This is a genomic window from Cupriavidus gilardii, assembly GCF_008801915.1.
GTDB lineage: Bacteria > Pseudomonadota > Gammaproteobacteria > Burkholderiales > Burkholderiaceae > Cupriavidus > Cupriavidus gilardii.
In genome coordinates this window covers 1-230,686 of sequence record NZ_VZOV01000001.1, presented here as the reverse complement: position 1 = coordinate 230,686, position 230,686 = coordinate 1, and the positions used below count along the sequence as shown (strand labels likewise).

At 68.5% G+C, this 230,686-nt stretch carries 189 protein-coding genes and 1 pseudogene (1 of these 190 cut by a window edge); 101 read left to right on the top strand and 89 right to left on the bottom strand.

The window, feature by feature from the left end:
- The 3 genes in view from F7Q96_RS00930 to F7Q96_RS00920 are tightly spaced (each overlapping or abutting the next) and all read left to right on the top strand, a layout consistent with a single transcriptional unit that may run on beyond the window.
- A protein-coding gene (locus F7Q96_RS00930; protein WP_053824670.1) for a beta-ketoacyl-[acyl-carrier-protein] synthase family protein crosses the window boundary here: on the top strand, window positions 1-13 show its final stretch. The gene continues 1,235 nt to the left of window position 1, outside the view; the window shows 13 of its 1,248 coding nt (coding positions 1,236-1,248); its start codon lies beyond the left edge, outside the window; it ends in the stop codon at window positions 11-13.
- Window positions 10-813 (top strand): beta-ketoacyl synthase chain length factor, encoded by an 804-nt coding sequence (locus F7Q96_RS00925; protein ID WP_053824154.1) that lies wholly within the window; start codon window positions 10-12, stop codon window positions 811-813. The genes F7Q96_RS00930 and F7Q96_RS00925 overlap by 4 nt, the downstream gene beginning before the upstream one ends.
- Window positions 804-1,295, top strand: a complete 492-nt coding sequence (locus F7Q96_RS00920; RefSeq protein WP_390885710.1) for a hotdog family protein — start codon at window positions 804-806, stop codon at window positions 1,293-1,295. Before F7Q96_RS00925 ends, F7Q96_RS00920 begins: the two co-directional genes overlap by 10 nt.
- Before the next feature lie 163 nt (window positions 1,296-1,458).
- Here F7Q96_RS00920 and fahA read toward each other — a convergent pair whose 3' ends face one another.
- The 5 genes from fahA to F7Q96_RS00895 all read right to left on the bottom strand — a co-directional run bounded on the left by fahA (window position 1,459) and on the right by F7Q96_RS00895 (window position 8,103).
- A complete protein-coding gene (gene fahA, locus F7Q96_RS00915) occupies window positions 1,459-2,739 on the bottom strand; it encodes a fumarylacetoacetase (protein WP_053824155.1) in 1,281 nt (426 codons plus the stop codon).
- Window positions 2,740-2,843: 104 nt separating this feature from the next.
- The gene (gene hmgA, locus F7Q96_RS00910; protein WP_053824156.1) at window positions 2,844-4,172 is read right to left on the bottom strand and encodes a homogentisate 1,2-dioxygenase; all 1,329 of its coding nucleotides are present in this window, start codon (window positions 4,170-4,172) and stop codon (window positions 2,844-2,846) included.
- Between the two features lie 61 nt (window positions 4,173-4,233).
- Entirely contained in the window at window positions 4,234-6,258 is a 2,025-nt protein-coding gene (locus tag F7Q96_RS00905) for an FAD-dependent monooxygenase (RefSeq protein WP_082371786.1), read from the bottom strand.
- Between the two features lie 64 nt (window positions 6,259-6,322).
- Window positions 6,323-7,282 carry an MBL fold metallo-hydrolase gene (locus tag F7Q96_RS00900; RefSeq protein ID WP_053824157.1) on the bottom strand — a complete coding sequence of 320 codons (960 nt, stop codon included), beginning with the start codon at window positions 7,280-7,282 and terminating at the stop codon, window positions 6,323-6,325.
- A 419-nt stretch (window positions 7,283-7,701) separates the two neighbouring features.
- The gene (locus F7Q96_RS00895; protein ID WP_023264128.1) at window positions 7,702-8,103 is read right to left on the bottom strand and encodes a helix-turn-helix domain-containing protein; all 402 of its coding nucleotides are present in this window, start codon (window positions 8,101-8,103) and stop codon (window positions 7,702-7,704) included.
- Between the two features lie 264 nt (window positions 8,104-8,367).
- On the opposite strand from F7Q96_RS00895, the gene F7Q96_RS00890 reads away from it, so the two are divergent.
- A complete protein-coding gene (locus F7Q96_RS00890) occupies window positions 8,368-8,949 on the top strand; it encodes a TetR/AcrR family transcriptional regulator (RefSeq protein ID WP_315904127.1) in 582 nt (193 codons plus the stop codon).
- A gap of 183 nt (window positions 8,950-9,132) precedes the next feature.
- Window positions 9,133-10,158, top strand: coding sequence for an alpha/beta fold hydrolase (locus F7Q96_RS00885; protein WP_053824672.1), 1,026 nt, complete (start codon window positions 9,133-9,135; stop codon window positions 10,156-10,158).
- Between the two features lie 48 nt (window positions 10,159-10,206).
- On the opposite strand, the gene fdhF is transcribed toward F7Q96_RS00885, so the two are convergent.
- From fdhF to F7Q96_RS00865, 4 genes are all read right to left on the bottom strand, one after another.
- Complete coding sequence (gene fdhF, locus F7Q96_RS00880; RefSeq protein WP_053824159.1) at window positions 10,207-13,029, bottom strand: formate dehydrogenase subunit alpha; 2,823 nt, start codon at window positions 13,027-13,029, stop codon at window positions 10,207-10,209.
- A gap of 67 nt (window positions 13,030-13,096) precedes the next feature.
- Window positions 13,097-14,806 carry an NADH-ubiquinone oxidoreductase-F iron-sulfur binding region domain-containing protein gene (locus tag F7Q96_RS00875; protein ID WP_053824673.1) on the bottom strand — a complete coding sequence of 570 codons (1,710 nt, stop codon included), beginning with the start codon at window positions 14,804-14,806 and terminating at the stop codon, window positions 13,097-13,099.
- A gap of 454 nt (window positions 14,807-15,260) precedes the next feature.
- Window positions 15,261-15,473: a hypothetical protein gene (locus F7Q96_RS00870; protein ID WP_053824160.1), complete on the bottom strand. Its 213-nt coding sequence runs from the start codon at window positions 15,471-15,473 to the stop codon at window positions 15,261-15,263.
- Between the two features lie 129 nt (window positions 15,474-15,602).
- Complete coding sequence (locus tag F7Q96_RS00865; RefSeq protein ID WP_053824161.1) at window positions 15,603-16,511, bottom strand: LysR family transcriptional regulator; 909 nt, start codon at window positions 16,509-16,511, stop codon at window positions 15,603-15,605.
- Between the two features lie 306 nt (window positions 16,512-16,817).
- Here F7Q96_RS00865 and F7Q96_RS00860 point away from each other — a divergent pair, with 306 nt between their 5' ends.
- A complete protein-coding gene (locus F7Q96_RS00860; RefSeq protein ID WP_053824162.1) occupies window positions 16,818-17,777 on the top strand; it encodes a LysR family transcriptional regulator in 960 nt (319 codons plus the stop codon).
- Window positions 17,778-17,914: 137 nt separating this feature from the next.
- Window positions 17,915-18,223, top strand: a complete 309-nt coding sequence (locus F7Q96_RS00855) for a hypothetical protein (protein WP_053824163.1) — start codon at window positions 17,915-17,917, stop codon at window positions 18,221-18,223.
- 149 nt (window positions 18,224-18,372) lie between these two features.
- Here F7Q96_RS00855 and F7Q96_RS00850 read toward each other — a convergent pair whose 3' ends face one another.
- The 5 genes from F7Q96_RS00850 to F7Q96_RS00830 form a co-directional block, all read right to left on the bottom strand.
- On the bottom strand, window positions 18,373-18,639 hold the full coding sequence (locus F7Q96_RS00850; RefSeq protein ID WP_053824164.1) for a hypothetical protein: 267 nt from the start codon (window positions 18,637-18,639) through the stop codon (window positions 18,373-18,375).
- A gap of 63 nt (window positions 18,640-18,702) precedes the next feature.
- Window positions 18,703-19,476 carry a fumarylacetoacetate hydrolase family protein gene (locus F7Q96_RS00845; protein ID WP_053824165.1) on the bottom strand — a complete coding sequence of 258 codons (774 nt, stop codon included), beginning with the start codon at window positions 19,474-19,476 and terminating at the stop codon, window positions 18,703-18,705.
- A gap of 222 nt (window positions 19,477-19,698) precedes the next feature.
- Entirely contained in the window at window positions 19,699-21,828 is a 2,130-nt protein-coding gene (locus F7Q96_RS00840; RefSeq protein WP_151021914.1) for an acetate--CoA ligase family protein, read from the bottom strand.
- A 79-nt stretch (window positions 21,829-21,907) separates the two neighbouring features.
- Window positions 21,908-23,137: a formyl-CoA transferase gene (gene frc, locus F7Q96_RS00835; RefSeq protein ID WP_151021912.1), complete on the bottom strand. Its 1,230-nt coding sequence runs from the start codon at window positions 23,135-23,137 to the stop codon at window positions 21,908-21,910.
- A 180-nt stretch (window positions 23,138-23,317) separates the two neighbouring features.
- Window positions 23,318-25,072 carry a thiamine pyrophosphate-binding protein gene (locus F7Q96_RS00830; protein WP_053824166.1) on the bottom strand — a complete coding sequence of 585 codons (1,755 nt, stop codon included), beginning with the start codon at window positions 25,070-25,072 and terminating at the stop codon, window positions 23,318-23,320.
- Between the two features lie 426 nt (window positions 25,073-25,498).
- Between F7Q96_RS00830 and sucC the strand changes: the two genes are divergently transcribed.
- Together sucC and sucD are read left to right on the top strand one after the other, a co-directional pair.
- Window positions 25,499-26,707, top strand: a complete 1,209-nt coding sequence (gene sucC, locus F7Q96_RS00825) for an ADP-forming succinate--CoA ligase subunit beta (protein WP_053824167.1) — start codon at window positions 25,499-25,501, stop codon at window positions 26,705-26,707.
- Window position 26,708: 1 nt separating this feature from the next.
- The gene (gene sucD / locus F7Q96_RS00820; RefSeq protein WP_053824168.1) at window positions 26,709-27,584 is read left to right on the top strand and encodes a succinate--CoA ligase subunit alpha; all 876 of its coding nucleotides are present in this window, start codon (window positions 26,709-26,711) and stop codon (window positions 27,582-27,584) included.
- 53 nt (window positions 27,585-27,637) lie between these two features.
- Here the strand turns inward: sucD and F7Q96_RS26740 are convergent, their stop codons facing one another.
- The 6 genes from F7Q96_RS26740 to F7Q96_RS00795 all read right to left on the bottom strand — a co-directional run bounded on the left by F7Q96_RS26740 (window position 27,638) and on the right by F7Q96_RS00795 (window position 33,522).
- Window positions 27,638-27,790 carry a hypothetical protein gene (locus F7Q96_RS26740; RefSeq protein ID WP_158507294.1) on the bottom strand — a complete coding sequence of 51 codons (153 nt, stop codon included), beginning with the start codon at window positions 27,788-27,790 and terminating at the stop codon, window positions 27,638-27,640.
- Window positions 27,791-27,860: 70 nt separating this feature from the next.
- The gene (locus F7Q96_RS00815) at window positions 27,861-28,610 is read right to left on the bottom strand and encodes a sulfite exporter TauE/SafE family protein (protein ID WP_053824169.1); all 750 of its coding nucleotides are present in this window, start codon (window positions 28,608-28,610) and stop codon (window positions 27,861-27,863) included.
- A gap of 133 nt (window positions 28,611-28,743) precedes the next feature.
- Complete coding sequence (locus tag F7Q96_RS00810; protein ID WP_390885711.1) at window positions 28,744-29,946, bottom strand: aminotransferase-like domain-containing protein; 1,203 nt, start codon at window positions 29,944-29,946, stop codon at window positions 28,744-28,746.
- A gap of 34 nt (window positions 29,947-29,980) precedes the next feature.
- Window positions 29,981-31,408 carry an FAD-binding oxidoreductase gene (locus F7Q96_RS00805; RefSeq protein WP_053824170.1) on the bottom strand — a complete coding sequence of 476 codons (1,428 nt, stop codon included), beginning with the start codon at window positions 31,406-31,408 and terminating at the stop codon, window positions 29,981-29,983.
- Window positions 31,409-31,418: 10 nt separating this feature from the next.
- On the bottom strand, window positions 31,419-32,438 hold the full coding sequence (locus tag F7Q96_RS00800) for a DUF1338 domain-containing protein (protein WP_053824171.1): 1,020 nt from the start codon (window positions 32,436-32,438) through the stop codon (window positions 31,419-31,421).
- Window positions 32,439-32,520: 82 nt separating this feature from the next.
- Window positions 32,521-33,522 (bottom strand): Bug family tripartite tricarboxylate transporter substrate binding protein, encoded by a 1,002-nt coding sequence (locus tag F7Q96_RS00795; protein WP_053824172.1) that lies wholly within the window; start codon window positions 33,520-33,522, stop codon window positions 32,521-32,523.
- Between the two features lie 181 nt (window positions 33,523-33,703).
- Between F7Q96_RS00795 and F7Q96_RS00790 the strand changes: the two genes are divergently transcribed.
- Complete coding sequence (locus tag F7Q96_RS00790) at window positions 33,704-34,618, top strand: LysR substrate-binding domain-containing protein (RefSeq protein ID WP_053824173.1); 915 nt, start codon at window positions 33,704-33,706, stop codon at window positions 34,616-34,618.
- 120 nt (window positions 34,619-34,738) lie between these two features.
- Here the strand turns inward: F7Q96_RS00790 and F7Q96_RS00785 are convergent, their stop codons facing one another.
- The 3 genes from F7Q96_RS00785 to F7Q96_RS00780 all read right to left on the bottom strand — a co-directional run bounded on the left by F7Q96_RS00785 (window position 34,739) and on the right by F7Q96_RS00780 (window position 36,663).
- On the bottom strand, window positions 34,739-35,458 hold the full coding sequence (locus tag F7Q96_RS00785) for a GntR family transcriptional regulator (RefSeq protein ID WP_053824674.1): 720 nt from the start codon (window positions 35,456-35,458) through the stop codon (window positions 34,739-34,741).
- A gap of 66 nt (window positions 35,459-35,524) precedes the next feature.
- Window positions 35,525-35,671, bottom strand: a complete 147-nt coding sequence (locus tag F7Q96_RS26735; protein WP_158507295.1) for a hypothetical protein — start codon at window positions 35,669-35,671, stop codon at window positions 35,525-35,527.
- 17 nt (window positions 35,672-35,688) lie between these two features.
- Window positions 35,689-36,663 (bottom strand): 2-dehydropantoate 2-reductase, encoded by a 975-nt coding sequence (locus F7Q96_RS00780; protein WP_151021908.1) that lies wholly within the window; start codon window positions 36,661-36,663, stop codon window positions 35,689-35,691.
- Window positions 36,664-37,023: 360 nt separating this feature from the next.
- On the opposite strand from F7Q96_RS00780, the gene F7Q96_RS00775 reads away from it, so the two are divergent.
- On the top strand, window positions 37,024-38,640 hold the full coding sequence (locus F7Q96_RS00775; RefSeq protein WP_082371787.1) for a glucan biosynthesis protein: 1,617 nt from the start codon (window positions 37,024-37,026) through the stop codon (window positions 38,638-38,640).
- A 27-nt stretch (window positions 38,641-38,667) separates the two neighbouring features.
- Here F7Q96_RS00775 and F7Q96_RS00770 read toward each other — a convergent pair whose 3' ends face one another.
- Together F7Q96_RS00770 and F7Q96_RS00765 are read right to left on the bottom strand one after the other, a co-directional pair.
- On the bottom strand, window positions 38,668-40,737 hold the full coding sequence (locus tag F7Q96_RS00770; RefSeq protein ID WP_151021906.1) for a hypothetical protein: 2,070 nt from the start codon (window positions 40,735-40,737) through the stop codon (window positions 38,668-38,670).
- Between the two features lie 93 nt (window positions 40,738-40,830).
- Window positions 40,831-42,090 carry a hypothetical protein gene (locus F7Q96_RS00765; protein WP_144425970.1) on the bottom strand — a complete coding sequence of 420 codons (1,260 nt, stop codon included), beginning with the start codon at window positions 42,088-42,090 and terminating at the stop codon, window positions 40,831-40,833.
- Between the two features lie 201 nt (window positions 42,091-42,291).
- Here F7Q96_RS00765 and F7Q96_RS00760 point away from each other — a divergent pair, with 201 nt between their 5' ends.
- On the top strand, window positions 42,292-42,687 hold the full coding sequence (locus F7Q96_RS00760) for a hypothetical protein (protein ID WP_064576941.1): 396 nt from the start codon (window positions 42,292-42,294) through the stop codon (window positions 42,685-42,687).
- 46 nt (window positions 42,688-42,733) lie between these two features.
- Here the strand turns inward: F7Q96_RS00760 and F7Q96_RS00755 are convergent, their stop codons facing one another.
- Window positions 42,734-43,207 (bottom strand): DUF2269 family protein, encoded by a 474-nt coding sequence (locus F7Q96_RS00755; protein ID WP_053824178.1) that lies wholly within the window; start codon window positions 43,205-43,207, stop codon window positions 42,734-42,736.
- A complete protein-coding gene (locus F7Q96_RS00750; RefSeq protein ID WP_053824179.1) occupies window positions 43,195-44,529 on the bottom strand; it encodes an SDR family oxidoreductase in 1,335 nt (444 codons plus the stop codon). The genes F7Q96_RS00755 and F7Q96_RS00750 overlap by 13 nt, the downstream gene beginning before the upstream one ends.
- 51 nt (window positions 44,530-44,580) lie before the next feature.
- Between F7Q96_RS00750 and F7Q96_RS00745 the strand changes: the two genes are divergently transcribed.
- Entirely contained in the window at window positions 44,581-45,099 is a 519-nt protein-coding gene (locus F7Q96_RS00745; RefSeq protein ID WP_053824180.1) for a hypothetical protein, read from the top strand.
- Between the two features lie 156 nt (window positions 45,100-45,255).
- On the opposite strand, the gene gdhA is transcribed toward F7Q96_RS00745, so the two are convergent.
- The 5 genes from gdhA to F7Q96_RS00720 all read right to left on the bottom strand — a co-directional run bounded on the left by gdhA (window position 45,256) and on the right by F7Q96_RS00720 (window position 51,222).
- Complete coding sequence (gdhA, locus tag F7Q96_RS00740; protein ID WP_053824181.1) at window positions 45,256-46,599, bottom strand: NADP-specific glutamate dehydrogenase; 1,344 nt, start codon at window positions 46,597-46,599, stop codon at window positions 45,256-45,258.
- Between the two features lie 124 nt (window positions 46,600-46,723).
- A complete protein-coding gene (locus tag F7Q96_RS00735; RefSeq protein WP_053824182.1) occupies window positions 46,724-47,479 on the bottom strand; it encodes a DeoR/GlpR family DNA-binding transcription regulator in 756 nt (251 codons plus the stop codon).
- Window positions 47,480-47,590: 111 nt separating this feature from the next.
- Window positions 47,591-49,054: a phosphonoacetaldehyde dehydrogenase gene (phnY, locus tag F7Q96_RS00730; RefSeq protein ID WP_053824183.1), complete on the bottom strand. Its 1,464-nt coding sequence runs from the start codon at window positions 49,052-49,054 to the stop codon at window positions 47,591-47,593.
- 63 nt (window positions 49,055-49,117) lie between these two features.
- Window positions 49,118-50,407, bottom strand: coding sequence for a phosphonoacetate hydrolase (gene phnA, locus F7Q96_RS00725; protein ID WP_053824184.1), 1,290 nt, complete (start codon window positions 50,405-50,407; stop codon window positions 49,118-49,120).
- A gap of 80 nt (window positions 50,408-50,487) precedes the next feature.
- The gene (locus F7Q96_RS00720) at window positions 50,488-51,222 is read right to left on the bottom strand and encodes a phosphonate utilization associated transcriptional regulator (RefSeq protein ID WP_151021904.1); all 735 of its coding nucleotides are present in this window, start codon (window positions 51,220-51,222) and stop codon (window positions 50,488-50,490) included.
- 326 nt (window positions 51,223-51,548) lie between these two features.
- On the opposite strand from F7Q96_RS00720, the gene F7Q96_RS00715 reads away from it, so the two are divergent.
- The 6 genes from F7Q96_RS00715 (at window position 51,549) to F7Q96_RS00690 (ending at window position 58,549) form a co-directional block, all read left to right on the top strand.
- Window positions 51,549-52,568, top strand: coding sequence for a putative 2-aminoethylphosphonate ABC transporter substrate-binding protein (locus F7Q96_RS00715; protein ID WP_144425971.1), 1,020 nt, complete (start codon window positions 51,549-51,551; stop codon window positions 52,566-52,568).
- A 74-nt stretch (window positions 52,569-52,642) separates the two neighbouring features.
- Window positions 52,643-53,752, top strand: coding sequence for a putative 2-aminoethylphosphonate ABC transporter ATP-binding protein (locus tag F7Q96_RS00710; RefSeq protein WP_053824187.1), 1,110 nt, complete (start codon window positions 52,643-52,645; stop codon window positions 53,750-53,752).
- Window positions 53,749-55,506, top strand: coding sequence for a putative 2-aminoethylphosphonate ABC transporter permease subunit (locus tag F7Q96_RS00705; RefSeq protein WP_053824188.1), 1,758 nt, complete (start codon window positions 53,749-53,751; stop codon window positions 55,504-55,506). The genes F7Q96_RS00710 and F7Q96_RS00705 overlap by 4 nt, the downstream gene beginning before the upstream one ends.
- Window positions 55,507-55,572: 66 nt before the next feature.
- Window positions 55,573-56,706, top strand: a complete 1,134-nt coding sequence (locus tag F7Q96_RS00700) for a 2-aminoethylphosphonate--pyruvate transaminase (RefSeq protein ID WP_053824189.1) — start codon at window positions 55,573-55,575, stop codon at window positions 56,704-56,706.
- On the top strand, window positions 56,703-57,554 hold the full coding sequence (locus F7Q96_RS00695) for an EamA family transporter (protein WP_053824190.1): 852 nt from the start codon (window positions 56,703-56,705) through the stop codon (window positions 57,552-57,554). Before F7Q96_RS00700 ends, F7Q96_RS00695 begins: the two co-directional genes overlap by 4 nt.
- Window positions 57,555-57,763: 209 nt before the next feature.
- Complete coding sequence (locus tag F7Q96_RS00690) at window positions 57,764-58,549, top strand: IclR family transcriptional regulator (protein WP_170292912.1); 786 nt, start codon at window positions 57,764-57,766, stop codon at window positions 58,547-58,549.
- A gap of 84 nt (window positions 58,550-58,633) precedes the next feature.
- Here F7Q96_RS00690 and F7Q96_RS00685 read toward each other — a convergent pair whose 3' ends face one another.
- The 3 genes from F7Q96_RS00685 to tauA all read right to left on the bottom strand — a co-directional run bounded on the left by F7Q96_RS00685 (window position 58,634) and on the right by tauA (window position 61,426).
- Complete coding sequence (locus F7Q96_RS00685; RefSeq protein WP_053824676.1) at window positions 58,634-59,506, bottom strand: ABC transporter permease; 873 nt, start codon at window positions 59,504-59,506, stop codon at window positions 58,634-58,636.
- A gap of 70 nt (window positions 59,507-59,576) precedes the next feature.
- Window positions 59,577-60,359: a taurine ABC transporter ATP-binding protein gene (locus tag F7Q96_RS00680; RefSeq protein ID WP_053824191.1), complete on the bottom strand. Its 783-nt coding sequence runs from the start codon at window positions 60,357-60,359 to the stop codon at window positions 59,577-59,579.
- A 56-nt stretch (window positions 60,360-60,415) separates the two neighbouring features.
- A complete protein-coding gene (gene tauA, locus F7Q96_RS00675; protein WP_053824192.1) occupies window positions 60,416-61,426 on the bottom strand; it encodes a taurine ABC transporter substrate-binding protein in 1,011 nt (336 codons plus the stop codon).
- Between the two features lie 497 nt (window positions 61,427-61,923).
- Between tauA and pta the strand changes: the two genes are divergently transcribed.
- The 3 genes from pta (at window position 61,924) to F7Q96_RS00660 (ending at window position 64,173) form a co-directional block, all read left to right on the top strand.
- On the top strand, window positions 61,924-63,012 hold the full coding sequence (pta, locus tag F7Q96_RS00670; RefSeq protein WP_082371789.1) for a phosphate acetyltransferase: 1,089 nt from the start codon (window positions 61,924-61,926) through the stop codon (window positions 63,010-63,012).
- Window positions 63,009-63,782 carry a sulfite exporter TauE/SafE family protein gene (locus F7Q96_RS00665; protein WP_053824193.1) on the top strand — a complete coding sequence of 258 codons (774 nt, stop codon included), beginning with the start codon at window positions 63,009-63,011 and terminating at the stop codon, window positions 63,780-63,782. Before pta ends, F7Q96_RS00665 begins: the two co-directional genes overlap by 4 nt.
- Window positions 63,783-63,900: 118 nt before the next feature.
- Window positions 63,901-64,173, top strand: coding sequence for a helix-turn-helix domain-containing protein (locus F7Q96_RS00660; RefSeq protein ID WP_144425972.1), 273 nt, complete (start codon window positions 63,901-63,903; stop codon window positions 64,171-64,173).
- Between the two features lie 40 nt (window positions 64,174-64,213).
- Here the strand turns inward: F7Q96_RS00660 and F7Q96_RS00655 are convergent, their stop codons facing one another.
- Entirely contained in the window at window positions 64,214-66,022 is a 1,809-nt protein-coding gene (locus F7Q96_RS00655; RefSeq protein ID WP_151021901.1) for a cobaltochelatase CobT-related protein, read from the bottom strand.
- 2 nt (window positions 66,023-66,024) lie between these two features.
- A complete protein-coding gene (locus F7Q96_RS00650; RefSeq protein WP_257720537.1) occupies window positions 66,025-66,999 on the bottom strand; it encodes an AAA family ATPase in 975 nt (324 codons plus the stop codon).
- A 243-nt stretch (window positions 67,000-67,242) separates the two neighbouring features.
- Here F7Q96_RS00650 and xsc point away from each other — a divergent pair, with 243 nt between their 5' ends.
- The 6 genes from xsc to F7Q96_RS00620 all read left to right on the top strand — a co-directional run bounded on the left by xsc (window position 67,243) and on the right by F7Q96_RS00620 (window position 76,389).
- A complete protein-coding gene (gene xsc, locus F7Q96_RS00645; RefSeq protein ID WP_170265926.1) occupies window positions 67,243-69,045 on the top strand; it encodes a sulfoacetaldehyde acetyltransferase in 1,803 nt (600 codons plus the stop codon).
- Window positions 69,046-69,248: 203 nt separating this feature from the next.
- A complete protein-coding gene (locus F7Q96_RS00640) occupies window positions 69,249-70,649 on the top strand; it encodes an amino acid permease (RefSeq protein ID WP_053824678.1) in 1,401 nt (466 codons plus the stop codon).
- A gap of 278 nt (window positions 70,650-70,927) precedes the next feature.
- A complete protein-coding gene (locus F7Q96_RS00635; RefSeq protein ID WP_043437690.1) occupies window positions 70,928-71,299 on the top strand; it encodes a nuclear transport factor 2 family protein in 372 nt (123 codons plus the stop codon).
- Between the two features lie 41 nt (window positions 71,300-71,340).
- Window positions 71,341-72,822 carry an NAD(P)/FAD-dependent oxidoreductase gene (locus F7Q96_RS00630; protein ID WP_226994965.1) on the top strand — a complete coding sequence of 494 codons (1,482 nt, stop codon included), beginning with the start codon at window positions 71,341-71,343 and terminating at the stop codon, window positions 72,820-72,822.
- A 194-nt stretch (window positions 72,823-73,016) separates the two neighbouring features.
- Complete coding sequence (gene pdxR, locus F7Q96_RS00625) at window positions 73,017-74,531, top strand: MocR-like pyridoxine biosynthesis transcription factor PdxR (protein WP_151021899.1); 1,515 nt, start codon at window positions 73,017-73,019, stop codon at window positions 74,529-74,531.
- A 283-nt stretch (window positions 74,532-74,814) separates the two neighbouring features.
- Window positions 74,815-76,389: a tannase/feruloyl esterase family alpha/beta hydrolase gene (locus F7Q96_RS00620; protein ID WP_053824195.1), complete on the top strand. Its 1,575-nt coding sequence runs from the start codon at window positions 74,815-74,817 to the stop codon at window positions 76,387-76,389.
- A 205-nt stretch (window positions 76,390-76,594) separates the two neighbouring features.
- On the opposite strand, the gene F7Q96_RS00615 is transcribed toward F7Q96_RS00620, so the two are convergent.
- A complete protein-coding gene (locus tag F7Q96_RS00615) occupies window positions 76,595-77,050 on the bottom strand; it encodes a hypothetical protein (RefSeq protein WP_144425973.1) in 456 nt (151 codons plus the stop codon).
- Window positions 77,051-77,361: 311 nt separating this feature from the next.
- Here F7Q96_RS00615 and F7Q96_RS00610 point away from each other — a divergent pair, with 311 nt between their 5' ends.
- The 9 genes and pseudogenes from F7Q96_RS00610 (at window position 77,362) to fdxA (ending at window position 85,909) form a co-directional block, all read left to right on the top strand.
- The gene (locus tag F7Q96_RS00610) at window positions 77,362-78,060 is read left to right on the top strand and encodes a protein-L-isoaspartate(D-aspartate) O-methyltransferase (protein WP_082371880.1); all 699 of its coding nucleotides are present in this window, start codon (window positions 77,362-77,364) and stop codon (window positions 78,058-78,060) included.
- A 97-nt stretch (window positions 78,061-78,157) separates the two neighbouring features.
- The gene (locus tag F7Q96_RS00605; protein ID WP_226994966.1) at window positions 78,158-79,504 is read left to right on the top strand and encodes an erythromycin esterase family protein; all 1,347 of its coding nucleotides are present in this window, start codon (window positions 78,158-78,160) and stop codon (window positions 79,502-79,504) included.
- A 104-nt stretch (window positions 79,505-79,608) separates the two neighbouring features.
- Window positions 79,609-80,541 (top strand): LysR family transcriptional regulator, encoded by a 933-nt coding sequence (locus F7Q96_RS00600; RefSeq protein ID WP_053824198.1) that lies wholly within the window; start codon window positions 79,609-79,611, stop codon window positions 80,539-80,541.
- A gap of 111 nt (window positions 80,542-80,652) precedes the next feature.
- Window positions 80,653-81,816: a CaiB/BaiF CoA transferase family protein gene (locus F7Q96_RS00595; RefSeq protein ID WP_151021897.1), complete on the top strand. Its 1,164-nt coding sequence runs from the start codon at window positions 80,653-80,655 to the stop codon at window positions 81,814-81,816.
- Window positions 81,817-81,892: 76 nt separating this feature from the next.
- Window positions 81,893-82,855: a Bug family tripartite tricarboxylate transporter substrate binding protein gene (locus tag F7Q96_RS00590; protein ID WP_053824681.1), complete on the top strand. Its 963-nt coding sequence runs from the start codon at window positions 81,893-81,895 to the stop codon at window positions 82,853-82,855.
- A 7-nt stretch (window positions 82,856-82,862) separates the two neighbouring features.
- Entirely contained in the window at window positions 82,863-83,654 is a 792-nt protein-coding gene (locus tag F7Q96_RS00585; protein ID WP_151021895.1) for an enoyl-CoA hydratase, read from the top strand.
- 150 nt (window positions 83,655-83,804) lie between these two features.
- Window positions 83,805-83,951, top strand: a pseudogene (locus F7Q96_RS00580) (peptidase); the annotation flags it as partial.
- Between the two features lie 288 nt (window positions 83,952-84,239).
- Window positions 84,240-85,298: a porin gene (locus F7Q96_RS00575; protein WP_151021893.1), complete on the top strand. Its 1,059-nt coding sequence runs from the start codon at window positions 84,240-84,242 to the stop codon at window positions 85,296-85,298.
- Window positions 85,299-85,576: 278 nt separating this feature from the next.
- Complete coding sequence (fdxA, locus tag F7Q96_RS00570; RefSeq protein WP_053824200.1) at window positions 85,577-85,909, top strand: ferredoxin FdxA; 333 nt, start codon at window positions 85,577-85,579, stop codon at window positions 85,907-85,909.
- 101 nt (window positions 85,910-86,010) lie between these two features.
- Here fdxA and F7Q96_RS26730 read toward each other — a convergent pair whose 3' ends face one another.
- The 4 genes from F7Q96_RS26730 to F7Q96_RS00555 all read right to left on the bottom strand — a co-directional run bounded on the left by F7Q96_RS26730 (window position 86,011) and on the right by F7Q96_RS00555 (window position 91,016).
- Window positions 86,011-86,184, bottom strand: coding sequence for a hypothetical protein (locus F7Q96_RS26730; RefSeq protein WP_158507296.1), 174 nt, complete (start codon window positions 86,182-86,184; stop codon window positions 86,011-86,013).
- 36 nt (window positions 86,185-86,220) lie between these two features.
- Window positions 86,221-87,390 carry a DUF4382 domain-containing protein gene (locus F7Q96_RS00565; RefSeq protein ID WP_053824201.1) on the bottom strand — a complete coding sequence of 390 codons (1,170 nt, stop codon included), beginning with the start codon at window positions 87,388-87,390 and terminating at the stop codon, window positions 86,221-86,223.
- A gap of 162 nt (window positions 87,391-87,552) precedes the next feature.
- On the bottom strand, window positions 87,553-89,679 hold the full coding sequence (locus F7Q96_RS00560) for a TonB-dependent receptor family protein (RefSeq protein WP_249041633.1): 2,127 nt from the start codon (window positions 89,677-89,679) through the stop codon (window positions 87,553-87,555).
- Window positions 89,676-91,016, bottom strand: coding sequence for a PQQ-dependent sugar dehydrogenase (locus tag F7Q96_RS00555; protein ID WP_053824202.1), 1,341 nt, complete (start codon window positions 91,014-91,016; stop codon window positions 89,676-89,678). Before F7Q96_RS00555 ends, F7Q96_RS00560 begins: the two co-directional genes overlap by 4 nt.
- A gap of 314 nt (window positions 91,017-91,330) precedes the next feature.
- Here F7Q96_RS00555 and F7Q96_RS00550 point away from each other — a divergent pair, with 314 nt between their 5' ends.
- The 3 genes from F7Q96_RS00550 to F7Q96_RS00540 all read left to right on the top strand — a co-directional run bounded on the left by F7Q96_RS00550 (window position 91,331) and on the right by F7Q96_RS00540 (window position 95,172).
- A complete protein-coding gene (locus F7Q96_RS00550; protein ID WP_053824203.1) occupies window positions 91,331-91,798 on the top strand; it encodes a YybH family protein in 468 nt (155 codons plus the stop codon).
- A 75-nt stretch (window positions 91,799-91,873) separates the two neighbouring features.
- Window positions 91,874-92,578, top strand: a complete 705-nt coding sequence (locus F7Q96_RS00545; protein ID WP_212762896.1) for a TetR/AcrR family transcriptional regulator — start codon at window positions 91,874-91,876, stop codon at window positions 92,576-92,578.
- Window positions 92,575-95,172 (top strand): PEP/pyruvate-binding domain-containing protein, encoded by a 2,598-nt coding sequence (locus F7Q96_RS00540; protein WP_053824204.1) that lies wholly within the window; start codon window positions 92,575-92,577, stop codon window positions 95,170-95,172. Before F7Q96_RS00545 ends, F7Q96_RS00540 begins: the two co-directional genes overlap by 4 nt.
- A gap of 49 nt (window positions 95,173-95,221) precedes the next feature.
- On the opposite strand, the gene F7Q96_RS00535 is transcribed toward F7Q96_RS00540, so the two are convergent.
- A complete protein-coding gene (locus F7Q96_RS00535) occupies window positions 95,222-96,826 on the bottom strand; it encodes a methyl-accepting chemotaxis protein (RefSeq protein WP_053824205.1) in 1,605 nt (534 codons plus the stop codon).
- A 168-nt stretch (window positions 96,827-96,994) separates the two neighbouring features.
- Between F7Q96_RS00535 and F7Q96_RS00530 the strand changes: the two genes are divergently transcribed.
- The gene (locus F7Q96_RS00530) at window positions 96,995-97,348 is read left to right on the top strand and encodes a thioredoxin family protein (protein ID WP_006580000.1); all 354 of its coding nucleotides are present in this window, start codon (window positions 96,995-96,997) and stop codon (window positions 97,346-97,348) included.
- Window positions 97,345-97,989, top strand: coding sequence for a DinB family protein (locus F7Q96_RS00525; protein WP_390885712.1), 645 nt, complete (start codon window positions 97,345-97,347; stop codon window positions 97,987-97,989). Before F7Q96_RS00530 ends, F7Q96_RS00525 begins: the two co-directional genes overlap by 4 nt.
- A gap of 82 nt (window positions 97,990-98,071) precedes the next feature.
- Here the strand turns inward: F7Q96_RS00525 and F7Q96_RS00520 are convergent, their stop codons facing one another.
- The gene (locus F7Q96_RS00520) at window positions 98,072-99,070 is read right to left on the bottom strand and encodes a siderophore ABC transporter substrate-binding protein (protein ID WP_053824206.1); all 999 of its coding nucleotides are present in this window, start codon (window positions 99,068-99,070) and stop codon (window positions 98,072-98,074) included.
- Between the two features lie 11 nt (window positions 99,071-99,081).
- Window positions 99,082-101,034 (bottom strand): ligand-gated channel protein, encoded by a 1,953-nt coding sequence (locus F7Q96_RS00515; RefSeq protein ID WP_144426026.1) that lies wholly within the window; start codon window positions 101,032-101,034, stop codon window positions 99,082-99,084.
- Between the two features lie 343 nt (window positions 101,035-101,377).
- Here F7Q96_RS00515 and F7Q96_RS00510 point away from each other — a divergent pair, with 343 nt between their 5' ends.
- On the top strand, window positions 101,378-102,085 hold the full coding sequence (locus F7Q96_RS00510) for a response regulator transcription factor (protein ID WP_053824208.1): 708 nt from the start codon (window positions 101,378-101,380) through the stop codon (window positions 102,083-102,085).
- Window positions 102,086-102,088: 3 nt separating this feature from the next.
- The gene (locus tag F7Q96_RS00505) at window positions 102,089-103,522 is read left to right on the top strand and encodes a sensor histidine kinase (protein WP_053824209.1); all 1,434 of its coding nucleotides are present in this window, start codon (window positions 102,089-102,091) and stop codon (window positions 103,520-103,522) included.
- Between the two features lie 158 nt (window positions 103,523-103,680).
- On the opposite strand, the gene purT is transcribed toward F7Q96_RS00505, so the two are convergent.
- From purT to F7Q96_RS00470, 7 genes are all read right to left on the bottom strand, one after another.
- On the bottom strand, window positions 103,681-104,886 hold the full coding sequence (gene purT, locus F7Q96_RS00500; RefSeq protein WP_053824210.1) for a formate-dependent phosphoribosylglycinamide formyltransferase: 1,206 nt from the start codon (window positions 104,884-104,886) through the stop codon (window positions 103,681-103,683).
- A gap of 158 nt (window positions 104,887-105,044) precedes the next feature.
- Entirely contained in the window at window positions 105,045-107,075 is a 2,031-nt protein-coding gene (locus F7Q96_RS00495) for a gamma-glutamyltransferase family protein (RefSeq protein ID WP_151021892.1), read from the bottom strand.
- Between the two features lie 196 nt (window positions 107,076-107,271).
- Window positions 107,272-108,063: an SDR family NAD(P)-dependent oxidoreductase gene (locus F7Q96_RS00490; RefSeq protein WP_053824212.1), complete on the bottom strand. Its 792-nt coding sequence runs from the start codon at window positions 108,061-108,063 to the stop codon at window positions 107,272-107,274.
- Between the two features lie 175 nt (window positions 108,064-108,238).
- Complete coding sequence (locus F7Q96_RS00485; protein ID WP_053824213.1) at window positions 108,239-109,258, bottom strand: hypothetical protein; 1,020 nt, start codon at window positions 109,256-109,258, stop codon at window positions 108,239-108,241.
- 93 nt (window positions 109,259-109,351) lie between these two features.
- Window positions 109,352-110,074 carry a GntR family transcriptional regulator gene (locus F7Q96_RS00480; protein WP_053824214.1) on the bottom strand — a complete coding sequence of 241 codons (723 nt, stop codon included), beginning with the start codon at window positions 110,072-110,074 and terminating at the stop codon, window positions 109,352-109,354.
- Between the two features lie 90 nt (window positions 110,075-110,164).
- The gene (locus F7Q96_RS00475) at window positions 110,165-111,028 is read right to left on the bottom strand and encodes a nucleotidyl transferase AbiEii/AbiGii toxin family protein (protein ID WP_053824215.1); all 864 of its coding nucleotides are present in this window, start codon (window positions 111,026-111,028) and stop codon (window positions 110,165-110,167) included.
- Window positions 111,025-112,098, bottom strand: coding sequence for a type IV toxin-antitoxin system AbiEi family antitoxin (locus F7Q96_RS00470; protein ID WP_053824216.1), 1,074 nt, complete (start codon window positions 112,096-112,098; stop codon window positions 111,025-111,027). The genes F7Q96_RS00475 and F7Q96_RS00470 overlap by 4 nt, the downstream gene beginning before the upstream one ends.
- A gap of 220 nt (window positions 112,099-112,318) precedes the next feature.
- Here F7Q96_RS00470 and F7Q96_RS00465 point away from each other — a divergent pair, with 220 nt between their 5' ends.
- The 7 genes from F7Q96_RS00465 (at window position 112,319) to F7Q96_RS00435 (ending at window position 121,459) form a co-directional block, all read left to right on the top strand.
- On the top strand, window positions 112,319-113,113 hold the full coding sequence (locus F7Q96_RS00465) for an alpha/beta fold hydrolase (protein WP_226994967.1): 795 nt from the start codon (window positions 112,319-112,321) through the stop codon (window positions 113,111-113,113).
- Entirely contained in the window at window positions 113,110-114,420 is a 1,311-nt protein-coding gene (locus F7Q96_RS00460) for an iron-containing alcohol dehydrogenase (protein WP_053824217.1), read from the top strand. The genes F7Q96_RS00465 and F7Q96_RS00460 overlap by 4 nt, the downstream gene beginning before the upstream one ends.
- Window positions 114,421-114,602: 182 nt before the next feature.
- Complete coding sequence (locus tag F7Q96_RS00455) at window positions 114,603-115,982, top strand: MFS transporter (protein ID WP_053824218.1); 1,380 nt, start codon at window positions 114,603-114,605, stop codon at window positions 115,980-115,982.
- Window positions 115,983-116,164: 182 nt separating this feature from the next.
- The gene (locus F7Q96_RS00450) at window positions 116,165-116,971 is read left to right on the top strand and encodes a sterol desaturase family protein (protein WP_053824219.1); all 807 of its coding nucleotides are present in this window, start codon (window positions 116,165-116,167) and stop codon (window positions 116,969-116,971) included.
- A gap of 190 nt (window positions 116,972-117,161) precedes the next feature.
- Window positions 117,162-118,829 (top strand): MFS transporter, encoded by a 1,668-nt coding sequence (locus F7Q96_RS00445; RefSeq protein WP_053824220.1) that lies wholly within the window; start codon window positions 117,162-117,164, stop codon window positions 118,827-118,829.
- A 33-nt stretch (window positions 118,830-118,862) separates the two neighbouring features.
- The gene (locus F7Q96_RS00440) at window positions 118,863-120,053 is read left to right on the top strand and encodes an HlyD family secretion protein (protein ID WP_082371792.1); all 1,191 of its coding nucleotides are present in this window, start codon (window positions 118,863-118,865) and stop codon (window positions 120,051-120,053) included.
- Entirely contained in the window at window positions 120,050-121,459 is a 1,410-nt protein-coding gene (locus F7Q96_RS00435; protein ID WP_226994969.1) for an efflux transporter outer membrane subunit, read from the top strand. Before F7Q96_RS00440 ends, F7Q96_RS00435 begins: the two co-directional genes overlap by 4 nt.
- A gap of 36 nt (window positions 121,460-121,495) precedes the next feature.
- Here the strand turns inward: F7Q96_RS00435 and F7Q96_RS00430 are convergent, their stop codons facing one another.
- The 7 genes from F7Q96_RS00430 to F7Q96_RS00400 form a co-directional block, all read right to left on the bottom strand.
- A complete protein-coding gene (locus F7Q96_RS00430) occupies window positions 121,496-122,497 on the bottom strand; it encodes a Bug family tripartite tricarboxylate transporter substrate binding protein (protein ID WP_151021891.1) in 1,002 nt (333 codons plus the stop codon).
- 49 nt (window positions 122,498-122,546) lie between these two features.
- Window positions 122,547-123,341: an amidohydrolase family protein gene (locus F7Q96_RS00425; protein WP_170265925.1), complete on the bottom strand. Its 795-nt coding sequence runs from the start codon at window positions 123,339-123,341 to the stop codon at window positions 122,547-122,549.
- A gap of 34 nt (window positions 123,342-123,375) precedes the next feature.
- Window positions 123,376-124,311 (bottom strand): SMP-30/gluconolactonase/LRE family protein, encoded by a 936-nt coding sequence (locus F7Q96_RS00420; protein WP_053824222.1) that lies wholly within the window; start codon window positions 124,309-124,311, stop codon window positions 123,376-123,378.
- Between the two features lie 37 nt (window positions 124,312-124,348).
- Window positions 124,349-125,290: a Bug family tripartite tricarboxylate transporter substrate binding protein gene (locus F7Q96_RS00415; RefSeq protein WP_053824223.1), complete on the bottom strand. Its 942-nt coding sequence runs from the start codon at window positions 125,288-125,290 to the stop codon at window positions 124,349-124,351.
- A 135-nt stretch (window positions 125,291-125,425) separates the two neighbouring features.
- Window positions 125,426-126,355, bottom strand: a complete 930-nt coding sequence (locus tag F7Q96_RS00410; protein ID WP_053824224.1) for a hydroxyacid dehydrogenase — start codon at window positions 126,353-126,355, stop codon at window positions 125,426-125,428.
- Complete coding sequence (locus F7Q96_RS00405) at window positions 126,355-127,038, bottom strand: RraA family protein (protein WP_053824225.1); 684 nt, start codon at window positions 127,036-127,038, stop codon at window positions 126,355-126,357. Before F7Q96_RS00405 ends, F7Q96_RS00410 begins: the two co-directional genes overlap by 1 nt.
- Before the next feature lie 90 nt (window positions 127,039-127,128).
- Window positions 127,129-128,112 carry a tripartite tricarboxylate transporter substrate binding protein gene (locus F7Q96_RS00400; RefSeq protein WP_170265924.1) on the bottom strand — a complete coding sequence of 328 codons (984 nt, stop codon included), beginning with the start codon at window positions 128,110-128,112 and terminating at the stop codon, window positions 127,129-127,131.
- A gap of 99 nt (window positions 128,113-128,211) precedes the next feature.
- On the opposite strand from F7Q96_RS00400, the gene F7Q96_RS00395 reads away from it, so the two are divergent.
- Window positions 128,212-128,970 carry an IclR family transcriptional regulator gene (locus F7Q96_RS00395; protein WP_151021889.1) on the top strand — a complete coding sequence of 253 codons (759 nt, stop codon included), beginning with the start codon at window positions 128,212-128,214 and terminating at the stop codon, window positions 128,968-128,970.
- 28 nt (window positions 128,971-128,998) lie between these two features.
- Here F7Q96_RS00395 and pdeM read toward each other — a convergent pair whose 3' ends face one another.
- Genes pdeM through F7Q96_RS00375 form a run of 4 tightly spaced genes read right to left on the bottom strand, consistent with a single transcriptional unit; the run spans window position 128,999 to window position 135,268 of the window.
- The gene (gene pdeM, locus F7Q96_RS00390) at window positions 128,999-129,673 is read right to left on the bottom strand and encodes a ligase-associated DNA damage response endonuclease PdeM (RefSeq protein ID WP_249041632.1); all 675 of its coding nucleotides are present in this window, start codon (window positions 129,671-129,673) and stop codon (window positions 128,999-129,001) included.
- An 8-nt stretch (window positions 129,674-129,681) separates the two neighbouring features.
- Complete coding sequence (locus tag F7Q96_RS00385) at window positions 129,682-132,375, bottom strand: ligase-associated DNA damage response DEXH box helicase (RefSeq protein WP_151021887.1); 2,694 nt, start codon at window positions 132,373-132,375, stop codon at window positions 129,682-129,684.
- Window positions 132,372-134,069, bottom strand: a complete 1,698-nt coding sequence (locus F7Q96_RS00380; protein ID WP_053824226.1) for an ATP-dependent DNA ligase — start codon at window positions 134,067-134,069, stop codon at window positions 132,372-132,374. Before F7Q96_RS00380 ends, F7Q96_RS00385 begins: the two co-directional genes overlap by 4 nt.
- On the bottom strand, window positions 134,066-135,268 hold the full coding sequence (locus tag F7Q96_RS00375; RefSeq protein ID WP_082371793.1) for a ligase-associated DNA damage response exonuclease: 1,203 nt from the start codon (window positions 135,266-135,268) through the stop codon (window positions 134,066-134,068). The genes F7Q96_RS00380 and F7Q96_RS00375 overlap by 4 nt, the downstream gene beginning before the upstream one ends.
- A 332-nt stretch (window positions 135,269-135,600) precedes the next feature.
- Between F7Q96_RS00375 and F7Q96_RS00370 the strand changes: the two genes are divergently transcribed.
- The 8 genes from F7Q96_RS00370 to F7Q96_RS00340 all read left to right on the top strand — a co-directional run bounded on the left by F7Q96_RS00370 (window position 135,601) and on the right by F7Q96_RS00340 (window position 151,665).
- The gene (locus F7Q96_RS00370; protein ID WP_053824227.1) at window positions 135,601-136,212 is read left to right on the top strand and encodes a type 1 glutamine amidotransferase domain-containing protein; all 612 of its coding nucleotides are present in this window, start codon (window positions 135,601-135,603) and stop codon (window positions 136,210-136,212) included.
- Between the two features lie 28 nt (window positions 136,213-136,240).
- Window positions 136,241-137,440 carry an ATP-binding protein gene (locus tag F7Q96_RS27100; protein WP_053824228.1) on the top strand — a complete coding sequence of 400 codons (1,200 nt, stop codon included), beginning with the start codon at window positions 136,241-136,243 and terminating at the stop codon, window positions 137,438-137,440.
- Window positions 137,441-137,712: 272 nt separating this feature from the next.
- Entirely contained in the window at window positions 137,713-141,051 is a 3,339-nt protein-coding gene (locus F7Q96_RS00365) for an alpha-1,4-glucan--maltose-1-phosphate maltosyltransferase (protein ID WP_053824229.1), read from the top strand.
- Window positions 141,048-144,473: a maltose alpha-D-glucosyltransferase gene (gene treS, locus F7Q96_RS00360; RefSeq protein WP_151021886.1), complete on the top strand. Its 3,426-nt coding sequence runs from the start codon at window positions 141,048-141,050 to the stop codon at window positions 144,471-144,473. Before F7Q96_RS00365 ends, treS begins: the two co-directional genes overlap by 4 nt.
- Window positions 144,474-144,482: 9 nt before the next feature.
- Window positions 144,483-146,750, top strand: a complete 2,268-nt coding sequence (gene glgB, locus F7Q96_RS00355) for a 1,4-alpha-glucan branching protein GlgB (RefSeq protein WP_082371795.1) — start codon at window positions 144,483-144,485, stop codon at window positions 146,748-146,750.
- Between the two features lie 11 nt (window positions 146,751-146,761).
- Window positions 146,762-148,891: a glycogen debranching protein GlgX gene (gene glgX, locus F7Q96_RS00350; protein WP_053824230.1), complete on the top strand. Its 2,130-nt coding sequence runs from the start codon at window positions 146,762-146,764 to the stop codon at window positions 148,889-148,891.
- 75 nt (window positions 148,892-148,966) lie between these two features.
- Window positions 148,967-151,171 carry a 4-alpha-glucanotransferase gene (malQ, locus tag F7Q96_RS00345; protein ID WP_053824231.1) on the top strand — a complete coding sequence of 735 codons (2,205 nt, stop codon included), beginning with the start codon at window positions 148,967-148,969 and terminating at the stop codon, window positions 151,169-151,171.
- 128 nt (window positions 151,172-151,299) lie between these two features.
- Entirely contained in the window at window positions 151,300-151,665 is a 366-nt protein-coding gene (locus F7Q96_RS00340; RefSeq protein ID WP_144425974.1) for a response regulator, read from the top strand.
- 7 nt (window positions 151,666-151,672) lie between these two features.
- Here the strand turns inward: F7Q96_RS00340 and F7Q96_RS00335 are convergent, their stop codons facing one another.
- Complete coding sequence (locus F7Q96_RS00335) at window positions 151,673-152,692, bottom strand: DNA topoisomerase IB (protein ID WP_151022023.1); 1,020 nt, start codon at window positions 152,690-152,692, stop codon at window positions 151,673-151,675.
- Window positions 152,693-153,235: 543 nt separating this feature from the next.
- Here F7Q96_RS00335 and F7Q96_RS00330 point away from each other — a divergent pair.
- The 4 genes from F7Q96_RS00330 to treY all read left to right on the top strand — a co-directional run bounded on the left by F7Q96_RS00330 (window position 153,236) and on the right by treY (window position 162,562).
- Window positions 153,236-155,725 carry a glycogen/starch/alpha-glucan phosphorylase gene (locus F7Q96_RS00330; protein ID WP_390884822.1) on the top strand — a complete coding sequence of 830 codons (2,490 nt, stop codon included), beginning with the start codon at window positions 153,236-153,238 and terminating at the stop codon, window positions 155,723-155,725.
- A gap of 239 nt (window positions 155,726-155,964) precedes the next feature.
- Window positions 155,965-157,746: a glycogen synthase GlgA gene (gene glgA / locus F7Q96_RS00325; RefSeq protein ID WP_144425975.1), complete on the top strand. Its 1,782-nt coding sequence runs from the start codon at window positions 155,965-155,967 to the stop codon at window positions 157,744-157,746.
- 87 nt (window positions 157,747-157,833) lie between these two features.
- Window positions 157,834-159,894 (top strand): alpha-amylase family glycosyl hydrolase, encoded by a 2,061-nt coding sequence (locus tag F7Q96_RS00320; RefSeq protein WP_053824233.1) that lies wholly within the window; start codon window positions 157,834-157,836, stop codon window positions 159,892-159,894.
- 85 nt (window positions 159,895-159,979) lie between these two features.
- Entirely contained in the window at window positions 159,980-162,562 is a 2,583-nt protein-coding gene (gene treY / locus F7Q96_RS00315; protein WP_053824687.1) for a malto-oligosyltrehalose synthase, read from the top strand.
- Window positions 162,563-162,589: 27 nt separating this feature from the next.
- Here treY and F7Q96_RS00310 read toward each other — a convergent pair whose 3' ends face one another.
- A complete protein-coding gene (locus F7Q96_RS00310; protein ID WP_053824234.1) occupies window positions 162,590-164,737 on the bottom strand; it encodes an ATP-binding protein in 2,148 nt (715 codons plus the stop codon).
- A gap of 179 nt (window positions 164,738-164,916) precedes the next feature.
- Entirely contained in the window at window positions 164,917-165,774 is an 858-nt protein-coding gene (locus tag F7Q96_RS00305; protein WP_053824235.1) for an SDR family oxidoreductase, read from the bottom strand.
- Between the two features lie 428 nt (window positions 165,775-166,202).
- Between F7Q96_RS00305 and F7Q96_RS00300 the strand changes: the two genes are divergently transcribed.
- Window positions 166,203-167,636 carry a methyl-accepting chemotaxis protein gene (locus F7Q96_RS00300; protein WP_174779920.1) on the top strand — a complete coding sequence of 478 codons (1,434 nt, stop codon included), beginning with the start codon at window positions 166,203-166,205 and terminating at the stop codon, window positions 167,634-167,636.
- Between the two features lie 34 nt (window positions 167,637-167,670).
- Here the strand turns inward: F7Q96_RS00300 and F7Q96_RS00295 are convergent, their stop codons facing one another.
- Window positions 167,671-168,342 carry a MarC family protein gene (locus tag F7Q96_RS00295; protein WP_006578648.1) on the bottom strand — a complete coding sequence of 224 codons (672 nt, stop codon included), beginning with the start codon at window positions 168,340-168,342 and terminating at the stop codon, window positions 167,671-167,673.
- 66 nt (window positions 168,343-168,408) lie between these two features.
- Complete coding sequence (locus F7Q96_RS00290; protein WP_211923490.1) at window positions 168,409-171,204, bottom strand: penicillin-binding protein 1A; 2,796 nt, start codon at window positions 171,202-171,204, stop codon at window positions 168,409-168,411.
- A gap of 237 nt (window positions 171,205-171,441) precedes the next feature.
- Here F7Q96_RS00290 and F7Q96_RS00285 point away from each other — a divergent pair, with 237 nt between their 5' ends.
- Window positions 171,442-172,146, top strand: a complete 705-nt coding sequence (locus F7Q96_RS00285; RefSeq protein ID WP_053824236.1) for a glutathione binding-like protein — start codon at window positions 171,442-171,444, stop codon at window positions 172,144-172,146.
- Between the two features lie 221 nt (window positions 172,147-172,367).
- Window positions 172,368-173,804 carry an alpha/beta hydrolase family protein gene (locus tag F7Q96_RS00280; protein WP_053824237.1) on the top strand — a complete coding sequence of 479 codons (1,437 nt, stop codon included), beginning with the start codon at window positions 172,368-172,370 and terminating at the stop codon, window positions 173,802-173,804.
- Between the two features lie 36 nt (window positions 173,805-173,840).
- Here the strand turns inward: F7Q96_RS00280 and F7Q96_RS00275 are convergent, their stop codons facing one another.
- Window positions 173,841-174,785: a LysR family transcriptional regulator gene (locus F7Q96_RS00275; RefSeq protein WP_053824238.1), complete on the bottom strand. Its 945-nt coding sequence runs from the start codon at window positions 174,783-174,785 to the stop codon at window positions 173,841-173,843.
- A gap of 366 nt (window positions 174,786-175,151) precedes the next feature.
- On the opposite strand from F7Q96_RS00275, the gene F7Q96_RS00270 reads away from it, so the two are divergent.
- From F7Q96_RS00270 to F7Q96_RS00255, 4 genes are all read left to right on the top strand, one after another.
- Window positions 175,152-175,844 (top strand): 2Fe-2S iron-sulfur cluster-binding protein, encoded by a 693-nt coding sequence (locus tag F7Q96_RS00270; RefSeq protein ID WP_053824239.1) that lies wholly within the window; start codon window positions 175,152-175,154, stop codon window positions 175,842-175,844.
- Window positions 175,841-176,839 carry an FAD binding domain-containing protein gene (locus tag F7Q96_RS00265; RefSeq protein ID WP_053824240.1) on the top strand — a complete coding sequence of 333 codons (999 nt, stop codon included), beginning with the start codon at window positions 175,841-175,843 and terminating at the stop codon, window positions 176,837-176,839. Before F7Q96_RS00270 ends, F7Q96_RS00265 begins: the two co-directional genes overlap by 4 nt.
- A complete protein-coding gene (locus F7Q96_RS00260; protein ID WP_151021885.1) occupies window positions 176,832-179,111 on the top strand; it encodes a xanthine dehydrogenase family protein molybdopterin-binding subunit in 2,280 nt (759 codons plus the stop codon). The genes F7Q96_RS00265 and F7Q96_RS00260 overlap by 8 nt, the downstream gene beginning before the upstream one ends.
- A gap of 127 nt (window positions 179,112-179,238) precedes the next feature.
- On the top strand, window positions 179,239-180,150 hold the full coding sequence (locus tag F7Q96_RS00255; protein WP_053824241.1) for a DUF3626 domain-containing protein: 912 nt from the start codon (window positions 179,239-179,241) through the stop codon (window positions 180,148-180,150).
- Here the strand turns inward: F7Q96_RS00255 and F7Q96_RS00250 are convergent.
- The 6 genes from F7Q96_RS00250 to F7Q96_RS00225 form a co-directional block, all read right to left on the bottom strand.
- Window positions 180,107-181,078 carry a YihY/virulence factor BrkB family protein gene (locus F7Q96_RS00250; RefSeq protein WP_082371799.1) on the bottom strand — a complete coding sequence of 324 codons (972 nt, stop codon included), beginning with the start codon at window positions 181,076-181,078 and terminating at the stop codon, window positions 180,107-180,109. The two genes, F7Q96_RS00255 and F7Q96_RS00250, sit on opposite strands and share 44 nt — an antisense overlap.
- Window positions 181,079-181,091: 13 nt before the next feature.
- The gene (locus tag F7Q96_RS00245) at window positions 181,092-181,616 is read right to left on the bottom strand and encodes a host attachment protein (RefSeq protein ID WP_053824242.1); all 525 of its coding nucleotides are present in this window, start codon (window positions 181,614-181,616) and stop codon (window positions 181,092-181,094) included.
- An 82-nt stretch (window positions 181,617-181,698) separates the two neighbouring features.
- Window positions 181,699-182,037 carry a hypothetical protein gene (locus F7Q96_RS00240; RefSeq protein WP_144425976.1) on the bottom strand — a complete coding sequence of 113 codons (339 nt, stop codon included), beginning with the start codon at window positions 182,035-182,037 and terminating at the stop codon, window positions 181,699-181,701.
- 193 nt (window positions 182,038-182,230) lie between these two features.
- Window positions 182,231-185,386, bottom strand: coding sequence for an efflux RND transporter permease subunit (locus tag F7Q96_RS00235; protein WP_053824688.1), 3,156 nt, complete (start codon window positions 185,384-185,386; stop codon window positions 182,231-182,233).
- Between the two features lie 13 nt (window positions 185,387-185,399).
- Window positions 185,400-186,614, bottom strand: coding sequence for an efflux RND transporter periplasmic adaptor subunit (locus F7Q96_RS00230; protein WP_151021884.1), 1,215 nt, complete (start codon window positions 186,612-186,614; stop codon window positions 185,400-185,402).
- Window positions 186,615-186,696: 82 nt separating this feature from the next.
- The gene (locus F7Q96_RS00225; RefSeq protein ID WP_053824244.1) at window positions 186,697-188,373 is read right to left on the bottom strand and encodes a RecQ family ATP-dependent DNA helicase; all 1,677 of its coding nucleotides are present in this window, start codon (window positions 188,371-188,373) and stop codon (window positions 186,697-186,699) included.
- A 311-nt stretch (window positions 188,374-188,684) separates the two neighbouring features.
- Between F7Q96_RS00225 and F7Q96_RS00220 the strand changes: the two genes are divergently transcribed.
- On the top strand, window positions 188,685-189,854 hold the full coding sequence (locus F7Q96_RS00220) for an MFS transporter (RefSeq protein ID WP_226995085.1): 1,170 nt from the start codon (window positions 188,685-188,687) through the stop codon (window positions 189,852-189,854).
- 67 nt (window positions 189,855-189,921) lie between these two features.
- Here F7Q96_RS00220 and F7Q96_RS00215 read toward each other — a convergent pair whose 3' ends face one another.
- The gene (locus F7Q96_RS00215) at window positions 189,922-191,310 is read right to left on the bottom strand and encodes an FAD-binding oxidoreductase (protein WP_053824245.1); all 1,389 of its coding nucleotides are present in this window, start codon (window positions 191,308-191,310) and stop codon (window positions 189,922-189,924) included.
- Between the two features lie 513 nt (window positions 191,311-191,823).
- Here F7Q96_RS00215 and F7Q96_RS00210 point away from each other — a divergent pair.
- The 3 genes from F7Q96_RS00210 (at window position 191,824) to F7Q96_RS00200 (ending at window position 193,749) form a co-directional block, all read left to right on the top strand.
- Entirely contained in the window at window positions 191,824-192,246 is a 423-nt protein-coding gene (locus F7Q96_RS00210) for a VOC family protein (protein WP_053824690.1), read from the top strand.
- A 136-nt stretch (window positions 192,247-192,382) separates the two neighbouring features.
- Complete coding sequence (locus tag F7Q96_RS00205) at window positions 192,383-192,667, top strand: hypothetical protein (RefSeq protein ID WP_053824246.1); 285 nt, start codon at window positions 192,383-192,385, stop codon at window positions 192,665-192,667.
- A gap of 230 nt (window positions 192,668-192,897) precedes the next feature.
- Window positions 192,898-193,749: an EamA family transporter gene (locus F7Q96_RS00200; protein WP_053824247.1), complete on the top strand. Its 852-nt coding sequence runs from the start codon at window positions 192,898-192,900 to the stop codon at window positions 193,747-193,749.
- A 40-nt stretch (window positions 193,750-193,789) separates the two neighbouring features.
- On the opposite strand, the gene F7Q96_RS00195 is transcribed toward F7Q96_RS00200, so the two are convergent.
- The 3 genes from F7Q96_RS00195 to F7Q96_RS00185 all read right to left on the bottom strand — a co-directional run bounded on the left by F7Q96_RS00195 (window position 193,790) and on the right by F7Q96_RS00185 (window position 196,389).
- On the bottom strand, window positions 193,790-194,887 hold the full coding sequence (locus F7Q96_RS00195; protein WP_053824248.1) for an NADH:flavin oxidoreductase/NADH oxidase: 1,098 nt from the start codon (window positions 194,885-194,887) through the stop codon (window positions 193,790-193,792).
- Window positions 194,888-194,977: 90 nt separating this feature from the next.
- Window positions 194,978-195,667, bottom strand: a complete 690-nt coding sequence (locus F7Q96_RS00190; protein WP_053824249.1) for a type 1 glutamine amidotransferase domain-containing protein — start codon at window positions 195,665-195,667, stop codon at window positions 194,978-194,980.
- Between the two features lie 128 nt (window positions 195,668-195,795).
- Window positions 195,796-196,389: a TetR/AcrR family transcriptional regulator gene (locus F7Q96_RS00185; RefSeq protein WP_053824250.1), complete on the bottom strand. Its 594-nt coding sequence runs from the start codon at window positions 196,387-196,389 to the stop codon at window positions 195,796-195,798.
- 247 nt (window positions 196,390-196,636) lie between these two features.
- Here F7Q96_RS00185 and F7Q96_RS00180 point away from each other — a divergent pair, with 247 nt between their 5' ends.
- The 3 genes from F7Q96_RS00180 (at window position 196,637) to F7Q96_RS00170 (ending at window position 198,104) form a co-directional block, all read left to right on the top strand.
- Window positions 196,637-197,092 carry a DUF6932 family protein gene (locus F7Q96_RS00180; protein ID WP_144425977.1) on the top strand — a complete coding sequence of 152 codons (456 nt, stop codon included), beginning with the start codon at window positions 196,637-196,639 and terminating at the stop codon, window positions 197,090-197,092.
- Window positions 197,089-197,331: a hypothetical protein gene (locus tag F7Q96_RS00175; protein ID WP_144425978.1), complete on the top strand. Its 243-nt coding sequence runs from the start codon at window positions 197,089-197,091 to the stop codon at window positions 197,329-197,331. Before F7Q96_RS00180 ends, F7Q96_RS00175 begins: the two co-directional genes overlap by 4 nt.
- A gap of 113 nt (window positions 197,332-197,444) precedes the next feature.
- Window positions 197,445-198,104, top strand: coding sequence for a DsbA family oxidoreductase (locus tag F7Q96_RS00170; RefSeq protein WP_053824252.1), 660 nt, complete (start codon window positions 197,445-197,447; stop codon window positions 198,102-198,104).
- 15 nt (window positions 198,105-198,119) lie between these two features.
- Here F7Q96_RS00170 and F7Q96_RS00165 read toward each other — a convergent pair whose 3' ends face one another.
- Window positions 198,120-198,740: a GNAT family N-acetyltransferase gene (locus tag F7Q96_RS00165; RefSeq protein ID WP_053824253.1), complete on the bottom strand. Its 621-nt coding sequence runs from the start codon at window positions 198,738-198,740 to the stop codon at window positions 198,120-198,122.
- A 61-nt stretch (window positions 198,741-198,801) separates the two neighbouring features.
- Here F7Q96_RS00165 and F7Q96_RS00160 point away from each other — a divergent pair, with 61 nt between their 5' ends.
- From F7Q96_RS00160 to F7Q96_RS00090, 15 genes are all read left to right on the top strand, one after another.
- Window positions 198,802-199,368 carry a winged helix-turn-helix transcriptional regulator gene (locus F7Q96_RS00160; RefSeq protein WP_053824254.1) on the top strand — a complete coding sequence of 189 codons (567 nt, stop codon included), beginning with the start codon at window positions 198,802-198,804 and terminating at the stop codon, window positions 199,366-199,368.
- Window positions 199,369-199,663: 295 nt separating this feature from the next.
- Window positions 199,664-201,016 carry an MFS transporter gene (locus F7Q96_RS00155; RefSeq protein ID WP_053824255.1) on the top strand — a complete coding sequence of 451 codons (1,353 nt, stop codon included), beginning with the start codon at window positions 199,664-199,666 and terminating at the stop codon, window positions 201,014-201,016.
- A gap of 78 nt (window positions 201,017-201,094) precedes the next feature.
- Window positions 201,095-203,701 (top strand): nitrite reductase large subunit NirB, encoded by a 2,607-nt coding sequence (gene nirB / locus F7Q96_RS00150; protein WP_053824256.1) that lies wholly within the window; start codon window positions 201,095-201,097, stop codon window positions 203,699-203,701.
- 86 nt (window positions 203,702-203,787) lie between these two features.
- On the top strand, window positions 203,788-204,141 hold the full coding sequence (gene nirD, locus F7Q96_RS00145; protein WP_053824691.1) for a nitrite reductase small subunit NirD: 354 nt from the start codon (window positions 203,788-203,790) through the stop codon (window positions 204,139-204,141).
- Complete coding sequence (locus F7Q96_RS00140) at window positions 204,138-205,367, top strand: NAD(P)/FAD-dependent oxidoreductase (protein ID WP_144425979.1); 1,230 nt, start codon at window positions 204,138-204,140, stop codon at window positions 205,365-205,367. The genes nirD and F7Q96_RS00140 overlap by 4 nt, the downstream gene beginning before the upstream one ends.
- Window positions 205,368-205,462: 95 nt before the next feature.
- Entirely contained in the window at window positions 205,463-208,243 is a 2,781-nt protein-coding gene (locus F7Q96_RS00135; RefSeq protein ID WP_170265950.1) for a molybdopterin-dependent oxidoreductase, read from the top strand.
- A gap of 274 nt (window positions 208,244-208,517) precedes the next feature.
- Complete coding sequence (locus tag F7Q96_RS00130) at window positions 208,518-209,354, top strand: IclR family transcriptional regulator (RefSeq protein WP_053824258.1); 837 nt, start codon at window positions 208,518-208,520, stop codon at window positions 209,352-209,354.
- A 105-nt stretch (window positions 209,355-209,459) separates the two neighbouring features.
- Complete coding sequence (locus F7Q96_RS00125; protein WP_053824259.1) at window positions 209,460-210,512, top strand: cyclase family protein; 1,053 nt, start codon at window positions 209,460-209,462, stop codon at window positions 210,510-210,512.
- Between the two features lie 95 nt (window positions 210,513-210,607).
- On the top strand, window positions 210,608-211,816 hold the full coding sequence (locus F7Q96_RS00120; protein WP_053824692.1) for an ABC transporter substrate-binding protein: 1,209 nt from the start codon (window positions 210,608-210,610) through the stop codon (window positions 211,814-211,816).
- A gap of 12 nt (window positions 211,817-211,828) precedes the next feature.
- Entirely contained in the window at window positions 211,829-212,983 is a 1,155-nt protein-coding gene (locus tag F7Q96_RS00115) for a thiolase family protein (protein WP_053824260.1), read from the top strand.
- A complete protein-coding gene (locus F7Q96_RS00110) occupies window positions 212,983-213,390 on the top strand; it encodes a Zn-ribbon domain-containing OB-fold protein (RefSeq protein WP_053824261.1) in 408 nt (135 codons plus the stop codon). The genes F7Q96_RS00115 and F7Q96_RS00110 overlap by 1 nt, the downstream gene beginning before the upstream one ends.
- A 185-nt stretch (window positions 213,391-213,575) precedes the next feature.
- The gene (locus F7Q96_RS00105) at window positions 213,576-214,526 is read left to right on the top strand and encodes a tripartite tricarboxylate transporter substrate binding protein (protein WP_053824693.1); all 951 of its coding nucleotides are present in this window, start codon (window positions 213,576-213,578) and stop codon (window positions 214,524-214,526) included.
- 54 nt (window positions 214,527-214,580) lie between these two features.
- Window positions 214,581-216,677 (top strand): acetate--CoA ligase family protein, encoded by a 2,097-nt coding sequence (locus F7Q96_RS00100; protein WP_151021883.1) that lies wholly within the window; start codon window positions 214,581-214,583, stop codon window positions 216,675-216,677.
- An 85-nt stretch (window positions 216,678-216,762) separates the two neighbouring features.
- A complete protein-coding gene (locus F7Q96_RS00095) occupies window positions 216,763-217,233 on the top strand; it encodes a MarR family winged helix-turn-helix transcriptional regulator (RefSeq protein ID WP_053824263.1) in 471 nt (156 codons plus the stop codon).
- 110 nt (window positions 217,234-217,343) lie between these two features.
- Window positions 217,344-217,769, top strand: coding sequence for an organic hydroperoxide resistance protein (locus F7Q96_RS00090; protein ID WP_053824264.1), 426 nt, complete (start codon window positions 217,344-217,346; stop codon window positions 217,767-217,769).
- 47 nt (window positions 217,770-217,816) lie between these two features.
- On the opposite strand, the gene F7Q96_RS00085 is transcribed toward F7Q96_RS00090, so the two are convergent.
- On the bottom strand, window positions 217,817-218,080 hold the full coding sequence (locus F7Q96_RS00085) for a hypothetical protein (protein WP_053824265.1): 264 nt from the start codon (window positions 218,078-218,080) through the stop codon (window positions 217,817-217,819).
- A 162-nt stretch (window positions 218,081-218,242) separates the two neighbouring features.
- Here F7Q96_RS00085 and F7Q96_RS00080 point away from each other — a divergent pair, with 162 nt between their 5' ends.
- On the top strand, window positions 218,243-219,001 hold the full coding sequence (locus F7Q96_RS00080; RefSeq protein ID WP_053824266.1) for an AraC family transcriptional regulator: 759 nt from the start codon (window positions 218,243-218,245) through the stop codon (window positions 218,999-219,001).
- On the opposite strand, the gene F7Q96_RS00075 is transcribed toward F7Q96_RS00080, so the two are convergent.
- The 3 genes from F7Q96_RS00075 to F7Q96_RS00065 form a co-directional block, all read right to left on the bottom strand.
- Window positions 218,984-219,967, bottom strand: coding sequence for a DMT family transporter (locus tag F7Q96_RS00075; protein WP_053824267.1), 984 nt, complete (start codon window positions 219,965-219,967; stop codon window positions 218,984-218,986). The genes F7Q96_RS00080 and F7Q96_RS00075 overlap by 18 nt on opposite strands.
- Before the next feature lie 101 nt (window positions 219,968-220,068).
- A complete protein-coding gene (locus F7Q96_RS00070; protein WP_053824268.1) occupies window positions 220,069-220,896 on the bottom strand; it encodes an AraC family transcriptional regulator in 828 nt (275 codons plus the stop codon).
- A 13-nt stretch (window positions 220,897-220,909) separates the two neighbouring features.
- Window positions 220,910-221,905 carry a phosphotransferase enzyme family protein gene (locus F7Q96_RS00065; RefSeq protein ID WP_053824269.1) on the bottom strand — a complete coding sequence of 332 codons (996 nt, stop codon included), beginning with the start codon at window positions 221,903-221,905 and terminating at the stop codon, window positions 220,910-220,912.
- A 556-nt stretch (window positions 221,906-222,461) separates the two neighbouring features.
- Between F7Q96_RS00065 and F7Q96_RS00055 the strand changes: the two genes are divergently transcribed.
- Complete coding sequence (locus F7Q96_RS00055) at window positions 222,462-222,938, top strand: VOC family protein (protein ID WP_226994972.1); 477 nt, start codon at window positions 222,462-222,464, stop codon at window positions 222,936-222,938.
- Here the strand turns inward: F7Q96_RS00055 and F7Q96_RS00050 are convergent.
- Window positions 222,866-223,762 (bottom strand): LysR family transcriptional regulator, encoded by an 897-nt coding sequence (locus tag F7Q96_RS00050; protein ID WP_053824270.1) that lies wholly within the window; start codon window positions 223,760-223,762, stop codon window positions 222,866-222,868. The two genes, F7Q96_RS00055 and F7Q96_RS00050, sit on opposite strands and share 73 nt — an antisense overlap.
- A gap of 196 nt (window positions 223,763-223,958) precedes the next feature.
- Between F7Q96_RS00050 and F7Q96_RS00045 the strand changes: the two genes are divergently transcribed.
- Entirely contained in the window at window positions 223,959-224,576 is a 618-nt protein-coding gene (locus F7Q96_RS00045) for a nitroreductase family protein (protein WP_053824271.1), read from the top strand.
- Between the two features lie 10 nt (window positions 224,577-224,586).
- A complete protein-coding gene (locus F7Q96_RS00040) occupies window positions 224,587-225,468 on the top strand; it encodes an EamA family transporter (protein ID WP_053824272.1) in 882 nt (293 codons plus the stop codon).
- A gap of 60 nt (window positions 225,469-225,528) precedes the next feature.
- On the opposite strand, the gene F7Q96_RS26725 is transcribed toward F7Q96_RS00040, so the two are convergent.
- A complete protein-coding gene (locus F7Q96_RS26725; protein ID WP_006576660.1) occupies window positions 225,529-225,699 on the bottom strand; it encodes a hypothetical protein in 171 nt (56 codons plus the stop codon).
- Window positions 225,700-225,952: 253 nt separating this feature from the next.
- On the opposite strand from F7Q96_RS26725, the gene F7Q96_RS00035 reads away from it, so the two are divergent.
- A complete protein-coding gene (locus F7Q96_RS00035) occupies window positions 225,953-226,885 on the top strand; it encodes a DUF72 domain-containing protein (RefSeq protein ID WP_249041631.1) in 933 nt (310 codons plus the stop codon).
- Between the two features lie 250 nt (window positions 226,886-227,135).
- Here F7Q96_RS00035 and F7Q96_RS00030 read toward each other — a convergent pair whose 3' ends face one another.
- Genes F7Q96_RS00030 through F7Q96_RS00020 form a run of 3 tightly spaced genes read right to left on the bottom strand, consistent with a single transcriptional unit; the run spans window position 227,136 to window position 228,371 of the window.
- The gene (locus tag F7Q96_RS00030; RefSeq protein ID WP_053824274.1) at window positions 227,136-227,633 is read right to left on the bottom strand and encodes a DUF2514 family protein; all 498 of its coding nucleotides are present in this window, start codon (window positions 227,631-227,633) and stop codon (window positions 227,136-227,138) included.
- Window positions 227,621-228,076, bottom strand: coding sequence for a lysozyme (locus tag F7Q96_RS00025; protein WP_053824275.1), 456 nt, complete (start codon window positions 228,074-228,076; stop codon window positions 227,621-227,623). The genes F7Q96_RS00030 and F7Q96_RS00025 overlap by 13 nt, the downstream gene beginning before the upstream one ends.
- Window positions 228,066-228,371: a phage holin family protein gene (locus F7Q96_RS00020; RefSeq protein WP_226994974.1), complete on the bottom strand. Its 306-nt coding sequence runs from the start codon at window positions 228,369-228,371 to the stop codon at window positions 228,066-228,068. Before F7Q96_RS00020 ends, F7Q96_RS00025 begins: the two co-directional genes overlap by 11 nt.
- Before the next feature lie 99 nt (window positions 228,372-228,470).
- Here F7Q96_RS00020 and F7Q96_RS00015 point away from each other — a divergent pair, with 99 nt between their 5' ends.
- The 3 genes from F7Q96_RS00015 to F7Q96_RS00005 all read left to right on the top strand — a co-directional run bounded on the left by F7Q96_RS00015 (window position 228,471) and on the right by F7Q96_RS00005 (window position 230,563).
- Window positions 228,471-228,764: a hypothetical protein gene (locus tag F7Q96_RS00015; protein WP_053824277.1), complete on the top strand. Its 294-nt coding sequence runs from the start codon at window positions 228,471-228,473 to the stop codon at window positions 228,762-228,764.
- A gap of 65 nt (window positions 228,765-228,829) precedes the next feature.
- The gene (locus tag F7Q96_RS00010) at window positions 228,830-229,468 is read left to right on the top strand and encodes a hypothetical protein (RefSeq protein ID WP_151021882.1); all 639 of its coding nucleotides are present in this window, start codon (window positions 228,830-228,832) and stop codon (window positions 229,466-229,468) included.
- 126 nt (window positions 229,469-229,594) lie between these two features.
- Window positions 229,595-230,563, top strand: a complete 969-nt coding sequence (locus F7Q96_RS00005; protein WP_151021881.1) for a methyltransferase domain-containing protein — start codon at window positions 229,595-229,597, stop codon at window positions 230,561-230,563.
- The last annotated feature ends 123 nt before the right edge of the window (window positions 230,564-230,686 follow it).

Here is a 230,686-nt window from a genome sequence, read left to right as displayed (position 1 = left end):
CGAACGGTCATGACGGCGCCGGTGTTCATCGAAGGAATCGGCCTGCTCGGCCCGGGACTGTCGGACTGGCAGCAAGGCGCCGCGGTGCTGCGCGGGGAGGTCCCCTATTTGCATGCCGCGACGGCATTGCCCGCGCCGGCAGGGCTGCCGCCGGCCGAGCGCCGGCGCACCGGCCCGGCGGTCAAGCTGGCGCTGGCGGTCGGCGGGCAGGCCATCGCCGCCAGCGGGCGCGATGCCGCCACGCTGGCGACCGTGTTCAGCGCCTCGGGGGCCGACGGCCACAACTACCACGCGATCTGCGAATCGCTGGCGGGCGAGGACCCGCTGATCTCGCCGACCCGCTTCCACAACTCGGTGCACAACGCGCCGGCCGGCTACTGGAGCATCGCCACCGGCGCGATGGCGCCGTCCAACGCGATGTGCGCGCACGACGGCAGCTTCGCCGCGGGCCTGCTCGATGCCTGCAGCCAGGTGCTGGCGACCGGCGCGCCCTGCGTGCTGATCGCCTACGACACCGACTATCCCGAGCCGCTGCGCAGTGCGCGGCCGATTCCCGATGCATTCGGGCTCGCGTTGGTGCTGACGGCCGAGCCGGGTCCGGCGACGCTCGCCAGCCTGCGGCCCTCGCTGGCGATCGACGGCGATGCGCCGACGGCGATGGCCGATGGCGCGCTGGAAGGCCTGCGCGCCGCGATCCCGGCCGCACGCGCCCTGCCCTTGCTGCAAACGCTGGCGCGGGGCGACGATGCTGCCCCGGTGCTCGATTATCTGGAACCGCTGCGGTTGCGCGTCGAGGTCGCGCCATGGCGGTGAGCGACGTCGCCGCCTCGGCAACCGGCATGCCGCCCGGCGCGCCGGCGGGCCGCGACTGGATCGCCGCCCATATCCCGCATCGCGGCGCGATGTGCCTGCTCGACCGGGTGGTCGACTGGAATGCGATGCGCATCCGCTGCGAGGCGAACGACCATGCGTCGCCCGATCATCCGCTGCGTGCCGAAGGACGGCTCGCCGCGCTGTGCGGTATCGAATATGCCGCGCAGGCGATGGCCGTGCACGGCGCGCTGCTGACGTCCGGCTCCGCGGCCACGCCGCGCGTCGGCTATCTGGCCAGCGTGCGCAAGGTCGAGCTCCACGCCGGGCGGCTCGATACCGTGGCGGGACCGCTGACGATCGAGGCCGAGCGGATCGGCGGCGACGAGCGCCAGGTGCTCTATGAATTCGCGCTGCAGGGCGGCGGCGCCGTGCTGCTGACGGGCCGCGCGGCGGTGGTGCTGGACGCCACGCCGGGCGGCTGAGTCCGGCTCGAACCGCGCGGCGCCTTCCCGGCGGCTGGTGAAAGTCGCTGAGCCCCGCCAGCGCGGGGGCGACCGCAGACATCCGCCAACTTGCCCGTGCTCCCCGCGAACGCGAATGCGGGGACCACGCGGCTTTCAAGCCAACCGCTTCAGGCGCGCGCGCTCAGCCCTCGGCCTTCGGTGCAGGCAGCACCTCGCCGCTGACCTCGCCGAAGCCGATCCGATAGCCATCGCCCTGGCACCAGCCGCGCATCACCACTTCGTCGCCATCCTGCAGGAAACCGCGCTCCACGCCGCCGGCCAGCTTCAGCGGCTCGTTGCCGTTGCGAGTCAGTTCCAGCAGGCTGCCGTACGAGTCCGGCGTGGTGCCGCTGATCGTGCCCGAGCCCATCAGATCGCCAACGCGCACATTGCAGCCCGACACCGTGTGGTGGGCCAGTTGCTGCGCCATCGTCCAGTACATCGCGCGGAAGTTGGTGCGGCTGATCCGCTCGGCACGCTCGGCGCCCTGCGGCCGCAGCGCGACCTCGAGCTCGATGTCGTAGGCATTGCGCGCCGACTGGCGCAGATACGGCAGCGGCTCCGGCGACTGCTCCGGGTTGTCGCGGCGGAACGGCTCGAGCGCGTCCATCGTGACGACCCACGGCGAGATCGAGGTGCCGAAACTCTTCGAGTTGAACGGCCCCAGCGGCACGTATTCCCACTGCTGGATATCGCGCGCGCTCCAGTCGTTGAGCAGCACCATGCCGAACAGATAGTCGTCGGCCTGATCGACGCGCACCGGCTCGCCCAGCGCCGAGTCCTTGCCGACGATGAAGCCCATCTCCAGCTCGTAGTCGAGCTTGCGGCAGGTGCCGAAGATCGGGCGCGCCTCGTTCGGCAGCTTGATCTGGCCGTTGGGACGGTGGATCGGCGTGCCGCTGACCACCACCGAGCTGGCGCGGCCGTTGTAGCCGATCGGGATTTCGAGCCAGTTCGGCAGCAGCGCGTTGTCCGGATCGCGGAACATGCGGCCCACGTTGGTCGCGTGCTCCTTCGACGAATAGAAATCGGTGTAGCCGGGAATCTGCACCGGCAGGTGCAGCGTGGCGCCGGCCATCGGCACTACTGCGCGCTCGCGCAGCGCGGCATCGTCGCGCAGCGTCGGCGTGTCGGCCGCCAGCAGTTCGGCGATGCGCTGGCGCGTCTCGCGCCAGACCGGACGGCCCAGCGCGATGAAGCGGTTGAGCACCGGCGCGGCGAAGGTACCGCGCGCGGCAGCCGGCAGCAGGCCGGCCTCGTCCAGCACCGACAGGTCGACGATGCGGTCGCCGATCGCGACACCGACGCGCGGCGCCTGCGCGCCGTGCGAGAACACGCCATAGGGCAGGTTCTGCAACGGGAAATGGGTGGCGGCGTCGTTGGCCGATTCGATCCAGCTGCGGGAGGATTGGGCTTGGGTCATGGATGCTATGTGTTGGGCTGTCCGCCCGGGAGCGCTACCTTGGCTACGTTGCGCTGCCTGGCGGTACGTTGGTTATCGTCGGCGTATGTCGTCGGTGCGCGCCATCAGCGCACGTTCGGGTTGAAATGCTTCTTCAGCCCTTGCCAGCAGTGCTGGTAGTCGGACTGCAGCGCGGCCGATTCGGCGGCGAAGCGCGTGGGCCGGATCACCGTCGGCGTCTCGAACATGAACGCCATCGTGTCGGAGATGCGGTGCGGCCTGGTGGTGTCCGCCTCGCTGGCGCGCGCGAAGGTCTCGGCATCGGGGCCGTGACCGCTCATGCAGTTGTGCAGGCTGGCGCCACCCGGAGCGAAGCCTTCGGCCTTGGCGTCGTAGACGCCTTCGATCAGCCCCATGAATTCGCTGGCGATATTGCGGTGGAACCAGGGCGGGCGGAACGAGTGCTCCATCGCCAGCCAGCGCGGGCCGAAGATCACGAAGTCGATGTTGTCGACGCCCTCGGTATCGGACGGGCTGTGCAGCACCAGGAAGATCGACGGGTCCGGATGGTCGAAGCTGATCGAGCCGATCGTGTTGAAGCGGCGCAGATCGTATTTGTACGGCGCGTAGTTGCCATGCCAGGCCACCACGTCCAGCGGCGAATGGCCGATCTTCGCGCGCCACAGATTGCCCTGGAACTTGGCCACCAGCTCGAAGTCGCCCTCGACGTCCTCGTACCAGGCCACCGGCGTCTGGAAGTCGCGCGGATTGGCCAGGCCATTCGAGCCGATCACGCCGAGGTCGGGCAGCTTCAGCAGCGCGCCGTAGTTCTCGCAGATATAGCCGCGCGCCTCGCCGTCGAGCAGCTCGACGCGGAAGCGCACGCCGCGCGGCACCACCGCGATCTCCTGCGGCTCGACCTCGAGCACGCCCAGTTCGGTGGCCAGGCGCAGCCGGCCCTGCTGCGGCACGATCAGCATCTCGCCGTCGGCGTTGTAGAAGAAGCGGCCCTGCATCGAGCGGTTGGCCAGGTACAGGTGGATGCCGCAGCCGACCATCGCGTCGGGGCCGCCGTTGCCGCCCATCGTGACGATGCCGTCGATAAAGTCGGTCGGTGCGTCCGGCATCGGCAGCGGGCTCCAGCGCATCTGGTTCGGCGACGGCGCCACCTCGTCGAAGCGGCTGACGATTCGCGATTGCTCGATCTTGACGAAGGACTCGTGCACCGCCGCCGGGCGGATCCGGTACAGCCACGAGCGGCGGTTGTGCGCGCGCGGCGCGGTGAAGGCGGTGCCCGACAGCTGCTCGGCGTACAGGCCGTACGGCGCGCGCTGCGGCGAATTCTGTCCGACCGGCAGCGCGCCCGGCAGCGCTTCGGTGGCGAATTCGTTGGCGAAGCCGGACTGGTAGCGCAGCGCGCCGGTGTCGGTGTCTTGGCGTAGTGCTTGAGTCATGGTGGTCCTGACAGAGGTTCGGGAAGGGTTCTCGGAAAAAAAATCGGCTTGATGGATCGGCTTACGCCGGAACCGGAATCGGCACGGCGGCGTCCGCTTGCGGCCCCGGCACCGCGGGTGGCACCGCGGCGCGCGCCAGCGCCATCGCTTGCCGCAGTACCGCGGTGTCGCCGATATGGTTGGCCAGCAGCAGGATCAGCTGCGCGTTGGCGGCCTGGCTTTGCGCATCGCTCAGATCGCGATGCATCTCGAGCAGCGACTCGTAGACGTCGTCCGGCTGCGCGAGATTCGGTTCGGTGACGAGCCGCGCGTGCTGCGGCTGCGGCTCGGCCGGGGCCGCGCGCCACTGCACGTCGATCATGCCGAGCGCGCGGCGCAGCGCGGCCAGCAGCGCGTCGTGGTCGACCTCGCGCCAGCGTGCGCAGACATGCTGGTCCGGGCGCAGCAGATAGCAGGTGCCGGGCTGGCCGTCGTAGCGGCGCACGGCCAGGCCTTCGACGTCTTCGAGCACGACCGCGCCGCGCGGCAGCGTGGGCGTGGGCTGCGCCGATGGCGTCGGTGGCATCATGCAAACCACTTTCACCGGCACCGGCGCGGCGCTCAATTGTTCGAGCGCCGTGCGCGCCGCGGACGACAGGCCCTGCGCATCGGCGAACACCAGCGCGGTAAAGCCGTTGCCCAGATGCGGCAGCAGCCAGCTCTCGCGCTGCCCCTTGTCGCCGACCACGCGCACCGGTGCATCGGCGCAGACCGCGCCGGGCACCATCGCGCCGGCGAACGGCGCGCTGTCCGACGTGTTCAGCGGCGAAGGCGCCAGCACGGTCGGCGTCGACAACCGGCCGCTGTTGACCAGTTGGCGCGCGAACGGATGCTGACGGGCGAGCCGCAGCACGCTGTCGCGAAACACGCGGCTGGTGGCGCTCTTCGGCGTGATGAAATCGGTCGAGCGCGTCGAATGCAGGATGTTCTCGTCGGCCGCGTATTCGCGCTCGCTGGCATAGGTGTCGAGCAGCGCGTCGGGCGCCCGCCCTTCCAGCACCAGCCGCAGCTTCCACGCCAGGTTCTCCGCGTCCTGCACGCCGCTGTTGGCGCCGCGCGCGCCGAACGGCGACACGCGATGCGCGGCGTCGCCGGCGAACAGCACACGGCCGTGGCGGAAGCGCTCCATGCGCTGGCACGAGAAGGTGTAGACGCTGACCCATTCGAGCTCGAACTGCGCGTCGGGCCCGAGCAGCGCGCGCAGCCGCGCCAGCACGCGTTCGGGCTGACGCTCCTGTTCGGGATCGGCATCCCAGCCCAGCTGGAAATCGATGCGCCAGATATTGTCCGGCTGCCGATGCAGCAGCACCGACTGGTTGCGGTTGAACGGCGGATCGAACCAGAACCAGCGCTCGGCCGGGAAGCCGGCGGCCATCTTCACATCGGCGATCAGGAAGCGGTCGCGGAAGGTCCGGCCCTGGCTTTGCAGCCCCATCAGCTGGCGCACGGGACTGCGCGCGCCGTCCGCCACCACCACGTAGCGTGCCGGCAGCGTGTAGTCGCCATCCGGCGTCGACACCGTCAGCACGACATGATCTTCCTGCTGGCGCAGCCCGCTGACGCCATGACGCCAGCGCAGTTCGAGTCCTTCCAGTTCGGCGGCCCGATCGACGAGATAGCCCTCGACGTAGTACTGCTGCAGGTTGATGAAGGCAGGACGATGGTGACCGCTCTCCGGCAGCAGATCGAAGCTGTAGACCTGCTCCTGGTCGAGTAACACGCGGCCGACGTGCCAGCGCACCCCCTTGTCGACCAGCCGCTCGCCGCAGCCGAGGCGATCGAAAATATCGAGCGTGCGCTTGGCGAAGCAGATCGCGCGCGAACCGCTGGCCAGCGTGCAGTCGTCATCGAGCAGCACCACCGGCACCTGCTGCTGCGCCAGGTCGATCGCCGTGGCGAGGCCGACCGGACCGGCCCCGATCACGACCACCGGCCGTACCGCGGGCCGCGCGTCCGGCTGCTGCTCGGCGCAGCGCCGGTAGGCGAAGGTGCGGGCCTGGTAGTTGTCGCCTGCCTCGGCCGTGGTTTCCTCAGCTGTGGTTTCCATGTCGTCTCCCTCCGGCCGTCGCGCCCGCTGTCCCGCGGACTGCGGCGGCCAGCATGCCGCGCCTTCAGTCCTGCAGCGCGGCCCACATTTCCTTGTCGCGCTCGGCGGTCCAGATGCGCGGATGCTTGATGCCACTGGCCTCGTCATAGGCGCGCGCCACGTCGAACGGCAGGCAATGCTCGTAGATGAAGACGTGGCCGAACTTCGGATCCATCGCCGCGCGCGTATGCGCCATCGCGCCCTTCAGGTCCAGCTTCTGCGCCACCGCCTCGCGGCCGCGCTGCAGCAGCGTGCTGACGAAATCGCGCGTGTAGGCGAGGCCCTTGTCGACCTGTTCCGGCGTGGTCAGCGCAGGTCCGCGTCCCGGCACCAGCGCCTGCGGCTGCAGCGCGCGCAGCGCGTCGAGCGTCGCCGGCCATTCCTCCAGCTGCGCGTCGCCGCAATAGCAGGCCGCGTCGTACTCGACCAGGTCGCCGGAGAACAGGATCTTCTGCGACGGGATCCACACGACGGTATCGCCCTTGGTATGGCCGGGACCGAGATGCAGGATCCTGACCTCGAGCTTGCCGAGGAACAGCGTCAGCTCGCGCTCGAACACCAGGTTCGGCCACGTCAGGCCCGGCACGGTCTCCACGCCGGCGAACAGCCGCGGAAAACGCTCGATCTCGGACTTCATGTCCGCCTCGCCGCGCTCGACGATCATCTCGTAGGTGCCGCGGCTCGCGATCACGTTCTGCGCGCCTTCGCTGAAATAGGCCGACGCACCCAGCACGCGCACCGCGTGGTAGTGCGACAGCACCACGTGCTTGATCGGCTTGTCTGTCACGGTGCGGATGCGCGCGATCAGATCCTGCGCCATCGCCGGCGTGGCGGTGGTATCGACGATCAGCACGCTGTCGTCGCCGATCACCACACCGGAATTCGGATCGCCCTCGGCGGTATAGGCGTAGGCGTTGTCGGACAGCCTGGTGAAGGTGACCTGCTTTGCTTCGAGGTCGGCTTGCGACGCAAAGGCTTTGGACATGGGCTCGTCTCCGTTCTGCTGGTCTGCTCGTTGTGCTGCCTGGGTTCCGCCGCGGCGCGCCTCCGGCGGGCCTTTTCCAGCATAGGCCGCCCGGCGTTCCGGCTGGTACACCGCCGCCTGGAATTACGTATTGAGAAATGAATTTACCGAATCGTAATCAGCGGCACGCAGCGTGTCAATCCGAACCGGCCTTGAGCCGGACGGTGAACGGGCATGGAAAGAAGACATCGGCCCGTGGCAACACGGCGAGGTGCGCCCAGCGTCGCCCGTCAGGCAGGGAAGGTGCGGAAAAAGGAGGGAGAGGAAGGCGGGCGTCGTCCCGACGAACGAGCCGGGTCACGCCGGACGCGGTCTGAGGCCGCGCGGTGCCAAAACCAGCGGCCGGACAAACGCCGGCCGCCGAGGAAACAATGACAGGATCAGACGGGCTTCTGGCCTTCGCCCTGCGGGGAGCCCATGCCACCCGCGCCGGACGTGCCGCCGCCCGAGGAGGCGGACGAAGCCGAGGACGCCGACGCGCCGCCGGCCGGACCGGCCATCGAGGCGGCGGTCACGCCGCCGTTGCGGCTGGCGATGAAGGCATTGACGTCCTGCGCCAGATGCTGGGGGGCAAGCACCACCTCCAGACCGAGCGCCTCGCAGGCGGCCAGGAAGGTGCTCATACGCGGATCGGCCTGGCCCGACTCCGCACGCAGATACGCCTCCCGGGAAATCCCGGCCTTGCGGGCGACGTCCTCCTGCTTGAGCTTGCGCGCTCGGCGCAACGCCCGCAGTTGCCGGAACGGTTCGCTAGCGCCTCGTGGCACGGCTGTACTGTTCATATCGGTCTCCAGTCACCAAAAAAGAAAGTGCGCGGACGTGCATTCGAGTATAGAGCACACCTCGCGTTCCGTATGTAATCAGGGAAACACTTTTACAGATTTCACGATTTGTGCCGGTTGGCTTTCCTCCAGCCCCTGCCGTCTCGATATCGGGCCCTTTGAAGTGCCCGTGCTTCCACAATAGCGAATCGACCTCGTTAGCGCCAAGTTCGGTTTGACAGACCGACCGGTCGTGCTATTCTTCCGAGCATGCAAAAAGGCCAGTTGACGCGCAGCGCAATCATCGCTCAGGCATTCGACACCGCCACGCGGATCGGATTCGAGCAGCTGTCGCTTGCCGAACTGGCCGCCAGCACGGACATGTCCAAGAGCGGCCTGTACGCGCACTTCAAGTCGAAGGAGGCGCTGCAGCAGGCAGTGCTGGAACTGGCGATCGAGCGCTTCACGGCGATGGTGGTGCAGCCGGCGCTACGCCAGCCGCGCGGCGTGCCCCGCTTGCGCGCGCTGTTCGAAGGACAGCTCGAATGGATCGGCAGCACCGACTCCGGCGGCCGCTGCCTGTTCATGGCGCTGGGCCAGGAATATCGGGACCGGCCCGGCGTGATCCGCGACATGCTGGTCCGCGCGCTGAAGGACTGGAACGGCATCGTGGTCCGCGTGGCGGCCGACGCGATCCAGGACGGCAGCCTGGGGGCGGATGAAGAACCGCGCCAGATTGCCTTCGAGATGGCGGGCATCGTGATGGCCTTCCAGCAATCGCTGAAGATGCTCGGGCGGGCCGACGCGCAGGCGATGGCGCGCCGCGCCTTCCAGTCGCTGGTTACGCGCGGCAAACGTACCGCCTAGCTCGCCTGGGCCGCCGGCGCACCACGTTTTGCGCCAGCCCCCCGAGGCACGTTTTCGATCGGCAGATTGTTCGCCGATAAATAGCACGACCGGTCGGTCTTATCGGGGCCCGAGAGAGATGCAGGAGGGGCCGCGCAGCGAGCTCGACGGGCCAGGGATGGAACCGCAAACGGAGTGAATATCGTGATACAGGCCCTGTCTTCCCGCCGCCCCGGCCAAGCCGCCCCGGGCCAGCTTGCCGCGCGGCTCGCGCAGGCCGGCCTGGCATGGCGGCGCCTGCGCTGGCAGACCGCGTCGGCACTGTTTCCCGAGCAGACGGCGCGCGCCTTCGAGCGCGCGTGGTTCGGCGTGCCGGAAGCGAATATCGATGCCGCCGGTCAGGCCTTCCTCGCCGGTGCGCGCGCCGACTGGGCGCTGGTGACCGGCGGCGGCGCGACGCGGCGCGTGCGCGTCTACCGCTGGCACGGCGAAGGCCCGGCGGTGCTGCTGGCGCATGGCTGGGGCGGCAATGCCGCGCATTGGCAGACGCTGGTGCCCGCGCTGCTTGCCGCCGGTCATCGCGTGGTGGCCTTCGACGCGCTGTCCCATGGCGCCTCCGATGCCGGTGCGCTGGGCCCGGGCCAAAGCTCGCTGATCGAGATGTCGCGCGCGCTGCTGGCGGCCGCCTGGCACGCCGGGCCGATCCATGCGGTGGTCGCGCATTCGCTGGGCTCCGCCGCGGCGGCGCTGGCACTGCGGGAAGGCTTGCCCGCCAGTGCCGCGGTGCTGATCGGCGCGCCGGCCGACATGCGCCACGCCTCGGCCACGCTGGCCTGGCAGTTGGGCGTGGCGCCGGCGGTCCTGGCGCGCGTGCAGCACAACAGCGAACAGTGGCTCGGCATGCCGTGGGGCGACTTCAACGTGCCAGACATCGGCCGCTGCCGGCCAGTGCCGCCGACGCTGGTCGTCCATGATCGCCACGACAAGGAGGTGCGCTGGGAGGATGGCGCGGCAATAGCCGGCGCGTGGCCGGGCGCGACGCTGCTGACCACCGAGGGCCTGGGCCATCGGCGCATCCTGCGCGATGCCGGCGTGATCGACCAGGTCGTGAGGTTCCTTGCGCAGCGCCTGTCGTCGCGCACCGCCCCCGCTGCCGCGGTGCCGCCGCAGCATGCCGGGCCGGCGCTGCGCGCGGCGTTGCAGGCAGGCGATCTGGGCATGTTCCGGTAATTCTTGCAGGCCCGACTGCCGGCCGTGCCCTGCCGCGTGCCGATCGCCTCAGCCGGCCCGCGCCAGGATCTGCCCGCCCCCATAGCTCGACTGCTCCGGCGGCGTGCCGCCCAGCGTCACCCGAATCGCGCAGTACTTGAACTCGGGGATCTTGCCGAACGGGTCAAGCGCCGAATTGGTCAGCTTGTTGATCGCCGCCTCGTAATAGCAGAACGGGACGAACACCGCGCCGCGCGGCGTACCCTCGTCGGCGCGCGCGTACAGCGCGACCTCGCCGCGGCGCGACGCCAGCGTGATGACGTCGCCCGGCTTGCCGCCCCATTGCGCCAGGTCCAGGGGATGGACCAGCGCGGTCGGATCGGGCTCGAGCGCGTCTAGCACCCCTGCCCTTCGCGTCATGCTGCCGGTGTGCCAGTGTTCGAGCTGGCGGCCGGTGATCAGCACGAACGGGTAGTCCTGGTCGGGCCGTTCCGCCGCCGGCACGATATCGGCCGGCACGAAGCGCGCGCGGCCGCTCGGCGTCGGGAAGCTGTCGGTGAAGATCACCGGCTCGCCGGCGTCGCCTTCGGCGCGGCACGGGTAGGTCACCGCGTGTTCGCGCTGCAGCCGCTCCCAGGTAATTCCCGCGATGCTCGGCATCGCCATCCGCATTTCGTCGAACACGTCCGCGACGTCGCGATAGCGCCAGTCCAGGCCGAGCTGCGCGGCCATCTGCTGGATGATCCACAGGTCCTGGCGAGCCTGTCCGGGCGGGTCGATCGCCTGCCGGCCGAGCTGCACGATGCGGTCGGTATTGGTGAAGGTGCCAGTCTTCTCGGGGAAGGCCGAGGCCGGCAGCACCACGTCGGCGAGGTAGGCGGTCTCGGTCAGGAAGATGTCCTGCACCACCAGATGATCGAGCGCGGCCAGCGCCTCGCGCGCATGCTGCGCGTCGGGGTCCGACATCGCCGGGTTCTCGCCCATGATGTACATGCCGCGGACCTCGCCGCGCTCGATCGCCTGCATCACCTCGACCACCGTCAAACCCGGCTGGCGATCGAGCGGCGTGCCCCACAGCGCTTCGAAGCGCGCCGCGGCGTCGGCATCGTCGACGCGCCGGTAGTCCGGATACATCATCGGAATCAGCCCGGCGTCCGAGGCGCCCTGCACATTGTTCTGGCCGCGCAGCGGATGCAGGCCGGTGCCGGGCCGGCCGATCTGGCCGGTCATCAGCGCCAGCGCGATCAGGCAGCGCGCATTGTCGGTGCCATGCACGTGCTGCGACACGCCCATGCCCCACAGGATCATCGCGCTGCCCGCGGTCGCGTAGAGCCGCGCCACATGGCGGATCGTCTCGGCGTCGATGCCGCAGATCGGCGCCATCGCCTCGGGGCTGTAGGCGGCGACATTGCGTTCGAGTTCGTCGTAGCCGATCGTGCGGCTCTCGATGAAGTCGCGATCGACCAGCCCTTCCGTGACGATCACATGCATCATCGCGTTGAGCAGCGCGACATCGGTATCCGGCTGGAACTGCAGGAAACGATAGGCGAAGCGCGCCAGCTCCGAGCGGCGCGGATCGGCGACGATCAGCTTGGTGCCGTTGCGCACCGCGTTCTTGATCCAGCTCGCCGCGACCGGATGATTGACGGTCGGATTGGCGCCGATCAGGATCACGACCTCGGCCTTGCCGACATCGATCACCGGGTTGGACACCGCGCCCGAGCCGATCCCTTCGAGCAGCGCCGCCACCGACGAGGCATGGCACAGCCGCGTGCAGTGGTCGACGTTGTTGCTGCCGAAGCCGGTCCGTACCAGCTTCTGGAACAGATAGGCCTCCTCGTTGCTGCCCTTGGCCGAGCCGAAGCCCGCCAGCGCGCGCTTGCCGTGGGTATCGCGAATGCGCGCGAGGCCTCCGCCGGCCAGCGCCAGCGCCTCCTCCCACGTCGCCTCGCGGAACACCTCCATCGCGCGCTCCGGATCCATCACCGCATCGCCGCGCTTGGGCACGCCCTCGCGGCGCACCAGCGGCACCGTCAGGCGGTGCGGATGCGCGGCGTAGTCGAAACCGTAACGGCCCTTGACGCAGAGCCGCGCATGATTGGCCGGACCATCGCGCCCTTCCACGTACTGGATGCGGTTGTCCTTGACGTGATAGGTCAGCTGGCAGCCGACGCCGCAGTACGGGCAGACCGATTGCACCTGCTTGTCGGGCACCGCCAGCGCGGCGGCGCGGGCCGGCATCAGCGCGCCGGTCGGGCAGGCCTGCACGCATTCGCCGCAGGCCACGCAGGTCGACGCGCCCATCGGGTCGTCCATGTCGAACACGATCCTCGCGTCGGCGCCGCGCAGCGCGATGCCGATCACGTCGTTGGCCTGCTCGTCGCGGCAGGCGCGCAGGCAGCGCGTGCACTGGATGCAGGCATCGAGATTGACCGCGATGGCCGGATGCGACAGATCCGGGGCCACGGGCGCCCGCGGCGCAAAGCGCGGCTTGCCGATCTCCAGGCGCGCGGACCACCGGTCCAGCTCGCTGTCGCGCGTGTACGCGGTCTCGGGCATGTCCGATTGCAGCAGCTCGAGCACCATGCCCTGCGCCTTGCGCGCGCGCGGCGAATCGGTCTGCACCTTCATGCCCTTGGCCGGCTGCCGGCAGCACGATGGCGCCAGCACGCGCTCGCCGTCGATCTCGACCATGCAGGCGCGGCAGTTGCCGGCCGGCTCCAGGCCGTCCTTGTAGCACAGGTGCGGGATCTCGACGCCCTCGCGCTTCGCTACCTGCAGCAGCGTTTCGCCGGGCGCGGCCATCACCTCCCGGCCGTTCAGCTGGAAGGCAACCGAGGCCGGATCGGAGGCCTGGACGAGGGCGCGTTCGGCGCGGGTCAATGCATTCATGGCGGTCTCGTGGTTCTGTCGTGCGGCGTCTTTCGGCGTCTTTCGGTGTCTTTCCGCTTTGCGAGGCTCAGGCCAGCTCGTGCGGGAAATAGCGGATCACGCAGTCGATCGGATTGGGCGCGGCCTGGCCCAGGCCGCAGATCGACGCATCGCGCATCACCGCGGACAGGTCGGCCAGCGCCTCGCGGTCCCACCGAGGCTGCGCGATCAGCTGCACGGCCTTCGCCGTGCCGACGCGGCAGGGCGTGCATTGGCCGCAGGACTCGTGCGCGAAGAAGTGCATCAGGTTGCGCGCCACGTCGACGGCGCGGTCATGGTCCGACAGCACCACCACCGCCGCCGAGCCGATGAAGCAGCCATGCGGCTGCAGCGTGTCGAAGTCCAGCGGGATATCGCCCATCGACGCGGGCAGGATGCCGCCCGACGCGCCGCCCGGCAGATAGCCGTAGAAGCGGTGGCCATCGAGCATGCCGCCGCAGTATTCGTCGATCAGCTCGGTGATCGTGATGCCGGCCGGTGCCAGATGCACGCCCGGCTTGTTGACGCGGCCCGACACCGAGAACGAGCGCAGCCCCTTGCGTCCATGCCGGCCTTGCCCCGCGAACCACTCCGCGCCGCGCTCGAGGATGTCGCGCACCCAGTACAGCGTCTCGAAGTTGTGCTCCAGCGTCGGCCGCCCGAACAGGCCGACCTGTGCCACATAGGGCGGGCGCAAGCGCGGCCAGCCGCGCTTGCCTTCGATCGACTCGATCATCGCGGACTCTTCGCCGCAGATATAGGCGCCGGCGCCGCGCCGCAATTCGATCGGCGGCAGATCCGCGCACGGCGGGTCCTCGCGCAGCCGCCGCAGCTCTTCGGTCAGCAGCGCACGGCAGCCGGCGTACTCGTCGCGCAGGTAGATATAGATGGCCTCAACCTGCACCACCTTGGCGGCGATGAGCATGCCTTCGATGAAGCGATGCGGATCGCGCTCCAGGTAGAAACGGTCCTTGAAGGTGCCGGGCTCGCCTTCGTCGATATTGACGGCCATCATCCGCGGTCCCGCCTCGGCCCGCACGATGCGCCATTTGCGGCCGGCCGGAAAGCCGGCGCCCCCCAGCCCGCGCAATCCCGCATGCTCCATCGTCGCAATCGCATCGTCGGCCGACAGCGCGCCTTCGGCCACCGCGCGCAAGGTCCGGTAGCCGCCCTGTTCGCGATACGCCAGGTAGTCGACGTACGGCTCGGGCTCGTGGCGCACCGCGCCCGCGGCGACGCGTTCGGCGATCGCCTCGGCGCTCGCCACGTCGACCGGATTCTGTCCGACCAACGCCGCCGGCGCACGCTCGCAGCGGCCGATGCAGGGCGCGGCGACCACGCGCACGTCGGTGCCGAGCAGCGCCGGCAGCTTGGCGAGCAGCGATTGCGCGCCGGCCATCTCGCAGGCGATGCCCTCGCAGACGCGCACGGTCAGCGCGGGCGGTGGTGCGATCGCACCGTCGGCATCCTCGCGTACGACGTCGAAGTGGTGATAGAAGGTCGCGACCTCGTAGACCTCGGCCTGCGACATCTTCATCTCGGCGGCCAGCGCGGCCAGATGCGGCGCGGCCAGTTGTCCATAGCGGTCGTTGATCGCGTGCAGATGTTCGATCAGCAGATCGCGCCGGCGCGGCGCATCGCCGAGCAAGGCGCGCACTTCGGCGAGCGCGGCGGGGTCGACCTGCCGCCCCTTGGGCTGGCGGCGCTTGCGCTGGCGGCCGATGCTCTCGACCGGAATGGGGATTACGACATGGTTCATGGCCATCTCTGTTCGTTATCGTGGATGCCTGGAGCGCGCGGGGGGCGCCGCCGGTCGATGATAGCGCCATCGGCCGTCGCAACTTGCGCACGACACTCCCGCTTCTCCGCCAGCACTGCCCTGGTCACTGCCTTGCGTCAAATCGACTCGCGGACGTTTCACGGTCTCCACGCATCCAGCCGCCGGATGCGTCGTCAACGTCCGCTAGTGTTATACGGTATGTGATATATCAAAATGGTCAAGGCGTTTTCGCTTGTCCATCCATGGCTGTGGACTGAGAAGGCGGCGGACTGCCGCGCAATGACGCCCTGCGGCGGAGAGAAAGGGAGGGGAAAACAGAGGAACGGAGGGGAACGACGAGGGAATGCACGACTGCGAAGCCGCTGGCCACGGGCAGTTCGTCCGTCGCTATGGCCGCGACAGATGACCGGCGGCGTGGCCAGCGGACTTGCGCTCAGGCATGGGTCAGCACGAACTGGCCGGCGGCCTTGTGCGAATCCTCGGCGGCGTCGTCCTCGCGGGGCGCGCTACCGAATCCCGCGAGGCGGCCGTGCGCCAGGGCGCGAAGCGGCGCCGGGGCAGGCAGCGAGGTCGCGAGCAGCACGGTGGCGGACACGCCAAGCGAAAACAGGCCAAGCGACAGCAGGGTCAACAGGGTGGTTTGCATCAGGACACTCCGATAAGACAACGATCAAGGAATGCCCAGTATATGGTGCAACGCACCAGAAGTAAATATTCTGTATGTGATATATCAACGAAAGACCCGTTCTGTCGTTCCCGTGCCACAGGCCGGCGTTCAACCTGTCTTCAACGCCACATCCGGGCCCTCCTGCTCGGTAATCACGCGCCAGATGGCGGCGGCATTCGGCTTCAGCGACCGTCCCTTGCGGCGCACCAGCACGACCTGCATGGCGGCATGCGGCCGCAACGGCAGCAGCACCACGCCAGGCGGAACGCCGGCCGCGCGGGCGCGCGATGGCACCACGCCGAGCCCCTGCCGCCGCGCCACCATGCCGAGCACCGCGCAGAAATGGCTCAGGGGCCGATAGACGCGCGGCCGCACGTGGTAGGCGGCCATGGCGCGCTCGATCGCGGCCAGCATGCCCGACTGGCGGTCCAGCCCGAACAGCTGCGCATCGTTCAGATCTCCCCAGCCCAGCGCCTCGCGCGACGCCAGCGGATGGCCGGTCGGCAGCACCGCGTGGAAGGTCTCCTCGTATAGCGGGTCGAACTGCAGTTCGGCGCAAGGCTCCGGGTCGCTGGCCACCGCGAAATCGACCTCGCCGCCGCGCACCGCATGCAGCGCCGCCTCCGGCCCGACATCGCGCAGCACGATATCGATATCCGGCCAGGCGCTCTGGCAGGCATGCAGCCAGGCCGGCGCCAGCATCGACGACAGCATCGGCGCCACCGCCAGCTGCACGCGCCCGTGCGCTGGCCGCGCGCTGGAGTGCGTCTCGTGCAGCGTCTGTTCGACCTCGTCGATCAGATGGCAGATGCGTTCGGACAGCAGCGTGCCGGCCTCGGTCAGCTCGACCTGGCGCGTGGTGCGGTCGAACAGGCGCAGGTCGATTTCCTCTTCCAGCTCGCGCACGCTGCGGCTGACGGCGGACTGCGTCAGTCCCAGTTCGGCGGCGGCACGGGTGAAACTGCGATGCCGCGCGACGGCGGCGAACGCCTTCAACTGCGGAAGCGAGACATTCATCGTGGTCTCCTCTGGCACCGCCTGCCTCGTGGGCGCGCGGCCGCTGCGGTTGCCGCCGGCGTGGGCCGGCGGGGCAGCGCTGTGCTTTCTTATGTCGCCACGGTCATCCGGCAGGGGCGCGCGGGCGCCGATGGGTCCTTCGATGCTAGTGCAAACGACTATCCACGACGCCTTAACTTTTTTATTAAGATCATTGACGACCGTCTATGGATCGGCGGCGCTGTCGCAATGCACGAAGCGTGCACCGCAGCGAAACGATCCCGATCACGCGCCGCAGCAAGCGCCGCGTCGACCGAAGAGGCCGCCATGAAAAACGCCACGCTGCGCCAGCTCAAGGTCTTCGAAACGGTGGCCCGTCATTTGAGCTTTTCGCGCGCGGCCGAGGAGCTGCATCTGACGCAGCCCGCGGTGTCGACGCAGGTGCGGCAGCTGGAGAACCATGTCGGCCTGCCGCTGTTCGAGCAGCTGGGCAAGAAGATCTATCTGACGCCCGCGGGCACCGAGATGCTGCACTACAGCCGCAGCATCATCCAGCAGTTCCGCGAGGCCGAGGATGCGATGGCGCAGCTCAGCGGCATCGCGGGCGGCCGGCTCAACATCGCGGTGATCAGCGCCGGCGATTACTTCTTCCCGCGCGTGATCGCCGAATTCATGCGGCGACACCCCGGCGTCACGCTGAACCTGGCGGTGCACAACCGCGAGGAACTGCTGCATCAGCTGGCCGGCAACCTGACCGATCTGGCCGTGATGGTGCGGCCGCCGGCCGGCATGGACACCGTCAACGAATCGTTCGCGCCCCACCCTTACGTGATCGTCGCCGCGCCGGACCATCCGCTGGTGGGCAAGCGCAACGTGCCGCTGTCCGCGCTGGCCGACGAAGCCTTCATCTGCCGCGAGAAGGGTTCGGACACCTGGAACTCGATGCAGGAAGGGTTCGCCGCGCGGCTGCAGAACCTGCGCATCACGATGGAGATCAAGAGCACCGAGACGATCAAGCAGGCGGTGATCGCCAATATGGGCATCGCGTTCCTGTCGGCCCACACCGTTGCGCTGGAACTGCGCACCGGCCATCTGGCGGTGCTGGACGTCGAAGGCTTCCCGGTGATGCTGAACTGGTACGTGGTCCATCGCAAGAACAAGCGGCTGCCGCCGGTAGCACTGGCCTTCAAGCATTTCCTGCTCAGCGAAGGCGCGGCGCAGATCGACCGGATCACCGCGGTGGCGGGCCTGATCCGCGGCAAGGGCGCCGTCGCCGCGCGCTCGTAGCGCATTGGCCTGGTCTCGCGCGCCTTCCATCCATAAACGATGGCTTATGGTTTTGCCGATCAACTTCAATTGTTGTTAATCGTTCGCGCCCCCTATGCTGCCTGCATGTCCCACCGCACCGGCACAAGGAGAGCGACATGGAACAAGCGCAGATCGAACGGCAGAACGACGTCACTACCGCGGCCGCGGACCCTCAGATTCCGGTACAGGCGCAACTTGCCGCCTACAACTCGGCCTTTGTCGAGCTGGAACTGCCCTTCCATTGGGACGAGGCGATGTATCGCTGGCTGTGCGGCGTGGTCGATTGCGAGCGCACCCAGATCGCGCACTATATCGAGACCTATCACGCGCATCTGCTGACGGCCTATGAGGCGCCGTTTCTGAGCCAGCTGATCCTCGAGAAGAAGAACGGGTATCTGGAGGCGATGGGCCGGCGCGTCAGCTGAATCGCCTCGCACCACCTCTCATGCCGTTCCCGCGAAAGCGGGAACCCAGCGTCGTTGAATGAAAGCCACTGGGTCCCCGCCTGCGCGGGGACGACGTGCTTGTATCGAACGACTTCGACGAACGACTTCGATCGATCGACTTCGTCGAACTACTTCGCTTCGGAAGACCGCGCGCCGCGCACGCCAGCTCGCGCGCCGATCGCAATCGCCGCTGCCGCGACCGTGGCCAGCGCCAATCCCGCCACCACCACCATCGGGCCATTGCCGCCGGACAACCAGGCGGCCGAGATGGCCAGCACGATGCCGCCGAGGCAACCTGCATGCAGCGCGGCGGCCCCGGCGTGACGGTAGCCGGCCAGGCCGGCCACCATCGACGCGCAGGCGAGCAGATAAGCCAGTTCTTCGGGATCCGTCATGGCAGGCCTCCATCGCGACCGGCGCGACCATCGGAAACAGCCAGCGGCGCGTTGCCGCGCGGGCTAGCCGCCGACCGGATTGATCAGCGCACCGATGCCGTCGATGCGCACTTCGACGACCGCGCCGGCCTTCATCGAGCCCACGCCGAGCGAGGTACCGCAGGCGATCACGTCGCCCGGCATCAACGTCATGTCGCGCGACAGACGGCTGACGATCTGCTCGGGCGTGAAGATCATGTCCGACAGCGGATAGCGCTGGCGCTCGGCGCCGTCGAGCCGCGTGACCACACTGGCGTCGCGCCAGTCGAAGCCCGTGACGATGGCCGGGCCCAGGCAGCCGAAGGTATCGAAGCCCTTGGCGCGGCACCATTGCGCGAAATTCGGATCCTCTGCGATCAGGTCCGCCGCGGTGACATCGTTGACGACCGTATAGCCGAAGATATGCGAGGCGGCATCGGCGGCCGGCACATCGCGGCACACGCGTCCGATCACGATGCCGAGCTCGCCCTCGAACACGATCTTGCCGGCATAGCCGACCGGCCGCGCGATGGTGTCGCCCGGACCAGCCAACGAGGTCGCCGGCTTGATCAGGAACAGCGGATGCGCGGGCTCGGGCTTGCCCAGTTTCTGCGCCAGCGCGCGAAAGTTGTTCCACAGCGCGACGATCTTGGACGGCTCGCATGGCGCGAGCAGGCTCACCTCGTTGCGCGGGAACGACACGCCGGTGGGATTCGGCGATGCGTAGCCCGGGCCGTCGTATTCGAACACCCGCTCGCCATCGAGCCGGCCCATCCGTGGCCGGCCATCGCCGGCGTCGAAGCGAATCCAGGTTTGCATGGGGGTCTCCTGTGGCGGGTGGTTTTTTTATGGGCGGTGTCGGGGCGCTGCCGTCTCCCCCGCCGTCTCCCGCGCGCGCGAGAGGGGAGAAAACCGGGGGAATCGGGAAACGCCGTCGGCTCGCGCCTGACGCTCTCCCCTCTCCCGCCAATGCGGGAGAGGGGCCGGGGGAGAGGGCAAGCGGCGCCTCCCAACGCCGCCGCTCTCCCCTTCGCCGCAGAGTCAGATCTTGCCCGCGCCGCGCGCCCACTTGTACTTCGCGCCGAGCACCGCGACCGGGATCTCGGTCGAGTACGCGTAGGCCGGCACGCCATGCTGGTACAGGTATTCGGCGGCTTCCTCGACCTGCACGTCGCCGGCCAGCGAGGCGACGATCGGCTTCTCGATGCCCCTGGCCGCCATCTCCTCCTTGACCTCGACCACCAGCTTGGCGAACACCATCGGCGGCGTGATGATCGTGTGCCAGTAGCCCAGGATGATCGCGTGGATGCGCGGATCCTCCAGCCCCAGCTTGATCGTGTTGCGATAGGTGCTCGGCGGCTCGCCACCGGTGATGTCGACCGGATTGCCGGCCGCGCCGAACGGCGGGATGAACTTGCGGAAGGCCGCGTCCAGGTCCTCCGGCATCGTCATCAGCGACAGCCCGTTGTCGACGCAGGCATCGGACAGCAGCACGCCCGAGCCACCGGCACCGGTGATGATCACCACGTTCTCGCCCTTCGGCGTCGGCAGCTTCGGAATGCCGCGCGCGAACTCGAGCAGGTCGCGCAGCGAGCGGGCGCGGATCACGCCGCATTGCTTGAAGACGTCCTCGTAGATGCGGTCGTCGCCGGCCAGCGCGCCGGTGTGCGAGCTGGCGGCGCGCGCCCCCAGGCTGGTGCGGCCGGCCTTGAGCACCACCACCGGCTTGACCTTCGACACGCGGCGCGCCGCCTCGGCGAACGCGCGGCCATCCTTCAGGTCCTCGCAATGCTGCGCGATGATCTCGGTCTCGTCGTCCTGCTCGAAGAACGTCAGCAGATCGTCTTCGTCGATGTCGGACTTGTTGCCCAGGCCAACGATGGCCGATACGCCCATCCTGGCCGACCGCGAGAAGCCGATGATGGCCATGCCGATGCCGCCCGACTGAGACGACAGCGCGGCCTTGCCCTTGACGTCATAAGGCGTGCAAAACGTCGCGCACAGATTCTTCGGCGTGTAGTAGAAGCCGTAGATGTTCGGCCCCATCAGCCGGATGTTGTGCTTGCGGGCGATCGCGACGATCTCCTCCTGTCCCTCGACATTGCCGGTCTCGGCAAAGCCGGACGGAATCAGCACGGCGCCGGGAATGCCCTTCCTGCCGACCTCCTCCAGCGCCTGCGCCACCAGCTTGGCGGGGATCGCGAACACCGCCACGTCGATCTCGCCGGGCACGTCGAGCACGCTCTTGTAAGCGGTCATGCCCATGATCTCTTCGGCCTTCGGGTGGATCGGATAGATCTTGCCCTGGTAGCCGCCGTTGATCAGGTTCTTCATCACCGAGTTGCCGATCTTGCCGTCCTCGGACGACGCACCGATCACCGCCACGGTGTCGGGCCGCATGATGCGGTTCATCTGCGCGACGATCTGCTCCTGCGTCGGGCGATAGCGCTGCGGCTGCGGCGCGTGGTCCAGCACGATGCGCACGTCGGCCGCAATCGCGCCGCTCGGGCTCGCGAACACCGGGTTCAGGTCCAGCTCGGCGATCTCGGGGAAGTCGGTCACCAGCTGCGACACGCGCTGGATCATGCTGGCGAGCGCCGCGCGGTCGACCGGCTCGGCGCCGCGCACGCCCTTGAGCACCTGGGCGGCCGCAATGCCGTCGAGCATGCCGAGCGCGTCCTGCTCGCTCGCGGGCGCCATGCGGAACGTGATGTCCTTGAGCACCTCGACCAGCACGCCGCCGAGGCCGAAGGCCACCAGCTTGCCGAACGACGGATCGGTGACCGCGCCGATGATGACCTCCTGGCCGCCGCCGATCATCTTCTGCACCTGCACGCCGACGATCTCCGCCTTGGCGTTGTAGCGCTTCGCGTTGTCCAGGATGGTCTGATAGCCCTGCTCGACCTTCTGCGCGTCCTCCAGGCCGACCAGCACGCCGCCGGCCTCGGTCTTGTGCAGGATGTCGGGCGACACGATCTTCATCACCACCGGAAAGCCGATGCGGCCGGCCAGTTCAACGGCTTCGGCCGGCGACGTCGCCAGCCCTTCGCCCGGCACCGCAATGCCATAGGCATCGCAGACCAGCTTGCCTTCGGGCGCGGTCAGCGCGGTGCGTCCCTGTTCCTTGGCGGTGGCGAGAATATTGCGCACCGCGTCCTTGTCATACGCCATGTCAGACCTCCATTGGGTCATGGTTGCAGCGGAGTTTGCGAACGAAGGGCGGCGCGGGGCCGCCCGGGGCAAGGCGGCGTCAGACCGCGCCGGCCGCGCGCAGCGCCTCGATCTGCGCGGGCGTGCGGCCCAGCCATTCGAGGATCTCGGTGGTGTGCTCGCCCAGCAGCGGGGAGCGTTCGACCTGGACCGGCGATTCCGACAGGTTGATCGGGCAGCCCAGCTGCACGTAGCGGCCGCGCTGCGGATGATCGACCTCGACCAGATAGCCGCGCTCGTACAGCGAGCGGTCCTCGATCAGGTCCTTCATCGACAGAATCGGGCCGCACGGCACGTCGACCTCGTTGAGCGCTTCCATGACCTCGAACTTGGTCCGCGTGCGCGTCCACTTCTCGACGATCGAGAAGCATTCGGGCAGGCATTTGAGGCGCGCTTCCGGCGTGGCGAACTGCGGATGCGCGATCAGGTCCTCGCGTCCGCACAGCCGCATCAGCGGTTCCCACCCCTGCGGTTGCACGATCACGTAGACATAGTCGTTGGCCCCGCCCGGCGCGCAGCGCAGCGCCGCGCCCGGCTGTCCGCCGCCCGAGGCATTGCCGGCGCGCGGCACGTAATCGCCGAACTCCTTGTTCGGGTATTCGCGCAGCGCGCCGGCCGCCAGGCGCTGCTGGTCGCGCAGCTTGACGCGGCACAGGTTCAGCACCGCATCCTGCATCGCGACCTCGACGCGCTGGCCCTTGCCGGTCTGCTCGCGTTGCAGCAGCGCGGCCAGGATGCCGATCACGCAATGCACGCCGGTGCCCGAATCGCCGATCTGCGCGCCGGTCACCGTCGGCGGCCCTTCCTCGAAGCCAGTGGTCGAGGCGGAGCCGCCCATGCATTGCGCGACGTTCTCGTAGGCCTTGCAGTCGGCGTACGGCCCGGGGCCGAAGCCCTTGATCGACGCGTAGATCAGCCGCGGATTGAGCGCGCGCAGCCGGTCCCAGTCGAAGCCCGCGCGGTCGAGCACGCCGGGGCCGAAGTTCTCGACCAGCACGTCGCAGCGCTCGACCAGGTCCTCCAGCAGCGCCTTGCCCTCCGGCGTCTTCATGTTCAGCGTCAGGCTGCGCTTGTTGGAGTTCAGCATCGTGAAATAGAGGCTGTCGGCGTTCGGCACATCGCGCAGCTGGCTGCGCGTGATGTCGCCCCGGCCGGGCAGCTCGACCTTGATCACATCCGCCCCCAGCCATGCCATCAGCTGCGTGGCCGACGGCCCCGCCTGCACGTGCGTCATGTCCAGGATGCGTACTCCTTCCAATGCCTTGCTCATGGCGTCGTCTCCTCGCCTCTATGGTGGGATCGTGGGTTGCACGGCAGCGGGTCGGCACGGCCCGCGCGCGAGGGCTTGCAAGGGCGTGCGCCGCCCGCCGGATGCGTGGGCCTTGTGCAAACCCGCGCATCCGGTGTCGCTCGCCGCGATCGCGCTGTCGGCCCGGGGGCCGGCGGCCGGCTACTTGTACATGGTCTGGTTCTTGGTACCCGGGGCGTATTCGCGCGGATCGACCCAGATATTGATCACCGCGGACTTGCCGGTGCGCGCGATCGACTCGCGTCCGCGCTGCAGCGCGCCGGCGATCTGCGCGGGGTCGCGCACCTCCTCGCCGTAGCCGCCCAGCATCTGCGCGAACTGGCTGAACGGCACGTCCGACAGCAGGTTGCCGACGTTGCCGCGCGACTCGCCGTACTTGGCCAGCTGCCCGTAGCGGATCTGGTTCATCGCCGAGTTGTTGCCGATCACGGCCAGATACGGCACGCCGAAGCGGTTGGCGGTCTCCATGTCGAAGGCCGTCATGCCGAAGGAGCCGTCGCCGTAGTAGCACAGCACCTCCTTGCCCGGATTGGCCAGGCCCGCCGCGATCGCAAAGCCGGTGCCGACGCCGAGCGAGCCCAGCGCGCCCGGGTCCATCCACTGGCCGGGCTTGCGCGGCCGCACCGCCTGCGCGGAGATCGTCACCACATCGCCGCCGTCGCCGATATGGATCGTGTCCTCGCCGAGGAAATTGTTCAGCTCGTAGGCGACGCGGTACGGATGGATCGGCGTGTTCTCCGACAGGAACAGCGGCATCAGCTTCTCGGTGGCGACGCCTTCGGCCTCGGTCAGCTGGCCCATCCACTTCTGGCGCGCCTGGCGCTTGTCCTGCTTGATGCGGCCGCTGGCGGCCTGCAGCACCGCGCCCAGGATCGCGCCCGGATCGCCGACCAGGCCCAGGTCGATCTCGCGGTTCTTGCCGACGGTGCGGTAATCCATGTCGATCTGCACCAGCGTCAACTCCTTGCTGATGCGCTTGCCGTAGCCCATGCGGAAGTCGAACGGCGTGCCGACGATCACCAGCACGTCGGCGTTGGCGAAGGCCTGCGAGCGGGTACGGTCGAAATGATGCGGATCGCCCGGCGGCAGCAGCCCGCGGCTGGCGCCATTGAAGTAACCCGGGATATCGAGGCCGCGCAGCAGCGCGATCGCTTCCTCGTGGCCGCGCGCGGTCCACACCTGCTGGCCGAACAGGATGGCCGGACGCTCGGCATTGACCAGGATGTCGGCGAGCTTCTCGATGTCGCGCGGATCGCCGATCGACCTGGTCGAGGCGCGATAGTGGCCGGGGCGCGGTACCACGGCGCGCGCGACGTCGACTTCGCGGTCGAGCACGTCGCGCGGAATCTCCAGATAGGCGGGCCCTGGCGCGCCGTTGAAGCATTCGCGCGCGGCCATCGAGATCATGTCGGCAACGCGCTCGGTGCTCGGGATGGTCGCGGCGAACTTGGTGATCGGCGCCATCATGTCGACGTGCGGCAGGTCCTGCAGAGAGCCCATCTTGTGCTGCGTCAGCGCGCCCTGCCCGCCGATATGCAGCACCGGGCTTTCCGAGCGGAAGGCCGTGGCGATGCCGGTGACCGCGTTGGTGCAGCCCGGGCCGGCCGTCGTCACCACGCAGCCGAGCTTGCCGGTCTGGCGCGCATAGCCGTCGGCCGCGTGCGCCGCGACCTGTTCGTGACGCACGTCGATGATGCGGATCCCTTCGTCGACGCAGCCATCGTAGATATCGATGATGTGGCCGCCGCACAGCGTGAAGATGGTGTCGACCCCTTCGTTCTTCAGCGCCCGCGCGACCAGATGGCCGCCCGACACGATGCCGGCATCCCGGCTCTTTTGCTTCAAGGTGTCATCGGCCGTCGTCGATTCCGGCCGCAGCGATACGACTGCAGACATGTGTTGGTCTCCTCGTTGGACTCCGGGCGGCCCCGTTGTGTGGGCACGCACCGCTTCACCTTCTTCTCGGCAGGGCTGCCGGCTTGCGACGCGAATCGATCGTTTCGGGCGATCTTGATGACATACCGTATGTGATATATCAAAGGTCAGCAAGGAGAAAATGTGGGAAAGGCGGCGAATTTCGACGACGCAACGCAGCAAAACAGTCTTTTTCTTGCCGATAAATTCGCCCAACTTCTATAAACACTGTCGCTTAGTGCCGGTCCGCATCAATGTCGGTTCCGTTGGCATCCGTGTACCGCACGGCAGATAATTCGCCTTGTTGTGCAGTGATATATTACATACCATATGCAAGCAGGCACTCGGCGCAATGCCGCCCCATCCTGTCAGCCACCACAACGACGTACCAGACCCAGTGAGGAGACAGTGAACATTCACGAATATCAGGCCAAGGAGCTGCTGCGGCGCTACGACGTCGCCGTGCCGCGAGGCGCGGTTGCGTTCACGCCGGACGAGGCAGCCAACGCGGCGCGCACGCTCGGGGGCCCGCTGTGGGTCGTCAAATCGCAGATCCATGCCGGGGGCCGCGGCGCCGGGCGCTTCCAGAACGATCCCGGCGGCAAGGGCGGGGTGCGCGTGGCGCGTTCGCTCGAGGCGGTGCGCGAGGAAGCCGGCAAGATGCTCGGCGCGGTGCTGGTCACGAAGCAGACCGGCGCTGCGGGGCGGGAGGTGCGGCGCCTCTATATCGAGGAAGGCTGCGACATCGCGCGCGAACTCTATTTCGGCATGCTGATCGACCGCGCGACATCGCGGATCACGCTGATGGCATCGACCGAAGGCGGCATGGACATCGAGGAAGTCGCCGCGCACACGCCGGAGAAGATCCTGAAGCTGGCGATCGATCCGGCCACCGGCATCCAGCCCTTCCACGCGCGGCGCCTGGCCTTCGGGCTCGGCCTGCGCGGCAAGCAGGTCGGCGAGGCCACGCGGCTGTTCCTGGCGGCCTATCGCGCCTTCACCGAGCTCGACGCGTCGATCGTCGAGATCAATCCGCTGGTCGTCACGCACAGCGGCCACGTGATGGCGCTGGACGCCAAGTTCAACTTCGACGACAACGCGCTGTTCCGCCACCCCGATATCGAGGCGATGCGGGACGAGGCCGAGGAGGACCCGGCCGAGACGGAGGCCGCGCGCCATGCGCTGAACTACGTCAAGCTCGACGGCAATATCGGCTGCATGGTCAATGGCGCCGGCCTGGCGATGGCCACGATGGACATCATCCAGCTGCATGGCGGCAAGCCGGCCAATTTCCTCGATGTCGGCGGCGGCGCGACGCGCGAGCGCGTGGCGACGGCATTCCGGCTGATCCTGGCCGACCGCAATGTCGAAGGCATCCTGGTCAATATCTTCGGCGGCATCATGCGCTGCGACGTGATCGCCGAGGGCGTGGTCGCGGCCGCGCGCGAGGTCGATCTGACCGTGCCGCTGGTGGTGCGGCTCGAAGGCACCAACGTCGAACTGGGCAAGGCGATCCTGCGCGATTCCGGATTGCCGATCGTGTCGGCCGACGACCTCGCCGATGCGGCGACCAAGGTCGTCGCGGCCACGCGCAACACCAAGCGGGGAGGACATTGAGATGGCCGTGCTGATCGACAACAACACCAGGGTGCTGTGCCAGGGCCTGACCGGCGCGCAGGGCAGCTTCCACACCGAACAGGCGCTGGCGTATGGCACGCAGATGGTCGGCGGCGTGACGCCCGGCAAGGGCGGCGAGACCCACCTCGGCCTGCCGGTGTTCGATACCGTCGCCGAGGCGGCCCAGCGCACCGGCGCCCAGGCCTCCGTGATCTACGTGCCGCCGCCGTTCGCGGCCGACGCGATCCTCGAAGCGGTCGACGCCGGCCTCGAGCTGGTCGTCTGCATCACCGAGGGCATTCCGGTGCTCGACATGGTGCGGGTCAAGCGCGCGCTGTCCGGCTCGCGCACCCGGCTGGTCGGTCCCAATTGCCCGGGCGTGATCACGCCGGGCCAATGCAAGATCGGCATCATGCCCGGCCATATCCATCGGCCCGGCAGGATCGGCGTGGTGTCGCGCTCCGGCACGCTGACCTATGAAGCGGTCGCGCAGACCAGCGCGGCCGGGCTCGGGCAGTCGACCTGCATCGGCATCGGCGGCGATCCGGTCAATGGCACCAACTTCATCGATTGCCTGAAGCTGTTCCTCGAGGACGACGACACCGAAGGCATCATCATGATCGGCGAAATCGGCGGCTCGGCCGAAGAGGAAGCCGCGCAGTTCCTGCGCGATTCCGGCAGCGACAAGCCGGTGGTCGGCTTCATCGCCGGCACCACCGCGCCGCCGGGCCGGCGCATGGGCCATGCCGGCGCCATCATCTCGGGCGGCAGCGGTACCGCCGATGCCAAGATCGAGGCAATGCGCGCGGCCGGCATCCACGTGTCGCGCTCGCCGGCCGAGCTGGGGCAGACGATGGCGAAGGCGTTGGGCCTATAGCGCCATCTTCGTGCGGAACCGCCGCCGTTGCGGATGGCAGCGGCGGCGGCGCACTACAGCCCCACCACGCTCCTGGCAATGATGCCCAGCTGTACCTCGGCAGCGCCGCCGAAGATCGTGTACGCCCTGCTGTTCAGATACTCGGGCAGCAAGCTGATGCCGTGCTGGCGCCGGCCCTCGTGGCTCGTACGGACCAGCGCGAACATGCGGTTGGCATGATGCGCGTGCGTGGCAGCGAGCCGGCCTGAGAGACGTACCGCGGGATCGTCGCGGCCGCTAGCCGATGCGGCCGAGCACGGTCGGCAGGCCCGACGACAGCATCATCACGCCCGACGCCGTCAGCAAGGTCAGTACGATCGCGCGGAAGCGCGCCTCGTCGATGCGGTGATAGACGCGCGCGCCGATCAGCGTCGGAATCAGCATCGCCGGCGCGACCACGGCAAACCGCGGCAGCATCTCGGCGGTGACGTTGCCCGCGATCAGGTAGACCAGCATCGTCACCATCAGGATGGTCAGGTTGAAGTTCTGGATGATGGCGCGCTGCCGATCCTTCTGATAGCCGCGCAACGTGCACCACAGCGTCGGCACGGTACCGCTGAAGCCGCCGATCGCGCTCATCACGCCGCCGACCAGGCCGGCACCGGCATCGCCGCTCCTGCCGCCCCAGCGCAGTGGCGGCAGCCGCCGCGCCATCAGCATGGCCGGGCACCACAGCACCAGGAAGGCACCGATCGCGGTCTTGAACGATGCCATGTCGAGATACGGCAGCAGCAGCATGCCGAGCGGAATGCCGGCCAGCCCGCCGGCGATGAAGGGCAGCAGCGCGGCGACATCGAAGCCGCGCCGCACGCGCACCGCCGCGATGATCTGCCCGGTCAGCGAGCCGAACACCGTCAGCGCGGCGGCCATGTGCGGCTCCAGCGTCCACGCCCACAGCGACATCGCGACCATGCCGAAGGCAAACCCGGACAGGCCCTGCACGAAGCCGGCGAGGGCGGCACCAACGGCAATGATCAGATATTCCATCGAAGAGTCGGGAAGGCGGACAGGAAAACAGGCCGGCAAGCGACAAGCGACAAGCGGCAAGCGGCAAGCGGCAAGCGGGCAGGCCGACGCAGGGCCTCGCGATCTTACCGGGGAATACGGCCGCCGGGGCCCTTCAGACCCGGGCCAATGCGCGCGCGAGGCGCCGGACGCCCTCGCCGATCTCCGCCACCGACGGCGTCGCGAACGACAGCCGCAGCGCGGGCGACGGCTGTCCCGTTGCCGCGTGGAAGGCCTTGCCAGGGACGAACAGCACGTTTTCCTCGATCGCTTCGCGCAGCAGTTCGGCGGAGTCGGTGCCGTCCGGCAGCGAGGCCCAGACGAACATGCCGCCACCTGGCCGCATATAGTCGATGCGGCCGCCGAGCTCGCGCTCGAGCGCCGACACCATGGCGTCGCGCTTGTCCCGGTAGACCTCGATGATGCGGGCGACCTGTCCGCGCAGATGGCCGGCGTCCAGATAGGCCGCCATCGCGCGCTGGATCCATGGCGGCGTGCACAGGTCCGAGGCCTGCTTGGCCAGCACCGCGCGCCGCACCACGTCGGGATGCGCGGCCATCCAGCCGATCCGCAGGCCCGGCGCCACCGTCTTCGACAGGCTGCCCAGATAGACGATGCGATCGCGCAGCGCGGGCTCGCCATTGGCCATCGCCAGCAGCGTGGCGGGCGGCGCGCCGTCGAACGCGAGACAGCCGTAGGGGTCGTCCTCGATCACCAGCAGCTCGTATTGCGCCGCGAGCCGCAGCACCGCCTGGCGCCGCCGCACCGACAAGGTCGCGCCGGTCGGATTGGCGAAGGTCGGCACCAGATAGATCAGCCGTGGCCGCTCGGCGGGCGCGCAGTCGCGCAGGCATTGCTCCAGCGCGTCCGTATCGATCCCTTCCGCATCGGCCGGCACCGGCACCAGCCGCGCACCGGCGAGGCGCAGCGCCTGGATCGCGGCCGGATAGGTCGGCGCCTCGACGATCACCGGCACGCCGGGCTCGACGAAGGCGCGGACCAGGAAGTCGAAGCCCTGCTGCGAGCCCGAGGTCACCAGGATCCGTTCGGCGGGCGTCGGCGCACCGGCCTGCCCCATCTGCCGGCTCAGCGCCTCGCGCAGTGCCGGCACGCCCTCGGTGGCGCCGTATTGCAGGCATTCGGCGGGATGGCCGGCCAGCGCCTCTGCCATGCATTGCCCGATCGCCGCGGTATCGAAAGTCGAGGCCGCCGGGTAGCCGCCGGCGAACGAAATCATGCCGGGGCGGGACAGGTACTGGAACAGTTCGCGGATCGGCGAGCCGGCCGGCTGCTGGAAAGCCGAGGCAAAGGGGAACATGGATGTGTCCTGGCTTGTCATTCGACCTGGCTCGTCATTCGCCGTTGCCGAGCCACAGGCGGCTCAGCGTGCGGCGCGGATCGAGCCGCGACTGCATCGCGCCGACGTGGTCGAGCACGGCGTCCGCGGTGAAATCGCGATAGAAGCGTTCGTTGTACGGACCGATGCCGTGTTCCGCGCTGAAGCTGCCTTCGAAGCGCTCGACGGTCAGCCGGTACAACTCGGCCCGGACCTCGCCCGCCACCGCCTCGTCGAAGGCCGGCGCATCCTGCAGCGGCCAGACCATGTTCAGGTGCACGCCGCCGTCGCCGAGGTGGCCGAAGTCGTAGATCCGCAGCCACGGCCAGCGCGCGGCGATCAATGCGCGCGCCTCGGCGCGGAACGCGGGGAAACGCGAGCGCGGCACCGACAGGTCCAGCGCGATGATCTTGCCTTCGTGGCGGATCGACTCGGTGATCGAATGGCGCAGACGCCAGAGCGCCTCGGGCTTGCCGACCACCGCGTTGCCGATCAGCGTGCCGTAGTGGCGCTCCAGGAAGTCCATCAGCAGCGCCTCGAGATCGAGCCCGCCGGCGCGGCTCGGCATCGTCGACGACAGCTCGACCAGCATCGCGTAGTCGGCCCCATCCAGCTCGGCGAACGGGTCCTCGACATCGTCCAGGTGGCGCACCACGGCCCGCGCCGCTTCGCGCGAGATGCCCTCGCACGAGGACAGGAAATCGCCCAGCTCGGCGTTCAACGCCAGCAGCAGCGCCTCGAGCTCGGCCACGCCGGTGGGGACCAGCAGCGCGGTGGCGGTCTGCGCCGGCAGCGGATAGACCCGCAGCGTCGCCGCGGTGACCACGCCGAAGGCGCCGCCGGTGCCGACGAACAGCTGCTTGAAGTCGAAGCCGACATTGTTCTTGCGCAGCGCCCGGTTCAGGTCGAGCAGCGCGCCTGCCGGCTCGGCCAGCACGGCCTCGACGCCCAGCAGGTTCTGCCGGACGTCGCCGTACTTCAGCAGCCGCGCGCCGCCGGTATTGGCGGCGATCATGCCGCCGATGGTCGGGTCGGCGCCGAGGTCCACCGGGAAGAACAGGCCGTATTGCGCGAGCCGCGTATTGAGCTCGCTGAGCAGCACGCCGGCGCCGACGGTCACCGACTGGTTCAGCGGGTCGACCGTGATGGCGCCCTTCAGGCGCGCGGTGCTCAGCACGATCTGCTCGCCGCCGGCATCGGGCGTCGACGCGCCGACCAGGCCGGTGTTCGCACCCTGGGGCACCAGCCGCACGCCGAAGCGCTGTGCGGCGGCCACCACCGCCTGCACCTGCTCGCGCGTGGCCGGCCGCACCACCGCCGCGGCGGTGCCGGCGCCGTAGCGCGCGCCGGTTTCGTAGCCGGCGCGGTCGGTCGCATCGGTCAGCACGTCGAGGTCCGGATAGGCCTGCGACAGATACCCGATCAGCTCCTTGCTGGACGACATCTGCGCAGCCTCAGACCGTGGCCGCGGTCATCTTGAAGATGCCCTGCGCGTTGGAGGCATCGAAGCCCAGGTCCAGCTTGGTCTGGCTGCCGCCATCGGCGTAGCGGTCGCGCGTGATGAACTCGTAGAACGAGCCCGGCACCTCGCGCATCACGATCTCGCCCGCGGCGCCGACGAATTCGCGCATCACCGGATCGGCACGGAACGCGGTCTGCTTGACGCGGCCGCTGCCCGAGACCTCGACCTTCTCCTTGATCGGCCGGCCGAGCGCGCGCTGCTGGTCGCTCAGCGCAAACACGTCCTCGACGCGGTCGGTCGCATGGTTGAAGGCATTGCCCTCGGTGGCGATCCACGCCATCTCCGCCGATTCCTGCAGGATGCGCTGGTAGTCCTCGAGCCGCGGCGTGGCGTGATGGCGCTCGAAGCAGGCGGTGAGGTTGCGGATCACGTGGACGGCCTCGGCCAAAGGCAGCGTGCGGTCGCGGTCCAGCTTCCACAGCAGCGCGACCGTGTCCGGACGCAGCGGGTCGACCGAGGTCGAAACCACGCGGGTGACCGCCGCCTGCAGCTCCGAGCTGAAGCGCTCGGGGTGGAACTCGCTGACGAAGAACTGCGCGATGCCGTCCGGCGCGTCCTCGTGCGCGTAGGAGCGGCCGGTCATGCCGATGCGGTCCAGCGGATAGGTGCCGTTCAGGCGGTAACCCAGCGGCCGCAGGAAACGCGTGAAGGCGGCCTCGCCCGGAGGCAGCTGGCCATTGGCCCGCCACGCCACCGTGCGCAGCGCGCCATGGTCGAAATTGACCTTGCCGCCGGCCGCGGCGACATCCTCGGTGTACTCGCGGCCGGTCGGCACGCGGGTCAGGATGCCGTCGAACAGCACCACGTTCAGCGCGTGAGCGATTTCGGCACGGCTGGGCTGGCCGGCGGCACCGGCGGGCAGGCCCGCGGGCGTCTCGATCAGCGACAGCAGGTTGGCAGCCTTGGTCGCGCCCACGCAGGCGGATACCAGAGAGAGGATGTGGTCGGACATGGAGATCTTGCAGAGCAAAACGGGTGAAAAAAAACGGCCGGCCTGCGCTTCATGTCGCCGGCAGGCCGTGCGGGAATGGCGATCAGTCGATGGTCGCGCCGGATTGCTTCACGACCTCGCCCCACTTCTCGCGGTCGCGCTTGACCAGCTCGGCGAACTGGCCCGGCGTGTTGAAGGCGGGCTCGGCGCCGATATTGCGCATGCGGCCGAGGATCTTCGCGTCGTTCAGCGCGACCGCCAGATCCTTGGCGATCTTTTCGGCCACCGCCGGCGGCACGCCCTTCGGCGCGAACAGCCCGAACCACGGCGTCGCGTCGAAGCCCGGCACCGGACCGGCCGCGGCCACCGTGGGCACGTCCTGCAGCGCCGGCGAACGCTGCGCCGAGGTCACGGCCAGCGGCCGCAGCTTGCCGGCGCGGATGAATTCGAGCGAGGCGGGCAGGTTGTCGAACATCACGTCGACATTGCCGGCCATCATGTCGGAGATCGCCGGGCTGCTGCCCTTGTAGGGCACGTGGCTCATCTCGGTATGGGTCATGCGCTGGAACAGCTCGCCGGCCAGATGGGTCGAGGTACCGTTGCCGGCCGACGCCATGTTGACCTTCTTCGGATGGGCCTTCACGTAGGCGACGAAATCGGGCAGCGACATCACCTTCGAGCGCTCGGCGAACGACGGCGACATCACCAGCACATTCGGCACGCGGGCGACCAGCGACACCGGCGCGAAGTCGGCGACGTCGTAGGCCAGCTTGCGGTACAGCGTCGGATTGATGGCGAACTCGCCGACCGAGCCCATCAGCAGCGTGTAGCCGTCGGCCGGCGCCTTGGCCGCCAGGCTGGTGCCGACGATGCCGCCGGCGCCGGGACGGTTGTCGACGATGACCGGCTGGCCCCAGACCTTCGACAATTGATCGCCGATCAGCCGGGTTACCATATCGGTCGTCCCGCCCGGCGGGTACGGCACGACGATGCGGACGGCCTTGTTCGGAAAGTCCTGCGCCTGCGCAACGGCTGCGCTCGTCGGCACGGCCAGCGCGACTGCCGCGATGGCGGTCAGCATGCGGGACGGATTGATCGGTGTCATGCGGTCTCCTCCGGGGGCTCTTGCTGTGTTGGTATTGGCTTTGGTATTTGCTACGGCGCCGATTCTTTCTCATCGCCGAACCGTGCTCAAGCGAGAAATTTGCCGGGGCTGATGAGAAAAACGCATCAACTTCTGCACCGACCTCCCAACCACGTCCAAACACGTCACAACCATCGCGCCAATGGCTTTTCGCGTCCCCAGCCTGTCCAGTCTTCGCGCCTTCGAGGCCGCCGCCGCCCATCTTAATTTGCGCCGCGCGGCGGCCGATCTCTACGTCACCGAGAGCGCGGTGTCGCGGCAGATCGCCACGCTGGAAAGCCAGCTCGGCGTGCAGCTGTTCCATCGGGTCAACCAGCGGCTGACGTTGACGCCGGCCGGCAAGCTGTACAGCCGGCAGGTCCGCGAGACGCTGCGCAAGCTGCAGCGCGATACGCTGGACATCATGGCGCACGAGGGCAGCGGCGGCATCGTCGAGCTGGCCTGCCTGCCGACGCTGGCGGTCGAATGGCTGATCCCGCGGCTGCCCGAGTTCTATGCACGCCATCCGCAGGTGGTGCTGAACCTGACCGCGCGCTCCGACGTGTTCCTGTTCGACGGCACGGATTTCGACGCCGCCATTCACTTCGGCGAACCGCACTATCCGGGCGCGCGCGCCGATCCGCTGTTTCCCGAAGAGTCGGTGCCGGTCTGCCATCCCGACTACTTCGGCGGCCGCAAGCGCATCCGTCCGGCCGATATCGCCGGGGCGGAGCTGCTGCATCTGTCGACGCGCCAGTTCGAATGGGAACAATGGATGCGCCTGGCGGGCGTGGAGGACGTCAATGCGATGCGCGGCACGCGCTACGACCATCACAGCATGGTGATCGCCGCCGCGCGGGCGAAACTGGGCATCGGGCTGGTGCCGCGCTTCCTGGTGGAGCGCTATCTGAACGAAGGGGAACTGGTGATGCCGGTGCCGCTGGCGATGCCGTCATCGGGCGGATACTACCTGGTCTATCCCGAGATGCAGCCGGTCAGCGATGCGATGTCGCGGGTGCGGGAATGGCTGCTGGAGTCGGCCTCGGAATTCGTGCGGGCGACGCAGGCGCGGGCGTGATGCGGGTGCGGCCATGATGCGGCGGGGACAGGATGCCGCGGAGACATGATTCAGGCGGCGACATGAAAAAAGGCCGGCGAGCCGGCCTTCGATGCTTGTGGGGCATGCCGCGGACAGCCGTCAGTCGAGAAAATCGCAGTTCTTCTCGACGTAGTCCGCCAGGTCAAGCGAATGCTGGCGCACCAGTCGTTCCGCCAGCTCGGTATCGCGCCGCTCCAGCGCCTCGATGATGCGCAGATGGTCGACGATCGAGCGCGCGGCGCGGTCGCTCTGCGAAATCGTCATCTTCCGGATCGCGCGGACGTGGATGAAGATGTTCTTGATCGTGTCCATGATGATCTGCGACTTCGACAGCTGCACGATCGCCTGATGGAACGCGATATTGGCGTCCGAATATTCCTCGATATGCTCGGCCGGCGTGGTATCGCGGAAGTTGTCGAACATATGCCGCAGCCGCGAGATTTCCTCGTCGGTCGCATGCAGCGTCGCCAGTCGCGCGGCCATGCTTTCCAGCGCGGCCCACATCTGGATCATCTCGACGATCTCGCGCTTGGTCTTGCGCATGATGTAGATGCCGCGGCGCGGCACCGTGCGCAGGAAACCTTCCTGCTCCAGCAGCGTCATCGCCTCGCGGATCGGCGTGCGGCTGACGCCGAGCGCCTCGCTGAGAACGCGCTCGTCCAGCCGGATCTCTTCGCGCGACTGGTAGATGTCGGCGTCGGCGATCGCCTGCCGCAGCATCGCGTAGGCCTGGTCGCGCAGGCTCGCGCCGGCATTGATCGGCTGCAGGGACAGCGCCAGGCCCGGGGGAGGCGCATCTGAGGCAGTGGCGGAAGACATCTCGGCTTGACGTTGCGCGGGTTGCACGGACATGGGATCGCTCTTTCGATTTTTGTATATGGTATATCAGAACGCGTGCACCGCCACTTCGATATGGTGCCATGGGTTTGGCGTGACGCCTGCCGTGGCGGCGACGCAACCGACCCGTTGCGCCGCCCCGGCCATGGTCACCGGCATGGCGGTCACCACGGCCAGCGCCATGGTGGCCGCCATGGCGGGCCCCGCCGCGCTCACGCCGCCTGCGCCATCCGCTCGCGCTGCTTGATCAGCGACAGCACGGCGTCGATCATCGGCGTCGGCTGGCCGACCAGCCGGCCCATCTCCTGCACCACGGTCAACAGCGGGTCGATTTCCATCGCCCTGCCCGCCTCCAGGTCCTGCAGCATCGACGTCTTGTGCGCGCCGACGGCGCCCGCGCCGTCGATCCGCCGTTCGACATCGACGCGGAAATGGACGCCGAAACGCTCGGCAATCGACTTGGCCTCCAGCATCATCTGGCGCGACAAGGCGCGCGTGCCTGGGTCGGAGGTGATGATGTCCAGCGTCGCATGGGTCAGCGCGCTGATCGGGTTGAAGCACAGATTGCCCCACAGCTTGAGCCAGATCTCGTTGCGGATATCCTCGCGCACCGGCGCCTCCAGGTCGGCGGCGATCATCGCCTCGCTGAGCCGCAGCACCCGTTCCGAGCGCGAGCCGTCAGGCTCGCCGAGCGGAAACTTCTTGCCGTAGACGTGGCGGATCACGCCCGGCGCGGCGATCTCCGCGGCGGGATACAGCACGCAGCCGATCGCCCGCTCGGGGCCGAAGCCGCTCCATTGCCGGCCGCCCGGATCGACGCTCTGCAGCGTGGTGCCGGCCAGTTCGCCGCCGTGCCGATAGAAATACCAATAGGGAATGCCGTTGACACCGGTGACGATCGCGGTATTCGGCCCCAGCAGCGGCTGCATCAGGTCGACGACGCCCGGCACCGAATGCGCCTTCAGCGTGATGAACACATAGTCCTGCTCGCCCAGCTGACGCGGATCGGACGTGCACCGCACCTTCTGCATCCGCTCCTCGCCGTCGATCAGCAGCTTGACGCCGTTCGCCTGCATCGCCGCCAGATGCGGCCCGCGCGCGACAAAACTGACGTCGACGCCCGCCCTGGCCAGTTGCGCGCCGATGTAGCCGCCGATGGCGCCGGCGCCGTAGATACATACCTTCATGATGGCTGTCTCCCGTGCTTTTTTGGTGAATTGGTATATCACATACTATATTTCACAAGCGCGGAATCACAACCTCTATTTGCGTTCGGGGCAAGTCCGAGCAAAGGTTCAGCGGGGTCCAGGCAGCCTCGCAACCAGCGTCCGGCAAGGTCTCAGCCCGGTCTCAGCGGCGTCTCGTCTGCTCCTTGTCCGCGTCCGTTGCGCATCTCTTCAAGTGCCGAGTGCGCCGGAACCATGCGGTACCATGCTGCGTTCTGTCGTGCCCGCGGCGTCCGCTTCCCCACGGAGCGGTCGAACTTTTTGCGCCAGCGGGCGTCTTTTCTGCAACTTCATTGAAGGCGCCAGACGCCGAATCACCGCATGCCGAAAATGAACCGACGGACCGTGCTGGTCTCCGCCGCTGCCACTGCTGCGCTCGCGGCACTGGGCATTCCCGCTTCCGCGCTGGCCGCCGGCCGCATCAAGCTGGCCAAGGGCCAACCGTTCACCCATGAGGGCCTGGTCGAACTGGCCCGCACCATGGCGAGCCGGCCGTACGTCGCGCCGCCCTCGCCGCCCGCCGACATCCTGGCCAGGATCGACTACGAGGAACACGGCAAGATCCGCTATCGCACCGACGATGCGCTGTTCGCCGATGGCCCGGGCCAGTTCCCGGTGACGTTCTTCCACCTGGGCACCTTCTTCCGCGTGCCGGTACGGATGCATCTGGTCGAGACCAGTGGAGGGGCCGCGGGCACTGCGCGCGAGATCGTCTACGACGAGTCGTATTTCGACATGCCGGCCAACAGCCCGGCGCGAAAGCTGCCGCGCGGCAGCGGCTTCGCCGGCTTCCGCTTCCAGGAGAGCCGGCTCGGCGACCAGAAGAAGCTCGACTGGCGCAAGAACGACTGGGTCGCCTTCCTCGGCGCCTCGTACTTCCGCGCGATCGGGGAGCTCTATCAGTACGGCCTGTCGGCGCGCGGCATCGCGGTCGATGTCGCCCAGCCGGACAAGCCCGAGGAATTCCCGTCCTTCACCCATTTCTATTTCGAGGCGCCGCGCGACGGCAGCGATACCGTCACCGTGCACGCGCTGCTCGATGGGCCAAGCGTCACCGGCGCCTACCGCTTCACGATGCAACGCGCCAAGGGCGTGGTGATGGATGTCGATTGCGCGCTGTTCCTGCGCAAGGACGTCGGCCGGCTGGGACTGGCGCCGCTGACCTCGATGTTCTGGTACTCGGAGTCGGTCAAGCGCACCGGCGTCGACTGGCGGCCCGAGGTGCACGACTCCGACGGGCTGGCGATGTGGACCGGCGCGGGGGAGCGCATCTGGCGTCCGTTGAACAACCCGCCGCGCACCATCGCGTCCGCGTTCGGCGACGACAACCCGCGCGGCTTCGGTCTGCTGCAACGCGACCGCAATTTCGACCACTACCAGGACGGCGTCTTCTACGAGCGCCGGCCCAGCCTGTGGGTCGAGCCGCGCGAAGGCTGGGGCGCGGGCACCGTGCAGCTGGTCGAGATCCCGACCGATGACGAGATTCACGACAATATCGTCGCGATGTGGGTGCCGAAGGCGCCGGCCAAGGCTGGCAACGCCTATCGCCTGCGCTACCGCCTGCACTGGCTGGCCGACGAGCCCTACCCGACGCCGCTGGCCCGCTGCGTGGCCACGCGCATGGGCAACGGCGGCCAGCCCGGCCAGCCGCGCCCGGCGGGCGTACGCAAGTTCATGGTCGAGTTCAAGGGCGCGCCGCTCGAGGGCCTGCCGTTCGGCACCAAGCCCGAGGCCGTGCTGTGGGCCTCGCGCGGCAAGTTCTCGTACATCTTCACCGAGGCCGTGCCCAACGGCGTGCCGGGCCACTGGCGCGCGCAGTTCGACCTGACCGTCGATGGCGACGAGCCGGTCGACATGCGGCTGTTCCTTCGTCTGAACGGCAAGCCGCTGTCGGAGACCTGGCTGTATCAGTACCACCCGTTCCGCACGAACGCCTGATCAGCCGTGCCGGCCGGCCCGGCCGCGTCACTGCACGCGAACGGGCGAGGGCTCGGCCGGCATCGGCATTGCCGGCGCCGCGACCAACGGGGTCCGCTCCGTCGCCTCGGTGGCGGGCACCATCGCCGGCACCATTGCCGGCACCATCGGGGGCATGACGGTGGTCGGCACTGGCGCGCGCCGTGCCGCGTCGGCCCCGCCCAGCCCCAGCCAGCGGCGCAGGCCGGCAGGCAGTTTCCCACCCAGATACGCGAAGACGCCGCTGCGGCGCTGGTACTCCAGCCGCATCGGCGTCTTGCCTTCGATGAAGTCCTGGAACAGCTGCCGCAGCAGCGCGAGCACCGCGTCGTCGCTGCGCACGCTCATGCCGTCGATCATCTTTCTCAGTGCCGCCTCTTCGGTGGCAGAGGCGCAGCACCGCGTCCTTTCAATCAGGGTACGGCGGTCATCGGCGTAGACGGCGTCGAGCCGCACCGACGAGCGCAGCTCCAGTGCCTGCATCAGGGCGCGGTCCATCTCGAGCGCGGCCAGGATCTCCCACAGTGCGCCTCTGGCGACCGGCTGCTCGTGATCGAGCAAGGTGTGCAGCAGCACGTCGATGGCCAGCAGGCGGTTGCCGCGCAGGTCTTCCACGGTGGGGTTACGCCCGGCATCGGCGAATTGCTGCGCCTGCGCGCGAGCCTGTCGATCTCGCGCCGATTCCGCGCGGCCAAGGCACCGGTCCCGATAGAGGCGTACACAGGCAACCAGCAGCCACGCGGTACCCGCCAGCAGCGCGACGGCGCCGACGATGATGCCGACCGGTGGTATCAGCGCGAATACCGTCGTGGCCACGATCGCGGCGACACCGATGCCGACGGACACCGCACCGTATATCGTGCGGACCCTGGCCCACCAGACCTTGCTCCGCTCCGCCGCTTCGATGGCCTGGAACGCCTGCTCGCGGTGATGCATCAGGATGTCGATCAGTTCGTTGGCGCGCTCGATGTCCGCCCGTCTGGCGAGTTCCGCCTGTCGCGCTTGCTGCGAACGTTGCCCTCGTTGCGCCGGCTCCGCCGATTCGCTGCGCGCCGCTTCGTAAAAGGCATCGGCGATGGCGGCCGTGCGCTGCAGTCGATGGTCCGGCGTCAGCCATTCCGACGCGCGCGCACGGGCTGCGCGGAGATCGTCGAGCCGGCGCGCGGACTGATACCAGCTCAGCAACCCGGCGGCCATCTGCAGCACACCCATCGCCACGCTGAACACGCCACCGGCGATGCCGACCGCCGCCATGTCCACGCCCGGAACGCCGGCCCTTCCGATCGCCGAGGCAACGGTGCATCCGCTGCCGCCCAACTGAATGACGACGTCACGCGCGGCGGCCACGCCCATCGTCCGGATATTGTCATCCGCCTGCCCCAGTTCGTTGGCCGCCTGCTCGTACAGGGCGTAGTGCTCGAGGTCGTTGTTCAGGTCCAGCGCCTGCTTCTCGAGCCCGATCCTGGCGTCCCGCAGTTCGAGCGCGATATCGGCCAGCATCCTCGGCGAACCGCCGGCATCTGGCACATGCCGGGCCGGCGGCAACAACAGATTGCCGCCTTCGCCGGCCGGCAAACCCCGCAAAGGCGCTTGCAATTCCCGCTGCCTGGCCAGCAGCCAACCTATCCGGCCCTGCCGCACGGCATCGGCCTGGACGAACCGGGCATGACCCTGTGCGTATTGCCGTTGGCGTTCGTTCAGCTCCGCCTTCTTCCAGCCCGCCTTCCATGTCAGGTGGAACACCCCAGCCGCTTCGACGACGGCGAAGACGGCGCCGGCAACGCCGGCCTCGCTGGTCGCCGGCACGACGGACGTGATGGAAAGCGTGTCGATTTTCCCGGTGACGAACGCGCCGACCTGCAGCCCGGCTCTTCCCGTCGTCGCGCCTCCCCACACCGCGTACGTGACCTCGTTGAGCAGGTGCCATTCCCTCGACCGGGACAGCCTGGCGTGCGTCGCGAACGCCGGAGGCCATTGCCGGCCGGAACCGCTGGCCATCGATTCCCGATTTCCGGCGACGTGTTCCAGGCGCGGAGGCGATGCCTCATGTAGAACCGAACCATACGCGTTGATCGGCATGGTTTCCTCCAGTGATCTGCGGTGCTTCAGGGAAGGCGCATGTCCGGACCGTGTTGGCCGCCGCGTCGGCAACCTCGCGCGCGGACTGGCGGACTAGACCATATGGGCAGGCAATCGATCGGCCTGCGGTACGGCCCTGGCCTGGACGCCGGTCCAGGCGCGCAGCCGCGAGGCCGACGGCCCGGCGCCAGGCACGGATAGCGGCAGACAGGCGAGCTCTTCGTCGCCGCAGGCAGCCATATGGAGGTCCGATCCCGCTGCGCGCAACCGGCCGAGCCGGGACAGCAAATCGATCAGCAGGTCCGTCGGATCGCCGATCGTGAAGGCGGCGTCGAAGTCGTTGCCGAGATGGCTCAGCGCCTGACGTAGCCCGCGCAGCGCGACATAGTCCTCGCCGCGCAGATCGGGCGGCATGGCCCGATAGATCGTTTCCCACCGCCGGACCGATCCGGGCACGTCGGCGGGATTGATTCTCTGCGCCAGCTGCGCAAGAACGCGCGATCTGGCGAAGCGGATCTCGTCGTTGCCTGGCAGCAACCGAACGGCAAAGTCGGTCAGCATGTCGAGAGACGCGGTGTCGTCATGCGGTATCCAGCGGGCGAAATGGCGCATCAACTCGAGGGCCCACGATTCGGAGTGTTCTCGCGCCCGCTCGAGCGCCGCGACGATCAGGTACCGCCTGTTCTCCGGGGACATCGCGCCCGCCATCGACACGATCGCTTTCATGGCCCACTCCCGTACCGAAGGCGGCTGCATGGCCAGCACGTCGGTGGTCGACCGGACCTGAGCGGGCCGCCGCATGCCGGCGATACGCCGGGCGATGGCATCTTCGTCCTGGTATTGCCGCATCGTCGAGATGGTGTTGCACGCGAGATGAAAGGACCGGCATGTGGCGGACAGCGGCGATCCACTGAACGCGAAATGCCGGTCGCAAGCCGGCACCTTCGCCAGCACCTCGCACAGCAACTCAAAGGGAAGATCGAGCAACAGAGACCGCGAGGCACGCTGCGCTGCCTGCGGCGGCGGGTCCGCCGCGGCCGGTCGGATGCCGCCACCGGCACGACACGGCTTGTCCGGACCCGCACGCAGTTCCGAACTGGCGCACCGCTTCATCGCATTCGGCGAATTGCGCCGCAGAAGGGACACGACCGCATGCCATGCGCCCGACACGCGGTCTGCCGACGACCGCGATGGAAACGGTCTGGCCGGCGAAGGGTGACATCGCAGGCGGACGGCGCTGCCGCCGGCCTGCACCGCCCTCGTCGCAGCGCTGCCCAGGGGAACGGTGTCCGCCTCGCGCGGCGGCCGGTGGTCAACGACGGCGGGCGAAATGGCGGTAGGCGTGCCGGTCATGATGGCTCCTGACGAAGGGATCGATCGGACCGCCAGGCCCTGGCGGTGCCAGTACCGGGTCGCTCGCCGATACTGTTCAGCAGTGTTGGTCGAAGTGTTAGCGAACTGTTAAGTTCGATTCGCAGGTTTTAGTTTTGAGTGGCCTACCTTGGCCCGCGTTGTGCTTGTCCATGTCGAGATCCCCCTGCGAGGAGAGAAATCATGCTGTTCCATCGACATGGTGTTTGCGCGGCGTTGCTGGCGCTGGGCACGGCATGGGCCGCCACCGCCGCCGCCCAGCCGGCGAATGTGCCGACCGAATCCGAACGCGGCAGCGGCAGCCAGATGTCGCGCCAGCCCAAGGCCGTGACCCAGCCGTCGACCCGCGAGGGCGAAGCGATCCGCTCGAATCCGGGCGGCCTCGGCAAGCTCGGCGATCCGCTGCCCAACCCGCCCGGCGGCAAGGACGAGCCGTCGCCACGCACCCAGGCCTCCGGCGCCGCGCCGTCGCCACCGCCCGCGCCGCTGAAGGGCCGCGAGCGCAAGGGCAGCGGCGGCGCGGCGATCGACCAGGCGCGCGAGCCCAGCACCGATCCGCGCGAAACCGGCGCGCGCTGACGCCAGCCGCGGGCGGCAGGCGCGGGGACGGCTTCGCCCGCGCGCTTCAGAACAGCGTGGCCGGCTTGGCGATCATCAGATAGAAGATCGCCAGGAAGCTGAACAGCGCCGGCACACCGAGCGCGAACCACCAGCGGAAGTACCGCCAGTAGGCCGGCGGCAACGGCGTGCGCGCGCCCGCCGCTGCCGCGGACACGGTGCGCATCCGCATCTGCAGCCAGACCACCGGCAGCCAGCAGGCGATGGCGACGACGTACAGCACGATCGATACGCGCAGCCACGCCAGCTCCCATGAAAAATTGGCGATGCGCATCAGCATGTAGCCCGTGACCGGCTGCAGGATTGCCGTGCTGGTGGTGAACAGCCAGTCGGCGATCACCACATGGCGCGAGGTCACCGCGACCGCGTGGCTGTCGCGCGTCAGCGAGGCGGCCAGCAGATAGAAGGCGCTGCCCACGCCGGTGCCGAACAGCAGCGTGCTGCCGACGACGTGGATCCATTTGACGATCATGTAGTCCATCGCTTGCGCTCCAGCGTACCCAGCAGCCACAGCACGGCCAGCATGGGCAGGTTCTTGGTCAGCGGGCCATAGGGATGCAGCCAGAACTCGGGCAGCCGCACGCTGATGATCACGGTGTAGCCGAGGATCAGCGCGGCCTGTGCGGCCCAGATCCACGGAAAGCGCCAACGCGCGGGGGCGAAGCACATCAGCCCGAACAGCAGGTCCAGGCCGGCCGCGCCGTACAGCGCCAACGGCCGCAGCGCCTGCGGTACGCCGGCGCGCGCCAGCAATGCGTAGCTGTCCTCGACCGGATAGAGCCCGAGCGACACGATGCCGGTGACGATCCAGACCAGCGCGACGGCGGTGCGCAGGATCGGCAATTGCCACCCGAGCACGGCCTGCGTGCGCGCGGCCTCGCGCCAACGCGCGGGCACGAAGTCGCGAACCGCACGCGGCGGACGGCCGAGCAGCCGATGCATCGGCCCCGGGTCGCCGGTATTGCCGCGCGCCAGCATCGCCAGCGCATCCTGGTTCAGCGGCAGCCCGGGCGCCAGCCGCGTCATCAGCGGCAGGCTGGCGCGGACCAGTGCGTCGGGCATCGGCACCACGCGCAGCCGGCCGGGCTGCCCAAGCGCGCTGCGCAATTGGCCGAGATAGTCGCGCAGGTTCAGCGCAGTCGGTCCGACCACAGGGATGCGGCCTTGCTGCCAATCCGGGCGCATTGCCGCCGCACCGCCCGGATTGCCGTCGGCCATCGTGGCCAGCCTTACGATCGTGGTCACCACATCGTCCAGATGGACCGGCTGCACGCGCTGCCTGCCGCCCCCGGGCAACGGCAGCAGCGGCATCGTCGCCAGCGTGCCGAACATCCGCGCGCTGACGCCGCCCGGCCCGTAGACCAGCGAGGGCTGCAGGATCGCCGCGGGCAGGCCAAGATCAGCGAGGTAATCGTCGGCGGCCTTCTTGCTCAGGTGGTAGGGCGTGGTGGCCTGCTCGTCCGCGCCCAGCGCGGAGATCTGGATCACCGCGCGGACGCCCGCGCGCGCGCAGGCGGCGAACAGCGCGATCGGCGCGCGCCGGTGCAACAGTTCGAAGGTCTGCTCGCCGCGCTCGGCGAAGATGCCGACCGCATTGACGACGACGTCGACGCCGTCGAGCAGCGGCAGCCATGCCTGCGCATCGGTCAGCGCGCCGAAATCGACGGCACGGAATTCGCATGAGCCGAGGTCGCGCGGGGCCTTCGCCGGGTCGCGCACGCCGCAGAGGACCCGGCAGCCGGCGCGTGCCAGCGCCGAGGCAATCGCGGCGCCGATAAAACCGCTGGCGCCGGTCAGCAGCACCGTGGGACGCGCGGTGCCGCCCGTCGCCGCATCCCGTTCCGAGGAACCGACATGAGCGCCATCCAGGATTTCGTCGGCCGGAGCCTCGCCTCCGGCACCAGCGCCAGCGTGCTGTCCACCATCGCCCTGGCCTGCGGCGGCCATTTCGATTGCCGCAACACGCTGGCGCCGGTCAATGCGGTCAGCCACTGGGTCTGGGGCGATCGCGCGATCCATGCCAATGGTCCGGCCTGGCGCTATACCGCGGTGGGATACGTGATCCATCATGCGATGTCGGTATTCTGGGCCGCGTTCTACGAAGCCTGGGTGGGCCGCTCGTCGCAGCCGCAGCGGCCCGCGGCGGCGATCCTGGCCGGGCTCGCGGTCGCGGCCGCCGCCTGCGTGGTCGACCTGCGCCTGACGCCGAAACGGCTGACGCCTGGCTTCGAGCGGCGCCTGTCGCCGTGGTCGCTGGCGCTGGTCTATGTCGCCTTCGGGCTCGCGCTGCCGCTGGTCACGCTATGCCGGCCGCGCCAGCGCCAAGATGCAAGAGCCATTCCGGCCGCGGGCGCCGAGGCCGACAGCGACTGACAAAAAAGAAAGCGGGCCCGAAGGCCCGCTGTGCGGTGCGGTATCGCGGCGCGCCGGCGGCGCGTTCTTACACGGGCTTGCAGAATTGCCACGCCACCAGCGGCGTCGCGGCAACGCCGGCAAGAAGCTACATCGCCCGCGCGACGGACCCGATCGTCAGATCACGCCCTGCGCCAGCATGGCGTCGGCGACCTTGACGAAGCCGGCGATATTGGCGCCTTCGACATAGTTGACATAGCCGTCGTCCTTGCGTCCGTGATGGATGCAGTTCTGATGGATGTCCTTCATGATGAAGTGCAGCTTGGCGTCGACCTCGGCGTGATGCCATGACAGGCGCATCGCGTTCTGCGACATCTCCAGGCCCGAAGTCGCGACGCCGCCGGCATTGCTGGCCTTGCCGGGCGCGTAGAGGATGCGCGCGGCCAGGAAATGGTCCACCGCCTCCAGCGTCGACGGCATGTTGGCGCCCTCGGCCACGCAGAACACGCCATTGGCCAGCAACCGCTTCGCATCCTCGCCGCCGAGCTCGTTCTGCGTCGCGCACGGCAGCGCGATGTCGGCCGGCACATGCCACGGCGTGCGGCCCGCCTCGAAGCGCAGGCCCTGGCGCTCGGCGAAGTCCGACAGACGGCCCCGCTCCTCGTTCTTGAACGCCATCAGCGCGGCCAGCTGCTCGTCGTTCATGCCTTCCGGATAGTGCAGCACGCCGCCCGAATCGGACACCGTCAGCACCTTGGCGCCCAGTTCGATCGCCTTCTGCGCCGCGTATTGCGCGACGTTGCCCGAGCCGGAGATCAGCACGCGCTGGCCGTCGAAGTCGCGGCCGGTCCGGTGCAGCATCTCCTGCGCGAAATAGACGGTGCCGTAGCCGGTCGCCTCGGGACGCATCAGGCTGCCGCCGAAGGCCAGGCCCTTGCCGGTGAAGACGCAGGCCGACTGGTTCGACAGCTTCTTCATCATGCCGGCCATGAAGCCGACCTCGCGGCCACCGACGCCGATGTCGCCGGCCGGGACATCGGTGTCCGTGCCGAGATGGCGATACAGCTCGGTCATCAGCGCCTGGCAGAAGCGCATCACCTCGCCGTCCGACTTGCCCTTGGGATCGAAATCCGAACCGCCCTTGCCGCCGCCCATCGGCAGTGTCGTCAGCGCATTCTTGAAGGTCTGCTCGAAGCCGAGGAACTTGAGCACCGACAGGTTGACGGTCGGGTGGAAGCGCATGCCGCCCTTGTAGGGCCCGATGGCCGAGCTGTGCTGCACGCGGAACGCCCTGTTGACCTGCACCTTGCCCTGGTCGTCGGTCCATGCCACACGGAACTGGATCACGCGCTCGGGTTCGACCAGCCGTTCCAGCAGGGCCTGGTCGGCGTAGCGCGGATTGCGCTCGACGAACGGCCACAGGGTCATCATCACTTCCTTGACCGCCTGCTGGAACTCGGGCTGGTCAGGATCGCGCCGGGCCACGCCGGCAAGGAAGGCTTCGAGGGTCGGAAGGCTCACGGCTGTCTCTGTCGATTTTCTTGAGTTGGAGCGCGACTTTAGCACCAAAATGGTGAATTTCGACAGTCAAAAGTGTTGTGACCCCGAGCGAAAAAATGCCGGACCGGGCGTTCCGGCCCGCGCTTCAGGCAATCAGCAGCGCCGGCCCGCGGCGCTTGAGCGCCTCGGCCAGCGGGGCCTCGGGGGCCATGTCGCTGATCAGATAGGCGGCCTTGTCGAAGTGCCTGACCTGCACGCCGGTATGGCGGCCGTACTTGGTATGGTCGGCCACCACGCATGGCACGCTGGCCGACAGCAGCATGCGGCCGCGCAGCTCGGCCGCGGGCCGCGAATACTCGCTGACCTCGCCGTCGTTGCTGATGCCGCCGATGCCGATGAAGGCGAAATCGGCGTGATAACGCGACAGCTGCTCGACGGTGTCCCAGCCGTTGGTGGCGTCCTCGTTGTCCTGCAGCTCGCCGCCCAGCACGACCACGCGGTTGCCGTTGCGGCGCCCGAGCAGCAGCGCGATCGAAAGGTCGTTGGTATAGACAAGCAGGTTGTGGTGGCCGAGCAGCGCCTGCGCGACCGCATGAGTGGTGGTCCCGTAGTCGATGATCACCGAGGCGCCGTCGGGCACCAGCTCGGCGGCGCGCACGCCGATCGCGCGCTTGCCTTCGGCATTGACGGCCGCCCGCGTCTGCGTATCGGCCTCGGCGCGGTTCGACGCCAGCGCCCCGCCGTGCGTCAGCACCAGCAGGCCGCGCGCGGCCAGCGCATTGAGGTCGCGGCGAACGGTCTCGCGCGACACGCCGAGCTCGGCGACCAGCTGGCCGATCTGCAGCGCGCCGCTGGCGGCCAGCTGGTCGAGGATGTATTTCTGCCGTTGTTCGGCCAGCACGGGGACTCCGGGGCTTGTGGAAGGTGCGGGAATTTTAGCCGAGCGTCATGACAGGACGGCGGGGCAACGCCGCACGCCGCTTGCCCGCTCCCCCGCCCCTCACCCCGACCCTCACCCCCACGGCATCGTGATCGACTTCAGATTGGTGAAGCTCTTGATCGCCTCCTGCACGCCTTCCTTGTAGCCGAGCCCCGAATCCTTGATGCCGCCGAACGGCGTCAGCTCGATGCGGTAGCCGGGCACCTCCCACAGATTGACCGTGCCGACATGCAGCTCGTTGGCAAAACGCGTGAAGTCCTCGATGCGGTTGGTGCAGATGCCCGAGGACAGGCCGAAGGCCGTGCCGTTGGAGATGCGGATCGCCTCGTCGATATCGCGGAAGGTGATGATCGGCGAGACCGGGCCGAAGGTCTCCTCGCGCACCAGCGTCATCGCGGGATCGACGCGATCGACCACTGTCGGCGCGTAGCGCGCGCCGTCGCGCTGGTTGCCGATCAGCAGCCGCGCGCCCTGCGCCACCGCCTCGTTGACGCGCGCCTCGAACAGCGCCGCGGCCTGGGCATCGATCACCGTGCCCATGTCGACGCCGCGGTCCATCGGGTCGCCGTATTTCCACGCCCGGGTCTTCTCGACCACCAGCTCGGTAAAGCGCGCGGCGACGGCCTGATGCACCAGCATGCGCTTGACGGCGGTACAGCGCTGGCCGGAGTTCTTGTACGAGCCCTGCACCGCGAGGTCGGAGGCGCGGTCGAGGTCGGCGTCGTCCATCACGATCAGCGGATCGTTGCCGCCGAGCTCCAGCACCACCCGCTTGTAGCCGGCCTTGGCGGCGATGTACTTGCCGATCGCCACGCCGCCGGTGAAGGTGATCAGGTCCACCGCCGGATGCGTGATCAGCTCGTCCGCGATCTCGGCCGGATCGCCGGTCAGCAACTGCAGCATCTGCGGCGGCAAGCCGGCCTCGACCAGCAGATCGGCCAGGTAGTACGCGGACAGCGGCACCTTCTCGGACGGCTTGAGCACCATCCGGTTGTTGGTGGCGATCGACGGCGCGACCTTGTGCGCGACCTGGTTCATCGGATGGTTGAACGGCGTGATCGCGGTGATCACGCCCAGCAGCGGCTCGCGCTGCGTCATCACGCGGCGCTTCTTGCCGTGCGGTGTCAGGTCGCACGAGAACATCTGCCCGTCGTCGCGCAGCGCCTCGTTGGCGGCGAAGTTCAGCACATCGGCGACGCGGCCGATCTCGTACAGCGAATCCTTCTTCGACAGACCCGACTCGAGCGTGATCAGGTCCGAGGCCGGCTCGGTGCGCTCGCGCAGCAGCGCGGCGGCGCGATCGAGGATCGCGGCGCGCTCGTAGCGGGTCAGCGTCGAGCGATAGGCGCGCGCCACCGCGTAGGCGCGCCGCACGTCCTCGACGGTCGCCTTCGGCACCGTGCCGACCAGCGTGCCGTCGTAGGGATTGCGCACTTCGATGACGCGGTCGCGCACGACCCGCTCGCCGTCGATACGCAGCGCTTCGGCGCGGAAATGCGGGCTGACCTGGGCGGCGGGAAACTGGGGGGCGTTCATGTTCGGGGCTCCGTGAGGTGCAGGCAAGGGTGACGCGATTCGGACCGGCCGGGCCGGGCCCGATCAATGCAGATGATTGAGCGCGACGTCGAAGATGTCGAAGTTGCGCAGCACCGCCTTGCCCGGAATGCCGGCAGTGGGGCGATTGAACAGCAGCGGCACGGTCTGCTCCGACACGCCGCCGTGGGAGCGCAGCGGCGCGTCCAGGCCGCTCAGGTCGTGGCGGCTGCGGCTGGTGCCGAGCACCACATGCTTGCCGCTGATCACCACCAGATCGCCGACGCGATCGGGCGGCAGCTCGAAGCGCGCGCACGCCTCGGCATTGTCGAGCACGGCCTCGACGCCCTCGATATCGCCGAGCTTCGCCTTCAACGCGGCGGCGTCGCCGGCCCCCGCATCGTCGGGCAGATAGACGGTCGCATACGAACCGAGCGCGCCGTGGTGCACGACATAGGGATCGGTGATCGGCAGGATCACGCGCGCGCCGCCCTGCTCCACGCCGCGGCCGAGCCAGGCATCGAGCCGGTCCTGCAGGAAAACCACGTTCGGAGCCTTGGTGTCGGCGTCGTGCTTGGCATTCATGCCGTGATCGGCGGTCAGCGCGACCACGCAGCCGAGCTCGTCGAGCCGGGCCAGATAGCGGTCCATCATCGCGTAGAAGGCGTTGGCGCCGTCCGACCCGGGGGCGAACTTGTGCTGGATATAGTCGGTCGTCGACAGATACATCAGGTCGGGACGCCGCGTCTGCATCAGCCGCACGCCGGCGGCGAACACGAATTCGGACAGCTCGGCGCTGTAGACGCTGGGCACCGGCATGCCGACCAGCTCCAGCACGTTGTCGATGCCGTTCTCTTCGACGCTGGCCTGGTCCGCCTTCTCCGACGAGAAGCAGATGCCGCGCAGCCCATGGCCCAGCAGCCGGCGCAGCTTGTCCTTGGCGGTGACCACCGCCACGCTGGCGCCCGCTTCGGCGAACGCCGCCAGGATGGTGCCGGCGCGCAGGTACTTCGGGTCGTTCATCATCACTTCCTCGCCGCGGCCGCCATTGGCCGTGCGATCGAAGAAGTAGTTGCCGCAGATGCCGTGCACCGACGGCGGCGCGCCGCAGACGATCGACAGGTTGTTCGGATTGGTGAAGGTCGGCACCACGCAGGCGCCGCGGAATGCCGCGCCCTCGGCCAGCAGCCGCTTCAGATACGGCGCGGTGCCGCTGGCGGCGGCCGCTTCCAGATAGTCGAACTCGCAGCCATCGACGCAGACCACCACCACGGGCTGCTGCATCCATCGGTAGGTGCGCTGGTTGACGGTCACGGTTGGCTTGCCGGGCGAGGAGTCGGAGCGAGGGGCGGGCATGTCGGTGGTCCTGGTCGGAAGGAAGCGCAAGGGTCGGACGGCGCCCGGCAGAGACCAGGCGCCGTCAGTCGATGATGAATTCAGGCGGGGCCTGCGAGCGTGTCGGGCGGCGCCGCCGTGCCGGCTCCGGCCTGGCCCTGCACCGCCGCGTGCAGCCGGGCGCGGCCGCGTTCGACGTGTTCGCGCATCAGCCGGCCGGCAAGCTCGGGATCGCGCGAAGCGATCGCCGAGACGATGTCGCGATGCTCCCGGGTCGAGGCCGGCATCGCGGTCGGCGCGGCGGACAGCGCCTCGCGGCGATACAGCGTCAATTCCTTGACCAGGCGTCGATAGGTCTCGAGCAGCTTGCCATTGCCGGCCAGCTCGACCATGCGATCGTGGAAGGCGAAGTTCAGCCGCGCATATTCGTCGAGGTCGCGCGCGGCGCTGGCGGCGCCCAGCGCCTCGATCATCGCGCGCAGCTCACGCAGCGCTTCGGGCGTGATGCACTGCGCCAGCTGCCGGCCGACGTATTCGTCCAGCACGGCCCGCAGCGCATAGATCTCGTCGGCTTCCTGCAGCGACACCGAGCGCACGAAGACGCCGCGGTTCTTTTCGGTACGCAGCAGCCCGGTTTGCTCGAGCGCGCGAAAGGCCTCGCGCACCGGGCCGCGCGACACATTGAGCTCGCTGGCCAGTTCGATCTCGTTGAGCTTGTCGCCAGGGGCAAGCTCGCCCGCGGTGATGCGCCGCTCCAGCTCGCGCTGCACCAGCGAGGTCAGCGACTGGCTCTGCAGGATCTCGATTTCGCTGGACAGCGGCGCTTGGCGGGACATGAACACTCCTGACTTACCGGGGATGGCGTTGCACGCGGCGCAGGGCCGTTTCAGCAGCCGGCCAGGGCCGGCTGGCATGCGTGCATTTGCTGGTTGCGATTAAAGCAAGCGGTTTGTATATTGTCAACAAACCAAGACGCCGACGAGCGCTGAAGCGGAGACAAAGCGCGGTTCCGTGCGGGCGTATGTCTTGCAAGTGTTGATGCACAAGGGTTTCACGGTGATTCGAGGTGGTGCACGACTTCGCGCGTCACTGCACACAATTCACCAAATTGACACAACTTGGCACATACAATGCCACAAGGAGCCCCACAATGAGAACCGCCATGACACTCGCCAAGCAAGCCCTCGCCGCCACGGCCGCCCTAGTTCTGAGCGGCGCCGCGTTCGCGCAGAAGACCACGCTGACCGTCTACACCGCCTGGGAAATCGAGACGCTGAAGCCCTACGCCGAGGGTTTCGCCAAGGTCGCGCCCGATATCGAACTGAAGTACGTGCGCGACTCGACCGGCGTGATCACCGCCAAGGCGCTGGCCGAAAAGGCCAACCCGCAGGCCGACGTGATCGCCGGCCTCGCCGCCTCGAGCCTGGAGCTGCTCAAGCAGGAAGGCATGCTGCAGCCCTATAGCCCGAAGGGTTTCGAACGGCTGACGCGCGACTACAGCGACAAAGCGACGCCGCCATCGTGGGTCGGACTCGACGTCTGGGGCGCGACGGTCTGCTTCAACACCATCGAAGCGAAGAAGCGCAACCTGCCCCGGCCCGAGACCTGGCGCGATCTGGCCAAGCCGATCTACAAGGGGATGATCGTGATGCCCAACCCGGTCTCCTCGGGCACCGGCTTTCTCGACGTGACCGCGTGGCTGCAGCTGTTCGGCGAGCAGGAAGGCTGGAAGTACATGGATGCGCTGCACGAGAACATTGCCCAGTACACCCATTCCGGCTCGAAGCCGTGCAAGCAGGCCGGCGCCGGCGAATTCCCGATCGGCATCTCGTTCGAGTTGCGCGCGCACAAGACCAAGGCCGCCGGCGCGCCGATCGACATCATCTTCCCGCGCGAAGGACTGGGCTACGACATCGAGGCCGCGGCTATCGTCAAGGGCACCAGAAAGCAGGAGGCCGCGCAGCGCTATCTGGACTGGCTGGCCAGCAAGGAAGCCAACGAGCTGTTCGCGCGCGACTGGGCGATCGTGGCCTACCCCGGCGTGGCCCGCAAGATCGACACGATTCCGGCCGGCTACGAAAAGATGCTGGTCAAGAACGACTTCGGCTACATCGCGAAGCACCGCGAGCGCGTGCTGACCGAATGGCAGAAGCGCTACAGCGCCAAGGCCGAGAAACAGTAGGACGCCGCACTCTCGACAGCTCGCCGCGGCCGCCAGGCGCGCCGCCCTCGTTTGACCCGATGGAGCCCACATCCATGTCCACGTCCCCCGGCAGGCACGACAGCTATCTGAGCCTCAGAGGCATCCACAAGCGGTTCGGCGGCGCCGACGGCTTCACCGCGCTGCGACATGTCGACCTCGACGTGCGCGAGGGCGAGCTGCTGTGTTTCCTCGGCCCGTCCGGCTGCGGCAAGACCACGCTGCTGCGGATCATCGCCGGCCTCGAATCGCAGACCGCCGGCACCATCATGCAGGCGGGGCGTGACATCTCGACGCTGCCGCCGATGGAGCGCGACTATGGCATCGTGTTCCAGTCGTATGCGCTGTTCCCCAACCTGACGGTCGCGGACAACGTCGCCTACGGGCTGGTCAACCGGCGCATGCCGCGCGAGCAGCGGCGTGCGCGCGTGGCCGAACTGCTGGCCCTGGTCGGCCTGCCCGAGCGCGGCGCGCAATATCCCGGCCAGCTGTCGGGCGGGCAGCAGCAGCGCGTGGCGATCGCGCGGGCGCTGGCGACCTCGCCCGGCCTGCTGCTGCTCGACGAGCCGCTGTCCGCGCTCGACGCGCGCGTGCGGGTGCGGCTGCGCAGCGAGATTCGCGCGCTGCAGCAGCGGCTGAACATCACCACGATCCTGGTCACGCACGACCAGGAAGAAGCGCTGTCGATGGCGGACCGCATCGTCGTGATGAACCACGGCGCGATCGAGCAGATCGGCACGCCGGCGCAGATCTACCAGCGCCCGGCCACGCCGTTCGCGGCGGACTTCGTCGGCAAGACCAATATGCTGCCCGCGACGGTAGGCAGCGACGGCCATCTGCGGCTGGGCGAACGGCGCCTGCAATGCATCGCGCCGCCGGGCTGCTGTACCGATGACACCGTGCAGGTCTTCTTCCGGCCGGAGGATGTCTGCGTGCGCGGCTGCGACCAGCAGGGCGAAAACGTGCTCGACGCCACCGTCGACAAGATCGACTTTCTCGGCGCGTTCTCGCGGCTGACGCTGAAGCTGGCCGACGGTGGCGCCACCGCGGCGCCGCTCTATGCCGACCTGTCGCTCAACGACATGCACGAACTGCGTCCCAGCGCCGGCGATCCGCTGCGCCTGGCCATTCCCGCCGACCGCCTGCGAGTGTTCCGCCAGCCATGAGCCTGCTCCTGTCGAAGGCGCCCGCGCCGCCTGTCACGCCGCTATCTCCCGCTTTCGCGCCCGCCACCGTCCTCGGCACGGTCCGTACGCACTGGACCGACCGCATCGCGCACGCGCTGTTGTGTGCCGCCGCGCTGGCGCTGCTGTGCTTCGTGCTGGCGCCGATCGTGATGATCCTCGCCAAGAGCGTGCAGAACCGCGACGGCACGCTGGCCGGCATCGCGCATTTCCGCGCGTACCTGACGACGCCGGCGCTGTGGCGCTCGGTCTGGAACAGCGTCTGGGTATCGACGCTGGCCACCGCGATCACGGTGCCGCTCGCCTTGACTTTCGCCTACGCGCTGACGCGCAGCCGCATCGGCGCCAAGGGCCTGCTGCGCAATCTCGCGCTGATTCCGCTGCTGGCGCCATCGCTGCTCGCCGCGATCTCGTTCATCTTCTGGTTCGGCAACCAGGGGCTGCTCAAGCCCCATATGGGCGACGTGCAGATCTACGGGCCGCTCGGCGTGGTCGGCGCGCTGGTGTTCGCCACCTTCCCGCATGCGCTGATGATCCTGATCACGGCACTGTCGCTGACCGATGCCAGGCTGTACGAGGCGGCCGACGCGCTGGGGACATCGACGATTCGCAAGTTCTTCACGATCACCGTGCCCGCCGCGCGGTATGGCCTGGTCAGTGCCTCGATGGTCGTCTTCACCTATGCGATCTCCGACTTCGGCATCCCGAAGGTGATCGGCGGCAACTTCCCCATGCTGGCCACCGACATCTACAAGCTGGTGATCGGCATGCAGGACTTCTCGCAGGGCGCGGTGGTCGCGCTGATGCTGCTGGTACCGGTGCTGATCACCTACTGCATCGACGCGCGCGTGCAGCGCCGGCAATTGGCGCAGATGTCGGCCCGCTCGGTGCCCTACGTCCCCCGCCGCAGCCGCCGCTTCGACCTCGCGATGGCGGCGTTCTGCTGGCTCGTTGCCGCGCTGATGGTCGCCGTCATGGGCATGGCGATCTATGCGTCGTTCGTCAAGCTGTGGCCCTACAACTTCTCGCTGTCGCTGAACCACTACCGGGTCGGACTGGTGGAGGGCGGCGTCGTCGCCTCCTGGTTCAACAGCCTGAAGCTGGCGCTGGCCTGCGCGCTGATCGGGCCCGTGTTCATCTTCACCACCGCCTATCTGCTGGAGAAGACGCGCGGCCTGCAGTGGCTGCGCGGCTTCGTGCGGCTGATGGCGGTGCTGCCGATGGGCGTGCCGGGGCTGGTGCTGGGGCTGGGCTATATCTTCTTCTTCGTGCCGGCCGCCAATCCGCTCCACGTCCTGTACCAGACGCTGGGCATCCTGGTGCTCGTCACCATCGTCCACTACTACGCGTCCTGCCACCTGACCGCCGTCACGGCCCTCAAGCAGCTCGACGGCGAATTCGAGGCGGTCTCCGCCTCGCTGAAGGTACCGTTCTACACCACCTTCCTGCGCGTGACCGTGCCGGCCTGCCTGCCCGCGATCGTCGAGATATCGCGCTACCTGTTCATCAATGCGATGACCACCGTGTCGGCGGTCGTGTTCCTGTACGGCGCCGACACCAAGCTGGCCTCGGTCGAGATCGTCAATCTGGACGAATCCGGCGATATCGGCCCAGCCGCGGCGATGGCGACCCTGGTCGTGCTGACCTGCGCCACGGCGTGCCTGGCATACCACGGCCTGCAGCGCTGGCTCGAGCGCCGCACGCAGGCATGGCGCGGCGCCGGCCAACGCGACTGAGCCGGACTGAGCCCGACAACCCACAGACGATTCCCGCTCCGCCACACCCTGCCAGGAGATTCGACCATGATTCGCGGCAACGACCCCATTCTGCTGACGCCCGGCCCTCTGACCACCTCGCTCGCGACCAAGCAAGCCATGCTGCGCGACTGGGGCTCGTGGGACGCCGCCTTCAACGCCATCACCGGCAGCCTGTGCGAGGATCTGGTTCGCATCGTGCACGGCGAAGGCACCCATGTCTGCGTGCCGATGCAGGGCAGCGGCACGTTTTCCGTCGAAGCGGCGATGGCGAACGTGGTGCCGCGCGACGGCAAGGTGCTGGTGCCGCAGAACGGCGCCTATTGCCAGCGCATCCTGAAGATCTGCAAGGCGATCGGCCGCGCCGCGGTCGAACTGGCTATCCCCGAGGACCAGCCCGCCAGCGCGGCGGCCATCGAGGCCGCGCTGGCCGCCGACCCGTCGATCACCCATGTGGCGCAGGTCCATTGCGAGACCGGTGCCGGCGTGCTCAATCCCCTGCCGGAGATCGCGCAGCTGTGCGCGCGGCTCGGCAAGGGCCTGATCGTCGATGCGATGAGTTCGTTCGGCGCGATCGAGATCGACGCGCGCACGATGCCGTTCGACGCGCTGGTGGCGGCCACCGGCAAATGCATCGAGGGCGTGCCGGGCATGGGTTTCGTGCTGGTCAGGAAGGACGTGCTGGAGGCCAGCCAGGGCAACAGCCATTCGCTGGCGCTGGATCTGTACGATCAGTACGCCTATATGCAGAAGACCACGCAGTGGCGCTTCACGCCGCCCACGCACGTGGTCGCCGCCTTCCGCGCGGCGCTGGACCAGTATCTGGCCGAAGGCGGACAAGCGGTGCGCGGCGCGCGCTATCGCCGCAACTGCGCCGCGCTGATCGACGGCATGCGCGAGCTGGGCTTCCGTCCCTTCCTGCGTCCCGAGGTACAGGCGCCGATCATCGTGACGTTCCACGCGCCGGACGACCCGCGCTACGACTTCAAGACCTTCTATGCGAAGGTACGCGAGCGCGGCTATATCCTCTATCCGGGCAAGCTGACGCAGGTCGAGACCTTCCGCGTCGGCTGCATCGGCGCGATCGACGACAACGAAATGCGCAACGTGGTGTCCGCGATCGGGCTGACGCTGCAGGAGATGGGCATCGACATGGCGGCGCAGCTGGCCAGGGCGGCATGACCCTTCCCGCCGACTTCCACTGGATGGCGTTCGTCGCCGTGATGCTGTCCGCGGTGATGCACGCCTCCTGGAATGCGATCGTCAAGATCGGCGGCGACCGGCTGTCGTCGATGGCGTTGATCGATACGTTCTGCCTGCTGGCGGCGCTGCCCTTCCTGCTGCTGGTGCCGCTGCCCGCGCCGGCGGTCTGGCCCTTCCTGCTGGCGACGGTCTGCCTGGAGGTCGTCTACAAGCTGTCGCTGGTGGCGGCCTACAACCGGGGCGACTTCAGCCAGGCCTATCCGCTGATGCGGGGCTGCGCGCCGATGATGGTCGCTCTGCTGCTGCTCGCGATGGGCAGCGAGCGCCTCGGCCCCGGCGGTTACGTCGGCATCGCGCTGATCTGCTGCGGGCTGGTCAGCCTGGTGCGCTGGCGCACGCAGTCGCCGCAGCTGATGGGGTTCGCGCTGCTGGCCGGCGCCTGCCTGGCGGGCGGCACCGTGATCGACGGCACCGCGGTCAAGCGCCACGGTCAGGTGTTCTCGTACATCGTCTGGCTGCAGACGCTGTCGCATCTGTTCATGCCGGGCTACGCGGCGGTCCGGCGCGGCCGCACGCTGCTGACGCTGCTGCGCACCGAGTGGAAGCGCGCGTGGATCGGCGGCATCAACCGGGTCGGCTCGTATGCGCTGATGCTGTGGGCGATGACGCTGGCGCCGGTCGCCAAGCTGGCCGCGCTGCGCGAATCGAGCGTGATCTTCGCCGCGCTGCTGGGCTACTTCCTGCTGCGCGAGCCGTTCGACCGGCGGCGGCTGCTGGCAACCGCGCTGGTACTGGCGGGGATCGTGACGTTGCAGCTGGCGCGTTAGGGCCTGAGGCGCGGAGCGCCGCCGTGCCGTACCGGGGTCGCATGGCGGCACACCCCAATCCGGAAGTACAATCGCTTTGTCTCGTTTTCCGGAACGGAGGAATCGCTTTGAAAACCGCCACCACCGCCGCGACGTCCGCTCCGCGCGCGCGCGGAGCCGCCAAGGCCAATCCAGCCGCAGCGGCGAAGGCCGCTGCGCGGCCCGCCCCGGTGCCGCCCCCGCCGCCGCCCAGCGAAGCGGCCAACGACCGCGGCGACACGCCGACGCTGCGCGCCTTCGCGCTGCTCGAATTCCTGGTCGCCGCGGACCGGCCGCTGACGCTGGCGGAGATCATGCAAGGCTTCGAGGCGCCGAAGGCCTCGCTGCACCGGATGCTGGGCGCACTCGAATCCGGCGGGCTGGTGATCCGCGAACCCGGCGCGCGCAACGCCTATGCGGTCGGTCCGCGGCTGGCACGCCTCGGCGTGGCCATCGTCACGCATTCCGGCACCCGCCAGTTGCGCCACGCGATCCTGTCGCGGCTGGTCGAGGATATCGGCGAGACCGTCAACCTGACCATGCTGCACGAGAGCGCGGTGCTCTACCTGGACCGCATGGAGGCGCCCTGGCCACTGCGGCTGGACCTGAAGCCCGGTTCCCATGTGCCGCTGCACTGCTCGGCCAGCGGCAAGCTGCTGCTCGGTTTGCTGCCGCGCGAACAGCGCCGCGCGCTGGTGCGGCAACTGCCGCTGGAGCGCTTCACGCAGAACACCATCACCGATGTCGAACTGCTAGAGGCAGAGCTGGACCGCTGCGCGCACAAGCAGATCGGCGTCGACAACGAGGAGTTCGTCGCCGGCATCAGCTGCGTCGCGGTGCCGGTGCGCGACGAGCGCGGGCAGGTGGTGGCCGCCCTTGCCGTCCATGCGCCGACGGTACGCTCGCCGCTGTCGCGTTCGCTGGAATTCGTGCCGCGGCTGCAGCAGGCCGCGGCGGACCTGGCCTCGACGTTCTGAGGCAGGCGCACCGGCGTCGATGCGGTGTTCCCTCTCCCGCTCGCGGGAGAGGGAAGTCGTCCAGCGGCTTCGCGCATCCGCCCTTCAAGCCCTTCCCTTCCACGGCACCAGCCACTTTTCGACGCCGCGCATCAGCAGGTCGAAGCCATAGGCGATCAGCCCGATCAGCACGATGCCCATCACCACCACGTCGGTACGCAGGAAGTTCGACGCGTTGAGCACCATCTGGCCCAGGCCCGCGGTGGCGGCCACCATCTCGGCCGCGACCAGCGTGGTCCAGCCGAAGCCGATCGCGATGCGCATGCCGGTCAGGATGTCCGGTAGCGCGGCGGGCAGCACCACATGGCGAATCACCTGCCACGGCGTGGCGCCCATCGAATAGGCCGCGTTGATCTGCTCGATCGTCACCGAACGCACGCCGGCGCGCGCGGACATCGCCATCGGTGCAAAACACGCCAGGAAGATCAGCAGGATCTTCGAGGTCTCGTCGATGCCGAACCAGATCACGATCAGCGGCAGATAGGCCAGCGGCGGCAGCGGCCGGTAGAACTCGATCGGCGGATCGAAGACGCCGCGCGCGATGCGCGACACGCCCATCAGCACGCCGACCGGCACCGCGGTGACAGCCGCCAGCGCGAAGGCGCCGAACACGCGGACCATGCTGGCCCAGAAATGGTCGAGCAGCGGCAGGCCGCCCTGCACATTGCCGTTCCACGCATCGACAAAGGCGGCGCCAATCGATTCCGGCGTCGGCAGGAACAGCGGCGGCAGCCAGCCGAAATGGCTGGCGACCCACCACAGCACCAGCAGCGACACCACGGTGACCGCGGAAATGCGCGAACTGGAGCCCTCGCCCGGCATCCGGTAACCGGAGACCGTGCGGATCTTGCGTGCTGACGCCGAAGGTGCTGCCGGTGCCGCCGGGGCCGCGGCGGCGGTCGTCGTGGTGGAAGACATCTCGTTGGCAACAACGGCGCCCGGCGCGCGCGTCGCGCCCGGCAGGCTCTGAACGGTGGCAGGCATCGGCTTATCCTTGTGGCGTGGCATGGATCAGGTCGACGATTTCTTCGCGGTGGCGAATGAAATCCGGATCGGATTTGACGGCGCGGGCATCGCCGCATTCGATATAGCGGCGCGCATACGGCAGCTCGTAGGTGTGGGCGATGCGGCCCGGCGACGGCGTCATCACGATCAGCCGTGTGGCCAGGAACAGCGCCTCCTCGACGCTGTGCGTGATGAAGAAAACGATCTTCTGCTCGCGCGCCCACAGTTGCAGGATCAGCGCCTGGATCGACTCGCGCGTCAACGCGTCGAGCGCGCCCAGCGGTTCGTCCATCAGCATCACCGCCGGATCGTTGGCCAGCGCGCGCGCGATGCCGACGCGCTGCTGCATGCCGCCCGACAGCTGGTAGACCGGCTTGTCGGCGACATGCTCGAGCCCGACCAGCGCCAGCTTGTCGCGTGCGATGCGCAGCCGCTCGCCACGGCCGACGCCGCGCATGCGCAAACCCAGCGCGACGTTGTCGGCGACGTTGAGCCATGGCATCAGCGCATGCTTCTGGAACACGACGCCGCGTTCGGCGCCGGGCCCGTTGACGGCGCGGCCATCGAGGCGGATTTCGCCTTCCGACGGCTGCATGAAGCCGGCGATGCAGGACAGCAGCGTGGTCTTGCCGCAGCCGGAGGCGCCCAGCGCGACGACGAAGTCGCCGCGCTCCATGGTCAGGTTGACCTGCGACAGCGCGAGCGTCTGCGTGCCGCCCGCGCCGCCATAGTTGACGCTGAGGTTGTCGATTTCGAGTTTGGCCATCTCGGTTCCCTGTGGGGTCGTTGGCGAATCGCTGAAAGAACTGGACAGGCGGGGGCTCAACGCATCGCCCGCTTGACCCACTCGGCATTGACGCCGGCGGAGTAGTCCGGCAGCACGGTCTGGATCGTGCCCTGCTCCTTCAGGAACTGCGCCGCCGACTGCAGGGCCTTGGCCGCGCCGCCGCCGAGCCAGCGCGGCGACGCCTGCTCCTCCAGCGTCGGGAACGCGTACAGCGACATGCTGCCCGGCACGTCCTCGGGCCTGGCACCCGACACCTTCGCGACGGTCTTGACCATCGGCGAATCGGCGGTCCACGCGGCCTTGTTCTTGCGGTAGCTGTCATCCGCGGCGGCCAGCATCCTGACGAACTTGACCATGAAGTCCGGGTTCTCGCGCGCAAACTTCTTGCTGACGATCATGCCGTCGAAGGTGGCCTTGCCGGTCGACTGCGCGATCTGCCCCGAGGTCAGCAGCACCTTGCCGGTCGGCTTGATTCGCGCCAGCACCGGGTCCCAGATGAACGTCGCGTCGATGTCGCCGCGCTGCCAGGCCGCGGCGACTTCCGGCGGCCGCATGTTCATGATGCGGACCTGCTTCGGATCGACCTTGGCCTGCTCCAGCGCGACCAGCGTGTGATAGTGCGTGGTCGAGACGAACGGCACGCCGACGCGCTTGGCCTTCAGATCGGCGACGCTGTCGATGCGCGTGCCGTTGCGCGCGACCATCGCCTCGGCGGCGTTGATGTCGTCGAGAATCCAGAACAGCTCGACGTCCAGCCCCTGCGACAGCGCGGAGGCGATCGGCGAGGTGCCGGCCTCGCCGATCGCGATCTGTCCCGACGCCATCGCGCGAATCACGTCGCCGCCGCCGGAGAACTGACGGAACGACACCTTGTAGCCGGTCAGCTTCTCGATCTCCTTGGCGTCCTGCACATGGCGCCATGGCACCACCATGTCCTGGTAGGCGATCACCACTTCCTTCGCTTGTGCCAGCGCGCCCGTCTGCACGGCGGCGGCCAGCACTGCGCCTGTTGCGAACTGCTTGATCCAACGCTCGATCCAACGCATCGTCGTATTCCTCAAGAAAGACAGGTTGCGTGCCGCGGCAGGGAGCCAGGGAGCGGCACGGAGAATCCAGGCACCGGCGAGGTGCCTACTCGAGGAGGGGAAGACTGGAAGCAGGTCGCATGCCAATGTCTCCTTGCAGTGGACGGCTGTCGCGTCCTTTGATCGGCCGTCGCCGCATCGTGGCGGCAATCGGCGGCCAACGCCTTGCACGTTGGGTAGCGCTATCGTAGGCAGCGGGTGGCGCGCGCCATAGTGCCACTGGGCGGCAATCGTGGGTCCAAGCGCCGACCGGCCGCCGAACGGCACCGTATTCGGCCCTGCGGCCAGCCGCGCGCGCTCGTCGCTCGCACCATGACGGCCCCTTCCGTCCCGTTTTAGTGCATCTAACGTACCGTTTTTCGAGATTTTTGTTGACCGAAAGGGCCGGCCGCCCTATGCTTCGGTCAGATCCCGTTTTCGGTACGTTTCATCCCGCTTTTTTATTCACCGTATCCGCCATGAAAGCGATCCACCGCATCATCGAGCGCGCGCGCTCGTCCCCCCGGCGCATCGTGCTGTGCGAGGCGGAGGACCCGCGCGTGCTGCAGGGCGCGCGGCGCGCCGCGGAAGAAGGCATCGCGCGCATCGTGCTGGTCGGCGATGCCGCCCGTATCGCCGATGCCGCCGAGCGGCACGGCATCGCGCTGGACGGCATCGACGTGGTCGACCCGGCCAGCGCTGCGCAGCGGGACCGCTACGCCGGGCAATGGCTGGCGCTGCGCCGATCGAAGGGCATGACGCCCGAGCAGGCGCAACGCGACGTGCTGGCGCCGCTATGCTTCGCCAACCTGATGGTGCGGGCCGGGGACGCCGACGGCTCGGTGGCCGGTGCGGTCCATACCACTGCCGACGTGGTGCGTCACGCGATCCAGGTCATCGGTATCGCGCCGTCCTTCCGGCTGGTATCGAGCTTCTTCCTGATGATGTTCTGCGAGCCCTTCCACTCGCTCAAGGGCGGGCTGATCTTCTCCGACTGCGGCCTGGTGATCGACCCGGACGCCGAGGCGCTGTCCGAGATCGCGATGGCCGCCGCCGACAGCGCGCAGAGCCTGCTGATGGAAACGCCGCGCGTGGCGATGCTGTCGTTCTCGACCAATGGCAGCGCCCACCACGCCGCCGTGGACAAGGTCGCCGCGGCGACGCAGCGGGTGCGTGCGCTGCGGCCCGGCCTGGCGATCGACGGCGACGTGCAGCTCGATGCGGCGATCGTCGCCGAGATCGCCGAGCGCAAGCTGCCGGCATCCCAGGTGCACGGGCACGCCAACGTGCTGGTGTTCCCGAGCCTGGAGGCGGGCAATATCGGCTACAAGCTCGCCGAGCGCCTCGGCGGCGCGGTGGCGATCGGGCCGATGCTGCAGGGCCTGCGGCGCCCCGCCAACGACCTGTCGCGCGGCTGCAGCGCCGACGACATCTTCCACGTGATCGCGGTGACCGTGGTGCAGGCGCAGGCCGCGGACCTCGAAGATACCGATGCCCGCGCGCAGATGGCGCTGCCCATCGACCTGCCTTCCGCCACGCCACCATCGGGAGCCGCGCAGTCCCGATGAATGTCGAAACCTTGCTGCCGGTACTGGCCCTGCTCGGGCTCGGCAGCTATTTCCAGACCGTGACCGGGTTCGGCATGGGTCTGATCGTGATGGGCGCGGCTAGCGGCCTGCATCTGGCACCGGTCGCCACGCTGGCCGCGCTGGTCAGCCTGCTGACGCTCGCCAACGGCGCGCTGGCGCTGCCCGGCAAGCTGCACCATATCGACTGGCGCGCGGTGCGGGCCGCCACGCTCGGCATCCTGCCGTCGGTGGTCGCCGGTGTCGTGCTGCTGCACTACCTGAGCGGCACCGCCGCCGGCGTGCTGCAGCTGATGCTCGGTGCGGTCGTGCTGTATGGCGGCATCGGCGCCGCGCTGCGCCCCGCCGCGCTGCCCAGCCGCTCCGGCGACGGCAGCTTCTTCGTCAGCGGCGTCTGCGGCGGCCTGCTCAGCGGCCTGTTCGGCGTCTCGGGGCCGCCGCTGATCTTCCAGTTCTATCGCCAACCGCTGAACATGGTGCAGATCCGCTGCGCGCTGATCCTGGTCTTCACCACCACTTCGGCCGTCCGCACCGCCTACAGCGCCTGGCAAGGCGAGCTGGCCGGCGACGTGTGGCTGCAGGCCGCACTGGCCTTCCCGGTCGTGGCCCTGAGCACGATCGCGGCACGGCGCTTCCCGCCGCCGTTGTCGACGGAAGCCACCCGAAGGCTCGCGTTTGGCGTGCTGGTCGTGCTGGGTGCGTACTTGATGGGGGGAGCGCTGTGGCAGTGGTTTATGGCGTATTCAGCTTAAAACCATAAGGGCTACCGTAGCCGCTCGTATCCTTTATGGAACTTTCCCTCCTGAAATCGCCATAAAGGAGCCGAGCGGACGTTTTATGATCGAGTCCGGTCCTCTAAGGTATGGCGCCATGATCGTTCGCATCTCCGACGCTGAAACGCTTGGGCAACTTGTACGCGCCGCCCGCTTGTCTCAACGACTGACCCGTGACGAAGTGGCACGTGGAACGAGTCTGTCGCCTAGCTTCATCACCGATGTCGAAGCCGGCAAACCCACAACGCAATTGGGGAAGGTTCTGCATCTGCTTCGGGAATTGGGGGTGTTGCTGTCCGCAGAAGCCTACGATATCGAACCATGGATCGAGAACCTCACGGCGATCAAAAAGCGACGGGTGCGGAAATGAACAGCGACTGGCCTACCAAGAATCCGGGGCACCTGCGGCGCTAGTGTTGGGCCTCACGCCCCCCACTCCCCACCCACCTCGCAATGGCATCGATCGCCGCCGTATCCAGCGGCCGGGTGGTGTCCAGCGGGAAGTGGCGCCGGTAGTAAGGGCTCAGGTCCAGATCGACGCCCAGCCCCATCAGTTCGATCCGCCCCTGGGCCTCGTGGCGGGCCGCCACGTCCTTCAGATGGTCATCCAGCAGCCGCTCGCCGTTGGCCTGCGCGGTGGCGCGGTCCATCGGGCTGCCGTCGGATACCACCACCAGAAGACGCCGCGACTGCGGGCGGGACAGCAGGCGGGTGCAGGCCCAGTCGACCGCTTCGCCGTCGATGCCTTCGCGAAACAGATCGGCCTTGAACAGCGCGGCGATGCCGGTGCGGGCGCGGCGCCAGCTGGTGTCGGCATCCTTGAACACCAGATGACAGACCTCGTTGAGGCGGCCCGGTGACGGCGGGCGGCCCGCCGCCTGCCAGTCGCGCGCCACGCGGCCGCCGTTCCAGGCGCCGGTGGTGAAGCCGAGCACTTCGGTGCCGAGGCCCGCGGCATCGGCCGCGCGGATCATCACATCGACCAGCAAGGCGATCTGGTCGATATGCGCCTTCATCGAGCCCGAGCAATCGATCAGGAACGCCAGCACCGCATCGGTGCGCGGCTGCAGGCGGGGCTGGCGGAAGATGCGCCGCTGTCCGCCGGCACAGGCAAGCTGCGCGAGCCGGCTGCGGTCGAGCCGGCCCTCTTCGTCGCCGGACGACCATCCATCGGCGGCCGGCAGCGCGAAGGCCGACGACAACGTGCGAGCGATGCGGACCGGATTGATGCCACCGCCGACGATGCGCCGGTCCAGGCGTTCGCGCCATGCCTGCAGCGAAGCCTGCCGCGCCAGCGTGGCGGCGCGCAGCTCGCGGTCGTAGCGGGTGGTAAAGGCAGCGTAGGCCGGCGCACGGGCCTCGTTGGCGCGGGCACGAGCACCGCCGGAGCCGGCGCCGCCTGCTTCCTGTAACAGCGCCTCGTCCTCGAAGTCGAGCAGCAGCGAGAAGCCGTCGCGCACGGATTCGTGCGCTTCACGCCCATCGTCGTCGGCCAGGCCTGCGCGACGGGCATCGTCGCGCAGCATCCCGGCCACCATCTCCGCCGCGGCCAGCGCGTGTTCGGCAAAGGCGCGCTGGTCGGCGCGCGTGCGCCGCATGCCGGCCAGCGCGGTGCCCAGCGCAGGCACGATCGCCGCGCGCGTGGCCTCGATCAGGTCCTCGGTCTCCTCGACCACCGGCCGGCCCGACAGCCGCGACCAGACCACCTGCGCCACCGTGTAGACCAGGATGCCGAAACGCCCTTCGGTCAGCCCGGAGCGATGGAACGCCAGCGACCATCGTTCGAAGCGGGCGTGAAGGTTGGCGGCCACACCCGGCATGCCGGCGGGCAGATGGGTCTCGCAGCGCAACTGCTCGAACAGTTCAAACAGCAGCCGCGCGACGGGGTCGGCGGGCCGCAGCGCGCGATGCAGGTCCGCATCGCCATGCCGCAGGCGCAGCGCGACGGCGTCCACGCTGCCGCGCAGGTCGGGGAAGGAATCGCGGCCGGCATCGGTCAGCAGGTGCGGCGCCTGCAGCGGCAGCGGCCGTTGGCCGCGCCATGGCCTTCCCGCGCGGTAATGCAAGGCGGCGTCCCCCGCCAGCGCGCGCAGCACGGCGGCGCACAACGCCTCGCGCCGGCGCTGCACCGCCGCCGGCAACGGTGGCAGCGCAGGCTCCGCGATCGCGCCGGCCGCGGGGTCCGCGGCCTCGGCGCTCGTCGACGTCGACGTCGACATCGTCAGGCCGCCGCGTCGCCGCAGGGCTCCAGCTCGGTACCGAAGCCGCGCTGGAAATACTCGGCCACGATCGGGCGCTCGCCCGGCTCGCACTTGTTCAGGAAGCTGAGCCGGAACGCCAGCGCCGGATCGCGAAAGATCTGGCAGTTCTCGGCCCAGGCGATCACGGTGCGCGGCGACATCAGCGTCGACACGTCGCCCGCGGCAAACCCTTCGCGCGTCAACTGCGCGACGGCGACCATGGTGCCAACCAACTCGCGTCCGGCCGCGTCGGCCAGTTCCGGCACGCGCGCCAGCACGATATCGATCTCCGCCTCGCGCGGCAGATAGTCCAGCGTCGCCACCACGTTCCAGCGGTCGATCTGCGCGTGGTTCAGCAGGTGGGTGCCGTGATACATGCCGGTCAGGTTGCCAAGCCCGACCGTGTTGGCGGTCGCGAACAGCCGGAAGAACGGATGCGGCTGGATCACGCGGTTCTGGTCCAGCAGCGTGAACCGGCCATCGCGCTCGAGCACGCGCTGGATCACGAACATCACGTCCGGCCGGCCCGCGTCGTATTCGTCGAACACCAGCGCGATCGGCCGCTGCAGCGCCCACGGCACGATGCCCTCCTGGAATTCGGTGACCTGCTGGCCGTCGCGCAGTACCACGGTATCGCGCCCGACCAGGTCCATGCGGCCGATATGCCCATCGAGGTTGACGCGTACGCACGGCCAGTTCAGCCGCGCCGCCACCTGTTCGATATGGGTCGACTTGCCGGTGCCATGCATGCCCTGCACCAGCACGCGGCGGTTGCTGACGAAGCCGGACAGGATCGCGAGCGTGACCTCCGGTTCGAAGCGGTAGCCCGGATCGATCTCCGGCACGTGGTCGTCGCGCACGCCGAAGGCCGGCACCCGCATCGCGCTGTCGATGCCGAACACTTCACGCACCGACACCATGCGGTCCGGTGCCACGCTGGCAAGGTCGATCGCCACTTCGGTTTCTCCTGGATAAGGCTGGACTACTTCGACGCGCCGCGCAGGCGCATGCCCGCCGCCGGCTGTTCACGAGGCTATCTTATCCCAGTCTCACTTTTAGGTACAACTCATACCGAATAATGGATTTTCCTATTGACGATGCTCGAGCTCCGTCCTACATTTCAGCCAAACAACAGTTTTCGGTACATAACGTACCGTTTTACGAGTCACAACGATCCCAACCTACCGGAGACCGCAAGCATGTCCGACCACACCCCCACCGCCGGCCCGCAGGCCATGACGCCTTCCGAGGCGTTTGTCGAAACCCTCGCCGCCAACGGCGTCACCGATATGTTCGGCATCATGGGCTCGGCCTTCATGGATGCGATGGACATCTTCGCGCCGGCCGGCATCCGCCTGATCCCGGTGGTGCATGAGCAAGGCGCCGGCCATATGGCCGACGGCTATGCCCGCGTGTCGGGCCGCCACGGCGTCGTGATCGGCCAGAACGGCCCGGGCATCAGCAACTGCGTGACCGCGATTGCCGCGGCCTACTGGGCGCACAGCCCGGTCGTGATCGTCACGCCCGAGGCCGGCACCATGGGCATCGGCCTGGGCGGCTTCCAGGAAGCGAACCAGCTGCCGATGTTCCAGGAGTTCACCAAGTACCAGGGCCACGTCACCAATCCGGCGCGCATGGCCGAATTCACCGGCCGCTGCTTCGATCGCGCGATGTCCGAGATGGGCCCGACCCAGCTGAACATCCCGCGCGACTACTTCTACGGCCAGATCAAGGCCGAGATTCCGCAGCCGCGCCGGCTGGACCGCGGCCCCGGCGGCGAGCAGAGCCTGAACGAAGCGGCCGAGCTGCTGGCGCAGGCGAAGTTCCCGGTGATCATTTCCGGCGGCGGCGTGGTGATGGCCGATGGCGTCGAGGAATGCAAGGCGCTGGCCGAGCGGCTGGGCGCGCCGGTGGTCAACAGCTATCTGCACAACGACTCCTTCCCCGCGAGCCACCCGCTGTGGTGCGGGCCGCTCGGCTACCAGGGCTCGAAGGCCGCGATGAAGCTGATCTCGCGCGCCGACGTCGTGGTCGCGCTCGGCTCGCGCCTTGGACCGTTCGGCACGCTGCCGCAGCACGGCATGGACTACTGGCCGAAGACGGCCAAGATCATCCAGATCGACGCCGATCACAAGATGCTGGGCCTGGTCAAGAAGATCTCGGTCGGCATCTGCGGCGACGCCAAGGCGGCCGCCGTCGCGCTGACCGAACGGCTGGCCAACCGCACGCTGGCCTGCGACGCGACCCGCGCCGCGCGCGCCGACCAGATCGCTACCGAGAAGGCCGCCTGGGAGAAGGAACTGGACGAGTGGACGCACGAGCGCGACCCGTTCAGCCTCGACATGATCGAGGAGCAGAAGAACGAACGCACGCCGAACGGCGGCACCTACCTGCATCCGCGCCAGGTGCTGCGCGAGCTCGAGAAGGCGATGCCGGCCGATGTGATGGTGTCGACCGACATCGGCAACATCAACTCGGTGGCCAACAGCTATCTGCGCTTCGAAAAGCCGCGCAGCTTCTTCGCGGCGATGAGCTGGGGCAACTGCGGCTACGCCTTCCCGACCATCATCGGCGCCAAGGTTGCCGCGCCGCACCGGCCGGCGATCTCGTACGCCGGTGACGGCGCATGGGGCATGAGCCTGATGGAAACGATGACCTGCGTGCGCCACAACATCCCGGTCACCGCGGTGGTCTTCCACAACCGCCAGTGGGGCGCGGAGAAGAAGAACCAGGTGGACTTCTACAATCGCCGCTTCGTCGCCGGCGAGCTGGACAATCCGAGCTTCGCCAACATCGCCCGCGCGATGGGTGCCGAAGGCATCGTGGTCGATCGGCTCGAGGACGTCGGCCCGGCGCTGAAGAAGGCCATCGACCTGCAGATGAACCACGGCAAGACCACCATCGTGGAAATCATGTGCACCCGCGAACTGGGCGATCCGTTCCGCCGCGATGCCTTGTCCAAGCCGGTCCGCCTGCTCGACAAGTACAAGGATTACGTATAACGGAAGCAACGAGGCGCGCGGTGCGGCCCTGCCGCGCCGCGCGATCACGGCCTGCGGGGGCCGCCGCAGCAATGCGGCCCCGGACAGACAAAACAAAGACAGCGAAGCCGTGACGACACCATCATGAGAAGCACTGGAGACAAAAATTGCTGGATAACCCCGAGGGCTCGCGCGGCCTCAAGCACAGCCTGAAACAGCGCCACATGACGATGATCGCGCTCGGCGGCGTGATCGGTGCCGGACTGTTCGTCGGCAGCGGCGTGGTGATCAAGTCGGCCGGCCCGGCGGCCGTGCTGTCCTTCCTGCTGACCGGCATGCTGGTGGTGCTGGTGATGCGGATGCTCGGCGAGATGGCGTGCGCGCTGCCCACCGTCGGCTCCTTCTACGAATACGCGCGCGAAGCATGGCGCGACAAGCCCCAGACCGGAGCGCTGGCCAGCTTCCTGACCGGCTGGATGTACTGGTACTTCTGGGTCATCGTGGTCGCCATCGAAGCGGTGGCCGGCGCGGACCTGATCCGCTACTGGCTGCCCGACGTGCCGTCCTGGGCCATCAGCCTGGTGCTGCTGGTGATGCTGACGCTGACCAACCTGTTCTCCGTCAAGTCCTTCGGCGAGTTCGAATTCTGGTTCGCCTCGATCAAGGTGGCGGCGATCGTCGTGTTCCTGTTCCTGGCCGGCCTGTTCGTGCTCGGCATGTGGCCCGATACCGCGCCCAGCGTCGCCAACCTGAGCGCGCATGGCGGCTTCGCGCCCAACGGCATCATGCCGGTGCTGACCGGCGCCGTCGCCGCGACCGGGTTCTACTTCGGCGCGGAGATCGTCACCATTGCCGCGGCCGAGACCGCGGAGCCGCAGAAGGCCGTGGCCAAGGCGACCCACTCGGTGATCACGCGCGTGCTGGTGTTCTACGTGGGCTCGGTATTGCTGGTGGTCTGCCTGGTGCCGTGGAACTCGCCCGGCATCGCCACGCCTTATGTCAGCGCGCTTGACGCGATGGGCATTCGCGGCGCCGCGCAGGTGATGAACGCGGTGGTGCTGACCGCGGTGCTGTCGGCGCTGAACTCGGGCCTGTATGCGTCGTCGCGGATGATCTTCGCGCTGACGCGCCGCGGCGACGCGCCGGCCGCGCTGGCCAAACTGAACCGCAATGGCGTGCCGGTCCGCGCGATCCTGTTTTCGACGCTGTTCGGCTATGCCGCGGTGGTGATGTCCTACGTGTCGCCCGATACGGTGTTCGCCTTCCTGGTCAATTCCTACGGCACGGTGGCGATCTTCGTCTACATCCTGATCGCGGTGTCGCAGCTGCGGCTGCGCGCGCGGCTCGAGCGCGAGGCGCCGGAGAAGCTGCGCGTGCGCATGTGGATGTATCCGTATCTGACCTATGTGGCGATCATCGGCATGGCCGGCATCGTGATCGCAATGGCTTTCATCCCGGACCAGCGCAAGCCGCTGCTGCTCGGCGTCGTCAGCCTCGGCATCCTGCTGCTGGTCTATCTGGTGCGTCGGCAGTACCGCCGCGGTGCAGAGCTGCGGGACAGCGAGATCGACCCGCACCAGCAGCACCTGGGCGACATGCCGCGCGCCCAGGCGGTACGGCGCTAGCCCTGTCGTCCCCGCGATCGCCGGGGACGGCCAGCCGAGCCAGCAGCCGCTGGCCCAATCGATTCCATCCAACTGGCCCTACAGCGCATCCCGGCGCTTCCCTATGCTGGGAACGTGCAAAGGACCGGGTCCGCTGCCGCGCGGACCGCAACAACATCGAGGAGATTCAAGTGGAGTACGCAAGCAAGCAGGCCGGCACCGAAGCCATCGTCGCGGCCGACAGCAACCCGTCCGGACAGCAGGCCGGTGGCGCCAGCGGCGGCGTCACCGCCGCCACGCTGCAGGCCTTCAGCGACGCCTGGAACCGCCACGACATCGACGCGCTGATGTCCTTCATGACCGACGACTGCGTGTTCCACGCGGTGGCCGGGGGCGAGCTGTTCGGCCGCACCTTCAGCGGCCGCGAGGCGGTGCGCGAGGGCTTCCAGCTGGCCTGGCAGACCTTCCCGGACGCGGCCTGGCTCGATGGCGAGCATTTCGTCTGCGGCGACCGCGGCGTCAGCGAATCGACGTTCCGCGGCACCAAGGCCGACGGCTCGCGCATCGAGGCGCGCATGGTCGACGTGTTCACCTTCCGCGACGGCAAGATCGCGGTCAAGAACGCCTATCGCAAGGACCGTCCCGCGCTGGCGGCCGGTTCGCGCGGCTGATCGAACGCGTCGACAAACGCGTCGCCAACAGGAGCGCAGCGATGGAAGCCATTGCCGATATCACCGCCATCGGACGGGAGAACGGGACGCCGGGCCAGGCCGGTGGCCACACCGGACAAAACCGGGCAACCGGTCCGTCCCGGCCCTACGATCCCGCCTACGACCCGCTGGTCGCGCCGACGCCCGGCCAGGGCCGCGACTACGCGCCGACCTACTGGATCGGCACCGCCGGCGAGCCGCCGCCCGACGACGGTCCGATCACGCACGACGTCGACGTCGATGTCGCGATCATCGGCTCGGGTTTCACCGGGCTGACCTGCGCGATCTTCCTGGCGCAGGAACACGGCATCAAGGCCACCGTGCTGGAAGCCAACCGCGTCAGCTGGGGCTGCAGCACGCGCAACGGCGGGCAGGCGCAATGCGCGTCGGGCCGGCTCAAGCGCTCGCAATGGATCCAGCGCTACGGCCTGGACGCCGCGCTGCGGCTGCACGAGGAAGTGTGCGCCGGCATGGAGACCTTCAAGACGCTGATCCGCGATATCGACTGCGATCCGCAGCCCGGCGGCCACCTGTACATCGCGCACCGTCCCGAGGCGATGCCGGCGCTGGAGAAGGAGGCCAGGCTGCTGCGCGAGGTGTTCCATTACGACGCCCGCATTCTCGATGCCGATACCGTCAAGCGCGAATACGTCGACGACAAGGAGGCGGCCGGGGCGATGCACGAGCCCGAAGGCATCGGCATCCATGCCGGCAAGCTGGCCTTCGGCTATCTGCGCCGTGCCCGCGCGCTGGGCGCGACCGTGCACCCGTCGAGCCCGGTGCTCGACTGGACCACGCGCGACGGCGTGCACTATCTGCGCACGCCGGGCGGCATCGTGCGGGCGCGCGCGGTGGGCGTCGCGACCGGCGGCTATACCTCGCAGAACCTGCATCCGCATCTGAAGAACCGGCTGTTCCCGATCCTGTCGAACTCGATCGTGACGCGGCCGCTGACGCCCGATGAAATCGCGGCCTGCAACTTTCGCACGACGCAGGTGATCACCGACACCCGCATCCTGCGCCATTACTATCGCTTGATGCCCGACGGTCGCCTGCAGATCGGCAGCCGCAGCGCGATCACCGGCACCGACGCGCCGCGGCCCCAATACGAGCAGAAGCTGGTCGACGACATGGTGCGCAAGTTCCCGGCGCTGAAAGGCATTCCGATCGACTACTCGTGGTGGGGCTGGGTCGACGTCAGCCACGACATGATGCCGCGCATCTTCCGGCCCGATCCCGCGCAGACGATCTATTACGCGATGGGCTACGGCGGCAACGGCGTCATGTACTCGGCCCAGGCTGGGCGCCGCATGGCCGCGATGATCGCCGGCAAGAACCCGGGACCGGAACTGCCGATCTTCCGTTCGGCGCTGCCCTTCCCCAATGTGCGCGAGTGGGTCGAGTCGCCGGCGTTCGCCCCGTTCCGGCGGCTGGGGCAGCGGTTCCTGTACCACTGGTATCACCTGAAGGATGATGTGCTGTAGTTGAGGCGCTTGCCAGTGCGGCGCGATTGGCCGACCGCCAACGCGCTCCCTCTCCCGCAAGCGGGAGAGGGACAAAGCCTTCAGCGGCGCATCGCCTTCGCTCACCGGCTTTCCACCCATACCCCCTCCCCGCCCCATATCCGATAATGCTCCCCGATCCAAGGACGAAACCGACGATACGGAGCGCGAACGGCATGGCCACGGCGGGCAAGGGAAACACCTTCTGGAATCGGCTGCTGCAATTGCCCGCCGACTCGGGGCTGAGCCTGCAGGCCCAGCTGCGCCAGCAGATCGTCTCGGCGATCCTGTCGCGGCAGCTGCCCGAAGGCAGCGCGCTGCCGTCGAGCCGCGAACTGGCCGCGACGCTTGGCATTGCGCGCAATACCGTGATCCTGGCCTTCCAGCAGCTGGTCGACGAGCACTTCCTCGAAACGCGGCCGCGGCGCGGCTACTTCGTCGTCCAGCAATTGCCCAGCGTGGCACCACCGGCCTGCGCCGCGAGCGCCAACACGGCGGCCGGCACCGACGGCGGCAGCGGGGCAACCGGCCCCGACTGGAGCGAACGGCTGCCCGATATCAGCGGCCTGCGCGCCATCGTCAAGCCCAACGACTGGCAGAACTATCCGTATCCGTTCATCTATGGACAGTTCGATCCGGCGCTGTTTCCGACCGCGGACTGGCGCGAATGCTCGCGCATGGCGCTGGCCGTGCTGGAGATCCGCGGCTGGGCGTCCGACCTGATCGACCGCGACGATCCGCTGCTGATCGAGCAGCTGCAGCGGCACGTGCTGCCGCGCCGCGGGGTCTGGGCCAATCCGGACGAGATCATGGTCACGCTGGGCGCGCAGCATGCGCTCTACCTGCTGGCCGATCTGCTGATGCGCGGCGCCGTGGTCGGCCTCGAAGAGCCGGGCTACAGCGATGCCCGCGCGATCTTCGGCATGCGGGCGCGCGAGGTGGTGCCGCTGCCGGTCGACGACTCGGGCCTGCGTCCCGAGGGTGAGCTGGCGCGCTGCGACTATGCCTTCGTCACCCCCAGCTACCAGTGCCCGACCACGGTGACGATGCCGCTGGACCGGCGCGAGGCGCTGCTGGCCGAGGCGCACCGGCACGACGTCGTGCTGATCGAAGACGACTACGACACCGAGAATCCGGCACTGACACAGCCGATTCCCGCGCTGAAGAGCCTGGACCGCGAGGGCCGCGTGATCTATGTCGGCAGCCTGTCCAAGTCCTTCGTGCCCGGCATCCGGCTCGGCTATATCGTCGCGCCGAGCTCGGTGATCCGCCAGGCGCGGGCGCTGCGGCGCTACATGCTGCGCCATCCGCCGGCCAACAACCAGCGCGCCACGGCCCTGTTCATCTCGCTGGGCCACCACGACGCGCTGCTGCGGCGCGTCGCGCCGATCTTCCAGCGCCGCGCGGCGGTGCTGCGCGACATGCTGGCGCGGCACCTGCCGCAATGCCGGGTGCAGAACTCGCCGGGGGCGTCGTCGTTCTGGGTCGAGGGACCGCCGGGCCTCGACGCGCGCAAGCTCGGCGATGTCGCGCTGCGGCATGGCGTGATCATCGAGCCCGGCGACGTGTTCTTTGCCGCCGACGGACCGTCGCCGCACTTCCGCCTGGGCTACACGGGGATTGCCGAGGAGCGGATCGAGGAAGGCGTGCGGCTGCTGGCCCAGCTGATCGAGCACGAACGGCGTCGCTGAGGCACGGCACCGCCCGCTGTTCCCTTGCCGGCAGGCTGCCCGCGCAGCACATCAAGTGCCGAGCCTAGGGCAAACCCCGATCCGCTGGCGGCGCGATTGTCCGCGCGGGGACAATCTGCCCCGCTCCTCGCGTCTATTCTTCCTTCGGACCGCCCCAGGCAGCAACAGCGCCAACATCAGCTACAGCAGCAACAGCAGCAGCCGCTCGAGTCTGTGCCAGACCGGTGTCGAGGGGCAGGTCGCGCCCGCCCTGGCCTGACTCCACGACATCGAAGGAGACGACATGGCACAGACTTTCGCTTTCCGTTGGCATCGTATCGCCCTGACTGCTGTCGCAATGGCCGCGCTGGCCGCGTGCGGCGACAGCGACGACGACCACAAACCCGGACCCTCGGCCTCGGCCAATGCCGCGCAGGCGTGCGCGCAACTGGCCGGCAAGACCATAGCGGGCGCGACCGTCACGGCGGCCGCTACCGTCGCGGCAAACGGACCCCAGCCGTTGTTCTGCAAGGTCAACGCGACCATCGCCCCGAAACTGAACCTGGAACTGCGGCTTCCCGACCGGTGGAACGGCAAGCTGTATTACGGCGGCGGCGGCGGTTACAACGGGTCGATCCCGGGCATCGACGTCCCCACCAACCTGACCGCGTTGAAGCAGGGCTACGCCACCGTCAACAGCGACTCCGGCCATTCCGGCAACGTGCTGTCGGCCGACTTCGCGCTGGACGATCCGCACGCCGCCGCGCTGTTCGGCCATCAGTCGGTACCGACCGTGATGTCGTCGGCCCGGCAGATGCTGCAGACCGCCTATGGCAAGGCGCCGGAGCGGTCCTACTTCGAGGGCTGCTCCAACGGCGGCCGCGAGGCGCTGATGGCGGCGCAGCGCAATCCGGACCTGTTCGACGGCATCATCGCGCGCGCGCCGGCCTACAACTGGGTCGGCTTCATGGGCGCCTTCAATCGCAACGCCAAGGCCCTCGCCGCGCCGGGCGGCATGGTCAATGCGGCAAAGATCAATCTGCTGGCGAAAGCCGTGCGCGATGCCTGCGATGCGCAGGATGGCATCGCGGACGGCGTGGTGTCCAACCCGCAGTCGTGCAGCTTCGATCCGGCGGTGCTTCGCTGCTCCGGCGGCACCGATGCCGGCGATGCGTGCCTGTCGGATGCACAACTGGCAGCGGTGCAATCGTGGACCTCGCCAGCGGTATGGGCCAACGGCGCCTATTCCAATGCCGGGTGGGCGCTGAGCGGCAACGAGGACGACCCGGGAGCGTGGAGCGCCTGGCTGACCGGGAACGGCAACGTCAACATGGCGCTGCAGTTCCTCTTCCAGGACACGACAGTCAAGAACTACCTCGCGCGCGACCGCTCGCAGAACTCGCTGGCCTATACCTGGGACAGCAATGTCGCCGCGCTGGCCAACCTGTCCAATCTGAACGACGCGACCAATACCGATCTGCGGCCATTGAAGAACAGCAACGCCAAGCTGATCCTCTGGCATGGCACCAACGATGCCGCACTGAGCTTCAAGGCTACCAACGCCTACTACGAAGGGATGGTCGCCGCGGTGGGCGGGCAGGCATCGGCCGACGAGTTCGTGCGCTACTACCTGGCACCGGGCGTCAACCATTGCGCGGGCGGACCGGGCGCGGACCAGACCGATCTGCTGGCCGCGCTCGACAGCTGGGTCACCAAAGGCGACGCGCCAGGTACGCTGACCGCGACCAAGGAGAACAACGGCGCCACCGCGTTCTCGCGTCCGCTGTGCCGCTACCCGCAGTATCCGCGTTACACGGGACCGGCGAACGACGCGGCAGCGGCGGCGCAGGCGTCGAATTACACGTGCACCGCGCCGTAAGCGTGCTTCGGCGCCTGCGCGCTGGATGAGTTGCTCCCTCTCCCGCGAGGCGGGAGAGGGGTGGGTGGAGAGGTCGTTCGCAACAGCGATATCTGACGCTGGACCGCCCCTGCCCTCTCCGCCACCGTGCTCCCACAAGCAGAGGCGAGCGTTCCACCAGCGCCAGCGGTAGATCGTCCCATCTCGAACATGCGCACGACTGCGGCTACGAGCCAGCGCGCACGTTCGCCGTCCCCGTCATCCCGCCCAACATCGCCGCCGGATTCCAGGTAAGGAACCGCATCCACGCATCGAGCCAGCGCCCCTGCATGTCGGCGCCGATTTCCCATGCGGTCTGCCCGTACTTCGTCGCCATCGACAGTGCCGGTGCCGGCGCGGTGATCTGCTGCGCGAGGCGCTCGTCGGGGCTCCACTTCCAGGCCCACGAGGTCCACTGGAAGCCCGCTTCTTCCATCAGTGCCGCATAGAAGCTCCAGCCCAGCGTGGTCAGCTTCAGATAGTCGCGCGCCAGCATGGTGGAAGCGTCGGGCACTTCGGTGACCGCGGGAATCGGCCGCTGCTCGGCCAGGCGCCCGGTGGTCACTTCGGTCACATCGGTGACATCGGTGACATCGGTGACGTCAGCGGAGATCGCGCTCGTGCGAGGTGCTTTGCTCTTCATCGTCATGCTCCTTGGAAGCCGCCGGACGGCGGGGGAAAGACGCCGAGCGGTACGCAAGAATGGCGCCAGCGGCATCGCGCCCGCGGCGACGCGCACGCGTTGGGAGCATTTACACGGCTTGTACGCGGGCCCGTGCACGATCTTCCAGCCCCGTGAACGCCAGCGAAACGACGTGATGGAATCCGCGCGGCATGGTCCCCGTCATCGATGGCACGGTCGATGCGTCAATCCGGACCAGACACGTCAGCACGACACGCCAGCACGACTGGCTGGCACGGCGCGCGCCACGCTCGCCGCCCCTCGATGCCGCCATGACCCCTGCTCTCTTGAACAGCCCCGAACAACAGCCTGAGCGCTACCGCCAGCGTATGGTCGAACTGCAGATCGCCGCGCGCGGCATTCGCGATCCCGCGGTACTGGCGGCAATGCGCGAGGTGCCGCGCGAGCGCTTCGTGCCGGACGCGCTGCGCCATTCCGCCTACGATGACGCGCCGCTATCGATCGGCTCCGGCCAGACCATCTCGCAGCCCTATATCGTCGCGCGGATGGTGGAGGCCGCGCGGCTGCATCCCACCTCCCGCGTGCTCGAGATCGGCACCGGCTCGGGCTATGCGGCCGCGGTGATGGCACGTATCGCGGCGCGCGTCATCACGCTGGAACGCTGGCGGCGGCTGGCAGAGCGGGCCAGCGACGTGTTGCGCGCGCTGGATTTCGACAACGTCGAAGTGCACCTGGCCGACGGCACCGCCGGCTGGGAGGCGGGCGCGCCGTACGACGCCATCGTTTCCGCCGCGGCCAGCCCTGATATCCCCGCCGCGTGGCTGGCGCAGCTGGCACCGGGCGGCACGCTGGTGATGCCGCACGGCCATCCGGGCCATGCGCAACGGCTGCTGCGCATCGGCAAGCGCGAGGACGGCACGCTCGAGCGCGAGGATCTCGCCGGCGTGGCCTTCGTGCCGCTGGTCGCGCGCACGGCCGAGGAGGCCGGCAACGAACCACCCGGCAATTGAAGTCCATCGAGTTGAAGTCCATCGAGTTGAAGGCCATCGACTTAAAGCCATCGACCAGACCGCGACCGAGACCATCGACCATCCACGGAGGACCGACATGACCAGCGCACTGCACGATCCCCTGACCGGCCAGGTGCTCGCCGACACCGATATCGTCGAGCGGATCGCCGAGGCGGCCGAACGGCTGCCGGCCATCGACGATGCCGGCTTCGCCACGGTGGTGGACCGGTTTGCCGATTGCCGCGTGGTGTTGCTCGGCGAATCGACGCACGGCACCGCGCAGTTCTACGAGGCCCGCGCGGCCTTCACGCGACGGCTGATCGAGCGGCACGGCTTTCGCATCGTCGCGGTCGAGGCCGACTGGCCCGATGCCGCGGCGATCGACCGCTATGTCCGGCAATTGCCAGCGGCCGAGCACCAGGAACCGCCGTTCCGGCGCTTTCCGACCTGGATGTGGCGCAATACGTCGGTGGAGGCGCTGGTCGAATGGATGCGGGGCTACAACGCCGAACGGGCGCCGGATACGCGCGCCGGCTTCTTCGGCCTGGACATCTACAGCCTGGGCAGCTCGATCGCCACCGTGCTCGGCTATCTGAACCGCGTCGATCCCGACGGCGCGCGCGAGGCGCGCGAGCGCTACGGCTGCCTGCTGCCGTGGCGCGAAGACCCGTCGCGCTATGGGCGTGCGGTGCTGACCGGCCGGGCGCGCGATTGCGAGGACGAAGTCATCGCCCAGCTGCAGGCGCTGCTCGAGCGCCAGCTCGACTACGCGACGCGTGGCAAGGAGCCGTTCTTCGACGCCGCGCAGAACGCGCACCTGGTCGCCTCGGCCGAGCAGTACTACCGGCTGATGTACTACGGCGGCCCGGAAAGCTGGAACCTGCGCGACACCCATATGTTCGACACGCTGGCGCGGCTGCTGGACACCCATGCGCCCGGCGCCAAGGCCGTGGTATGGGCGCACAACTCGCATATCGGCGATGCTGACGCGACCACGATGGGCCGCGACCACGGCGAGACCAATATCGGCCGGCTGTGCCGAGCCCGCTTCGGCAAGCAAGCAGCGCTGATCGGCTTTTCGACGTCGCGCGGCACCGTCGCCGCGGCGTCCGACTGGGATGGCCCGATGCAGGTGATGGACGTGGTGCCCGCGCGCGCCGACAGCTACGAGGCGCTGTTCCAGCGCACCGGCATCGATAGCTGCTTCATCGACCTGCGCGAAGGCGTCCACGAGCAGGCGCGCGCGCTGCTGACGGTGCCGCGCCAGGAGCGCTTCATCGGCGTGGTGTACCGGCCCGATACCGAGTTCGCCAGCCATTATGCGTTTGCCTGCCTGCCGCAGCAGTTCGATGCGCTGGCCTGGTTCGATCGCACCGACGCCGTGACGCCGTTGCCGACCGCGGCGCGCACCGGCATGCCGGACACGTATCCGTTCGGCCTGTAGCCGCTGCGCGCCGACGCCGGCCGCCGCGGCGGGGGGCTTAGAATGCGGCACCGGGCGCGCCATGCAAGGCGCCGCCCGCCGACCGACCCGCCAGAGAGAACCCGGTGCGCTACGAATTGACGGACCTTCGGCTGTTCCAGGCCATCGCCGAATCGCAAAGCCTGTCCGGCGGCGCCGCCGCCATCCATATCACTGCGTCGGCGGCCAGCTATCGGCTCAAGAACCTCGAGCTGGCGCTGGGCACGCCGCTGTTCGTGCGCGCGGCGCGCGGCATGGAGCTGACGGCGGCCGGCACCGCGCTGCTCGGCCACGTGCGCGAGCTGCTGCGCGGCCTCGAACGAATGCATGGCGAGCTCGGCCGGTTTTCCGCGGGATTGAAGGGCAACATCCGCCTGATCGCCAACAGCAGTTCGCTGAACGGCTTCATCCTGCCCAGCGTCGGCCGCTTCCTGAACGCCCATCCCGAGGTCAATATCGATCTGGAGGAGCGGGCCAGCCTCGAGATCGCGGCCGCCATCGCCGCTGGCGAGGCCGATGTCGGCGTGCAGGCCGGCGAAGTCGAGACGCAGGGGGTGCGATGGATGCCGTATGCGGTCGACGAGTTGATGCTGGCCGTGCCCGCCGATCATCCGCTGGCGCGCGAGGCCGAGGCGCAGCCGGGCGGCGTACGCTTTGGCGCAGCGCTGGACCACGACTTCGTCTGCCCGGGCCGCGATACCAGCAATGTGGTGTTCCTGCGCGATACCGCGCACCGGCTCGGCCGCTCGCCCAATATCCGCCTGCACGCGCCGACCTTCGACGCGGTGCTGGCGCTGGTCGAAGCCGGCGTCGGGCTGGCGCTGGTGCCGCGCAGCGTCGCCGCGGCCTCGCTGCGCGACGGCCGCGTCGCCGGCGTACGCCTGGCCGAGGACTGGGCGCGGCGCCGGCTGAATCTGGTGCTGCCGGCCGCCGGCAAGCTGCCCGCCTTCGCCGAGGCCTTTGCCGAGTTCCTGCTGGGCGATCCGCACGTGGCGGCGACCCGCGACGCGCTGGCGTGACCGGCCGCCCGACCGTTGAATTGCCGCGAACGGTGGCTTGAAGACATTCGACTGGTTGGCCGCCGGGCGCAAAAATATACTGCTCCGCGATCGAATCGACGCGGAGACCCCATGCTGCACAAGGCCCTGTCCGGCATCAAGGTGCTGGACCTGTCCCGAATCCTTGCCGGGCCCTGGTGTACCCAGAATCTGGCCGACCTCGGCGCCGAGGTCATCAAGATCGAGCACCCCGAGCGCGGCGACGATACGCGCGGCTGGGGCCCGCCCTATCTGCAATCGGCCGACGGCAGCGAACGGATGTCCGCGTACTTCGCCTGCTGCAATCGCGGCAAGCGCTCGCTGGCGATCGACTTCACCACCGCCGAGGGCAAGGCCGCCATCCTGGCGCTGGCCGACCAGGCCGACGTGCTGGTCGAGAACTTCAAGGCCGGCACGCTGCAGCGCTACGGGCTGGACTACGCGAGCCTGCAGGCGCGCAACCCGCGGCTGGTCTACCTGTCGATCACCGGCTTCGGCCAAAGCGGCCCGATGGCCGACAAGCCCGGCTACGACTACGTGTTCCAGGGCATGGGCGGCCTGATGAGCTATACCGGCCAGCCCGACGGCGAGCCCGGCGAGGGGCCGCTGCGCACCGGCGTCGCGGTGGTCGATCTGAGCACCGGCATGTATGCCACGTCGGCGGTGCTGGCCGCGCTGTTCCAGCGCCAGGCAACCGGCGAGGGCCAGCATCTGGACATCGCGCTGCTGGACGTCGCGGTGGCGCTCAACGCCAACCAGGGTGCCAACTATCTGTTCTCGGGGCGCAATCCGCCGCGCAGCGGCAATGCGCATCCGAATTGCGCGCCCTACGAGGTATTCCGCTGCGCGGACGGTCATCTGATCCTGGCGATCGGCAACGATGCGCAGTTCGCGCGCTTCTGCGACGTGGCCGGACTGGCCGATCTGCCGGCCGATCCGCGCTATCGGACCAACAGCGCGCGCATCGCCAATCTGCCGGCATTGCGAGCCTTGCTGGCGCAGGTATTCGCGACCCGCTCGCGCCGGCAATGGACCGATGCCTTCGATGCGGCCGGCGTGCCATGGGGGCCGATCCACTCGATCGAGGAAGTGTTCGCGCATCCGCAGGTCCGGCATCGCCGCCTGCTGCGGCACGCCGAACATCCGGTGCTCGGCCGCATTCCGATGGTGCGCAATCCGATGCTGCCGGGTTCGTCGACGGACACGCCGGCCACCCCGCTCGCCGCGCCGCCGCTGCTCGGCGAGCACGGCGCCTGAGTTCTTTCCTTTCCATACGAACATCCACGAGGAGACACCCTTGAAACATCCGCACCGCGCCGCCGCGCACAAGTCCATGCAGCTGATTGCCGCGCTGGCCGCCACGGCCGCCGTCGCCACGCACGCGCATGCCGACAGCTATCCCAGCAAGCCCATCAAGCTGATCGTCCCCTACGCCGCCGGCGGCACCACCGACATCCTGGCCCGGATCGTCGGCACGAAGATGGGCGCCATCCTGGCGCAGCCGGTCGTGGTGGAAAACCGGCCCGGCGCCGGCGGCGCGGTCGGCAGCGCTTATGCGGCCAAGCAGCCGGCCGACGGCTACACGCTGGTCATGGAGGTCGAGAGCTCGCACGCGGTCAATCCCAACGTCTACGTGAAGACGCCGTACGACCCGGTCAAGGACTTCGCGCCGATCAGCAACCTGGCCGACGTGCCCAACGTGCTGGTGGTCAACCCTTCGTTCCCGGCGACCGACGTGGCCTCCTTCATCAAGCTGCTGAAGGCCAACCCCGGCAAATACTCGTTCGGCTCCTCGGGCAACGGCGGCCTGAGCCATATGAACGGCGAGCTGTTCATGAGCGAGACCGGCACGCGCATGCTGCATGTCCCCTACAAGGGCCTGGGACCGGCGCTGAACGACGCGGTGGCCGGACAGATCCAGGTGGTGTTCGACAATATTCCGTCCTCGTCGGGACTGATCCAGGGCAAGCGGCTGAAGCCGCTGGCAGTGGCCGCCAGGCAGCGGCTGAAGCTGCTGCCCGATGTGCCGACCTACGCGGAGGCCGGACTGCCGGCGATGAACAATCCATCGTGGTTCGGCCTCGGCGCCCCGGCCGGCACGCCAGATGCGATCCTGGACAAGCTAAACGACGCGGTGCGCCAGGCGCTGACCGATCCCGAGGTCATCGCCGCCATCGAGAAGCAGGGCGCGATTCCGGCGTGGACCTCGCGCAAGGCCTTCGCCGACCTGATCCGCAATCAAAACCAGCACTGGAAACGCGTCGTCGACAAGATCCAGTTCGCCAAACTGCAGTGAGGACACCATGAGCACCACCGCCACACCGGTTGCCGATCCGGGCCGCCACGCCGCCGTCGCCGTCGACGCGCGCGGCATTGCCACGTTGACCATCAGCGAGGCCGGCTCGCTCAATATCCTCGGCACGCCGGTGATCGCCGCGCTGACCGAGGCGGTACGCACGCTGGCCGCCGACCCCCGGGTGCGCGTGCTGATCCTGCGCGGCACCGGCGACAAGGGATTCGTCGGCGGCGCGGACATCAAGGAGATGGCCGGCTTGACGCGGGACAGCGCCGAGCGCTTCATCTCCGGCTTGCGCGCGCTGTGCGACGCCGTGCGGCACTGCCCGGTGCCCGTGATCGCGCGCATGCCGGGCTGGTGCCTGGGCGGCGGACTGGAACTGGCGCTGGCGTGCGACCTGCGGATCGCAGGCGACAACGCGAACCTCGGCATGCCCGAGGTCAAGGTCGGCATTCCGTCGGTGATTCACGCCGCGCTGATGCCGCGCCTGATCGGCAATGCCCGCACGGCCTGGATGCTGCTGACCGGCGAGCTGTGCGATGCCGCGCAGGCGCTGTCGTGGGGGCTGGTGCATCGCGTGGTGCCGCTGGCCGAGCTCGATGCCGAAGTCGAGCGGGTTGCACTGCTGCTGGCAGGCTTCGGGCCGACGGTCGTGCGCCAGCAGAAGCGGCTGCTGCGCGAATGGGAGGATCAGCCGGTCGATACGGCAATCGCCAACAGCGTCGCGGAATTCGGCAGTGCGTTCGATACCGGCGAGCCGCAGCGTTATATGGCGGAATTCGTCAATCGCAAGCGTTGAATTGCGCCTCGATTCCAACAAAGCGCCGGCCTGACCGGCGTTTTTTCTATTACCGTTGTGTGCAATCCCGAATATAAAACGATCGTACAATGCGCCGCCTTTATTCGTCGGGCACGCTTGATTCGAATCAATAAAAATCCAGGGGCAATACGGAACAAGGCCAATCGCCAGGGGCTGGTGACGGCCTTCGAGAAGCTGGCCAAGCTCGACGGCGGCAAGTCCGGCATGTTCGATTCGCACCCGGGCTCGGCCGATCGCGCCAAGCGCATGCAAGGCCGTCTGGCCAAGGGCGGCTGAACCGCCGCGGGCCGTCGCTCGCCGTCGATGGCCACAAGGGCGAAGCGCTTCGGCGCTTCGCCCTTTTTCATCTCTGTTTGATCCGAAGTCTTCACGGACCCCGCACGCCGTAACGGGATGGCACTGCGGCTTTTTTACAACGTGATTTTCACCTTACTTATAGGTGTCATAAAAGCAAGCGAAGATCGCCCCCGTTTGCGCCGGCAGGGGTTCACGGGTCGAACCCGCGCCACGCTGCCGGCGGCAGACCTCTTCAGTCTTCCATCACCAGTCAAAAGAGAACACACCGTGAAGAAAGCCCTCCTCGCGCTGGCCGCGACCGCTGCCACCGCCGCCTCCGGCGCAGCGTCCGCCCAAACCAACGTCACGCTGTACGGCATCGTCGATGCCGACATCGAAGTCATCAGCAACGCGCCGAGCGCCGGCGGCGGCGACACCGCCGTGCGCATGAACTCGGGCAACCTGTCGGGCTCGCGCTGGGGTCTGCGCGGCACCGAGGACCTGGGCGGCGGCCTGAAGGGTCTGTTCGTTCTGGAAAGCGGCTTCGACATCGACACCGGCCGTTCGGCCCAGGGCGGTCGCCTGTTCGGCCGCGCCGCCTATGTCGGCCTGCAAGGCAACTTCGGCACCATCTCGCTGGGCCGTCAGCAGAACGCGCTGTACGACCTGTTCGGCGCCTTCGACCCGATGGGCGTCGGTCCGCGTTACTCGCTGAACAGCGTCGATTCGGCATTCAACGGCCGCGCCGACAACAACATCAAGTACACCGGCAAGTTCGGCGGCCTGACCGCGACGGGCTTCTACAGCTTCGGCCGCGACAACAACGGTGAAGTGCCGGGCGAAGCCAAGGTGGCGCGCCAGTTCGGCGGCGGCCTGTCGTATGCGGCGGGCGGCTTCTCGATCGGCACCGCCTACGACCAGTACCAGGGCGCCACCGTCGCGCTGCAGGACCGCGCGGCCAAGCGCCTGGCGGTCGGTACCGCCTACGAATTCGGCGCCGCCAAGGTGTTTGCCGGCTATCGCTGGATGCGCGACGAAGGCCTCGGCGCGCTGACCGACACCAGCACCCGTAGCAACCTGTACTGGGCCGGCGCTCGCTACAAGTTCACCCCGGCCTTCAGCCTGACCGGCGCGGCCTACTACGAAGACACCAAGAACACCGGTGCCGATCCGTGGATGTTCGTGCTGTCCGCCGACTACTCGCTGTCCAAGCGCACGGACGTCTACCTGAACGTCGGCTACGTGCGCAACAAGGACGGTTCGGACCTGGGCCTGAACGGCGCTGGTACCGCCCAGGCCGGCGAGAACCAGACCGGCGTGACGATCGGCATGCGTCACCGCTTCTAAGCGAAGCCTCGAACGCCCGCCATGCGGGCATGCGGCGGCGCCAGGACGCGCCGCCGCGCGAACGATCATATCGACCTTGTCTTCTTCATGGGTGCAAGGACGTTGGGCCGGTAGTATTACCGGCCCCTTTTTATTGGCGGTCCGGCAGGCACCCGCCCGCGTCATCGCATGGCTTGAAAGTTTTTGATGGTGTCGCACAAACCCGGGCCGGCACATCCGCCGGCTCGCGCGCTAGCATCGGGTTTTTCGTTGTCCCCGCCGTTCTTGCGCGTTGCCCCATGACGTTTGTCGTAACGGATGCCTGCATCCAGTGCCGCTATACCGATTGCGTCGAAGTCTGCCCGATGTCGTGTTTCCACGAAGGGCCGAATTTCCTCGTGATCGACCCGGACGAATGCATCGATTGCTCGATGTGCGTGCCCGAATGCCCGGTGGGCGCGATCTATTCCGAAGAGATGCTTCCCGACGACCAGCGCCATTTCGTTGCCATCAACGCGGAATTGGCCCGCAAGCCGGAATGGAAACGGCTGACGCAGGCAAAGGGGCCGTTGCCGGAGCACGAGGTCTGGGCCAGCGTCCACGGCAAGCTCGACAAGCTGATCCGCGATTGAGCCATTGCCGTCGCCCGTATTGGCAGAACAGGCAAAAAAAGATGGGCCCGCAGGCCCATCCTTGCCGTGGCGGTCGGCGGATCGCCAACCGCTCGCCGCAATCAGCAGCGTCCCTTCTTCGCCTGTCCCGGCGGGCAGTGATACGGGCCGGGGCCCGGATCGACCACGACCGCGCCCGGCGTGACCACCGCACCGTGCGGGGTATAGACGGCGCAGCCGCCGAGCAGCGTGCCGGCGCCGATCAGCAGCGCGCAGATTGCCTTCATCGAACTCATTGCATGTTCCTTGTCGTTGATGTGGATTTCAGCTGATCAGAACTGGAAGTTCGCCGTCGCATCGCCTGCCGAGACGTCGCGCTCGGTGCTCAGCGTGGCGCCAGTGACCGATGTTGCGGTGACAGTGTACCTGCCTGCCGCGGCGGCATCCGCGCTCAGCGCGATCGGCAGCGTCGGCTGATAGGTCCCCACCAGCGGGGCGGCGGCCGGCACGTTCAGCTGATAGGCGCCTGTATCGAAGTTCGCATTGGCGACGGCCACTTCGATCGGAGCGCCGGCGACATTCTGCTTCGCCTGCACGAAGGCCTGCGCCGAGGCGGGCAGCACCGCGCCCGTGATCCGGCGCATCGGCGAGGCCGGCAGCGCGATCGGCGCCGCCGAGGTCGACACCGTGGTGGTGGCCTGCGCGGTGACCGGCACGTTCTGGATCACGCCGGTCGCACGATCGTTCTGCACCACCACGACGCTGTAGTTGCCCGCATCGCTGCTGCGCAGCAGCGGCGACAGCGTGAAGGCGCCATTGCTGTCGGCCAGCGTACCCTTGATGGTCACGCCATTCTGCTGGGCATAGACGGTGGCGCCGGCCTGCGCCGGCGAAACGTAGCCCTGGATCGCGCCGCTGACCACCAGCGGCACCGCGGTCACCACCGGCTTCAGCGCATAGGAGCCGTTGCCCCGCTGCACGATCGAGCGGCACGCGTCGAAGTCCAGCACCAGGTCGACCAGCGTGTCGCGCTGCACGGTGAACGGACGGATGATCTTGTACCCGCTTTGCGTGGCGCTCGGCGTATCGAGCGGCTGTTCGGCGCCGCCGGTCGGCACCACCGAATTGGCCAGCGAGTTGCCGGTATTGCGATCGAGCACGAGGCGGACCTGCTGATACTGGCCGGCCGGCAGCACGGTCTGGCCCAGCTTGGTCAGCGTGCCGTTCTGCAGCGACAGCAGATCGATGCGGCGGGAGGGATTGACATCGATCTCGGCCCAGCCGCCGGTGCCATCCTCGGCGTTGGCGCTGGTATGGACGCGGATCTTGTCGACGGTGACGAAGACATGGTCGAAGCCGCAGGCCGGCGCATCGGTCATCGACACGCTGAGCGTACCGGTGCCGCCGCCATCGTCATCGCCGCCGCCACCGCAGGCGGCCAGGATTGCAGCGGAAGCAGCGACGCCGAATGCAAGCCCCCGGTATTTGAAATTGGTTCTCATTTCCCTCTCCTTGATTTCCTTATGGGGAATCTTGAGCATAATTTCCCGCCCCTCTGGAAAGGCGTGACATATTGTAAGACCTGAAACACCGATCCATTTTTGCGAACGCTCTTGCTTTTTTCCGCCGCCTCCAATTAACGGAGCATTTACCGCGATGGGGAATCAGAACGCATACGACAGCGATACGCCGGCAAACGCATTGCGGCCGGCCGCCGGCTCGAAATAGCGCCCATTTCCATCGTTGACGATCACCGATCCCGCATAGCGGCGATCGAACAGATTGTCGATCCGCGCAAACGCATTGAGGGTCCAGCGGCCGACGGGCATGGTGTAGCCGGCGTGGATGCCGGTCACGAAATAGCCGGGCGCGCGATCGCTGTTGCGATCGTCGACCGGCACGGCGCTCAGGTAGCGCAGATCGATGCCGGCGCGCCAGCCGCGCGGCGGGGCCCAGGCGAGCGATCCATAGACAGCGTGGCGCGCGGTGCCGGGCAGACGGTTGCCGGCGACGATGCCGGGCGGCACCGTGTCGCGGAAGGTCGCATCCAGATAGCTGTACGCTAGCTGCGCCTGCCAATGCCGCCGCAGCGCGCCGCTCCAGCCCAGTTCCACGCCTTGGCGCAGCGTGCGGCCGGCATTGCGATAGCTGGCCCGGCCGCCGCTGCTGGTGGCGGTGACGATCTCCTGATCGGTGCGGGTCTGGAACAGCGCCGCCGTCAGCAGGCCGCCGGCAAGCCTGTGCTTGGCGCCGATCTCCACCGAGGTGCTGGTGGCCGGGCGCAGCGCGAAATTCAGGCCCGCCGAACCGTCGGGCCGATACGAGATCTCGTTCAGCGTTGGCGTTTCGAAGCCGCGTCCCGCGGTCGCATACAGATTCAGCGATTCGCTGGCGCGATAGCGCACCGCACCGACCGGCAACCATTTGTCGTAACGTACCGAGCCGCTGTCGTCGCCATTGGCGCCGACGATATAGCGATCGCTCGACGAGAAGCGCACCGTGCTGTGGCGCAATCCCGCTTCGACGGTCCAGCGCGGGCTCGGGTCCAGCGAAGCCTGCAGATACTGATCGAAATTCCAGACGGTATTGCGCTCGTCGCGCCGCAGGCTGCCCTGCTCGCCGAGCACCGGCTGTTCCGTGCTGCCGATGAAGTTCTCGTAGCCGCGGCGCCTTTCCTCCATCGAGTCGTAGGCGAGCCCTCCGATCAGCGTCAGCGGCATGCGGCCAATTTGGCCACGGTGCGTCCAGCGCAGGTCCGCGCCGCCGTAGTCGCGGGCCAGATCGATGACACCGCCGGCCGACAGCGGGCTGCGTTGCGCCGCGGGCGGGATCGACAGGAACTGGCGGGTTTCTCGCCGCCCGTAGTAGATCATCGCCATCAGCGTGTTGTCGGCGTCGATCCGGCGTTCGTGACGCAGGCCGCCCTGCGCCTGCTGCACCGTCTTGCGCGTATCGAACTGTTCGGCCAGCGGCGCCGAGCGCGGCGCGCCGTCGAACTGCGCCCGTGTCAGCCCGAGCGGGTCCTGCGCGCTCAGCTCGACCGCATTGGCCACCAGCGTCCAGCTGCTGTCGGCATCGGGTCGCCACGTCAGCCGCGCATTGCCAAGGTTCTTGCGCGCCGCGCTGTGGTCGCGATATCCCTCGGTGGTGAAACGCGAGGCGCTGACCAGATAATCCAGGCCCGGCTCCCCTTGCGCGGGCGCGCCGCTGGCCTTCAGGCCATAGCGCCACGTGCCATAGCTGCCGGCGCCGACGCTGCCTTCGACGAGCGGCGGCCGCGCACCAGGCTCGGTCCAGACCTGGATCACACCGCCCGATGCGTTGCCGTACAGCGCCGAGGCGGGGCCGCGCAATACCTCGACGCGATCGATCGACGCGATGTCGATATTCGAGGTCTGCCCCTGCCCGTCTGGCATCGTCGCGGGAATGCCGTCGACATACAGCCGCAGGCCGCGCACGCCAAAGCTCGAACGCGCACCGAAGCCCCGGATCGACAACTGCAGGTCCTGCGCGTAGTTGTGCCGGTCCTTGGCCAGCAGGCCCGGCACGGCGCCGAGCCCTTCGCTCAGATTGATCTGCGGCCTGTCGTCGCGCAGCGCGCCGCCCGAAACCACGTCGGCCGATGCAGGGGTATCGAACACCGGGGCATCGACGCGCGTGGCGGTCACGACCACCGGCGCCAGCGCGCGCTCGGCGGCCGGTGCCGGCGCATCGGGCGCATGCTGTGCACCGGCCCATCCCGACAGCGGCAGCAAGACACCGGCCGCCCATGCCGCTGCACCGCTCCTCATCGGCGTCTTGCCGTCATCGCGGTGACGCGCCAGACCACGTTGCCGACATCGTCGGTCACCAGCAGTCCGCCGCGGCGATCGTCCTTGACGTCGACCGGGCGGCCATGGGCATGCTCCGAAGCATCGAGAAAGCCGGTCAGCACATCGATCGGCTCGCCTTTGGGCACGCCGCCGCGGAACGGGACGAAGATCACCTTGTAGCCGCTCTTGGGCTTGCGGTTCCACGAGCCATGCTGGCCGACGAACAGGCCTTCGCGGAACGGCTCGGGCCAGCGTAGCCCGTCGGCAAACGTGATTCCCAGCGATGCGGTGTGCGGACCGAGCGCATAGTCGGGGACCAGCGCGGTGGCCACCAGTTCGGGCCGCTGCGGCTTGACCCGTACGTCGACGTGCTGGCCCCAGTAGCTGTATGGCCAGCCATAGAAGCCGCCATCGCGCACCGCGGTGATGTAGTCCGGAACAAGGTCGCTGCCGATTTCGTCACGCTCGTTGACCGCGGTCCACAGCTGGCCGGTCACGGGTTCCCAGGCCAGTCCGTTCGGATTGCGCAGGCCGGTCGCATACAGCCGCATCTTGCCGCTGGCGCGATCGAGCTCCCAGATCGCGGCGCGCCCCTGTTCGATCTCCATGCCCTTCTCGCCGACGTTGCTGTTGGAGCCGACCGTGATGTAGAGCTTGCGGCCGTCGTGGCTGGCGATCACGTTCTTGGTCCAGTGGTGGTTGATGCCGGCGGGCAGATCCACGACCTTGACGCCGGGTTCGTCGATACGGTCGGCGCCGGGGCGATAGCGAAAGCGCATCAGCGCATCGGCATTGGCGACATAGAAGTCGTTGCCGACCAGCACCATGCCGAACGGCGAGTTCAGGCCCTGCAGGAACACCGAGCGCTTGTCCGCGACGCCGTCGCGGTCGGTATCGCGCAGCAGCGTGATGCGGTTGGCGCTGGGCGTGCCGGCGCCGGCCCGCTTCATCACCAGCTTCATGACCCAATCGCGGATGCCCTTGCCCGATTCCGGCTTGGGCGGTGCATTGGACTCGGCCACCAGCACGTCGCCGTTGGGCAGCACGTAGAGCCAGCGCGGATGATCGAGCCCATCGGCGAAGGCCGTCACTGCAAGCCCCGGCGCGGGTGTCGGCCGGGCGCCGGCCGGCCAGCCGATCGCCGGTGCGATGTCCACGGTCGGCAGCAGCGTCTTGTTCGGCGGCGGCAGGGTCGGCGACGGACCGGTGCCCTGCGCCACCGTCAGCGTGGCGCGGTCACCCATGCCCAGCAGAAAGCACCCGCCGACCAGCAGCGTGACGGCACCCAGCACGATGACAAGGCGAACCCTTCTCATGACGCACTCCTCAATGGTTTGCGACCTGACAGGTCTTCCAGCAAGTATCGGCCCGATTGCCGCCGCTGCCAGCGGTGGCAAACCCGGTTCTGTGCATTTTAAGACACGAAATTCCGGCGCCCCACGCGGGCGGGGACCCGGTGTCTTGTCGAGGGTGCCTCAAGCCACTGGGCCCTCGCCTGCTCGGGGGCGACGGCGGATTGGAGATTGTCGAATTACGACGCTCCCGCTCGACAAAGGGGTAGGAGCCGCTCTGCCGGCCGTACCGACAGGCCCGGAGGCGGGTTCGAAACCGAACCGACAAGGAGCACATCATGAGCATTAGCAAGGACCAGCAGACCGATGAACGCACCATCACGCAGATGATGGAGGACTGGGCCCGCGCGCTGGAACGGCGCGACGCCGCCGCCATGACGGCCAACTATGCGCCCGACGTGGCGCTGTTCGACGTCAAGCCGCCCTACGCGCTGCAAGGCGTGGACGCGTACCGCGCCACGTGGGAAGCCTGCTTTCCGTATCTGCCCCGGCGCTTCCGGTCCGAGCGCAAGGACATCGTGCTGACCGTTGGCGCGGACCTGGCCTTCTGCCATTGCCTGAGCCGCATCGCGCCGGTGGACGAGCCCGACCATCCGGCCGGCGGCACCTGGATCCGCATCACGGTCTGCTTGCAGAAGCGAAACGGCCGGTGGCTGGTGGTGCACGAGCACGGCTCGCTGCCGTTCGATCCGATGACCGAGAAGGTCGTCTACATCGGCGACACGGAGGCCGAGACGACGGCGTAAGCCGTCATCGAATGCCTTGACAAGAGGAGAACGGAGCATAAAATTGCACGACGTTCAAATTTAAGCGACGTGCAAATGGAAACCTCGCCTCAGCGCCCCATCCGGACCCCGTTCGACCTGCCCATCGACGCCAGCGCCGCCCCGCCGCCCGCGGGGCGGCGTCAGCGCAAGCGCAACCAGACGCTGGACCATCTGGCGGCCACCGCCTTCGATCTGTTCGAGGCACATGGCTACGAGGCGGTGACGATGGAGCAGATCGCCGCGCAGGCCGATGTCGCCAAGGGCACGCTGTACAACCACTTTCCGGTCAAGGAGGCGCTGCTGGCCCATCAGTTCCACGGCGAGCTGGCGGCCGGGCTTCAGCAATTGCGCTGCGCGCTGGAGGGACTGGGCAGCTTCCAGGCACGACTCTGCTATCTGCTGTCGGCCTCGGCCGACTGGTGCGAGGCGCGCCGCGGCTACCTGCCGCACTACCTGCGCTTCCGCTTTCTGGATCTCGGACCGGGCCGCTTCGAGCAGGGCGACGGTGAAGGCGCGCCGGGACGCAGCGGCATGGACCTCGCCTTCGATGCGCTGATGGCGGCGGGACAGCAGAGCGGCGAACTGCGGCGCGACCTGCCGTCGGGACAACTGGCGACGCTGTTCCACCATCTCTACCTGGGCGCGCTGATGCGCTGGCTTGCGGCGCCCGCCGGCGACCTGCGCGCCGAGTTCGCGGCCATCGTCGACCTGTTCTTCCACGGCGCGGCACGCGCGGCCGAGCCGGAACGCGCACGATGAGCGCCCTGCTGCTCGACTGGCCCGCCGCGGCCGCGCAAGGGCCGGCTGCCGCCGGCGGCAAGGGCTGGCAACTGGCGCTGATGGCGCGGCTCGGCGTGCCGGTGCCCGATGGCTTCGTGATCCACGCCGATGCCAGCCGCGGCCGGCGGGCCGGCGATCCGGTGCCGCGGGCGCTGCGCGACGCGCTGGCACGCGAGCTGGCAGTGCGTGGGTGGGAACGGACCCCGCTGGCGATCCGCTCGTCGGCCCCGCAGGAGGATTCGGCGCAGGCTTCGTTCGCCGGCATCCACCTGTCGCGGCTGAACGTCACCGGCGTCGATGCCGTCGCCGAGGCGGTGCAGGCGGCATGGGATTCGGTGTGGGAGCCGGCGGCGCTCGCCTACCGGCAACGCCTCGGCCTCGATGGGGAAGCACCGGCGATGGCGGTGGTCGTGATGCCGCTGCTGCCGGCGGTGGCGGCCGGCATCGCCTTTACCTGCGATCCGCTGTCCGGCCGCGACGACCAGATGCTGATCCACGCGCATTGGGGGCTCGGTGAAGCGCTGGTCGGCGGGCAGGCCGATGGCGACGAATACCGGCTGCAGAGCAACGAAAGCACCGATGGCGGCGATGCGCTGCGTGTCATCGCGCGCCGCCTGGGCGGCAAGCAACGGATGACGCAGCTGCTGTCCGGCGGCGGCACCACGGTAATCGACACGCCTGCGCAGCGGGCCGCCGAGGCGGTACTGTCCGATGCGCAGGCCATTGCGCTCGGCGAACTGGCGCGCGACGCCGCCGGCGCGCTCGACTTCGCCAATCCCCGTTACGACATCGAATGGGTCTGGGACGGCGAGCGTTTCTGGATCGTGCAGGCGCGGCCCGTCACCGCGCGGGCGCGGCACACCTATCCGGCACTGCGCGAGCAGCCGCGCTACTGGTCGCGCGGCAATACCCGCGAGATCATGCCCGACCCGCTGTCCGCGCTTGACTGGCACGGCTGCCGCACGATGGCCAACCGGATGCTGACGCTGGGCTTCGCGCTGTCCGGCTATCCGATCCTGCCCGGGACCGAGCACGCGGCGCTGTTCGACGGCAGGCTGTATCTGGACGTGTCGCTGATGCAATGGGAGTGCTACGACGCGCTGGGCGTGCGTCCGGACGCCGTCAACCGCCTGCTCGGCGGCACGCAGCCGGAAATCGTCGTGCCGCCGCCGGGCCCGCGCGACCGGCTTGCACGCGGCCTGCGCATGCTGCGGTATCTGGCGCGCTCGCCGGGCCAACGGCGCCTTGGCGGGGCCGCCCTGGCGCGCGCGGCCGAGCAGGCGCGTCAGTGGCGCGAGCAAGCCTTGCCGGACGAGCCCGCCGCGTTGGCCGGGCTGCTGCGCGAACAGTTCCGCACGGTGGCGCAGGCCGATCCGCTGTTCTTCCTGCAGGGGTCGGCCGGCGGCACGCTGGCAGGGCTCGTCGATCTGGTCGACAAGTACTGCCCCGGCGAAGGCTATGCCGTGACGGCGGCCTTGATGGCCGGGGGCGAGCCGAGCGTGACAGCGCAGCAGGGCTACGCACTGATCGCGCTGGCGGAAACGGCCGCGGCCGACGCCGAAGCGCTGGCGTGGCTGCGCAGTCCGCAGCGGATCGGCGCGCAGTGGGCACAGCAACTGCCTGCGGACAGCCCATTCCGGCGCGCGTTCGCCGAGTTCCTGGATCGCTACGGCCATCGGGCCACCGCGGAAAGCTACGTGCGGCAACCGCGCTGGCGCGAGGCGCCCGACTATCTGCTCGATACCGTGCTCGGCATGATCGGCAGCGACGCCGACGCAGTGCGGCAGCGCCAGCGCGATGCCGCACGCCAGGCATGGCAGCGTCTGCGTACCGCGATCCCGCCGTTGGCCCGCCCCGCGATGCTGCCGCTGCTGCGGCGGATGGTGCGGGTGGCCACGCGCGAATGCAATCAGCGCGAAGCGGCGCGCAGTGCGTTGATGCGGTATCTGGAAGCAGTGCGGCGCACCGCGCTGGCGCTGGGCACGCGGTTGGCCCATGGGGGTGAGCATGCCGGATGGAAGCGGCCCGACGATGTGTTCCATCTGACCGCATTCGAACTGCTCGCTGCCGCGGAAGGGCGCCTGCCACTGCAGCACGCCGCCCAGCGCGCGGCACGACGGGCCGACACGCTGGCGCGGCAGGCCAGGCAGACCGAGCCTGCGGTGATCGTCGAACAGCCGGGCGCGTTGCCGGCGGTGTTCTCGTCAGCGGAACCGAGCGCCGCGTCGGTAGCCGACGCGGCCGCCGGGCGCTGGGCCGGCACGCCGGTCGGCGCCGGCCAGGCGCGCGGACCGGCCTGCGTCGCGCGCAGTCCGCAACAGGCGACCGCGATGGCGAACGGGGACATCCTGGTCGCCCCCAGTACGGATCCGGCCTGGACGCCGCTGTTCCTGCGCGCCGGCGGCCTGGTGATGGAGACCGGCGGCTACCTGTCGCACGGCGCGATCGTCGCGCGCGAGTTCGGCATTCCGGCGGTGGTCAATCTGCCGGGCATCCTGTCGCAGCTCGCCGACGGCGACATGCTGGCCGTCGACGGCAACCGCGGCACCGTACAGCGGGTCGCCGCGAGCTAGCCCTTCAGGTCCTTCAGGTCCTTCAGGTCCTTCAGGTCCTTCAAGTTCTTCAAGCCGCCGCCAGCTGCGCGCGGGCAGCCGCCGGGGCCTTCGACGCCATGGCCGCGTCATGGCCCGCCGCGAGGCGGAACATCGCCACCGTGTCGAGCAGGCGCGTCGCCTGTTCATCCAGCGAATGCGCTGCGGCGGCCGCCTCCTCGACCAGCGCCGCGTTCTGCTGCGTGACCTGGTCCATCTGGCCGACCGCCTGGTTGACCTGCTCGATGCCGCGGCTCTGTTCGCCGGTGGCGGCGGCGATCTCGCCGATGATGTCGGACACCTGCTTGACCGCCTGCTGGATCTCGTTCATGGTCGCGCCGACGCTTTCTGCCTGCGCCGACCCGGTACGCACCGTGGTCACGGAAGCGTCGATCAGCTCCTTGATTTCCTTGGCGGCGGTCGACGAGCGCTGCGCCAGTGTGCGCACCTCGCCGGCCACCACCGCGAAACCCCGGCCCTGCTCGCCGGCACGCGCCGCTTCCACCGCGGCGTTCAGCGCCAGGATATTGGTCTGGAAGGCAATGCCCTCGATCATGCCGGTGATCTCGGCGATGCGGTTCGAGTTGGTGCTGATCGCACCCATCGTTTCGACCATCTGGCCAGTGGCGACATGGCCGTGCTGCGCGACGGCGGCGGCGTTGTCGGCCAGCGTGCTGGCCTGGCGAGCGCTGTCGGCGTTGTGGCGCACCGTGGTGGTCAGCTCTTCCATGCTGGACGCCGTCTCCTCGAGCGACGCGGCCTGCTGCTCGGTGCGCGACGACAGGTCGGCGTTGCCGGCCGCGATCTGGCGTGCGGCCACACCGACCGAATCGCTCGATTGCCGCACCTCGCGCATTGCCGCGGCGACGCGGTCGAGCAGCGCGTTGAAGCTCTGCGCGGTGCGGCCGACCTCGTCGAGGCGGCGCACCGGCGAACGATGGCTCAGGTCCAGCGTTTCGCTGACATGCTCCATGCTGGCCTGCATCTCGCCGAGGCTGTCGCGGATGCGGCGATACAGCAGCCATGCGAGCACGGCGACCACCAGCACGGTCACGCCGATCACGGTACCGAACACGCGCACCGCGATCGCGCTGGCGCGCTGGTTCTCGCTCACCGCGTCGTCGCCCATCTTGCTGTTGAAGTCCAGATGCGCGTCGATCTGCTTGCGCAACGCGGCCGAAGCGAGATGCAGCTCGCCCGCGGACAGCATCGCGTGCAGTCCCGCGGTGTCGTTGGTGCGCGAGAGCGCGAAGAACGCGGCATGCTGCGCGCGATAGCGTGCCAGCGCGGCACGGTCTTCTTCCAGCAGCTTGCGGTCGGCATCGTTGGAGATGTCCTCGCGCTCGTATTTGGCCGCCAGCTCGTCGAAACGTGCGATCGCCCTGGCGGCTTCCTTCTCGGCTTCGTCCTTGGCGCCGGCATCGTCGGCGAGCGCGTGGCGGTACAGCTGGACCCGGATCGCGGTAGTGCTGTCCTTGATCGCGTTGAGCCGACGCACACTGGTCAGCGTGTTTTCGTTGAAGTACTCGAGGCGTTGTTCGGCCTGGTTCAGTTGCCAGATGCCGCCGATGCCGACGACCAGCAAGGCGAGCAGCGAAAAGAACAGCGTGAAAAGCAGACGTTGACTGATGTTCATGATGGGCCAGGGGACGGCTATCATCAAAAAAGCGACTCAGCAGCCGCTTAATTCTGATGTTAGTGTGGTTTCATTCAGGGTTTACGTCAGCCCTGCCGCACACTTGAGCCGTCCTTGGCGTGAATTTCGCTAGTTCTGGGATATCGAGGACAACGACGGAGACGACAAATGGCCATGTCCGAAACCTATATGGCGATCGAGCCACCACGCGAGGATATCGACGCGCTGCCGGGCGCCGCGGTGCTGGAGTTCGGCGCCCCCTGGTGCGGCTACTGCATGCGCGCGCAGGCGCCGATCGCCTCGGCCTTCTCGCGCCATCAGCAGGTGCGGCACATCAAGGTCGAGGACGGCAGCGGCCGCCCGCTCGGCCGCTCGTTCCGCATCAAGCTGTGGCCGACGCTGGTGTTCCTGCGCGATGGCAAGGAAGTGGCGCGGCTGGTCAGGCCGACCGACGCCGACGAAATCGAGAAGGCGATGCGGCAGATCGACCGGATGGCCGGCGACGAGGCGGCGGCCGCATGACCGAGGCGCGGGTTCGCGCGGCTCTGTTCCGGTCCGCCGGAGGGAAACAGCGGCATCATGGTTGTCGACGTGCCGCGGCGCTCGGTACATTTCGCCATGCGTTCTACCACGCCGAGCCCAAGCGCCCCCACGACATGATCGACGCCGCCACCCTTGCCGCCCTGCGCGACTTCCCGCGCCAACTGGAAGCCTTCTACGGGGCCGTTCCGGCCACGCATCGCAACTGGTCGCCGGCCAGCTGGGACGGCGTGCCGAGCGAGCCGTTCACCCCGATCGGCCAGCTGTGCCACGTTCGGGATATCGAGATCGACGGCTATCACCTGCGCCTTGAGCGCACACTGAGCGAAACCCACCCGCTGCTGCCGTCGATCGACGGCGACGCGCTGGCAATCGAGCGTGCCTATGCGACGGCCGATGGCGGGCAGGCGCTCGCAGACTTCCGCGCGGCGCGCGAGAAGACCGTCGCGCTGATCGCCGGGCTGGACGACCGGCAGCTTGCCCGCACCGCAAAGTTCGAGGGCTACGGGCCGCTGACGGTCCGCAGCCTCGTGCACTATCTATGCAGCCACGACCAGCAGCATCTGGCGGGGCTGCAGTGGCTGCTTGGGAAGATGCACGCGGAAACCGCGATCGCTGCCTAGCCCGCGGCAATCGCCGTTCCACATCCCGTCGCCCCCGCGAACGCGGGGGCCCAGCGTCTTTATCCGCTGGCCTCGCCGAAAGTCACTGGGTTCCCGCATGCGCGGGAACGACGGAAGTTGGGGGCGGGACGGCATCGCGCAGGACATCGCTGATTTGCTGCACCGTCAGCTGCATCCCCCGCACACCGCCGCCATCCATCAGGTACCACAGGACCGGGTCGAGCTTGACCACGCGCACCGGCTTGCCGGCGGCATTGCGCCCCAGCGCGGCGCCGTCGATCGAGGCGAGCGCAGCCGACGGCGGCTTGCCGACCGCCGCGTCGCGGTCGATCACGAACAGCCAGTCGGGATTGGCCTCCCTGACCTGCTGCACCGTCAGCTTCGTTCCCTTGCCCTCCGGATTCAGGCCCGGCAGGGCCGCCTGGAAGCCGAACGCATCGTGCACGGTGCCGAAGCGCGATCCCGGCCCTTGTGCGCTGATGTGCTCGCCGGCGATCAGCACCACCAGCGCGGTGCCGGCGGTGGCGGCCTTTTGCTTCAGCGCCTCCACGCTTGCGCGCAGGGCCTGCACGGCACTGCCGGCCTGCTGCTGGCGGCCGAACACGCGGCCGAGGCTGTCGGCATGGCGGGCGATGCTGCCGATGCGGTCGCCGCGATCGATGCTCAGGTCCACCGTCGGTGCAAGCCGGGACAGCGCCTCGTACTGCCTGGCCGAACGTCCGCCGACGACGATCAGGCCCGGTGCGATCGCCTCGATCACCGCCTGATTCGGTTCGAACAGCGTGCCGACCTTGACCACGCTGTCGTCCTGATAGCGGACCAGATGCGCGGGCAGCTTCGTTGCGGGGACGCCGGCGACGGGCACGCCGAGCGCATCGAGCGTATCGAGCGTGGACAGGTCCATCGTGACGACCTTGGCGGGCGGCGCGGCCAGCGTCGTGGTGCCCTTTGCATGGGCGATCGACAGCGCGTGGCCGGTGGCGGTGGACGTCGCCGTCGGTGCCGCCGCGAACGCGCTGCAGGCTGCGCAGATCGACAGCGCGGCGAACGCGGCGGACATGTTGAACGAAATCGATTGCATGGCCGGACTCCTCAGAACTTGACCGAGACGCTCATCCAGTAGCGCCGGCCGTCTTCGACATAGCCGTAGTCGGCATAGCGGACCGACTTGTCGAACACGTTGTAGATGCCGGCGAACACCGACACGTTCTTGTTGACCGCGTAGGTCGCGCCCAGGTCGACGAAGGTGTACGACGGCGCTACCACGGTGCTCGACGACGGTCCGGTGATCGGCTGGCTTTCCTTGCCGCGATGGTTGACGCGGGTCCAGGCGCGCAGCGCGCCGGTGGCCTGCCAGTTCAGCGTGGCCGTCAGCAGGTGTTTGGGCAGCTGGTTCAGCGGCTGGCCCTGGTACTGGCCGCTCTCCTGCTCCGACTTGGTGAAGGTATAGCTGCCGACCAGCGACCAGTTGCGCGCCAGCGGCCACTTCAGGTTCGCCTCGATGCCGCGCGAGTACGCCTTGTCGACGTTCATGTAGGTCGTCGGGTTGGCGCCGAACTGGTTCGGCCCGTCGGTGCATTGCGTGAGCGGGCAGGCGACGCGCGTGATCTTGTCCTTGAAGTCGTTGTTGAACACGGTGAAGCCCGCGTTGAAGCCCGTGCCGTTGTCGTACAGCAGCCCGATCTCCTGCGTGACCGAGGTCTCGGGCTTCAGGTCCGGATTGCCGTACATATTGCCGCCGCGGCTGGTCTGGCCCCATCCGGCCACGGTCTGGCGCAGGTCGGGAGCGCGGAAGCCGGTCGACACGCCGCCCTTGACGGTCCAGCGGTCTGCCACTTGCCAGACACCGTAGAGACGCGGACTGTAGTGGTCGCCGAACTTCTCGTCCTTGTCCATGCGCAGGCCGCCGGTCAGCGCGAAGCGCTCTGTCAGCCGCCATTCGTCCTCGGCGAACAGCGCCCATTGATAGCGCTCGACCTGGTTCGGCCCGCCCGCGATCTGGTTGCCGGTCTGGTCGTTCAGGCGCTGGTTCAGATAGTTCGCGCCGACGGTCAGCATGTGGTTGCCAAGCGGCATCGTCCAGCTGGTGCGCATGTCCAGGTTCTTGACCTTCATCCGGCGCGAGCGGTTGTCGAACTCTTCCTGCTGGATATAGCTGTCCGAGGTCGCGAAGCCCCAGCGGCCGGTGTGCGACAGCGCGTATTTCTCGCTGCGGTAGTCGGTCTCGGACGATGCCGGGCAGCCGGTGCGCGGACAGCTTGCGCCAGGCTGCAGCGGCGCCACGGTGCGGCCCAGCGTCTCCTCGATGTTCTGCCGCATCGAGGTTGCCTCGAGCACGATGTCGTGGTTGCGGTTCGGCGTCAGCGCGAGCTTCGCGGTCACGTTGCGCGTATCGCGGCCGCGGAAGCCGTAGGCGATGTCGTCCTCCTCGCGGTGCGTGTACTGGCCGTACAGCTGCAATCCAAGCAGATCGGTCTGCAGCGGGCCGGCCAGATAGAAGTTGCCCTGGTAGATGTTGCCGGAGGCGCTGTGCTGCTGCAGCGTGGCATCGGTGCGCACCTCGCCGGTCCATCGCTTCGGCACCTTGCGCGTGATGATGTTGATCACGCCACCCATCGCGTCCGAGCCGTACAGCGACGACATCGGCCCGCGCACCACCTCGATCCGTTCGATCGCGGCCAGCGGCGGCGTCCATCCGCCCTCGACGCCGGCGCTGTCCGAGTTGGTGCGGGTCTCGCGCGAGCTCTGGCGCTTGCCGTCGATCAGAATCTGCGTGTACTTGGCCCCCATGCCGCGCAGGCTGATGTCCTGCCGGTCGGCGCCGCCGGTGACCACCACGCCCGGCACGCCGATCAGCGCGTCGTTGATGTCGCGATAGGCACCCGTCTCCAGCGCCTCGCGCGTGATCACCGAAATCGACGCGGGCGCTTCCTTGATCTGCTGCTCGTAGCCGGAGGCGGTGACCACCACGGTCTCGAGCGTGGCCGGCGCGGCCGGCGCCTTGGCCTCGCCGGCGGCCGGCTGCGCCAGCGCACCGCCTGCCATCCATGCCGCGCCGCCCGCGCACAGCGTGGCGGCGACTCGTGCCACGGCGGGTGGCCTGCGTTGACCCCTCGTTGTCGTACTGCCCGCCGATCCCGCCTTCCTGCCGATATTGCCGCTATTGCTGCTACTGCTGCTACTGCCCATGCTCGCGATTTCCCCGTATGCCCGGCACGTCACAGGTAACCGGACTTGTGAATAACAATCATTCTCATATTAGAATGTGGTCCGCCGGGCTCATCAACGGGCTTTGGACAGCTTTTGACTTCTTTGCACTTCTTGACGTGACGCGCGATCGCGGCTCGATCGCCGCTCACGGAGACGGTGCCTACCCTTTCCGATTCGCATGCAAGTACGCTCGCCTGAAGCGCCAAGGCGCATCCTGCTGATCGACGACGACGTCGAACTGACGCAGATGCTGCGCGAATACTTCGAGCCGGAGCGCTGGCATTTCTCGGTCGTGCATCGCGGCGCCGACGGCGAGGCGCTGCTGGCGCGCGACGATCACGACCTGGCGCTGCTCGATCTGATGCTGCCCGACGGCAACGGGCTCGAACTGCTGCGCCGCCATCGCGCGCGTTCGCAGCGCCCGGTCATCATGTTCACCGCGCATGGCGACGAAACCGATCGCGTGATCGGACTGGAGCTCGGCGCCGACGACTATCTGGCCAAGCCGTTCAGCCCACGTGAGTTGAAGGCGCGCATCGGCGCGGTGCTGCGCCGCTTCGACATCACGCCGGACAGTGCGGCCGACACGCTGACGGTTGGCGGGCTGACCTTGCACCCGGGATCCGGCAAGGCCGTGCAGGCCCATGGCGAGACCTCGCTGACCGGCGCGGAAACGCGGATCCTGGAAATGCTGATGCGCTCGCCGGGACAGGTGGTTGCGCGCGAACAGCTGGGCCAATACGCGCTGGGGCGCGTGCCGGACCGCTACGACCGCAGCATCGATACGCATATCAGCAGCCTGCGCCGCAAGCTGGGGCTGGACGGGTCCGGGGCCACGACGGTCATCCGCAACCAGCGCGGTCGCGGCTACGTGCTGGTGGCTTGAGCCATGGCATCGCTGCCGCTGTTCTGGCGCAACTTCCTCGCCTTCTGGGCCGGCATGGCCGCGATCGTGGCGATCGGCATGGCGCTGACCGCATCGGTCGCCTGGTATCGCTTCCAGGCGCTGGACGGTCTCAATCCGGCCAGCCTGACGCAGGACGCGCTGCAGATCGCGCGCACGCAGGGGCGGCCGGGGCTGGAGCGCTGGGTGCGCGCGATGGACTCGCGCTTCTCGGCGCTGCAGATCTACCTGGTCGACGAGCACAACGCCGATATCCTGGAGCGCCGCCTGCCGACACGGGTGCATGACTGGGTCAGTACGCTGGAGCGCCCGCGCCATGCGCTCGCCGCGAGCGCGCCGCTCGACCACGATCGCGCCACGCTGCCGCTGGCCCCGGGCGCCAGCGTGTCCTGGTGGGACCCGCAGGCGATCCCGCTGCCCGGCGGCGAGGATCTGCTGCTGGTGTTCCTGCCGTTCGACTCCTCGCGTTGGGAGATGCTGCATCTGTCGCCGGTGATGCTGGCGCTCGGCCTGTTCGCGCTGGCCGTCAGCGCGCCGCTGTGCTGGGCGCTGACGCGCCATGTCACCGCGCCGGTGCAGAGCGTGCGCGAGGCGGTCCGCGCGCTGGCCGGCGGCGATCTGCGTGCGCGCATGCCGCCCGCGCTGGCCGCGCGCGCCGACGAACTGGGCCATCTGGCGCGCGATTTCGACAGCATGGCGGCGCGGCTGGAGGCGCTGGTCAGATCGCGTGAACGGATGCTGCGCAATATCGCCCATGAACTGCGTTCACCGCTGGCACGGCTGCAGGTTTCGACCGAACTGGCCAGGCGCGACGATGGCCGGCTGTCGGTGCAACTCGATCGGATCGAGCGCGAGATCGAGCGGCTCGACGGCCTGGTCGCGCATACGCTGACGCTGGCCCGGCTCGGCGCCAAGGGCTTGCCGTTGCAGCCGCTGGAACTGGCCGGCGTGGTGCAGGCCGTGGTCGAGGACGCGCGCTTCGAGGCCGCGGCGCGTGGCGTCTCGATCGAATGGACGGCCCCGCCGCCCGCGATGGTGATGGGCGATCGAGTGCGCCTGGCCAGTGCGATCGACAACGTGCTGCGCAATGCGATCCGGCACACCGATCCGGCCTCGCCGATCCGCGTGACGCTGCGCAGCGTTGGCGATCGGCTCGAACTCGATATCGTCGACGGCGGTCCGGGCGTGCCGGCCGATGCGCTGCCGCATCTGTTCGAGCCCTTCTATCGGGTCCGCGACGGTGCGCGGCCGGACGGCGAAGGCTCGGGGCTCGGCCTGAGCATCGCGATGGCCAGCATTGCGGCGCACGGCGGCGGCATCGCGGCCCGCAATGCGCTGCCGCACGGGCTGTGGGTCGGCATGTGGCTGCCGCGGGCGATGGCGCAGACGAGCGCGCCAACGAGACGGGCCGCGGCGTGAGCGCACGGCGATGGTGTTCTCCCTCTCACCACCGGGCAGCGGGTTGGGGAGAAGGGCAACGGCGCCGGCATGGCGGCCGCGCTTGCCCTCTCCCCCAGCCCCTCTCCCGCGAGCGGGAGAGGGGAGCAAATAGCGGTTGCTATCCACTCATCGGCTGATCATCCAGGCAGCCGCGGCAACACCTTGCCTGCCGCTTCTCGCGCGTTGGCTCGCGCAGTCTCGACATCGCCATCGTAGGCGAGCGCCACACCCATGCGGCGCTTGGTAAAGCTCTCCGGCTTGCCGAACAGCCGCAGATCGGTGCGGGGCACGCGCAGCGCCTCGTCGACGCCGTCGAACACCACGCCCTCCCCTTCCACGCCGCCGTAGATCACCGCGCTCGCGCCCGGGCTCTTCAGCGCGGTATCGACCGGCAGGCCCAGAATCGCGCGCGCATGCAGTTCGAATTCGCTCTGCCACTGCGTGATCATCGTCACCATGCCGGTGTCGTGCGGGCGCGGGCTGACCTCGCTGAACCAGACCTGCTCGCCCTTGACGAACAGCTCGACGCCGAACAGCCCCTGACCGCCGAGATCGCCGGTCACCGCACGGGCGATCTCGCGCGCCTTCTGCAACGCGGCGGGATGCATCGGATGCGGCTGCCAGCTCTCGACGTAATCGCCGGCCTGCTGCAGATGGCCGATCGGCTCGCAGAAATGCGTCTCGATGCCGCCGTCGGCGCCGCGGGCACGCACGGTCAGCAAGGTGATCTCGTAATCGAAATCGATGAAGCCTTCGACGATCACGCGGCCGTGGCTGACGCGCCCGCCGGCCATCGCGTATTCCCACGCACGCTCGACGTCCTGCGGACCGTCAAGCTTGCTCTGCCCCTTGCCCGAGCTGCTCATCACCGGCTTGACCACGCACGGGTAGCCGATGCCGCCGTCGATCGCGTCGCGCAGTTCCTGCAGCGAATCGCAGAAGCGATATGGGCTGGTCGGCAGGCCCAGCGTCTCGGCCGCCAGCCGGCGAATGCCCTCGCGGTCCATGGTCAGCCGCGCAGCACGGGCGGTCGGGATCACGCGCACCGTGCCGGCCGCCTCGAGCGCCTCGAGCATCGGCGTGGCGATCGCCTCGATCTCGGGCACCACCAGATCGGGCCGCTCGGCCTCGATCAGCGCCTTCAGCTGTTCGGGGTCGCTCATCGCGATGGTGCGCGCATGGTGCGCGACCTGCTGGCCCGGCGCGTTCTCGTAGCGGTCGACCGCGATGGTTTCGACGCCGAGCCGCTGCAGGGCGATCAGCACTTCCTTGCCGAGCTCTCCGGAGCCGAGCAGCATCACTTTGGTGGCACGGGGGGACAGGGGCGTTCCTAGCGTGGTCATGGGGACGAGAGATTCAAGAGTCAGCGCGCAAGCGGAAAGCGGCCATTGTACCGGGGCGCTGCCGGCGCCGGCCCGAACCGGCGCTGCAAGCGAAGCGGGCCGGGCCTGCTCGTACAGGACCCGACCCGCCCCTTCACTGCCGCGCTAACGCGCCGCCATCACGGCCGGAACGTATCGCCCAGCACCACGCCCTCGCGCCGCGGATCGGCACCGCCGACCAGCGCCGGCGCGCCGCCGATCGTCTCGCGCACGATCGCACTGAGGCCGCTCGACTGGTTGCCCACGCTGACGGTGTGACCCAGGTTGCGCAGACCCTTGACCAGCGGGTCGTTGTCGCCCGGCAGGCCGCCTTGCGGCGTGCTGGTATCGACGTTCGGATGCTCGCCGCCGACGATCATCGTCGCGTTGTTCGAACCGAAGTCGATCATCGACACCGCCTGCTGCGCGTCCATCTTCCAGTCCAGCACGCCGACCAGCGTCTTGGCGACGTATTGGATGATGGTGGCACCGCCGGGCGAACCGGTGGTCATCTTGAAGTCGCCGCGGCTGCCGTCGCCCTTGCGCTCGAACACCAGCGTCGGCGACATCGAGCTGCGCGGCCGCTTCAGCGGCTGCACGCGGTTGGCGATCTGCGCACCGTTCGCATCGACCGGCTCCGCGCTGAAATCGGTCAGCTCGTTGTTCAGCAGGAAGCCGCCGGTCATGTGGTACGAGCCCAGTCCCGATTCGATCGTCGTGGTCATCGCCACCACGTTGCCATACTTGTCGACCAGCGACAGATGCGTGGTGCCGCGCTCGGCGATGATCGGCGCGCCCATCGGCGCCCCGCCGAAGTTGCCGGCCGGCACGGGCCGCGGCATCGCCGCGGTCAGGCTGATCATGCCGGCGCGCTGGGCCAGATAGCTCTTGTTGAGCATCGTGTCCGGGCTGCCGCCGGGCAACGGCACGAAGTCGGTGTCGGCGACGTACTGGTTGCGATCGGCATAGGCCAGGTTGCCCGCCTCGCCGACCAGATGCACGCCGGTGACGCTGGGCTTGCCGCCGTTCTGGTCCATGCTGGTCGGCGCATGGCTGGCCATGTCGAAGTTCTCCAGGATGCCGAGAATCTGGCCGACCGCGATGCCGCCCGACGACGGCGGCGGCATGCCGCAGATCTCGTATTGCCGGTAGGTGGTGCAGACCGGCTCGCGCTTCTTCGCCTGGTAGTTGGCAAGGTCGTCGAGCGTGGTCACGCCCGGCGTGGTGCCGCCGTCGTAGGTCGTGCGGATCTTGTCGACGATGGCGCGCGCGATCGGACCGTCCTTGTAGAACGCATCGGCCCCGCCCTCGGCCACCGCGGTGAAGGTCTGCGCCAGCGCCGGATTCTTCAGGATCGTATTGACCGCGCGCGGGGTGCCGTCCGGATTCAGGAAGTAGGCGGCCATCTCCGGATCGCGCTTGATGTTCTGCACGGTGGTGGCGCTGGAGATCGACGCGGCCATGCGCGGCGGAATCGCGAAGCCGTCGGTGGCCAGCTTGATCGCTGGCGAGAACAGCTCCTTCCACGTCTTCTTGCCGTAGTCGCGATGGGCGAGTTCGAGCACGCGCAAGGTGCCCGGCGTGCCGATCGAGCGGCCGCTGCGCACGGCATTGGGCAGCGGCGGGGTCTGGTCGGTCGAGGACTTCCAGCGCAGATAGTTCTCGTCGGCCCCGGCCGGCGCGGTCTCGCGGCCGTCGTAGGCGATGACCTTCTTCGTCTGCGCATCGTAATGCATGATGAAGGCGCCGCCGCCGATGCCCGACGACTGCGGCTCGACCAGGTTCAGCACCATCTGCGCAGCCACTGCCGCATCGACCGCGGTGCCGCCATCCTTCAGGATGTCGCAGGCCACCTTGGTCGAGACCGGGTTGTTGGTCACCGCCATGTAGGTCTTCGCGTAGACCGTGCGCTTCGGCGCGTAGCCGGTGGCCACCTCGGGGGCGCCGGGCTCGCCGGGCAGTACGATCACTTCGCCGCCGGTCGTGCCGTTCAGCTCGCAGCCCGCCACCGGCTGCGGAGGCGGCGGCTTGTGGCCATGGTGGTCGTCGTCATCGTCGCCGCCGCACGCGGACAGCAGCAGCGCGGCGGTGGCCATCATCAGCCAGCCGCGGGAACGTCTGCGCGGCCGGGATGCGGGGAAAGCGGGATCGAAGGTCGTGCGCTGTCGCATGGCTGTCTCCTTGTTGTCGGGCATCGGCTGGAAGGGCTGGCTCTGTGCCCGGGATGCGAACGCGTCCGCCGGCGCGCATCTGGCGCCGGATCGGCGGCGGTGAGGAACGACAACTACGACGCTAGTACGCGCAGGGCCGCTATGCAATGGTCCTTATCGACGATCTGGCTCGCGGCGAACTCGCGCTCGGGCAGACTCAGCGCTCGATGCCGCCGCCTGGCTCGGCCATGCGGCGGTGCTGTTCGGCCAGCAGATCGGCCGGTGTCACGTTCGAAATCGCGGCGCGCAGCTTGTTCTGCCAGCCGGTGACGACGTCGCCTTCGCCGCGCAGCATCGCCTCGAAGCCCTGGCGCGCGACGTCGGCCGGATCGTCCTTCTTCTGCTGGCCCAGGCGCGTATCGACCATGTCCGCGCGCTCGAAGAATTCGGTCTCGGTCGCGCCCGGCATCAGGCAGGTCACGGTGACCCCGCAATCGCGCAGTTCATGCCGCAGCGCAAACGAGAAGGACTCGAGGAAGGCCTTGGTCGCGTTGTAGACGGCCTGATAGGTGCCCGGCATGAAGCCGGCGATCGATCCGGTGATCAGGATCCGGCCGGTGCGGCGATCGCGCATGTCGCGGCCGATGCGGTGCAGCAAGTCCAGCGTGCCGGTGACATTGGTCTCCACCACGCGCTGGATATCGCGAAAGTCCTGGTCGAGAAAGGCGCGGCCCAGTCCCCGGCCCGCGTTGGCGCACAGCACGTCGACCGGACGTCCGCGCGTGGCTTGATACAACGCCTCGACGCCGGCCGGATCGGCCAGGTCCACGCACAGCGCATCGACGGCCATGCCGGTATCGCGCAGCGCCACTGCCGCGGTGTCGATCGCGGGCTCATCCGCGGCGATCAGCAAATCGTAACCTTGCGTCGCACAACAGCGCGCAAGCTCGAAGCCGATGCCTGACGAGGCACCGGTGACGACGGCAAAGGGACGGGCGGCTTGGTTCACGGCGGTCTCCTGATGGCGGCTCGGCGCACGCCGCCCGGCGCAACGCTGTGCGCGGCGGCATGGCCGACCGGGTCATCAAGCAAACTTCGTTCCGCCGGTGGCGGTGCCATGGCACGCTGGCCGCTACGTCGCTCCGGTGGCCGGATTTACAAAAGCGGCAGGCCGTGCAGGCAGATCAACGGAAATCGCTGAAACGGATGTCCGGGGCGCTGGTGTTGTGCCGCGACGGCACGGTACGGCCGAAACGGATATCGCCGGCCTGCCAGGTCGACACCTCGGCGACCGTGGCATCGCCGGATTTACCCGCCGGGTCCTGCCAGGCCACGCGGCTCATGTCGGCGTTGTCCTCGGTCACATACATCGAGCGCAGCATGGCGAACGGCGCCTGCGTGCGATACGGCGGGTTGAAGGCGACGTCGAGCGCGGTACGCGTGCGGCTGATCTCGCGGATCGCCACCTGCGCCCCGCCACCGGCCGTAAAGCGCAGGCCGATCGTGCGCTGGCGCGGATCGATATCGATGTGGGCGATATCGACGATCGGCCGCAGGTCCTGCTGCACCGGCCCCATCAGGAACGACGATCCGTAGGCGTTGTCGGGCAGATGGGCGGCCGGCAGCGGCTTGGCGCGCCAGTAGCCGTCCGACGGATAGAGCACCAGCACTTCGGTCTCGACAACCTTGCCCTGGGCGCCCTTGCGCTTGTCGAAGAACTGAATCAGATGGAAACCGCCGTCCTTGCGCCCGCCCACGGTGACCGGCACGCGCTGCGGCCGCCAGAAGCTGTCGAAGGTGATGCCCACGATCGCGAGATCCTTGCCGTCATAAAGGCGGACCTTGCGCGGCTTGAAGGTGTGGCGCGGATCGGTGGGATGCGGGGTATCGCCGAAATTGCAGCCCGAGAAGTCCGGCGCCGAGCTGTCCTTGCGGATCTTGCCGATATAGGCGGGATGCAGCGCCTCGACGCGGAAGCGCTGGATCGACGGGGCCGACAGCGCGAAGGAGACGTTGTCCTCCTCGGCGCAGGTGGTCGGCGTGGTCAGATTGCGGACCTCGACCGCGGCCGGAACGGGATCGGTCGACGCGGCCGGCGTCGGGGCTTGCGCGAAGGCTGGGGCAGTCAGCAGGCTGAACAGCAGGGCCGGGAGCAGACGAAACGGGCGAAACGGGCGGATCTGGCGAGTCTGACGACGTGGCATGCGTTGGTGGGTTCCTTGTTTGCAAACCCGCGCCGTGCCGGCCGAATGCCTGAATGGTCTTGCATGGCCTGGGCCGGCAGCGCTTCGCAACCCCTAGCGGCGGTCGCCCAGCACGGTCGCGCGGGTGAAGTCCTCGATATTGTCCAGCAGCGCGTCGAGCGCCTCGCCCGCGCCATCGACATCGCCCTCGGCGATGGCAGCGGCAACACGGGCGTGCAGGCGCGCCATCTCCGGAAGATCGGCGGCCTGCTTGTAGTGAAAATACCAGAAGCGGCGCGACAGCCCATGCATCAACCGCATCGCGCCCTCGGCGAATTCGTTGCGCGCGGCCTGCAGACAGAGCTCGTTGAAACCCGCATCGGCGCGCACGAACGCGACTTCGTCCCCTTTCTTGACTGCGCGCTCGAACTCGGCGGCAAGGCGCCGGAAGGCCTGGCGCTCCTCGACCGTGGCACGGCGAGCCGCGCTGCGGCAGATCAACCGCTCAACCTCGCGCCGCGTCTCCAGCAGCCGCAATTGCTTGGCCACGTCGATCGGCGGAACCAGCAGGCCGCGCTGCGGCAGCACCACGATCAGATGCTCGCGCGCCAGCCGCTGAATCGCCTCGCGGATCGGCGTGCGGCCGATGCCCGTCATCTCGCTCAACTGGAATTCGGAGACCGACGATCCAGGCGCAAGCTGCAGCGTGACGATCGCTTCCTCGATCCACCGATAGGCCTGGTCCGTCAGCCGCCCCCGCGGCCCGGCCCCGTTCTCGCTGCCGTCATCCTCGACATGGGCCGCCGCCCGCCTGACTGTCGCCGCTTTCTTGACCATTGACGTCGTTTGCATGTTTGACGAATGCAAATTGTATATGAGTCATTTTGCGTGCGAGCGGGAAACCCGGCAGCGATATGGCCGCGACGCTCAGCGACGCAAGCCAAGCGCCCGCAGCCAGGCATCGACCTGTCCGAACGCATCCTGCTGCCACTGTTCGGGCGTCCGGTCGCGCAGGACATCGGTATCCTCGACAAACCTTCGCACACAGGTCGGCCCGAAGCCCTCTACCGTATCGAACTTGCGCGCGATGCAATCGAAGCCGATCGCGCCACTCGGGTGATCGAGCAATGGACGGCAAGCCTGGGCGAGCGCCTCGGGTCCTCCGGGGTAGTTGCGGATGCAGTAATAGATGTCGTAGGCATCCTTCTGTTTGTAGCGCCCGGCTAGCGCATGCCCCTTCATCGCAAGCAGCGCCGGAATCGAGCACACCGCAATTTCCACGCGATTGGTCCCGCCAGTCGGCATCGGTCCTGCAATCGCCACCATCTGGTAGAAGCGCAGCGCGAGATCCGTGCCGTCGGCACGCTGTACCGCAAAGTCGCTGATCAACGGCGGAACGTTCTTCACGATCTCGGCATCCCGCGGCATCAGGAAATCGACGATGACATCGATCGGCGGGCCGTCGTCCATTGCAGGGACCTCGCGCACCAACTGAAAGCGCCGGAGCGTACGGCGCTTTTCGTATCCGTGCTGCCTCAGCGCGTCGACCAGCGTCGCATACTGGCCGTCGCCCAAGGCCTCGGCATCCAGTCCCAGATCGACGTCCATGGTGCCGACATGCGGCATATCGTCTGTCTTGCCCAGCAATAACCAGGGCACCGCGCCGCCGACAATGGCGAATTTTCCCTTGAAGCTGCCAAGAATCTGACCGATTTCGATCAGTACCGTCTGGACCGCCGCTGTCGTGCGATCGTCGTAGTCCACCGCGGATTGCGGTTCACCGGATTTCATGTGTGCCAGGCGAGCTGATGTTGCCGCAGATGACCGGCCGCTTCCCTGCCCCGTTCGCCGGCATTCGCGAGGTCGAGGTAGGTCTGAACGGGACTCGTGCAGATGACACCGGGGGCCGGCTCGACCGTATCGCGGAACGGACCATGGTCCTCCAGCGTCATCACCACGGCATTCTCGCCTTTCAATGCCGGTGACAATTTCAACGCCGAGCGCAGTTGTTCGAGTCCCGCCTCGTCGGCATAGAAATACTGCGTCGCCGTGCGGGCATAGGGGGCTAGCCATTGCGCCGCCGAGAATGAGGCAAGCGTCATCAGTCCGGTCCGCGTCCGCATCGCATCTCGTACCGCATGCTCGAGCGCACTGCCATGCAGGGGCGTATAGAAGCCGTGACGCTTGCCGACCGGCGGCTCGTAGGCGTCGCGCCAGGCATCGAGCAGCGCATCGGGATCGCTCAGGGATAGACCGTCGCGCGAGACCTTCGCCCACTCGCGATCGAGCAAGCCGGCTCGGACATTGCTGGCGTGGCCGAGGCTGATGCCGGCGGCTTCGGCCAGTGCCGTGACGCGCCACGCGCGCCCTGGCTCTCGCAGCATCACGCGCAGCATCTGCGCCGACTTCGGCTTGAACAAGGAACGGAGGTCGCGGCGTTCGGCCAACGGCTTGCTTGTCACCGTCCGCTCGATGAAGACGGTGCCGAATACGAGGTGAACATTGCCCTCGAGGTCGAGGTAACCCGCATTGTGCTCGCGGCACAAGGCCCGCGCTGCGGCGGAGAGATACGGTGCAATCAGCACTGGCGTCGCGTCGTCCCGACCGCCAACCGCCGCGAGATGCCGAAGCTCCAGCAATGCGGCTCGCACATGGCGGGGTTGGCCGCTTGTGACAACACGACAGACCAGCGTATGGCACCGGTCCTCGACGCAAATGTCGGCGACAACGCCCGGCCCCAAGTCTTCGGGAAAGGCGGTTGCCAACTCGAGGCGTTCGATCACTGGCACCTGCCGCAATAGCGTGCGCAACGCGGTCGCCTCGCGTTCAAGTGCTTGGGTCGCGACTTCGGTGAGCGTCATCTGATGGAAGGGGCGCGTTGCTCGACAGTCTGTGTGCCAGATTTTCACTGAAACGGGCCCTTTCAGCAAATGCTGAAAGGGGTCATTTCAGTGAAAACCTGCATGGAGCCGATGCAGGTAGTCCACTGACCTCCCTCTCCATGCCGACTGTCCGCTTGCCATCCCGCCATTCTGTACACTACTATGATCCATCTAATATATTAGATGTACAGGAGACACCATGGCGGCAGACTCCATGGAAGTGATCGAAGTCGGCAGCGGGCCGTTGTGCGTGGTGGCGCTGCACGGCATCCAGGGGACGCGGGCGGCGTGGTTGCCGGTGGCGCAGCGATTGAGCGCGCTCTGTACCTTCGTGCTGCCGAATCTGCAGGGACGAGGGGCGGCGCCGCGGCCGGCGACGGCCGGCGGGTACACGTTGGAGCGCTATGCGGCCGCGGTACGCGAGGTCGTGGAACGGCATGCCGGTGGGCGTCGCTTCGTGCTGGCGGGATGGAGCATGGGCGTGTCGGTGGCGCTGCAGTACGCGGACCGTTACCGCGACGGCCGTGGCCAGGCACGCTCGCCGCTCGCGCTGTGGTTGCTGTCGGGGTCGCCTGCCCTGTGCCAAACGCGCTGGTTTCGCGCCGACGAAGGTGCGGCACTGCTGGATGAGATCGCCGCGCGCGAGCGTCGCCTGGGGTTGAGCGAGGCAGCCGACCACGCCGCCGTCGCGTTGACGTGGCAGGCGATCCGGCAGACCGATCAGCGTTCGCGCCTGGCTACGCTGCCGATGCCGGCCCTGGTCGTTCATGGCCGCGATGACGACGACTGCCCCTGGCCCCATGCGCAGGCGCTGGCCAATGGATTGCCCGCCGGCCGTCTGGCCACCATCGAACGCGCCGGCCATGGCCTGCTGACCGGTCATGCCGATGCAGTCTGCGAGTTCGCCTCGCCGTGGCTGCGACAGCTCGCCGACTCGATCCGCACCGGGGACACGCCTGCCCCCTCTCCGTCCATCCCCCTGGAGCTGCCATGAGAATCGAAGACCTGGTCTACTTCTGCGCGCCGGCGCGTCTGATCGTCGGCGCCGGTACGCGCGCGCAATTGCCGGCGCTGTTGCAGCGCCTCGGCCATCGTCACGGCGTGCTGGTCACCGACACCTTCTTCACCGAACACACGCCGTGGGTCGCCGAGTACATCGAGGCCGCGAGCGCCGCGGGCATCGAGACGGTGGTCTACGACGGCGGCATGCCGGATCCGAGCACGACGCTGTGCGACGAGGCCACGCTAACGCTGCGCGCGCGGCTCGGTGGCCGTGTTCCCGATCATCTGGTCGCGCTGGGCGGCGGCAGCAATATCGACCTTGCCAAGGCCTTGAGCCTGACGTTGCTGGAAGGCCGGCCTGTGCGCGAGTTCGCCGGTGCGTTGCCCGCCGGCACGCGGCCGATACCGCTGGTCGCGCTGCCGACCACGTCCGGCACCGGTTCCGAGGCGACCCCTGGCGCGATCCTCGTCGACCCCGACAACGCGACCAAGATCGCGGTGATGGACAACGCGCTGCGTCCGCAGATCGCGCTGATCGATCCCGAGTTCACCTACACCTGTCCGCCGCGCGTGACCGCGGATGCCGGCATCGATGCGCTGACGCATGCGATCGAGTCGTACCTGACCGTCGACAGCGCGGCTTACCCGCGGCAAGGCAACGCCGATCCCGGCTACAGCGGCCGCTCGGCGCTGACGATGCTGTTCGCCCGCGAGGCGATCGCGCTGTGCAGCCGCTACCTGCTGCGCGCCTATCGCGACAGCGGCTACGTCGGCGACACGGGCCACGGTGCTGCCGGCAGCCGCGATATCGAAGCGCGAATCGGCATGTCCTATGCCAGCCTCTACGCCGCGTTGTCCTACGGCAGCGCCGGCCTGAATGCGGTGCATGGCATCGCCTATGCCGTCGCGGGCCTGACCCACCGCTCGCACGGCAGTACCAATGCGGTGATGCTGCCCTATGTGCTGGACGCGCTGCGCACCACGCGTGGCGCCGATCTGCTGGCGCTCGCGCCGTTGTTCGGTGTCGACGCGGACAGCGACGCCGAGCGCATCGCCGGCGTGCCGCTGGCCGTGCGCAATTTGATCGACGCGCTCGACATCCCGTCGAACCTGCAGGCCTTCGGCGTCCCGCGCGACGCGTTGCCCGCTCTGACGCGCGACGCATTGGGCGTCACCCGGCTGGCACAGGCGTTTCCCGTCGACGACGTGCCGGGCACTTATGCGCAGGTGATCGAGCATGCGTGGCGCGGCGAACTCGCCGCCCATCGAGCGGCTCCGACCTCGCGCCGGGTGGCCTAGGGCAAATCCCGAGCGGCGCCCGGCAGGCCGCGTCCAATCACGCTTTCCGGCTGAAAACACGGCCTTCCCGGCGCCATCCCGGCACATCCGCGGCCGCACGCAGCTTGCATACCCATAGCATCCATCTAATATATTAGTCAGACCGCCGACAGGCGGCCCCACGACAACGACAGGAGACAACCATGGACATGTCGGCAGGCAGTGTGGCGCTGACCCCCGGAGTCGCGGCGCGGCTCGAGCGCCTTCCCATGACCCGCTATCAACGCACCTTGTTCGGCATCATCGCGACCGCCTGGTTCTTCGATTCGATGGACCTCGGCATGATGACCTTCGTGCTCGGCTCGATCAAAGCCGAATTCGGCCTGAGCGCGGCGCAGACCGGCCTGCTTGCCAGTTCCAGCTTTCTGGGCATGTTTGCCGGCGCAGCCGTGGCCGGCATGCTGGCCGACCGCTTCGGCCGCAAGCCGGTGTTCCAGGTCAGCATGATCTTCTGGGGCGTGGGCAGCCTGATGTGCGGGCTGGCGGACAGCGTGACCTCGCTGATGCTGTATCGCGTGCTGCTCGGCTTCGGCATGGGCATGGAGTTTCCGATCGGACTGTCGATGGTGTCGGAGATCGTGCCGGCCAGGAGCCGCGGCAAGTATGTCGCGATCCTCGAGGGCTTCTGGCCGATCGGCTTTATCGCCGCTGGACTGCTGGCCTACCTGACCTTGCCGGTGATCGGCTGGCGCGGCATCTTCATCGCGATGGCGCTGCCGGCGGCGTTCGTCTTCGTGGTGCGCCGGATGGTGCCGGAATCCCCGCGCTGGCTCGAGGGAGCGGGACGGCAGCGCGAAGCCGAGGCGGTGATGGCCGGCATCGAGGCACGCGTGGAGCGTGCCAGCGGCAAGCCGTTGCCCGCCGTCCAGCAGGGCTTTGCGCCGGCCGCGGTCCACGATCGAAAGACGATGTTCGGCGAGCTGTGGAAAGGCCCGTACGCCAGGCGCACCGTGATGCTGTGGGGCGTGTGGTTTTTCGCGCTGCTCGGCTACTACGGCCTGACCACCTGGCTCGGTGCGCTGCTGCAACAGGCCGGCTACGCGGTGACCAAGTCGGTGCTGTACACCGTCTATATCTCGCTGGCCGGTATTCCCGGCTTCATCTTCTCGGCGTGGTTGCTCGAGAAATGGGGGCGCAAGCCAACCTGTGCGCTGATGCTGCTCGGCAGCGCCGCGTCCGCCTATCTGTATGGGCAAGCGGCCGTGCTGAAGCTGCCGGTCGAACAGCTGATCGCCGCCGGCCTGTGCATGCAGTTCTTCCTGTTCGGCATGTGGTCGGTGCTGTATGCCTACACGCCCGAGCTGTATCCGACGCGCTCGCGTGCCACCGGTTCCGGCTTCGCCTCGTCGATCGGCCGCATCGGCTCGCTGGTCGGCCCCTATCTGGTCGGGGTGCTGCTGCCCGTCACGGGCCAGGGCGGCATCTTCACGCTGGGCGCGCTGTCGTTCGCGATCGCCGCGATCGCCGTGCTGTGGCTCGGCATCGAGACCAAGGGCCGGTGCCTCGAGGAAGTGTCGAGCTGACCGGCCCGCCATGTCGTTCCGCGGGCAGGCGGGACGACAGAACGTCGACGGCCCTCGCTTGCGAGGGCCGTTTGCTTGATGGGCACGGCACGGCCGATCGCGACACAAATCGTTTGACACCGCGCCATATACTACTAATATATTAGTACGATGTCAGTTCGGCATAGACAGGAGACAACATCATGATGAGCGAACGCCAACGCAAATTCCGCGAGCAGTACAAGGCCGATATCAGCCCGCTGTACAACGGCCTGCTGCATATCGGCGTGATCTTCGCCGCCGGCATCGCGGCGCTCTATTACTGCGCGACGCGGCTGGAGAACGCAACCTGGGAGTGGCTGCTGGTGCTGCCGGTCTTTCTCGCCGGCAATCTGGTCGAATGGTTCATGCACAAGTACGTGATGCACCGGCGCATCGACGTGTTTGCGCTGCGCGCCATCTACGAGCGGCACACACGCCAGCATCACCAGTACTTCACCGACAACGAACCCACGATCGACACCACGCGCGAATTCCGCATCGTGTTCTTCCCCTGGCGCGTGCTGATCACGCTGGGCGTCGGCGGCGGTCTGCTCGGCTATCTGGCCTATCTGCTGATCAATGCCAACGCCGCCTATATCGTCTTCATGACGATGGTCGGGCACTACCTGGTCTACGAGGTCTTCCACTACTGCTGCCATGTCCACGACAACTGGTTCGTGCGCAACATGCCGTTCATCAACACCATTCGCCGGCACCATACCGCGCACCACAACCAGGGAATCATGATGCACTACAACATGAACCTGACCTTCCCGATCGCCGACTGGCTGATGGGCACCAGCGATCTGCGCCGCGGCCTGCTCGGCCACCTGTTCAACGGCTACAGCGAGGACCATATCAAGGAGGAACTGAAGCCGATCATCCGCAAGTTCCGTCACGACGATTCGCGCGTGACGCTCGATGGTCCGCAACTGACGGAAGACGAACGGCGCGCCATGGCCGCCTGACAGCGGACCGCCTTCCATCGATCGATGGCCGGGATCGACGTCCCGGCCATTGTCTTCGATGGCCGACCGGATCGGACTGCGTTCCGTCCCTGCTTGCCCCGACAGCAAACGATGGCTTGACACTTCAGCCCGGCAGCGGCAATCATCGATCCCGCCGGACCTTCGCTGAACCCGCTTCCCCGTCATGCCAATGGGCGCTGCCACGGCCGAATACCAGTTCAAGCCGCACGAGCGGCCCACCATTCCGGGCTCTCCCGCGACGCCCGATCATCCGATGCCACGGCGCATCGGCTATTTCTGTGTCGGCGTGCTGATCGGCCTGACCGGCGGCTTCGGCAACGCGCTGGTGATCGCCAACCTGAACAATATCCAGGGCGTGTTCGGTCTCTACAGCGACCAGGCGGCGTGGCTGTCGACGGTCTACGTGATGACCAACGTCTGCGCCAGCATGCTGCTGATCAAGTTCCGGCAGCAGTACGGCCTGCAGCATTTCGCGCGGCTGTTCCTGCTCGGCTACGTCGTCATCACGCTTGCCCACATCTTCGTCCATACCTTCGAGACCGCGTTGCTGGTCCGCGCGGCCAATGGCATCGCGGCGAGCGGACTGAGCACGCTGGCGCTGTACTACATGATCCAGTCGATGCCGGCAGCGCACCGGCTCAAGGCGATCGTGCTGGGCATCGGCGTGCCGCAACTGGCCACGCCGCTGGCCCGCGTCCTGACCTCCGGCATGCTGGAGGCCGGCAACTGGAAGGCGCTGTACCTGTTCGAGCTCGGTCTCGCGCTGCTGTCGCTGGTCGCGGTGGGCCTGCTGCGGCTGCCGCCCAGCGAGCGCATCCGCGCCTTCGAGAAGCTCGATTTCTTGACGTTCGCGCTGTTCGCGCCCGGCATGGCGCTGTTGTGCGCGGTGCTGAGCCAGGGCCGCATCCTGTGGTGGACCGAGGCCGCCTGGCTCGGCTATGCGCTGTGCGGAGCGGTGGCGCTGATCACCGCGGCCCTGTGGATCGAGCATAACCGTGCCAACCCGCTGCTGAACACACGCTGGCTGGGCAGCCGCGCGATGCTGCGCTTTGCGCTGGTGGCGATCGCCGTGCGCGTGCTGCTGTCGGAGCAGGCCTACGGCGCGGTCGGGTTGCTGACCGCGCTGGGCATGGGCAACGACCAGCTGGTGCCGCTGTACGTCGTCGTTTCGCTGGCGACCATCGCGGGCCTGGCGGTCAGCGCGCTGACGGTCAATCCGCTGAATCTCGAGCGGCCGATCCGCATCTCCCTGCTGCTGATTGCGATCGGCGCCTTCATGGATGCGCACTCCAACAATCTGACGCGGCCGGCCAACATGTATTTCAGCCAGGCGCTGATCGCCTTCGCCGCGGTCTATTTCATGGGGCCGACGCTGCTGATCGGCATGCTGCGCGCGCTGTCCAGGGGCATGAGCCATATCGTCAGCTTCTCGGCGCTGTTCGGCATCACGCAAGCGCTGGGCGGTCTCGCCGGCTCGGCGCTGCTCGGCACCTTTCAGATCCATCGCGAGAAATTCCATTCGCACTCGCTGGTGCAGTCGATCACGCTGACCGACCCGCTCGATGCAGCCCGCATCCAGGCGCTGGGCGGCGCCTACGGACGCGTGCTGACCGATCCCGCGCTGCGGCAGGCCGAGGGTTCGGCGCTGCTGGCCCAGCAGGTCACGCGCGAGGCCAATGTGCTGGCGTTCAACGACGTGTTCCTGACGATCGGCATCATCGCGTCCGCGACCTTCGCCTGGCTGCTGGCGCTCTATATCCGCGATCGTATTCGTGGCCACAATCCGATGGCCGAGCCGCTGGAAGCGATGGCCAGAATGCGGCAGCGCCAGCAATAGCATCGACAACAAGAACAACATCTGGAGCCACCGGTGACCGACCCAACGCCGCGCCGCGAACCCGGCCCCGCCCCTTCCGCGCACGGGACCGGGCAGACGGATTCGCACGAGCGCCTGCAGGATCCCGTCGAGGTCCCCCAACAGGCCTCGGCCCCGCCGACCGGCTGGTCGCCGCCCAAGGGCACGCGGCGGGCCACGATCATCGTCGTCGCGATCGCGCTCGTCAGCATCCTGATCATCCTGTACGCGTGGGGACTGCCGCCCTTCACGCGCGTGATCCAGGGCACCGACAACGCCTATGTGCGCGGGCAGACGACCGTGATCAGCCCGCAGGTCAGCGGTTATGTCACCGATGTTCCGGTGCGCGACTTCCAGCAGGTCAAGGCGGGACATGTGCTGCTCAAGATCGACGACCGCATCTATCGCCAGCGGGTCGAGCAGGCCCGCGCGAACCTCGACACGCAGATCGCCAACCTGAACAACACCGACCAGACGCGCCGCTCGCGCGAAGCGACGGTGCTGGCGCAGCAGGCGAGCCTTGCCAACGCGCAGGCGCAATTGCTGCGGGCGCAGGCCGATATGCGGCGGGTCGACGAGCTGGTGGCGGACGGCTCGGTGTCGCTGCGCGAACGCGACCAGACCCGCGCCGCATTGCGGCAGGCCGAGGCGGCGGTGCGCCAGGCCCGCGCCGCCACCGAGATTGCCCGTCAGGACGTGCAGGCCGTCGCGGTCAGCCGCGAGGGGCTGCAGGCGGCAGTCGAAGCGGCGCGCGCGGCGTTGAAGCTGGCCGAGATCGACCTGGCCAATACCGTGCTGCGTGCCCCGCAGGACGGGCAGCTGAGCCAGATCGGCGCGCGCCTGGGCCAGTACGTCACGGCCGGCACGCAGGCCATGTTCCTGGTGCCGCCGAAGTTGTGGGTGATCGCCAACTACAAGGAGGCACAGACCTCGCACATGGCGCCGGGCCAGCCCGCGAGCTTCCGCGTCGACGGGCTCGACGATGCCCGGCTGACCGGCCGCGTCGAACAGCTGGCGCCCGCCGCGGGTTCGGAGTTCGCGGTGATCCAGCCGGACAACGCGACCGGCAACTTCGTCAAGGTCGCGCAACGGATCTCGGTGCGTATCGCCATCGACCCGAACCAGCCTCTCGCGGCGCGGCTGCGGCCCGGCATGTCGGTGCGGGTCGAGGTCGATACGCGGGGAGCGGAGTCCCGCACGCGATGACGGCCCCCACCCGCCTCCCGCGTATTCGGGCATCGTTGCGCATGGCGCTGTGCGCCGCGGCACTGCCGCTGCTGTTCGCGTGCATGGGCCCGCGGCCCCAGCCGCCGGCCGGCGCTGCGCTGACGCCGCCGCCCGCATGGCGCGTCGACCCGGGTCCCAGCGCGCCGCTCGAGCGAGACTGGTGGCGCCGCTACGGCGACCCGGTGCTGGCGCAGTTGGTCGAGCGCGCGCTGGCCAGCAATGCCGATCTCGGCATCGCCGCGGCCCGCGTCGCCGAAGCGCGCGCGCAGCAGCGGCTGGCGCGGGCCCAGTTGCTGCCGACGCTCGACGCCACCGCGACCGGCGGGCGCTCGCGCAGCCTCAATGCGCTCGGAAGGGAATCGATCTCGAATTCATTCGAGCCGCAGTTCCAGGCCGCCTATGAGGTCGATCTGTTCGGGCGCCTGGCCGACCAGTCGACGGCGGCGCGCGCCGGCACGCAGGCCAGCGAAGCGGCGCACGACGCCGCGGTGCTGTCGGTCGCAGCGGCCACGGCGCGCGCCTATCTGACGCTGCGCGCGCTCGATGCCCAGCTTGCCGTGGTACGCCAGACGCTGGCCGCCCGCGAGGATGCCTTGCGGCTGGCGCGGCGCCGTGCCGATGCCGGCTACACCTCGCAACTCGAGTTCGCGCAAGCGCGCGCCGAGTACGAATCGACCGCGCAGGCGGTGCCCCAGGCCGAGCTGGCCGTCGCCCGCCAGGAGAACGCCTTGCTGCTGCTGATCGGCGAGTCGCCATCTGGAGAGATTGCGCGGGGCGCCGCGCTCTCCGTGCTGCGGCCCCCGCCGATCCCCGACGGCCTGCCCGCCGACCTGCTGCGGCGGCGGCCCGATATCGCGCAGGCCGAATTCCAGCTGGCCGCGAGCGATGCCAATCTGAGCGCCGCGCGCAAGGCCTTCCTGCCGCGGCTGCATCTGTCGGGATCGGCCGGCCTGCTGTATGCGAGCGGCGTCGCCAGCCCGGTCCGCATCTGGTCGCTCGGCGGCAGCATCCTGGCACCGTTGTTCGAGGGCGGGCGCATCGAGGCCGGCGCCCAGGTCGCCACGGCCCAGCGCGATCAGGCGGCCTTCGCCTATCGCCGCACCGCGCTGACCGCCTTTCGCGAGGTCAACGACAACCTCGCGGCGCTGCGCCAGCTGGAGGCGCAGGTACTGCATCTGGGCCAGCAGCGCGACGCGCTCGCGGCCGCGCTGCGCCACGCGACCAACCGCTATCGCGCCGGCTATTCGCCGTATCTGGAGCAGCTCGATGCCCAGCGTGGGCTGCTGAGCGCGGAGCTGAGCCTGATCCAGGCACAGGCGGACTGGCTCAATGCCAGCGTGGCGCTGTACCAGGCGATGGGTGGCGGCTGGTCGCGCACCGATTGAGGGTCGATCCGGGGTCGATTGATCGCTGGTCCGACCTCATTCCAGAACAACGCCAGCCGCCTTCCCGACCCGGCTCCACTTCTCGATGTCCGCCTTCTGGAAGTCGGCAAGCCGCTGCGGCGTGCCGCCCACTACGTTGATGCCGAGCCGATCCAGTTGCGCCACGACCTCCGGGTCCTTCAGCGCACGGTTGATCTCGGTGTTCAGCCGCAGCACCACCGCGGACGGCGTCCCCGCCGGCGCGAAGATTCCCTGCCAATGCTCCGCCTCGAAGTCGGGCACGCCGGCCTCGGCCATGGTCGGCACCGCGGGCAGGTTGGCGACGCGCGCCTTGGTCGCCACGGCCAGGGCCCGCAGCTTGCCGGACTGCACCAGCGGCAGAATGGGCGCCGTCGGTGCGAACATGAAGTCGACATGCCCAGCCATCACGTCCTGGATCGCCGGAATATCGCCCTTGTACGGCACGTGGGTCATGTTCAGCTTCTGCTGCTCCTTCAGCAGCTCGGCCGACATCTGCAGGATCGTGCCGGTACCGCCGGAGGCATAGCTCAGTTTGCCCGGCTGCTTGCGCGCGGCGGCAAGCAGGCTGGCGACATCGCGATACGGGCTGTCGGCCCCGACCACCAGCACGCTCGGAATCGTGCCCACCAGAGCGATCGGCGTGAATCCCTTGACGGCATCGTACGTTGGCCGTGGGTTCAATGCGGGCCCGATGGCATGGGACGCGGTCGATGCGCCGAGCAGCGTATAGCCATCGGGCTGTGCCCGCGCAACGAAGGCCGAGCCGATGGCCCCGGTGGCACCCGGCTTGTTCTCGACGACGACGGTGGTCTGCAACGCCTTGCCGAGCTTCTGCGCAACCAGCCGCGCGATGATGTCGGTGGTCCCGCCGGCCGGATAGGGAACGACATAGGTAATCGGCCTGCTCGGCCAGTCGGATTGCGCCGAGGCCGACAGCGGTGCGCCGATGGATGCGGCTAGCATCGCGAAGGCCAGCGACGAGCAAAGGTGCCGGCGGATGCCGCGGTTCCCTTCCATAAGGGTCTCCTGTTCTGTCTTGTTCATGTTGTTGATGTCTTGATGTTCTTCACGATCGACCGAAGCCGTATAGCTCTCGCGGGTTGTCGGCCAGAATCTGCCGGCAGACGGCCTCGTTGCCGCACCAGTCTCGAAACAGCGCCAGCATCGCCGCATCGTCGATCGGCGCGGCACCGGCCGCGCGCAGCGTCGGGTGTGGCCAGTCCGAGCCCCAGACCATGCGCTGCGGCGCCAGCGCGATGTACCTCGATGCCAGTTCGGCGACGTCGCGATAGTGCGGTGGACCATCGCGCGACTCGATATAGGGGGCCGACAGCTTGACCCATGCCTTGCCGGCCTGGACCAGATCGGCAATCACGCCGTAGCCGCGCTCGGCCTCCGCGGTGCCGAACGGCAAATGGCCGTAGTGATCGAACACCATCGGCACCGGCAGCCGCCGCAGCGTCGTGGCCATATCGGGCAGCCACCCCGCCGGCAGATTGAGCTGCACGTGCCAGCCCAAGGGCGCGATGCGCGCGGCCAGCGCCGGCAACGCACCGGCATCGACCGGCCCCGGCATCGTCAGGTTGAAACGGATCCCACGGATGCCGCCTCGATGCAGCCGATCCAGCTCGGCATCGGCCACGTCCGCGCCGACGACGGCCACGCCGCGGGCTTCCGCGCCCAATTGCGCAATTGCATCCAGCGTGCAGCGGTTGTCGCTGCCGTAGGTCGACGGTGTCACGACGACCGTCCGCGTCGTACCCTGTGCCCGCTGCACGATCCGATACGCCGCCACGGTGGCGTCCGGCGGCCGCAGCGTCGCACCGGCGGCGACCGGGTAGCGACGGTCGTAGACGTGCATGTGGCAATCGCAAGCGTGCGCCAACGCGGCGCCCTCACCTGCCATACCGGCCGCTCCCCGCGCCATGCACCGGCGCGCCGCCCTGCGGCATTTCGATCCGCAGGATCGAGCTGGAGGTCGATTCGGTCATGAACAGCGTGCTGCCATCGTCGCCGCCGAAGCAGGCATTGGTCAGCGATGTCCCGGCGGGGCTGCGGATCACCTCTACCGGCTCGGCGCGCGGGTTCAGCACCCACAGATAGCCCAAGCCGGGATTGGCGACGAGCAGATGACCGTCGGCACGCATGACCAGGCCATCCGGGCCGCTGGGCCCGTAGCTCGCGAAGAACTGGCCGACCTTGCTGACCGAACCGTCGGCCTGCAGCGGAACGCGCCAGACGCAGTTGCCCCGCGTCATGGCGACAAACAGCACGGTTTCGTCCGCCGACAGCACCAGTCCATTCGGGCTCGGCGCGTTGGAGATCAGCACGTCGAGTTTGCCGTCCGGCGCCAGCCGATAGACGCGGCCGGTCGGATCGTGCATGCCGGTCTGCCCCTGGTCGGTAAAGTACAGATTGCCGCGCGAGTCGAAGGTCAGGTCGTTGACGCCGCGGAAGCGCTCGCTGTTGCGCCGCTCCAGCCACGGCCGCACGGTGCCCGAGCGGGCATCGAGCAGCATCAGCCCGTTGCGGTAGTCGGTGATCAGGAACGCATCGCCACCGAGCCACTTCATGCCGTTCGGTTCGCCGTCGTACTGCGCGACCAGTTCCCAATCGCCCCGTGGCGAAATCCGGAAGATCCGGCCGAACGGGATGTCGGTGACCCACAGGCAGCCGTTGGCCCAAACCGGCCCTTCGAGGAAGGCGTCGATCGCGGCGCCGCCGCGATTGGCGCGCGCCCAATCGGAGACAACGCCCCGGCATCGCAGGGCATCGGGAAGCGACGTGAAGACTTCGGCATCGCGCAGCGCAGGTTGGGTCAGTAACAGCATCGGTTCGGCTCCCTGTTATCCGTCGGCCCGCGCCGGCTCATTGCTTCTCGATGTTGGCACGCTGCGCCACCGTCGCCCATTGCGCGGTCTCGCGCTGGATCAGGCTGGCAAAGCCGGCGGTGTCGAGATTGCCTGGCTGAGAACCCATATTGGCGAGAAACGCCTTGATGTCCGGCGTGCTGAGCGCCTGGTGGACTGCCTTCTGCAGCGTCTGCACGACTTCGGGCGGCGTCCCCTTCGGCGCGGCCAGCCCCGACCAGTTGAACTGGCTGAAGCCCGGCACGCCGCCCTCGGCGAAGGTCGGCACATCGGGCAGCGCTGCCGCCCGCTGCTTGCCGCTGATCGCGAGCAGGCGGATCTGCTTGCCCTTGACCTGCGACAGCACGCTGGGCGTCGACAGCACCAGCACGTCGATGTTGCCCGACAACAGCCCGACCATGGCGTCTCCGGCGCCCTTGTACGGTACATGCCTCAGCTGGATGCCGGCGGCCTGCTGGAACGCCTCGGTCGCGAAGTGCGGCGCGCTGCCGGCCCCACCGGAGCCGAACGTCACGGTATCCGGGTGCGCCCGCGCGTGGGCGACCAGCGCGGCCAGGTCCTTGAAGCGGGAATCCGCCTTGACGCCAAGCACCACCGGAGAGAACGCAAACGGTGCGATCGGCACCAGCGCGGACTGATGATCCCAATTCAGCTTGCGGAACACGTAGGGCAGCGTCGTGTACGAATTGTCGTTGGCGAGCAGCGTATAGCCGTCGGCCGGCGCATTGACGACCGTGCCGGTGCCGATGGTGCCCGAAGCGCCGGGCTTGTTCTCGACGACGAAGCTCTGGCCGAGTTGGACCGACAGTTGCTGCGCCACCTTGCGCGTCACGACGTCGACCGCTCCACCGGGCGGGTTGGGCACGATGATGCGGACGGGCTTGTCGGGATAGGCTGCAAGCGCAGCGCCGGCGCTGGTCAGGGTCGTGGCCAGCAGCATGGTGCGGCCGATAGCGGCTGCGGCGGCAGCCAGGCGGTAAGTGGTTTTCACAGTTGTCTCCATAACGCGGTTGGCCGCGGCGATCTTGTGTCGCGGCTGGCGCGGCGCGATGGCGGCGCCAGCAGCAGGAAGTCCTCAGGTGGCGACCGTGGCCTCCAGCACGTCCAGTACGTTGCGCACGGCACCGATGCCCATCTTCACGTAGGCGGCATCGCTGACCCCGCCGATGTGCGGCGACAGAATCAGTTGCGGCACGTCGCGGAACGGATGAGATGACGGCAACGGTTCTGTTTCGAAGCTGTCGAGCCCGGCCGCATACAGCTTGCCGGCCGCCATCGCCTCGACCAGCGCCGCCTCGTCGATCAATCCGCCGCGCGCCGTGTTGACGAGGATCGCGCCATCCTTGAAGGTGGCCAGCGTTCCGCGATCGAGCATCCGGCGGTTCTCGTCCGTCAGCGGGCAATGCAGCGACACCACGTCGGCGTTGCGATAGAGCACCGGCAGTTCCACCAGTTCGACGCCCTCCGGCACCGCGCGGGCAAAGGGATCGAAGGCGAGCACGCGCATGCCCATTGCCTGCCCGATGACCGCCACGCGGCGGCCAATCTCGCCGAGGCCGACGATACCCAGCGTGCGGCCGGACAGCTCGATCGTCTTGTGGGTGGCCTTGTCCCAGTGCCCGGCCCGCATCCTGTCATGCAGTTGCGGTACGGACTTGGCACAGGCAAGGATCAGCGCCCAGGCATGTTCGGCGACGGCCGCCGCGTTCGCGCCGACCGCGGCCTTCACCGCGATCCCGCGCTTGGCGGCTGCCGCCTGGTCGATCACATCGATGCCGCTGCCATGCTTGGAAATGACCTTCAGCGCCGGGGCGGCGTCCATGATGTCGGCCCCCACCTTGCCGTAGCGGACGATGATGCCGGCCGGATTGATCTGCCGGGCCAGCGCCACGAGATCGTCGGGCTGCGGCGCCTTGCCGGCGAACACGACGTCGTAGTCGCGCAGCAGGTCCAGCGCCGGCTGCGCGAGATCGGCGGCGGTGACCAGAATGACGGAGCGGGTCATTACAGCACCTCCCCTTCCTTCAGCACGCCCGCGGTCACCAGCGCGGCGGCCAGCCACGGCGCATTGGTATTGCCCTCGCGAATCTGCGCAATCCGGCGGGCCTCGGCCTCTTCCTTGTGCGCGGCCAGCGGCAGCAGCGACTCGATCTTCTCGCGCTCGACCACCACCAGGCCATCGGCGTCGCCGCTGACGAAGTCGCCCGGATTCACGGTGACGCCGCCGATCGAGACCGGGTGGCCGATGCGGCCGGCCACTTCCTTGGTCGGACCGTTGGGATTGGTGCCAACCGAGAACACCGGGAAATCGAGCGCCTCGATCTCGAGGCTGTCCCGCACTGCGCCATCCATCACCACGCCGGCAAGACCGCGCTGCCGCGCCGCGTTCATCATGATCGCGCCCATCAGCGCCGAGGTCTGGTCGCCCTTCCCGTCGATGACCAGCACATCGCCGGGCTGCGCCAGTGCCAGCGCCGCGTGAATCATCAGGTTGTCGCCGGGCCGCACTTCCACCGTAAATGCGGGGCCGGCCAGCTTCATCTGCGGACGCAGCGGCTTGATGCGGCCGTGCACCGCACCGCGGCGACCCGCGACGTCGGCAAGGATGGCGGGTTGAAATCGGGCGGCGCGCGCGACGATATCGGGCGACACGCGCTCGAACGACTTCAGGATGTTGGGCAGGGCCATGGTGCTACTCCGTGAGGCAGAAAGGGTGGGATGAAATCGGATGGAATCGGATCGATCGAATGGCGACGGCGGGCGGGATGACCGGAGACGTCAATCCAGCGTGATTCCGGACGCCTTGACGACCGCCGCCCAGCGCGCGATGTCCTGACGGATCAGCGCGCCGAATTGATCGGGCGTACCGCTGAGCACGGTTGCACCCTGGTCGTTCAGCTTCTTCTTCAGCTCCGCCGCTTGCAGCGCCTTGTTGAACTCCGAATTCAGGCGCACGACGATGTCCTTGGGCGTAGCGGCCGGGGCCACGAAACCGAACCAGGTCGAGGCCTCGAAGCCTTTCACGTTGGATTCGGCGAAGGTCGGCACTTGCGGCAGGTCCGCGACGCGGCCGGTCGACGTAACGGCCAGCGCGCGCAGCTTGCCGTTGCGGATATGGCCGAGCAGGCTTGGCACCGAGGCCATGTACAGGTCGACCTGGCCGCCGATCAGATCGTTGACCGCCTGCGCCGCGCCCTTGTACGGGATATGGGTCAGCTCGATGCCAGCCGTTTTCTGGAACAGCTCGCCGGCGAGATGTGCCACGGTGCCGTTGCCCGGCGAGGCGAAATTGATTGCCGATGGCTTGGCACGCGAGGCGCTGATGACTTCGCCCAGCGTCTTGTAGGGCGAGGTCGTCGACGTCGCCAGCACCAGCGGCGCGCTGGCCACCAGCGCAATCGGCGCGAGGTCGGTCATCGGCTTGTAGGGAAGGCGGGGATAAAGCGTGGCGTTGATCGCCAGATTGCTGGTCTGGCCCAGCCCGATCGTGTAGCCATCGGCCGCCGCCTTGGCCACGGCATCGATGCCAAGGTTGCCGCCCGAGCCGGGCTTGTTCTCGACGACGAAGGTCCATCCGGTCGACAGCGCCACCCGGTTCGCGACCTCGCGGGCAATGATGTCGGTCCCGCCGCCCGCGGGAAACGGCACGACGACCCGGATCGGCTTGGCGGGATAGCCGGGAGCGGCGGCGGCAGCGGTGGAAGTGACGAACGCGGTTGCCAGGCAGATGGCGGCGATCGGTAAGCGGCAGGGCCCTTGCATGGTTGTCTCCGTATGGTTTTGATGCATTGTGTTGCGTCGTTTCACCTCATACAATGCCGTTGCATTGTGCAAAACGCATTTCATTTCAGAGGGGACGCGATGAAGGGCTCCGCGGAGCGCGACGACGACGACGCCCGGGGCGGCGTGACGGCCGTCTCGCGGGCGTTGATGGTGCTGGAAGCGTTTGGCGTCAACGACGCCGATCTGCCGCTGGCCGAGATCAGCCGGCGCACCGGAATCCACAAGACCACCGTGCTGCGCCTTGCCAGAACGCTGGCCGCGCACAACTACCTGGTGCAGAAGGAGGACGGAAACTGGCGACTGGGGCGCGCGGCCGGCTGGCTCGGCGCCTGCTATCAGGCCACGTTCAACGTGCAGGAAGTGGTCGAGCCGGTACTGCGCGAACTGTCGCGCAAGACCGGCGAAAGCGCGTCCTTCTACGTGCGGGAGGGCGACGAACGGGCCTGCCTGCTGCGCGTCGAAGGGCCGCAGGCCATCCGGCACCATGTGCGGATCGGTTCCACGCTGCCGCTGGACAAGGGCGCGCCGGGCCGCGTGATCCTGGCCTTCTCCGGGGCGTCAGGCCGGCCGTACGAGGCCATCCGACAGCGGGGCTTTCATCTTTCGATGGGCGAACGCGAGCCCGAGGTGTCCAGCGTGGCGGCGCCGGTGTTCGGGCTGCACTGGCGGCTGCTCGGCTCGATCTGCATCTCCGGTCCGACCTCCCGGCTGACGGAGGCCCGGCTGCTGAAGATGGCCAAGACCGTGGTGGAGGCGGCGAACCGGCTCTCCTATGCGATGGCGGGAAGCCAGCGGCCGGCGCCGCGCATCGACGCGCCGGCCACCTGGCATCCATGAGGCCGACCGCGACGGCTCACCCGTTGCGCTAGCGCGCCGGCACGGCCCAGACCCGGTCGTCGCCGATCACATAGAGGCGCCGGTCCGGCGCCCGCCTGACCGGCGCGTGACCGGTAAAGGCCCCGAACGCCGGCAGGATGCCGGCATGCGCATCGAAGACGAAGCACGGCAGACGAACCGAGTCGGAGCCGGCGCGCAGCGTATAGGCGGGATGCAGGTGCCCGGCCAGTTCGTAGCCGCCGTTCGCCGCTCCCGGCAAGTGGCACAGCGCGAATGGTCCGCGCCGCCACGGTTCGCTGACCACCGTGATATCGAGCGAGGGCGGCGGATCGCCGGCCCGTGCATCGTGATTGCCGCGTACCAGCGTGCAGCGCAGCGTCGACGGAAGCCCGCGGCGCCAATCCGCGAGGGCCGCCAGCACCGCCGGCGTGCGGCTCGCGCGGGCATGGAGAAAATCCCCGAGAAAGACCAGCTCGCGCGCCGGATAGCGCGCCGCCAGATCCGCCAGCCGTGCCAGGTTGTCGCGCGTGGTGCCGGCCGGCACCGGCTGGCCCAGCGCGCGATAGGCGGCAGCCTTGCCGAAATGGACGTCGGCCACCAGCAGCATCGCGGCGGCCGGCCACCAGAGCGCGCGCTCCGGCAGCAGCCACAGCGTCTCGCCGGCGACCTCCACCTGCCGTGCGGACGAAGAAGCGGATGACATCGGCACGCTCATAGCGGCGGCAGCGGCTTCGAGACCTTGCGCGGGCGCCGGCGCCGGGACGATGACGATGATGAGGGCGACGACGAGCGGCCGGCATGATCGGCCATGCCGAAGCGCGCGATCTCCGCGACGCGGTCCGGTGGCGGCTCCTTCGTCGGCCCGGACACATCGCCGCTCTCCCCTTCCGGCCCCGCGGCGCGTTCGAGGTCGGCCAGCATCCGCGCGATGCGGTCGGCCAGCTTCTCGGTGCTCAGCTTCTCGCGCAGGAATTCGACGATCAGCGGGAATGACAGCGGCGTCGGCCGTTTCAGCACGCGCAGATCGAGCCGCAGCTCCGCAAGCCGATCCAGCGTCCGCGACAGGCGCGCGGCATCGAGCTCCTGGTTCAGGACCTCGCGCTCGGCCTGGCCCAGCAGCAGGTTTTCGGGATCGTGCTTGCGAAACACCTCGTAGAACAGGCTCGACGAGGCCTGCAGCTGCCGCGCGCTCTTGTGCGCGCCGGGATAGCCCTGGAACACCAGCCCCGATACCCGTGCGATCTCGCGAAAGCGCCGCAGCGACAACTCGCCGGCATTGAGGCTGGCCAGCACGTCGGCGACCAGATCGCGCTGCCGTTCCTGCGCCAGCACCAGCGGCAGCCAGTGCGCCCAGTCGAGCGGTTCGGCCGACAGCAGTTCCAGCCCGTAGTCGTTGACGGCGACCGAGATCGTCGTCGGCAACTGCGAGCCGAGCCGCCACGCCAGCAGGCTGCCCAGGCCGAGATGCACCGAGCGCCCGGCAAAGGGATACAGGAACAGATGCGAGCCCTCGCGCGAGTTCAGCGTCTCGGCCAGCAGCGTGGTGCGCGTCGGCAGGGCCGACCAGCGCTGCTGCAGGTCGACCAGCGGCTGGATCAACGGCAGCTCCGGCGTATCCGCGGGATCGAGCCTTTGCGCGGCGGCATCCTCGAGCGTGGCGACGACCGCGTCGGCCAGTTCGGTCGACAGCGGCATCCGTCCCCCGTTCCAGCGCGGCACCACGGGCCGGCCCTTGTCGGCGCGCCGGACATAGGCGGTCATCTCCTGCACGCGCACCAACTCGAGCAGCCGGCCGCCGAACAGGAAGCAGTCGCCCGGCGACAGCCGCGCGATAAAGCCCTCCTCCACCGTGCCGAGGGAGGCGCCGCCGCGTCCCGCGCGACTCCAGTAGCGCACCTGCATCGTCGCATCGCTGACGATGGTGCCGACGCTCATTCGATGGCGGCGGGCAAGGCGAACGTCCGGCACGCGCCAGACGCCATCCTCGTCGGGCTGCACGCGCCGGTAGTCCGGATAGGCCGACAGGCTGCTGCCGCCCTGCCGCACGAAGTCGAGGCACCACTGCCATTCGGCGTCGGTCAGCGTGCGGTAGGCATAGGCGCCGCGCACCTCGTCGAGCAATGCGTCCGGAACGAAGCCGCCGCCCAGCGCCACCGTGACCAGATGCTGGACCAGCACGTCGAGCGGCTTGATCGGCGACTCGCGCGCCTCGATGCGCCCTGCCCTGACCGCGTGGCGCGCCGCGACCGCCTCGACCAGTTCGAGGCTGTGGGTCGGCACGATCGTCACGCGCGAGGGCCGCCCCGGCGCGTGGCCGGAGCGGCCCGCACGCTGCAGCAGCCGCGCCACGCCCTTGGGCGAGCCGACCTGCAGCACGCGCTCGACCGGCAGGAAGTCGACGCCCAGATCCAGGCTGGAGGTGCACACCACCGCCTTCAGCGTGCCGGTCTTCAGGCCGGCCTCGACCCATTCGCGCACGTCGCGATCCAGCGAGCCGTGATGCAGCGCCAGCTGTCCCGCCCAATCCGGCCGCGCCTCCAGCAACGCCAGGTACCAGCGCTCTGCCTGCGAGCGGGTGTTCAGGAACACCAGCGTGGTGCTGCTGGCCTCGATCTCGCGCACCACATGCGGCAGCATCGACAGGCCCAGATGCCCGGCCCACGGAAAGCGTCCGGCGGCGTCAGGCAGCAGCGTATCGACGATCAGCTGCTTCGGTATCTTGCCGCGCACCAGTTCGCGCCGATCGGCCGGCATGCCGGACAGCAGCACCTCGCTGGCGTGTTCGAGATTGCCCAGCGTGGCCGACAAACCCCAGACCACCAGATCGGGACACCAGCGGCGCAGCCGCGCCAGCGCCAGCTGTACCTGCACGCCGCGCTTGTTGCCGATCAGCTCGTGCCATTCGTCGACCACGACCATGCGCACGCGGCCCAGCGCTTCCCTGGCATCGGCCCGCGTCAGCAGCAGCGACAGGCTCTCCGGCGTGGTGACCAGCGCGGTCGGCAGCCGCCGCGCCTGCGCGGCGCGCTCGCTGCTGCCCGTGTCGCCGGTGCGCAGGCCGACGGTCCAGTTCAGGCCGAGCTCGGCCAGCGGCGCCTGCAGCGCACGCGCGGTGTCCGCGGCCAGCGCGCGCATCGGCGTCAGCCACAGCACGGTCAGCGGCGGCGCAATGGAAGACTGCGCCGCCGGCTCGCCATGGCGCAGCAGCGCGCCGAGCCATGCCGCATAGGTCTTGCCGGTGCCGGTGGTCGCATGCACGAGGCCGCTGCGGCCGGCGGCGATCGCCTGCCACACCTGTTGCTGGAACGGAAACGGCTGCCAGCCGCGCCGCGCGAACCATTGCGGCAGCGCCTGCGCCAGCGGCGCGGCGGGCACGGACCGCGCATCGGCGACGCGCGCGTTCATGCCGCCTTCCCTCGTTCGCCGGCGGGCAGCATGCCCTGCAGTGTCTGCAGCGTGTCGGCCTCGTCGATCGTCTTGTCGGTACGCCAGCGCAGCATGCGCGGAAAGCGCACCGCGATGCCGCTCTTGTGCCGGCTGCTGCGGGCAATGCCTTCGAAGCCCAGCTCGAACACCTGGGTCGGCTCGACGCTGCGAACCGGCCCGAAGGTCTCGATGGTGGTCCGCCGCACGATCGCGTCGACCTGCCGCATCTCCTGATCGGTCAGGCCCGAATACGCCTTGGCGAACGGCACCAGCACCCGGCCCTCGGTACCCGGCGGCGCGCTCCATACCGCGAAGGTGAAGTCCGTGTACAGGCTGGCGCGCCGGCCGTGGCCGCGCTGCGCGTAGATCAGCACCGCATCGACCGCATACGGATCGATCTTCCATTTCCACCAGACGCCGACATCCTTGGTCCGGCCAGCGCCATAGGCGGCATCGAGCGCCTTCAGCATGAAACCCTCGACGCCGAGCTCGCGCGACGACTCGCGCAGCACAGCGTACCCCGGCCAGTCCTCGGCCTGCACCAGCGGGCTGAGCCGCAGCGACGGATGCGGATGCGCGGCCAGCACGCGCTCCAGCGCGGCACGGCGCTCGCCCTGTGCGCGGCGGCGCCAGTCCTCGCCCTGCCATTCGAGCAGGTCATAGGCCAGCAGCGCCGCCGGCGCGTCGCGCAGCAGCTTCGCTCCCAGGTTCTTGCGGCCGATGCGCTGCTGCAGCAAGGCGAACGGCTGCACGCGATCGTCGCGCCAGACCACGATCTCGCCGTCGATCACGGTGCCGTCCGGCAACGGCGCGGCGGCCTCGGCCAGTTCGGGGAAGCGTTCGGTGATCAGGTCCTCGCCGCGCGACCAGATCCAGGTCTGGCCGTCGCGCCGCACGATCTGCGCGCGGATGCCATCCCATTTCCATTCGACCTGCCATTGCGAGACCGGGCCCAGCACCGCGTCGAACTGCTCGAGCGGGGCCTGCAGCGGATGGGCCAGAAAAAACGGATAAGGCTGGCCGCCCCGGCTGCGCGGGACGTTCGCCCCATCGCCGAGGTCCTGGCCGTACCCGCCGCTGCCGTCCGGCGCAATCAGCGCCAGATAGTGCTCGGCATCGGGCCGCGCCGAGATATCGGTATAGCCGACCATCCGTTCGGCCACGCGCTTCGGATCGATGCCGGCCACCTCGCCCAGCGCGCGCGTGACCAGCAGCCGGGAGACCCCGACGCGAAAGGCGCCGGTGATCAGCTTGAACAGCACCAGCCGCGCCTGCGCATCGAGCGGCCGCCACAGCGCGTCGAGCCTGGGCAGCAGCACGTCGGGCGGCAGGCCGCGCAGCGGCAGCAGCCGCTGTTCGACCCATTCGGCCAGACCGGCATCGTCGGTATGTTCGGACTCGGGCAGCAGCAACGCGATGGTTTCGGCCAGATCGCCGACGGCCTGGTAGCTCTCCTCGAACAGCCAGGTCGGCAGGCGCGCCGCCTGCTCGGCCAGCGTGCGCAGCATCGCCACCGGCACCAGTTGGCGCGGCTTGCCGCCGGCGAGGAAATAGACAGCCCAGGCGGCATCGGCCGGCGGCGCGGCCTGCAGATAGCCGCGCAGCGCCGCAAGCTTGGCGTTGTTCGAGGTGGTCGCGTCGAGCGCGGCGTACAGCTCGGCGAAGGCCTTCACGATGCCTCCCTCGTGCCGGCGGAAACGGCGCCCGCTTTGCCGCCCGCTTTGCCGTCTGCATTTGCGTCCGCATTTTCGTCTGCATTTGCGTCCGCATTGGGCTCCATTTCGCCGTTCGCTGCCTCCGCCGCCTGGCCGGTTGCTCCGCCCTGGCCGCTGGCACCGGCCGCACCATCCGGCTCGTCCCGATCGTGATCCTCCTCGTCGCCGTACTGCGTCTCGAAGCCCTGCGCCTGCAACCCGCTTTCGCACAGGTAGCGCACCATCGCATGCACATAGCCGTGCGTGACGAAGACCCGCTGCGCGCCGGTGGCCTCGATGGCGGCATGCAGGCCGGGCCAGTCGGCATGGTCCGAAATGACGAAGCCCCGATCGACGCCGCGCCGCCGGCGCGTGCCGCGAATCCGCATCCAGCCGCTGGCGAAGGCCTGCGAGGCATCGCCGAAGCGCCGCAGCCACGGCGAGCGCTGCGCCGACGGCGGCGCGATCACCAGCGCCTGGCGCAGCAGCGGACTGCGCGCCGGCAACTCGGACGCATGCATCGTCGCCGGCAACGCCACGCCGGCAGCGGCATAGGCCCGGTTCAACGCGGTCATCGCGCCATGCTCGACGATGGGACCGGGCAGCCCCGCTTCGCCGGCCTGCGTCATCAGTCCATGCAGGATGCGCTGCGCCTTGCCGAAGGCGTAGCAGTACAGCACGCTGGCCCGGCCCTGTTCGGCATTGGCGCGCCACCACGACAGGATCTGTGCCATCAGCTCGGCCTGCGACTGCCAGCGATAGATCGGCAGGCCGAAGGTGCTCTCGGTGATGAAGTTATCGCAGCGCACCGGCTCGAATGGCGCGCAGGTGCCGTCGTGCGCGAGCTTGTAGTCGCCCGATGCCACCCACACCTGGCCGCGGTACTCGAGCCGGACCTGGGCCGAGCCCAGCACGTGCCCGGCCGGATGCAGGCTGATGCGAACGCCGTTGTGCACGATGGCCTGGCCATAGCCGAGGCTGTCCAGATGAATATCGGGCAGGCGCGACAGCAGCACGCCGCGTCCTGGCGCCGCGCACAGATAGTGGCCGCTGCCGGCGCGCGCATGGTCGGAATGGGCGTGCGTGATGACCGCCCGCGCCACCGGGCGCCACGGGTCGATATGGAAGTCGCCCGGCGGGCAGTACAGGCCCTCGGGCCGCGCTACGACAAGGTCCATGGGGTGCAGACTCCGGCTGCGATGGCCTTGCCGACGAGTCCATCGGCCGGCACATCGATAAGACGATGTTATGCCAGCGGCCGCTGCGGGCCCATCGGACTGCGGCCGACGTGGCCCGGCACCTGCGCCTCGGGGGCACGCTTCTTGCCGCTCTGGACCGAAGTGGGCACGGACGCCGCCATCCCGCAAGACCGGCGGCGCGGCGGCGAGCGCTTTTTTACCGCCGGCCGCAAAAGCTACAAGGTCGGGCCGCGTCCGGCTCCATCTCGGCGATTCGATGAATCGACGTATCGACTTCCCTGTGCAACGAGGACCGCAACGAGGACCGCAACATGAACCGGAACACGTCTCCCGACGCCAATCATCCGCTGACCGGCAAGCGCATCGCGTTCCTGGTCACCGACCTGTTCGAGCAGGTCGAACTGACAGGCCCGCGCCAGGCCTTGCAACAGGCCGGTGCCGAAACCGTCATCGTTGCGCCGCACGATGGCGAGGTGCAAGGCGCCCAGCACGACAAGAAGGCCGACCGCTTCGGCGTGCAGGCGACGCTGGCCGACGCCCATCCCGACGACTTCGATGGTGTGGTGCTGCCCGGCGGCACCATGAACGCCGATGCGCTGCGCATGGACCAGGCCGCGCAGCGCTTCGTCAAGAAAATGCAGGACGACGGCAAACCGATCGCGGTGATCTGCCACGGTCCGTGGCTGCTGGTGTCCGCCGGGCTGGTCAAGGGCCGCACACTGACCAGTTGGCCGTCGCTCGCCGACGATATCCGCAACGCCGGCGGCGAATGGGTCGACCGCGAGGTCGTGCGCGACGGCAACTGGGTCAGCAGCCGCAAGCCGGACGACATCCCGGCGTTCAACCAGCAGATCGTCACGCTGTTTGCCGAGCTGGGCAAACGCACGGCGCAGGGCAGCGAAGCCCGCGCCGGCCAGACCTGATCGCGCCTGTTCACCGCACCACGCAGCCATGCAGACCCGACTTGCGATCGACGCCACCGACGACCTCGCGCACGCGCATGACGCGGCCACGGAACTGGCGGTGCGCTGCGGCTTCGGCGAAATCGCCACCGAACGGCTCGGCCGCGCAGCGGTCGCCGCGGCCACCGGCATGCTCGGCCACGCCGGCGGAGGTGTGCTGCACCTGCGGCCGCTGCAGGAAGAGGTCACTGGCGCCGCCGCGCCGCAGGTCGAGATCCTTGCGGTGGACCGGCCCCGCCCCCGCGACGGCTCGTGCGATTCATCGCGAGGCGGCGATGGCAGGCACGCCGGCGCCCGCGCGGGCGGCCGGTTGGCCGCGCTGTACGAACTGGTGACCGCGCTCGATCGATACGACAGCCCCGCCGGTTCGGTCATCCGGATGACGCTGTCCCCCGCCGATCGGCCCGGCCCGGTGACGCTGCCGGCCGTGGCGGTGGGGGTCGTATGGGCACCGTCCGACGGCGATCCGGCCCCGGGCGGTCTGAACATCCATTCGGCGCGCGGACTGTCGACGGTGGTGCTCGGACTGGGCCGCGGCGCGGAAGCGGCGCGGCGCGTCGCCGCTCTGCAGGGCTTCGGTGCCCAGATGCAGCAGATCGATCGCGTCCGCGCCACGCTGCCCGGAGGCGGCGACATGGCGCTGGCGGCCGCGCAGATCGAAGCGCAGGCCGGACACGTGCGCGTCGGCGGCGCCGGCCGCTTCTGCGCCTGCGTGATACAGGCTGGCACCGAAGTGACGGGCCCGATCGCGGTGCAACCGTTGCTGCGCCAGCGCGAGGCCCTGGTCGACGGCGGCGCGATGGTGCGCGGGCCGCTGGCGCAGGCGCAAGCCGGCTGGCCGCCGCAGGCGCTGCTGGTGCTGCATGACGACGGCCTGTCCTGGCCGTGGGCGCTGGAGTCCTATCCGGGCCTGATGGCCTGCCATCCGGCCATCGTTGCCGCGGTGCTGCATCGCGACTACTGCCGGCAGCCAGGCCATGGCTGCGTGCTGGTGTGCCGCCGCAGCTGTGAATGCACCGTGCCGGCGTCTGGCCGCGCCGCGCTGCCGGCCGCGGCCACAGTCGACGGCGCCGCGGTTGCCGCGATGTCCGCCGACGGAGACGGCGGCCGCCCCGTTGCGGCCGCACGGCGGCCCGCCAGCAGCGGCCGGCGCCGGCGCGGTGCGGCGACCGGACGTCCGGCCGCCTGAGCCCCGTCCCGCCGACGGCGCGAATACTTGCCGCGGATACACGCGGCGGATACGCCTTCGGATACTTTCTGCAGCGCGGCACTGTAGTTTTTACAGGCCACATTTCGTGGCTTGTCAGATCGGCAAGCGGCGTCCTTGCCGCAATCCTGCGCGATGCCTTGCCCAGCAAGGGCGGCTCCGCCGCCGCGTCGGTGCTTGTCCGACGCGGCGGTATATTGGCACGCGCTTCGCATCAGTGCCCGGACTGTCCATCGCCTCCGACGAGCCAATCCGTGCGCATCTGCCAGATCGATCCGAATGTTGTCCACCAGGCCAATGACGGCACCCTCGGGGCCCTGGCCCGGGCCAAGGCGCTCGGCTTCGATCATGTGCTGCTGACAGGCGCCTCCGCGCTGCATACCCCGCCCGAGACACTGGCCGCGCTCGCCGCCCACTGCCGGGCGCAAGGGCTCGCCTGCCTGCTCGAACTGGCGCTGGACCGCTATCCCGACAGCGCCGCGCCGATCGATCCGCTCTGGCGGCACGACGGCGCGATGCCCGATCCGCGCGACACCGACAACCATCTGCCGGGCGCACGGCTGCGCTGGCACGACGAAGGGGTCGCCGCCGCGCTGGTGTCGTGGTGGACCCAGCGGCTGCAGGGGCTGGCCGAGCTCGATATCGCCGGCTATGTGTGCCGGGCGCCGGCCCGCGTGGCGGGACGGCACTGGGCCAGGCTGAGCGCCGCGTTGAAGGGCACCAGTGACACAAGCACGGGCGGCAGCCACACGGGCGCACGGCGCCCGCCGCTGATGCTGGCGTGGACGCCCGGCACCAGCCCGGCGCAGCTGGCCGATCTGAGCGGCGGGGGCTTCGATGGCGCCTTCTGCTCGCTGCCGTGGTGGGACTACCGCAGCCCCTGGCTGGCCGAGGAAATCGCCCGGCTGCGCCCCTTCGGCGCGGTGCTGGCGGCGCCGGCGATCCAGGCCCGGGGCCTTGACGCGCTGGCCGCACGGCGCGCGCTGTGGACCGCGGCAGCGCTGGGCGACGGCATCCTGGTGCCCGCCGGCTTCGAATGCGGCGGCGGCGATTGCGAGGACGACCCTCCGCGCGACCAGCCCGACGACCGGCCCGGCCTCCGCGATGGCGATGGGGATGCCGACCCGGGCCTGAGCTACGACCTGTCGCACGAACTGATCCATGCCAACGCCTGGATCGCCGCGCGCGGTCCGGCTCCTGCGCTGGCCGTGCGCCAGCTGAGCGGCGCCGATGGCACGCTGATCGCGCTGGCGCGCTTGCCGATTCCCGCCGCCGGCGCGCCGCTGCCGCTGGCCATCGTGATCAATCCCGATACGCAGCAGCCGGCCAGCCTCGGCGCCGATCGCATCCTCAGCGCCCTGCCGCATGGCGCGGGCACGCTGCTGGCCGCCGACGGCGGACCGGGCGGCGGCGTCGAGGCGGGCACGCTGCTCGATGCGCTGGACATCATCACGCTGGCTCCGGCCGGCGTCCAGCTGTTCCATGCCGCCCCGTCGGCGGCGCTGGCCGAGCCGGCCCGGCGCGAGGGCAAGCGCTTCGGCGCCTCGGTGCGCGCCGCGCTCGAACGCAGCGTCGCCGCCGCCGTGCAGGCGCCGCGCATCGCCATCGAAAACGTCGCCCCGGCCTGCGACAACGGCCGCTTCGCGGTGCGCCGGGTGACCGGCGAGCGCGTCGAGGTCAGCGCCGATATCTGGATGGACGGCCACGACAAGCTCGCCGCCGTCGTGCTGTGGCGCGGCCCCGGCGAGGAAAGCTGGCACGAGGCGCCGATGGTGCCCACCGTCAATGACCGCTGGGTCGGCAGCTTCGCGCTGACCGCGCTGGGCCGGCACGAATTCACCGTCGAGGCATGGCACGATGCGTTTGCCACCTGGTGCGACGAGGTCAACAAGAAGAAGCAGGCCGGCGTCGACGTGACGCTGGAAATCGAGGAAGGCGCGCGCCTGGTCGCCAATACGTTGCGGCACGGCCGCAGCGGTGAGCGCGAAGCATCGCGCGCACTGCGCGACGTCGCCGCGCAGCTGGAGGCGGCCGCCGGCGACGACCTGCGCCGGCTCGAGATCCTGCTGTCGCCGCATACCCGCACGCTGATGCAGGCAGCCGACCCGCGCCACTTCGCCACGCGCCATCCGGTCGCGATGCCGGTCGAGGCGGACCGGCTGGCGGCGCGCTTCGCCAGCTGGTACGAGCTGTTTCCGCGCTCGCAGAGCGGCGATGCCGAGCGCCACGGCACCTTCGACGACGTGATCGCGCGCCTGCCGGCCATCCGCGCGATGGGCTTCGACGTGCTGTACTTTCCGCCGATCCACCCGATCGGCCATGCCAACCGCAAGGGCCGCAACAACAGCCTGCGGGCCGCACCGGACGATCCGGGCAGCCCGTACGCGATCGGCTCGCCCGAGGGCGGGCACGACGCGATCCATCCGCAACTGGGCACCATCGAGGACTTCCGCCGGCTGCGCGCGGCCAGTGCCGAAGCGGGGCTCGAGCTGGCGCTCGACTTCGCAATCCAGTGTTCGCCCGACCACCCGTGGCTGCGCGAGCATCCCGAATGGTTCGCGCACCGGCCCGACGGCTCGCTGCGCTATGCGGAAAATCCGCCGAAGAAATACGAGGACATCGTCAACGTCGACTTCTACGCCAAGGGCGGCGCCGCACCCGCGCTATGGATCGCGCTGCGCGACGTGGTGATGTTCTGGGTCAACGAAGGCGTGCGCATCTTCCGCGTCGACAACCCGCATACCAAGCCGCTGCCGTTCTGGGAATGGATGATCGCCAACGTGCGCGAGCGCCATCCCGACACCATCTTCCTGGCCGAGGCCTTCACGCGGCCGAAGATGATGGCGCGGCTGGCCAAGCTGGGCTTCAGCCAGTCGTACACCTACTTCACCTGGCGCAACCACAAGCGCGAGCTGATCGAGTACATGACCGAGCTGACGCGCACGCCGCTGCGCGAATACTTCCGCCCGCACTTCTTCGTCAATACGCCGGACATCAATCCCTACTTCCTGCACGACTCGGGGCGGCCCGGCTTTCTGATCCGCGCCGCGCTGGCAACGCTGCTGTCCGGGCTCTGGGGCATGTACAACGGCTTCGAGCTGTGCGAAGGCACGCCGCTGGTGGTCAACGGCGTGACCAAGGAGGAGTATCTCGATTCGGAGAAGTACCAGCTGCGCGCCTGGGACTGGAACCGGCCCGGCAATATCGTTGCCGAGATCACGCGGCTGAACCAGATCCGCGCCAGCCATCCAGCGCTGCAGAACCACCTCGGCCTGCGCTTCCTGCATGCCAGCGACGACGCGGTGCTGTACTTCGCGCGCTATGTGCCGACCTCGCACGACCCGGACGCGGGCTTCGGCGACGACGTGCTGCTGGCCGCGGTGAACCTGGACCCGCGCGCGGTGCGCGAGGCCGATATCGAACTGCCGCTGTGGGAGTGGGGCCTGCCCGATCACGGCGCGCTGGCCGCCGAGGATCTGATGCACGGCCATCGCTTCCAGTGGCAAGGCAAGCATCAGCGCATCCGGCTCGATCCGCACGCGCTGCCGTTCGCCCTGTGGCATGTCAAGCCAAGACGCGAGGAGTCTGCATGAAGCGCCTCTCCGAGCGCGGCAGCACCGCGCTGCTGAACGCCGATCCGCTGTGGTACAAGGACGCGGTCATCTACCAGCTGCACATCAAGTCGTTCTACGACGCCAATGGCGACGGGGTCGGCGACTTCGCCGGGCTGCTGGCGAAGCTCGACTACCTGGTCAGCCTCGGCGTCGACACGATCTGGCTGCTGCCCTTCTATCCGTCGCCGCGCCGCGACGACGGCTACGACATCGCGGACTACCGCAATGTCCACCCGGAATACGGCACGCTGGCCGAGGCGCGGCGCTTCATCGCGGCGGCGCATGCGCGCGGGCTGCGCGTGATCACCGAGCTGGTGATCAACCATACCTCCGACCAGCATCCGTGGTTCCAGCGCGCGCGCCATGCCAAGCCAGGCTCGGCCGCGCGCAATTACTACGTCTGGTCCGACACCGACCAGGCCTACAGCGGCACGCGCATCATCTTCTGCGATACCGAGAAGTCGAACTGGAGCTGGGACCCGGTGGCCGGGGCCTATTTCTGGCACCGCTTCTATTCGCACCAGCCGGACCTGAACTTCGACAATCCGCTGGTCTTGCGCGACGTGCTGTCGGTGATGCGGTTCTGGCTCGATATGGGCATCGACGGGCTGCGGCTCGACGCCGTGCCCTATCTGGTCGAGCGGGAGGGCACCAGCAACGAGAACCTGCCCGAGACCCATGCGGTGATCCGCCAGATCCGCAAGCATCTGGACGACCACTACCAGGGGCGGCTGCTGCTGGCCGAGGCCAATATGTGGCCCGAGGACGCGCAGCAGTACTTCGGCGGCGCGCCGGCCACCGGCGAGCGGCCCGCGCACGGCGACGAATGCCACATGGCGTTCCACTTCCCGCTGATGCCGCGCATGTACATGGCGATCGCGCGGGAGGACCGCTTTCCGATCACCGACATCATCCGCCAGACGCCGGAAATTCCGCCGAACTGCCAGTGGGCAATCTTCCTGCGCAACCATGACGAGCTGACGCTGGAGATGGTGACCAGCAGCGAGCGCGACTATCTGTGGGAGGTCTATGCGTCGGACCGCCGCGCGCGCATCAACCTGGGCATCCGCCGCCGGCTGGCGCCGCTGATGGAGCGCGACCGGCGCCGCATCGAGCTGATGAACAGCCTGCTGTTCTCGATGCCCGGCACGCCGGTGATCTACTACGGCGACGAGATCGGCATGGGCGACAACATCCACCTGGGCGACCGCGACGGCGTGCGCACGCCGATGCAGTGGTCGCCGGACCGCAACGGCGGCTTCTCGCATGCCGATCCCGAGCGGCTGGTGCTGCCGCCGCTGCAGGGCCCGCTGTATGGCTACGAAGCCGTCAATGTCGAGGCGCAGTCGCGCGACACCCATTCGCTGCTCAACTGGATGCGCCGCATGCTGGCGCTGCGGCGCCAGCACCGGGCGTTCGGCCGCGGCAGCTTCCGCTTCCTGTTCCCCGGCAACCGCAAGATCCTGGCCTATCTGCGCGAATACGAGGGCGAGCACATTCTTTGCGTGGCCAATCTGTCGCGCGCGCCGCAGGCCGTCGAGCTGGACCTGTCCGAGTTCGAGGGCCGGGTGCCCGTCGAGATGCTCGGCGCGACCCCGTTCCCGGCAATCGGCCAGCTGACCTATCTGCTGACGCTGCCGCCCTATGGCTTCTACTGGTTCGTGCTGTCCACCGAGGCGCAGCCGCCGTCCTGGCACGTCGACGCGCCGCAGCAGATGCCCGAGCTGATCACGCTGATCATGCAAAACACCGCGCAAGCCGACCTGACCGAAGCGTCGCGTCGCATCCTGTCGAACGAGGTACTGCCCGATTACATCGCGCGGCGCCGCTGGTTCGGCGCCAAGAGCGAGAAGATCCAGGGCGTCACCATTGCCTATGCGGTGCCGTTCGGCGCCGCCGCGCCCGGCGAAGCGATCTATCTGTCCGAGGTCGAGGTCGCGCTGCAGGGGCGCAGCGAGTGCTACCAGCTGCCGGTCAGCGTGCTGTGGGACCACGACGCGCCCGGCGCGAGCGTGCCGCAACTGGCGCACGGGCTCGCGATGGCGCGCGTGCGCCGCGGCAGCCGGGTCGGCCTTGCGACCGACGGCTTCGTGGTCGAACGCTTCGCCCGCGAGGTCGTCAAGGCGCTGCGCGCCGGCACCGAGATCGCCACGCCGCACGGGCAGATCCACTTCCGGGGCGGCCCGGGCCTGGCGGCGCTGGCGCTGGAAGACGATCCGGTCCAGTGGATGTCGGCGGAGCAATCGAACAGTTCCCTGTCGTTCAACAACTCGGCGGTGCTCAAGCTGGTGCGGCGCGTCTCCGGCGGCATCCATCCGGAAGCCGAGATGACGCGCTATCTGACCGAGCAGGGCTATGCCAACGCCGCCGCGCTGCTCGGCGAAGTGGTGCGCACCGGCGCCGACGGTACGCCGCATACGCTGATGCTGCTGCAGGGCTACATCCTGAACCAGGGCGACGGCTGGAACTGGACGCTCGACTATATCGGCCGCGCGATCGACGATGCGCTGCCGATGGAGAACGAGAACGGCGACGACGAGTTCACCGAAGCGATGCATGGCTTCGCGGCGATGGCGGCGACGCTGGGCCGGCGCCTGGCCGAGCTGCACGCGGTGCTGGCGCGGCCCAGCGAAGACGAGGCCTTCGCGCCGGTGCCGGCCGGCGAGGCGCAGGTACGGGAGTGGACCGACGATGCGATGGCCGCGCTGAACACCGCGCTGCAGCTGATGAGCGCCGGCGCCGGCCAGCCGCCGCAGGGCGCGATCGGCGAGCGCTACCGCGCCGACGTGCAGGCGGTGCTCGACAGCCGCGAACGGTTGCCCGAGCTGGTCGCCGCGCTGGCCGCGGCGGCACCGGGCAGCCTGCAGACGCGTATTCACGGCGACCTGCACCTGGGCCAGGTGCTGATCGCGCAGAACGACACCTACATCATCGACTTCGAGGGCGAGCCGGGCCTGCCGCTGGCCTACCGCCGCCGCAAGACGTCGCCGTTGCGCGACGTGGCCGGCATCCTGCGCTCGTTCGACTATGCCGCCGCGACGGTCGGCACCGACCGCAGCGAGCGCACGCATTCGACGCTGCCGCCTGCGCAGGCGGAGCGGCGCGAAGGCCTGCTCGAGCGCTTCCGCCAGACCGCCACCGAGGCCTTCCTCGGCGGCTACCGCGAGGTGGCCGAGACCGCGCTGCACCCGTGGGCCGCTCCCGGCCAGATGCAGCCGCTGCTCGACCTGTTCCTGCTCGAGCGCGCCGCCTACGAGGTCAAGTACGAGGCCGACAATCGGGTCACCTGGATCGACCTGCCGGTGCACGGACTGGCGCGGCTGATCCGCACGCTGACCGGCGCGCCCGCCGGCACGGCCGCGCCCCCGCCGGCCTCGCCGCCTCCCGCCCCTCACGTCTGAGACGCAATCATGGCCACGACGACTTTTTCCGGCCCCGCGTCGACGCGGGGCCCGCACGGGCAATCGGAACACACCGCCGCCCAGTTCGACGCCCTGCTGGGCGCGCGGCATGCCGATCCGTTTTCGCTGCTCGGCCCGCACCGGGAGGGCGAGCGGATGGTGGTGCGTGCCTGCCTGCCCGGCGCGCAGTCGGTCGCGCTGGCCGACAACGCAGGCAACGCGATCGGTCCGATGCAATGCATCCACGCCGGCGGCATCTTCGCCGGCACGCTGCCCGACAAGCTGGGCCGCCGCGATTACCGGCTCGATATCACCTGGGGCGACGGCACCCGCCAGCTGAGCGCCGATCCGTATTCGTTCGACCTGCTGCTCGGCGAGCTGGACCTGCACCTGATCGGCGAAGGCCGGCATTTCGAGCTGGGCCGCTGCCTGGGCGCGCAATGGATGACGGTCGATGGCATCGAGGGCGTGCGCTTCGCGGTGTGGGCGCCTAACGCCAGCCGCGTCTCGGTCATCGGCGACTTCAACGGCTGGCATCCGGCGCGCCATCCGATGCGGCTGCGCTATGGCGCCGGCGTGTGGGAGCTGTTCGTGCCGGCCGGACTCGGCGTACAGCCCGGCAGCCGCTACAAGTTCGACCTCAGCGACGCCAATGGCCATCCGCTGCCCGACAAGGCCGATCCGCTGGCGCTGGCGACCGAGCTGCCGCCCGGCACCGCGTCGGTGGTCACGCAGACCGGCGTGTCGGCACCGCCGTTCGGCTGGACCGACCAGGCCTGGATGAGCCGCCGCTCCAGCCAGGACCCCTATTCGGCGCCGATGTCGATCTACGAGGTCCATGCCGGCTCGTGGCTGCGCGAGGTCAACGATCCTTCGCGCGGATGGGAGATCCTGGCCGAACGCCTGATTCCGTATGTGCGCGACCTGGGCTTTACCCATATCGAGCTGCTGCCGATCACCGAGCATCCGTTCGGCGGCTCGTGGGGCTACCAGCCGCTGTCGCTGTTCGCGCCGACCGCGCGCTTCGGGCCGCCGCAGGCCTTCGCCGCCTTCGTCGACCGCTGCCACGAGGCCGGCATCGGCGTGATCCTCGACTGGGTGCCCGCGCATTTCCCGACGGACCCACACGGCCTGGCGCAGTTCGACGGCACCGCGCTGTACGAGCACCAGGACCCGCGCGAAGGTTTCCATCAGGACTGGAACACGCTGATCTACAACCTCGGCCGCAACGAGGTGCGCGGCTTCCTGCTGGCCAGCGCGCTGCACTGGCTGCGCGAATTCCATATCGACGGACTGCGGGTCGACGCAGTGGCCTCGATGCTGTATCGCGACTACAGCCGCAAGGCCGGCCAGTGGGTGCCGAACCGCTTTGGCGGACGCGAGAACCTGGAAGCGGTGTCGTTCCTGCGCGAGCTGAACACGGTGGTGCGCGAGCGCTGCCATGGCGCGATGACGATCGCCGAGGAATCGACCGCGTGGCCGGGCGTGACCGTGCCGGTCGACAGCGGCGGGCTGGGCTTCACCTTCAAGTGGAACATGGGGTGGATGCACGACACGCTGCGCTATCTGTCGCACGATCCGGTGCACCGCGCCTGGCATCACCAGGACATGACCTTCGGCATGGTCTACGCGTGGTCCGAGGCCTTCGTGCTGCCGCTGTCGCATGACGAGGTGGTGCACGGCAAGGGCTCGCTGATCAACAAGGCGCCGGGCGACCACTGGCAGAAGCTGGCCAACCTGCGCGCGTATTTCGGTTTCATGTGGACCCACCCGGGCAAGAAGCTGCTGTTCATGGGCGGCGAGCTCGCGCAATGGCTCGAATGGAACCACGAGAGCCAGCTCGACTGGGCGCTGCTCGACCATCCCAGCCATCGCGGCATGCAGATGCTGATCCGCGACCTGAACCGCGTCTATCGCGAGCTGCCCGCGCTGCACGCCTGCGACCACGATCCGGGCGGCTTCAGCTGGGTGATCGGCGACGACAGCCATAACAGCGTGTTCGCCTATCTGCGCCGCGCGGCGCCTGACAGCGGCGACGTGGTGCTCGCGGTGGTCAACATGACGCCGGTGCCGCGGCCCGGCTACCGGCTCGGCGTGCCGCATGCCGGGCGCTGGCAGGAGATCGTCAATACCGATGCCGCCTGCTATGGCGGCAGCAATGTCGGCAACGGCGGCGAACTGTTCGCGCAAGCCGAGCCGTCGCATGGGCTGCCCGCCTCGCTGTCGCTGACGCTGCCGCCGCTGGCGACGCTGCTGCTGCGCCATCTGCCCGACTAGGAGGGTCCTGCTTGTCGCGTTCCCCGATCGCCAGCACGCTGCTTCCCGGCAAACCCTACCCGCTCGGCGCCCACTGGGACGGCCTGGGAATCAACTTCGCGGTGTTCTCGGCCAACGCCACCAGGGTCGAGCTGTGCCTGTTCTCGCGCAACGGCCGCAAGGAGCTGGCACGGCTGACGATGCCCGAATGCACCGACGAGGTCTGGCACGGCTATCTGCCGCACGCCGCGCTCGGCACAGTCTACGGCTATCGCGTGCACGGCCCGTACGAACCGCACCACGGCCATCGCTTCAACCCCGCCAAGCTGCTGCTGGACCCCTATGCGCGCAAGCTGACCGGGCCGCTGCGCTGGGCCGATGCGCTGTTCGGCTACCGGCTGCAGAGCCCGCGCGCCGACCTGACGCCGGACCGGCGCGACAGCGCGCCGATGATGCCCAAGGCGATCGTCGTCGACGAAAGCTTTCATTGGGGCGACGACCGTCCCCCGGCTGTGCCGTGGGAGCGCACCGTCATCTACGAGGCGCACCTGCGCGGGCTGTCGATGCGGCGCGACGATCTGCTGCCCCATCAGCGCGGGACCTTCGCGGCGCTGGCCGACCCGCATTTCGTCGACCACCTGCACCACCTCGGCGTGACGACGATCGAGCTGCTGCCGATCCACGCCTTCCTGCAGGACCGCTTCCTGGTCCAGCGTGGTCTGCGCAATTACTGGGGCTACAGCACGCTGAGCTACTACGCGCCCGAACCGGCCTACCTGAGCGGCGGCGAGCTCAACGAGGTCAAGGTCGCGATCCGCCGGCTGCACGCGGCCGGCATCGAGGTGATTCTCGACGTGGTCTACAACCACACCTGCGAGGGCAACGAGCTGGGTCCGACGCTGTCGTGGCGCGGACTGGACAATGCCAGCTACTACCGGCTGGTGCCGGGCGACGAGCGCCACTACATCAATGACACCGGCTGCGGCAACACGCTGAACCTGTCGCATCCGCGCGTACTGCAGATGGTGCTCGATTCGCTGCGCTACTGGGTCCAGTGCTACCACGTGGACGGCTTTCGCTTCGACCTGGGCAGCACGCTGGGCCGCGAGGGCAACGGCTTCGATCCCGGTGCCGGCTTTTTCGACGCGGTGCTGCAGGACCCGGTGCTGTCGCGGGTCAAGCTGATCTCGGAGCCTTGGGACCTCGGTCCGGGCGGCTATCAGGTCGGCAACCAGCCGCCCGGCTTCGCCGAATGGAACGACAAGTTCCGCGACACCGTGCGGCGCTACTGGCGCGGCGACCCCGGCCAGCGCGGCGATCTGGCCGCGCGGCTGACCGGTTCGGCCGATCTGTTCGACCGGCGCCACCGCAAGCCCTGGGCCTCGATCAACTTCGTCACCGCGCATGACGGCTTCACGCTGGCGGACCTCGTCAGCTACGCCTCCAAGCACAACGAGGCCAACGGCGAGGACAACCGCGACGGCACCGACGACAACGCCAGCGCCAACTGGAGCCCCGACGGCACGGTGGAAGGCCCGACCGACGATCCGGCCATCCTTGCCACCCGCAGCCAGGTCGCGCGCGCGATGATGGCCACGCTGCTGCTGTCGCAAGGCACGCCGATGCTGACCGCCGGCGACGAATGGCTGCGCACGCAGCAGGGCAACAACAACGCCTACTGCCAGGACAACGAGTTGTCGTGGCTGAACTGGGACGAGGCACGGACGCCCACCGGGCGGGGCATGGTCGAGTGCGTGCGCCGGCTGCTGGGCCTGCGCGCGCGGCTGCCCGCCTATGCCGAGCGCCACTTCCTGCACGGTCGTCAGGAATTCGCACCGGGACTTCACGATATCGGCTGGTTCGGCGTCGACGGCCAACCGCTGACACCCGAACAGTGGTCCAATCCCGAGGAGCGGACGCTGGCGCTCAGGCGCGCGACGCGCGACGCCAACGGCCAGGTCCATGTGACGGTGCTGCTGCTGAACGCCGGCACCGAGCCGGTCGAATACCAGCTGCCGCCGCCGGCGCTGATCTGGTCCCGGTTGTTCGACAGCGCCCGGCCGGAGTTGCCCGAAGCGCCGCTCGATCACCCGGTCCAGCCTGTCGCGCCGCATGCCGCGGTGCTGCTGGCCGCCACGCTGGCGCCGTCGGGGCCGTCGTAGCGGACGGACCCGGTTCAACGGCCATCCTTGCCATCGTCCGCCATCCCGACCAGCCAGCCACAAAGGAGTCTCACCATGCCGCGCCAAGCCAATCCCGATGCCGCGCTCGCATCGCTGCATCTGCTCGCCCAGCGCGCCGGCCTGCTGGTCCATTGGCAGGACGCCCAGGGACGCGAACGCGTGGTCCCCGAGGCATCGCTGCGGGCCGTGCTCGAACGGCTGGATCTGCCGTGCAGGACCATCGGCCAGTGCGAGGCCTCGCGTGCCCGGATGCTGGCCGACGATGCCGCCACCGCGCTGGCGCCGCTGTTGACCGCCGACCAGGGCAAGCCGATCCGCGTGCCGCTCGTCCATACCCGGCAGGAGCAGCCGTTCCGGCTCGAACTGGAAGACGGCAGCGTGCAGACCGGCGTCGCGCGGCGCGATGCGCATGGCGCGCTGATCGTCCCCGCGGTGCAGAGCCATGGCTATCATCGGCTGCTGATGGGCGATGTCGAGGTAAAGGTGGCGGTCGCGCCATTGCGCTGTTTCGGCGTGCAGGACGCGCTGCGCGGCATCGGCCTGTCCGAGCAGGAGCGGATCAGCCGCAAGCCCTGGGGCCCGTCAGTACAGGTCTACGGGCTGCGCCGCGGCGCGCCGGCCGGCATCGGCGATCTGAGCGCGCTGGCGATGTTCGCCGAGGCGGCCGCCCGCGAAGGCGCCGACGCGGTCGCCATCAGTCCGCTGCACGCCGGCTTTGCGGCCTTTCCCGAGCGTTACAGCCCATACTCGCCGTCCAGCCGGCTGTTCCTGAACGTGCTGTACGCCGATCCGGCGCCGGTGTTCGGCCAGGCGGCGGTGGCGCGCGCGATCTCGGCGCTGCAGCTGGGCGGGCTGATGCAGACGCTGGAATCGAAGGCCGAGATCGACTGGCCGGCGGTCGCGCAGGCACGGCTGAAAATCACGCGCTGGCTGTGGGACCACCGCGACCAGTTGCTGCCCGCGGACGCCGCCGACGATCTGGCCAAGTTCCGCGCCAATGGCGGCACGCCGCTGCTCGCGCACGCTGCCTTCGAAGCGCTGCAGGCCCAGCACGTGGCGCAGGCCGGCACCCGCGCCGAGCTGCAGGTGGCCGGCGACTGGCGGCGCTGGCCCGTCACGCATCGCTCGCCGCAGGACGCGGCGCTGTCGGCCTTCGCCAGCGCCTTTCCCGACGAGATCGGCTACCACGTGTTCCTGCAATGGCTGGCCGACGACGGCCTGCGCGCGGCGCAGCGCAGCGCGCGCGATGCCGGCATGGCGATCGGCCTGATCGGCGATCTGGCGGTCGGCACCGCCCCCACCGGCAGCCATGCCTGGACGCGGCAGAACGAAATGTTGCAGGGGTTTTCCGCCGGCGCCCCGCCCGACGTGTACAACGCGCTGGGCCAAAGCTGGGGCATCACGGTGTTTTCGCCGCGCGGCCTGCGCCGGCACGGCTACACCGGCTTCATCGAGATGCTGCGGGCGAACCTCGCGCATGTCGGCGGGCTGCGCATCGACCACGCGCTGGGGCTCGCGCGCGTCTGGCTGGTGCCCGAGGGCATGCCGCCGGAATCGGGCGCCTATCTGCGCTATCCGATGGACGACCTGCTGCGGCTGATTGCCCTCGAGTCGTGGCGCCATCGCGCCATCATCATCGGCGAAAACCTGGGCACGGTGCCGGACACCTTCAACGCCACGCTGGCCGAGCGCGGCATGCTGGGCATCGACGTGCTGTGGTTCGAGCGCGAGCAGCCGGACAAACAGGACAACGGCAAGGCGGCCGAGCCCCCGCCGGCTCCCGCGCCTTTCGTGCCGCCGGAGCGCTGGCCGGCCAACGCGGTGGCGACCTCGGCCACGCACGACCTGCCGACCATCGCCGGCTGGTGGGCGGGGCAGGACATCACCTGGCGCGCGCGTCTGGACCAGCTTGGCCCGGATGTCACCGAGGCAGGCGCGCGCGCCGAGCGCGCCCGCGACCGGCAGGCGCTGTGGCAGGCGCTGTGCGATGCCGGACTGGCCAGGGGCGAGGCGCCCGACCCCGACCGCGCGCCGGTCGCCACGATCCTCGCCTGGCTGTCGCGCACGCGCACGCCGCTGCGGCTGGTGCCCGTCGAGGACTTGCTGGCCGACGTCGAGCAGCCCAATCTGCCGGGCACTACCAGCGGCCATCCGAACTGGCAGCGCCGGCTGCGCTTCGATGTGCAGGCGCTGTTCGGCCAGCCGGGCGTGCAGCGGCGCATCGATGCGCTGCGCACGGGGCGTGCCCCGAAGAGTTGAACGCCGGACGGAAGACCGCACCGTCCGCTGGCGCGCCCCGGTTGCCGCGCGGCGGCAAGCATGACCCTGGCGCGCGGCTTGCATGGCAACGGCGACACCATTGCGATCTGCCAACACAAGGTATCACCGTGCGAACCGTACTCGTCGTCGACGACGATCCCGCCGTGGCTCACGCGATGGCCAGTGCCCTGAGCCGCGCGGGATTTACCGTCGAGTTGGCCGAAGATGGACTGGCCGGCTTCGATGCCGCGCAGCGGCTGCACCCAGCGGTGGTGGTCACCGACTGGGTCATGCCGCGCGGCGACGGTGCCTTGCTATGCCATCTGCTGCTCGGCGACGCGTCGCTAAGTCATACACCGATTGTCGTTTTCACCAGCATCCAGACGCTGCCCGAGGTGCCCAATCCGAACGTGCGTTACTGCCGCAAGCCGTGCGCGCCGGATGCGCTGATCCGCACCATCGACGAGTTGCTCGAGCACAGCGAGCCCTCGTGAGGCCGCGCTAGCCGCGGCCGCCCGCCGCCGCGCCCTGCGCTTCGAGCAACGCCAGCAGCCGGGTCTCATCCATGCTCAGCGCCGCGACGGCGCGACGGCACTGCGCGCAGGCCGCCATCCGCTCGTTCATATAGGCATCGACCACCGCCGGGTGGACATAGCACTGGCGGCATACCGCTACCGTATTGCGCAGGCGCCGGGCCACGATCTTGATCGTCGCGGCGACCGCGCGCTTGCGGGCCGCGTCCGTCTCGGCCGCCGGCGCCTTGCGCAGCTCGGCCAGTGCGTGGACGCTGCCGGCCCAGGTGCGGAAGTCCTTGGCGGTGAAGTCCTCGCCGGCCAGCTCGCGCAGGTACGCGTTGACATCGTCGGAACCGACCTCGCGCAGCTGGCCGTCCTCGTCGCGGTACTTGAACAGGTGCTGGCCCGGCAGGTCCGCGCAGGTGCGCACCAGCCGCGCCAGCTGGCGGTCCTGCAGCGTCACGTCATGCTCGACGCCGCTCTTGCCGGTAAACAGGAAGCGCAGCCGGCTGCCGCGCACCTGCACATGGCGACGGCGCAGCGTGGTCAGACCGTAGGTGCGGTTCTGGCGCGCGTAGCGCCGGCTGCCGACCCGCACCAGCGTCGCGTCGAGCAGCAGCAGCACGGCGGCCAGCACCTTCTCGCGCGGAATGCCGTTGCGCTGCAGGTCGCGCCGGGCGCGCCGGCGCAGCCGCGGCAACGCGCGCCCGAACGCCAGCAGGCGGTCGTACTTGTTTTCGTCGCGCAGCGCGATCCACGCCGGGTGGTAGCGATACTGCTTGCGGCCGCGCGCGTCGCGGCCGGTGGCCTGGATATGGCCGCGCGGATCGGGACAGATCCAGACGTCCTGGTAGGCGGGGGGAATCGCCAGCGCGTCGATGCGGGCGATGGTGTCGCGATCGCGGATACGGGTGCCGTCCGGCGCGAAGTAGGCGAAGCGGCCGCGCAGCAGGCGCCGGGTAATGCCCGGCCCCGTGTCGTTGACATAGCGGACGCCGGGCGGCAGCGCCTCGCGCGCCGCCGTCGTCGTTGCCGCGGTCGCTCCCGTCGATCCTGCAGTCGTTCCTGCTGTCACGCTTTCAGCGGCTGGCGTCGAAGCGCGCATCGTGGCTCCCGTCTCCGCCCTTCCCTGCAGCGCCCTGTCGGTCCGTTGTTGCGCCGTCGTTGCGGCATTGCGGGGGATGGCATTCCGACATTAGTCCGGGGCGGCGCCCGATGCATCCCGCCGCGCGCGCAATCCTTTGTAGGAATGGGATGACATGGGGACAACACGCGCGCCGCCAAATGGGTTCTCCCTCTCCCGCCAGCGGGAGGAGCCGAACACTTCCCTCGTCAGATCTAACCGTTTTCTACAAACTCGCCAATAATTGGCAAGACCTGCCCGGCGCCGATGCCCGTCTGGTCAAGCAAAACGCGCTTACCGACGGCAAGGTACGCCTCTTGCAGCTGCTTGCGGTTTTCCAACCGGAGGACCGCCATGCCGCAAGCCGCCCGGGCGCAGCTCGCCGAGACCATGCCCCCAGACAGCCACGAGGACACCCGCACTGCGATGTCCGGCGCGACCATCCGCCGCGCCTTCCTCGACCATGTCTTTTATACGCAGGGCAAGCTGCCGGGCCTTGCCAGTCCCAACGATCTGTATCAGGCACTTGCCCATACCGTGCGCGACCGGCTGGTGCAGCGCTGGATCAGTACGGCCGAGACCTACCTGGGCCAGCCTTCGCGCACCGTCGCCTATCTGTCGGCCGAATTCCTGCTGGGCCCCCACCTGGGCAACAACCTGGTCAACCTGGGCATCTTCGACGAGGTCAAGGAAACCATGGCCGAGCTTGGCCTGGACCTCGACACGGTGCTGGCGCAGGAGCTCGAGCCAGGCTTAGGCAACGGCGGCCTGGGCCGGCTGGCGGCCTGCTTCCTCGATTCGCTGGCGACGATGCAGATCCCCGCGCTCGGCTACGGCATCCGCTACGAGTACGGCATCTTCCATCAGTCGATCATCGACGGCATGCAGGTCGAGAGCACCGATACCTGGCTGCGCCACGGCAATCCCTGGGAGATCCAGCGCTCGGAATGGGCGGTCCAGGTCAAGCTGGGCGGCCAGACCGAGCATTACACCGACGATCGCGGCCACTACCGGGTGCGCTGGGTGCCGGCCAAGACGGTGGTCGGCGTGCCGTTCGACTCGCCGATCCTGGGCTATCGCGTCAACACGGTCAACACATTGCGGCTATGGCGGGCGGAGGCGACCGAGGCCTTCGACTTCGGCGTCTTCAATCGCGGCGACTATCTCGGCGCCGTCAGCAAGAAGGTGACTTCGGAGAACCTGACCAAGGTCCTCTACCCGAACGACGAGACCGAGCAAGGCAAGGAATTGCGTCTCGAACAGCAGTATTTCTTTGTGTCGTGTTCGCTGCAGGACATGTTGCGGCTGCTCGATGCGCATGGCATTCCGGTCACGCGCTTTCACGAGAAGTTCGCCGTCCAGCTGAACGACACCCATCCAGCCATCGGCATCGCCGAGCTGATGCGGCTGCTGGTCGACGAGCACGATGTGCCCTGGGACGAGGCCTGGCAGATCACCCGCCAGGCCTTCGCCTATACCAACCACACGCTGTTGCCGGAAGCGCTGGAAATGTGGCCGCTGCCGTTGTTTCAGCGCACGCTGCCGCGCCATCTGGAAATCATCTACGAGATCAACGCGCGCTTCCTGCACGAGGTCCGGATCCGCTTCTTCGGCGACGAATCGCAGCTGTCGCGCCTGTCGCTGATCGACGAGCGCGGACAGCGCCATGTGCGGATGGCGCACCTTGCCTGTGTCGGCAGCCATACCATCAACGGCGTCGCCGAGCTGCATTCGCGGCTGATGCGCGAGGACGTGCTGAAGGATTTCTACGCCATGTGGCCGGAGAAATTCACCAGCATCACCAACGGCGTCACGCCCCGCCGCTGGCTGGCGCTGTCCAATCCGCGGCTGTCGCGGCTGGTGTGCGAGTCGATCGGCGATGGGTGGATCGGCGACCTCGACAAGCTGCGCGAGCTGGAGCCGTACGCCGACGACACGGGCTTTCGCGACAGGTGGCAGGCGGCGCGGCGCGAGAACAAGGAGGACCTGGCGCGGCTGGTGCGCGAGACCACCGGCGTCGTCGTGGATCCGGCGTCGATGTTCGACGTGATGGTCAAGCGCATCCACGAATACAAACGCCAGCATCTGGCGGTGCTGCATATCGTCGCGCTATACCACCGGATCAAGTCCGACCCGAACGCAGACATTGTGCCGCGCACGTTCCTGTTTGCCGGCAAGGCCGCCCCCGGCTATCACTACGCCAAGCTGATGATCCGGCTGATCACCTCGGTGGGCGACGTGATCAACCGCGATCCGCAGGTGCGCGACAGGCTCAAGGTGGTATTCCTGCCGAACTTCAATGTGACCTATGGGCAGAAGATCTACCCGGCGGCGGACCTGTCCGAGCAGATCTCTCTGGCCGGCAAGGAGGCCTCGGGCACCGGCAACATGAAGTTCGCGATGAACGGCGCGATCACGATCGGCACGATGGACGGGGCCAATATCGAGCTGCGCGACGCGATCGGCGCCGATCACTTCTTCCCGTTCGGGCTCTCGGCCTCGGAGGTCTACGCGTTGAAGGCCGCCGGCTACCGGCCGGCCGCCTGCTACGAAAGTCACGCCGAGCTGCGCGCGGTAATCGATCTGATCGCCCAGGGGTTCTTCTCGCGCGGCGATCCGTCGGTGTTCCAGCCGATTTTCGGCGGACTGCTGCAGCACGACCCCTACATGCTGCTGGCCGACTTCGCGTCCTATCTGCATTGCCAGCAGGATGTGTCGACCGCCTTCACCGACCAACCGCGCTGGCAGCGGATGTCGGTGCTGTCGTGCGCGCGCTCGGGGCGTTTTTCGTCCGATCGTGCGATCCGCGAGTACTGCGAGCGGATCTGGCGCGTCAAGCCGGTGCCGGTGCCGCTGCTGCATCGCGCGGCGATGAGCACCGCCGGCACGCGCCACAAGGGCGGCCCAGGCATGTAGTTCTTACATCGGCCGGCGGAGCCTTTACGCAGCGCTTGTTTCAACAGTTACGAACCGGTTACGCAAACCGTTGAACGCAAAGCCTTTGCGAAAAACACGCCACGCTGGCATGCCATTCGCATGGCTCCAACGCTTCACGCGCCGGGGCCCGCACGACGCTCCGCAAGTGAAGCGCAGCAGCGGCGGTGCAGCCCGACCGCCGCCCCACCACCAGCGCATTCAGAATGGCGGAGATCAACTTGAACACGAACGTGCTATTCGTGGCGGCCGAGGCCATGCCCTTGGCCAAGACAGGCGGCTTGGGAGATGTCGTCAGCGGGCTGGCCCGCGCCCTGCAGCAGCGGGGCCTCGATGTCACGATCCTGATGCCGGGCTATCCGCAGGCCCTGGCCGGCGCCGTGGGACTGCGCAGTCTCGGCGCGCTCAAGCTTGGCGACCACGCGCCCGGGCTGGCGCTGCCGCCCGGCCACAGCCAGATGCGACTGATGCTCGGCCGAATGCCGGGCAGCAACGTGCAGGTCGCCCTGCTGGACTGCCCGTCGTTCTACGATCGGGCCGGCACGCCGTACACCGACCCGACCGGGCGCGACTTCGCCGACAATCCGCAGCGTTTTGCCGCGCTGGCCCATGCCGCCACCGCGATCGCCGCCGGCCGCACGCCGCTGCCGATGCCCGCGGCCGTGCACGCGCACGACTGGCATGCGGGACTGACGCCGCTGCTGATGCGCGCCGCCGGGCTGGATACGCCGAGCATCCTGACGATCCACAACCTCGCTTTCCAGGGCATCTTCCCGCTGTGCCTGGCGCGGCAGTTGGGTCTGCCGGAAGACTGCCTGAGCGCCGACGGCGTCGAGTTCTGGGGCCGGCTCAATTTCCTGAAGGCCGGCATCCGCTACGCGGACCGCGTCACCACGGTCAGCCACAACTATGCGCAGGAGATGCTGACGCCGCAGTTCGGCCACGGGCTCGAGGGACTGCTGCAGGCGCGGCGCGATGTGCTGGGCGCGATCCCGAACGGCATCGACACCGAGGACTGGGACCCGGCCAGCGACGACCTGCTGCCGCACTGCTATACGGCCAATTCGATGGCCGGCAAGCGCGCCTGCAAGACGGCGCTGCAAAACCGCTTCGGGCTGCCGGCCGATCCCGCCGCGCCGCTGGTCGCGATGGGCAGCCGGCTGACGCATCAGAAGATGGCCGATGTCGCGCTCGGTGCCATCGAGCGCGCGCTGCAGGCCGACGACACCGTGCAGTTCGCGGTGCTCGGCTGCGGCGACGCGGCGATCGAGCGCGGCTTCGAGGCGCTGGCCGCCCGTCATCCCGAGCGCGTCGGCGTGTCGATCGGCTATCGCGAAGAAACCGCGCACCTGCTGCATGCGGGCGCCGACGTGCTGCTGCACGGCAGCCGCTTCGAGCCGTTCGGCCTGACACCGGTCTATGCGATGCGCTACGGCACCGTACCGGTCGCCTCGCGCGTCGGCGGCCTGGTCGATACGGTCCGCGACGCCGGCCACGGCTCGACCCCGCGCCCAGGCGCCACCGGCTTCCTGTTCGACGGCGAGACCGTCGAGGCAATGAGCGCGGCGATCGAGCGCGCGCTGCAATGGCTGCGGCGGCCGCGCGCGTGGAAGGTGCTGCAGCGCGCCGGCATGCAGTCGCTGTTCTGCTGGACCCGGCCGGCCGAGCAATACCTGTCGCTGTACAGCGCGCTGTCGCCTGCGCTGGCATCGGCGCTGGCGATGCAGCGCGCCACGCAGCGGGCAGCGGAGGTGGCGCAGGTCGAAGCCGCGCCGCAGCCGCAACGCGTCCCGCAGCCGGTGCCGCGCGCCACGCCCGCCATCGCTCCCGCCATGGCCCGTGCCATGGCGCCGGAGCCGGCGCCGGAACTGGCGATCCAGGCCTCGCCGTCGCGGCGGCGCAGCCGCGGCGCGCGCGTCGATCGCGGCCCGGTTCCCGCGCAGGCCAACGCGACTGCCAACAACGGCGGATTCGGCGATGCGCTGCCCACGGCGGCCGCCTGATGTCCGAGGCCGGCGGGACGGCATGGTGCGCGGGCCGCGCGCCATCGCCGCTGCCGCCGTCCGCCTTTCATCGATACGGAAATCATCATGAACGTAGAGCCGAATCCCGCTGCCGCGGCGGCCGCGGCCCAGCCGCGCGGCGGCTGGGAAACGTTGGGCACCGCGCCGGCGGCCGCGCCGCTGGGCAGCGCGCCTGAAGCGGCGCCGGCCAGCCAGCCGCGCTTCGGACCGTTGCGGCTGGCCGACGGCCGCACCTGCTTCCGGCTGTGGGCGCCCGATATGGCGGCCGAGGGCGAGATTCCCCGGCTCGAGATCCACGACGCCGGCCCGGTGCTGATGACGCCGGCCGCCGACGGCTGGTTCGAGGCCACCGTGGCCTGTTGCGAGGGCGCGCGCTACTGGTTCCGCCTGGGCGACGGCACCATCGTGCCGGACCCGGCCTCGCGGGCCCAGGCCGGCGACGTGCACGGCGCCAGCGTGGTGGTCAACCCGGCCACCTATCAGTGGTGCCATCCGTACTGGCAGGGGCGGCCCTGGCACGAAGCCATCGTCTACGAAATGCACGTCGGCCTGTGCGGCGGCTACGCCGGCGCGATGCGCGAACTGCCGCGGCTGGCGGCACTCGGCTTTACCGCCATCGAGCTGATGCCGCTGGCCGAGTTTCCCGGCAGCCGCAACTGGGGCTACGACGGCGTACTGCCGTTCGCGCCCGAATCGAGCTACGGCACGCCAGACCAGCTGCGGGCGCTGATCGATGCGGCGCACGGCCTGGGCATGATGGTGCTGCTGGACGTGGTCTACAACCACTTCGGCCCCGAGGGCAACTATCTGCCGCGCTACGCCAGCGCCTTCTTCCGCGAGGATGTGCGCACGCCGTGGGGCCCGGCCATCGACTTCCGCCGGCAGGAGGTGCGCGACTTCTTCACCGAGAACGCCAGCTACTGGCTGCAGGACTTCCGCTTCGACGGGCTGCGGCTCGACGCGGTGCATGCGATCGCCGACGAGGGCTGGCTGGCCGAACTGGCGCCGACGCTGCGGCAGCGCTGCGCCGGCCGCCAGATCCATCTGGTGCTGGAGAACGACAACAACGACGCCGCGCTGCTGGCCGGCGGCTACGACGCGCAGTGGAACGATGACGCACACCACGTGCTGCATGTGCTGCTGACCGGCGAGCACGACGGCTATTACGCCGACTATGGCGCGGTGGTCGCGCCCGAATTCGGCGCCGGCGCCGATGCCGCGCATCGCGCCGATTCCGGCAGCCATCCCGGTCCGGACTACGGCCGCGCCTATGACCAGGACGCGGCACCGCGGGGCGACCACCAGCCGCTCGGCCCCACCACCCGCCATCTGGCGCGCGTGCTGGCCGAGGGCTTCGCCTATCAGGGCGAGGCGTCGCCGCATCGCACGCGCGAATCGGGCGGCGACAAGCCCGTCCACCGCGGCCAGCGCAGCGCCCATCTGCCGCCGACCGCGTTCATCAGCTTCCTGCAGAACCACGACCAGATCGGCAATCGCGCGTTCGGCGAGCGCATCGCGGCGCTGGCCCGGCCACGCCCGCTGCGCGCCGCGATCGCGCTGCAGATGCTGTGCCCGCAGATCCCGATGGTCTTCATGGGAGAGGAAGGCGGCACGCAGACGCCATTCCTCTATTTCACCAGCCATCCGCCGGAACTGGCCGACGCCGTGCGCGAAGGCCGCCGCCGCGAATTCGGCTCGATGGCCGGCTTTGCCGACGGCGCGCGCGCGGACAGCATTCCGGACCCGAATGCGCCGACCACCTTCGAGGCATCGCGCCCCGAGTTCGACCCCGACGGCGAATACGCGCAGTACTACAAGTCGCTGATCACGCTGCGCCGGCGCGAGCTGCTGCCGCGGCTGCCGGGCACGCGCAGCGAAGGCGCCGCCGTGCTCGGCGACGCGGCGGTGCGCGCCAGCTGGCGCCTGGGGGACGGCGCGCTGCTGACACTGTGGGCCAACCTCGGCGACGCCGTCGTTTCCTGCGGCGACGCGCCGCTAGGCGAGCTGCTGGCCGAGAGCGAGCCCGGCGCCGCGCGTCTGCTCGAAGCGGGCACGCTGTCCGCCGGCGCCACGGTCGCCTATCTGCAATCCGGGCAGCAGACGCGGTCCGAAGACACTACCAGCTGAACGCCGGCCGCTTGCCACCATGTCGTCAGCCTCCAGCAACGAATCGCATTCCGACGCCGATCACGCCGCCGACCGCGGCCACACCCTGGTGCCGCGCGCCACGGCAAGGCTGCAGCTGCATGCGGGCTTCACCTTCGCCGACGCCGAGCGCCAGGTCGACTATCTCGCCTCGCTCGGCGTCAGCCATCTGTACCTGTCGCCGATCTTCGCGGCCAAGCCCGGCTCGACGCACGGCTACGACGTCACCGATTTCCAGCGGATCAACCCCGAGCTGGGCGGCGACGCCGGCTTTCAGGCGCTGGCCGGACGCGCGCGCGCCGCGGGGCTGGGCGTGATCATCGATATCGTGCCCAACCATATGGCGGCCAGCTCGACCCACAACCGCTGGTGGGCCGACGTGCTGGCGCGCGGCGCGGAGAGCCCCTACGCCGGACACTTCGATATCGACTGGCATTCGCCCGATCCCGAACTGCATGGCAAGGTACTGCTGCCGATCCTGGGACGCCCGTATTGGGACACGCTGCAGGCCGGCGAAATTGCGGTCCGCGGCGACGGGCAGCGCCATTGGCTGCAGTACGGCGAGCACGAGGTACCGTTGTCCGACGAGTCGATGGCCGCGTTCGACGCCGGCGGCGACGCCTTCGATGCGGCGGCGCCCGGCGGAGTCGAGCGGCTGCACGCGCTGCTGGAGCAGCAGAACTATCGGCTCGCCTGGTGGCGTACCGCGGCCGACGAACTGAACTGGCGGCGCTTCTTCGAGGTCAGCGAGCTGGTCGCGGTACGCGTCGAACAGCCGCAGGTGTTCGACGACGTGCATGCGCTGGTGCTTCGTCTTGCGCGCGATGGCCTGATCGACGGCGTGCGCGTCGATCATGTCGATGGCCTGGCCGACCCGGGCGGCTATTGCCAGCAGCTGCGCGGGCAACTGAACGCCGCGATGGCGGCGCGCGGCGCGCGGCCCTGGATCGTCATCGAAAAGATCCTGGCCGAGCACGAAACGCTGCGCACCGAATGGCAGATCGACGGCACCACCGGCTACGACTTCATGGACGAGGTCGGCGCGGTGCTGCACGACGGCGCCGGCGAAACGGCGCTGACCACACTGTGGCAGCAGGTCAGCGGGGACAGCCGCGAATATGGCGAGCAGGTGCGCGAGGCACGCCGCCACCTGCTGTCGCGCTTTCTGGTCACCGAATTCGAAGGCGCCTGCCGCCGCCTGCATGCCTGTGCCCGCGCCGAGCCCGCCACGCGCGACCTGACGCTGGCGAGCTGGCGCCGCGCGCTGGCGGCGCTGCTCGAACCGCTGGAGGTCTACCGGACCTATCTGGGAGAACACGCGTGGTCGCGCGAGGACCGCCTGCGGCTGGAGGCCGCCGCCGAACTGGCCCGGCGCGCGGTCCGTCCCGACGACAGCGCGACCGTCGATCGCTTGCTGGCCTGGCTCTGCGCGGGTCCGCATGGCGACGCCGCGCTGCGCGAGGCGCGCGCCCGCGTGCAGCAACTGATGCCGCCGCTGGCCGCCAAGGCCGCCGAAGACACGATGTTCTACCGCTACGGCCGGCTGCTGTCGCGCAACGAGGTCGGCAGCCACCCCGCCACGCTGGCGATGCCGCCGGACCGCTTCCATGCCCGCATGGCGGTGCGCGCGCAGGTCTGGCCGCACGCGATGCTGGCGACCGCGACCCACGACCACAAGCGCGGCGAGGACATGCGGATGCGGCTGGCGGTGCTGAGCGAACTCGCGCCGGAATGGCAGGCCGCGGTCGGGGAGTGGGAAGCCCGCGCGCTGCGGCTCGCAGATTCGGCCCAGCGCGCCGGTCCCGATGGCGCCGACCGGCTGATGCTGTATCAAACCCTGGTCGGCGCGTGGCCGCCCGAACTGCGCGCCGACCGCGATGCCGGCGACCCGGCCGTGCAGGCACTGCTCGAGCGCGTCGGCGCGTGGCAGACCAAGGCGGTGCGCGAAGCCAAGCGGCACGGCCACTGGACGCGGCCCGACGAGGGCTACGAACAGGCCTATGCGGGGCTGCTGCAGGCGATGGCGCACAGCGACCTGCTCGGCGGCATCGCGCGCTTCGCGCAACGCATCGCACCGGCCGGCGCGCTGAACAGCCTGGCGCAGACGCTACTGCAACTCACCGCCCCAGGCGTGCCGGACCGGTATCAGGGCACGGAGGGCTGGGACTTCAGCCTCGTCGATCCCGACAACCGCCGCCCCGTCGACTACGACTCGCTGCGCGCGGCACTGGCCTGCTCGGCGGGCTGGCAAGCGTGGCTCGAACAATGGCGCGACGGCCGCATCAAGGTGCAGCTGGTGCGCGCACTGCTGGCCGCGCGGCAGCAACAGCCCGCGCTGTTCCGCGATGGCGGCTACCGGCAATTGCATGGCGAAGGCCCGGCGGCGTCGCATCTGCTGGCGTTCGAGCGGCGGCGCGGCGACGATCGCGCGATCGCGATCACCGCGCGGCTGGACGCCCGGCTGGTGCAGGACCGGCCCGCGATCGCGCCGGCCGCATGGGGCGACACGCTGCTGTGCGTCGGCGAGCCAGGCGCCAGCCGCTGGACCGATGCGCTGACCGGGCGCATGCTGTCCGCGCCGAACGGCCGGCTGCGCGTCGCGGACATACTCGATCCGCTGCCGGTCGCGCTGTTGCGCCGCACCGGTTGAACGGCAGCGGGCAGGCGCGGCCGAGCGCTACAGCCGCGACGGGCTCGACTGCCCGTCCGCCGCGCGGGTCGGCGCCAGGATGCCGGCCTTGACCAGCGTCTGCGCGTTCCATGGCTTGAGCAGGAACGGCAGCCCGGAAACCGACGCCAGCGCGATCATGTCGGCGTCGTCGGTCATCAGGATCACCGGCAGGAAGGGAAAGCTGCGAGTCAGCCGGTCGCGCAGCGCCAGTCCCCCGAGCGCGGGACCCAGGCGCGCATCGGCGATCACCAGATCGAAGCCGTAACGGTCGGTCGCCGCCATCGCCTCGGCCTCGTCGCGCACCAGCGTGACCCGGTGGCCGGTGGCCTGCAGCGATTCGACGGCGCTCTGCACGCTGCGCGGCTGATCGGCAACGATCAGCACGGCGCTGGCGCCGGCCCCCCAGCGCGTCCGCGCATGGCTGTCGCCATGTTCCCAGGCCGGCAGATAGAGCCGCACTGTCGTGCCCTTGGCGACTTCGGACTCGATCACCGCGACGCCATCGACTTCGCGGCAGAAGTCGTGCACCTGCGCCAGGCCGAGGCCGCTGCCCAGCCCCGCGGTCTTGGTGGTGAACAGCGGCTCGAAGACCCGCTCCACCACCTCGGGCGGCATGCCCTTGCCGTTGTCGCGCGCCGACAGGCAGACATAATTGCCGCGCACGCCTCCGGGACGGCTGCCGTCCAGCGTCACGTTGGAGGCCGCGACGACGAATTGACCGCCGCCGGGCATCGCGTCGCGCGCGTTCGACGCCAGGTTCATCATCGCCAGTTCAAGCTCGTTGCGGTCGGCGCAGACCGGCCAGCAGGCCGGGTCGACCTCGTAGCGCAGCTGCACGCGCGGCCCCAGCGCGGAGCGGATCAGCGGCGTCCAGCCCTCGGCCTCCTGCGGCAGCAGCAACACCTCCTTGCGGTGCTGGCGCTTGCGCGCCATGCCGATCAGCTGGTTGCTGAGCGCGACGCCGCTCGCCACGCTGCGCTTGATGCCGGCCAGCGCCTTCTCGCGCGCGACATCGGGACGCGTGATCATCAGATCGGTATTGAACGAGATCACCGACAGCACGTTGCGGAAGTCGTGCGCGACCGAGGTGATCAGATGTCCCACCGCCTCGAGCTTGCGCGACTGCCGATAGCGTTCCTCGACTTCCTGGCGGCGCGTGACCTCCTCCTGCCATCGCAGATACGACTGCTCTTCGCGCTTGAGCCGGCGCAGGCTCATCCAGGCCAGCGCCCACAGCGCGAAGGCGGGAATCGCCGCCACGGTCGCGCCGATATACAGGCGGTGCCGCCACTGGGCGTGAATCACGCGCATCGGAATGCCGACCACGGCGTGCAGCTGTCCGCCGCCGATCGACCAGTGCGCGACGATGCTGTCGTCGCCGCCAGGACCCGCCATCCGCGCGACGCTGTCGCCGGAACCCTCGGATACCTGCTGCAGTCCCTCGCGCACCGCATCGGGCACCTGTTCGGGCACGCTGTCCGGATACGCGGCCAGCACCACGCCATCGCTGCGCACCAGCGCGGCCTCGGCGCCCGTCTCCTGGCTCAGCACGTCGCGATAGAAGTCGGCGAAATACGAAGGGCGCATTGCCACCGACACCAGTCCGGCGACATTCGCGTCGGGCCCGAGCCGCGGCATGCTGACGTTGATCACGCGTTCGGGAACCACCTTGTCGGTGACGACACCGGTCACGTCGAACGGACGCAGCCCACCGACGATCGCACGGAAATCCTCGCGCTCGCTGATCGATACGCGCGGCACCGGATAGAAGCGGCTGCTGGCCAGCAGCAACCCTTGCTCGTCGTAGACCGCCAGCGACGACGCCTGCGGCAGCCCGCCGACGATATCGGCAAGACGGGTGTGGATGTCGTCCTCGTGCTGGCGCAGTTGCGCGTTGCTCCAGCCGGCGGTGGCATCGCGGATGCGGCTGTTGATCTGGTGATTGCCTTCGAAGACCTTGCTGGCGTGCTCCTGGATCACCCGCGCCAGCCGCGCCGAGCGCTGCTCGGCCTCGGACATGTCCGCGCGCAGCGACAGCCACGCCCAGGTTGCCAGCACCGCCGCGGGGAACAGGATCGCGCCGAACAGCAGCGCCACCAGGGTGCGGCGCTGCGTGGCGAAGTAGTGGCGCGTACCGAGATAGCTGTGGGCCATGGTGGCAAGGACTGGACCGGGCAACCGCGATGGCGGCGCACTGCACGAATGCGCAGCTTACCCCAGCAAGCCTTCAGGTTAGACGCCGAGCCCCGAACGTCAAGCGCGAACGCCACCCCGCCGGGCCGGTGCCGGCCCGGCCCCTCGGTTCCCTTGCCACAACGAAACTTGCCTTCGCGCTAGCCGTTGATCACCTCGCCGCCGTTGATATGCAGCACCTGCCCGGTGATATAGCTGGCCGCGCGCGAGGCGAGGAAGACGAAGCCGGCGGCCACCTCGAACGGCTGGCCGGGGCGGCCCATCGGCGTCTCCTTGCCGAATTTCTCGACCTGCTCCGGCGGGAAGGTCGACGGGATCAGCGGCGTCCAGATCGGCCCCGGTGCCACGCCATTGACGCGAATGCCGCGCTTGACCACCTGCAGCGCCAGCGAGCGCGTGAACGAGACGATCGCGCCCTTGGTCGACGAGTAGTCGAGCAGGTGCGCGCTGCCGCGATAGGCGGTGACCGACGTGGTATTGACGATGGCCGAGCCCGGCTGCAGATGCGGCAGCGCGGCGCGGGTCAGGTGGAACATCGCGAAGACGTTGGTGCGGAAGGTCGCCTCGACCTGGCCCTCGTCGATCTGCTCGGGCTGCTGCTTCGGATGCTGCTCGGCCGCGTTGTTGACAAGGATGTCGAGCTTGCCGAGTTCCTTGACGGTCCGCTCGACCACCTGCGCGGCATGGGCGCTGTCGCCCAGATCGCCGTCCATCAGCAGGCAGCGGCGGCCCGCTGCCTCGACCAGGCGCGCGGTCTCCCTGGCATCCTCGTGCTCGTTCAGATAGGCCACCGCGACATCGGCGCCTTCGCGCGCGAACGCCACCGCGACGGCGCGGCCGATGCCGCTGTCGCCCCCGCTGATCAGCGCGACCTTGCCGGTCAACTGGCCGCTGCCGACATAGTCGTCGGCGCCGCTGTCGGGCTTCGGATGCATTTCGCTTTCCAGGCCGGGCTGCCGGTCCTGATGCTGCGGCGGGAGTTGCTCGGGTGTGGCCATGGGCTGTCTCCTGTCTGGCAAAGGTTGGCGAACGCCACGCCCTCGCGTGGCACCTGGCCGTGCGGCCGCAACTTTCATGCCGCCGCCGCCATATGCCCCCTGGCGGCCGCCCAGGCGGGCCCGCTGCCAGCTCACCCCCCGCACGCCGATCCGCGCGACGCCGGCCCGCCGATGCGTCCTTACAACGGCGCTGGCAATCCTTACCGGCAAACCCCGTCTTCCTGCGGGTAAACGATGACCGCATCCGGCCTCAGGTCCGCGCCGAATCTGCCGATATCGTCGGTGCGGCGGCATGCCGTCGTGCAGCCGCGATAACAACATCCACGACGAGTGCGTACTGATTGCAACGACAGGGGGATCGAATGGGTAGCAGCACACTGGCTTTGCGCGCCGAAACGGATCGCGCCGCGGCCCGACCGGATCAACAGATGGCCGAGGCGGAGGCCGGCGGCACGCTGCTGGCCGCCGTTCACCGTCGCGCCGACCGCCTGCTGGTCGGTACGATCTGGCTGCTGTGGGCCGCCTCGCTGCTGGCGGGCTGGCGCTACGGTACGGTCGGCCCGAGCCTGGCGGTCGGCCTGCCGCTGTCGGCGGCGGCCAGCCTGTGGGCCGCGGCGCTGCCGGGCCGGCTCGGCACGCGGCTGGCCACCGCGGCGATCTCGATGGCGATGGTCGGGCTGCTGATCCACCAGGCGCACGGACAGGCGGAGTACCACTTCGCGGTATTCGTGCTGCTGTCCGTGCTGCTCGCGTATCGCGATTTCCGCCCGATCCTGCTGGCGGCGGCGCTGATCGCCGTGCACCACCTGAGCTTCAACTACTTTCAGACGTGGGGCTGGGGCGTGATCTGCTTCACCGAGCCGGGCCTGGGCATCGTGCTGCTGCATGCCGCCTTTGTCGTGGTGCAGACAGCGGTACTGGTGGTGCTGGCCTATCGGATGGAGGCCGACGCCCGCTCCGCCGGCGAGCTCGCGGCGCTGGCCGCGCGCATCGGCCGCGATCCCGGCTACCTGACGCTGACGCCGGCGCGCGCCGGCGAGCCGCAGCCTGTCAGCGCGCTGGCGCGCTCGTTCCAGGCCACGCTCGATGCGGTGCGCGGCACGCTGCTGCAGGTGCGTGACAGCGCCGCCGAGGCGGCGGCCGCCTCCGGCGACATCCTGCAGCGCAATGCGGTGCTGGCCGAACGCACCCACAGCCAGCAGCACGCGCTGGAGGAAATCGTCACGGCGATGAGCGAACTGCGCCGCAGCGCCCACGAGAACGCCGACCACGCGCAGGCGGCGCATACGCTGGCGGGCACGTCGCGCGCGGTGGCGGCGCAGGGCGGCGAGGTGATCGGCTCGGTCATCCGCACGATGGGCGAAATCCATGCCGCCAGCGAACGGATCGCCGACATCATCGGCGTGATCGACGGCATCGCGTTCCAGACCAATATCCTGGCGCTGAACGCCTCGGTCGAAGCCGCGCGCGCCGGCGAGCAGGGCCGCGGCTTTGCCGTGGTGGCGGGCGAGGTGCGCACGCTGGCCCAGCGCAGCGCAGCGGCCGCCAAGGAAATCCGCGCGCTGATCGGCGAATCGGTCGATCGCGCACGCGCGGGCTCGGCGCTGGTCGGCACCGCCGGCAGCACGATGGGCGAACTCGAGGCCAGCGTCGCGCGGCTCGCGGCCATCGTCGACCAGATGGCGCTCGCCACCGGCGGACAGCGCGCCGGCATCGATCAGGTGGATGGAAATATCGCCGGCATCGACGCGGCAGCGCGCCAGAACGCCGACCATGTCGACCAGACCGCCGAAGAGGTCGCGCGCCAGCAGCAGCAACTGGCGCGGCTGACCGGCGCGGTGGGACAGTTCCGTCTGGATTGACCGGCAGCCGGCGTGCCGACGGCTGCCGCGCGGATCAGCCCAGGCCCGGCAACGACGTCAGGTATTCGCTGATGCCGGTCATCATGATCTGCACGCCGATGCACAGCAGCAGGAAGGCCGACAGTCGCGTGACGACATTGGTGCCTTCCGGCCCGAGCACGCGGGCCAGCAGCTCGGCGCGGCTGTAGACGACGTAGACGACGATCGCGACCGCCACGCTGACCGTCACCGACACCACCGCCGACTCGATCGCATCGCGCCATTCGCGGCTGCGGCTGGCGTTCAGCGCGATCGCGGTGGCGATGGACCCGGGACCGGTAGTCAGCGGGATCGTCAGCGGGAAAAACGCCATCTGCGTGACATCGCCGGTCGAGACCGACTCGATGCGCTTCTCGGCCGGCTGCGTCGGCGCATTCAGCATGGTCCAGCCGCTGAACGCCACCACGAAGCCGCCGGCCAGGCGCAACGCCTGCAGCGAGATGCCGAAGAAGCCGAGGATGGCGGTGCCGAGGAAGAACGTCACCAGCAGCACGATCAGCGAATTGATCGCGACCTGACGGCTGAGCTTGCGGCGCTCCTCGACGGTCAGGAAGCGCGTCCGGTCGAACAGCACGAAGGCCATGCCGAACGGGTTGATGATACTGAGCAGCGCGGAGAACGCGAGCAGGAACTCCGCGACCAGGTTGCTCAAGCTCAGGATGCCCATTGTGCGCGCCTATCCTCACCAAATCGCGCAAGCATAGCGCATGGGGCACTGCGGCGACTACCGCGGTCAGCCGGGGGCATTGGGGCTCGCCGTGCCGTTGGTAGCCGGCGGTGCCGGGGCCGGTGTTGGAACCGGGGCCGGCGGTGCGGCCGGCGTGGATGGCGGGGCCGACGGCGCGGCGGGCGGTGCCGCTTGCGGCAGCGGCGCAACAGACGGCGTGGGCGACGTTGCCGATGGCCGTGCCCCGGCCGCTCCGTTGGCCGCGCCTTGCGCGGCGCCATTGCCCTGCACCGCGGGCGGCGCGGGGTTGCCGGTACCAGTGCCGGTGCCGGTACCAGTGCCGGTACCAGTGCCGGTACCAGTGCCGGTGCCAGTGCCGCTGCCAGTGCCCGCGCCGGTGCCCGTACCGACAGCCGCTCCCGGATAGATGCCCGGGTAGCCCCCCGGATTCGGCCCCGCATTGGTGCCGGCCGCGCCAGCCGCACCGTTCGTTCCGTTGATCGCCCCAGGCGCTGCCGCGGCCGATGCCGGCTGGCCGGACCCGGGCACCGGTTCCCCGAACGGCGCCGATGCCTGCGGATCGGTCGGCACCGGTACCGGCTCGGCCTGGTCCAGGACCTCGGGCTCGGACGCCATGCCGCTGTCGGCCGGTGGCTCGTGCCGCGCCGCCGGTGCCGGCGCGACGTGGACCTCGGCCGCCGCCTCGGGCTCCGACGCGGGGCCGAAGGTGCGCGCCCACCAGCCTTCCACCGACTTGAGCCAAGGATCCAGCATGCCGGGCTGCTGCTGGTTCTCGAAGCGCACGCGCTGGTCGATGGTCCGCGTTCGCAAGGCGCGGCTCACCACGTCGCCGACGATCGGCAGCGCGCTGTGCGCGCCCTGGCCCCAGTAGTCGCTGCGCAGCGTCACGCGCGCGTCGTTGAAGCCGACCCAGGCGCCGGCCACCAGTTGCGGATGCATCAGGATGAACCAGCCATCGGCGTTGTCCTGCGTGGTGCCGGTCTTGCCGGCGACGTCGGCACGGATGCCATAGCGGCTGCGGATGCTGGCACCGGTGCCGCGATCGACCACATCGCGCATCACATCGAGCAGCGTGTAGGCGACGGCGGGCGGCAACACGCGCTCCGGCGAAGCCGGGCGGAAGGACTCCAGCAGATGGCCGTCGCGGTCCTCGATGCGGGTCACCATGGTCGGCTGCAGATAGGCGCCGCCGTTGGCGATGGTGCCGTAAGCCGCGACCATTTCCTTCAGCGTCACGGGACTGGTGCCCAACGCCAGCGACGGCACGGTATCGAGCCGGCTCTGCCGCACGCCCATGGCCCGCGCCAGATTGGCCACGCGCACGGGGCCCACCTGCTGCATCAGCTGCGCGGTGATGGTGTTCTTCGAATAGACGAGGCCGTCGCGCAGCGTCAGGTCGCGCCCGCTCGGCGGACCGCCGTCGGTCGGGCGCCAGACCTCGCCGCCGGCCAGCCGGATCTCCACCGCCTCGTCGCGCAACGTCGTGTCCGGGCCGATGCCCTGCGCAAAGGCAGCGCCATAGACGAAGGGCTTGAAGGTCGAGCCGGGCTGGCGGCGCGCCTGCTGCACGTGGTCGAAGGCATCGTCGGCGAAGTCGCGGCTGCCGACCCACGCGCGGATCTCGCCGCTGCGCGGATCCAGCGCAAGAAAGCCGGCCTGGATGCGCGTCTTCTGCTCGTGCAGCTTGCGCATCGCGTCGCCGTCCTTGCGCAGCTGCGCCAGCGCATCGGCATCGCTCAGACCCGCCTCGCGCGCGGCCCGGTACTGGGCGGTCTCGCGCATGAAGGCCTCGACCAGCGCGCGGTTCGCGCTCCAGCCGCCGCGCGGGGACCACGCGGCATCGGCGATGCCCTGCAGCCGCGCCCCCTGGCGCGCCACCGCCTGGTTGGCCATCGCCTGCAGCCGCGAGTCGATGGTCGTATGGACGACCAGTCCGTCGGTGTAGATGTTGTAGTCGTTGCGGTCGGCCCAGTCGATCAGCCACTTGCGCAGCTGCTGCGCGAAATGCGGCGCCGGCCCCTCCTCCGGCGTCTGCCGTTCGAAGTCGATCCGCAGCGGGCGCTTCTTCAGCGCCTCGAACTGCGCGCTCTTGAGCTTGCCGCGCTTGACCATCTGCGCCAGCACGGTATTGCGGCGCTCGACCGCGCGCTCGGGATTGAGCACCGGGTTGTAGTAGCTGGTGCCTTTCAGCATGCCGACCAGCGTCGCGCTCTCGAGTACGTCGAGGCGGTCGGCCGGCTTGTCGAAATAGGTGCGCGCCGCCATCTCGATGCCGGTCGCGTTGTACAGGAACGGCACCGTATTCAGATAGGTCTCGAGAATCTCGTCCTTCGAATACAGCGCCTCGATCTTCAGCGCGGTGATCGCTTCCTTGATCTTGCGCGTCACGCTGGCCGCGCGGCCGATCTCCTCCGGATACAGATTGCGCGCCAGCTGCTGGGTCAGCGTCGAGCCGCCCTGCCGGTCGCCGGACAACGTGTACCAGGCCGCCGCCGCGGTACGCCGCCAGTCCAGGCCGAAATGCTCGTAGAAGCGGTGGTCCTCGGTCGAGATCAAGGCCGCCACCACGTTGGGCGAGATCTTGTCCAGCGGCACCCAGTCGCGGTTCGCGCGCTTGAACTCGGCCAGCAGCTTGCCGTCGGCCGACAGCACCTGGGCCGGCCGTTCCGATTTGGCCTTGCGGATATCGCTGATGCCGGGCGTGAACGGCACCAGCACCAGCGTATAGGCGAGAAAGAGGACGGGCACCGCGGCCACGCCCCAGGCGATCTGGCGGCCGGTGGGCCGGCGCAGCCGCGCACGCCAGTCGGCGAGGGTGCTGCGCAGACGGTCGCGCATCATGGCGCGCGCTCGCCGGCATGGCCGGCGCTGAGTAGGGAAAGACGCTTCACACGGAGTACTGCGGATTCGGGAAGCGTGCATCGTACCAAAACGGCCGGCGGCCCAGACCGACGATCCGCCGACGTCCGCGCCAGGCGCCGCCCCGGCGCCCGGCCGCCAATGCGCTTATGATCGCGTGTGCCCGCCGTGGCGGCGAGCGCCCTGTCCAGCCCAGGCTCAAGCCCAACCCAAGGAACCATGCCCGATCTTTCCGCATACCCGATCACCCGTAAATGGCCCGCCCAACATCCCGACCGGCTGCAGCTCTATTCGCTGCCGACGCCCAACGGCGTCAAGGCGTCGATCATGCTGGAGGAAATCGGGCTCCCCTACGAGCCGCACCTGGTGCGATTCGACACCGACGATCAACTGTCGCCGGAATTCCTGTCGCTGAATCCGAACAACAAGATTCCGGCCATCCTCGATCCGGACGGCCCGGGCGGCAAGCCGCTGGCCCTGTTCGAATCCGGCGCGATCCTGCTGTACCTGGCCGAGAAGACCGGCAAGCTGCTGCCCGCCGATCCAGCGGCGCGCTACCAGACCATCCAGTGGGTGATGTTCCAGATGGGCGGCGTCGGCCCGATGTTTGGCCAGCTCGGCTTCTTCCACAAGTTCGCCGGCCGGGAATACGAGGACAAGCGCCCGCGCGACCGCTACGTCGCCGAATCCCGGCGCCTGCTGGGCGTGCTCGACAAACATCTGGCGGGCCGCGACTGGATCATGGGGGACCAGTACACCATCGCCGATGTCGCGACCTTCCCGTGGATCCGCAACCTGATCGGTTTCTACGAGGCCCGCGAGCTCGTCGGCTTCGACGATTTCCCGCAGGTGCAACGCGTGCTCGACGCCTTTGTCGCGCGGCCGGCGGTGATCCGCGGCCTCGAAATTCCGAAGCGCGGCTGAACAGCTGCATCTTTCACCGTCGTCCGCGCTTCCGCGGCGACGACCAAGCCGCCGGCGTTGATTTCGCTACGCGAAACATCGGGCGGCTTTTCTTTTACTTTTTGTCTCCTCGTCTTTAGACTTCGTGCACGGTCGTTCGTTTTCGTGACGAAGCGATGTGGCAGTGCGGCATGAAGGCGAAGGCCTCCCGAAATCGACAACGAGATAACGAGGAGACAACCATGCAGCTCACCACGCGCGCCGCCCTGGCGCTGGCGTTGGCCGCCGCATTGCCGCTCGCCGGCTGCGGCGGGGACGACGACGATCCCCCGCGCCAGCCGGAAGAGACCCGCGCCCAGGACAGCCGCACCTTCACCGTCAACGAAGCCGCCCTCGCCTTCGAGGCACTGCCCAACGCCCCGGAGACCGACCGCTGGACCGGCACGCTGAAGGGCTCCGGCTATCGGATCGAGGTTCCGAAGCAGTGGAACGGCAAGCTGGTGATGTACGCGCACGGCTATGCCGGCACCGGCGCGGCACTGGGCGTCACCACGCCGAGCATCCGCCGCCATCTGATCGAGGCCGGCTATGCGTGGGCGGCGTCAAGCTACAGCAAGAACTACTACGACGTGCGCGCCGGCGTCGAGGACACCAATGCGCTGGCGCTGGCCTTCGTGCAGATCGCCGCGCAGAACCGGCGCCCGCTCGCGCCGCCCAGCCGCATCTACATCGTCGGCCACTCGATGGGCGGCCATATCGCCGCCGCGGCCGTCGACCAGGAAACGCTCGATACCGCCAACAACAAGGTCCGCTATCACGGCGCGGTGCCGATGTGCGGCGTGATGGGCGACACCGAACTGTTCGACTACTTCGCGGCCTATCAGCTGGCGGCGCAGCAGTATGCGGGGCGTCCGGCGACGGCGTGGCCGGTGACCAACTGGGCCGAGATCGCACCGGCGGTACGCGACGCGCTGTTCACCACGTTCCCGAGCGCGACCACCGCGCAGGGCGACAAGGTCAAGGCGATCGTGCAGAACCTGACCGGCGGCGCCCGCCCCATGTTCGATCAGGGCTTTGCCGGCCCGGTGCAGAACACGGTGTGGGGCACGTTCGGCGGCGACGGCACCATCAACGGCATCCTGAACCGCAACGGCGTGTCGACCACCAGCATCGTGTATCAGCTCGACAGCGATCCGGCGCTGTCCGCCGAGGAGACCACGCTGAACGACACCATCCTGCGCGCCCGGGCCGACCCCGAGGCCAATCGCCTGCGGCGCGACGGACTGCGCTGGATCCCGAAGGCCAACGCGCGCATCAACGTGCCGGTCGTCACGCTGCATACGCTCGGCGACATGTACGTGCCGTTCAGCATGCAGCAGATCTACAAGCGGCGGGCCGATGCGCAGGGCACCGCGCAGTGGCTGGTGCAGCGGGCGATCCGCGGCGTCAGCCATTGCGACTTCACCGTGGCCGAGCAGAAGGCGGCGTTCGACGCGATGGTGCAGTGGGATCAGGGCGGCCCGAGACCCGCGGGCGACGACGTGCTCGACGCGGCCACGGTGGCGCGGCCGGATTACGGCTGCCGGTTCACCGACAACACGGTGGGCGCGGACGATTCGCCGGCCATCGCCCAAGGCCGGCCGCAGATCGCGGCGGCACTGCCTTGTCCGGCGTCGTAAGGCCAGCCGCGTAGTGCAACCGCGGCGGCGCGTCGTTCAGGCGCGCCGCCGCAAGGGCGGAATCTCCAGCGCAAGCCGCCGGAAATCCTGATGTCCGGCCAGCGTCTGCACCAGAAAATCCGCCAGCAGGCGGTTGCGCCGGGGCACATGCGCCCGTGCCGGCATGTACAGGAACACGCCGTAGCGCTCGGTGACATGCTGCGGCAGGACCGGCACCAGCCGCCCGGCGCGCAGATGCTGCGCCACCGCATACTGGAAGAACTGCCCGATCGCGGCGCCGCTGGCCACCGCCTCGACCTCGGCATCGACATCGTTGGTCGCGACGAACGGCGCGAAGATGCGCGTCTCGATCGCCCCATCGACCAGGAATTCCCAGGGAAACACCTTGCCCGTGCGCGGATGCAGGAAGCTGGTGCAGCGATGCCGCTCCAGCTCGGCGATGCGCTTCGGCACACCGTGCCGTTCCAGATAGGCCGGCGCCGCGCAGACGATCAGCTGCAGCGGCGCGATGCGCCGCGCGACCAGCGAACTGTCGGGCAGCGTGCCGGTGCGCAGCCCGATATCGATGCCCTGCTCGATCACGTCGGTCAGATGGTCGCCAACCATCAGTTCGACCGCGACGTCGGGATAGGCCTGCACGAATTCGCCGACCGCGGGCGCGACATAGCTGCGCGCCAGCGAATACGGCGCCGCGACGCGCACCACGCCCGCCACCTGCTCGCGGTCGCCATCGATATGGCGCAGCGCCACCTCGAGCGATTCGACGGGGCGCTGGCACTGCGCCAGCAGCAACTCGCCTTCGCGGGTCAGCCCGACCTTCTGCGTGGTACGGTGCAGCAGCCGCACGCCGAGCATCCGTTCCAGCAGCATCACCTGCTTGCTGGCGGCCTGCGGCGTCATGCCCAGTTCGCGCGCGCCCTGGCTGAAGCTGCGGGCCTGGGCCACGCGCACGAATACGGTCAGCGCTCGCAAGCGGTCCATCGCGCCATCCTGTCGGTGCGGGTCGAGTTGGGGGCAAGTGCCGCCCGCCGCGTGGGGCTCGATCGCCCCCGCGTCGCGCCCGGCGGCATCCTGGCTGCAGTATCGCGGCAACGCGCTGACAGGCCGCTGACCCGAAACTGTCAGCACGCTGACAGCGCCGTGACGATGCGCTGACGCCATCGCCGCCAACCCCAGGCCCCGCCTCGTTCCCCGCCATTCGGTTGAAGAGGTTTCAACCGCGCCGAGGCTACCGGCCGTTCGAGCGATTGCGCAAACTGCGCCCGATCGCGCTGCTGCCGTGCCGGTTCCTCCCCGATCCATCGACGCCAGCATCGCGCCCCGCCACCTCGACTCGGGAGCCCACAGATGAGACATCGCAACGACGATACAGGCACGCCGCGGCTCAGCCGGCGCGCGTTTCTCGGCACCACGGTGGCCGCAGGCGGCATCACGGTATTGCCGGCCGCTCCGTCCTGCGCGCAAACGGCAGGCGCCGCCGCCAGCGAGCCGATGCCGGCTGCCGGCGGCACCCCGAACGCACCGGTCACGCTGACGGTCAACGGCAAACGCCATCGGCTCGCGCTCGATGTCCGCACCTCGCTGCTCGATGCGCTGCGCGAGTCGCTGCATCTGACCGGCACCAAAAAGGGCTGCGACCACGGGCAATGCGGCGCCTGCACGGTGCTGCTGAACGGCCGGCGCATCAACGCGTGCCTGACGCTGGCGGTGATGCACCAGCAGGACGAGATCACGACGATCGAGGGGCTGGAGCGCAACGGGCAACTGCATCCGGTGCAGGCCGCCTTCATCGCGCGCGACGGCTTCCAGTGCGGCTTCTGCACGCCCGGGCAGATCTGCTCCGCGGTCGGCATGCTGCGCGAGGTCGCGGACGGCGTGCCCAGCCATGCCAGCGCCGACCTGGGCGGCGCCCGCACGGTATCGCTGCAGGACCTGAGCGAGGCCGAAGTGCGCGAGCGCATGAGCGGCAACCTGTGCCGCTGCAGCGCCTATCCGAATATCGTCGCCGCGATCCGCAGCGCGGCCGGGAGCCAGCGATGATGCCATTCAGCTACGAGCGCCCGACGGCGCTGCGCGACGCGATCGCGTCCGCGTCGCAGCCCGACGCGCGCTTCATCGCCGGCGGCACCAATCTGCTGGACCTGATGAAGCTGCAGATCGAGCGGCCGGCTCGGCTGGTCGACGTCAATGCGCTGCCGCTGCAGCGCATCGAGGCCGGTGCCGACGGCACGCTGCGCATCGGCGCGACCGTGCGCAACAGCGATCTGGCGGCCCATCCGCTGGTGCGCGAACGCTATCCGCTGCTGACGCGCGCGCTGCTGTCGGGCGCGTCAGCGCAGATCCGCAACAAGGCCACCACTGCCGGCAACCTGCTGCAGCGCACGCGCTGCCCCTACTTCTATGACACGGCAATGCCGTGCAACAAGCGGCAGCCCGGTTCGGGCTGCGCGGCGCTGCGCGGCAGCAACCGCATGCATGCGGTGATCGGCCACAGCGAGGCCTGCATCGCCGTGCATCCATCCGACATGGCGGTCGCGCTCAGCGCGCTCGACGCGCGCATCGAGACCGTGCAGCCCGATGGGCGCATGCGCGTCATCCCGATCCACCAGCTTTATCGCGCGCCGGGACAGACACCGCATCTGGAAACCGATCTGGCGCCCGGCGAGCTGATCGGTGCAGTCGTACTGCCGCCGCCCCCGCCCGGCGTGCAGTCGTACCGCAAGGTGCGCGACCGCGCGTCGTTCGCTTTCGCGCTGGTGTCGGTGGCACTGATCGCGCAGGCCGAAGGCGGCCGCCTGCAGAACGTGCGCGCGGCCTTCGGCGGCATCGCGCACCGGCCCTGGCGGGTGCCGGAGGCCGAGGCCATGCTGACCGGCAAGGCGCCGTCGGCGCAGCTGTTCGCCCGGGCCGCCGATGCGGCGCTGGCCGGCGCCCGCGGCTTCGGCGGCAACGACTTCAAGATTCCGCTGGCCAGGCGGGTATTGCAGGCCAGCCTGACGCAGGCATCGCAAGGCGACGGAGCCCACCATGGATGAACTTCAGCAGCGCCAGAACACGGCGTGGAGCATGGGCCAGAACGCCGGCCAGCAATGGATCGGTGCGCCGGTCGATCGGGTCGAGGGGCGCCTCAAGGTCACGGGCCGGGCGGTCTACGCCTGCGATCACGTGCCCAATGGCCCGCTCGCCTACGGCTATCTGGTTGAAAGCACGATCGCGCGCGGCCGCATCGCCGCCATCGATACCGAGGATGCGGCGCAGATGCCCGGCGTGATCCTGATCGTCACCCATCGCAACGCGCCGGCCCAGTCCCCCTATGGTCCGCCCAAGGTGGCGCGGCGCTTCGAGCGGCCCAAGCCGATGCTCGACAGCGACCAGGTGCGCCACTACGGCCAGCCGGTCGCGCTGGTGATCGCCGACTCGTTTGAGGCCGCGCGCGACGCTGCCGCGCGCGTACGGGTCCGCTACGCGCCGGAATGGGGCGGCAAGTTCGACATGACGGCCGAGCTGCGCAACGCCTACGTGCCGGACGGCATCAATGCCGGCATGCCGCACGACACCGCGGTCGGCGACTTCGATGCCGCGTTTGCCGCCGCGCCGGTGCGGATCGATGCCACCTACACGACCCCGTACGAACACGTGAACCCGATGGAGCCGCACGGCACCATCGCGCAGTGGTCCGGCGACCGGCTGCTGATCCACACCTCGACGCAGATGGTCGACACCTGCCGGATCGCGGTCTCCCGCACGCTGAATCTGCCGACCGGGAACGTGCGCGTCGTATGCAAGCATGTCGGCGGCGGCTTCGGCTCCAAGGTGCCGACCCATGCCGACGCAATCCTGGCCGCGATCGGCGCGCGCATGACGGGCCGGCCCGTCAAGGTCGCACTGACGCGGCAGCAGATGTTCGCCAACACCAACCATCGCACCGAAACGCGCCAGCGCATCCGCCTGGCCGCAGGCCGCGATGGCCGCATGACGGCGCTGGCGCACGACGTCATCGAGCAGACCGCGATGTACGACGAATTCGCCGAGCAGACCGCGGCCTTTACGCGCTCGCTGTATGCGGCGCCGAACCGGCGCACCAGCCATCGGCTGGTGCGGCTGGACCTGCCGCCGTCGGACATCATGCGCGCGCCGGGCGAGGCCCCGGGCGCGCTGGCGCTGGAGTGCGCGGTCGACGAGCTGGCGCATGCGCTGCGGATGGACCCGATCGAGCTGCGCATCCGCAACGAGCCCCGTGTCGATCCCGAGCGCAACGTTCCGTTCTCCACGCGCGGACTGGTCGCTTGCATGCGCGAGGGCGCCGAGCGCTTCGGCTGGTCGCGCCGGCCGACGACGCCGGGCAATATGCGCGATGGACGCTGGCTGATCGGCTACGGCATGTCGGCGGCGATCCGGCCCAACTACCTGCAGGCGTCGAAGGCCGAGGTCACGCTGTACCGCGATGCCACCGCACGCGTGCGGCTGTCGATGACCGATATCGGCACCGGCACCTATACGATCCTGACGCAGATCGCGGCGCAATCGCTGGGGCTGCCGTTGCAGGCGGTGCAGGTCGAGATGGGCGACAGCGACTTCCCGCCGACGCCGGGCTCGGGCGGCTCGTGGGGCGCGGCCAGCACCGGCTCGGCGGTGTTCAATACCTGCGCGGCGTTGTGCCGCCGGCTGGCGGAAGTCGCCTCGGCCGACCGTGCCTCGCCGCTGTTCGGCACCGACCCGGCGCAGGCTCGCCTGGCGGACGGCCGCCTGCATGCCGGCGGCAGATCGGAGCCGGTCGGCGCGCTGCTGGCCCGTGCGATGCCGGACGGTCTCGGCGTCATCGGCGAAGTGCAGCGCGGCCCGGAATATCAGACCTACTCGCAGCACGCCTACGGCGCGCATTTCGCGGAGGTCGGCGTCGACATCGATAGCGGCGAAATCCGGCTGCGGCGCATGCTCGGCGTGTTCGCGGCCGGCCGCATCCTGAACCCGAAGACGGCGCGCTCGCAGATGATCGGCGGCATGATCTGGGGCGTCGGCGCGGCGCTGATGGAAGAGACCATGGTGGACCCGCGCTATGGCGCCTTCGTCAACCGCGACCTGGCCGGCTACCACGTGCCGGCGCACGCGGACATCCCGGCCATCGACGCGGTGTTTCTCGACGAATACGACGACAAGGCCAATCCGCTCGGGGCGAAGGGCGTCGGCGAGCTCGGCATCTGCGGGGCGGGAGCGTCGCTGGCCAACGCCGTGTTCAACGCGACCGGCATCCGGCTGCGCAGCTATCCGCTGACGCTGGACAAGGTGCTGGACGGCATGCAGGCTTGATGGGACGAAGGACAGGCATCGGCATCGGCATCGACATCGGCGACGTTAGAATGCAAGGCGCGCAGTGAGCGCCGACGCGGTGAGCGCAAGATCAAGCCGCAAGCAAGCCGAACGCCGAGCGACCGTCATGCCCGTCCACGCCATCGATGCCCGCAATGCATGGGTGCCGCCCCCGGATTCTCCGCAGGCGCGCGCCCTCGCCCATGTCGCCGCACGCAGCCTCGGCGAGCCGGTCGACCCGACGCTGCGCGTCACGCTCAATTTCCATCCCGACCGCCTGCACCACGGCATGCCGTTCCTGCAGGCGCTCGCCAACGACGGGGTCTATCGCTCGCAGTTCGAGACCGGCACCAGCAATGGCGGCCTGACCGCGCATCCCGGAGGCGACCGTTGGCAGTGGGAGAGCCGGCTGTTCGGCGGTGCCTACGATGACGCCGCGCCGGCCGAGCGCCCGAAGTACGGCGCACTGAATTTCCGTCGCCGCGCGACCGGGGGCTCGCCGCGCTTCGGCTCGGCGCATCTGCGGTTGACCGGCGCGGTGCTGGGCCGCACCACCTTCTGCTATCCCGACAGCGTCTACGAGCCCACCGCGTTCGGCGTGGCCGAGCGCATGGGCCTGATGGCGCTGGCAGCCACGCCGCAGCCGGATCCACTGGACGACTATATCGAGGCACAGGTGCACGGGCCGGTCGAGCTGGCGCGCGATGTCGAGGCGCTGGTGCTCGATCCCTGCTATCGCGGCACGGAGGTCGAGACGATGGCACGCGCACTGCCTTGCGCGCTGGAATGGCATGCGGGCTTCATGCTGTCGGTTGACGAGCTGCGCCGCCACCCGGACTATCGCGGCCCGCGCTACGTCGAACTGGGCTGCGCGCTGGCACGCGACGGCTGGCTGACGCCCGCGCTGATCGGCGAAGCGGCCCGCGGCGGCAACCACGACTCTCAGGATCTGAAGAAGGTGTGGCACTGCCTGGCGTGCTTCGGCGACATGGGGCTCACGGCCCCTGGTGCCGCCCCTGCCCTTCGGGCGGGCCCCTGAGCTCCTGCCGCTCGACGTAGCGGCCAGGTTTGACAGCCACCGTCCGCTCGGCCGGCTGCTGCCCGCGCAGCGAGCCGTAGCGGTGCGCGTACAGCCAGGTGAATTCCGCCCCCAGCAGGAAGATCTGCGCGGAGTAGTAGACCCAGACCAGCAGCACCACCAGCGAGCCCGCGGCGCCGTAGCCGGAGGCCACGCCGGTCTTGCCGATATACAGGCCGATCAGGAACTTGCCGAACGTAAACAGCAGCGCGGTCACCAGCGCGCCCAGCCAGACGTCCGGCCAGCGCACGCGGGCGCGCGGCATGATCTTGTAGATCATCGCGAAGCCCGTGGTAATCACCGCCAGGCTGAAGACGAAATCGACGGCATGGGCCAGGGCCTCTTCTTCGCCGAACAGCGGCGCCCATCCGCGCGACAGCGCCGCCAGCGCGGCGCTGGCCAGCAGCGACACGATCAGCAGGAAGCCGATGCCCAGGATCATGCCGAACGACAGCACGCGCGCGCGCAGCAATCCCCATAGTCCCGAACTCTTCTGCCGTTCCGGCACGCGCCAGATGCGGTCGAGCGCGCTCTGCAGTTCCGCGAATACCGTGGTCGCGCCGATCAGCAGCGTGACCAGACCGGCCAGTGTCGTCAGCGTGCTGGTGGCCGGTTCGCTGACGGCCGCGAGCATGTCCTCGATCGCCTTCGCGCCCTCGGTACCGATAAAGCCCTGCAGCTCGGTGACGATGGCCCCGCGCGCCGCCTCGGCGCCGAACACCACGCCCGCCACCGAAATGACGATCAGCAGCAGCGGCGCCACCGAAAACACCGTGTAGTAGGCAATCGCCGCGCCCATGCTGGGCGCGTAGTCGTCGATCCACGCGCTGACCGTGTCCTTCAGCAGTCCGTAGAGGTTACGGACCGCGCCCACCGCGCGGCGCGGCATGGCGGCCTCGCGCTCAGCCCGCGGCCTGGCCGCCGGACCGGTCGCCGGCGAACCTGGCCGCGAACAGCCGTTCGGTCAGTTCGCGCTCGGGCAGATGCACCAGGTCCTTGTCGACTTCCTCGGTCACCACGTTGGCGACCTGCGCGGGCAGGTGCTTGCGCAGCAGGCCCAGGAAACGCGGGGCCGCGGCGATGCGCAGCTCGTCGTAGCGCTGCTTCTGCAGCGCGTCGGCCAGATGCTCGGCAACACGGCGGGCAAAGCCCTCCGCCTCGAGATGCAGCTCGTCCTCGCCGGCCGACGACGTGACGCTCGACGGCGCACGCTGGCGGCCGGTCCCGCCGCCCACCGCCGGCCCCGCGCCGGGGCCCGCTCCGGCACCGGCGCGGCGTCCGTACGCGTCGCGACGCAGGTCGGCGGCGTCGGCATGCGCCCCGGCGTCGGTCAGTTCATCGATGCAGGCCAGTTCCTGGCCGGGCTTGTGCCCTTCGAGAATACGGGCGATGGCCTCGTCGGCCACCAGGACCCAGGTGGTTTTCATCGGATGCTCCTCTGCTGTGGGTGCCTGACGTCCGACGCGCGGGACGTGAGGGCCCCCGTCGATGGATCGATGCGATCGCGCCCTACTGGCTGGTTGCGTCCTCGTCCCCGTGTTCGTCTCCCGCGACAGCGATCTTCACCGGGCCCTGCGGCTTCTTGCCCTGCTGACCCTGCTGGTCCTGCTGGTCCTCCTGCTTGAAGACCTTGCGCTCCTCGACGTTCTCCGCGCCGCCGGCGGTCATGCCGTCGCCCAGCGTGTTGCCGCTCCCGGACACGCCGCCCGCGGCGCGCTCCTCCGCCTGTACGGTTTCATCGGTATTGGCGCCCTCGGGATCGGGACGCTGCGCCGGATCGGTGGCGGGGTTCTGCTGTTTCGCACCGCCGCCTTGTCCGCCCTGCCCACCCTGCCGTTGCTGTGCCATGGTGTCCTCCATACGTCACGATGTCTGGAGTCAAGCTGCAAGAAGCCTGCCATTGGCCGATACGGATGCGCAGCCGGGGCCGCAATACCTTGTCGGCGCGCGCGTGGGGCGGGGCGCGGGCTGCGGTGGCACCGATGCGCCCGGGCCTGCGCGTCGCACCCGCGAGTAACAAATACGCGGGCGGTAAGGTTCTTCACGCGGTCCTTGTCGAAATTTCGCTGGCGGGCGTGCCGCGCCGGCCGCCAAACCAGCGGTGCACCGCGACATAGAACAGCGGCACCCAGAAGATCGCCAGCACCGTCGCCGTGATCACGCCGCCAATCACGCCGGTGCCGATCGCATGCTGGCTGCCCGAGCCGGCGCCGACCGACGTCGCCAGCGGCACCACGCCGAGCACGAAGGCCAGCGATGTCATCACGATGGGCCGCAAGCGCATGCGGCTTGCCTCGATCGCGGCCTCGACGATGCCCTTGCCCTGGTCGTGCAGCGCCTTGGCGAACTCGACGATCAGGATGGCGTTCTTGGCCGACAGCCCCATCGTCGTCAGCAGGCCGACCTGAAAGAACACATCGTTGGGCAGCCCGCGCAGCAGCGTCGCCGCCAGCGCGCCGACGATGCCCAGCGGCACGATCAGCATCACCGAGAACGGAATGGTCCAGCTCTCGTACAGCGCGGCCAGGCACAGGAACACCACCAGCAGCGACAGCGCATACAGCGCCGGTGCCTGCGCGCCCGAGAGCCGCTCCTCGTAAGACAGCCCGCTCCACGAATGGCCGACGCCGGCCGGCATCTGCGCCATGATGGCCTCGACCGCGGCCATCGCCTCGCCGGAGCTGTGGCCCGGCGCCGGCTCGCCCAGGATCTGGATTGCCGCCACGCCGTTGTAGCGCTGCAGCTTGGGCGAGCCATGGCCCCAGCTGCCGCTGGCAAACGCGGTGAAGGGCACCATCGCGCCGCGGTCGTTGCGCACGAACCATTTGGCGAGGTCATCGGGATGCATTCGCGCATCGGGCCGGCCCTGCAGATAGACGCGCTTGACGCGGCCCTGGTCGATGAAATCGTTGACGTAGCTCGAGCCCCAGGCGATCGACACCGTGCTGTTGATCTCGGCCAGCGACACGCCGAGCGCGCGCGCCTTCTCGTCGTCGATCTCCAGCCGATATTGCGGCTCGTCGTTCAGCCCGTTCATCCGTACCCGCTGCAATTCGGGACGTTGGGCGGCGAGCTGCAGAAAGCGGTCGCGCGCCTGCATCAACACCCCGCGCCCAACGCCGGCACGGTCCTGCAGATAGACGTCGAAGCCGGTCGCGTTGCCCAGCTCCATCACGGCGGGCGGCACGAAGGCAAAGGCCATCGCATCGCGCATGCCGCTGAACCGCGCCTGCGCGCGCCGGGCGAGATCGAACACGCTGGTCGCCTCGCCGATGCGCTCGTGCCACGGCTTGAGCAGCACGAAGGCGAAGCCGGAACTTTGTCCGCGGCCGGCGAAATTGAAGCCGTTGACGGTGAACAGCGACTGCACCACGCCGCCCTCTTCCTGCAGCAGATAGTCGCGCAGCCGGTCGAGCACCTGCTGCGTGCGCTGCGCCGACGCGCCCGGCGGCGTCTGCACCTGCGCGAACAGCACACCCTGGTCCTCGTCCGGCAGGAACGAGGTCGGGATCCGCGTGAACATCCACGCCGCCAGCGCCAGGATCAGCAGGTAGACGGCGAAGTAGCGGCCGCGCCGATTGAGCACCGCCACCACGCCGCGCTCGTAGCCGCGCGTGGCGGCTTCGAAGCCGCGATTGAACCAGCCCAGCGGGCCGCGCCTGGGCGCGCCGTGTCCATGTCCATCGCCATGTTTTGGCAGCGGGCGCAGCATCGTCGCGCACAGCGCCGGCGTCAGCACCAGTGCGACCAGCACCGACAGCACCATCGCCGACACGATGGTGATCGAGAACTGCCGATAGATGACGCCGGCCGAACCGCCGAAGAACGCCATCGGCAGGAACACCGCCGACAGCACCAGCGCGATGCCGACCAGCGCGCCCTGGATCTGCCCCATCGACCGGCGCGCCGCCTCCTTCGGCGGCAGTCCTTCCTCGGCCATCAGCCGCTCGACGTTCTCGACCACCACGATGGCATCGTCGACCAGCAGCCCGATCGCCAGCACCATGCCGAACATCGTCAGCGTATTGATCGAATAGCCGAACGCCGCCAGCACGCCGAAGGTGCCGAGCAGCACCACCGGGACCGCAATGGTCGGAATCAGCGTAGCCCGGACGTTCTGCAGGAACAGATACATCACCAGGAACACCAGCACCACGGCTTCGAGCAGCGTGCGCACCACGCCCTCGATCGACGCGGAGATCACCGGCGTGGTGTCGTACGGATAGACCACCTGCATGCCCGGCGGGAAGAACGGCTCCAGCTCGCCCAGCGTTGCGCGGATCGCCTTGGCGGTATCGAGCGCGTTGGCGCCGCTGGCGAGCCGGATCGCGATGCCGGAGGCGGGGCGGCCGTTGTACTGCGCGTTGATGTTGTAATCCTGGCCGCCGAGGCCGACCTCGGCCACATCCTTGAGCCGGACCTGCGAGCCGTCGCCGTTGACCTTGAGCAGGATCTCGCGGAACTGCTCGGGCGTCTGCAGGCGCGTCTTGCCGACCACTGTCGCGTTCAGCTGCTGGCCGGCGACCGATGGCAGCCCGCCCAATTGGCCCGAAGCGACCTGCACGTTCTGCGCCTGGATCGCGGCGCGGACGTCCGACGGCGTCAGCTGGTAGGCGGTCAGCCTGGCCGGATCGAGCCAGATCCGCATCGCGTACTGCGCGCCGAACACCTGGAAGTCACCGACGCCCGGCGTGCGCGACAGCGGGTCCTGGATGTTCGACACGATGTAGTTGGCCAGGTCCTCGCGCGTCATGCTGCCGTCGCTCGACACCACGCCGACGATCATCAGGAAGTTGCGCACCGACTTGGTCACGCGGATGCCCTGCTGCTGCACCTCCTGCGGCAGCAGCGGCGTGGCCAGCTGCAGCTTGTTCTGGACCTGCACCTGCGCGATGTCCGGGTTCGTTCCCTGCTCGAAGGTGACGGTGATGGTCATGTTGCCGTCGCCGTTGCTCTCGGACGAGATGTAGCGCAGCCGGTCCAGCCCATTGAGCTGCTGTTCGATGACCTGCACCACGGTGTCCTGCACGGTCTGCGCCGACGCACCGGGGTAGTTGACCTGGATCGCGATGGTCGGCGGCGCGATGGCCGGATACTGGCTGACCGGCAGCGCGCCGATCGACAGCGCGCCCGCCAGCATGATCACCAGCGCAATGACCCAGGCGAAGATCGGGCGTTCGATAAAGAAGCGGGACATCGGGGCGCTCCGTTCAACGCTGCGAGACGGCGGCGCGCGCCGGGGGGGCCGCGACTGCGGAGGCGGGCGCGCTGGCCGGCGCTGCCCCCGCCAGCGGCAGCGCACGCACCTTCATGCCCGGCCGCACGAACTGCAGCCCGTCGACGATCAGGCGCTCGCCCGGCTGCAGGCCGCCGCTGACCAGCCAGTTGTCGCCGATCACGCGTTCGGCGTCGATCCGGCGCAGTTCGACCTCGTCGTTCGCATTGACCAGCAGCGCCGTGGCCTGCCCCTTCGCGTCGCGCGTCACGCCGCGCTGCGGCGCCAGCATGGCGGCCGGGCGCACGCCCTGCTGCATCCGCGCGCGCACGAACATGCCCGGCAGCAGCTCGTGCCGCGGATTGGGAAACACCGCGCGCAAGGTCACCGAGCCGGTGCCGGTGTCCACCCCCACCTCGGTGAACTCCAGCCGGCCGGGCTCGGCGTACTCGCTGCCGTCTTCGAGGATCAGCCGCACGCGGGCCGCGTTCTCCCCCGCCGCTTCCAGACGACCGGCCGCGAGATCGCGGCGCAGGCCCAGCAGCGCGGACGAGGGCTGCGTGACATCGACATAGATCGGATCGAGCTGCTGCACGGTGGCCAGCGCGTTGGCCTGGCCGTTGGTGGCGAGCGCGCCCTCGCTGGCGAAGGAGCGGCCGATGCGCCCGGAGATCGGCGCCAGCACCCGGGTGTAGCGCAGGTCGATCGCGGCGCGGTCCACCGCCGCCTGCGCCGTCAGCCAGGCCGCTCGCGCCTGCTCGTATTCCTGCTGGCTGACCGCCCGCTCGCGTGCCAGCCGCTCGTAGCGCTGTGCGGTCTGCCGGGCCGACTCGAGCGTTGCGGCGGCGCTGGCGTGCGCGGCCTGGTAGGTGGACGGATCGATCTGGTACAGCTGCTGACCCTGCCGGACCTCGCTGCCTTCCTTGAACAGCCGCTTCAGGATGATGCCGTCGACCTGCGGCCGGACCTCGGCGACGCGGTAGGCCACGGTGCGGCCGGGCAGTTCGGTGCTGAGCGTCACCGGCTGGGGCTGCAGCGTGACATAGGCGACCTCGGGGGTCCGGGCGGCGGCGGGGGCCTCCCCCCTGCCGCAGGCGGCCACGGTCAGTGCCGTCAGCAGGACCAGCGAGGTGGCGCGCAGCCTGCAGGGAAGAGACGAAACCGGTGCAGCCGGCGAGGGCGATGCGGCGAAGGTGGGATCGGCGGGCATGGCGGGAATCGGAATACATCGGGCGGCACCGATGCTAGCCGTCCATGCCGGTCAGGCCGCTGGCGCCAGCCTGACGGTTTTGTCATGTAGCAGGGCTTGCCGCCTGGGCCTCGCGCTTCAGATAGCGCGGCACGAAGCGGCGGACCGTGCCATCCGGGAAGCGCACATCGACGCGTTCGCGCGTGGTCGCGACCACGGTGCCGACGCCATGGCGGCGCGCGCGCACCCTGTCCCCTTCGGCGAAACGCGGGGCGCTCGCGCCGCGCTTCGATTCGGGCAGCGGCTCGACCGGATGGCGCGCGGCCTCGGCCGCCCGCACGCAGCTGTCGCAGGTGCCGCAGCGCTCCGGGCCGCCGTGCTCGCCGTAGTACTCCAGCAGCATCGCCCAGCGGCAGCGGCCGCTGCGCGCATAGTGCAGCATGGCCTCGAGCGTGGCGCGGTCCTTGTCGCTGCGTTCGGCGTACTGCGCTGCGATGGTCCGCACCGCCTGGGCGTCGCTCTTGCCGGGCTGGCGGCTGTAGCGGCCGTCCTTGTGACGGTGGGCGACATCGGCCTCGCACAGCATCGTCAGCGCGACCTGAAGCTTGCGCCGGGCCACGTTCGGCAGCCGTTGATGCAGCGCGTCGAGCGACAGCGGTTCGGCGGCATCGATGTCCCGCATCTGCGCGACGATCTGTTCGAGCGTATCGGCGCCGGGATAGCGGTTCGACAGGAAGAACTGCTGGACTCGCTTGTCCCGTTCGTCATGCAGCAGCGTGCAGCGCGCCGGCTCGCCGTCGCGGCCGGCACGGCCGGTCTCCTGGTAGTAGGCATCGAGGCTGCCCGGCAGCTGGGCATGGATGATGAAGCGGACGTCGGGCTTGTCGATGCCCATGCCGAACGCATTGGTGGCGACCATCACGCGGCATTCGCCGGTCATGAAGGCTGCCTGGCTGTCGCGGCGCTGCGCCGCGGTGCAGCGGCCGTGATACAGCGCCACCTGCTGCCCTGCCTCCTTCAGGCCCGCATGCAGCCGCTCGGCTTCGCGCACCGTGGCCGTGTAGACGATGCCGGCGCCTTTCTCGCGCGCGACGAGGCTGCGTACCTGCGCGAGCCGCTCGTCGTCGCCGGCGACATGCTGGACCGCATAGATCAGATTGGGCCGGTACAGGCCGGCCTTGACCACGCACAGCGACTGCAGGTCCAGCTGCGCGGCGATGTCGTGGATCAGCGCGTCGGTGGCGGTCGCCGTCAGCGCGAGCACCGGCGGCCGTCCGAGCGCGCGTACCGCCTCGGGAATGCCGAGATACGCCGGCCGGAAATCATGGCCCCATTGCGAGATGCAGTGCGCTTCGTCGACGACCAGCAGGGCGACGCGATTGCGCTGGATCGACGCGATGACCTCGGGGTCCTGCAGCTGTTCCGGCGTGGTCAGCACGATCCGCTCGTCCCGGCGGGCGACGCTGTCCAGCGCGGCATCGGCGGCGGCATCGCCGACCGCGCTGTTGACGACCGCCGGGCCCAACTCGAGCCCTTCGAGTTTCTCGGCCTGGTCCTGCATCAGCGAGATCAGCGGCGAGACGACGACTGTCAGGCCGTCCAGGCACAGCGCCGGTACCTGGTAGCACAGCGACTTGCCGCTGCCAGTCGGCATCACCGCCAGCGTGTCGTGCCCCTTGAGCACGCTGTCGATGACTTCGGCCTGGCCGGGGCGCAGCTGCTGGATGTCGAAGCGCTCGCGCAGCAGGCGCCGGATGGAGTCGGGCAGCGTGGAGGTCATGTCAGAGCGGCGGCAGCAATTTCCGTGCCGCACGCCGCTGCTGCGCTCGTTCCACGATGCGGCCGCCGCGGTCCGTCTTTGAGAAAAATTGACACCCCCGAATGGACGGACTTACGCTCGGTCGTCCCTGGACATGCCCCGCCCGCCGCCTCGCGCCGCCGCGCCGCAAGCCCTTCCGGGCCACGCAGTTCCTCCATACCCATAACGACAAGACTCGCCGAGACAGCCCCGCCGTGCCTTCCTCCCGCCTGAACCCCTCGCTGCTCAGCGAGCTGCGCCCCGCCCTGCCGATCCTGATCGGCGCCTCCGTGATGCTGAGCCTGGCGATGGGCCTGCGGCAAAGCCTGGGCATCTTCATGCCGCCGCTGACGCGCGATATCGGCATCTCGGTATCGGACTTCACCGTCGCGATCGCGGTGCAGAACCTCGCCTGGGGATTGCTGCAGCCGATCGCCGGCGCGTGGGCGGTGCGGGTGGGCTTTCGCCCGCTGATGATGAGCGGGGCCTCGCTCTATGTGCTGGGGCTGGCCTTGCTTGCCGGGGCCGAAGGGATGATCGGCGTCACGCTGGGCGCCGGCGTCGCGATCGGCGCCTCGATGGCCTGCACCGGCAGCGCGATCGCGATGGCGGTCGCCGCCCGCCCGATCTCGCCGACGCTGCGCAGCACGGTGCTGGGCATCGTGTCGGCCGCGGGGTCGCTGGGCGCGCTGATCGCCGCGCCGATCGGACAGGTCGTAGCGCAGGGCTACGGCTGGCGCGTCGGCATGGTCGCCTTCGTCGTGCTGGCGCTGGCGATGCTGCCGGCCGCGTGGTTCGCCGGCCGGGTCGACCGGCTGCCGGCGCCGGTGTCGCCGAGCGGCATCGAACAGAACGCCCGACAGGCGCTGGGGACCGCGCTGCGCCATGCGCCCTTCCTCGTGATGGCGCTGGCGTACTTCGTCTGCGGCATGCAGCTGGTCTTCCTGACCACGCATCTGCCGTCCTATCTCGATGTCTGCGGCATGGACGCGATGCTGAGCGCGCAGGCGCTCGGCGTGATCGGCGGCTTCAATGTGCTGGGCAGCCTGTTCTTCGGCTGGGCCGGCGGGCGCGTCAACAAGCTGCTGCTGCTCGGCGGGATCTACACGCTGCGCTCGCTGGCGCTGATCTGGTACTTCTCGTCGGCGCCGACGCCGGAAAGCACGCTGCTGTTCGCCGCGGTGATGGGCTTCCTGTGGCTCGGCGTGGCACCGCTGGTTGCCGGCTGGATCGCGGAGACCTTCGGGCTGCGCTGGCAGGCGATGCTGGGCGGCGTGGCGTTCTTCAGCCACCAGATCGGCAGCTTCGTCGGCGCCTTCGGCGGCGGCCTGCTGTTCGACGCGCTCGGCTCGTACACGCTGGCATGGCAGGTCGGCGTATCGCTGGGCCTGGCCGCCGGCCTCGCGCAGATCGCGTTCGCCGTCGTCACGCGGCCTAGGCCGCCGCGGATGGCGACGGGCTAGGCCGCGTCACGCACGGCGTCGGGCAGCGCGATGGTGACACTTCATGCGCGCCGACGTGCGCGACGCCTTATTGCGCCGGACGGATGTTCTGGTTGCCGCGGAACAGATTGTCCGGATCGTATTCGCGCTTGATCTGCGCCAGCCGCGCATAGTTGGCGCCATACGCCGCATCGACCCGCGCCGTTTCGTCCTGCGTCAGGAAATTCACGTAGACGCTTCCCAGCGCGAATGGCGTCAGCGCCTCGAACAGGCCGCGCGTCCACTGGATGCAGCGCTGGTCGTCGTCGGCCTGCTGCCAACGGCCGTGGATATTCATCACGAAGTTGGCGTCGCGATGCGCATAGGCGGTGGCATCGACCGGCACGCGGCCGACCCGTCCGCCCAGCGCTCCGATGAAGATTTCGCATTCCGGCGATGGCAACGTCGCCAGCCCGTCTTCCAGCACGGCCAGCATGCCGTCGTCGAGCCGCGAGAAATTGTGCGACTTCCAGTAATTGCGCGCGCCCGGCGTCAGCAGCGGATCGAAGGCCTTCTGCCAGGCGGCATAGGGCATCGCCCCCAGATGCTCGCCATAGGGCTGACCGAATTCGCGGATCGGCGCGATGGCGCCGGCACCTTGCGCCGACGGGCCGATATAGCAGCTGGCCAGCACCATCACCGGCTTGCCGTGCACCTCGGCCGGCAGGAAGGGCAGCGGCGGCGCCAGCCGGAACACGGCCCATACCGTGAGCTCGTCCGGGGCGGCGTCCATGAAGTCGCGATAGCGCGGAAACACCTGTGCGGCCTGCTCGAACGGGTACACCACCAGGCCGCCGTAGATCTCGGGGCCGACCGGATGCAGCTCGAACTCGAACTGCGTGACCACGCCGAAGTTGCCGCCGCCGCCCCGGATGGCCCAGAACAGGTCGGGATCGTTGTCGGCATCGACACGGTGGTGCCTTCCATCGGCGGTGATCATGTGCGCGCCGAGCAGGTTGTCCACCGTCGTCCCATATTTGCGGCTGATCCAGCCAAAACCGCCGCCCAACGTCAGCCCCGCAACGCCGGTCGTCGAATTGATGCCCAGCGGCGTCGCCAGCCCGAATGCCTGCGCCTCGTGGTCGAAATCGGCCAGCGTCGCACCGGGCTCGACCCAGGCGACCCGTGCCTGCGGATCGACCACGACCGACCGCATGCCGGATAAATCGAGCACCAGCCCCTCGTCGCAGACCGCCGTGCCGGCAATGTTGTGGCCGCCGCCCCGCACCGCCGCGCGCATGCCATGTGTTGCGGCAAAGCCGATCGCGCTGATCACGTCGGCGGCGCCGGCACAGCGCGCGATCGCTGTCGGCCGGCAATCCACCGTGGCATTCCACACCTTTCTCGCTTCCTCATAACCGGGATCGTCGGCCTGCAACACTGCTCCCCGCATCCCCGACTTCCATTGGTCGATGGTTTCCCTGCTCGCACTGGTCATGGCGCACCTCTCGTCTTGCTCTGGACGCAGCGTCCTCGACAGGCTGTCCGGCCTGGAGGCCGCGCGGTGGCGGGGTGATGGCCATCACGTGGTGTGTGTGCCCGGATCGATCGGTCTGCGACCTGCGAGGGATGAGGGTGGAAGGCGGGATCGGCGGAGGGCGCTGGTGCGGAACATTTAAGGCACGAGGTCGGCAAATGTAAAGCCACGCCGCCGCCCGGACATTGGAGGCAAAGGCAAGCAGGATTTGCCCGTATCGCCACCGCCAAGCGCTAAAATCGCACGGTCGAAAAAGACAGCGGCGGTATCGGTTAGTCCGCCCGCTCCGGCTCCCGGAGTTCTGTCGGCGCCCGCCGACCCGCGACCTTCGCCCGCGTGCGAGCGGGCTGGGTCGCGCGCGTCCACTTCGTCTGCCGCCTCGATCCCTGCCCGCTTGTTGCGGCGATGCCTTTCGTTCGACGCTGGTCCGGCTGCCGCATCGGCATGCCGTTCCGCCCATTCAGCGAGGCCATCATGAAACAGAGCATCTCCGTCGTTACCCTGCCCGTCGCCGATCTCGACCGCGCCAAGGCGTTCTATTGCGGTGGACTGGGCTGGTCGCCGGTATTCGACAACGGCGATATCGCGTTCTTCCAGTTCAACGGCTTTATCGTCGGCCTGTGGAACAAGAGCTCATTCGAAGCGGAAATCCATGGTCCATCGAGCCCGGGCGCGCGCGGCTCTGCGCTCGGCCACAACGTCGAATCGCCCGAGGAAGTGGACCGGTTGATCGCGCAGGCAGTCGCCAGCGGCGCGGCACTGGTATCGCCGGCGCGCGCCTTGCCGTGGGGCGGCTATTCCGGCTATTTCGCCGATCCGGACGGACATCTCTGGGAAGTCGCCTACAACCCCGCCTGGCCGATCTCGCCCGAGGGCTACGTCACCTTCGCCAGCTGATCGCAGGTGCGAACGGCGTCGCTGTCGGAATCGGCTGACAGCCGATGCGGCCCGACGCCGGTGTCCTGACATCGCCGCGCCCGCCTATGCTGGCCACGTTTGGCCCGCATGGGCCGGCACGCAACCGGGAGAGGCGATGGACTGGATCGACATGCTGCAATGGCCCGCGATGGCCATCACCGTCGCGGCCACCTGGCTGATCGGTTCGCGAGTCGCCACGCGCCGGAAGATCGGCTTCTGGATCTTCCTGCTGAGCAACGCGCTGTGGGTCGTATGGGGCCTGCACACCAGCGCCTACGCCCTGGTGGTGCTGCAGTTCGCGCTGGCCGCGCTCAATCTGCGCGGGATGCGCAAGGCCAGGCAGATCGAACAGAACGGGGAAACGCAACCGGGGCCGGCGCGGAGCGCGGAGGCGCAGTAGCCGTGGCCCCAAGTGAATTGCCCCGGTAGCGGATCAGCGTCGTTCCGCGCAACCAGACTCCACCCATCCCGCGGTGTGCCCCGCACCCCACCTTCCACTACACTTGCGGCTTCCCTATTCCGTGCCGGCATCGTTCCAGCCCTCGGCTCGCCGGCCGAGTTGAACAACAAGAAATCGTGTCCTCCCCATCGTCCCAAGACCGCTCCACCCTGCCCGCCGTGCTTGCCCTGATGGGGTCGATGGCATCGCTGTGCGTCGGCACGTCGTTTGCCAAAAGCCTGTTCGATGCGGTCGGCGCGCAGGGCACTACCGCGCTGCGGGTCGGGTTTTCCGCGCTGATCCTGCTGGTGGCGTGGCGGCCGTGGCGGTGGCCGCTGAAGGGGGCGGATGCGCGCGCCATTGCGCTGTACGGCGCGGCGCTGGGCGCGACCAATCTGATGTTCTATATGTCGCTGCGGACGGTGCCGCTTGGACTGGCGATTGCGATCGAATTTACCGGACCGCTGGCCGTGGCCATCGCCTCGTCGCGGCGGGCGATCGATTTCGTCTGGATCGCCTTCGCGGTGGCGGGACTGCTGTTGCTGCTGCCGCTGCGGGAACACACCGACAATCTCGATCCGGTCGGTATCGGCTACGCGCTCGCGGCCGGGGTCGGCTGGGCGCTCTACATCATCTTCGGCCAACGCGCCGGCAATGCGCACGGGGGCCAGGCGACTTCGCTAGGCTTGCTGATGGCGTCGCTGGTGGTATTCCCGTTCGGCCTGGCCCATGCGGGCACGGCGCTGTTCAGCCCGGCGCTGCTGCTGGCCGGGCTGGCCGTGGGCGTGCTGTCCAGCGCGATTCCGTATTCGCTGGAGATGGTCGCGCTCAAGCGATTGCCGCGGCGGACCTTCGGCATCCTGCTCAGCATGGAGCCGGCGATGGGCGCGTTGGCGGGACTGGTGATGCTGCACGAGCAGCTGAGCGCCACGCAGTGGCTGGCGATCGGCTGCATCATCGTCGCTTCGATTGGCTGCACCGCGACGGCGGGCGCGCGCCGCCCGGCCAAGGCGGACGCGCGCGGCACCGGCACCGCCGCTTGAGCACGCGCGACGCCCCGCCGTGGCGGGGCCTTGGTCACGCTCAGGCGACCTTGTAGCGCTCGAGCCAGTGCGCGTACGGCGCGGGCAGGGTCCACGAAGGGCGGTCCACACCGAGCACCTTGGCCGCGTGGTACGGCCAGTGCGGATCGGCCAGATGGGCACGACCGACCATCACCAGATCCAGCTGCTGCTGGGCGACGACGCGTTCGGCGAGCTGCGGCGTATCGATGCCCCAGGCCGACGCCACCGGCAGGCCGGTCTCGCGCCGCACCCGCTCGGCCACCGGCGCAAGGAATGCCGGCCCCCATGGAATGTTGGCCTCCGGCGTCGAAAAGCCGACGCTGACGCTGAGCATGTCCAGCCCTTCCTGCTTGAGCCGCTGCGTCAGCGCGATCGCTTCGCTCAGCGTTTCCTCGTCGCGGCCGTCGTATTCGATCACCCCAAAACGCGCGGTCAACGGCAGGCGCTCGGGCCAGACCTTGCGCACCGCCGCCAGCGTCTCGACCAGGAAGCGGCCGCGGTTCTCGGCGGAGCCGCCGTACGCGTCATCGCGCTGGTTGGAGTGCGGCGAGAAGAAGCTCTGCGCCAGATAGCCATGCGCGAAATGCAACTCCAGCCATTCGAAGCCGAGGTCGCGTGCCCGTTCGGCCGCTGCGACAAAATCGGCGCGGACACGAGCGATATCGTCGAGCGTCATCGCGCGCGGCACCTTCGGCAGGCCGGCCCCGAAGGCAACGGCCGACGGCGCGATGGTCTGCCAGCCGCGCGGATCCCCCTCGGGAATGTGATCATCGCCTTCCCAGGGCCGGTTGGCGCTGGCCTTGCGTCCCGCATGGCCGATCTGGATGCCGGGCACCGCACCGGCGGCCTTGATCGCGCCCACGACCGGAGCCAGGGCTTCTGCCTGCCTGTCGTTCCACAGGCCGGCGCATCCCGGCGTAATACGGCCTTCCGGCGAAACGGCGGTCGCCTCGGCGATCACCAGACCCGCGCCGCCGCGCGCGATGCCGGCCAGGTGCACCTTGTGCCAGTCGTTGATGACGCCATCCTCGGCGACGTACTGGCACATCGGCGGCACCGCGATCCGGTTGCGCAGCGTGACATCTTTCAGTTTGAACGGTTGGAACAGCGCGGACATCTATCGTTTTCCTTCAGTGAGATCGAAACAGCAGCGGGTAAGGCAAAACAGCAAATTGCCAGATTGGCAAATGGGGAAAAGGCGGCCGGCTCAACGGCCTCGTACCGCCACGGCGTCCAGCAACGCATGCGCGACGGCCTCCGACGAGGCCGGATTCTGGCCGGTGATCAGCAGGCCGTCGGTGACGGCATGCGGCTGCCAGTCGGCGGCCCTCTCGTAGCGGCTGCCATTGGCCTTCAGCACGTCCTCGACCAGGAAGGGCACCACATCGGTCAGGCCGACCGCCGCTTCCTCGGTATTCGAAAAGCCCGTCACCGCCTTGCCGTGGACCAGCGGATTGCCGTCAGGGCCCTTGACATGGCGGAGGACGCCCGGCGCATGGCACACCGCCGCGACCGGCTTGCCGGCGGCGATGGCGCGTTCGATCAGCGTGATCGAATGGCGGTCTTCGGCGAGATCCCACAGCGGGCCGTGGCCGCCCGGGTAAAACACCGCATCGAAATCGTCGATCGACACGTCGGCCAGCTTGCGCGTCGAGGACAGCGCGGCGCGGGCCTCGGCATCGGCCTCGAAACGCCGGGTGGCGTCGGTCTGCGAGGCCGGGTCGCTGCTCTTCGGATCCAGCGGCGGCTGTCCGCCCTGGGGCGATGCCAGCGTGATGTCGACGCCCTGATCACGAAACACGTAGTACGGCGCCGCCAGCTCTTCCAGCCAGAAGCCGGTCTTCTGGCCGGTGTCGCCAAGACGGTCATGCGAAGTCAGTACGATCAGCAGTTTCATGTGCGAATCCTTGTCGGTTCAGTCGGACGAAGACCGGAATTAGACCGGTCGTCTAGTAACGAAGTCAAAAAAAGCGACGCGCCTTCCGCGTCGCCACCGGCGGCTTCTTTTCCGCCGGCCCTGCTTTGCTACGACAGCTTCAACAATTGCCGCGTCGCGGCCATCGCCAGCGCAAACGGCTTGCCGTCCTGCCGGAATTTCCCCAACAGCGTGGCGCCGAGCCATAACTGGTACAGCGTGGTCGCCAGCTCATACGGGTCGTCGATTCCGCGCAGCGAGCCATCGCGCAAACCCGCTTCGATACAGGCCGCCAGCCGCTGCACGATCTGGCCGGTGCCGCGCTCCAGCACGCCGCGCATCGCCTGCGACAGGTCGCACACCTCGGCGCCCAGCTTCACCGCGAGGCATTTGCCCTCCGGATCCTCTGCATTCTGCGCGTTCTGCCACTCGGTCCAGTAGCGCAAAAGCCGCTGGCCATGACTGCCCTCGCCGCGCACCAGCATTTGCTCGAGATGCGCCAGATAGTCGGCGAAATACGATTCGAGCAACGCCTCGCCAAACGCTTCCTTCGAGCCGAAATAGTGATAGAACGACCCCTTCGGCACCCCGGCGGCCTGCAAGATCTCGTTCAGCCCCACCGCCGAAAAACCCTTGCGGAGCATGATCGGCTTGGCCGTGTCGAGAATGTGCTGGCGGACGTCAGCGGTGGTGGAGGGTGGCATGGGATCGAATGATAGCAGAATTAGACCGGTCGTCTAGTAGGGCGATGGACCCGGACAGGGTAAGGACCGGTAGTTCTGCGAATCGGCATTCTTGTTCGTTTTTGTCCCGATGCGCCGCACTGGCTGTATGGATGCACAGTATATTCGTGACCTCCTTTCTGTATGAAAGGGTCGCAAATGGCTCCGTCTGGACAAATCGTGCCCCACTGCGCGAACTGCCAGGCACTCGCTAGTGAGGGAACAAGCCTTGCCCAAGCAGGACTATCCGCCTTTGTGGCCTCCCGGGCGTCACAGGATTACGCTTCCGGACTTTCGCGCCGTCGCGGTGGAACGGTTTCCGCGCGATGGGCGGCGGCGAGAGTTGTACCTTCGTCTGGAAGCCTGGATAAAGAGGCTTCAGTCCCTTGGTGTCAAGGCAACACTCTGGCTCGACGGCTCGTTCGCCACGGAAAAACCCGGCCCGCGCGACATCGATTGCATCCTTTGGAATCCCCGAGTGGAGGGCGAGATGACACAGGCTACAAAAGAACTCCTTGGACCGCTAATCGACAAGGACCACGTAGACAGTGAGTTTGGGCTGGATTTTTTTATGGAGGGACCCTGGAGCGGCGACCGCTTCCAGAGAGAGGCTTACTGGTCTGGCGTGTTTGGTTTTTGCCACGACCGGATTACAGCGAAAGGATTCGTGGAGATCGCATTGTGAGCGCCGAATTTCTTGAACAGCATGTAAAGGCCTTGATTGCGTTTGCCAGGGAAACAGAGGAACAACTAGCGAAGGATCCTCATGACTTCTGGTGTGCTGCAGCGTTAAAAGTACAGTACCAAGCCATCGCCAAAGCTTGGCACGAGCTTGCCGTTGCACGAGCAGCACAGACGCGGCAACCATGCGAATTGCGCTTGATTGCGCCTCCCACGAAGGCCCAGGGTTGGAGCAGCACCTGAATCGCTCCATGCAAGCCGTTCCTGCGGGGTTCGGATATTCGCGCTACCCTGTCGCGCTCGGATTGAAGATTCCGACCGTTGTTCGGATCCACTCCTCTGTCAGGAACCCCCACATGCCCCAGTCCCTGAAAATCGACTTCGTCTCCGACATCGCCTGTCCGTGGTGTGCGGTCGGCCTGTCCTCGCTGCAGTTGGCGCTGTCCCGGCTTGGCGATCAGGTCGATGCCGAGGTGGTGCTGCACCCTTTCGAACTGAACCCGGACATGGGGCCCGGCGGTGAGGCCATCGTCGATTATCTCGGCAAGAAATATGGCCGCACGCCGGCGCAGATTGCGGAGACGCAGGCAATGATCCGGGAGCGCGGCGCCGACGTCGGCTTCTCGTTCGGTCCGCGCGAGCGCGTCTACAACACGTTCGACGCGCATCGCCTGCTGCATTGGGCCCGCCTGGAAGGCAGGCAATTACCGCTGAAGCTGGCGCTGCTGCGGGCCTATCACGGCGAGGGCAAGGATCCGAGCGACCATGGCGTGCTGGCCGAGGCGGCGCAATCCGCGGGCCTCGATGGTGCCGCGGCGCGCCGCGTGCTCGAGAACGGCGACTATGCCGACGAGGTCCGCGCCGAGGAGCGGGAATACCAGTCGATGGGCATCCAGTCGGTGCCGTCGATCATTTTCAACGATCGCTACCTGGTCACCGGCGGCCAGCCGGCGGAAGCGTTCGAACAGGCGATCCGGCAGATCCTCGCCGAAAGCGCCGAAGGCGCTGAACGCTGAACGCGCCGCCGCGGCTCAGCGCATCGCAAACCAATCCTCCGGCAGCCACTCGGTGGCCTGCCGGGCCGGGGAGCTCAGTGTCAGCGTGGCCTCGTGCAGCAACGCATCGCCCGGATGCAGCCGCACCGAGAAGCCGTACTCGCGCAGGATCGCCAGCATGCGGCGGTTCTCGCTCAATACCTCGCCACGCAAGACACGCAGACGTTGCGTGCGGGCGCCCTGCACCAGCGCCCGCACCAATCGGCGGCCGATACCGCGCCCCTGCCAGCGGTCGGTGACGACCAGGGCCAGTTCGCCGACGCCCCCTTCCCCCACCGCGTATTCCCCATTGGCGACGATGATTTCCTCGCCATCGCCATCGCCGCGGACGGTCAGCACAAGCGCGGAACGGCTGCGGACGAACTGCCCGACCAGATCGTCGGACACCAGCCCACCGGTCAGGAAACGGAAGTAGCGGCTCTCGCGCGACAGTCCGTCGACAAAGGCCCGCTGGCGGACAAAGTCGTCGAGACGCACGGCCCGCGCCGTCAACCTCTGTCCACCGTTGAGGGTCCAGGTCTGCGGAAAGTCGCCGAAGGCCAGGGGCTTGGCAAACAGGAAGGGAGCGATCTCGGCGGCACGCAAGACGGCGGGCATGGCTGGCATCCTGACTTCATTTATCGTAGCCAGAGTATAGGCGAGATCCTGACTTTTGCAAATGAAGTCAGCCTGCTATGCTGCGATCATGGAACCGACCTCCGAAGACCTCCGTCATTGTTCGATCGCCGGCACGCTCGCCCTGATCGGCGAGAAATGGTCGATGCTGATCCTTCGCGACGTGCTGAGCGGCGTCAGCCGCTTTGACGACTTCCTGTCCCGGCTCCAATGCTCCCCGGCCGTGCTGTCCGCCCGGCTCAAGACGCTGACCGAGGCGGGCCTGCTGCGTCGGGTCAGCTACCGTGAGCCGGGCGCGCGCGAGCGCTTCGCTTACCGGCCCACGCGGGCCGCCGTCGAGCTGCTGCCCGTGCTGATCGGGTTGATGCAGTGGGGCGATCGCCATCTGCGGGACGGCTGCGGCCTGGTGGAGGTTCGCTCGGCCACCAGCGGGCTGAAGGTCCACGCCGCATTGATCGACGAAGCCGGCAATGAAGTGCCCCTGAACGACTTGAAGACCGTGCGCTCGCGTCATGCGATGCCGGCCCGGGCAGACCACTCGGACGCGTCGCCCTCCGCCGCTCAAGCGGACGCCACACCCGACGCGCCGGATCTCGCCAGCGCCGGCTGACCCCGCGCACCGCCGCCGCGCATTGCGGCGCACCATCGTCGTGCCGCCCCGCCCCAACAGCGCGCATCGCGTGACCTTCGCCGCGCTGCGGCAGCGCTGTATCCGCATCGAACAGCACAAAACGCGCTGGCATGCCGCTTGCTGAATTGTGACGCGAGCGGACCAACGGCGGCCCGCTCCAGACACACAGCGCGCCGGCGGTCTTCACCGCCGGCGTCAGGACAACGGCGTCCCCTGAATCGATCGCATTGACCGCATCGGCTCTCGGGACGCCTTTTGTTTTCTTGGAGCCAGCATGGCAGCGACCCTCAGCCCGGATGCAAGCCTGAATTCCAGCGCGCAAAGCAAAGCGACCCGCATCGCGCTGTTCTCCTTCCGCACGCCGCAGATGCGGGCCTTCCATATGACGTGGATGGCGTTCTTCGTCTGCTTCTTCGCCTGGTTCGCCTGCGCACCGCTGATGCCGATGCTGCGCGGCGAATTCGGCCTGACGCCCGATCAGGTCGCGAACATCAATATCGCGGCCGTCGCCGTGACGATCCTGGTGCGATTGATCATCGGCCCGCTGTGCGACCGGTACGGACCGCGCAAGGCATATACCGGTCTGCTGGTGCTCGGCTCGATTCCGGTACTGGGCGTGGCGATGGCGCAGACCTACGAGGCCTTCCTGTTCTTCCGGCTGCTGATCGGCGCGATCGGCGCGAGCTTCGTGATCACGCAGTACCACACCTCGGTGATGTTCGCGCCCAACGTGGTCGGCACCGCCAATGCCGCGTCTGCCGGCTGGGGCAATGCCGGCGGCGGCGCCGCGCAGGGCCTGATGCCGCTGCTGCTGGCCGGCGTGCTGATGCTGGGCGTCAGCGAGACGATGGGCTGGCGCGTGGCGCTGCTGGTGCCGGGCATTGCCATGCTGCTGATGGCCGCGCTGTACTGGCGCTTCACGCAGGACTGCCCGCAGGGCAACTACGCCGAGCTGCGCGCGCAGGGCATCGCCATCGACGGCGGCAAGAAGGGCGGCTGGGCCAGCTTCGTCGCCGCCAGCGCGAACTATCGTGTGTGGCTGCTGTTCGTGACCTACGGCGCCTGCTTCGGCGTCGAGATCTTCATCCACAACGTCGCGGCAATGTACTTCGTCGACCGCTTCGAGCTGTCGCTGAAGGCCGCGGGACTGGCCGCCGCCAGCTTCGGCCTGCTGGCGCTGTTCGCCCGCGCGCTGGGCGGCTGGGCCTCGGACAGGGTCGCGCGCACGCACGGCCTGAGCGCCCGCACCACGCTGCTGTTCGTTCTGATGCTCGGCGAGGGCCTGGGCCTGCTGTGGTTCTCGCAATCGAGTTCGGTCGTGCTGGCGGTGATCGCGATGCTGGCCTTCGGCCTGTTCACTCACATGGCCTGCGGCGCGACCTATGCGCTGGTGCCGTTCATCGACCGCAAGGCGCTGGGCGGCGTGTCCGGAATCATCGGCGCGGGCGGCAACGTCGGCGCGGTCGCCGCCGGCCTGCTGATGAAGGGGCTGGGCAGCCTGCAGCAGACCCTGATGGTGCTCGGCGTGCTGGTCGTGCTGTCGGCGCTGTGCGCGGTGGCGGTGCGCTTCTCGGCCGAGCACAAGGCCCGCGAGCAGGCACTGCTCGAAAACGCGCTCGCCAGCTAGCCGATACCGCCCGCCCTACTCCCGACAACAACGCACCACGAGAAGCCCACGCAGGCGCCCACGAACAAGGAACGCATCATGAAGCTCGTCATCATCGGCCACGGCATGGTCGGCCACAAACTGCTCGAATGCCTGGCGCAGGCGCGCGACGAAGGCGGCGCCAACCTGCAGGTCACCGTGCTGTGCGAGGAACCGCGCCCGGCCTATGACCGCGTTCACCTGTCCGAATTCTTCGCGGGCAAGAGCGCCGACGACCTGTCGCTGGTCGAGCCGGGCTTTTTCGACGAGACCGGTTTCGCGCTGCGGCTGAACGCGCGCGCCACCGCGATCGACCGCGCCGCGCGCACGGTTACCGTGTCGACCGGCGAGACGCTGCACTACGACAAGCTGGTGCTGGCGACCGGTTCCTACCCGTTCGTGCCGCCGGTGCCGGGCCGCGATCGCGCCGACTGCTTCGTCTACCGCACCATCGAAGATCTGGAAGCGATGCGCGAATGCGGCGCGCGCTCGCGCACCGGCGTGGTGGTCGGCGGCGGCCTGCTGGGCCTGGAATGTGCCAAGGCGCTGCGCGACATGGGCCTGCAGGCCCATGTGGTCGAATTCGCGCCGCGGCTGATGGCGGTGCAGGTCGACGATGCCGGCGGCCAGATGCTGCGGCGGAAGATCGCGGCGCTGGGCGTCACCGCGCATACCGGCAAGAACACCGTCGAGATCGTCGACGGCGAGGACGGCACGCACCGGATGCGCTTTGCCGACGGCACGCACCTGGACACCGACATGATCGTGTTCTCGGCCGGCATCCGCCCGCGCGACGAACTGGCGCGCGCCGCTGGCCTGGCGATCGGCGAGCGCGGCGGCATCGTGATCGACGACCAGTGCCGTACCTCGGACCCGGACATCTTCGCGATCGGCGAATGCGCGCTGTGGCAGGGCAAGATCTTCGGCCTGGTCGCGCCCGGGTACGACATGGCACGCGTGACCGCGAGCCAGTTGCTCGGCGACGAGGCCGCCTTCACCGGCGCCGACATGAGCACCAAGCTCAAGCTGATGGGCGTGGACGTGGCGAGCCTCGGCGACCCGCACGGCCACACTCCCGGCGCGCGCGTCTACCAGTTCGCCGACGAGCGCAAGGAGGTCTACAAGAAGCTGGTGGTGTCCGAGTGCGGCACCTATCTGCTCGGCGGCGTGCTGGTCGGCGACGCGGCAGAATACGGCACGCTGCTGCAGATGATGCTGAACCGGATGCCGCTGCCGGAATCCCCGGAATTCCTGATCCTGCCGTCCTCCGACGGCAAGGCGAGGCCCGGCCTCGGCGTCGATGCGCTGCCCGACGGCGCGCAGATCTGTTCCTGCAACAACGTCTCGAAGGCCCAGATCTGCGCCGCGGTCGGCGGCGGCGCCACCAGCATCGGCGCGCTGAAGTCCTGCACCAAGGCCGGCACTGCCTGCGGCGGATGCGTGCCGCTGGTCACGCAGCTGATGAAGGCCGAGATGAAGAAGCAGGGCCTGGCGGTCAACAACCACCTGTGCGAGCACTTCGCCTACTCGCGCCAGGAGCTGTACCACCTGGTCCGAGTCGGCGGCTTCCGTACCTTCGACGCGCTGCTGGCCGCGCATGGCAAGGGCCACGGCTGCGATATCTGCAAGCCGACCGTCGCCAGCATCCTGGCCTCGTGCTGGAACGAGTTCGTGCTCAAGCCCGAGCACGCCAGCCTGCAGGATTCGAACGACTACTTCCTGGCCAATATCCAGAAGGACGGCACCTATTCGGTGGTGCCGCGCATGCCCGGCGGCGAGGTCACGCCCGACGGGCTGATCGCGGTGGGCCGGGTGGCGAAGAAATACGGCCTCTACACCAAGATCACCGGCGGCCAGCGCGTGGACCTGTTCGGCGCGCGGGTCGAACAGCTGCCGCTGATCTGGGAAGAGCTGATCGCCGCCGGCTTCGAATCGGGCCACGCCTACGGCAAGTCGCTGCGCACGGTGAAGTCCTGCGTCGGCTCGACCTGGTGCCGCTATGGCGTCGGCGATTCGGTCGGCCTGGCGATCGAGCTGGAGAACCGCTACAAGGGTCTGCGCGCGCCGCACAAGATCAAGTTCGGCGTGTCGGGCTGCACGCGCGAATGCGCGGAGGCCCAGGGCAAGGACATCGGCGTGATCGCCACCGACAAGGGCTGGAACCTGTATGTCTGCGGCAATGGCGGCATGAAGCCGCGCCATGCCGAGCTGCTGGCCAGCGATCTGGATCGCGACACGCTGGTCCGCTACATCGACCGCGTGCTGATGTTCTACGTGCGCACCGCCGACCGCCTGCAGCGCACCAGCGTCTGGCGCGACAACCTCGAAGGCGGCCTCGACTACCTGAAGGCCGTGGTCATCGACGACAGCCTCGGCATCGCGGCCGAACTCGAGGCCCAGATGCAGCTGGTGGTCGATACCTATCAATGCGAATGGAAGAAGGCCGTCACCGATCCGCAGACGCGCCAGCGCTTCCACCATTTCGTCAACAGCGAGCGAGGGGACGAGCATGTCGTGTTCGTGCAGGAGCGCGGCCAGATCCGGCCGGCCACACCGGAGGAACGGAACTTGCAACGCGTGGCCGGCGGCGGCGTGCCGGCGCAGCGCCCTGTGGCGGTGCCGCTGGTCCGCATGGATCGGGTCGCCGAGGCGGACCCGGTAGCGTAACCGGACCATTCGCCATCCGAACGATATCAGCCGCCACTTCAGCCGCCACTTCAGCCGCCATGCCCTACGCAGCCGAGGAAATCATCATGAGCCAGCTTGCCACGCACGCTTCATCCGAACAGTGGACCGCGGTCTGCGCGCTGCGCGACATCGTGCCGAACACCGGCGTCTGCGCGCTGGTCGGGCATCGTCAGATCGCGGTGTTCCGCGTCGGCCCGGACAACCAGGTCTTCGCGATCGACAACTACGATCCGAACGCCGATGCGGCGGTGCTCTCGCGCGGTCTGGTGGGCAACCTCGGCGACCGGCTCGTGGTTGCCTCGCCGATCTACAAGCAGCATTTCGACCTGCGCACCGGGGAATGCCTGGAGGCGCCGGAGCATTCGGTGCCGGCCTATCCGGCGCGCGTCTACGACGGCAAGGTATGGGTGGCGGCATGAACCGCACCGGCAAGCCCCGCCTGGTGGTGGTCGGCAACGGCATGGCCGGCATGCGCACCGTCGAAGAGCTGCTCGCGCTCGCGCCCGACCTGTACGACATCACCGTATTCGGCGCCGAGCCGCATGGCAACTACAACCGCATCCTGCTGTCGCCGGTGCTGGCCGGGGAGAAGACGGTCGACGACATCATGCTGCATCCGCGCGAGTGGTATGCGCGCCATGGCATCACGCTGCTGGCCGGCGATCCGGTGGTGGCAATCGATCGCGCGCGCCGCCTGGTACGTTCGCAGTCCGGCAAGGAGGTCCGCTACGACCGGCTGCTGCTGGCCACGGGCTCGCGGCCCTTCATCGTCCCGGTCCCCGGACACGAACTCGGCGGCGTGATCGCGTTCCGCGACATCCAGGATGTCGAAACGATGCTGGCCGCGGCGCGCGCGCATCGCCATGCCGTGGTGATCGGCGGCGGGCTGCTCGGGCTGGAGGCCGCCAACGGCCTGTTGCGCCGGGGCATGGACGTCACCGTGCTGCATCTGGGCGACGCGCTGATGGATCGCCAGCTGGACGCCAACGCCGCCGCCCTGCTCAAGCGCACGCTGGAACGGCGCGGCCTGCGTATCCTGCTCGGGGCCAATACCAGCGAGATTCTCGGCGAGAAGCGGGTTACCGGCGTGCGCCTGGCAGACGGCACGCAGATCCCGGCCGATCTCGTCGTGATGGCCGCCGGCGTGCGCCCGAACGCCGAACTCGCCCGCGCCGCCGGCCTGCATTGCGAGCGCGCGATCGTCGTCGACGACACGCTGCAGACCTACGATCCTCGCATCTATGCCGTCGGCGAATGCGTGCAGCACCGCCAGGCCACCTTCGGACTGGTCGCACCGATCTGGGATCAGGCGCGCGTCTGCGCGGCGCATCTGGCCGGCGCCGGGCACCGGCGCTATGTCCAGCAGGCCACCGCCACGCGGCTGAAGGTCAGCGGCGTCGAGCTGTACTCGGCCGGCGATATCGTCGGCGGCGAGGACAGCGAGGACCTGGTGCTGCGTGATCCGCGCCGCGGCGTCTACAAGCGCCTGGTGCTGCAACAGGGCCGCCTGGCCGGCGCGGTGCTGTATGGCGACGTGCAGGACGGTCCGTGGTATTTCGAGCTGATTCAGAACGGTACGCCGATCGGCGCGATGCGCAACCGGCTGCTGTTCGGCAAGGCGCAATGCGATGCGGTGGCCGCGTGACGACATGGTGGGCGATACCGTCGTCGTCCCCGCGTGCGCGGGGACGAATGTGACATCACGGCGCCAACATGGAATCCAGTAGCAAGGGGCAAGGTGTGAAACTCTCCGATATTCCAGTCGCCATCGCGGCAGACGCCGCGGCGCGTGCCACGCCGGTGACGAGCGTGCAGACGACCTGCCCCTACTGCGGCGTGGGCTGCGGCGTTCGCGCGCAGCGGCACGCCGACGGCACCGTCGAGGTCGCCGGCGATCCGTCGCATCCCGCCAATGCGGGACGGCTGTGCGTCAAGGGTTCGGCACTGGCCGAAACCGTCGGCCTGAACGACCGCCTGCTGCATCCGCAATTGCGCGCGGCCGACGGCACGCTGCGGCAGGCGTCATGGGACGAGGCGCTCGACCGTGCAGCCTCGGGCCTGCGCGACATCATCGCGCGCCATGGCCCCGAATCTGTCGCCCTCTATGTTTCCGGGCAACTGCTGACCGAGGATTACTACGTCGCCAACAAGCTGATGAAGGGCTTCATCGGCACGGCCAATATCGACACCAACTCGCGGCTGTGCATGTCGTCGGCCGTGGCCGGCCACAAGCGCGCGTTCGGCGAGGACATCGTGCCCGGCTGCTACGAGGATCTCGATCTGGCCGATCTGGTCGTGCTGGTCGGCTCGAACACCGCGTGGTGCCACCCGATCCTGTTCCAGCGGCTGGCCAGGGCCAAGGCCGAACGCCCGCAGATGAAGCTGGTCGTGATCGATCCGCGCCGCACCGCCACCTGCGATCTGGCCGACCTGCACCTGCCGGTAAAACCGGGCACCGACGTCTGGCTGTTCAACGGCCTGCTGCATCATCTGCATCGCCAAGGCGCCATCGATGCGCAGTTCGTGCAGGCGCATACCGATGGTGACGACGCGCTGGCGGCCGCATTGCAGGCCGCCGCGGGCGAGGCCGATCTGGCTGCCGTCGCCCGTGCCTGCAAGATCGATCCGGCCGATCTGCTGACCTTCTATCAGTGGTTTGCCGGCACGCCGCGCGTGGTCACCGCGTACTCGCAGGGCGTCAACCAATCGTCGGCGGGCACCGACAAGGTCAACAGCATCATCAATTGCCACCTGTTGACCGGCCGCATCGGCAAGCCGGGCATGGGCCCGTTCTCGCTGACCGGCCAGCCGAACGCGATGGGCGGGCGCGAGGTCGGCGGCCTGGCCAACATGCTCGCCGCCCATCTGGAGCTGACCGAGCCGCGCCATCGCGAGCTGGTGCAGACCTTCTGGGACGCACCGGCCATCGCCGATCGTCCCGGCCTGAAGGCCGTCGAACTGTTCGAGGCGATCGAGCAAGGCCGCATCAAGGCGGTGTGGGTGATGGCCACCAATCCGGTGGTCAGCCTGCCCGACGCCGACCAGGCCCGCCGCGCGCTGCAGCGCTGCGAACTGGTGATCGCGTCGGATATCGTCACCCGCACCGATACCAACGACAGCGCGCATATCCTGCTGCCGGCGCTGGGTTGGGGCGAAAAGGACGGCACGGTGACCAATTCGGAGCGGCGCATCTCGCGCCAGCGCGCCTTCCTGCCCGCACCGGGCGAGGCCCGGGCCGACTGGTGGATCGTCTGCCAGGTGGCGCGCCGCATGGGCTTTGCCGGCTTCGACTATGGTTCGCCGCGCGAGATCTTCGACGAGCATGCGCGGCTGTCGGCGTACCGAAATCAGGGCGGCAGCGCAGGCACGGTCCCGCGCGCCTTCGACATCGGCGGCCTCGCCGGCCTCGACGCGCAGGGCTACGACGCGCTGCAACCGGTGCAATGGCCGGTGCGGGCGGAAGGCGCCGGCACGGCACGCCTGTTCGCAGACGGCGGCTTCTCGCATCCGGATCGGCGCGCGCGCTTTGTCGCCACCGCGCCGCGCAAACCGGTGCACGCGACCGACGAGGACTATCCGCTGATCCTGAACACCGGCCGCGTGCGCGACCAGTGGCACACGATGACCCGCACCGGCAAGTCGGCGCGCCTGGCCGAACACCTGCCCGAACCCTTCGTCGACATGCACCCGCAGGATGCACTGCTGTGCGGCGTCGGCGAGGGCCGCCTCGCGCGGGTGTCGACGCGCTGGGGTGCGATGGTGGTGCGCGTGCGCCATGGCGGCGGCATTCCGCGCGGCAGCGTGTTCGTGCCGATTCACTGGAATGGGCGGTTCAGTTCCGATGCGCGCGTCGGCGCGCTGGTCAATCCGGTGGTCGATCCGGTGTCCGGTGAGCCCGAGTTCAAGCACACCCCGGTCCGTATCGATCCTTTCCCGGTCTCGTGGCACGGCTTCGCGCTGGCGCGCGACACGCTGGACTGCGGTGCGCTGACCTGGTGGACGCGCGTGACGGGCCGGCAATTCCAGCGCTACGAATTCGCCGGCCGCGAGTCGGTGGCCGATCGCGCCGCCTGGGCGCGCCAACTGCTCGGCGCGGCCGACCCGGAAGCGGACTGGATCGAATACGAGGACCGCTCCGCCGGCATCTACCATGCCGCCCTGGTGGTCGACGACCGGCTCCAGGCCTGCGTCTATGTCTCGACGCGGCCCGACGTGCTGCCGGCACGGGCCTGGCTCGGCAGCCTGTTCGCCAAGGACCTGCTGGATGACGAGGACCGCATCGGCCTGCTGATCGGCCAGGCGGCCCAACCCGGCGCCGATGCCGGCCCGACGGTCTGCTCCTGCTTCGGCGTCGGGCGCAATACCATCTGCGACGCGATCCGCCAGCACGGCCTGCGCAGCGCGGCCGAGATCACCGCCTGCGTCAAGGCCGGCGGCAATTGCGGTTCGTGCGTGCCCGAACTGAACGCGCTGCTGGCCGCGGCGAAGGTCGATCGGGATGAGCCGGTGTTTTCGGGATAGGTGTTGCCGTCGAGCCCGCGGCCCGTTGTTGCGCCTGATGATTCCAGCCAGCTTTCTTCGGATCCGGAATTCCGGACATTTCTCCGCCTCTGCCGGCGAATGTCCGGTAAAGCAAACACGGCCGACACATCGGCCGAGCGTCGTTGCGAGTCCGCCAATCGAGTTTCACGCGGCGAAACTTTGATGCGTCGCAAAATGACGCAGCCCTGTGGTCGCCCTATAACGGCATCTGCGGTTTCATTCCGCAAAATGACCAGAACAGGGAGACGGCCGGATGACGACGCAGGGATCGTCGCTGCGCAAGGCTTGCCAGCTGCTACGGGCGCTGTCGGATCCGCGTAATACGCGGCTGACCGACCTGGCGCAGGCATCGGGCGTCGACAAGGCGTCGGCGCTGCGGTTGCTCGACACGCTGGCGGCCGAAGGGCTGGTTTCGCGCGACCCCGCTACCAAGGCCTTCAGTCCCGGCCCCGAATGGCTGGTGTTGCGCGCGGCCGCGCTGCGGCGCCTCGACATGCGGCCCCTGGCCCGTCCGGCGCTGATCCGCCTCGCCTGCGCGTTCGAGGACACCGCGATCCTGTCGGTGCCGAGCGGCTGGGAATCGGTCTGCACCGAGCTGCGCTTCGGCAATTTTCCAATCCGCGCCAACTATCTCGATATCGGCAGCCGCCGCCCGCTCGGCGTGGGCGCCGGCAGCCTGGCCTTGCTGGCCGCCCTTCCCGACGACGAAATCGAGGCGGTACTGCGCTGCGTGGCGCCGGCACTGAAGCGTTATCCGCGGCTGAGCACGGCGGCGCTGCTGCGCCATGTCGAGGCGACGCGCGAGCGCGGCTACGCGGTGCTGCTCGATGTGGTGGTCGAGCGCATGGGCGGCATCGCGATCGCGTTGCCGGGGCCCGACGGCTATCCGCTCGGGGCACTGAGCATCGCCGCGCTGAACGAGCGCATCACCGAACGGGAGGCCGCGATGGCCAAGGCGCTGCGGCGCGAGGCCGACGGCATCGTCGCCCATCTGGGCGCCATCGAGGCGCCGCAGCCCGACCGCTGGCCGCACCGTGGCGCCGCCGCGCGCACGACGGCTGCCGCGCTGTCGCCAGCCGATACGCCGTAATCGAATCCGCCCCGCCATGCCGGCGGGCTGCCGCCGCAAACGCCGGCCACGCAAAGGACATCCCGAACAACAACAAGGAGGACCACCGACATGGAGACATCAGGCATGCGCTGGAAACAACGTCCCGACGGTTCGACCTGGGGCGACTTCGGCCCCGACGACCAGATCGGGCGGCTCAATCTGATCGGCGCCGAGCAGGTACGCAAGGCTGCGCAGGAGGTCCAGGCGGGCCTGAGCTTCTGCCTGTCGCTGCCGCTGGACTATCCCGGCGGCAACAAGCTCAATCCGCGCCGCCATCCGCCGGTGCTGCGTCCCACCTTCCGCGACGACCTGCCCTACGTCAATTTCCCGCTCGCCAAGGTCGACCCCAAGGCCACCGACGTGATCAGCGACGACCAGGTGCTGCTGTCGCTGCAGTACTCGACGCAATGGGATTCGCTGGCCCACGTCGGCGCGCTGTTCGATGCCGACGGCGACGGCCGCCCCGAGCGGGTCTACTACAACGGCTATCGCGCCAACGAACATATTGTCGGACCGGTCGACTATGCCGACGACGATCACTTCGCCGCCCACGGCTGCAATCACGAACACAGCGAGGCGCGCGCGCTCGGCATCGAGAACTTCGCCGTCAAGGGCATGCAGGGCCGCGGCGTGCTGGTCGATCTGGCGCACTGCTATGGCACCGACTTCCGCGATATCGGCTACGACGAGCTGATGCGCGCGATGGAAGCGGACCGCGTCGAGGTCGAGCGCGGCGACATGCTGCTGCTGCGCACCGGCTTCGCCGAGGTGGTGCTGTCGATGCGGCGCGAGCCCGACGAGAACGTGCTTCACCATAGCTGCAGCGCGCTGAACGGACGCGACGACAAGCTGCTGCAGTGGATCACCGATGCCGGCATCGCCGCACTGATCGCCGACAACTACGCGGTCGAGCGCTATCCGGCGCAGCCCGCCAGCGGTCCGGGTCCGCATCCGCTGCTGCCGCTGCACCACCACTGCCTGTTCAAGCTTGGCCTGCCGCTGGGCGAGCTCTGGTATCTGCGCGAACTGGCGCAATGGCTGCGCGAGCACGGCCGCACCCGCTTCATGCTGACGGCGCCGCCGCTACGCCTGCCCGGGGCGGTCGGTTCGCCCACCACACCGATCGCCACCGTCTGAGCGGCGACACCAACGATCCGGAGGAGACACACGATATGAAGCCGTTTTCCGCACGCCGGCGCATTGCCGGCCCTGTTTCGCGCGCATTTGCCGGCATGCTGGGCGCATGCGCGCTGTCGCTCGGCGGCACTGCCTACGCCCAGGCGCAGACAAAGGCCACCGTCTCCGACGATCTGGTCAAGGTCGGCCTGATTCTCGACATGAGCGGCCTGTATGCCGACGTGACCGGCCGCGGCAGCGCCACCGCCGCGCAGATGGCGATCGACGACTTCGGCGGCAAGGTGCTGGGCCGCAAGATCGAGCTGGTGGTCGCCGATCATCAGAACAAGGCCGACATCGCCGCCAACAAGGCGCGCGAATGGTTCGACACGGACCGCGTCGACGCGATCCTCGATGTCGCGGCATCCGCGCCCGCGCTCGCCGTGCTCGAAGTCGCCAAGCAGAAGAACCGGATCGTGGTGTTCTCGGGCCCCGGCACCGAGCGGCTGACCAACGATCTGTGCACGCCGATCTCCGTGCATTACGCCTACGATACCTATGCGCTCGCCAACACCACCGCCCGCGCGATGGTCCAGCGCGGCGGCAAGAGCTGGTATTTCCTGACTGCCGACTACGCGTTCGGCCACACGCTGCAGGACTCGGCCACCACCGTGGTCAACGAAACCGGCGGCAAGGTGCTCGGCGCCGCGCGCCATCCGATCGGCGCCAGCGACTTCGCCTCCTATCTGCTGCAGGCGCAGGCCAGCAAGGCGCAGGTCGTGGGCCTTGCCAACGCGGGCGGGGACTCCGTCAACGCGATCAAGGCCGCGCACGAGTTCGGCCTGACGCGCGACAACAAGCAGAAGCTGGCCGGCCTGCTGCTGTATATCAACGACATCCATGCAATCGGCCTGAAGACCGCGGCGGGCCTGGTGCTGACCGAGGCGTTCTATTGGGACATGAACGACGCCACCCGCAAATGGTCGCGCCGGTATTTCGACAAGCTCAAGAAGATGCCGAACATGAGCCAGGCGGGCGTCTACTCGTCGGTAATGCACTATCTGAAGGCCGTGCAGGCCGCCGGCACGGACGAAACCGCCGCGGTGATGAAGCAGATGAAGGCGATGCCGATCCAGGACTTCTTCACATCCAACGGCCGTATCCGCGAGGACGGGCGCATGGTGCATGACATGTACCTGTTCGAGGTGAAGACGCAGGCCGAGTCGAAGTACCCGTGGGACTACTACAAGGTGCTTGCGACGGTGCCCGGCGACCAGGCGTTCATCCCGCCGTCGAAGTCGAAGTGCCCGCTGCTGAAGCGCTGACATGGGCCGGACATGAGCGAATCGACGCAACGCGCCGCCTGGTTGCGCGGCGCCGGCAATACCCGCTTCGGCAGGCTGCCCGGCAGCACGCCGCTGACGCTGATGGCGCAGGCCGCCGATGCCGCGCTGGCGGAAGCCGAGCTGTCGCGCGGCGACATCGACGGCGTGCTGTGCGGTTACGCGACCACGTTGCCGCATCTGATGCTGGCCGACCGCTTCTGCGAATATGCCTCTCTGCAACCCGCCTATGCGCACGGCATGGCCGCCGGCGGGGCCACCGGCGGAGCGATGGCGATGCTGGCGCGCGAGCTGGTGCGCGCCGGCCGCTGCCGCCATGTGCTGGTGGTGGCCGGCGAAAACCGCCTGAGCGGACAGAGCCGCGACCAGTCGGTGCAGACGCTGGCCCAGGTCGGCGAGCCGCAAGTCGAGGTGCCGAACGGCGCCTCGGTGCCGGCGTACTACGCACTGCTGGCCTCGCGTTACCTGATGGAAACCGGCCTGCCGCGCGACGCCCTGGCGGATTTCGCGGTGCTGATGCGCAAGCATGCGGCCACGCATCTCGATGCGCATCTGCGCGAACCGCTGACCGCGGCCGCCGCCTGCGCCGCCAAGCCGGTGGCGACGCCGCTGCTGCTGTCGGACTGCTGCCCGATCTCCGATGGCGCGGTGGCGCTGGTGGTGTCGGCGGAGCCGGGATCCGGTCGGCAGGTGCGGATTGCCGGCGCGGGGCAGGCGCACCGCCATCAGCATCTGTGCGCGATCGACAGCGTGATGACGACCGGCGCCGGCGACGCGGCCACGCGTGCGCTCGCGGAGGCCGGCATCGGTGTCGACCGGCTCGACTATCTGGCGATCTACGACTCGTTCACCATCACGCTGCTGATGCTGCTCGAAGAAATCGGCGTGGCGCCGCGCGGTGGTGCGCATGCGCGGCTGCTGGCCGGGGACTTCGATATCGATGGCGCGCTGCCGCTCAATACCCATGGCGGCCTGCTGGCGTTCGGCCACTCAGGCGTCGCGGGCGGGCTGATGCATCTGGCCGAGGCGACGCGGCAACTCGCTGGGCGTGCCGGGCACCGCCAGATCGGTCCGCGTCGCCGCGCGCTGTTCCATGCCGATGGCGGCGTGCTGTCTTCCCATGTCAGCCTGGTGCTGGAGGCCCTGTAATGCCGAGCTCAGCCAATTCCGCCGATGACGTCCTGCGCCAGGGGCGTCATCCCTATGCCGACGGTCTGGAAGCGGGCCGCGTTCGCTATCAGTCCTGCGGCGACTGTGGCACGGCGCAATCGCTGGAGCGCCACGCCTGCCAGCGCTGCGGCAGTGTCCGGCTCGCGTGGCGCGACGCCGCCGGAAGTGCCACCGTCTACGCGGTGACCGAGGTCGCGCGGGCGCCGGACGACACCTTCCGCGCACTGGTTCCCTACACGCTGGTGCTGGCCACGCTCGACGAAGGGCCGCGCGTGATGGGCCATGCCGAGCCGGGCGTGGCGATCGGCGACCGCGTGCGCGCCGGGTTCTTCCGGCATGGGGAACGGACGCTGTTGCGATTTCTGCGGGAGCAGCGGCGGGAATAGCGGCAAGAGCAGCGCAGAGCAGCGGCGGAAATGCGGCGCTGCGGCTTGCCTGCAAGAAGGCGCTGCCCAAGCACGACAACAACCAGATGGAGACACCTATGCAGCCGAATCAACAGCATCGGCGGGCCGCGCTCGCCCGTCCGTTTTCCTCTACCAGGCGGCCGGTCCTGCGCGCGCTGCTGCCGATGCTCGCGCTGGGCACGCTGTGCGCCGTGTTGCCGCGGCCCGGCCATGCGGAAACCTGGCCGGCAAAGCCGATCCGGATGGTCGTGCCCTATCCGCCCGGCGGTCCCACCGACATCGTCGCGCGCGTGGTGGGGCAGAAGCTTGGCGAGCGGCTCGGGCAACCGGTGGTCGTCGAAAATCGGCCGGGTGCCGGCGGCAATATCGGCGCGGAGGCCGTCGCCAAGGCAGCGCCGGACGGCTATACCGTGCTGGTCGCCACCACCGCGCATGCAATCAACATGACGCTGTTTCGCAAGCCTGGCTACGACACGCGTCGCGACTTCGCGCCGGTCAGCCTGCTGACGCGCGGTCCCCTGGTGCTGGTCACCGCGCCGTCGACGCCGGCGCGCAATGTCGCCGAATTGAGCGCGCTTGCCAAGGCCAAGCCCGGTCAGGTGACCTTTGCCAGTTCCGGCAATGGCCAATCGACCCATCTGTCGGCGGAGCTGTTCAACGCGATGGCCGGCGTGCGCATGACCCACGTGCCGTACAAGGGCAGCGCGCCAGCGCTGACCGATGTGATCGGCGGCCAGGCCACGGTGATGTTCGACACGATGCTGTCGGCAATGCCGTTCGTGCGCGACGGCAAGCTCAAGGCGCTGGCCGTGACGAGCGGCAAACGCTCGCCCGCGGCGCCCGATGTGCCGACGATTGCCGAGTCCGGCCTGGCCGGCTACGAGGCCACCGCGTGGAACGCGCTGCTGGCGCCGGCCGGCACGCCGGCCCCGGTGATCGAAGCGCTCGGCAAGGCGCTGCGGACCGTACTCGACGATGCCGAGGTCCGCTCGCGTTTCGCCACGCAGGGCTTCGGCGCGGAATGGACGTCGCCCGACGCCACGGGCCGTTTCCTCGGCGCCGAGATCGACAAATGGGCAGGCGTAGTGAAGACCTCCGGCGCCACCATCGACTGACCGCTCGCATTACGCAACCGACCAATATTCAGGACAAGGACAAAGGACAACGACATGCCGGCTTCTCTCCCCCGCGGCCTGCAGGCCCTGCTGACGCCGCGCTCGATCGCGGTGATCGGTGCCTCGGACCATATCCACAAGATCGGCGGCCGGCCGATCCACTACATGCAGCAGCACGGCTACCGCGGCACGCTGTATCCGATCAATCCGCAGCGCGACACGATCCAGGGCCTGCGCAGCTACGCCTCGCTGGACGCGCTGCCCGAAGCGCCGGAACTGGCCATCGTCGTGGTGGCCGGCGAGGCCGCGGTGCAGGCTGTCAGCGACTGCGCGCGGCTCGGCGTGGCGGCAGCCATCGTGATCGCCTCGGGCTTCGGCGAAGCGGGCGAGGAAGGCCGGCGCCAGCAACAGAAGATGGTCGATATCGCGCGCGCGGGAGGTCTGCGCATGGTCGGACCGAACAGCCAGGGCCTGGCCAACTTCGGCAGCGGCGCGATCGCCAGCTTCTCGACGATGTTCATCGAAGTACCGCCGCAGGATGGCCCGGTCGCGGTGATCAGCCAGAGCGGCGGCATGGGCGCGATGGTCTACGGCCTGCTGCGGCACCAGGGCATCGGCGTGCGCCATATGCATGCGACCGGCAATCAGGCGGACGTCACCGTCAGCGACCTGGCACTGGCCGTCGCACACGATGATGACGTGCGGCTGATGCTGCTGTATCTGGAGACGCTGAACGATCCGGCCACGCTGGCGCAGGCCGCCGCGGTGGCCCGTGCACGCGGTGTGCCGATCGTCGCGGTCAAGGCCGGGCGCACCAGCGCGGGCCAGCGCGCGGCCGCCTCGCACACCGGGGCGATCGCCAACGAGGACCGCGCCGTCGATGCCTTCCTCGCCCATCACGGCATCTGGCGCGTCGACGACGCCCATGCCCTGGCGCGCTGCGCGCCGCTGTATCTGCGCGATTGGCGCCCGCAGGGCCGTGGCCTGGTGGTGGTCAGCAATTCCGGCGCCAGTTGCGTGATGGCGGCCGATGCCGCCGAATCGTGCGGACTGTCGATGGCCCCGCTGGCGGCGCAGACCCAGTCCGCGCTGGCAGAGCGCCTGCCCGGCTTCGCCGCCACCGCCAATCCGGTCGACGTGACCGCCGCCCTGCTGACCAACAGCGCGCTGTTCGGCGATGTGTTGCCGGTGATCGCCGGCGACGCGGCGGCCGATATGGTGCTGCTCGATATTCCGGTGGCCGGCATGGGCTACGACATCGAACGCTTTGCCACCGATGCCGCGGCCTTTGCCGATACCAGCGGCAAGCCGATCGTGGTGGCGGCCTGGCAGCAGAGCGTGGCCGCCCCGTTCCGGCAGCGCGGCGTACCGGTCTATGCCAATGCCGGCGAGGCGCTGCCGGCGCTGAGCCAGTGGCGCAGGCACCGGTTGCGGCTGGCGGAGCTGGTCGCGCGTCCGCCGGCACCGCCGGCGGCGGCCGCGCTCGATGTCTCGTCGCCGTCGGCCACGCTGAGCGAAGCGGCCAGCCTTGCGAGGCTGGCGCAGGCCGGCGTTCCCGTCGTCGCACATCGCCTGTGCCGCAGCGCCGAAGAGGCGGTGGCGGCCTGGCGTGCGCTCGGCGGGCCGGTCGCGGTCAAGGCCTGCGCCGCCGCGGTGCCGCACAAGAGCGAACACGGGCTGGTGGCACTCGGCTGCAATGACGCCGCTTCGATCGTCGCGGCATTCGATCGCCAGATGGCCACGCTGGCCGGCATGGGCGTCGAGGCCGAGGGCGTCATCGTCGCGGCGATGGTGCGCGGCCAGCGCGAATGCATGATCGGCGCGCACTGGGACCCTGTGTTCGGCGCCGTGCTGGTGGTCGGCGACGGCGGCAAGTATGTCGAGGTGCTGCGCGACACCGCGGTACTGCTGGCCACCTGCGAGGAAGACGATGTCGCCCGCGCGCTGCGGACGCTGCGCATCGCCCCGCTGCTGGCCGGCGTGCGGGGCGAAGCGGCCGTGGACCTGCCCGGCCTGTGCCGCACCGCGGTGGCGGTCGGCAGGATGGTCCACGCCGCCGCCGGCGCGATCCGTTCGGTCGACCTGAACCCGGTGATGGCAAGCCCCGACGGCGTGGTGGTGGTCGATGCGTTGATGGAGGTGGCGGGCTGAATGGAGGGGACGGGATTCTCGAGCGAATCCCGTCGCACAAATAAATTTCTTGCTATTCAATCGCGCACGATCTATATTCCGTTCCATGAACGCCGCATCGAACGCCCGAATCGACCCTGCCACCGCGCTGTTGCTGGACCGGCAGTTCTGCTTCTCGGTCTATTCGGCCTCGCTGGCGCTGAACAAGCTGTACCGCAAGCTGCTGCGCCCGCTGGGCCTGACCTATCCGCAATACCTGGTGATGATGGTGCTGTGGGAACAGGACGGGCTGACGGTGTCGGAGATCGGGGCCCGGTTGAATCTGGACTCGGCCACGCTGACGCCGTTGCTCAAGCGCCTCGATACGCAGGAACTGGTGTCGCGGGCCCGTGCGGCGGCGGACGAGCGGCAGGTCATCGTCAGCCTGACCAAGGCCGGCCGCGCGCTGAAGACGCTGGCCGGCAAGGTGCCGGAGTCGGTGTTGTGCGCGTCGGCGTGCAGCGTCGAGGAACTGACCAGCCTGAAGCGCAAGCTCGATAGCGTGACGGCGAAGATTGCCCAGAACGCGGCCGACTGAGCCGCAAGGGCGACGACGCCGTCTTGCCTTGGCGGATTTATATCGCGCACTATGTAATAGCGCACTATATTGAAGTGGAACCCCGAAGTACAACCCTGAAGGAGCCAACCATGTCGATCGAAAAAGTCCTGTACCGCGCCCAAGCCCAAGCCACCGGTGGCCGTGACGGCCGTGCCGTCTCGTCCGATGGTGCGCTCGAGGTCAAGCTGAGCACGCCGCGCGAACTGGGCGGCGCTGGCGGTCCCGGCACCAACCCCGAGCAACTGTTCGCCGCCGGCTACTCGGCCTGTTTCCTCGGCGCCCTGAAGTTCGTCGCCGGCCGCGAGAAGATCGCGCTGCCCGCGGACACCACGATCACCGGCAACGTCGGCATCGGCCAGATTCCCACCGGCTTCGGCATCGAGGTCGAGTTGCAGATCTCGATTCCCGGCGTCGCGCGCGACACCGCACAGGCGCTGGTGGACAAGGCTCACGTCGTCTGCCCGTATTCGAACGCCACGCGCGGCAACATCGACGTGCGGCTGACGCTGGTCTGATCTACACCCGCAGCTGCATCCAGCCGGCACAAGGCCGCGGCGGGCGCTCACGCGCCGCCGCGGCCTTGTGCGATCAGCTCGCGCAGTTCCGGATGGCGCGGCTCGAGCACGTCGAACAGACCCAGCGCGTTCAGCGCCGGGATCAGCGCGATCAGGTCTTCTTTCGCCGCGGCACGGCTCTTGTCGGACTGCGCCGGATCGGACAGCACGCGCCAGCTCGCGAGGAACGCGCCGACACTGCCCTTGCGTACGGTGATGCCGTTGGCCTGCACGGTATCGATATGGTCCGGCAGCATGGTTTCCGGCTTCATGCGCGGCCTCGGCTGTTGCGCACAAACGATCGGGATGGCGTGGCAGATGACATCGAATGGCTCCGTGGTATTGGCGATACAGCCAGTCTAGAGCCGCTCCATCTTGCCCGCTAACGCTAGAATGCCAGGCGATATTCCAATCGGGCCACCATTCGATCGATCGTGTCGCTGAAGCAAATCCGCCGGCTGTCGCATGCCGGCATCCGCGAGCGCCGTCGGCATCGGCATGAACTAGGACAGTTGTTCACGATCCAGTCCGGCGTGGTCGCCATCGAGGTCGAGGGCGGCCGCTGGGTCATGCCGACCGGCTGCATCGCATGGATCCCACCGGGAATGATGCATGGCGCGAGCGTGCAGGCGGGCATGACCGGCACCGGCCTGTATTTTGACGGCGCGTGGAGCCGTGCCGCGATGCCGGACACGGTCAAGGTGGCAAGGCTGTCGCCGCTGCTGGACGCGCTGCTGGCGGCGCTGACCGGCGATGCGGCGCCTACCGGCACCGCCCTCGAGCACTACCTGGCCGTGTTCGCCGATGCGTTCGCGCGCGAGCCGGCGCAGACGCTGTTCCTGCCGATGCCGCGCGAGCCTCGCCTCGCGCGGATGGCGGCGCGAATGGTAGCCGCACCGGACGACAACACCGATCTCGATGGCTGGGCCGCACGCATCGGCATGAGCCGCCGCACGCTGACGCGGCGCTTCCAGGCCGAGACCGGCTGGACCATCGTCCAGTGGCGGCAGCAGATGCGGCTGCTGGCGGCGATGGAGCGCCTGGCCGCCGGCCACAGCGTCACGACGATTGCGATCGATCTTGGCTATGCCAGCGTCAGCAGCTTTATCGCGATGTTCCGCCGCTACCTCGGCACGACGCCGCGAGCGTATATGCCCGCGGACGGTGCCGCGCGCTCACGGCCGCTGCGCTAGCCCGCACTTGCGGCCGCCACTGCGGTTGCAATTGCGGTCGCACCTGCGCTGCCGGCGCCCCGCCGCGCGTGGCGCCCCGGAATTGCGCCTGCCGGCCAGCACCAGGCTCAGCACGGCCACCACCACACAGCCGATGCCGACCAGTTGGCTGAAGCCGACCGGCTCGCCCAGCAGCAGAAACGCCATCGCGACGGCCGATATCGGCGCCAGCGCGGTGAACAGCGACGCCTCGGTGCCGCTGGTGCGCGCCGAGCCCGCATACCAGAGCACGAAGCCCGCCACGGTCGGCACCAGCGCGTAGTACAGCACGGCCGTCAGCGCGCCGCTTGGCAGCCCATGCCGCCATGGCGCCTCGAACAGCAGTGCCGGAACGATCGACGCCGCGAGGCCGATCGCCGTCATCACGGTCGACAGGGCCAGCGGTTGCAGCGGTTGGCGCAGCCGCTTGTTCAGCAGAATGAACAGGCTCTCGCAGACCACCGCGCCCATCACCAACGCGTTGCCAAGCCACGTTCCCCGACCGCCATCGGCACCCTCTCCCGGCACCGCCACCGCGACCACGCCCGCGGTCGCCAGTCCAATGGCCAGCAGCAAGGCCACGCCAGGGCGCTCCTTCAGCACGACGATCGAGACCAGCGCCGATACCACCGGCAGCGTGCCGATGATCACGCCGGCGTCAGCGGCGGATGTCATCCGCAGGCCCGAGATCAGCAAGGTGGTATAGCCGACGCTGCCCGCCACCGCCTGCAGGACCAGCAGCAACCGGTCGCCACGGCCGATGGCCGGCAGGCGCGTCCCGGTCAGCTTCATCAGCAGCAGAAAGCCGGGCAATGCGATGGCAAACCGCAGCGCCGTCGCGGTAAACGGCGGCAGCCCCGCGGCGATGACCTTGCTGGCAATGACGGTACTGCCGACCAGGATCATGGCCAGCGCCAGATAGAAATAACCTTCGGTCTTGTCGGACATGGCCGCCTCCGCATCGTTGGATGCCTAAGGCTAGGCCGCGGCATGGCAGGCGTCTTGAACGAAATTGCAGCGGCGGGGAGGCCGTCTTCAGGCGGTGCCCGTCAGCGCAACGACCGCCCGGTGGCGATGGCGGCATAGGCGCTGGGCGACAGGCCGTATTTCCGCACGAAGATGCGCGTCATATGGCTCTGATCGGCAAACCCGCTGCCGATCGCCGCCTCGGCCAGCGGCCGGCCGCACGCGATCAGGCGGCGCGCGAGATCGATCCGCCGCTGTACCAGATAGGCATGCGGCGTCAGCCCGGTGGCACGGTTAAAGGCGCGCAGCACCTGGAAGCGGCTCAGGCCGCTGGCCTTGGCGAGATCGTCCAGCGACACGGGAACCGAAGGATCGTCGTCGATACGCGCCAACGCATGGGCGATCGCCGCGGGCGTGCCCTCGCACTCCCGCAAGCCGTGCCGGCAATCCATCGTCCGCGCCAGCAGCAGCATCAGCAGGCTGTCGCGACGCAAGGCAGCATCCGCTGCATTGCCGCTTGTCATCGCATCGAACAATTGCAGGAAGACGGCGGCCGAGGTCCGATCGCTGAGCACTGGAAGCCGGAATTCCCCAAGCCGCGCGGCCCCTTCGCTCACATCGTGACAGACCGGGGCAACGACCTCGGGGTCGAAATACAGGATGCGCCAGGAACGCCCGGCCTCGTCCAGCGGCATGCCGTCGTGCACCTCGCCGGGATTGACCGTAATGATGTCCCCAGCCACCGCCTGAACCTCGCCTCGCCCGCTGGCCGAGCGCTGCGCGCCACGTTCGACCACGCCAATGCCGAACTGTTCGTGCGTATGGCGGGCGAAGCGGTGCCGCGAGCTGGCCTGGACGGCGAGCACGCCGGGCAACGCACAAGGGAGGGGCTGGAACTGGCCGGCAGGCATGGCGAAAGAACGATCAATACTCCGGCGTGCGGAGCGACAGCCAGGCCTTCATCAATTGCACTTGCTGCTCGAGCCAGGAACGCGGGATCCTTTCTGAACCCCATTCATGGCTTCGACTCGCATACTCGCCGATGTACCAGACATGTCGCACCACCACAAAGGCCATGATCGCGTCGAAATCGACCTTGGAGACTGGACAAACCGAGCGGTATCCACGCATGTAGGACTTCCAGTTCTCCTCGAGCCGCGGCTTGTCGGCGCTCATCCGTTGCAGGATGGACCACAGGTAAACTGCCAGGTCGTACGCCAGGAAACCGGGTCCCGCGTCGTCGAAATCGAAGAATGCTGCCTCTGGCACGCCATGAACGCGCTCCATGATGACGTTGTTGCCTCCGTGACAGTCGCCGTGGCAATGGACCTTGGACAGGCGCCTCAAGTCGCCCAACTTGTCGACCGCGGCAATCGCAATGTGCGAGAAATGACCGCGCAATTCATGGTCCATCGTCGGCGCTTCCAATATGGCTTTCAGCGGCAGGTCCAACAAATGTGGCAGTTCCAGGTCGTACAGGCTTGCCGGCCCGCGATAGCCGCGGCCCGAGACATGAAGGATTGCCAGCCCTCTGCCAAGCAATTCGGCGTTGGCGGCATCCTGAGATGGGGCAATGCCTTGAAGATAGTCGAATGCGACCAGATGACGAACGCCCTCCGTTGCCGGGACGGCCACCGACATCTGCCCTTCCACCGTCTGCCAAGGCACGCATACCAACGCCCCGGCGCCCGCAAGATGTAACAGCAAGGCGGTTTCATATCCGATATTGGGCTCGCCGCGCGCTCGCCGGCTGCTCAGCCGAGCCACTCCATGCCGACCATCGTGAAGCCTGACCTCGTACACATCATTGAAGCCACGGCGCAAGAGACTGCATGCGGCGGTAGCGCCGCCATAAGCCCTCTCGACGATCCGGGCGATTTCCTCGGCAGCGACTGTCGAGTAAACGGCGCGCACCAGCATTTCGATCGCTCTCCCACTTTAGCCAATGACAAGGAGTGTGCATGGCGTGATTTGCTGCGATGCGTGATAAGGATCAGGTCGGCGATCGCACGCCTGCGTCTCGGTGATCGAATGCGCGGTGGCAGAATCGATCTGCTTCGACAGACGCACTTCCATGATCGGAAAGCCCACCTGCCAATGGTCGGCACCAATCGTACACGACAGCCGCTGTGTTCGGCCTTGGATGGTTCGGGTCCGCTTCATGAAGGGGACTGGCTCACTCCCCGCCGGCCTGACCGAGCAGCAAGCGGATTGGACGTTCCGGGTAGTTGCCGGTCGATGAGGATGCCGACTGCGCGCTCGCCAGCGGCGTGGCGACGGTCAGCGCCAGGCAGGCGCAAAGCCGGCGCAAGGAAGAAGACAGGTCATGGGGCGCAGCCGTCTGTGGTGGGGGTCGGACAGGACGAAGCCAGTCCAGGACGGCTTGCCCTCCCCCTGCGGCATGGCTGCCTTGAACGCAGGTTAAGGGTCGCAGGCCCGATGCGAGCCATCGTGTCGCGCCCGAACGGAGACGACGATGACGATCGAACTGGATCACCTGATGGTGCCCGCGCGCGACAAGTTCGCGGCGGCGAAACAAGTGGCGGAGCTGCTGGGCGTGCCGTGGTCGGAAACCGGCATCGGGCCCTTCTGCCCGGTCTACCTGAACGACGGCCTGACGCTCGATTTCGATCAATGGGAAGAGCCGTTCCCGCGCATCCACTATTGCTTCCGGGTCGGCGAAGAGGAATTCGACCGCATCCTTGAGCGCATTCAGGCGGCCGGCATTGCCTACCGAAGCAAAGTCCATGGCCCGGTCGATCATGCGGTCGATACCTGGCAAGGCGGGCGCCTTGTCTACTGGAACGAGCCCGACGGGCATCAATGGGAAATGCTGACCGTCAGCTACGCGCGCCAGCCCTGGAGCCAGTCCTCGATATTTCAGCCCAGCGTCTCGATCAGAAAATCGACGAAGGCGCGCACCTTCGCATTGAGATACCGCCGCGACGGATAGACCGCATAGACATGCGTCTCGACGGTGGTCCATTCGTCCAATACGGTGACCAACCGCCCCTGCTCGATGTCGTCGCGGACATAGATCCACGGAATCAGGCTGATGCCGAAGCCCGCCCGCAGCGCCTCGCGCACCGCGAGACTCGACGTGACCTTGTAGCGGCCATCGATCGGCACGTCGACCTGGACATCGCCCTGCGCGCTGCTCCTTCGAAAGCTCCATAGCCTGGCGTGGCCCGACAAGCTGAACTGCACGCATTCGTGCTGACGCAAGGCCTCGGGGGAATCCGGTACGCCATGCCGCGAAAAGTACGCCGGCGCGCCGCACAGCACGTGTGTCATCGACATCAGCTTGCGCGCGACCAGGCTGGAATCCTCCAGCTTGTCGCTGCCGCGAATGGCGACGTCGAAGCCCTCCTTGACCAGATCGACGCGGCGATCGTCCAGGCGCAGGTCCAGGGACAACTGCGGATAGCGGCACAGGAACTGCGGGATCGCATCGGCCAGTTGCGTCAGCGTCAGCGACATCGGCGCGCTGACGCGCAGCGTGCCGGTCGGCTCGCCCTGCATCGGACCGAGCGCGCGGTCGGCCTCGTCGAGTTCGTCGAGAATCCGCGCAATCTGCGTGTAGTACTGCTGGCCGGCCTCGGTCAGGCTCAGCCGCCGCGTCGTCCGATGGAGCAACCGCGTCGACAGATGCGCTTCCAGCTCGCCAATGTTCTTGCTGACCGCCGCCGGCGACAGGCAAAGCCGCCGTGCCGCCGCGGCAAAGCTGTTGCGCTCGACGACTTCCCGAAATACGCGCAGCGCCGTCAGATGGTCCACCGTCGACTCGCCTCGATTATTCACCAGTAGTAAAGATTGTGGTGAGCATATCGCATATTTCAACGCGCGAGGAGCGCAATTAATCTTGCACCGTGAATAAACGGCATCCAGATGACTGCCCAAAACACCGTCTGAACGGCCATTGCGCCGAGCGCGGCACCACGACATCCAACGAACTTTCGGAACCAGAACGACCATGAGCCATCCCGTGATCGATGCCATCGAGCAACGCATCTCCGCCAATTTCTTCGATGCCGCCCGTCCCCTGTCCGACGCGCAGATCGAAGCGCTGACCGCGCTGGCAACGCGTGCCCCCACCGCCTACAACCTGCAGAACTGGCGCTTCATCGCGGTGCGGACCGCCGAAGCCAAGGCACGGCTGCGCGCGGTGGCATGGAACCAGCCCAAGGTCACCGACGCGGCGGTCGTCTTTATCGTCTGCGGCGTGCTGGCCGATCCGGCCGCGCTGGCGCAGCGCCTGCAGCCTTCGGTGGAAGCTGGCTTGATGCCCGCCGGCATGGTGCAGACCTGGGTCGACGCGGCGCGTGGCCAATATCTGGAGCGGCCGCAGAGCCGGCGCGACGAAGCGATTCGCAGCGCATCGCTGGGCGCCGCGACGTTGATGCTGGGCGCCCAAGGCATGGGCCTGGCGACCGGGCCGATGACCGGCTTCGATCCCGAGGGCGTGGCCCGCGAATTTGCGCTGCGGCCCGACGAAGTGCCGGTCATTCTGGTCGCGGTCGGCCACGCGGCGCCGGGCAACTGGCCGCAAAAGCCGCGCCGGCCGCTGGCCGAAGTGCTGGATTTCGCCTGAGGCGCCCACCATGAACCGCACCACCGACCTGCTGCTGACGGGCCTGGCCCCGGCGATCTGGGGCAGCACCTATGTCGTCACGACCGGACTGCTGCCCGACGGCTATCCGCTGACGGTAGCCATGCTGCGCGCCCTTCCCGCCGGCCTGCTGCTGTTGCTGTGGGTCCGCCGATTGCCGCAGCGCGGCTGGTGGCTGCGCGTATTGGTGCTCGGCGCACTGAATTTCTCGGTGTTCTGGGCGATGTTGTTCGTCAGCGCCTATCGCTTGCCGGGCGGCGTGGCCGCGACGCTGGGCGCCGTGCAACCGCTGATCGTGATCCTGTTCTCCCGGCTGCTGCTCGGCAGCGCGATCCGGCCCGTTGCCGTGATCGCCGCGATCGGCGGCATGGTGGGCGTGGCACTGCTGGTGCTGACGCCGAAGGCCGCGCTCGACGCCACCGGCGTGGCCGCCGGCCTGCTGGGCGCCGCGTCGATGGCGCTCGGCACCGTGTTGACGCGCCGTTGGCAGCCGCCCGTTTCCGCGCTGACCTTCACCGCATGGCAGCTGGTGGCCGGCGGCATCCTGCTGCTGCCCGTGGCGCTGTGGGTGGAACCGCCGCTCGGCCAGCTGACGCAGGCCAATGTGGCCGGCTTTCTCTATCTGGGATTGATCGGCGCCGCGCTGACCTATGTGCTCTGGTTTCGCGGCATCGCGCGGCTGGAGCCGTCGGTGGTGGCGCCGCTGGGATTTCTCAGCCCGCTGAGCGCGGTGCTGCTGGGATGGGTCTTGCTGGATCAGTGGCTCAGCGCGCCGCAATTGGCGGGCATGGTGCTGGTGCTCGCCAGCATGTGGTTGAGCCAACGCGCGGCGGCGGTCCGGACGGTGGCGCCGCCGCTGCGGCAGTCGCCCTAGCCCCGCCCGCAGCGGCCGAACCGCCGGGATCCGGCTGGATGGGCCGCGTGCCTGGCGCCGTTATGACGGGTCCTTGGTACGGGTGCGCGACACCGCGCCCATGATGCCAAGACCCAGCACGATCACACAGGCGATCGCCACGTAGGTCTCCGGCACGCCGGCCGTGATCAGGCCCCACGCAATGCCGCCGACGAGGATCAACAGTCCAATCAGGAATAGTGCAAACGACATAACCCAGCTCCTGGCAATTGCCGCGCGTTGCCGTGATCGGCTGCGGCTTAAGTGCAATGTAGGGGCCATGCCGCACAGCAGGGATCGGTCGGCAACGGAGACTCGCGTAGGCCGGTTCCTACGCGCGCGGTGGATGTCGCGGCACCTGTTATTTGCCGGCATTCGCCTATGATCGTCGCATATCGATCATTCGTCGCCCAGCGAGGCCATCGCCACGACGCAAGGCGAATCGGCCCCTCGCCGGCGCAATCCGATGACTATTCGAATCGGCATCTCGGGATGGCGTTACGAGGGCTGGCGTGGCGTCTTCTATCCGAAGGGACTGGCCCAGGCGCGCGAACTCGAATTCGCTGCGCGCGCCGTCGACACGATCGAGATCAACGGCTCGCACTATTCGTTGCAGACCATCGGCAGCTATCGCGCCTGGTACGAGGCCACGCCCCCGGGCTTCGTCTTCGCCGTCAAGGGGCCGCGCTATCTGACCCATATGCTGCGCTTCCGCGACGAAAAGGCGCTGCCCGCACTGGCCAACTTCTTTGCCTCCGGCGTGCTGGCATTGCAGGAAAAGCTGGGCCCCTTCCTGTGGCAATTTCCGCCGAATTTCAGCTTCAAGGCCGAACGGCTGGAGCGCTTTCTGGCAATGTTGCCTCGCACCACCGACGAAGCGAGGAAGCTCGCCGGCCAGCACGATGGCCGCGTCAAGCAGCCCTGGTTCGAGCCGACGCGCAAACGACGGCTGCGGCATGCCATCGAGATCCGCCACGCCAGCTTCTGCACGCCGGAATTTCCCGCGCTGCTGCGCAAGCATCGCGTCGCGCTGGTGGTTTCCGACGCAGTGGCCGACTGGCCCTACGTCGAGGACGTGACCGCCGATTTCGTCTATCTGCGGCTGCACGGCACGGAGACCCTGTATGGCGGCGCCTATTCGGACCGCGCGCTCGATCGCTGGGCCGATCGCTTGCGCGCATGGGACGGCGGTGGCGAACCCGACGACGCGAAGCGCATCTCGCCGATCAAGGCACGCAAGGCGGGGCGGCGCGACGTGTACTGCTATTTCGGTATAAGCCGTCGAACAACAATTTACCGTTTAAAGTCAACGACTTACCGGCAAAATGGCCCGCGAAAGACAGGTGCAAAAACGGCCAGATACGTCCTAATAGAATCAGATACTTACGCGACGTTTTGAACAGCGGTCAATCCACCCCAGGCTCCCGGCTGAAGTGCTCGCACGTCACGAGCCCCGGGCACAGCTCCTCGATCGGGCACTCGTATTTCAGGTACCAGGCGCGGTAAGCGTACTCGGTGTAGATGCGCGGCTTCGAGCACCGGTAGCACGGGCCGTCGGGGATCCGGTCGTAGACGGGCTGCTCAGGGGAATTGGAAGTCGTGGTTGTACGGCATGACTGCACTGTACAAAAATACAGTGCGCTTGGCTTCTACCTATGGAGTGCGTCGCTCCGGCTCAGCGCGTCGTAAGCGCGTTCACAGGCTTGCCCGGCGATCCGGGCGGCGTCAGCATATTCAGCCAGGATTCCCGCTCGGCGGTCAGCGCGGCTGAGCACGTCGGCAAGCACTCCGAGGGTATCGCCGGCTGCCTCGCCTCCGCTGGCACCGGCGGGATGGCGGGCGGGCCGGCCGGCAGCGACGAGCTCGGCGACACGCTGGCGCAGCTGGCCAGCAACAGCATCAGCGGCGCGAGCATCAGCGCGCGCCTTGTCGGCTTCCTGTTTCGCAGCATTGGCAATCTCCGATTGAGCCGCGATGCGGCGTTGTTCTTCGGCGCGAGCCCGGTCAGCGGCCTTGACCTGATCGACCGCGGCCGCGCGCCGAATCTCGGCTATCTCAGCATCCTTGCCGCGCGAGGTGAATTCGGACCCTGCCAGGAAGGCCAGCGCGAGCGCCGCAACGGCGGCGATGATCCTCACCCAAGGCATAGCGCCCTCTCCTGCGCCCGGCGGTTCACCAGACCGGGCAATTTCACGCCCTTGGCGTAGACCCAGCGCGGCAGCTCGTTGCAGGCGCCCACGTAGTCGCCGGCGTTGAGCTTGCGCACCAGCGTCGAGCCGCAGAACTTGCCCCGCCCGACGTTGTAGGCGAACGACACCAGCGCGGTCCGCTGTCCTTCGCTGAGCGGCACGCGAACGCACGAGTTCACGCCGGCATTCGCCTCCAGCAGGTCCTTCGCCAGCAGATCGTCGCACTGCTCGCGCGTGTACACCTGGCCGAGCCGGACGCCCTTGGTCGCCCCGAAGCAAGCCGTTGGGATGCCGACAGGATCGAGGTAAGCCGTCTGGCGTAGACCCTCGAATGCAGCCACCAGCGGGACGGCGGCAGCAATGCCGGCCGCAATCAGCCGCGTGCGAAGGTCAGAGTTCATGACTGCCTCCAAGCGCTCGCATGCGCGCCGCGTGTTCCTCCACCTCTCGCCTGTCTTTGCGCCGGATGTACCAGGCGTTGAAGCCGAACGTGAGAAGCGCCGTGACGATACCGACGATGATTCCGATATCGGTCAGCGTCAGAGACGCGCCGATCGAGACGACCGATCCGGCGTAGCCGGTGGCTTCAACGGGAGTAGGCAGCCGCATGTAGACCCCGAAAAAAGAAAAGCCCGCTCTGCGGCGGGCTGGTGAATGAATATCTTGACGACGTACCCTTTGGGTACTATGATTCATGGCACTGAGCTGCGCACCCCGTGCGGTTCGACACTCCGAAAGGAAAGCCGAAAATGAAAGTCCTCTTTCGCGCGTTTGCTCGCGCTCTTGGATCCATCAATGCCCTACACACCTCCGTCACCGGCGGATCTCGAAGCCCTCAAGGACGAGCTCGGCTTCAGCAGCGGCAAGATGGCCGATCTGTTCGGCCTTGCCAACGGTCGACAATGGCGCCGGTACCTGTCGGAAGACCCCAACAATCGGCGCGACATGGGCATGCACATGCTTTTCTTCGCCATGGCTCGCCTCGAGCTCGCGCCGGAGGACGTCGATCGCGTGCTCGATCGGATGCGCTCAGCCGGCGCTACCATCGATCTGCCGCCGCTCTCGGACTTGGATCAGCCGTCTTCCTGATCGCTGGAACCGCAACCGCGCAAACCGGCATCCTCGACCGATTCCACATCGAGCCTGGAATCGGCGTGACGTCCTTCACCCCCCTGGGCGAAGGCATGTACTTCCAGAGCGGGATGCGGCACAACCTGAATCTGCGCTTCCCGGCCGCGCGCCTCACTGGCTCGTTCGACGCGATCCCGCATCAGCCGCGCTCATGGCTGCCCGGCGTGGCGACGAATCTCAGCTACATGCACTTCGGGCGCGCGGCCATGTGGTCAGACGCCGCGCCGGACGAAGCCGATTACCCGGATGGCATCGGCGGCTACAACCCGCACACCAAGCAGTGCAACGGCGAGTGCGGACCAATCCGGCACTTCAATTCGTCGGGCTCCCTTCATGCCGTTGCCCTGACGCTGGAGCCCTACTACACCTACAACGGCTGGCGATTCGGCATCGAGGCCGGCCCGGCGCTGTACCGCGGCACCTGGAAGGCCCACATGACCGTGGTGTCCGACACCAGCCCTTGGGGACCGAAGGGGTCAGTCGAGACCCTAAGCCACAGCCCGAAGTGGGATTGGACTTGGGTCGCCGGCGCGTCCGTGGCCTATCGCAACGTCACGCTGCGATACACCTACATCCACACGCCGCCGCGCGACATGACTAACAAGAACATCCCGCTCGGCTACAAGGGCGCGCACATGGTGACGCTCGGGTACAGATTCTGATTTCGAATTCCGCCAAGGGCTTGTTGTATATTCGTCGTCGCGCGAATAGGAGACACATTCGTAGCAAGACCCCCCTTTATGGGGGGGTAGCCATGAAAAATAATCAGCAAAATTGGGGGTCCCGATATGCTCACGCGAAACGCGCCGGCGCCAGATCTCGATAATGCTGCGGACCTTGGTATTTCCGCAGAGGCTTACGATCTTTGGAAAGGTCGTGACGATCTCCGCGACGCTTTTCCTCTCAATTCACAACAAGAGGTCCTCAGGTATTTGGGGTGGTGGCTTTGGTCAATCAGCGAAGGCGAAACCGATCACCAGATCGACGGTGAATGGCTCACGCGTACGCTCAGCCGGCCTGCTCCTTGGGTCGAGCAAGCGGGACCATTCGCGATCACTCACGAGATGTACGCGCTATGGTGTTTCGTCGCGGACCTCAAAGCCCGTTATGACCTTACCACCAGCCACGGGAAGATCGGACTCCTAAGCTGGTATCTGTTCTTCTGGCGCCAACGCAGCAATCTGAGAATGCCAGATTGGGCAATTACGGCGCTGGCCTCTCTATCACCTGGAACCGAGGACGGCCGACCCGGCGCTACCACACTCCTAGCTCACGCCATATGGAAATGGGACTCGCGCCTTCGCGAAGCCTATTCGATCACCGACCCGGCAAGCGCAGATCCGCTTCGTTGTTGGGCAATCTGGCACTTGCCGAGCAATTTACGCGGCTATTTTTCCCGAGGGTTGGCGCACCTGTCAGCTGACCAGCTATTTGATCACTGGATCGAAGGTCATCAGCACGCGCCGGGCTATGTGAAATACTGCAGAACACATCGGACGCGGTTACTTGCAACGTACAGGCGGCTTGAGCCCCATCTTCGCAATGGACAAGAAGTCCTGGAAGTAGGCGGTCTTAGCTTTTTGGCCTTCGCTATCACAGTCAACTATCCGGAAACCGTCGTCACGGGGACAACCACTGACCTGCGGTATGAATTACCGCTTCCCGACGATCGTTTCGATGTGGTGATCTTCACCGAGGTTCTGGAGCACCTAAAAGACCGAGATTCGAGCGACTTAAGCGAGGTAGATCAATTGTAACCGCTAAATCCAGCACACCTTGTTGAGTCGAGCCGTTACCCAGTAACGTACGCAATACGGGACGTTACCGGGTAACCATGACGAAGGAGTGCAGGATGGCGCAGACGACAGCCCAGCGACAGG

Coding starts and splice junctions, on each gene's coding strand:
- F7Q96_RS00310 (WP_053824234.1), bottom strand. CDS start 164,737: ATGGCCCACAGCTATCTCGGTACGCGCCACTACTTCGCCACGCAGCGC.
- F7Q96_RS00530 (WP_006580000.1), top strand. CDS start 96,995: ATGGCCATGTCCGAAACCTATATGGCGATCGAGCCACCACGCGAGGAT.
- F7Q96_RS00515 (WP_144426026.1), bottom strand. CDS start 101,034: ATGGCAGGCGGTGCGCTGGCGCAGCCGGCCGCCGGCGAGGCCAAGGCG.
- F7Q96_RS00595 (WP_151021897.1), top strand. CDS start 80,653: ATGCTGCACAAGGCCCTGTCCGGCATCAAGGTGCTGGACCTGTCCCGA.
- pta (WP_082371789.1), top strand. CDS start 61,924: ATGAAAGCGATCCACCGCATCATCGAGCGCGCGCGCTCGTCCCCCCGG.
- sucD (WP_053824168.1), top strand. CDS start 26,709: ATGGCCGTGCTGATCGACAACAACACCAGGGTGCTGTGCCAGGGCCTG.
- F7Q96_RS00555 (WP_053824202.1), bottom strand. CDS start 91,016: ATGAGAAGGGTTCGCCTTGTCATCGTGCTGGGTGCCGTCACGCTGCTG.
- F7Q96_RS00860 (WP_053824162.1), top strand. CDS start 16,818: ATGAAAAACGCCACGCTGCGCCAGCTCAAGGTCTTCGAAACGGTGGCC.
- F7Q96_RS00785 (WP_053824674.1), bottom strand. CDS start 35,458: ATGTCTTCCGCCACTGCCTCAGATGCGCCTCCCCCGGGCCTGGCGCTG.
- F7Q96_RS00235 (WP_053824688.1), bottom strand. CDS start 185,386: ATGTCCCGCTTCTTTATCGAACGCCCGATCTTCGCCTGGGTCATTGCG.
- F7Q96_RS00430 (WP_151021891.1), bottom strand. CDS start 122,497: ATGGAAGGGAACCGCGGCATCCGCCGGCACCTTTGCTCGTCGCTGGCC.
- F7Q96_RS00005 (WP_151021881.1), top strand. CDS start 229,595: ATGCTCACGCGAAACGCGCCGGCGCCAGATCTCGATAATGCTGCGGAC.
- malQ (WP_053824231.1), top strand. CDS start 148,967: ATGCCGCGCCAAGCCAATCCCGATGCCGCGCTCGCATCGCTGCATCTG.
- F7Q96_RS00160 (WP_053824254.1), top strand. CDS start 198,802: ATGAAGTCAGCCTGCTATGCTGCGATCATGGAACCGACCTCCGAAGAC.
- F7Q96_RS00025 (WP_053824275.1), bottom strand. CDS start 228,076: ATGAACTCTGACCTTCGCACGCGGCTGATTGCGGCCGGCATTGCTGCC.
- glgB (WP_082371795.1), top strand. CDS start 144,483: ATGGCCACGACGACTTTTTCCGGCCCCGCGTCGACGCGGGGCCCGCAC.
- F7Q96_RS00435 (WP_226994969.1), top strand. CDS start 120,050: ATGACGGCCCCCACCCGCCTCCCGCGTATTCGGGCATCGTTGCGCATG.
- F7Q96_RS00710 (WP_053824187.1), top strand. CDS start 52,643: ATGTCCACGTCCCCCGGCAGGCACGACAGCTATCTGAGCCTCAGAGGC.
- F7Q96_RS00545 (WP_212762896.1), top strand. CDS start 91,874: ATGGAAACCTCGCCTCAGCGCCCCATCCGGACCCCGTTCGACCTGCCC.
- F7Q96_RS00140 (WP_144425979.1), top strand. CDS start 204,138: ATGAACCGCACCGGCAAGCCCCGCCTGGTGGTGGTCGGCAACGGCATG.
- F7Q96_RS27100 (WP_053824228.1), top strand. CDS start 136,241: ATGCAGACCCGACTTGCGATCGACGCCACCGACGACCTCGCGCACGCG.
- fahA (WP_053824155.1), bottom strand. CDS start 2,739: ATGACCCAAGCCCAATCCTCCCGCAGCTGGATCGAATCGGCCAACGAC.
- F7Q96_RS00105 (WP_053824693.1), top strand. CDS start 213,576: ATGCTCGCGCTGGGCACGCTGTGCGCCGTGTTGCCGCGGCCCGGCCAT.
- F7Q96_RS00405 (WP_053824225.1), bottom strand. CDS start 127,038: ATGGCCCTGCCCAACATCCTGAAGTCGTTCGAGCGCGTGTCGCCCGAT.
- F7Q96_RS00520 (WP_053824206.1), bottom strand. CDS start 99,070: ATGCAATCGATTTCGTTCAACATGTCCGCCGCGTTCGCCGCGCTGTCG.
- fdhF (WP_053824159.1), bottom strand. CDS start 13,029: ATGAATGCATTGACCCGCGCCGAACGCGCCCTCGTCCAGGCCTCCGAT.
- phnA (WP_053824184.1), bottom strand. CDS start 50,407: ATGCCCGCCCCTCGCTCCGACTCCTCGCCCGGCAAGCCAACCGTGACC.
- F7Q96_RS00040 (WP_053824272.1), top strand. CDS start 224,587: ATGAACCGCACCACCGACCTGCTGCTGACGGGCCTGGCCCCGGCGATC.
- F7Q96_RS00465 (WP_226994967.1), top strand. CDS start 112,319: ATGGCGGCAGACTCCATGGAAGTGATCGAAGTCGGCAGCGGGCCGTTG.
- F7Q96_RS00190 (WP_053824249.1), bottom strand. CDS start 195,667: ATGAAACTGCTGATCGTACTGACTTCGCATGACCGTCTTGGCGACACC.
- F7Q96_RS00100 (WP_151021883.1), top strand. CDS start 214,581: ATGCCGGCTTCTCTCCCCCGCGGCCTGCAGGCCCTGCTGACGCCGCGC.
- F7Q96_RS00090 (WP_053824264.1), top strand. CDS start 217,344: ATGTCGATCGAAAAAGTCCTGTACCGCGCCCAAGCCCAAGCCACCGGT.
- F7Q96_RS00290 (WP_211923490.1), bottom strand. CDS start 171,204: ATGATGCGCGACCGTCTGCGCAGCACCCTCGCCGACTGGCGTGCGCGG.
- F7Q96_RS00480 (WP_053824214.1), bottom strand. CDS start 110,074: ATGGTCAAGAAAGCGGCGACAGTCAGGCGGGCGGCGGCCCATGTCGAG.
- F7Q96_RS00205 (WP_053824246.1), top strand. CDS start 192,383: ATGGACTGGATCGACATGCTGCAATGGCCCGCGATGGCCATCACCGTC.
- F7Q96_RS00585 (WP_151021895.1), top strand. CDS start 82,863: ATGAGCACCACCGCCACACCGGTTGCCGATCCGGGCCGCCACGCCGCC.
- F7Q96_RS00155 (WP_053824255.1), top strand. CDS start 199,664: ATGGCAGCGACCCTCAGCCCGGATGCAAGCCTGAATTCCAGCGCGCAA.
- F7Q96_RS00125 (WP_053824259.1), top strand. CDS start 209,460: ATGCGCTGGAAACAACGTCCCGACGGTTCGACCTGGGGCGACTTCGGC.
- F7Q96_RS00130 (WP_053824258.1), top strand. CDS start 208,518: ATGACGACGCAGGGATCGTCGCTGCGCAAGGCTTGCCAGCTGCTACGG.
- F7Q96_RS00055 (WP_226994972.1), top strand. CDS start 222,462: ATGACGATCGAACTGGATCACCTGATGGTGCCCGCGCGCGACAAGTTC.
- purT (WP_053824210.1), bottom strand. CDS start 104,886: ATGACCACGCTAGGAACGCCCCTGTCCCCCCGTGCCACCAAAGTGATG.
- F7Q96_RS00800 (WP_053824171.1), bottom strand. CDS start 32,438: ATGTCCGACCACATCCTCTCTCTGGTATCCGCCTGCGTGGGCGCGACC.
- F7Q96_RS00320 (WP_053824233.1), top strand. CDS start 157,834: ATGAACGTAGAGCCGAATCCCGCTGCCGCGGCGGCCGCGGCCCAGCCG.
- F7Q96_RS00070 (WP_053824268.1), bottom strand. CDS start 220,896: ATGCCTGCCGGCCAGTTCCAGCCCCTCCCTTGTGCGTTGCCCGGCGTG.
- F7Q96_RS00855 (WP_053824163.1), top strand. CDS start 17,915: ATGGAACAAGCGCAGATCGAACGGCAGAACGACGTCACTACCGCGGCC.
- phnY (WP_053824183.1), bottom strand. CDS start 49,054: ATGAACGCCCCCCAGTTTCCCGCCGCCCAGGTCAGCCCGCATTTCCGC.
- F7Q96_RS00620 (WP_053824195.1), top strand. CDS start 74,815: ATGGCACAGACTTTCGCTTTCCGTTGGCATCGTATCGCCCTGACTGCT.
- F7Q96_RS00805 (WP_053824170.1), bottom strand. CDS start 31,408: ATGTCGTCCAGCAAGGAGCTGATCGGGTATCTGTCGCAGGCCTATCCG.
- F7Q96_RS00920 (WP_390885710.1), top strand. CDS start 804: ATGGCGGTGAGCGACGTCGCCGCCTCGGCAACCGGCATGCCGCCCGGC.
- F7Q96_RS00275 (WP_053824238.1), bottom strand. CDS start 174,785: ATGGACCGCTTGCGAGCGCTGACCGTATTCGTGCGCGTGGCCCAGGCC.
- F7Q96_RS00075 (WP_053824267.1), bottom strand. CDS start 219,967: ATGTCCGACAAGACCGAAGGTTATTTCTATCTGGCGCTGGCCATGATC.
- F7Q96_RS00280 (WP_053824237.1), top strand. CDS start 172,368: ATGCAGCTCACCACGCGCGCCGCCCTGGCGCTGGCGTTGGCCGCCGCA.
- F7Q96_RS00815 (WP_053824169.1), bottom strand. CDS start 28,610: ATGGAATATCTGATCATTGCCGTTGGTGCCGCCCTCGCCGGCTTCGTG.
- F7Q96_RS00655 (WP_151021901.1), bottom strand. CDS start 66,022: ATGTCGACGTCGACGTCGACGAGCGCCGAGGCCGCGGACCCCGCGGCC.
- F7Q96_RS00065 (WP_053824269.1), bottom strand. CDS start 221,905: ATGCTGGTGCGCGCCGTTTACTCGACAGTCGCTGCCGAGGAAATCGCC.
- F7Q96_RS00265 (WP_053824240.1), top strand. CDS start 175,841: ATGATGCCATTCAGCTACGAGCGCCCGACGGCGCTGCGCGACGCGATC.
- F7Q96_RS00695 (WP_053824190.1), top strand. CDS start 56,703: ATGACCCTTCCCGCCGACTTCCACTGGATGGCGTTCGTCGCCGTGATG.
- F7Q96_RS00865 (WP_053824161.1), bottom strand. CDS start 16,511: ATGAATGTCTCGCTTCCGCAGTTGAAGGCGTTCGCCGCCGTCGCGCGG.
- F7Q96_RS00610 (WP_082371880.1), top strand. CDS start 77,362: ATGACCCCTGCTCTCTTGAACAGCCCCGAACAACAGCCTGAGCGCTAC.
- frc (WP_151021912.1), bottom strand. CDS start 23,137: ATGAGCAAGGCATTGGAAGGAGTACGCATCCTGGACATGACGCACGTG.
- F7Q96_RS00170 (WP_053824252.1), top strand. CDS start 197,445: ATGCCCCAGTCCCTGAAAATCGACTTCGTCTCCGACATCGCCTGTCCG.
- F7Q96_RS00590 (WP_053824681.1), top strand. CDS start 81,893: ATGCAGCTGATTGCCGCGCTGGCCGCCACGGCCGCCGTCGCCACGCAC.
- F7Q96_RS00245 (WP_053824242.1), bottom strand. CDS start 181,616: ATGAAAACCACCTGGGTCCTGGTGGCCGACGAGGCCATCGCCCGTATT.
- pdeM (WP_249041632.1), bottom strand. CDS start 129,673: ATGTCATCCGCTTCTTCGTCCGCACGGCAGGTGGAGGTCGCCGGCGAG.
- F7Q96_RS00470 (WP_053824216.1), bottom strand. CDS start 112,098: ATGACGCTCACCGAAGTCGCGACCCAAGCACTTGAACGCGAGGCGACC.
- F7Q96_RS26735 (WP_158507295.1), bottom strand. CDS start 35,671: ATGGCGGCCACCATGGCGCTGGCCGTGGTGACCGCCATGCCGGTGACC.
- F7Q96_RS00905 (WP_082371786.1), bottom strand. CDS start 6,258: ATGGAAACCACAGCTGAGGAAACCACGGCCGAGGCAGGCGACAACTAC.
- tauA (WP_053824192.1), bottom strand. CDS start 61,426: ATGCGTTGGATCGAGCGTTGGATCAAGCAGTTCGCAACAGGCGCAGTG.
- F7Q96_RS00705 (WP_053824188.1), top strand. CDS start 53,749: ATGAGCCTGCTCCTGTCGAAGGCGCCCGCGCCGCCTGTCACGCCGCTA.
- F7Q96_RS00330 (WP_390884822.1), top strand. CDS start 153,236: ATGTCCGGCGCGACCATCCGCCGCGCCTTCCTCGACCATGTCTTTTAT.
- F7Q96_RS00260 (WP_151021885.1), top strand. CDS start 176,832: ATGGATGAACTTCAGCAGCGCCAGAACACGGCGTGGAGCATGGGCCAG.
- F7Q96_RS00195 (WP_053824248.1), bottom strand. CDS start 194,887: ATGTCCGCGCTGTTCCAACCGTTCAAACTGAAAGATGTCACGCTGCGC.
- F7Q96_RS00200 (WP_053824247.1), top strand. CDS start 192,898: ATGGGGTCGATGGCATCGCTGTGCGTCGGCACGTCGTTTGCCAAAAGC.
- F7Q96_RS00120 (WP_053824692.1), top strand. CDS start 210,608: ATGCTGGGCGCATGCGCGCTGTCGCTCGGCGGCACTGCCTACGCCCAG.
- F7Q96_RS00700 (WP_053824189.1), top strand. CDS start 55,573: ATGATTCGCGGCAACGACCCCATTCTGCTGACGCCCGGCCCTCTGACC.
- F7Q96_RS00370 (WP_053824227.1), top strand. CDS start 135,601: ATGAACCGGAACACGTCTCCCGACGCCAATCATCCGCTGACCGGCAAG.
- F7Q96_RS00305 (WP_053824235.1), bottom strand. CDS start 165,774: ATGGCCACACCCGAGCAACTCCCGCCGCAGCATCAGGACCGGCAGCCC.
- F7Q96_RS00250 (WP_082371799.1), bottom strand. CDS start 181,078: ATGCCGCGCCGCGCGGTGGGCGCGGTCCGTAACCTCTACGGACTGCTG.
- F7Q96_RS00550 (WP_053824203.1), top strand. CDS start 91,331: ATGAGCATTAGCAAGGACCAGCAGACCGATGAACGCACCATCACGCAG.
- F7Q96_RS00605 (WP_226994966.1), top strand. CDS start 78,158: ATGACCAGCGCACTGCACGATCCCCTGACCGGCCAGGTGCTCGCCGAC.
- F7Q96_RS00445 (WP_053824220.1), top strand. CDS start 117,162: ATGGGCGCTGCCACGGCCGAATACCAGTTCAAGCCGCACGAGCGGCCC.
- fdxA (WP_053824200.1), top strand. CDS start 85,577: ATGACGTTTGTCGTAACGGATGCCTGCATCCAGTGCCGCTATACCGAT.
- hmgA (WP_053824156.1), bottom strand. CDS start 4,172: ATGACTCAAGCACTACGCCAAGACACCGACACCGGCGCGCTGCGCTAC.
- F7Q96_RS00165 (WP_053824253.1), bottom strand. CDS start 198,740: ATGCCCGCCGTCTTGCGTGCCGCCGAGATCGCTCCCTTCCTGTTTGCC.
- F7Q96_RS00035 (WP_249041631.1), top strand. CDS start 225,953: ATGACTATTCGAATCGGCATCTCGGGATGGCGTTACGAGGGCTGGCGT.
- F7Q96_RS00895 (WP_023264128.1), bottom strand. CDS start 8,103: ATGAACAGTACAGCCGTGCCACGAGGCGCTAGCGAACCGTTCCGGCAA.
- F7Q96_RS00840 (WP_151021914.1), bottom strand. CDS start 21,828: ATGGCGTATGACAAGGACGCGGTGCGCAATATTCTCGCCACCGCCAAG.
- F7Q96_RS00630 (WP_226994965.1), top strand. CDS start 71,341: ATGGAAGCCATTGCCGATATCACCGCCATCGGACGGGAGAACGGGACG.
- F7Q96_RS00790 (WP_053824173.1), top strand. CDS start 33,704: ATGGCTTTTCGCGTCCCCAGCCTGTCCAGTCTTCGCGCCTTCGAGGCC.
- F7Q96_RS00230 (WP_151021884.1), bottom strand. CDS start 186,614: ATGCCCGCCGATCCCACCTTCGCCGCATCGCCCTCGCCGGCTGCACCG.
- F7Q96_RS00505 (WP_053824209.1), top strand. CDS start 102,089: ATGGCATCGCTGCCGCTGTTCTGGCGCAACTTCCTCGCCTTCTGGGCC.
- F7Q96_RS00220 (WP_226995085.1), top strand. CDS start 188,685: ATGCTGAGCCTGGCGATGGGCCTGCGGCAAAGCCTGGGCATCTTCATG.
- pdxR (WP_151021899.1), top strand. CDS start 73,017: ATGGCCACGGCGGGCAAGGGAAACACCTTCTGGAATCGGCTGCTGCAA.
- F7Q96_RS00665 (WP_053824193.1), top strand. CDS start 63,009: ATGAATGTCGAAACCTTGCTGCCGGTACTGGCCCTGCTCGGGCTCGGC.
- F7Q96_RS00030 (WP_053824274.1), bottom strand. CDS start 227,633: ATGCCTTGGGTGAGGATCATCGCCGCCGTTGCGGCGCTCGCGCTGGCC.
- F7Q96_RS00765 (WP_144425970.1), bottom strand. CDS start 42,090: ATGACCGGCACGCCTACCGCCATTTCGCCCGCCGTCGTTGACCACCGG.
- F7Q96_RS00850 (WP_053824164.1), bottom strand. CDS start 18,639: ATGACGGATCCCGAAGAACTGGCTTATCTGCTCGCCTGCGCGTCGATG.
- F7Q96_RS00755 (WP_053824178.1), bottom strand. CDS start 43,207: ATGGACTACATGATCGTCAAATGGATCCACGTCGTCGGCAGCACGCTG.
- F7Q96_RS00640 (WP_053824678.1), top strand. CDS start 69,249: ATGACGATGATCGCGCTCGGCGGCGTGATCGGTGCCGGACTGTTCGTC.
- F7Q96_RS00810 (WP_390885711.1), bottom strand. CDS start 29,946: ATGTTCCCCTTTGCCTCGGCTTTCCAGCAGCCGGCCGGCTCGCCGATC.
- F7Q96_RS00240 (WP_144425976.1), bottom strand. CDS start 182,037: ATGGCACAGCAACGGCAGGGTGGGCAGGGCGGACAAGGCGGCGGTGCG.
- F7Q96_RS00540 (WP_053824204.1), top strand. CDS start 92,575: ATGAGCGCCCTGCTGCTCGACTGGCCCGCCGCGGCCGCGCAAGGGCCG.
- F7Q96_RS00660 (WP_144425972.1), top strand. CDS start 63,901: ATGATCGTTCGCATCTCCGACGCTGAAACGCTTGGGCAACTTGTACGC.
- F7Q96_RS00870 (WP_053824160.1), bottom strand. CDS start 15,473: ATGCAAACCACCCTGTTGACCCTGCTGTCGCTTGGCCTGTTTTCGCTT.
- F7Q96_RS00210 (WP_053824690.1), top strand. CDS start 191,824: ATGAAACAGAGCATCTCCGTCGTTACCCTGCCCGTCGCCGATCTCGAC.
- F7Q96_RS00295 (WP_006578648.1), bottom strand. CDS start 168,342: ATGGGCATCCTGAGCTTGAGCAACCTGGTCGCGGAGTTCCTGCTCGCG.
- F7Q96_RS00020 (WP_226994974.1), bottom strand. CDS start 228,371: ATGAATCATAGTACCCAAAGGGTACGTCGTCAAGATATTCATTCACCA.
- F7Q96_RS00525 (WP_390885712.1), top strand. CDS start 97,345: ATGACCGAGGCGCGGGTTCGCGCGGCTCTGTTCCGGTCCGCCGGAGGG.
- F7Q96_RS00415 (WP_053824223.1), bottom strand. CDS start 125,290: ATGCTGCTGGCCACGACCCTGACCAGCGCCGGCGCTGCGCTTGCAGCC.
- F7Q96_RS26740 (WP_158507294.1), bottom strand. CDS start 27,790: ATGTTCGCGCTGGTCCGTACGAGCCACGAGGGCCGGCGCCAGCACGGC.
- F7Q96_RS00780 (WP_151021908.1), bottom strand. CDS start 36,663: ATGAAGGTATGTATCTACGGCGCCGGCGCCATCGGCGGCTACATCGGC.
- nirD (WP_053824691.1), top strand. CDS start 203,788: ATGAGCCAGCTTGCCACGCACGCTTCATCCGAACAGTGGACCGCGGTC.
- F7Q96_RS26725 (WP_006576660.1), bottom strand. CDS start 225,699: ATGTCGTTTGCACTATTCCTGATTGGACTGTTGATCCTCGTCGGCGGC.
- F7Q96_RS00875 (WP_053824673.1), bottom strand. CDS start 14,806: ATGAACCATGTCGTAATCCCCATTCCGGTCGAGAGCATCGGCCGCCAG.
- F7Q96_RS00085 (WP_053824265.1), bottom strand. CDS start 218,080: ATGAAGCCGGAAACCATGCTGCCGGACCATATCGATACCGTGCAGGCC.
- F7Q96_RS00385 (WP_151021887.1), bottom strand. CDS start 132,375: ATGAACGCGCGCGTCGCCGATGCGCGGTCCGTGCCCGCCGCGCCGCTG.
- F7Q96_RS00535 (WP_053824205.1), bottom strand. CDS start 96,826: ATGAACATCAGTCAACGTCTGCTTTTCACGCTGTTCTTTTCGCTGCTC.
- F7Q96_RS00715 (WP_144425971.1), top strand. CDS start 51,549: ATGACACTCGCCAAGCAAGCCCTCGCCGCCACGGCCGCCCTAGTTCTG.
- F7Q96_RS00925 (WP_053824154.1), top strand. CDS start 10: ATGACGGCGCCGGTGTTCATCGAAGGAATCGGCCTGCTCGGCCCGGGA.
- F7Q96_RS00475 (WP_053824215.1), bottom strand. CDS start 111,028: ATGAAATCCGGTGAACCGCAATCCGCGGTGGACTACGACGATCGCACG.
- F7Q96_RS00285 (WP_053824236.1), top strand. CDS start 171,442: ATGCCCGATCTTTCCGCATACCCGATCACCCGTAAATGGCCCGCCCAA.
- F7Q96_RS00185 (WP_053824250.1), bottom strand. CDS start 196,389: ATGCCACCCTCCACCACCGCTGACGTCCGCCAGCACATTCTCGACACG.
- F7Q96_RS00565 (WP_053824201.1), bottom strand. CDS start 87,390: ATGAGAACCAATTTCAAATACCGGGGGCTTGCATTCGGCGTCGCTGCT.
- F7Q96_RS00300 (WP_174779920.1), top strand. CDS start 166,203: ATGGCCGAGGCGGAGGCCGGCGGCACGCTGCTGGCCGCCGTTCACCGT.
- F7Q96_RS00420 (WP_053824222.1), bottom strand. CDS start 124,311: ATGCTGTTACTGACCCAACCTGCGCTGCGCGATGCCGAAGTCTTCACG.
- F7Q96_RS00685 (WP_053824676.1), bottom strand. CDS start 59,506: ATGTCTTCCACCACGACGACCGCCGCCGCGGCCCCGGCGGCACCGGCA.
- F7Q96_RS00845 (WP_053824165.1), bottom strand. CDS start 19,476: ATGCAAACCTGGATTCGCTTCGACGCCGGCGATGGCCGGCCACGGATG.
- F7Q96_RS00775 (WP_082371787.1), top strand. CDS start 37,024: ATGCCGAAAATGAACCGACGGACCGTGCTGGTCTCCGCCGCTGCCACT.
- F7Q96_RS00745 (WP_053824180.1), top strand. CDS start 44,581: ATGAGCGCCATCCAGGATTTCGTCGGCCGGAGCCTCGCCTCCGGCACC.
- F7Q96_RS00375 (WP_082371793.1), bottom strand. CDS start 135,268: ATGGACCTTGTCGTAGCGCGGCCCGAGGGCCTGTACTGCCCGCCGGGC.
- F7Q96_RS00770 (WP_151021906.1), bottom strand. CDS start 40,737: ATGCCGATCAACGCGTATGGTTCGGTTCTACATGAGGCATCGCCTCCG.
- F7Q96_RS00395 (WP_151021889.1), top strand. CDS start 128,212: ATGAAGGGCTCCGCGGAGCGCGACGACGACGACGCCCGGGGCGGCGTG.
- F7Q96_RS00450 (WP_053824219.1), top strand. CDS start 116,165: ATGATGAGCGAACGCCAACGCAAATTCCGCGAGCAGTACAAGGCCGAT.
- xsc (WP_170265926.1), top strand. CDS start 67,243: ATGTCCGACCACACCCCCACCGCCGGCCCGCAGGCCATGACGCCTTCC.
- F7Q96_RS00425 (WP_170265925.1), bottom strand. CDS start 123,341: ATGCACGTCTACGACCGTCGCTACCCGGTCGCCGCCGGTGCGACGCTG.
- F7Q96_RS00115 (WP_053824260.1), top strand. CDS start 211,829: ATGAGCGAATCGACGCAACGCGCCGCCTGGTTGCGCGGCGCCGGCAAT.
- F7Q96_RS00255 (WP_053824241.1), top strand. CDS start 179,239: ATGCCCGTCCACGCCATCGATGCCCGCAATGCATGGGTGCCGCCCCCG.
- F7Q96_RS00720 (WP_151021904.1), bottom strand. CDS start 51,222: ATGTCCCGCCAAGCGCCGCTGTCCAGCGAAATCGAGATCCTGCAGAGC.
- F7Q96_RS00760 (WP_064576941.1), top strand. CDS start 42,292: ATGCTGTTCCATCGACATGGTGTTTGCGCGGCGTTGCTGGCGCTGGGC.
- F7Q96_RS26730 (WP_158507296.1), bottom strand. CDS start 86,184: ATGAGTTCGATGAAGGCAATCTGCGCGCTGCTGATCGGCGCCGGCACG.
- F7Q96_RS00015 (WP_053824277.1), top strand. CDS start 228,471: ATGCCCTACACACCTCCGTCACCGGCGGATCTCGAAGCCCTCAAGGAC.
- nirB (WP_053824256.1), top strand. CDS start 201,095: ATGAAGCTCGTCATCATCGGCCACGGCATGGTCGGCCACAAACTGCTC.
- F7Q96_RS00215 (WP_053824245.1), bottom strand. CDS start 191,310: ATGACCAGTGCGAGCAGGGAAACCATCGACCAATGGAAGTCGGGGATG.
- F7Q96_RS00495 (WP_151021892.1), bottom strand. CDS start 107,075: ATGCGACAGCGCACGACCTTCGATCCCGCTTTCCCCGCATCCCGGCCG.
- F7Q96_RS00045 (WP_053824271.1), top strand. CDS start 223,959: ATGAGCCATCCCGTGATCGATGCCATCGAGCAACGCATCTCCGCCAAT.
- F7Q96_RS00110 (WP_053824261.1), top strand. CDS start 212,983: ATGCCGAGCTCAGCCAATTCCGCCGATGACGTCCTGCGCCAGGGGCGT.
- F7Q96_RS00400 (WP_170265924.1), bottom strand. CDS start 128,112: ATGCAAGGGCCCTGCCGCTTACCGATCGCCGCCATCTGCCTGGCAACC.
- F7Q96_RS00270 (WP_053824239.1), top strand. CDS start 175,152: ATGAGACATCGCAACGACGATACAGGCACGCCGCGGCTCAGCCGGCGC.
- F7Q96_RS00485 (WP_053824213.1), bottom strand. CDS start 109,258: ATGCCACGTCGTCAGACTCGCCAGATCCGCCCGTTTCGCCCGTTTCGT.
- F7Q96_RS00410 (WP_053824224.1), bottom strand. CDS start 126,355: ATGACCCGCTCCGTCATTCTGGTCACCGCCGCCGATCTCGCGCAGCCG.
- F7Q96_RS00460 (WP_053824217.1), top strand. CDS start 113,110: ATGAGAATCGAAGACCTGGTCTACTTCTGCGCGCCGGCGCGTCTGATC.
- F7Q96_RS00455 (WP_053824218.1), top strand. CDS start 114,603: ATGGACATGTCGGCAGGCAGTGTGGCGCTGACCCCCGGAGTCGCGGCG.
- F7Q96_RS00225 (WP_053824244.1), bottom strand. CDS start 188,373: ATGACCTCCACGCTGCCCGACTCCATCCGGCGCCTGCTGCGCGAGCGC.
- F7Q96_RS00095 (WP_053824263.1), top strand. CDS start 216,763: ATGAACGCCGCATCGAACGCCCGAATCGACCCTGCCACCGCGCTGTTG.
- treS (WP_151021886.1), top strand. CDS start 141,048: ATGAAGCGCCTCTCCGAGCGCGGCAGCACCGCGCTGCTGAACGCCGAT.
- F7Q96_RS00900 (WP_053824157.1), bottom strand. CDS start 7,282: ATGTCCAAAGCCTTTGCGTCGCAAGCCGACCTCGAAGCAAAGCAGGTC.
- F7Q96_RS00795 (WP_053824172.1), bottom strand. CDS start 33,522: ATGACACCGATCAATCCGTCCCGCATGCTGACCGCCATCGCGGCAGTC.
- F7Q96_RS00510 (WP_053824208.1), top strand. CDS start 101,378: ATGCAAGTACGCTCGCCTGAAGCGCCAAGGCGCATCCTGCTGATCGAC.
- F7Q96_RS00830 (WP_053824166.1), bottom strand. CDS start 25,072: ATGTCTGCAGTCGTATCGCTGCGGCCGGAATCGACGACGGCCGATGAC.
- F7Q96_RS00560 (WP_249041633.1), bottom strand. CDS start 89,679: ATGAGGAGCGGTGCAGCGGCATGGGCGGCCGGTGTCTTGCTGCCGCTG.
- F7Q96_RS00680 (WP_053824191.1), bottom strand. CDS start 60,359: ATGGCCAAACTCGAAATCGACAACCTCAGCGTCAACTATGGCGGCGCG.
- F7Q96_RS00615 (WP_144425973.1), bottom strand. CDS start 77,050: ATGAAGAGCAAAGCACCTCGCACGAGCGCGATCTCCGCTGACGTCACC.